This is a genomic window from Gramella jeungdoensis, assembly GCF_023805255.1.
GTDB lineage: Bacteria > Bacteroidota > Bacteroidia > Flavobacteriales > Flavobacteriaceae > Christiangramia > Christiangramia jeungdoensis.
The window spans coordinates 461,373-692,058 of the sequence record NZ_JAMSCK010000001.1 but is presented as its reverse complement, the minus strand read 5'-3'; the positions used below and the strand labels follow the sequence as shown (position 1 = coordinate 692,058).

The following is a 230,686-nucleotide window of genomic DNA, read 5'->3' as shown; positions in this document are numbered from 1 at the left end:
ACTGATAAAGAAGTCCTTTATAAGGCAAGCCCTAATACCACCAAAGGTCAGCACTTTGGCTCCCGTATTTCCTTTGACAAAAATGGTTATCTGTATTTTACCTCGGGGGATCGTGGAGCGAGAGATGAGAACCCCCAGGATATCACTCGTGATAATGGGAAAGTTTACCGTTTGAACGATGACGGAAGCGTCCCTTCAGACAATCCTTTTGTAGGAGAAGAAAATGCCGTTGAGGCTATTTACTCTTATGGTCACCGTAATCCACAGGGAATGATCCTTAATCCTGAGACCGGTGAAATATGGGTTCATGAACATGGCCCAAAGGGCGGGGACGAAATTAACGTAGTGAAGAAAGGTGCCAATTATGGATGGCCAGTAGTGACTTATGGAGAGAATTACGACGGAACTCCAATCACCGATGAAAGATCCAGACCCGGTATGGAAGATCCAATCTTTTACTGGCTGCCTTCTATTGCGCCCAGTGGATTTGCCTATGTAACATCAGATAAATTCCCGGAATTAAAAGGAGACCTTCTGGTGGGCTCCCTAAAATTTAAATACCTGGAACACCTGGAACTTGATGGTAAAACAATAACCAAACGCACCAGGTTGCTACAGGATATTGGCCGGCTAAGAGATGTAATCCAGGGGCCAGATGGTAATATCTATGTAGCCGTGGAAGGAAAAGGAATCGCAAAACTTACTCATAACAACTAACAAATCATGAAAAAACTGCTTATTGTATTAGGCCTTGTGGCCTTTGTTGCCTGCAAATCTGACAAAAAAGAAAAAGATCAGGAAGAAGAATCTTATGTGATCCCGTCTTCCGAAAAATCGAGTGAGTCTTCTCCACTTACCGCCAGTGTTAAAAGAGGGAAAGAAATTTACCAGGACCTTTGTGTAACCTGTCATTTACCAACCGGAAAGGGAATTCCGGGCACCTACCCTCCCCTCGATGGCTCTAACTGGTTAACCGAGAAAAGAGAAGAAAGCATAAGAGGTGTGAAATATGGTATGCAGGGGCCAATTGAAGTAAATGGCGAAAAATATGATAATATCATGACACCGATGGGGCTTAGCGATCAGGAAGTGGCAGATGCACTGAATTATGTAATGAACTCCTGGTCTAACAAAAATGACAACATGGTAACTCCAGAAGAAGTCGCAAAAGTTCAGAAAAAAGAAGAATAATCAGGATTATATTTAACAAATTGGAAACCGGCTGAATTTCAGGCCGGTTTTCTTTTTTATGGACTTTCCCGGAGGCTGCGGAATTCCTTAAAACCGATTTTATAAAACTAATAATTACCTTTGCGCAAATTTCAGTTATATGCTAATTATTGGTATTGCCGGTGGAACGGGAAGCGGGAAGACCACCGTGGTAAATCAGATCATTGAAGAATTAAAACATGAAGAGGTAGATGTAATCTCACAGGATTCATACTACCAGGACACCTCTCACCTCTCCTTCGAAGAGCGAAAAAGCATCAATTTTGATCATCCAAAATCGATAGATTTTGAGCTTATGGCTGAACACCTGAAACTGCTTAAAAATGGGCAAACCATCCAGCAACCTGTTTATTCATTTAAAGAACATAACCGCACGGGAGAAACCGTAGAGATACAGCCCCGAAAGGTGATAATTGTTGAGGGCATCCTTATCCTTACCCACCCGGAGATACGTGAGCTTTTTGATATCAAGATGTATGTGCATGCCGATAGTGACGAAAGACTGATAAGGAGATTGAAAAGAGATATCGCCGAACGTGGTCGTGATCTGGAAGAGGTATTGTGGCGTTACCAGACCACTTTAAAACCTATGCATCAGCAATTTATTGAACCCACAAAGGAGTTTGCCGATATTATTATTCCCACAAACCGAATTAATACCGTTGCTGTTGATATCGTCCAGACCATAATCAAAGATCGCTTAACCTAATTTTGTATCTTTAAAGCCTATGAAATTTAAAGACCTGCGTAAAAAGCCCTGGTTCAGGTTTATCAGCAATAAATATGTGTTGATAAGTCTCGTTTTTGCGGGGTGGATGATCTTCCTCGATACTAATTCCTGGTTTATACATCATGAATTGGATCAGGAAATACAGGAGCTGCAGGACAATAAAGAATATTATCAAAACGAAATTGCGAAAGATAAAGCGGTAATAGAAAAGCTTCAGGATTCTGTGGAACTTGAGAAGTTCGCCAGGCAGAAATATTATATGAAGCGACCTGATGAAGATATTTACATCATAGAATACGATACCGTAGATTGATCTTTTCGCGATACTTTCCAATCAAAATCAATTAGATAATGAAACAATTGTTATTTCAGGAATTTCAAGAAGTTTCTGCAAAACAATGGAAACAAAAGATCCAGGCCGATCTTAAGGGTGCCGACTATAACGAAAAGCTGGTTACCAAGACGCTTCACGGCATTGATATAAAACCTTTCTATTCGGCAGAAGATGTTGAAGAAACGCTGAAAGTCTCTAATCCTGCTCATTGGCATATCTGTGAAAAAGTATATGTAACTTCAGCCGCGGAAGCTAACAAAAAGGCTCATGAAAAACTTCGGCGAGGTACCGAAGCTATATGGTTTATTTTGCCTTCTAAAGAAATCGTTTTCGAAGAACTATTGAATAATCTTCAGGAGGATATAGATATCTACATGGAGCTTCATTTCCTCGATGCGGAATACGTGAAAAAGCTTAACGATTTCCTTAAGGGAAAACCTTATAAAGTATATCTACAAACAGATATCATAGGAAAACTGGCCAGGACCGGGAACTGGTTCGATAACCTGAAATCTGATCACGCCCAATTAGAACAGATCGTTCAGAATTCAAGAAATTTCGAATCTACAATAAGTATCAATCTTTCACTATACCAGAATGCCGGGGCGAATATTACTCAGCAGCTTGCCTATTCTATGGCACAACTTAGCGAATACCTGAACCATTTTTCAGAGATCCTTTCAGAAGAGGAAAAGAAAAACTTTAGATTTCAGTTTCAGGTCGCGGCAGGCTCAGATTATTTTTTCGAGATCTCAAAGCTCAGGGCCCTGCGGTGGCTAAATACCACTATCGCTAAAGAATTTGGCTTCAATACAGAATGTCATGTACTGGCACAACCCACCAGAAGAACCAAAACGCTTTATGATTTTAATGTGAATATGTTACGCACCACTACCGAGAGTATGAGTGCCATTCTGGGTGGTGCCAATGCCATTTGTAACATGCCTTACGATGCTATCTATCATAAGGACAATGAATTTGGAGACCGTATAGCCAGGAACCAGCTTCTCATCATGAGAAATGAGAGTTACCTGGATAAAGTAGGCAATGTGGCTGAAGGCACATATTATATAGAAACTATAACCAGGCAACTGGCTGAACAGGCTCTTGAAATCTTTAAAGAGATCGAAAAAGGCGGTGGGTTCCTGAAAGAACTAAAAGCAGGTGTGATTCAAAGAAAGATTAAGGAAAGTGCCGCAGAAGAACAGGAAAAATTCGATAATGGAGACCTGGTGCTTATCGGGACGAATAAATATGAGAATCCCCAGGACAGGATGAAAGATGATATAGAATTGTATCCATTCCTGAAGAAAAATCCCAGAAAGACCCTTATTGAACCAATACTTGAAAGAAGGCTGAGTGAAGAGTCTGAGATGAAGCGACTTGAAGAAGAAAAACAAAGCCAGCCAACCCAATAAAATTAAGATTTATGCAACGCAAAGATCTTCAAAATATTAAGCTTGATGATAAGGGCCTGGTAACCCGGGTACCTGACGCCAAAAAGGAGACTTTTACCACACCCGAGGAAATAGAGATCAAAAACTCATACTCGAAGGCAGATATTTCAGATGCTGAGCACTTGAATTTCGCTGCCGGCATCCCACCCTATTTACGTGGACCATACAGCACCATGTATGTTAGCAGGCCGTGGACCATCCGCCAGTATGCAGGGTTTTCAACTGCCGAAGAAAGCAATGCTTTTTACAGGAGGAACCTGGCTGCCGGCCAGAAAGGCCTTTCTGTAGCCTTTGATCTTCCTACGCATCGTGGTTATGATTCAGACCATGACCGGGTAGTTGGAGATGTTGGTAAAGCGGGTGTTGCTATAGATTCGGTTGAAGATATGAAAATATTGTTCGACCAGATCCCGCTGGATAAGATGTCTGTTTCAATGACCATGAACGGGGCCGTGCTACCAATCATGGCTTTTTATATAGTGGCAGCCGAAGAACAGGGTGTAAAACCTGAACAACTTTCAGGAACTATTCAGAATGATATTCTAAAGGAATTCATGGTGCGAAATACTTACATCTACCCTCCCACTCCTTCTATGAAGATCATTTCAGACATCTTTGAGTATACTTCTCAAAATATGCCGAAGTTCAATAGTATTAGTATCTCTGGATACCACATGCAGGAAGCTGGTGCTACCTGTGATATAGAGCTGGCTTATACACTTGCAGACGGACTGGAATACATTAGGAAAGGTCTGGAAGCAGGAATGGATATTGATAGTTTTGCCCCGAGACTCTCATTTTTCTGGGCCATCGGGATGAATCACTTTATGGAGATCGCTAAAATGAGAGCAGGGAGAATATTATGGGCAAAACTCGTCAAGCAGTTCAATCCCAAAAATCCAAAGTCATTATCTCTTAGAACACATTCACAAACCAGCGGGTGGAGTTTAACGGAACAGGATCCTTTTAATAATGTAGCAAGAACCTGTATTGAAGCGGCAGCAGCGGCTTTCGGTGGAACTCAGAGTCTGCATACGAATGCGCTCGATGAAGCTATTGCGTTGCCAACCGATTTTTCAGCAAGAATCGCCAGAAACACACAGTTATACCTTCAGCAGGAAACCAATATCACCAAAACTGTCGATCCATGGGCAGGAAGTTTTTACGTGGAAAAACTAACGGAACAGATCGCTGAAAAAGCCTGGAAACTGATTGAAGAAGTTGAAGAGCTTGGCGGAATGACCAAAGCTATTGAGGCCGGAATTCCGAAAATGAGAATTGAAGAGGCCGCAGCGAGGAAACAGGCAAGAATAGATAGCGAGACCGATGTGATCGTAGGTGTGAATAAATATCGCCTGGAAAAAGAAGATGAGCTCGTTACTCTTGAGGTAGATAACCAGACCGTAAGAAAACAGCAGATTTCAAGGCTTGAAAAGATCCGGGCTGAAAGGAACGAAGAGAAAGTTCAACAGGCACTCGAAAACTTAAGAAAGGCTGCTAAAGAAGAAAATGCTAATTTGCTGGCGCTGGCTGTCGAAGCCGCCAGGGAAAGAGCAAGTCTGGGTGAAATAAGCGATGCTTTGGAAGACGTGTACGGCAGATACAAGGCAAAAATTCAATCCTTTAGCGGAGTATATTCAAAAGAAATGAAAGATAATAGCTCATTTAATAAAGCAAGAGAGCTTGCAGATAAATTCGCCGAAATGGATGGCCGAAGACCAAGAATTATGGTAGCCAAAATGGGACAGGATGGTCACGATCGTGGTGCAAAAGTTGTGGCAACAGGATATGCCGATCTTGGATTCGATGTGGATATAGGTCCACTTTTCCAGACTCCGGCCGAAGCTGCCCAACAAGCCGTTGAAAATGACGTCCATATCCTGGGAGTTTCTTCCCTGGCTGCAGGACATAAAACGCTAGTTCCACAGGTAATTGAGGAATTAAAGAAACTAGGCAGAGAAGACATTATGGTGATCGTTGGTGGGGTGATCCCTTCACAGGATTATCAGTTCCTATTTGATGCAGGAGCGGTTGCGGTATTTGGTCCTGGAACCAAGATAAGTGATGCGGCTATTCAATTGCTGGAAATTTTGATTGACGAATAATCCAGTGGGCAGTCTCAGTTGCAGGTGATTGAAGTGGTTTATTTTGAATTTTGAATGCTGAATTTTGAATTCATTAGAAAATAGAGAAGAGAAAAGAGACCCAGATTAGAAACGGAAGATTATTAACGATAAACCAAACAGCTTAAGGCTTATTGCTTAGAGCTTTCAGCTTAAATTGGCGGAATATTGAAAATATGGATCTAAAGAAAAAAATGCTTCGGGACGATGCTCTTGAAGGGAAGAACATCATCGTTACCGGAGGAGGTAGCGGACTCGGAAAATCGATGACCAGTTATTTTCTGGAACTCGGTGCTAATGTCGCCATTACTTCCAGAAACCTGGAGAAACTTCAGAATACAGCAAAAGAACTGGAAAACGAGACCGGAGGAAAATGTTTCGCCGTTCAATGTGATGTAAGACATTATGATCAGGTAGAAGCTATGCGTGATGCGGTGATCGATGAGTTTGGCTCTGTAGACATCCTGCTGAACAATGCCGCCGGGAACTTTATCTCTCCTACCGAAAGACTTAGCGCCAATGCTTTTGATACTATCATTGATATCGTGCTAAAAGGAAGCAAGAACTGTACACTTGCTCTGGGGAAACACTGGATTGACAAAAAAGAAGAAAACAAGACGATTTTAAATATTGTGACTACCTATGCCTGGACAGGTTCAGCATATGTGGTGCCAAGCGCCACAGCTAAAGCAGGGGTTTTAGCCATGACCAGATCCCTCGCAGTCGAATGGGCAAAATACGGAATAAGGTCCAACGCGATCGCTCCCGGACCCTTCCCTACTAAAGGTGCGTGGGACAGGCTTTTACCGGGAGATCTCAAAGAGAAATTCGATCTTGCTAAAAAGGTACCGCTAAAACGCGTTGGAGATCACCAGGAACTGGCAAATCTGGCTGCTTACCTGGTTTCAGATTTTTCAGCCTACGTTAACGGTGAAGTAATTACCATAGATGGAGGAGAATGGTTAAAAGGTGCCGGACAGTTCAATTTACTGGAAGCAGTTCCTGAAGAAATGTGGGATATGCTGGAGAATATGATCAAGGCAAAAAAGAATAAATAGCGCCCTTTCATTCTTCAGTTTTCAACAAAAAATCCTGAAAAAAATCTAAAAATCAGAGAAAAGCCCGGTTTTATTAGGTTTTGACCGGGTTTTTTCTTTAGAAGCTGTTAACAATTTCATTTTCTAAACATATAATAAATTGTATTTTTACCTTTCAAAAATCATACACATTTAATGGGTAAAATCATTGCTATTGCCAACCAGAAGGGAGGCGTGGGTAAAACCACCACATCTGTGAACCTGGCTGCTTCATTAGGGGTTCTGGAAAAAAAGATATTATTGATTGACGCCGATCCTCAGGCCAATGCTACCTCGGGCCTGGGAATAGATGTTGAAGAAGTTGAAAATGGCACTTATCAGCTTTTAGAACATTCCATAAAAGCTGAAGATGCAATCCAGAAGACCAGTTCGCCTAACCTGGACATTATCCCTGCTCATATTGATCTCGTCGCGATCGAAATAGAACTCGTAGATCAGGAAAAAAGGGAGTCCATGCTTAAGAAAGCAATAGAGCCATTGCGTGATCTTTATGATTTTATACTCATAGACTGCGCCCCTTCCCTGGGACTTTTAACGCTGAATGCTCTTACGGCTTCAGACTCTGTTATTATCCCGATACAGTGCGAATACTTTGCTCTTGAAGGTCTGGGCAAGTTATTGAATACCATTAAAAGTGTACAGAAGATCCATAACAACAAACTGGATATAGAAGGCCTGCTATTAACCATGTACGACTCAAGGTTAAGACTTTCAAACCAGGTGGTTGAAGAGGTTAAGAAACATTTTGATGAGATGGTCTTTGAAACAATCATCCAGCGAAATGTGCGTTTAAGTGAGGCGCCGAGTTATGGAGAAAGCATTATTAATTATGATGCTTCAAGCAAAGGAGCCAGCAATTATCTGAGTCTGGCAAATGAAATTATCAAGAAAAACTAGTAAAAATGGCGAAGGCTACCAGAAAACAAGCGTTGGGGAGAGGACTTTCAGCATTGCTGAAAGATCCGGATAATGATATAAAATCTGCAGAAGATAAGAATGCCGACAAACTGGTTGGCCATATTGTGGAACTGGAGATGTCTTCCATTGAAGTCAATCCATTCCAGCCAAGGACAAGCTTTAACGAAGAATCTTTAAAGGAGTTAGCTTCTTCGATTCGTGAACTCGGCGTTATTCAGCCTATCACGGTAAGAAAGCTTGATTTTAATAAATACCAGCTTGTTTCGGGAGAAAGGCGTTTCAGAGCCTCCAAACTGGTAGGACTGGAAACCATTCCGGCATACATCAGAATAGCCAACGACCAGGAATCTCTGGAAATGGCCCTGGTAGAAAATATCCAGCGTCAGGATCTTGACCCTATTGAGATCGCTTTATCTTATCAGCGCTTGATAGACGAGATCAACCTTACCCAGGAGCAGTTGAGCGAAAGAATCGGGAAAAACCGTTCTACGATCGCCAATTACCTGAGACTTTTAAAGCTAGACCCGATCATCCAGACTGGAATGCGTGATGGCTTTTTAAGCATGGGCCACGGAAGGGCGCTTATCAACATAGACGATACCCAGAAGCAGCTGGATATCTATGAGAAGATCCTTCAGAAATCACTTTCGGTTAGAGAGACAGAGCAACTTGTACGCGACCTTAACAACAATGGAAAGGAAGCTCCACCAAAGAAAAAGGCTTCGGTTCCAAAGACCTATAAAAAAGGGATCAAGGAATTCTCAGAATATCTCGGCACCAAAGTAGATGTGAAGGTGACCAAAAAAGGAAGCGGAAAGCTTAGCATTCCTTTCTCTTCAGAAGAAGACTTCGAAAGAATCAAAAAATTAATCCGGGGTGAAGAATAATCAGCTCTTTTTCCTCTTTTTTTTTCTGCTTGCCGTTTCAGTAAGTAATGCCCAGCAGGATACGCTTTCGGTCAAAACCGAAAAGATCGTTAAAGAACAGGAAAAGGATTATGAACCCTACAACGCTTTAGCTCCTTCAAAAGCAGCTTTTTACTCTGCAATACTACCCGGTCTTGGCCAGGCATACAATGGCAGTTACTGGAAAATACCTATTGCTTATGGGGGGCTAGCGACCGGGATCTACTTCTACCTGGAAAATGATAAACAATATGACCGGTACCGGGATGCCTATAAAGACCGTCTGGCGGGTAGAACTGATGAGTTCCAGGGACGCATCTCTGACGACGGATTAAGGCGTGCACAGGAATTCTATCAAAAGAATAAAGAGATCTCCATCCTGGTAACAGTTGGAGTTTATATACTAAATATTGTGGATGCCAATGTTGAAGCACATTTGCGCCAATTCAACGTTGATGAAGACCTTAGCCTAAGGCCCAATATGGATTTTGACGCCTTATCTGGAAAAACAAATTACGGACTTACACTAAATTTCAATTTTTAAGATGAAATGAGCATAAATTGGAATTTTATACAAACACAAATAAAGATATGCGAATTGCATATGACCATTAAAAAACAATAGTTATCTACATATGAATATTGCACTATTAGGTTACGGAAAGATGGGAAAGGCCATCGAGGAAATTGCAAAAAAAAGAGGACATAGCATTGTTTTAAAGGTTGAAGAAGACATTGAAAACTATGATCTTGATAGCTCAAAAACAGATGTTGCTATCGATTTCAGTGTTCCAAAAGCGGCCTTTAAGAATATCACCACCTGTTTTAAGCACGGAATTCCAGTTGTTTGTGGAACCACCGGCTGGCTGGAAGATTATGAAAAAGCTAAAAAGATCTGCGAGGAAAATAATTCGGCATTCATTTATGCTTCTAATTTTAGCCTGGGTGTAAACGTATTTTTTGAACTCAACCAGAAACTGGCTAATATGATGAAAGGCCTGGAAGACTATTCAGTAGAGATCGAAGAGATACATCATGTTCAGAAGCTGGATGCTCCCAGTGGAACGGCAATTACGCTGGCCGAACAGATCATAGACAAGAATCCACGAGTTGACGGCTGGCAACTTGATGATGCCGAAAAGGATGAGATTCCTATCTACGCGAAAAGAGTTGAGGATGTTCCAGGCACTCATACCGTCACTTATGATTCTTCAATAGATAAGATAGAAATAGTGCACACTGCTAAATCAAGACAGGGCTTTGCCCTTGGAGCGGTGGTGGCAGCCGAATATTTAAAGGACAAGACAGGCATCTTTACCATGAAAGATGTGCTTGCCGATCTTTTTGAAAATTAATTGTAACATTTAAAGGTAAAATTGGCCTTATACTGTAAAGATTATAAAATATGACATTTACCGAATGGTTTCTATTCTTCCTGTTTGTTCAGGTTATACATTTTCTCGGAACCTGGAAACTTTATCAGAGAGCAGGTAGAAAAGCCTGGGAGGCAGCCGTACCCGTTTATAATGCAGTAATATTAATGAAGATTATAAACCGCCCCTGGTGGTGGGTTGTCCTAATGTTCATCCCAATTGTTAATCTCATTATATTCCCGGTGGTATGGGTTGAAACCATTAGAAGTTTTGGAAGGAACTCTACCACTGAAACCTTCCTGGTGATTCTCACGCTCGGTTTCTATATCTATTATGTGAACTACGCTACTAAAGATGCGTATATAGAAGACCGGGACCTTAAACCAGGAACAGAGGCCGGAGAATGGATTAGCTCCATTCTTTTTGCGGTGATAGCGGCCACTATAGTGCATACCTATATCATGCAGCCCTTTACCATTCCTACTTCTTCTCTGGAAAAGACCTTACTGGTTGGAGATTTCCTGTTCGTAAGTAAATTTCATTATGGTGCAAGAGTGCCTCAAACGGCTGTAGCTTTTCCAATGGTACATGACACTATTCCGATACTTGGAGTAAAATCTTATCTGAATAAACCTCAAATCCCTTATTTCAGGTTTCCCGGTTTTGAAAATGTGGAACGTAACGATATTGTGGTCTTTAACTGGCCTGTGGATACCGTTCGCAAATTCTTTGACCGCTCAGGAAAACATTATAAAAAACCTGTAGATAAAAAATCGAATTATGTAAAGAGGGCCGTTGGGGTACCCGGCGACTCGCTTTCTGTGGTTGACGGATATGTTCATATCAACGGAGAGCAGCTTGAGTTACCAGAAAGGGCCAAGCCTCAGTTCTCTTATGTGGGAACCACCAAAGGGCAGCCTTTTAATCCGCAAAGCCTTTACAAGCTATATGATATTACCGATGGCTATTCCTATAACCCGAACAATAATTTCTTTGTGATCAGGGCTCTGTCTGAAGAAAATTTTGAGCGTTTTAAGAATCATCCCAATGTAGCATCGATCAGAAGATATGTAGATTCGGCCGGGGTTAAGAACCCATCGCTTTTCCCTAATGATGGGAAACGAAACTGGAACAACGACAACTTTGGCCCGGTATATATTCCGGAGGCTGGCAAAACAGTGGATATAACTCCTGAAAGCATGCCTTTCTATAAAGAGATCATCGAGACCTATGAAGGCGAAGAAATGGGAATTAGCAACAAACTTAGTGTAAATGGTACTCAGGTACTTCTTAACGGTCAGCCTATAGACTCCTATACCTTCAAGCAGAATTATTACTGGATGATGGGTGATAACCGAAATAATTCGGAAGACAGTCGTACCTGGGGATATGTTCCGGAAAACCATATCGTGGGGAAACCCGTATTTATCTGGATGAGCTGGGATTCCAATGCCAGCGGATTTGATAAAATAAGATGGGACAGGGTCTTCACCACTGTTAAAGGTGATGGCGAACCAACCTCATTTCTCCCATATTTCCTTATAGTGCTCGTGATCTTCTTCGGATGGAGATATTTTAAAAAGCGCAGAGAAGCATAATAAATGGAAACGGTATTGTTACATCCTACCTATTTTGGGCCTGTAAGCCAATGGGTAGCATTTGCAAAGGCAGAAAAGGTCATTTTCGAGAATGAAGACAATTACCAGAAACAGACCTACCGTAACCGGATGTATATCTATGATGCCAACGGAAGGTTGACACTTAACATTCCCATAAAACACAGTTCTGCTTTAGGCCTGAACACTAACGGCAGACAGAAATATAAGGATGTTCAGATAGAAAATAGTTTCGACTGGCAGCTTCAGCACTGGAGAGCGTTCAAAGCCTCATACCAGACTTCTCCTTTCTTTGAGTTCTATGAAGATGAGCTTTACCCTCTTTATGAAAAGGAATTCAAATATCTGATGGACTTCAATTATCACTGTATGGAATTCGTCGCCGATTGCCTTCAGGTAGACTGGGAATTTGAAAAGACAGATGAATTCATCCTTGAACCAACAGGACTTACGAACCTCAGGAGTCTGGTAAATGCAAAATCAAAACAGGTTTTTCAGAACAAGCCCTACACCCAGGTATTTGATTCCAAAAAAGGTTTCCTGCCAGATCTCTCTATTCTAGACCTCATCTTTAATGAAGGGAATGCTTCGCTAGGTTATCTGGAAGCTCAGGACCTAGAGTCCTATTTTGGTTAAAATGGGGTAATGATCGGAATAATCGATCTCGAATTTCTGAAATTCAGTTATTTTAAGATCCTCTTCCACCAGAAAAAAATCTATCCTTAAAGGAAAGTAGTTGAGTTTGAAACTTTTTCCGAACCCGCTTCCAGCTTCCAGGAAAGCATCCTTGAACCTTCCCTCCTGCTTTACCAGGTCATAAATATAAGAGAAGCTTGTATTATTGAAATCACCGGCGATAAGAGTTTGATAAGGCGACTTTTTAACCTCCTCCATCATCATCTCTGCCTGCTCCTGCTGAAGTGAAAATCCGTAACCAATACGGCCGAGCAGTTTTTTTGAATCCTCTTTCTGAAGATCATCAATCCCCGGTTTAATATTGAGGGACTGAAAATGAACATTGAATACCCTGAGGGTATCCTTATTATTTATTAAAACATCAGTATAAATGGCATTATTATTACCATCATGAGGGAAATCTACCGAATGCTTTTTAATAATAGGAAATTTAGAAAAGATCGCTGATCCGAATTCAGAATTTTTCCCCTTGAGCTTGATATACTCATAAGGGTATAGCTCAGAAAGCTCTGCCGCACCTATATAATGTTCCTGAACGCACAGGATATCCGGGTTCTTTTCTTTGATGAATTCTGTGATCTTCTCCGGAATATCCTTTCGGTTGGACCATTCATAAGCATTGAACATCCTTACATTATAACTCATTATCGAGAAATCTGAAGATTTTTCATTATCAGATTCAGCCTCCGAGAATTTCACAAAGCTGGTCACGTAATTATAACCAAGTAACAAAACTATAAGCGATAGCAGTAATTGCCTTTTCAACCGAAGTATCCAGTAAAGCAAAAAGAAGGTGTTAAGAATAATTAGAACCGGAACGCCAAGGCTCAATACAGAAAGTAATGGAAATGATTTTGGAGGTATATGAGGCAGTAAATAAGAAAATAAAAGGGCGGTTGCCGCAAGCGAATTCAGTATAAAAATGAATTTGTCAAAGATGCTCAGCTTCTTCATCTAATCCTCTTTTCCTGCCTGGAATAAAAAGTCTTTTTCAGCCTTGCTCAGACTATCATAACCACTTTTACTGATCTTATCCAGAATGGCATCTACCTTTTTCTGCTTGTCATCCTTATCCATGGTCTTTGATTGCCTTGAAGGGGATTTGGTAGTTTTACCAGAACGATGAACGGTCTTCATTTTCGCCTTTTTCTCCCTTGGCTTAAAAAGGGAGGCTATCCCATCCATTAGATTTTCAAACCACTTTCCAATATCGTTGCCTTTTTGAAGCTGATTGGTATATAGATACCCCAAAGCCGCTCCTCCAAGGTGGGCCAGGTGTCCGCCTGCGTTGCCCATCGGGATCTGAATGATATCGATCACCACAAGGAATGCCGCAATCCACCAGAATTTAATACTGCCAATTAACATAAGTCTCACCCTCATATTCGGAATATGAGAAGCGATACCAATTAGAACAGCCATAACTCCGGCTGAAGCTCCCATCAGATATGAGCGACCGGTCCCCTGAAAAGCAGGAAAAAGATTATAGCTCAGCATATACACCAAAGCGCCTATTATCACTCCCAGGAAGTAATAATTCAATAATCTCTTTGGAGAAAAATAGTTTAGAAAATATATCCCTGAAAAATAAAGGATCAGCATATTGGATAAAATATGCCAGATACCACTATGCAGAAATGAATAAGTGATTATAGACCACGGCTTCAGGATAAACTCCGCCGGATCTTTAGGAAAAACGAACCATTCCAGTAAAAAATCTGAAGGCAGCTGAAACAGGTAAGCCAGTGTTCTGAACAGAAAGAACAATATAAAGACCAGCACATTGATCGCAATGAGCTTTTCGGTGACCGTAGCGGTCTGTATCTTATATCTGATCTTATCTGAGGATCTCATCAGTACCAGCGATTGTTATTAAACTGATTCTTTTTCCAGTAATACATCATTATAAAGCCAAATAAGGCTCCTCCCACGTGTGCAAAGTGCGCGATAGACCCACCAAATATCGAATAACCGGTAAAGCCTGAAAACAAATCTAAGGCAATTAATCCGGGAATAAAATATTTGGCTTTAATTGGTACGGGAACAAACAAAAGAAATAACTGAACATTTGGGAACATCATTCCAAACGCCACCAGTATCCCGTATATTGCTCCTGAGGCTCCAACCGCGGGGTTAGAGAATGCCTGTAACATTGAACGAAGTGTCCCTTCATCCATTCCTTCAGGAATCCTGAACCTGTTCGAAGCATAGGCTTCCTGTATATAGTTCATCACTTCAGGCGGGGTCCAGCCAAGTTCCAGTAAGCCGTTAAATCCTTTCTGATAGGCATAGTAATTAACAAGGGTATGCAGAAGGGCGGCACCAATACCCGCCGAAAAGTAGAAAAATAAGAATCTTTTCTGACCCAGCATTTGCTCTATTGGGCTTCCAAAAGCCCATAGTGCATACATATTAAAAAGTATATGCATGAATCCACCATGCATGAACATGTGGGTAAGTATTTGCCAGAAATGGAAATTGGGGTTTTTCACGAACCAGAGCGCGAAATACTCGTATGCAACATCACCAATTAGCTGACTACCAATAAAGAAAATTACATTTATGATCAATAGAACCTTTACGGTCTCTGTCATTCTTCCCATCAGGCAAATTTTTTATCCAGTTCATCAACCGACAGGGTTATGAACACTGTTTTATTAAAAGGGTTCAGGGCCGGTTCCTTACACGCAAACAACCGGTTTACAATATGTTGCTGTTCGGCCGAGTTCAGCAATGTTCCAGATCTTACAGCCATGGATTTAGCCAGTGATTTGGCCAATAGATCGGTTTGCGAAAAGCCGTCCTGCGGCACATCCTTTTCAAAATCGGCCAGTAACTGCTCAAGCAATATCTGTATTTCGCTTTCTGAAATAAGGGTAGGAATCCCCGTGATCTCTACCTCATCTTTATCGATCTGAGAAAAGATAAAGCCCGTCTGCTCCAGTGATTCCTTTAATTCCTTCAGCATTTCAATTTCATGATTGTTGAATTGAAGCCTTAAAGGAAATAAAAGTTGCTGACTAACTGCCGCCGAAACTGTTATATTTTTCAGTAATTCTTCATAAAGTACACGGGTATGTGCCCTGTGCTGATCAATTACAAGAATTCCACTTTTAAGTGTTGAAACTATATATTTTTTATGTAGCTGAAAAGTGGATTTTTCAGGCTCCTCCTCCCTGGCCCCAAAAAGATTCCCGGTAACTTCTTCACTCTCAAATTCTATCTGCCTGACATCAACATCTGTTTCAGTTTCCTGTTGCATCCCTGAATAAAGGCTTTCCCATTCTGCCGGTTTCTCTCTTCTAAAACTACTCCCTCCCGAAAACTGAGATTTTGAGCTGCTCTCATTCTGAAATGGGTTAAAATTGCGGTCTACTTCTATCTGTGGAGTGTTCACCTCTTTATTCTTATAATCATAAGGTGTATCCAGCTCAGAATCCCTTTCGAAGTCCAGCATGGGAGCTACATTGAACTGACCAAGGCTGTGTTTGATCGCACTTTTAAGGATAGCATATAAGGCATGCTCATCATCAAACTTGATCTCTGTCTTGGTGGGATGAATGTTTATATCTATAGACTTTGGATCTACTTCCAGGTACAGAAAATAAGTAGGGTAACTTTTCTCCTTCAAAAGGCCTTCGAACGATGCCACCACCGCGTGATTCAGATAAGGACTTTTGATGAACCGGTTATTTACAAAGAAGAACTGCTCTCCCCTGCTCTTTTTAGCGAATTCAGGCTTACCAACAAAACCGGAAATTTTCACAATTTCGGTATCCTCTTCCACCGGAACGAGTTTCTCATTGGTCTTTCCTCCAAGGATATTGGTTATACGCTGGCGGAAATTAGTAGGAGGCAACTGAAACAACTCATTTCCGTTGTGGGTTAATGTAAAACTGATATCGGGATGAGCAAGCGCTACCCGCTGAAACTCATCAATAATATGGCGGGTTTCAACATTATCTGACTTAAGGAAATTACGCCGTGCCGGAATATTATAAAAGAGATTCTTAACGCTAATACTTGTTCCTTTGGGTGTCACGCAGGGATCCTGTGAAACCACCTGACTACCTTCCACTTTTATACAGGTACCTACTTCGTCTTCTTCGGTTTTGGTCTTTAACTCAACATGTGCGATCGCAGCTATTGAAGCCAAAGCCTCCCCGCGGAAGCCTTTAGTTTTAAGGCTAAAAAGATCATCGGCAAGCTTTATCTTGGAGGTCGCATGGCGTTCAAAACTCATCCGGGCATCGGTAAGTCCCATTCCAACACCATCATCAACTACCTGAATAAGAGTTTTACCGGCATCCTTGATAACCACCTGGATACGGCTAGCTTTTGCGTCTATTGAATTTTCGAGAAGTTCTTTTATTACAGAGGCCGGACGTTGCACCACTTCACCCGCAGCGATCTGGTTGGCAACATGATCGGGCAACAATTGAATTACGTTACTCATTTAACGGGGGTTCGAGAAAATGGACAAATCAAAATCTAAAATCCACAGGCAAATGAAAAGTAAGATTATAATGATATAAATAACACGCCTATTAATGCTTCGGTTTCCCCTGGTACGGCTATCCTTGCGAGCCTGAGCCCAGTGGGAACCAAAATCTATCGCATTAGTGGCTTCCTTGTATTTATTGAATTTGGAATCAAAATCATAGATATTCCCGGTATCCTTCCCCTTATAATAACGAGGGGTATAGTTATACCTGGCGTTTTTCCTGATTTTGTTAAAACTGATTTTCAAAACTGTAGACTGTTTGCTGATCCAAATTTACTCAAAATGCTTCAAAATTCCGAAGTCCTGGAGTGTTAATAAAGAAACAATAACAATGCCGTTTTGAAAGGCTGTGAAAAATGAAGTTTAGCCTTTGTAGAATTTAGCATCCTTTCTAAGCTGTGCCATTTTGATGGCGGCGATAGCCGCTTCGGTACCCTTGTTTCCATGTTTACCACCACTTCGGGCTCTGGACTGCTCTATATTATTATCGGTAAGCACACAAAATATTACAGGAATATCGTTTTGTACGTTCAGATCTTTGATTCCCTGGGTAACCCCCTCACAAACAAAATCGAAATGCTTGGTCTCACCTTGTATCACACTACCTACGGCAATAATAGCATCAAGCATGTCAAAGCTTTCCTGCATTTTCTTGCAGCCGTAGATAAGTTCAAAACTTCCGGGGACATTCCATCTCACGATGTTTTCCTTTTGGACGCCATTTTCTATAAAAGCATCGAAAGCTCCCTGGAAGAGCCCTTCGGTGATCTCATCATTCCACTCTGAAACAACAATCCCAAACCGAAAGTCTTTCGCGTTTGGGATCTTGTCTTTATCGTATTGTGAAAGGTCTTTACCTTCTGTAGCCATAATCTTTTATTTCATAGCACGAGCCTGCCCGAGGTAAATCGGTACCTTCTCGGCTTCAGGAGAATCAGAATATTCATCTTCTATCTGAAGTAAATATTCCTCTGCAGTATCTGCGTCTCCCAGTTTAATAGCCGTGATGGCCGCTTTTAATAAAAATCTTGGAGTAGTGAATGAGTTAGATCTCATTTCAGCAGCTTTTTCATAGTAACCTAAAGCTTCTTCCGGCTGATCCAGCTGCATGAAAGCATCACCAATTCCTCCGGTTGCAAGGGCAGCGAAAATCTCATCGTCACTATTAAAATCCTCAAGTTGCTCAATGGCTTCCTGATATTTTCCGGTTCTTAGATAAGCGAATCCGGCATTATAATGTGCCAGGTTAGCAGCATCGGTCCCACCATAGTTCTCGATAATATCCAGAAATCCATATTTGCCTTCTCCCCCGTTAAGGGCAAGATTATATAAAGAATCACTTTGTGCTCCGCTTGCTCTTAAAGCTGAAGACATATAATCCTGAGCCTGTGCCATTTCATTAGCAGCTTCAGTCTGCTTAGGCTCATAGATAAAGCGGTTATAACCTAAATATCCCAATACAGCAACAATAGCGACTCCCACTATAATGTAGATATACTTTTGATTATCGGCTACCCAGGTTTCGGTTTTACTTGCACTCTCATCTAAAGTGTTAAAAACCTCTGCAGTTGTAGATTCTTCCTCTGCCGATTTCTTTCGCTCTTCCTTATTGGAAGGCTTGTATCCTCTTTTCTTATACGTTGCCATAAAAAATTGTTAATGCGTGGCAAAAATATAATTTTTTGTGAAAATTAAAAGGGAAATTATTTGTATTTTTTCAATAATTTCGGGTCCTTTTGGAGCTCAATCCTGCTTTAAACAGAATAATAATTTTCAGCTGAAACACAGCGATTTATGCATTTAAAAAATCTTAGTCTGCTTAATTATAAGAACCTGAAGACAGCTGAATTTGATTTTGATGAAAAGATCAACTGCCTGGTTGGAAATAACGGGGTAGGTAAAACGAATGTTTTAGACAGTATTTATCACCTTTCCTTTGGAAAAAGCTATTTCAACCCGGTAACCTCACAGAATATAAATCACGATTCTGATTTTTTTGTGGTCGATGGTGAGTTCATTAAAAATGAGAAATCAGAAAAGATCCTGGTGAGTGCCAAAAAGGGCCAGAAAAAGATCATTAAAAGAAATAACAAGGCCTACGATAAAGTAAGTGACCATATTGGTTTTATTCCTACAGTGATCATTTCGCCGGCAGACAGGGACCTAATCCTGGAAGGTTCTGAAACCCGCCGAAAGTTCATGGACGGGGTTATCTCCCAGAGCGACCATATATATCTCGAAAAACTACTGCAGTATACCAAACTGGTGTCTCAGCGCAATTCCCTTTTAAAATATTTTGCAGCCAACAACACTTTTGAAAGTGATACCCTGGAGGTTTATAATTTGCAAATGAGCAGCCTGGGCCAGGAATTGTTTGAAAAAAGAAAAGAATTCTTAAAGAATTTCATCCCCATTTTCAATAAAAGATACTCTGATATTACCAATAATAAAGAAGAGGTACATATTAATTATAAGAGTCAGCTTTTTGATAATTCGCTTTCTACATTGCTTGAAGAAAACCTTCAGAAAGATATGGCCCTGCAGTATACTTCAGTTGGGACACATAAGGATGACTTAAGTTTTGAAATAGAAGAACACCCTATTAAGAAGTTTGGCTCCCAGGGACAGCAAAAATCTTTTTTGATCGCCCTGAAATTAGCTCAATTTGATTTTATTAAGCAAATAAGTGAGGTTAATCCTATCTTATTGCTGGATGATATCTTTGACAAACTGGATGAAAACAGGGTGGCACATATCGTTGCGCTGGTAGCCACCAACGAACTTGGGCAGATATTCCTAAGCGACACCCATGCCGACAGAACCGAAAAAGTGGTAAAAAACAGTAATCAGTCATATAAAATCTTCAAGTTGTGAAAAGAATCCTCATCCTATTATCCGTTATAATGCTTCTTTCTTGTGGAAAGAATGACCCAATCGCTCAACTGGAAAATCTCAATGGTTACTGGGAGATCAGAAAGGTTGAACTGGAGAAGGATTCGGTGATGGAGTATGGAATGAGTCAATACATCGATTATATCGAGATCAAAGACTCTACAGGATTCCGAAAGAAATTACAACCTAAATTCGGAGGCGGATATATTGAGACTAATACTGCCGAAAAAATAACAGCCTCAATTGAGAATAATAAGCTGATTCTTCACTATTCGACTCCTTTTGATAACTGGAAAGAGGAAGTACTCAAAGCCAATGGTGAGGAACTGGTTGTTAAAAACAAGGATGAGAAGATCTACCATTACCGAAAATACACGCCCATCTTAACCGAAAATGATGAAAAAGAGAAAGAATGAAGAAATGAAGCTCAGCGACCTGCTGAAGAGCTTCGTAGACGAAAATAAACTGGAAAAAGGCCTTAATCAGGTCAAGATCAGGGATGTTTGGAACGGCCAGATGGGGCCTGCCATAGAAAAATATACCACCGGAATAAAATTGAAAAATGAAGTTCTGTATGTTCAGTTAAGCTCCTCTGTTCTACGAGAGGAGCTAAGCTATGGAAAGGAAAAGATCATCAGAATACTGAATGAGGAAATGGGAGAAGAAATCATAACTAAACTTGTACTAAGATAGCAGACTAACTTTATGGAATAGCGTTATTCTGACCGTCAGCTTTCTAACAAAAATTCATTTCTTACTTACACACAATACACATAACCAACTGATTATCTTCCAAATAGAATAAAGATTTCTTAAATTTAAAGATTACTCCCTTTGATTTAAGATCATGTACAGCACCAAGGAAGAAATGATGGAGAATCACCTGAAGGGCCGTGGGATAAAAGATCCCAAGGTGCTGGATGCGATGTGGAAAGTAGACCGGTCTTTGTTTATTCCTGAAGATGTCAAACCACATACATATGACGATGGACCATTGCCCATTGGACAGGGACAAACCATTAGTCAGCCATATATTGTTGCGTATATGGCCGAAGCCCTTGATATTACGCCGGAAGATATTGTTCTTGAGATCGGAACCGGTTGTGGATATAATGCAGCCGTTCTGGCCCAGCTGGCAAAACATGTTTACAGTATAGAGATCATTGAATGGCTGGCTGAAACCGCTTCAGCAAATTTGAAAAAGGCCAGTGTAAAGAATGTAAGCATAAAACAAGGCGATGGTTATGAAGGCTGGCCTGAAATAGCTCCCTTTGATGGTATCATGCTTACCGCCGCTCCCCCTTTTATTCCCTTTCCGTTGAAACAACAACTTAAAATTGGCGGCAGGCTAATGGCCCCGGTGGGAATGTTTAACCAGCGACTTATACTTATTACAAGGAAAAGCGAGGAAGACTTTAGTGAAGAAAGCCTGATACTCGTGAGTTTTGTTCCCATGAAGGGAGAAGCTGAAAAATAGGAATTCTGTTATGAAAACCGAGGTAATTGAAATAAAGACAAAAGAAGCGGAAGAATTAATTCGCAAATTTGCTGAAAGGACAGCACTTGTCCAGGGAAAGGGAGATCCGGGCCAACGTTATTTATGGACGGATGCTTTCGCCTTAAATTGCCTTTTCGGATTATTCCACATCACAGGGAGCAATCAATACCATGAAAAGGCTTATCAGCTTATCGAACTTGTGCATGAGCATTTAGGTAAATATCATCCGGATGACAAAAGAAAAGGCTGGATCAGTGGCCTTACAGATGAAAAAGCTGAATTTCATCCCACAGTTGGGGGACTTAGAATTGGAAAAAGACTTCCGGAAAGAAAAGAAGATGAAGCTCTTGACCAACGCCTGGAATGGGAAAGGGATGGCCAGTATTTTCATTATCTTACTAAATGGATAAACGGCCTGTTACAAGCAGATACAGAAACTGAAAATGACCAGTATGCCCGATGGGCGGCAGAACTACTTGCCGCAACCTCCGCATTTATTGTTAATGGAACCCAGGACCCAAAAATGTACTGGAAAATGGACACGGGACTCTCCCGCCCCCTGGTGTCAGGTATGGGAGCTCATGATCCTCTTGAAGGCCTTATTTGTACCGTAAATATTCTTAGAAGATTTCCTGACAGAACCTCACAGTTCAATTATATGCTAAGATCCTTCGAAAGTATATGTAGCCAACAAACATGGACAACATCAGATCCGCTGGCGATTGGAGGTCTTTTAACAGATAGTATCAGGGCTATAATACTGGAAAAAGAAGACGCTCCAGTTGATCTCAATGCAGAATCCCTTCTCCAGGAAAGCATTAACAGCCTTAATGATTACCAGAAACAAGACCTAAAAGCAGGGGCCGGTCAAAGGCTTGCTTTCAGGGAATGTGGCCTTTCTCTGGGTATAAGAATCCTTAAAGGAATGAAAGAAAAACTCGGGATTCAAAGTATTTCAAATGCTCAAATGCAATGTTATGAGCTTCTTGCCAATGAGATTGAAAATTTCTGGCTGGATCCCGAAAATCAGAAATCACCAACCTGGAAAGAACATCTTGACATCAATTCGGTTTCCCTGGCGGCCAGCTTAATTGCCTGCAGCCACCCTGAAGTCTTTCTGGGCATTCCAAAAAGAGCATAAGAAAAGCCGGATTTTAAAAACCGGCTTTTGTATAATTTTCTGAAATATCTTCTTAGAACATTTCTCTTCCTGCAAAATGGAAAGCTCCTTCAATAGCAGCATTCTCATCGCTGTCACTTCCGTGAACGGCATTCTCCCCTACGTTCTTGGCATATTTCTTTCTGATAGTTCCTTCAGCAGCATCCTCTGGATTTGTAGCTCCAATAAGGGTTCTAAAGTCTTCTACTGCATTATCTTTTTCAAGAATAGCCGCAACAATAGGTCCACGTGTCATGAATTCAACCAGTTCACCAAAGAATGGACGTTCTTTATGGATCGCATAAAACGTCTCTGCGTCTCTCTGAGTCATTTGAGTAAGCTTCATTGCCACAATTCTGAATCCTGAAGCTGTGATCTGTTCTAGTATTGCACCAATGTGCCCGTCTTCAACTGCATCAGGCTTAATCATGGTGAATGTTCTGTTTCCTGCCATTGTATGGTTTTTAAATTTGGTGCAAAAATAAATAATTCCTTCCCATAAACAAGGTCTTTAGACTTTTATGTTGGCTTAAGCGTCTACCAGGCATTAGAATTGAAAGAATTAGGCGTCAATTCTACATACACACTTAACCGCCACCAATAATTTTAAAGCATGTGGTATTCCTGAAGTCCTATTAAATTGTATATTTAGCCCCGAATATGATAGATACAAGAATACTGGAAATTACCGCCGAACTTGATACGGCCGAAAATATAGTAATAGTGCCCCATAAAGGTCCCGATGGAGATGCGATGGGATCTTCCCTTGGGCTTTATCATTTTCTTAAAGATAAAGGTCATACGGTACATGTAATATCCCCCAACGATTATCCCCATTTTTTGAAATGGCTTCCCGGCAATGAAGAGGTGATCATCTATGAATCTGAAAAAGAAAAAGCCGATAAACTTATTAGCGAGGCCGACGTAGTGTTCACCCTGGATTTTAATCATTTGTCCCGATGCGGACTTATGCAGGATTCACTTATGACTTCAGAAGCTGTTTTTGTGATGATAGACCATCATCAGGAACCTTCAGATTATGCCGACTATACTTACAGTGATGCTAAAATGAGCTCGACCTGTGAGATGGTATATAGATTCATCGATAAATTAAGGGCTGGTAAGAAGATCACTCCGCAAATAGCGACCTGTCTCTACACCGGGATAATGACCGATACAGGATCTTTTCGATTCGCCTCCACCTCTAGTGACACCCACAGGGTGATTGCCGATCTAATTGATAAAGGCGCGAAGAACGACCAGATACACAACAATATTTTCGATACCAATTCACAAAATAAACTACAGTTACTGGGAACCGCTCTTAAGAATCTGAGAGTGAACAAGGATCTGAGAACCGCATATATTAGCCTTTCACAGGAAGAGTTGGACCAGCATAACTTTAAAAAGGGAGATACCGAAGGTTTTGTGAATTACGGACTTTCTCTGGAAGGTATAATTTTCGCGGTGATTTTTATAGAAAAGGAAAATGAAGATATGGTGAAAATCTCTTTCAGGTCTAAAGGAGATTTTGATGTGAATAAATTCGCGAGGGCTCATTTTGATGGCGGTGGACATATAAATGCAGCGGGGGGAAGAAGTGATCTGTCATTGAATGACACTATCGTAAAATTCAACCGTATCTTACCCGAATACAAGGAAGAGCTCACAAAATGAAGATAGCATCAATAATATTATTGTTTTTGTTCTTTTCGGCATGTAAATCACCCGAAGCCAGGTATCCTGTGTCACAGAACAGCGGTTCTTATATCGATGAATCTGTTGAAAGGAACAAAGAGATGATCGCCGAAGAAGAAGACTACATCAAACAGGTGATGGGAAAGAATCCAGATACGGAATATCTCACCTCGGCCGATGGTTTCTGGTATTATTATAATAAAAAGTCGACTGATAGTCTGAATAACAGAACTCCCGAATTTGGTGATGTTGTAGTTTTTGATTATTCAATTTCCACCATAGAAGGCGACCCGATTTATGGCGAGGGAGAGAAAGCTACACGCGAATATGCGATAGACAAAGAGAAATTATTCACCGGCCTCAGGCAGGGACTCAAACTTATGAAAGAAGGTGAAACGGTAACTTTTCTATTCCCATCTCATAAAGCCTTTGGTTATTATGGCGATAAAAATAAAATAGGAAGCAATGTCCCTATTACAGCTAAAGTTACATTGCACAGTATCAAAAAAGAAGAAATAAATAACGAAACCAACAATGAAAACTAAAAGTATCTTTTTACTGTTAACAATTGCACTATCCCTGTTCTCATGTAATGAGGAATACCCTGAACTGGAAGACGGGATGTACGTAGAATTCAAAACTTCGATGGGACCAATAGTTGCCGAACTATATTTTGAAGAAACCCCAATGACGGTGGCCAGCTTTGTATCTCTTGCCGAGGGTAATAGCAAAATTGTTGACAGCACCTATAAGGATAAAAAATATTATGACGGGCTTATCTTTCACAGAGTGATAGACGGATTCGTGATCCAGGGTGGTGACCCAACTGGAACGGGAAGCGGTGGCCCTGGTTACAAGTTCCCGGATGAATTTGTAGACACCTTAAGCCATGATGAGAAAGGTATCCTTTCTATGGCCAATGCAGGTCCGGGCACTAACGGAAGCCAGTTCTTTATCACTCTTGCGCCGGTTCAGCAGCTGGACCCAAGACATACGGTATTTGGCAAGGTTGTAAAAGGACTTGATGTGGTTGAAGCCATAGGAAAAGTTGAGACAGGACCGCGTGACCGTCCTACCAAGGATATTGTAATGAACGAGGTGAACATCATTCGAAAAGGAAAAGCCGCCAAGAATTTTGACGCGCCAAAGGTTTTTGAAGGTCAGCTTGCTGAAATGGAAGCCGAAAAAGAAGCCCAGGCCGAAAAAATGGCAGAAATAAAAGCCGAAAAATCTAAAGAATTTGCTTCCCTTGAAGAAAAAGCTGATTCACTGGAAAGCGGATTAAAGGTCTATTTCGAGAATAAAGGTGATGGTGAAAAGCCGAAGAACGGCCAGAAAGTAAATGTAATCTACGAAGGATATTTTGCTGACGGAACCCTTTTCGACACGAATAAGGAAGAAGTAGCAAAAGAAGCAGGTATTTATAATGAACAAAGAGCTGCTCAGGGAGGTTATGGTGCAATGCCAATGCAATACGGACCTGATGCCCCAATGATCCCTGGATTTAAAGAGGGACTACAGCAGATGCAGGTTGGCGACAAGGCCGTTATCTGGATCCCAAGTCATCTTGGATATGGAGAAAGAGGTGCCGGTGGAGTTATTCCTCCAAACACCGATCTGATATTTATAATGGAAATTACCGGAATTGCTGAATAAGCAATTTTTGAGAATACTAAAAAAGCCCCGTGCACTTGCACGGGGCTTTTTATTTTCCCTCCCTGAAACAAGCTCAGGGTTTAAATAGGTAAAAACGATTAATTCTCAGGAATATTCTTCAGTACTTCAAGCAAGAAATCCCAGTATTTCTGCGCCGATTTTATACTGGCTCTCTCATCGGGAGAATGCGCTCCTTTGATGGTAGGACCAAAGGAAATCATATCCATCCCGGGATAATGGCTTCCAATGATACCGCACTCAAGCCCCGCATGGCAGGCGGCAATATGAGCTTTTTCTCCATTCATTCGCTGATAGATCTCATCAAGAGTTTTCAGGATGGCTGAATCGCTGTTTGGTGCCCAGCCAGGATATTCACCCGATAATTCTACTTTGAACCCGGCGAGTTCAAATACCGATCTTATGGAATTCGCAAGATCATCTTTAGTAGAATCCACTGAACTTCTGGTTAAACATTTAATATGTACTTCCCCATCCTTAAGAGTGACATTGGCGATATTGTTTGATGCCTCTACGAGACCTTCGATTTCAGGACTCATCCTGTAAACACCATTATGAGCACCAGCAATCGCAAGTACTATCTCGCGTTGTGAGTTAAGATCCATCACCTTAGTTTGAGAAGCTATCTTGTTAAGTTCTATAGAAAGATTTGGCTCCAGAGAAGCGTATTCACTTTTTATATCTCTTACCCTGCTTTCAAATTCCTTTTTAAAACTTTCTTCCTCGGTTTCGGGAAGTGCAATAATAGCTTCACTCTCACGAGGAATAGCATTTCTTAATCCGCCACCATCGATTTCCGATATTCTCAATTTGAAATCTTCGGCGGTATTAACCAATAAGCGGTTCATAAGTTTATTGGCATTACCAAGACCTTTGATAATATCCATTCCGGAATGCCCCCCCATAAGTCCCTTTACCTTTACGGAATAAGAACGGTAACTTTCAGGCATTTTCTCTTCTTCATAAGATTTGGTTGCAGTGATGTCTACACCACCGGCACACCCAATCCCTATCTCATCATCTTCTTCGGTATCCAGATTAAGCAGAATATCTCCTTCAAGTATTTCCGGGCTTAGTCCTTTAGCACCAGTCATCCCCGTCTCCTCGTCTATTGTAAAAAGAGCTTCCAGCTCCGGATGTTCAATAGAATCACTTTCAAGGATCGCCATCATGGTTGCAACGCCAAGACCATTATCGGCTCCAAGAGTGGTGCCTTTGGCCCTCACCCAGTCTCCATCAACATACATCTCGATACCCTGATTATCAAAATCGAATTCGGTATCATTGTTCTTTTGATGAACCATATCCAGGTGAGCCTGTAAAATGATTTTTTTCCTGTTCTCCATTCCTTTGGTCGCAGGCTTTTTTATCACCACATTTCCCACTTCATCTACCTGGGTTTTCAGACCAAGATTATTTCCAAAGTTTTTTATGAATTCTATAATCCGCTCCTCTTTTTTCGATGGCCGCGGAACCGCATTAAGATCTGCAAATTTATTCCATAAGACTTTGGGCTCCAGCGCCCTTATTTCTTCATTCATTCCTGTATTTTTTGGTATCTTCACAAAGGTATTCGATTTGATCGATTTCTGAAATTTGACGCTACCTAATTATTTGTACTTTTAAGCCGTGAAGAGAAAATCTGTACTGATACTTGCCATCTTATTCCCGGTCCAGATTATTGGCATCAATATACTTAAGGGCTACCCCTATTTTATCGAAGAATATTATTCCCATGGGCTTTACCCCATCATTTCAAAAATAATGAGATATAGCCTGGGAATTGTGCCTTTTTCCCTGGGTGATTTACTTTATGCAGTCCTAATAATCCTGCTTATCGCATGGATTGTGAGAAGGGTAAGTCAGAAATTCAAAAATCCTAAAATATGGTTACCGGATACCCTGGCAACACTTTCAGTGATTTACTTTTGCTTTCATCTTTTCTGGGGCTTCAATTATTACCGCTTACCTCTACATAAAAGCCTGGAGATTGAAGATAACTACACCACCGAAAAGCTTATTAAACTTACAGAAACGCTTATCCAGCAATCAAACAAGCTCCATTCTCAACTTGCTGAAAATGATACGGTAAAAGTGAAATACGATTTTTCAAAAAAAGAACTTTTCGATCGTACCCTTCAGGGCTATGAAAATCTTCAAAAGGATTTTCCTGAGTTAAGTTATAACGGTGAAGCTTTAAAACGCTCCTTATACAGCCTGCCTCTCACCTATATGGGCTTCAACGGATATCTCAACCCACTCACTAATGAGGCCCAGGTGAATACCATTATTGTCCCCTATAAGATCCCCACAACTGCCAGTCACGAAATAGGCCACCAGCTTGGGTTTGCAAAAGAGAACGAGGCTAACTTTATAGCCTGCCTGGCTACCATGAATCATCCCGATCCTTATTTCAGGTATTCGGGATTCACATTCGCTTTAAGCTATTGCCTCTCCGAAATCTATCGCAGAGAGCCTGAAACTGTCAAGAAAATGACCGCAAAGATGAATCCGGGAATTCTCAAAAACTACAGGGAGGTCGATGATTTCTGGCTAAGGCACACCAATCCCTTTGAGCCAATTTTTCAGGCTACCTATAACCGCTACCTTATAGTTAACAATCAGTCAGACGGAATGAAAAGCTATAGCTACGTGGTCGCTTTACTTGTTAATTATTTTGATGATTCCAGAAATGCCTTCTAGCGAAGCTTTCAGATTATTGAAAATTTAGTACTTTAAGGCTCTTTTTAATTATTAGAAAATCTTTTTTTATTAAAACCCTTAAATTTCATGAAATTAAAATTACTGATCCTTGGAGTATTCCTTGGCGTCCTAAGCGCTAATTCACAGGAGTACTTTCCCAAAAATGATGGTGTTAAGACCCGTAACACTAACTACACCGTTTTTAAAAATGCCAGGATACATGTAGACCCTCAAACAGTGATCGATAACGGAATGTTTGCGATAAAAGAGGGAAAAATCACTGCGGTTGGAAAATCAATAGACGTTCCTGCAAACAGCACAGTAGTAGACCTCAAAGGAAATGAAGTCTACCCATCTTTTATAGACCTGTATAGTGATTTCGGCATCCCCAAACCAAAAAGAGCCGAAAATGGCAGTCAGCCACAATATGATGCTGGTCGTGAAGGTTATTACTGGAATGACCATATAAGACCCGACACCGAGGCGGTTGCTAATTTCAGCTTCGATTCAAAGGAAGCTGAAAAATTCCATAAGGCAGGATTTGGAGTAGTGAATACCCATGTCCCAGACGGAATCATAAGGGGAACAGGAATGCTGGTAGCCCTTACGCCTGAAGCAAGCGAAGGTGACAGAATTCTTAACAGCAGGTCTTCACAATATCTTTCATTCGACAAAAGCGTTCAGTCAAGACAATCTTACCCTACTTCCATTATGGGAACAATGGCTTTGATACGTCAGGCATACCTCGATGCCGAATGGTATGCCGGCGGAAATGCCGATAATAAAGACCTTGCCCTGGAAGCCCTTAATAAGAATAAAGATCTGGTACAGATCTTCGCTACCGATAATCTCCTGAATGAGCTTAGAGCCGATAAGGTTGGTGACGAATTTGGCATCCAGTATGTGATAGTAGGAAGCGGAAAGGAATACCAGAGACTGGATAAGATAAAAGCTTCTAATGCTACTTATATAGTTCCTTTAAAATTTCCGGAAGCTTACGATGTGGAGAATCCATATCTGGCTAATCAGTTAAGCCTGGAAGAGATGAGAGAATGGAACCAGGCTCCGGCGAACCTGAAAATGCTTTCAGAAAATAAAGTTCCTTTCACTCTAACAGCTCATTCCATAGATGCTGAAAAGGATTTCAAATCAAACCTTCTAAAAGCTATTGAATACGGACTAAGCAAAGAAGCTGCACTCGCGGCCTTAACTACGGTTCCGGCAAAGACCATAGGCAAGGAAGAAAAGATTGGTGTTATAAAAGAAGGAGCCTGGGCTAATTTCATTATCACCTCGGGCGACTATTTTGATAAGGAAACCACTCTTTTTGAAAACTGGGTACAGGGGACCAAGACGATCATTGAAGATATGGATGTTACCAATATCACTGGTAAATATGATCTGAAAGTCAATGGAAAAAACTACGAGCTTAGCATTACCGGGGAACCCTCAAAGCCTAAGGCTGAAGTTAAGATGGGTGAAACCAAGATAGGTTCAAAGCTCAGTTTTGAAGATAACTGGATGAACCTTCTATTATCATCTCCAGATACTACAAAAACAGAATTCATCAGACTTTCAGCAAATGTGCCTGAAAAGACAGATATGATCTCAGGAAAGGCCATTCTTCCTAATGGAAATGAAACTACTTTCACTGCATCGAGAAAAGGCGATGCCGAAAAGAAAGACGATAAAGACAAAGAAGACAAAACCCATAAGGTAGTTCCTGTCACCTATCCTAACATAGCTTACGGATTCACCGAAAAACCAAAACAGGAGAATGTACTTTTCAAGAATGCCACTGTTTGGACCAGTGAAGATGAAGGTGTACTAGAAAATACCGATGTACTGGTAAAGAACGGTGAGATAGTTCGTATAGGTCAGGATCTCAACGCCGGTGGCGCAAAAGTTATTGATGCTACAGGAAAACATCTTACCGCTGGTATCGTGGATGAACATTCACATATTGCGGCATCAGATATCAATGAAGCCGGACATAACTCATCAGCCGAAGTTCAAATGGAAGATGTGATAGATCCTACAGACATTAACATCTACCGAAATCTTGCTGGAGGTGTCACTACCATTCAGCTGTTACACGGTTCTGCCAACCCCATCGGCGGACAGTCTGCCATTATGAAACTAAAATGGGGAGCATCTGCCGAGGACATGATCTTTGAGCAGGCACCTCCTTTTATCAAATTTGCACTTGGTGAGAACGTTAAGCAGTCTAACTGGGGAAGCACAGTAAGATTCCCTCAAACCAGGATGGGAGTTGAGCAGGTATTTACCGATTATTTCAGCCGTGCCAGAGCTTATGAAAGTCAGAAAAAAAGCGGTGAAGATTTCCGTAAGGATCTGGAAATGGAAACCCTTGTTGAGATACTCAATGGAGAACGTTTTGTGACTTCTCACTCTTATATTCAAAGTGAGATCAACATGCTTATGAAGGTTGCTGAGGCATTCGATTTCAATATCAACACATTCACACACATTCTTGAGGGGTATAAGGTAGCCGACAAAATGAAAGAGCACGGCGTTGGCGCTTCAACCTTCTCTGACTGGTGGGCATATAAGTATGAGGTGAACGATGCGATCCCATACAACGCTTCTATCATGAACGAAGTGGGACTTACCGTAGCCATCAATAGTGACGACAGTGAAATGAGTAGAAGGTTGAACCAGGAAGCGGCCAAAAGCGTGAAATATGGCGGGATGAGTGAAGAAGATGCCTGGAAGATGGTGACCATCAATCCTGCTAAATTATTACATGTTGATAATCTTGTGGGAAGTATAAAGACTGGCAAGCAGGCCGATCTTGTACTTTGGAACGATCACCCCCTTTCCATCTACGCCAAGCCTGAAAAAACCATGGTAGAAGGTGTCTTCTATTTTGATATTGATCGCGACCAGAAAATGCGTGAAGAGATCAAAAAAGAACGCAATGAGCTTATTGGGCAAATGCTTAAGGCCAAAAACAACGGCGTTAAAACACAGCCTGTGACCAAGAAAGAAAAACAAAGAGTTCACTGTGATCTTTTAGAGAAGGTTCAATAAAAAATTGACAAAAATGAAATCAGTATACAATTATATTTTAATCGCATTCCTGATAATTTCAGGAAACAGTTTTGCGCAACAAACTCCGGCACCCGAACAGAGTGAAGCAGTTACCATAGTAGGCGCTACAGCTCATCTTGGAAACGGAGAGGTAATTGAGAACAGTCTTATCATCTTTGAAGATGGTAAGCTCACACAAGTATTAGATGCCACAGCCACTAAAATGCAATACCGGGGTGAGATCATTGAAGCCAAGGGAAAACATGTTTACCCGGGCTTTATTGCTCCAAATTCTACTTTAGGATTAGTGGAGATAGCCGCTGTAAGGCCAACAAAGGATGAGGATGAAATTGGAGAGATACTTCCAAACGTAAGAAGTTTGATCGCCTACAACGCCGAGAGTAAAATTGTAGAATCCATGAGACCTAATGGAGTGCTTCTGGGACAGATCGTTCCAAGAGGTGGACTTGTTTCAGGGACCTCCTCTGTAGTTCAATTTGATGCATGGAACTGGGAAGATGCGGTTGTAAAAGAAGATGATGGCCTTCATATTAACTGGCCTGAGGCATTTAGCAGAGGACGCTGGTGGAGAGGTGAGGACCCGAATTTGAAGCCAAACAAAGAATATAACGAGCAGATCCAGAAACTTTCAGATTTCTTTGGAGAAGCCAGGGCTTATCTTGCCGGAGATCAGGATTACACCAATCTGCCGTATGAAGCTATGAAGCCGGTATTTAGCGGGGAGAAAAAGGTGTTTTTTCATGTTGATGGTGAGAAGGAGATACTTGACGTTATTCAGTTCAAAAAAGATCAGAAACTGAACGGCCTGGTGATCATTGGAGGTTACAATTCCCTGGGAATCGCTAAAGAGCTTAAGGAAAATAATGTCCCTGTATTGGTTAACCGCCCGCACAGCACCCCCGAAATGGCCTATGAAGACTATGATTATCCTTATAAATTAGCAAAGCTTCTTCAGGATGAAGGAGTGCTCGTGGCAATTGAAAGCAGCGGACAAATGGAGAGGATGAACACCAGAAACCTGCCTTTCTACGCCGGAACTGTGGCAGCATTCGGAATGGAAAAGGAAAAGGCGCTTCAGCTAATCACCCTGAACACAGCGAAGATCCTAGGTATCGATGATAACTACGGAAGTCTGGAAAAAGGAAAGTCGGCCACTCTCTTCATTTCTGAAGGAGACGCCCTTGATATGAGAACCAACAGGTTATCCCGAGCTTTCATTGACGGAAGGGAGATAAGCCTGGAGTCTCATCAAACAGAACTCTGGAAACGTTACTCAAAGAAGTATGAAGATCAGGAAAAGAATGAAAGTGAATAGAACTTTCTAAAATTATAAGCCCCTGAACTTTCAGGGGCTTTTTTTATGCCTAATATCTACGTATTTTTATCGCCATGCTCAAAAAGATCACCAGTTCGCAAAACAAGGAAATAAAACGATTACTGCACTTACAGGAAAAATCCCGTAATCGCAGAAAGGAAAATGTATTTATCGTTGAAGGACAAAGGGAGATTTCACTGGCAGTAAAAGGAAAATATCAACCTCTTCAACTATATTTTACCCCTGAACTTATAGAATTTCAGGATGTGCTGGAAATTGCACGGTCCGGCCATGAAGAACCTGCCGAGATAATTGAGATAAGTAAGGAGGTTTATGAAAAATCAGCATATCGAGGAAGCACCGAAGGACTCATTGCCGTCTTTAAATCAAGATCACATGAACTTGATGAGATAGGGTTTAAAAATTCCAGTCCGTTAATCCTTGTTGCTGAAGCTCCCGAAAAACCGGGGAATATTGGAGCGATCCTGAGAACGGCCGATGCAGCAGCCGTAGATGCCGTGATCATCGCGAATCCAAAGACCGATCTTTACAATCCAAATATCATCAGAAGCAGTGTGGGCTGCGTGTTCACCAACCAGATAGCTACAGGTACTACTTCAGAGATCATTGACTTCCTTCAAAGCCATAATATTAAAATATATGCTGCAGCCTTACAGGCTTCGGTCCCCTATCATCAGATAGATTTCAATATGGCATCGGCCATTGTTATGGGAACCGAGGCTACCGGATTAAGTGAGGAATGGCTGGAAAACTCTACACAGAACGTCATAATTCCCATGCATGGAGAAATAGATTCAATGAATGTTTCTGTGGCCGCCGGAATTCTTATTTTTGAGGCGAAACGACAACGAATTGTTGATCTTAAATAAAAAAACAGAATTTGACACCCGAAACACTATTCTATATCATAATCACAATAATAGTTATCGACTTTGTGATCGATAAGATCCTTGATGCTCTAAATGCAAAACACTTCAACGACCCTGTTCCTGAGGAACTCTCAGATGTTTATGATAAAGAGGAATATGAAAAATCCCAGCGCTATAAAAAAGAAAGGTTCAAATTCGGACTGCTTACCTCAACCTTCTCGGTATTACTCACACTGGGATTCTTAATCTTTGACGGATTTGCCTGGGTAGATCAGATAGCGAGAAGTATAAGTGATAATTCAATACTTATTGCCCTTATCTTTTTTGGAATCATCATGCTGGGAAGCGATATCCTAATGACACCATTTTCCTGGTACAGCACCTTTGTTATAGAAGAGAAATATGGTTTCAATAAGACCACTAAAGGCACTTTCTTTCTTGATAAACTTAAAGGCCTGGCAATGACAGCAATAATTGGCGGTGGAATTTTAGCGCTAATCGTATGGTTCTACCAGATCGCCGGTGACAATTTCTGGTGGTACGCGTGGATACTAATCGCGGTATTTTCAGTATTTATGAATATGTTTTACGCTAAACTTATAGTGCCTCTTTTCAATAAACAAACCCCACTGGAAGAAGGTTCTCTAAGGACTAAAATTGAACAGTACGCCAGAAGTGTTGGATTTAAACTGGATAATATCTTTGTGATAGATGGCTCCAAAAGAAGCACCAAAGCCAATGCTTATTTCTCAGGATTTGGAAGGGAGAAAAGAATTACACTTTACGATACGCTCATCAACGATTTGGAAGAGGAAGAAATTGTAGCGGTTTTGGCGCATGAAGTTGGGCATTACAAGAAAAATCACATAATCGTGAACCTGGTTGCATCGGTAATTACCACTGGTTTTACCCTTTGGCTGTTATCACTTTTTGTGGGGAACCCTGTTCTTTCCGAAGCACTGGGAGTTTCCCAGCCAAGTTTTCATATTGGCCTTGTCGCCTTCGGAATATTATACAGTCCGATCTCTGAGATCACTGGCCTTATAATGAATTACATTTCACGAAAATTTGAATATCAGGCCGACAATTATGCGAAATCCACTTACAATGCTGACTCTCTCATTTCCAGCCTGAAGAAATTATCCAGGAATACTTTGAGCAATTTAACACCTCACAAGGCCTATATTTTTGTACATTACTCCCACCCCAGTCTGTTGCAGCGTTACCGCAACCTGAAGACCGGTTTTTAGTTGTGTCATTTCCATCTTAATTGTATTTTTAACCTATGACAGAGGCAGCTATAGCAAAAGAGAACAAGCAGATAGCAAGGCAGTATAAAGAGCTGCTCAGGATAAGCTATCAAACCCTTACTGAAGAGGATAAAAAGCTCATCAGGAAGGCGTTTGATACTGCTGTGGATGCACATAAGGATCAGCGAAGAAAATCGGGGGAAGCCTATATTTTTCATCCCATTGCCGTTGCCAAGATCGTCGCTTCGGAAATTGGCCTGGACGCAACTTCCATTGCTGCCGCTCTTCTTCATGATGTAGTTGAAGACACCAGGTATACATTGGAGGACCTGAGAGAAATGTTTGGCGAGGCTGTTGCCAAGATCGTGGATGGCCTAACCAAAATTTCCAATCTTAAAAAGGACAAAGACGTTTCCCTGCAGGCTGAGAACTTCAGAAAAATGCTGCTTACACTGAATGATGACGTTAGGGTTATCATTATCAAGATCGCCGACAGGCTGCACAATATGCAGACCATGGATGTGATGAGGGCCGACAAGCAGGTGAAGATAGCTTCAGAAACACTTTACATCTACGCTCCGCTTGCCCACAGAATAGGACTCTATAATATCAAGACCGAACTTGAAGATCTAGGTTTAAAATATACTGAACCTGAAGTTTACCAGGATATCCTTACCAAGATCAAGGAAAGTAAGGAAGAGCAGGATGCGTACATACGGGAATTCAGCAAGGTGATACAGGATTCACTGGACAAGGAGGATCTTGAATATGAGATAAAAGGGAGGCCAAAATCTATTTATTCCATAAACAGAAAAATCAAGGCTCAGAACATTAGTTTTGACGAAGTATACGATAAGTTCGCCATCAGGATCATTTACAAGAGTGATCCCGCCCAGGAAAAATTCCTTGCCTGGAAGATATATTCAATAGTTACCGATCACTTCCGCCCCAACCCTACACGTTTGAGGGATTGGATTTCTTCACCAAAATCGACAGGTTATGAAGCTCTTCACATTACTGTGATGGGACCTAAAGGCCGATGGGTAGAAGTTCAGATAAGGAGTGAGCGAATGAACGAGATCGCTGAAAAAGGTTATGCGGCTCATTATAAGTACAAACAGGGAAGCAGTAAGGAAGAAAGAGGTTTTGAAGAATGGGTAACCCGTTTACAGGAGGCGCTGGAAAATCCGGATATAAATGCCGTGGATTTTGTAGAGCAGTTCAAACTTAACCTGTATTCCAAGGAAATCTTTGTATTCACTCCACAGGGAGACCTGAAATCCCTACCTAAAGGTTCTACCCCATTGGATTTTGCTTTCAGTATTCATACAGAAATTGGTCTTCATACACGTGGTGCAAGGGTAAACCAAAAACTTGTGCCTTTAAGCCATGAACTAAAAAGTGGAGACCAGGTAGAAATAATCACTTCAGATAGTGCGAAGCCAAATATCAACTGGCTGGATTATGCCAATACGGCCAGGGCCAGGGCCAAGATAAAGTCATCACTTAAAGAAGAGAAAAAGGAGATCGCCGAGGAAGGAAAAGCTGTACTTGCCAGAAAACTTAAAGCACAGAAGATACAGTTCAATGAGAAAACCATCAATGAGCTTGTAGTATTCTTCAATTTAAAGACCAGTCTCGATCTTTTCTATCGGGTGGGTATTGGTAAAATAGATAACCAGATGCTAAAAGACTTTGCCTCGTCAAGAAGCAATGCCTTTGTAAGCTATTTTAAGAACAAGATCAAGAAGCCATCCGTTTCATCTGACCTTAATAAAGAAGAGATCACGGCCAAATACGATCAGCTGGTGTTTGGAAAGGAAGAGGAAAAACTGGAATACAAGCTGTCAAATTGTTGTAATCCTATCCCGGGTGATAATGTGTTTGGATTCATTTCGGTAAATGACGGAATTAAAGTTCATAAAAAGGATTGTCCCAATGCCTTACAGTTGCAGAGCAATTATGCCTACAGGATCATCCAGGCTAAATGGATAGACAGCTCACAACAGGATTTTGTAGCGGTAATCAAATTACAGGGAATAGACAATATTGGGCTCGTGAGCGAAGTAACCCAGGAAATTTCCAGTAATATGCACGTGAACATGAAGAATCTGAATTTTGACAGTTCAGATGGCATCTTCAGCGGACGGATAACCCTGGTAGTTAAGAATAATAATATCCTGAATACCATCATCCAAAGGCTGAAAAAAATTAACGGGATAGACAAGGTTAGCCGTGAATAAACTTTTACCTTTGCAGAGCAAATTATGAGCAAAAAAGTCGTAAATAAAAACGATCAGGCGGTCGTTAAAAACGTTTTCACTAAATATCTTGAAGAAAAAGGCCACCGGAAAACCCCGGAACGCTTTGCTATTCTTCAGGAGATCTACAACTCTGATGATCACTTTGATATAGAGTCTCTTTATATCAAAATGAAGAACAAAAAATACCGTGTGAGTCGGGCAACCTTGTATAACACCATAGAGTTATTACTGGAATGCGGACTAGTGCGTAAACATCAGTTCGGGCAAAATCAGGCCCAGTATGAGAAATCATATTTTGACCGCCAGCACGATCATATTATACTTACCGATACCGGAGAAGTGATTGAGTTTTGCGATCCCAGGATCCAGAGCATAAAACAAACTATTGAAGAGGTTTTTGATATTGAGATTAAAAAGCATTCTTTATACTTTTACGGCAACAAAAAATCAACCAATTAAGTTTAAAATTTCATGGCAGTAGATTTACTACTAGGTCTTCAATGGGGTGATGAAGGAAAAGGCAAAATAGTCGACGTACTTACCTCAAAATACGATATTATTGCACGCTTTCAGGGAGGTCCCAATGCAGGGCATACTTTGGAATTCGACGGTCAAAAGCATGTATTGCACACCATTCCATCCGGGATTTTTCACGATGACAGTATCAACCTCGTAGGAAACGGGGTGGTAATAGACCCGGTGATCTTTAAGAAAGAACTGGATAATCTCGCAAAGCACAATATAGATTACAAGTCTAAACTTATTATTTCCAGAAAAGCACACCTTATACTTCCAACTCACCGCCTTCTTGATGCAGCTTCTGAAGCATCCAAGGGTAAGGCAAAGATAGGATCCACCCTTAAAGGTATTGGGCCTACTTATATGGATAAGACCGGAAGAAACGGTTTACGTGTTGGTGACCTTGAACTTGAAGACTGGAAAGACAGGTATCGTACCCTGGCCGACAAACATGAAAAGATGATCGCTTTTTATGATGTGGACGTTCAGTATGACCTTAAGGAACTTGAAAAAGAATTCTGTAAGGCCGTTGAAACCTTAAAGGAACTTACTTTTATTGATAGTGAAGAATACCTTCAGCAATCAATAAAATCGGGCAAGACTATCCTTGCTGAAGGAGCACAGGGATCACTACTTGATATAGATTTCGGAACATATCCTTTTGTAACTTCTTCCAACACTACTGCAGCAGGAGCCTGTACGGGTCTGGGAGTAGCTCCAAGACAGATAGGCGAGGCATTTGGTATTTTCAAGGCATACACTACCAGAGTTGGTAGCGGCCCCTTCCCTACCGAGTTGTTTGACGAAGTTGGAGAAACCATGGGACGTGTTGGAAATGAATTTGGTGCCACCACCGGAAGAAAAAGACGTTGTGGCTGGCTGGACCTTGTTGCCCTTAAGTATGCGGTTCAGGTGAATGGTATTACCCAGCTTATTATGATGAAGGGTGATGTTTTAAGCGGATTTGAAACCCTGAAAGTTTGTACTGCCTATAAATACAAAGGAGAAAAAATAACGCATTTACCTTATAATATCGAGCCCGAAAACGTTGAACCTGTCTATACCGAAGTAAAAGGCTGGAAAGAAGATCTGACCAAACTCACGGACTCATCAGATCTTCCAAAGGAATTCAATGATTATGTTGATTTCCTCGAGAAAGAACTTGAAGTTCCTATCAGGATGGTTTCGGTAGGACCCGATAGAAAACAGACTATCGAAAGATAAAATTAAAAAGCCCCACGATGTAGCGTGGGGCTTTTTTCATTAGGATAACTTCTCTTTTTCAATAATATCCTACATACTGCTATCTTCTACAATAAAGAGACTTGCGATAGCAACTGCTGTTTCAGCCGTAATGGGCTCATCAAAAGCCTGTGTGACTGCTGCATTTAGGTCACCTACAATATCATTAGCATAAGTTAAACCTGTAAGGTCCACTCCTCCCTGGGTCACATTCTCTTCGCCATTATATACGGCCTGAGTTGCTTCGGGCATACCATCGCCTCGCATACTTCCGGTGATCCAGCCATCAAGTCCGCGTATTCTTCTTATTTCTGAAGCATGACGTGCCTCTACAGAATGGATCTGAAGGGCTGGTTCCAGAAATGGCGTGTTCATAAGATTTCCGGCCTGTCCTTTATAAGCTCTAACTCCTGTATCTTCAAAAGCCTGGGCTAAAGCCAGCAATTGGGCATAAGCGGTCTCCTGACCTATTCCATTTTCATTGAACGGATCAAAAGCTCCATCGGCAGTGAAATCAAATGTTGGTTTTTCAACCGGAGTAACCCCGGCTCCCTCTAAACCTGCTTTAAGAAAATCAACATGTGCAGATTCATGTTTGGAAATTTGCATGTAGGCTGTCTCTGCTCTGGAATATCCACTCAATACTCCTGAGTCTAATGCCTTAATGTAAAATTCAGCTTCCAGATACTCCAGTGTCAGCGCAAGTTGTAAAGCATCTACTGCAGAGTTTTCCTGGAACATGGTCGCTGCATTCATCTTATTAGAAGCCAGACCAAAAGGTACGGCAGCCATCGCAGCTTTTTTTCCAAAAGAGGAAAGGGTATTAAACATTTCCCGTCTGGAAGTAGATTTAGTGGTTAATTTTTCGGATGTAAAATCATCCAATAATTTTATAATACTCATAATATATTTTTTTCAGGTTAATAGATATAGATTAGGATCCTGTCATTGGTTCCGGTAGATTGTTAGCAGTAAATTCGGTAGTAATGAATCCACCTGCATCGGAAAGCACCGTACCCGGATCGTAAGCCAGGTCCAATCCGTTTTCATCTATTACATCATCCCCGGCAAAATCAGCCGATTCAGGATTAATCAAAGATCTGATCGCTGAAGCGTGTCTGGCCTCTACAGAAACAATCTTACCAGCAAGGGTAAGATAGGTGGCACTTGCAATTCGGTCTCCGGCGCCATTGTATGCACCCACTCCGGTATCTTCCAGCAATTTTGCTGTTTCAAGAACCGATGTCCTGTCATCAAAATCTATGGAGGAAACATCGAATTCAAGATCTGGCAGAGTATTTTCTTCTCCAGCAGCGGCAGTAATTGCGGCCTTAAAGAAATCCCTATGAATTACTTCATGGTTATATAAATCGTCGAAGATTTGTTTTTCTTCATCAGATGCTCCCGAATAATAAGCTCCAGCTCGCACCTGGGTATAGAAGGCTGCTTCCAGCTGTTCAAGGGCATAAGCATAATTAAGGATTCCTACATCTCCGCTTCCAAGGTCAAATACTTCTGAATCTGGATCGGGATCTGGCATAGGATTTTCTCCCCCTACTTCTCCTCCTGGATTAAACAAATCATCTTCACTACATGAATACAGTAAAAAACCTGAACCGGCCAATCCCAGTCCACCGAGCTTTAAGAATTTCCTTCGGGAATTCATTTTTGAATTTTTGGAAGATGCTTCAACCACATCAACCTTCACTAAGGGTTTTTTCATAATCTAAGATTTTAGTTTCATAGAAACATACGGACGAGAAGAGGTTCTGGTTTTTTAACAATAGTTAAGCTTATCTTAAAGCCAGTGATATTGGGAAAGCTTTAGGCATTACAGACAATAATTAATTTTTATTTAAGATGAATTTTTTGAGTTCTTAAGGTCTATTCGGCTCGAAACACCTGATCAGATCAATGGATTTTTGTGTACTTTTGAAAAAAAATAAGCTTGTTTAAACAGTATTTTCCTTTATTTATTTTTGTCTTCGCCTTTCCTTTAATGACATTCGCTCAGGAATCACAGGAGATCAATTACGATTCTGACAGGACCCTCAAAAATGAGGAACGCTATCCCGGAGCCCTTATTCTGAGTAAAGTGGATAATCAGGTGTATTTTGATCACGATGGTATAGAGGTATGGTGTGACAATGCCGTTTTCTATAAAGAGGCTAATTTCTTCAAGGCTTACGGAAATATCAGGATGAAGCAGGGTGACAGTGTAAGTATGACCAGTAATTATGCTGAATACAACGGAAACACTGAATTTGCCTTTGCCAGCGGAAATGTTTCTATGAAACGGCCTCAAACCACTCTCGAAACCGACAGTCTGTTCTTTGACCGAATAAAACAGCAGGCCTATTACAGAAGCGGAGGAAAAGTTACCGATACCGCCAGTGTGCTTACCAGCCAGATTGGGCGCTATTTTATGGAAGAGGATAAATACAGCTTTATCAATGATGTGGTAGTGACCAACCCTGAATATACCATCAATTCTGAACAGCTGGACTTTTATTCAGAATCGGGCCACGCCTATCTTTATGGGCCTTCTACCATAAAAAGTGAAACCAGTACGGTCTATTGTGAGCGGGGATTCTACGATACCCGTGCCGATAATGGCTATTTTGTTAAGAATTCACAGATAAATTATGACAACCGTATCCTTAAGGGAGACAGTCTTTATTTTAATCGAGAGAACAGTTTTGCTTCAGCCACGAATAACATCAGGGTAATAGACACGATTAACGATAGCCGGGTAACCGGTCATTATGCGGAAGTCTTCAGAGATAAAGATTCAGTATTTATAACCAAAAGAGCACTGGCCGCCAGCCTTCAGGATAAAGATTCCCTTTTCATTCATAGCGATACCATTATGATTACCGGGAAACCCGATAAGCGCGTTATCAGAGGCTTTTATGATGTGAGGATCTTCAAGAGCAATATGAGCGGACGTAGTGATTCCATTTATTCAAATCAGGAATCAGGGCTTACTAAACTTATCAATCTCAATCAGGACGGAGGACAAAAGAAGCCGGTGTTATGGTCGGGCGAAAATCAGATGACCGGAGACAGTATTCACCTGATGAGTAATACCAAAACTGAACAGCTGGATTCTTTACTGGTTTTTGACAATGCTTTTCTTATTCAAAAAGACAGTATTGAAGGCTTTAACCAGGTAAAAGGAAAAATTCTGACGGGATATTTTCGCGACAATGAGCTATACGAAGTCATCATAGATAAGAATACCGAAACGCTCAATTACATGCGAAATGATAATGATGACCTTATAGGCATCAATAAAGCACTTGCCAGTTCTATCAGGATATTATTCCAGGATAGAGAGATACAGGACATCTATTATTATAACCAGATAGACGGAAAACTCACTCCTGAAGCCGACTTCCCTCCCAATGCCCGGGAATTGAAAGGCTTTAACTGGCGGGGCGAAGAACGAATTACGAGTAAAGAGGGACTGTTTGAAGGCCAGCCGGAACCTGAACTAATTAAGATCCAGGGAATACCGCTGCCGGATGAACCTGATGAATTCTTTGAAGAAAGAGAAGAGGATGACTTACTACTCAATGAAAATTCCAGGCTTAAACCAGATATATTGAAGAACCGGGATGCCGACAGTCTGAAATTCAAAACTGAAAAGATCAGGGACAGCCTGAAACCGGAGAAAAGCAAGGATAGCCTGAAAAAGGATATTCAGGAATTAAAGGAAGCCGGAAATACCAAAAAGAAGGATCAATAATTTGAAGGAAGATTTTTTAAAATATCAGGCTCAAACCACTCCTCACCCCCTGGCCCTGGAAGTTTCACATGCAAAAGGATGTTATGTTATTACTACCGACGGAAAAAAGCATATGGATTTTGTTGCGGGAGTTTCGGCATGCAGCCTGGGCCACTCCCATCCAAGAGTGGTTAAAGCTATCAGGGAACAGGCTGAAAAGTACCTGCACGTGATGGTTTACGGCGAATACGCACAAAAACCGGCGGTAGACCTGACAAAGTTGCTGGCTGAAAAATTACCAGACCCACTAAACAAGACCTACCTGGTAAATTCGGGAACCGAAGCCATTGAAGGCTCTATGAAACTTGCCAGAAGGGCGACTGGAAGAACTGAGATCATTGCGGCAAAAAAGGCATATCATGGAAATACCATGGGATCCTTGAGCCTTATGGACTATGAGGAAAGAGTAAAACCATTCCGCCCCCTGCTGGGAGATATTTCTTTCATTGAATTCAACAACGAAGGGGATCTTTCAAAAATCACTGACAGGACTGCAGCCGTAGTGCTGGAAACCATTCAGGGAGGAGCAGGTTTTATCATGCCTGAAAATGATTATTTAAAAAAAGTAAAGGCCCGATGTGAAGAGGTTGGAGCATTGCTTATACTTGATGAGATCCAACCAGGCTTTGGAAGAACAGGTAAACTATTCGGTTTTGAGAATTTTGATGTAGTCCCTGATATAGTAGCGATGGGCAAAGGTATGGGGGGAGGCCTGCCAATCGGAGCATTTTCAGCTTCAGAAGAACTTATGGACCTTTTGACGGACAATCCTAAACTTGGCCATATTACCACTTTTGGTGGAAATCCGCTTATAGCCGCCGGTGCCATGGCTACACTTCAGGAGATCACCGAAACAAACCTGATGCAGGAATCCCTCCAGAAGGAAAAATTATTCAGAAAACTCTTACATCATTCTTTAATAGAAGAAGTCCGTGGGAAAGGACTTATGCTGGCTATCATTCTAAAATCTGCAGAAATTGCCGACCGTCTGGTCCTTGAAGCCAAAGAGAATCAGCTCATCCTCTTCTGGTTATTATACGAAAAACGGGCTGTGCGCATCACTCCGCCACTAATCATTTCTGACGAAGAAATAGTGAAAGGTTGTGGCATTATTATTGACATACTGGATAATATAAAAGAGGAGATGGCCGGGTGTTAATTAATTTGTTAACAACAATATAACACTTTTCCCAAATCGCTTTCAATCATTTATAACTTTAGTTCAGTAGAAATCCCTAAATCCGTCTCTTATGCAGTTAAGCCATAACGAAGAAGATAATTTCTCACTTGCCCGCTTCGAATCTATGCTGAAAACCAACGATGTTTTGTTCTTTGATTCCAACGAATTTGAGAATATAATACATCATTACCTGGAGAACGGAAAGATTTCACTAGCCAAGAAAGCCGTAAAAATGGGCCTTGCCCAGCATCCCACTTCTGTAAACTTAAAGTTGTTCAAAGTGGAGATCCTTGTTTTTGAGGATAAACTGGATCTCGCTGATGGAATTTTGAACGAATTAAAAGACCTGGAAGCTTCCAATGAAGAGATCTATATCCAGAAAGCACAGATATACTCTAAAAGGGATATGCATCAGGAAGCCATAAAAATGCTGGAGGCCGCATTGGAGATCACTTTGGAAGATGCTGAAATATTCTCCCTTATAGGAATGGAATATCTTTTTCTTGAGGATTTTGAAAATGCCAAATATAGCTTCATGAAATGCCTTGAAGCCGATGAAGAGGACTATTCTGCATTATACAATGTGATGTACTGTTTCGATTTTCTTGATCAGAAGACAGAAGCCATTGAATACCTTAACATGTATCTAAACAAATTTCCTTATTGTGAAGTTGCATGGCATCAGGTAGGAAAGCAATATTTTGACCTGAAAGAATACAACAAAGCCCTTGCTGCATTTGATTTTGCCATTATTAGTGACGACAGGTTTGTGGGTGCTTATCTTGAAAAAGGGAAGGTACTAGAGAAACTGAAGCGCTATAACGAGGCTATAGAAAATTATAATATCACACTTGAACTGGAAGATCCGACGTCTTTTGCTTATTTAAGGATAGGAAAATGCTTTGAAAAGCTTGGCTGTGATGAACTTGCTTTAAAAAATTACAAACAAACGGTGCATGAGGATCCCTTGCTTGATAAAGGCTGGATTGCCATTACCGATTTTTATATCAAGAAACTGAATTTTCAGAAAGCTCTTTATTATATCAATAAAGCCATCAATATTGATGAAGAGAACGTACTTTACTGGAAACGATATGCCAAGATCAACAACAGGCTTAATTTCTTTGAGGAAGCCGAGCATGGCTATAAAAAGAGCCTTGAATTAGGCAATTATGAGTTGGAGACCTGGATAAGACGTTGCGATATCCTTATCGGACTCGGGGAATATGAAACTGCCATTAGCAGTATGCTGCAGGCTCTTGAATTCTATCCCGACACCGCAGAGATCGAATACCGTCTTGCCGGGTTATTTTTCTCTACAAATAATGGAGAAAAAGGATATTTTCACCTGAACAACGCCCTGAAAATTGACTCGGAATATTATATCATTATCGAAGAACTGTTTCCGAATATTTTTAACAGAAAAAGCGTCAAACAAATTATAAATTCCTTCGTAAAGCTCTCTTAGTAATTTTGCTACCTTTGGGCGAAATCATAAAAAGAGAAGATGCAGCGAAGTTTTTTGGACTACCTTACGGTCACTCTTAAGGGAATGGCCATGGGGGCAGCCGATGTTGTCCCGGGAGTATCGGGAGGAACCATAGCCTTCATTTCAGGAATTTACGAAGAACTTATTTCTACCATTAGTGGCGTGAAACCTTCCCTGTTTTCCATCTGGAAGGAAGAGGGTTTTAGAGCTATGTGGAAAGAACTAAACGGAAACTTTATCCTTGCTCTTTTTTGTGGGATCCTGATAAGCCTTTTTAGCCTGATGCGGCTGGCAAATTACCTGCTGGACACCCACCCTGTACTCATATGGTCGTTTTTCTTCGGCCTTGTACTCGCCAGCATCTGGTTCGTTGCAAAACAGATCCCTAAATGGAACTATAAGATTATTCTAGCCCTATCCATTGGTGCGGCTACGGCTTATTATATAGTGAGTTTACCTCCCCTTTCAGCAAATTCGAGCTACCTGTTTCTATTTTTCGCCGGTGCCATAGCTGTTTGCGCAATGATTTTACCAGGAATTTCCGGGGCTTTTATACTTGTTCTTTTAGGAGCCTACAAATCTGTGACCGAAGCTGCTCACGATTTTGATATTAAAACCCTGGCAACCGTGGGGATTGGAGCAATTTTCGGTTTACTTACCTTTTCCCGAATCTTAAAATGGCTTTTTGTCCATTATAGCAGTATCACCCTTGCCGTATTAACAGGCTTTATTGCCGGTTCCCTGAACAAGATATGGCCCTGGAAAGTAGTACTGGAAACAGCCATATATGGTGATAAGGAAGTCGTTCTAAGGGAGGCGTCCGTTCTTCCGTGGAACTTCAATGGTGATCCGCAAACAACCTATGCGGTATTACTTATGCTCGCTGGTTTCTTCCTGATCATCATTCTTGAAATGCTTGCCTCTAACAAACCTGATTCGGCCGATGCAGCAGACTAGAACCATAACTGATAAGATCCTCCTTGTATTAAAGGGCCTCGCTATGGGCGCCGCGAACAAAGTTCCCGGAGTTTCTGGTGGTGTAGTGGCCTTTGTGGCCGGGTTTTATGAGGAGTTCATATATTCTCTGCAAAAAGTAAATCTTAAAGCCCTGAAACTCCTCACTGCGGGTAGGTTTAGGAGTCTGTATCAGTATCTAAACGGCAAGTTCCTTGGATTGTTAATCCTTGGGATGCTCATTAGTTATTTCAGCGTTTCAAAACTCCTCGATTATCTGATTATTCATTACGAATTATACGTGTGGTCGGCTTTCTTTGGAATGATCATCGGTTCTATTTATTATATCAGTAAGGATTTTGATGATTGGGACAGGAATTCACTAATCTTCGCTATCCTTGGAATTATTGGCGGAATGGCTATAAGCTTCCTGGAACCTGCCAGAGAGAATGATAATCTTTGGTTTGTATTTGTATGTGGAATGATCAGCGTATCGGGTATGACGCTCCCCGGACTCTCCGGAAGTTTTATTCTTATTCTTTTAGGAAATTATGTGCTTCTACTGGTAGATTCGGTTAATGCTCTTTACGACACCATCGCCGAAATTCTTCTGTGGGATTTTAGTTTTATGGCCGATGAAGAGAGACTAAGAATGCTGCAAGTACTAGTGGTATTCGCCGCCGGATCTCTCGCCGGCCTTGTTTCGCTTTCCCATCTCCTGGGATATGTGCTTAAAAAATATAAAAAGGAAACCTTCGCCACCATAATAGGTTTTATAACCGGTTCCCTTGGAGTCGTCTGGCCATGGAAAGAAAAGATATTCAAGACTAATGAGCTTGGTGAGGTTCTAATAGACCGGGAAGGCAATAAAATAATTGATAATTATGACAGGTACTGGCCTGAATTTGACATTTCACAAACCTGGCTTGCTATATTTTTTATTGTTATTGGAATATTCATGGTATTAGGCCTTGCCTGGTATGAAAACAAAAATCATCGTAAATGAGAACCTTCGGACTTCTTGGCAGAAACATAGACTATTCCTTTTCCAGAAAATATTTTTCAGAAAAATTTGAGAAGGAAAATATAGATGCCGAGTATAAAAATTTCGATCTGGCTTCTATTGACGAATTACCTGCAGTTCTTAAAAACAATATCATTTCAGGACTTAATGTCACTATACCCTATAAAGAGGAGGTTATTCCTTTTTTGGATTATTTAGATCTACATTCCAGGCAGATAAAGGCTGTAAATACCATCAAATTTGAAAAGGACGGCAGTCTTTGTGGCTACAACACCGATTACTGGGGTTTTATGGGATCACTGGAACCTTTTTTAAAACCTTATCATAAAAAAGCGCTCATCCTTGGTACCGGTGGAGCTTCCAAAGCTATCGCCTACGCATTAGAGCTTTTAGAGATCGAATATAAGTTTGTGTCCAGAAAAAAGGCCGCTAACATATTTTCTTACGATGAGCTTAACCGGGAGATCATGGAAACCTATACCATTGTTATAAACTGTACACCTCTCGGGACCTTTCCGAAAGTAGATCAATACCCCGCGATTCCCGTTGAATATTTCTCCAAAGACCATCTCATCTTTGATCTTGTTTACAATCCTTCAGAAACAAAACTCATGCAGCTTGGCAGGGAAAAAGGAGCCACATGCCTTAACGGATTAAGGATGCTGGAACTTCAGGCAGAAAAGGCCTGGGAGATATGGAATTCTTAATTCATATCAATAAATAGCCGCTTTCAGGCCCACAAATAAAACCAATCGCTTGCCCAATTTTAGGGGAGTTGTTATCTTTCAACTTTAATTGACTATGAAGAACCCTAACATTGAAAGATATGTCTCAACAAGAAAATGAAAATAAGAAAAAAGGACTTTCGGAAGAAGAGGTGAATAAGGCTGAAAAGGCAAAGAAAACTTCTGAAGAAAGTGATGAAAAAATGGCGGCGGAGTCTGTTGATGACCAAACAAAAAAGAGCATAGAGAATACTTCAGATAATTCCGATAAATCAACCACTGCAAAAACTGAAGAGGAATCTACCGATCACGAAGATGCCATGTTAGATGAATCGGCGGCAGGCAAGGCCACTTCTGATCAAAAGGCTCGGGAAAAGAAAGATCCCGATTCAGATCCTTATACCCATTTGGAGGAAAAAGAAGATGCTGAAAATCCGTTTTTCAAAGAACCTGAAATTTCAGAAGAGGTAAAGAAGGAAGAAAAGCCAAAGGCAAAGAAAAAGGTATCCGAATCTACAGATCATGAGGATGCCATTGTTTCCGAATCGGAGACGGGCCGTAAAAGCAAGAAAGAAGATGATGATGACGATGATGACCTGGATAGCGATATTGGTGATGCGGTAGTTGGGGAGAACAAAAAATCTTCTGGAAACCACGAAGAAGATATGGATAGTGCGGTAGCTGAAGACAGTGAAGATGAAAGCGCCAACGAACGCCATGATATAGAGAAGAAAGATTATCATTCCATGAGCAAGGAAGCCCTTGCCGACGAACTGGAAAGACTTCTAAAAAAAGAAAAGGTTCAGGCTATAAAAGAGCACGTTGCCGAGATAAGGGCTGAATTCAATGCCAAGTTCGACGAGGAAATGGAGGAAAAAAAGGAAGAGTTTCTGGCCGATGGCGGAAATATTATAGACTTCCACTACTCTACTCCTCTTAAGAAACGTTTCAATTCCCTTTATTTCGATTATAAAGAAAAGAGAAATAATTACTATAAACGTCTTAAAAAGGATCTTAACGAAAACCTTCAGAAGAGACTGGAGATAATTGAAGAGCTAAAAGGTCTTATTGATGTAGAAGAGAATATCAATACTACTTACAATCATTTCAAGGAGATCCAGGACAAATGGCGTACGGCAGGCCCAATTCCGCGAGATAAATACAATAACGTATGGAATACCTACCATCACCACGTAGAGAATTTTTATGACTTCCTACATCTTAACAGGGAGTTCAGGGATATGGATTTCAAACATAACCTGGAGCAGAAGTTAAAGGTAATAGATCGCGCAGAAGAATTGCTGCAGGAGAAAGATGTAAGCCGCGCTTTCCGTGAACTACAGATGCTGCACAAGATGTGGAAAGAAGAGCTGGGACCTGTAGCCAAAGAATATCGGGAAGATATATGGGACAGATTCAGTACGGCTACAAAAAGGATCCACGACAAAAGACAGGAATATTTTGATCAGCTTGATGAGCAGTATGAAAAGAACTGGGAGAAGAAGCAGGAGATCATTGAAAAAATCAGGGAAATAGCCGATCAGGATTTTGACAGTCATAATAAATGGCAGCAAAAGATCAAGGAGATCGAAGCTTTAAGAGAGGAATTCTTCAATGCCGGCAAGGTACCAAGAAGCAAGAACCAGGAAACCTGGAATGCCTTTAAGGAAAATGTTCGCCGATTCAACCGTAAAAAGAATGCTTTCTATAAGAACCTTAAAAAGCAGCAATACGAGAATCTTGAAAAGAAAAAGGAACTTATTCAAATCGCGGAAGACAATAAAGACAGTGAAGATTTCAAAACTGTCACTCCTTTGATGAAAAAGATACAGGCCGACTGGAAAAAGATAGGTCACGTTCCTAGAAAGGATAGCGACAAGGTCTGGAAACAGTTCAAAAAAGCATGTAATCATTATTTTGACCGTCTCCACGCCCAGCGTAATGAAGACAATAAAGAAGAACTGGAAGCCTTTGACAAGAAAAAAGAAATTCTTGATAAGTTAAAAAGCATAGAACTTTCAGGAAAGAAAAAAGAAGACCTGGCCAAGATCAAAGAACAGATCAACGCCTGGAAAGAAATTGGGAAAGTACCTCATAACAAGCGCTTCATAGAAGGTAAATTCAATAAAGCACTGGATCAGTTATTCAAAAAAATGGATATCGATAATACCAAGGCCGAGATGATGAAGTATGAGAACAAGGTTCAGGCCCTGGATGATGCAGATGATGATAATAAGATCAGGAACGAGCATTACTTCCTTACCAAGAAAATTGAGGAAACCAAGGCTGAAATCAGACAGCTGGAGAACAACCTTCAGTTTTTCTCTAATGTAGAGGATGACAATCCTCTGGTTCAGGAAGTACACAAGAATATTGAGAATCATAAGGCCGATCTTGAGGTCTGGGAAGAAAAGCTCAGAAAGATCAAATCGCTTTACTAAAACCATAAATATGCTTTGCAGTTTATGCAACGGCACTACCCGAAATTTTGAAGTCATTAATGAACGGGAGTACCACCAATGTATAAACTGCAAGGCTGTTTTACTTTCTCCGGAATCGTATCTAAGCCCTCAGGAAGAAAAATTCAGGTATCGCCTTCACAACAACGATATTAATGATCCAGGTTACATTGAGTTTGTAAGTCCTGTTATTAACAAAATCAAATCTGATATTTCTCCAGATTCAATTGGCCTCGATTTTGGCTGTGGCACAGGTCCCGTAATAGCTTCTGAACTTGAAAAATCAGGATACGACATTCAATTGTATGATCCTTATTTTCAACCCAACCAGAAACTGCTGAAAAAACAGTATGATTTTATTATCTGTTGCGAGGTGATGGAACATTTTCAAAAACCGTTTGAAGAATTCAACTTATTGAGATCTCTTCTAAGAACTGGCGGAAAACTCTACTGCAAAACCGAAGTTTGGAATGATGCTATTGATTTTCAGGGATGGCATTATAAGAATGATCTCACTCACGTTATTTTCTATAATCGTGAAAGCATTTTATGGATAAAGGAAAACCTTCAATTTTCTTCGGTAGATATTTATGAGGAATTGATGGTTTTCACCAAATGATCACAGCTTCTTTGCTTCATTCCAGAAAACATCCATTTCTGCGAGGCTCATATCCTTTAAATCTTTATTACTTTCCTTGGCTTTGTCCTCGAGATATTGGAACCGTTTGATGAATTTCTTATTGGTTCGCTCCAGAGCATTTTCAGGATTCACTTTCAGGAATCTGGCATAATTGATCATTGAGAACAGAACATCTCCAAATTCAGCTTCTATTTCGTCCCTGTTATCAGTCTTTACCTCATGCTGAAGTTCTTCCAGTTCCTCTTTTAGTTTTTCAAAGACCTGCTGAGGTTCTTCCCAGTCGAAGCCAACACCGGCCACTTTATCCTGTATTCGATTTGCTTTAACCATCGCCGGTAAAGATCGTGGCACTCCTTCCAGCACGCTTTTCTTACCTTCTTTCAATTTTAAATTTTCCCAGTTCTTCTTCACCTCCTCTTCATCAGCAACCTCAATATCTCCGTAAATATGGGGGTGGCGATCTACTAGCTTATCACAAATACTGTTAGCAACATCAGCTATATCAAAATCGTTGGTTTCGCTTCCTATTTTTGCATAGAAAACGAGGTGAAGCAACACATCTCCCAACTCCTTTTTGATCTCATCCATATCCTTGTCCAGGATCGCATCTCCAAGTTCATAGGTCTCCTCAATTGTAAGATGTCTTAAAGACTCCATGGTCTGTTTCCTGTCCCAGGGACACTGTTCCCTGAGTTCGTCCATGATGGTCAATAATCTGTCAAAGGCTTTAAGCTGATCTTCTCTGGAATTCATAGCTGTATTTTGATTTTGGTAAAAATAAAACTTAGCAGATGGAAAACAGGATTATTTCCAACAAAAAAAGTCCTTCATTGCTGAAGGACTTTACTTTTGGGTGGATGATGGGTTTCGAACCCACGACCTCCGGAACCACAATCCGGCGCTCTAACCAGCTGAGCTACAACCACCATTTGATTAGCGGTTGCAAATGTAAGTTATTTGAACAATTTCGCAAAGAAAAAATTTCAATTAAATAAGGTCAAATACCGAATCAACAGCCACCATTCTTTCTACATTAAAGCCTTCAGCGTGTTCTGTATTGATAAGCCTGCCCATGTCTCTTGCCCGGTAAGTAATGCTATCCAGAAAGTTACTGCTGGAAATCGGGGTTTCAGGCTCCTTGCTGTTCTCGTCATAGAACTGGGATGAATAAGCCAGAACCGATTCCAGTTTTTTATCGATATAACCTGAAATATCCACCACAAAATCGGGTTTCAGGTTTTTCCACTGTATATAATGAAATACATGTTTTGGTCTCCAGGCTTCCTGTTTCTCGCCGTCAAGGTTGGTTTCTATCTTTATTAGCCCACTAAGAAAACAAGCCTCACTAACCAGCTTCGCTCCTTTCCCATGGTCTATATGCCGGTCTTCAACCGCATTACAGAGCACGATCTCCGGCCGATATTTCCTGATCATCTTAACCACTTCCAGTTTATGGGCTTTATTATTCTCAAAAAAAGCATCACTGAATTCGAGGTTTTCGCGCACCGAAACTCCGAGTATCTCAGCAGCGGCTTTCGCTTCTTTATCCCTGATTTCCGCAGTTCCCCTAGTTCCAAGTTCTCCGCGTGTAAGATCAAGAATCCCCACTTTTTTTCCGCGATCCACCTCCTTGGCGATGGTGCCTGAACAGCTTAATTCTACATCATCGGGATGTGATCCCACTGCCAGTATATCTAATTTCATAAAATTATATTTCTAATTTTTGATTACTTTTTTAATGGCCTGTTCCAGATCTGCAATAAGATCTTCGGTTTCCTCGATCCCTACCGAAAACCTCAACAGGTTATCTTTTATACCCTGCTTATGTCTTTCCTCAGGGCTTAACAATCCGTGTGAGGTCTTCGAAGGCAAAAGGATAGTGCTTTCAACACCTGCAAGGCTCATAGAAGGCTTTATAAGATCCAGAGCTTTCATAAACTCGGAAGCATCAGTACTTTCTTTCAATTCAAAAGAAAGCATTCCTCCGTATCCATTCATTTGTCGAGTGGCAAGTTCATGATCTGGATGATCCTTCAATCCCGGATAATACACCTGGGTTACTTCAGCATGTGAGTTTAAAAATTCAGCCAGTTTCATAGCATTCTCATTCTGGGCTTTCACTCGAAGTCCCATGGTCTTCAAACTCCTCTCCAGCAGCCATACGGTATAATCACTCAGACTTCCACCAAGATTTTTGGCCATATGGAAGATTCGACTGATATTTTCTTCTGAAGATATCACTGTGCCAGCAAGAATATCACTATGACCTCCCATATACTTGGTTGCAGAATGTATCACCACATCGATCCCAAAATCTATCGGGTTCTGGTTTACAGGAGATGCAAAGGTATTATCTATCATGCTCACAAGTCCATTTTCCTTTGCCAGGCGGGCAACGCCTTCCATATCGGTAATCTTCAATAATGGATTTGAGGGAGTTTCAATATAGAGAAGTTTCGTGTTTTCCCTTATTTCTGCAGCTAGTGAATCGATCTTGGCATCTTTGGCAAAACTATATTCAATCCCGAATTTGTCAAATTCTTCGGTCACCAGATTACTGGTGCCTCCATATAAAGAATCCTGAAATACCACATGATCTCCAGACCTCAAAAAAGCCATCAGCGAAGTACTAACAGCCGCCATTCCACTGCCAAATATCAGCGAGGCTTCACCATGTTCAAGGGCAGCCATCTTCTTTGCCAGGGCCACCTGATTTGGAGTATTAAAATACCTGGGGTATCTTTTGGTTTCCACATCTTCAAAAGCATAAGAAGTGGACATATAAAGAGGGGAAACCGCTCCCCTGAATTCTTTATCTTCTAATTCTCCAACATGTGTGCAAATGGTATTGATCCCTTTTGATTTAGCCATAAAATATAACTTGAAAAATTTAAGGCTTAAATGTACTAAGAATTACGGGAAAATGGCCGGTTTACAAAAGAGTCTGTTTTCGTTAAAGCTATGTTGAAAGAAACTTTGAGCCATGCTTTTTTACTTAACTTTAAACTAAACATTAAAAGCACATTTATATGGGTATACTTTCTTCACTTTTAGGAAATGCGGGAGCCATTGAAAAAGAAAAGCTTCAGGAGAAATATGGAAAACTTCTCATCCCTTCAGAAGAGATCGAAGCTGGGTTCAAAATAATTCGCGATACATTCATCTTTACCAATAAACGCCTTATCCTGGTTGATGTTCAGGGAATCACCGGAAATAAGATCGAATATTTTTCGGTGTTATATAAGAGCATTACCCGTTTTAGTGTTGAAACTGCGGGAAGTTTTGACCTGGACGCCGAACTCAAAATATGGATTTCGGGAGAGCAAACCCCTTCTATTTCCAAGCGTTTTAATAAGAAAGTGGATATTTATGAGGTACAGAAGATACTCGCACAATTCACACTTTAATGCAGAAATCCAGTCCAATTACAAAGCTTCCAGAATGACTTTTCTATCTTAGCAAACCGATCAAAAAATCAAACTTAAATGAAACTTCTATTTTCCAATATAAAAGAACTTTTACAGGTAAGAGAAGAAACAATATTAAAGGTCTCAGGTGCCGATATGAAGAAGCTGCCTTCGATAAAAAATGCCTGGCTGCTGATTGAAGATGATAAAATTGAAGCCTATGGCTCCATGGATAATCCGCCGGATATCGAAGTTGATGAAAAAATAGATGCTTCCGGAAAGATTATTCTCCCAACCTGGTGCGATTCCCATACACATATTGTTTATGCGGGAAACAGGGAACAGGAATTTGCCGACCGAATAAATGGCCTCAGCTATGAAGAGATCGCAAATCGTGGTGGAGGAATATTGAACAGCGCCAAAACCCTTCAGGAAACCCCGGAGGAAGAAGTTTATAAACAGTCTGCAAAACGACTGGAAGAAGTCATTAAACTTGGTACCGGTGCCGTTGAGATCAAATCCGGTTATGGACTTACTGAAGAAGCTGAGTTAAAAATGCTTCGGGTGATCAAAAAGCTAAGAGAGAATTATGATCTACCCATAAAATCGACTTTCCTTGGAGCCCATGCCATTCCGAAAGATTATAAAGAACGACCAGGGGAATATATGGATCTTGTGATAAAGGAGATCTTGCCTAAGGTTGCAGAACAGGATCTCGCAGAATATATCGATATTTTTTGTGAAAAAGGGTATTTCACAGTTGAAGACACTCACAAACTGCTTAGTGCAGCTAAAGAGTATGGGTTAAAACCCAAGATTCATGTAAATCAGTTCAATGCTATTGGAGGCGTAAAAGCCGGAGTTGAACATAACGCCCTTAGCGTGGATCACCTAGAAGTAATGAATGATGAAGACATTGACGTTTTGAAAAACTCAGAGACCATGCCGGTTGCACTTCCCTCCTGTTCTCTTTTTCTAAGCATTCCTTACACGCCGGCGAGAAGAATTCTCGATGCCGGGCTACCTTTGGCCCTTGCTACCGACTTCAACCCGGGAAGTACACCAAGCGGAAATATGAATCTGGTTGTCTCCCTGGCATGCATAAAAATGAAGATGACTCCTGAAGAGGCAATTAACGCCGCTACCATCAATGGAGCATATGCGATGGAACTTAGCGAAACCCATGGTAGTATTTCCAAGGGGAAACAGGCGAATTTCATTTTGACTAAGGAAATTCCATCCTACACCTACCTCCCCTATGCTTTCGGAACGAATTCCATAGAGTCGGTTTATGTAAATGGTAAACTGGTTTAAGATGGAAGCATTAAAGATCTATAAACCGGCAGATATTGAAAAACTGATCTCAAAAAGAAAGGGAGAGGTTAAATTCGGAGAAAAGGTCCAGTTTGTAAGTAGCCTGGATGAACTTAAAAACACTTCTGCTCAATATGTGCTTTTAGGAATTCCGGAAGATATTGGAGTTAGGGCCAATCATGGAAAGCCGGGAACTTCAAAAGCCTGGAAAAGTCTGCTGGGAGCCCTGATAAATATCCAGGTGAACCGTTTTAATGATCCCAATAAGCTTTTGCTTTTAGGCGAACTGGAATGTAAAGGGTTCATGCAAAAAGCAGCCAATATTGATACTACAGATCCAAATTATCTTCTGAAACTGGGAGACCTGGTAAAGGAGATCGACCAAATGGTTGCAGAATTAATAGAGATAATAATTTCTGCAGGAAAGATCCCGATCATTATCGGAGGCGGGCATAATAATGCATACGGAAATATCAAGGGAGCTGCAAAGGCGACCAACGCCCCGATTAATATTATCAATATTGATGCGCATACTGATTTAAGACAACTCGAACATCGCCATAGCGGAAATGGCTTTAGTTATGCTATAGAAGGACAGTTCTTATGCAAGTATTCGGTTTTTGGGCTTCACAAGAATTATACTCCAGAATATATTTTTAAAGAAATGGATTTCTCTGAAAACCTGGAGTTTTTGCTCGCGGAAGAACTTCTTCAATTTCCTGATGAGCTTAACAGAAGGTTTCAGAAATGCATCGAGAATATTGATGATTCAAAATTTGGTTTCGAACTTGACTGCGATGCGATTGCAGATTTCCCAAGCAGTGCAAAATCCCCCTCAGGCTTTAGCATAAATCAGATAAGGAATTTTATAAATATGATTTCTAAAAATGAGAACTGTGCTTATTTTCATATTTGTGAAGCAGCACCTGATGAAATGAGTACCGGACAGGTAGGAAAAACCCTTTCCTATTTTGTGAGTGATTTTATAGCTGAATAAGTCAGGATTTGTGATCCAATCTGTTCTCTTCCGGGTTTCTTTGCCAGGGAAACCGACCTTCTATTTCCATTTCAATTGAAATACTGAGAAAAGTCCGTATTAGAACAATAACTCCCAAAGTAAGGACCTTATCCATGGTAGGTTCGGTTACCACAGTAGCAATGATATCACCAGCAACCAGTATTTCAAGTCCTAATAAAATAGCTTTTCCCAGTTCCTGTCTTAACAATTTATAAGATCGGCCTTCACTTTTCTGTTTCGAAAGAAGATACCTGGCGAGGACTAGCACTGTACCTAAAACTATGGTTAGCACACCTGCCACTTCAATGAATTTAGCCGTATAACTTATATATACTTCGATGTTTTCCATAATTTAATTTTCTTCAGAAGAAAGTTTCTGATAAACTCCATTAGTCCAGCCAAATCCATCCTGGGTAGGGTATTCACCTCCGCCACTTTCTTTAGACAGGTCTTCAACGTTATATTTTTCAAGCATTTTATAGGTACGCTGATAAACATCTTTGTTCAGTTCCAGCCATCGGGATTTAATTTCCGAAGCCAGTTCGTTCTGCTCGTAATTTTCAAGACCCTGAATGGTTATCCATTGTAAAGGTGCCCAGCCATTCGGTGCATCCCATTGCTCACCCGTTAGATAAGGAGTGGTGACCACTCCTCCAGGCTTGAGAAAGACCTCTTCAACTTTTGCCGCTACCCTTTCTGCCTGATCCTTTGTAGCCAGCTCAAAGAACAATGGATAGACTCCGGCAAGAGAATAACGCTCTGTTCTCTCCCTTTTCTTAAAATCATAGTCCATAAAATAACCTGCTTCTTCATTCCAGTGATATTTGAGAATTGCCTTTTTCCGGGCTTCTGCTTTTTGGCTGAATTCTTTTGCTTTTTCTTCCTTACCCGAAAGTTCTGCAGCCCTTGAAATAGTAACCTCCAAATTGTATAACAGCGAATTAAGGTCTACTGGCACGATATCTATTGTATGGATCGTTGAAAGATCAAACTCTCCATTTTCATCCTTATTAAGCCATCGGCTGGAGAAATCCCAGCCAGATTCGGCTCCAGCTCTAAGGTTTCTGTATACCTCCTCTTTTGTTAGTTCCGGATCTTTAGCCACTGCTCTTTCAGCAGTTTTTATGTCTTCCCTGTAACTTTCAGGTCTCGGAGTATCATTGTCGTCCCAATATCTGTTAAGGATCTCTCCGCCTTCCATCTTTACTATTCTTCTGGAAGCCTTTCCATCATTTATTTCCGAAATCCCATCCATCCAGAAACTATATTCTCGTTCAAGTTCCGGAAGGTATTCAGCCATTACATCTTCTCCCTCAGCTTCAGCCAGAACCTTTACCATCATTGCAAAAAATGGTGGCTGGGAACGTCCGAGATAATAGGTGCGGTTCCCGTTGGGAATAAAACCGTATTCATTAATGAGATAAGCGAAATTATCCACCATATTTCTAATGGTTTTAGTTTCTCCATCTTCAAGTAAACCCAGCATTGTAAAATAGCTATCCCAATAATATATCTCACGGAATCGTCCTCCAGGAACTATATATGGATTCGGAAGTGGAATAAGGGTTCCCGAAACTCTTTCATCTGACGGTCTCTTTAACACATCCCATAACTTCCTGATATGAAGTTTTATTGATGAGGAGTCGGTTTTAAACTCAAAATCATTTGCGGGAACCTTAAAATGCTGGTCTATGAATTCAAAAATAGATTCGCTCGTGGTATCATCAAGCATATTGTACCTTTGCCTTATAAGTCCCACATTATATTGAGGCACTACATCTACAAAGGTTTTACTGTCTTTAAAAACTTCTTTAGTTTGGGTATCAAAAAAAAGGTCTCCATAAAGCTCATCTGGTGGCAGTATCTCCACCTCTTCTTCCAGTGCCTTTATTTCCTGATCTGGTTCAGGACCTATTTTACAGGAAAGGAATAACAGTATAAGGAAAAGGTGAGTTAACTTAAACAGGATTTCTTTTTTCATAGGATGAAGATTTAAAGATTCATAAATATAAGTGAATTTAGAATTCTGCTTCAAGTAAGCTTTAATTGAGCGGATTTTCTAATTTTACTTAAAAAATAGATGATGCAAATTATATCCTGGAAGCCGGAATATTCCGAAGAATTCAAAAATATGAATCTCCAGTGGCTGGAGGAGTTTTTCTGGGTGGAACCTCACGATGAAGAAGTGTTGGGAAATCCAGAAAAATATATCATCAAACCTGGTGGAAATATTTTTTTAGTAAAAGAGGGTTCCGAAATACTGGGCTGTGTTGCCCTAATGAGAATGGAGAATAAAGTTTTTGAACTCACCAAGATGGCGGTAAAACCAAAACATCGAGGAAAAAAAATAGGCCAGAAACTTATGCAGCATACCCTTGAATTCGCAAAAGAAATGAAATGGGATAGATTGATAATTTATTCCAACCGCAAACTGGAAAATGCCATCCATCTTTATAAAAAATATGGTTTTAAGGAAATCCCAATTGAAGAGAATGGTCCTTATTCCCGCGGAGATATAAAAATGCAGCTAAACCTTTCTTAAATCTTTATTAATTGAATTTACGGGCCCTTCCCGGTTCTTTACCTTTATAGTAAAATTCTTACTATGAAGAAAATAATTACTTTACTCGCTTTAAGTCTCATCCTGATTGGCTGCAAAAATGAAAAAGATTCCAGAGACAAAGGCTCTTCAGAAGAGACAGCCGAAAGAATGACCGAAAAAGAAGGACAGACTCAATCAGATTCTACTACTATCCAGATTACACCGATCTCACATGCTACTGGAGTCTTTAAATGGGGTAAAACCATCTTTTATACCGATCCTGTTGGCGGTTCAGAAGTCTTTGAAGGACAACCTACTCCAGATTTTATACTAATTACCGACATTCATGGAGATCATATGAATGCGGAAACCCTACAGTCATTAGAAATAGGCGATAAAAAGATCTTCGTTCCCAAAGCTGTTCAGGAAAAATTACCTGATGAGCTCCAAAACAACCTGGTGACCATAAATAATGGAGAAACGAAGAATCATATGGGATTCAGCATAAAAGCAATTCCCATGTATAATTTACCTCAAAGCATGGATGCCATGCATGTAAAAGGACGAGGTAACGGTTATGTGCTCGAGAAAAATGGAAAAAGATTATATATCTCTGGGGATACTGAAGATATTCCCGAAATGCGAAATCTAAAGGACATAGATGTGGCAATCGTTTCTATGAATCTCCCTTATACGATGCCCGTTGATCAGGCGGCAGAAGGAGTACTTGCGTTTAAACCTAAAAAAGTGATCCCTTATCACTATCGAGGAAAGAATGGTTTTTCAGACACTGAGAAATTTAAAAAGTTAGTAAATGAAGGAGACAGCAATATAGAAGTAGAATTAATGGACTGGTATCCTGAAAAATAAAGAAGAATAAAGCTGCCTCTTGAAATTTTAATGCGAAGACTAGAAAATTTTGTATTTGGCTAATTCAAATTTAACAGTATTTCAACGCAAATATTTTTACAAAGAGACAGCTTTAAGTATTTTCATTAAATTATAATTTAAATTAAACAAAATACATTTATTTAACAATAATAATATCTAAATGTTTTGTTATATCTGATTAAAATTATTTAAAAGGAAATCTAAAAGTTAAACCTAACAGATATTTCATTCCTCCAATTTTCGCATATATCTGGATCTCACTTTAAACCTGGCAACAACTGGTAGACCTCATCTTGCACCTTGTAATCTTACTATTATCGTATGACTGAATGTAATTGACCCTATATTTAAAGAAGCGATCTGCTTTTTGATCATTTTGCTCTGATGATATAGCTGGATATTGTATCTCCTCCGGAGCGACTGAAACCTTGGCCGCCACAGACAGAAAAATAACAGATACCAGGAGAAAGTGAATTCTTTTCATCTTCATTAGATAACAGGTTCTATATAAATGACGAGGCAATTAGTCAATAGTTACACTTTTTTTCGGAATTTAACATTATCGATATAAAAAACTTACAATCAGAACATTAACCATCCATATTCAACGAAATTAAACCTTAAAGATTATGTTTTCAGGTTTTAATTTTGATATAACTTAAACATCGTCTTCAAAAGAACAGAGCATAAAAAAAGCCATTCAAAAATGGCTTTTTTAACTACAGCAAAAGCTGGTTTATTCTTCTGTTCCTAACAGGATCTTATATTCCCAGGGACCAAATTCAATGGATTTGTCAGCAGAAATTTTCATTTCAGATTGGTTCATATAATCCCTGAAATTCCCTTCTAAGTCGATGGTGAAGGAAACAGGGTTTTCACTCATATTTGCGATATAGTATAATTCCTCGCCATTCTTTTCTCTTTTAAAGGCAAGAATCTTATCATCCTGGGAGCTGGTTACATCTGTGTATGAAGCAGCATTCTTTCCTCCATTAAGTGCAGGATTACTTACTTTCAGCTCACCTAACTTTTCCAGTACAGGATAAACTTTCCCTTTTTGTTTTGGGATGGTATCTTTTTCGAAGAATTTCAGTCTTTTATCCATATCATATTCCTGCCCACTGTAAATCAAAGGCATGCCGGGTATAGTATAAGACATGGCGAGCATAGCTTCCGAAGCATCCCCCATACGTTCCTTTACCGTTCCTGCCCAGGAATTCTCATCATGATTGGTAATAAAATTCATAAGGAAATCGTCATCCTGAAAAGTAGTGTCTATCTTCTTCATATAATTATCCCAATCTTTGGCTGTCTTCTTGCCCTGGGCGATCTCATTCATCACATGATGTCCTTCCCAGTTATATCCCATATCAAAGGCATTATAAAAAAGATCCTTAGGACTTTCGGCCTCGGCCAGCATAAATACCGGCTTATATTTTTTCAAAGAATCAGCCGCTGTTTCCCAGAAATCTGTGGGTACTGAATGGGCCGCATCGGCACGATAACCATCTATGTCATGCTCCTTAACCCAGAAGATCATATCCTGGATCATTTGCTTTCTCAATTCCTGATTATCGAAATTAAGATCGGCGACATCGGTCCAACCCCATGATTCCCCTGTGTCTGGATTGATAGGGTCTATAGGCTCTCCCTTTTCATTCTGGGTATACCAGTCTGGATGATCCTCAAGCCATTGATGATCCCAACCGGTATGATTGGCTACCCAATCAAGAATAACATACATTCCATTCTCATGAGCGGTTTCAACCAGCTCATCAAAATCTTCCATATTCCCGTGCTCTTCATTCACCGCAGTGTAATCAGAAATGGAATAATAGCTGCCCAGATATTTTTTTCGTTCTTCCGGATCTTCTATATCAGCAACATCCTTTCCTCCGGTCGCCTTACGGTTCTTCATAGAGATAGGATGGATCGGCATAAGCCAGATGATCTTAACACCCAACTCCTTTAACTGAGGGATATCCTTTGTAAACGCATCAAAGGTACCTTCAGGTGAATACTGGCGAATATTTGCTTCATAGATAATGGCGGTTTCCATCATTTCGTCACTTACAGGAGCCAGGCTTACACTATCTTGATTCTCTTCTGCCAAATGATCTTTCTTGGGGTCATCTTTACAGGAGATAAAAAGCAGAACGCTTAAAAGCGCAAAGAATAATTTTTTCATTATTTATTTTTTTTAATATTAATTATTTGGATTTACCTATTGCAATTCGATCACCATCGAAGTTTGTCCTTCTATAGGAAGTGCATCCTTCAACTCCAGTGTTTTGCCGGAAAGAATTTCGGTCCCCGAAATATGTGATTTTAAACCTTCCGAATACCTGGAAAGATTAAGCTCCTGCCTTTCCTCGCTATTGTTGATTACAACCATCACCCGACCTTTTTCATTATATCGGAAGTATACATATACATTATTATCTGGTAGGTACTGAAGTAGTTTACCAAAATGTAATACTTCGCTGTTCTTCCTGTATTTCAATAATTTCCTGGTGAAAGAATGATAAGCATTTTGAAGTTTGGTTCTTCCTTCAGCGGTAAAAGCATTATTTGCATCTCCCGGCCACCCACCTGGGAAATCCCTTCTAATATCCCCATCACCCTTGCTTTTATTACCTCTCATCCCAATTTCACTTCCATAATATAATTGTGGAATTCCTCTGGTAGTAAGTATCAGGGTCATAGCGAGCTTATATTTAGCTATATCCCCGTCATAAATTTCACTTAGACGATTTGTATCATGATTCTCAGCGAAAACGAGAATATTATTGATATCCGGATAAAGAAAATCATTTACAAAATTCTCGTATGCCTTGATCATCCCACGATCCCAGGAAGCTTCATTTTCATTGAACATAACTGAAATCGCATCGTGAAGGGTAAAATCCATCACAGATGGCAGATGAGAATTATAGCTTTGAATAGCACCAATTTCACTATCCTTTTGCCAGTAGGCTATCTGAGCCTGATCGTGCATCCACACTTCTCCCACGATATTAAAACTGGGATATTCGTCCATTATGGCTTTGGTCCATTTGGCGATTCCTTCTTTATCATTGTATGAATAGGTGTCCACCCTGAAACCGTCCAGTCCTGCATACTCAATCCACCATATAGCATTTTGAATTAAATAGTTAAGCACAAGCGGATTTCCCTGATTAAGATCTGGCATGGTTCCAGTGAACCATCCGTCTACGCAATATTTGAAATCCCTGCCAGACCTGTGAGGATCGTATTGAGTGGTCATTCTATAGTTGGAATTCTCATACCCCGGGAATTGATTAAGCCAGTCGTAAGTAGGAAGATCCTTGATCATCCAGTGCTCTGCACCCCAATGATTGGTTACATAATCCATAATAAGCTTCATATCCCGCTTATGCATCTCATCGGCCAGCCTGCGATAATCCTCGTTGGTGCCATAACGAGGGTCTATTTTATATACATCGCTCTGGGCATAGGTATGGTAAGAATATGATGGGTCGTCATCGGCAAGCAACGGTGTACTCCAAAGAGCAGTAACCCCAAGATCATTTAAATAGTCGAGATGATCTATTACCCCCTGGATATCACCTCCATGCCGACCTCCCTGCTCTTGCCTGTTAGCTTTTTCCTGCATTTCAGGATGAGAATTATTTTCCGGATTGCCGTTTGCAAACCTGTCTGGCATAATCAAATAAATCACATCTGAAGCATCAAAGCCTTTTCTATCGGCTGAATTTTCCTCTCGTCCTTTTAACTCATAGGTTTGCTGAAAAGACTCTCCCCCTTCCATACTAAAATCAAGGGTATACTTTCCAGGCTTCAGTTCTCGCGAATTAACAGTTATAAAAAGGTAATTAGGGTTTTCCGTTCTGCGTATATTATTGATCACCATCGGAGCCTTTGCACTTACACGATACTCACTTATATTTTTCCCATATACCATTATTTGTAATTCTTCCAGGTGCATATCGCTCCACCAGAATGGAGGCTCTATTTTTTCAATTTGACCAAAAGAATTCGAACTCATAATTAAAGCGAGGAGATATATTAATCTTTTCATTCTAAAACTAATTAAAAAGCCCGCCCTCTATGGAACAGGCCTTCGGTTATTTAAACACTTACAGTATTGTTGGGATGTAGCTCTACATTTTTTCCATTGACGATAATCTCAAGTGAAGCTTCACCTTCAAGTGAAAATTCAGACTTCTCGTTTGTTACATTAATTTTTAGGATCCTATCTCTAAAATTGATTTTAAAGGAATAAGCGTTCCACTGCTGAGGGATTTGCAGGTTAAAGCTAAGCTTATCATCTTCAATCCTCATTCCTCCAAAACCTTCTACTATACTCATCCAGGTTCCGGCCATACTGGTAATATGGCATCCCTGCTCCACTTCCTTATTATAATCATCAAGGTCTAACCTGGAGGTTCTTAAATAAAATTCATAGGCCTGTTTCATTCTGCCTAGTAAGGCAGCCTGAATACTGTGAACACAGGGAGACAGAGAAGATTCATGTACAGTAAGGGGTTCGTAAAAATCAAAATGCTTTTCAAGTTCCTCCTTACTAAAATGGTCTTCAAAGAAATAGAAGCCCTGAAGCACATCGGCCTGTTTAATATAGCAGGATCGTAGAATTCGGTCCCAACTCCATTTCTGGTTAATAGGCCTTTGAGTTTTATCAAGTTCAGCTACCGGAATAATCTCTTTATCCAGGAATCCATCCTGTTGAAGGAATACACCATACTCTTCAGAATATGGGAAGTACATTTCCTCAGCCACCTCTTTCCATTCGGCCATCTCACCCTCATTTAGCGAGGTAAGTCCCATGATGCGATGATAATCATCTTCAAATCCGTCCTTCACCTTATCAATCATCTCCAGGCAATACTCTATACACCATTTACCTATATAATTTGTGTACCAGTTATTATGAACATTATTCTCATATTCATTTGGCCCTGTCACACCCAGGATTACATACTTGTTCTTTTCCTTGCTGAAATTAGCCCGCTGGTGCCAGAACCTTGCAATGGCGATCATCACCTCCAGGCCTTTTTCAGGGATATAATCAAAATCGCCTGTAAAGCGCACATAATTATAAATAGCAAAAACCATGGCACCATTACGATGAATCTCCTCAAAGGTGATCTCCCACTCATTATGACTTTCTTCTCCGTTCATTGTAACCATTGGATAAAGGGCCGCACCATTACTAAATCCAAGTTTAGATGCATTTTCCTTCGCCTTTTCCAGGTGATTGTACCTGTATGTAAGAAGGTTTCGCGCTACCTGCTGATCTTTCGTGGCCATGTAGAAAGGGATACAATAGGCTTCGGTATCCCAGTAAGTACTTCCCCCATATTTTTCCCCGGTGAAACCTTTTGGCCCAATATTAAGTCTGGCATCTTTCCCCAGGTAAGTTTGATTTAGCTGGAAAATGTTGAAGCGAATTCCCTGCTGGGCCATGACATCTCCATCTATGGTAATATCTGCCATCTCCCAGATTTTTGCCCAGGCCTTCTTCTGATCTTCTTTTAACTTCTCAAAACCTTTATCTACAGCTTTATCCAGAACACCGGAAGCTGCCTGAATAAGTTCCGATTCCTTATGATTCATATCGGTTACATAACCTGCATATTTAATTATAGCGGTCGTTTTCCCTTTTTGCACTGCTACCGAATAAGAAAACGAAACGCTATCCTCGCCGGTTTTTATCTCCGGCTTCTGGGAAACCTCTTTACCCTCCAGTTGAATTTCAGACTGCATATAAGTGCCTACATGAAATCCGGTTTTCAGGGTTTTTGAAACCACAAAGCCTTTTTCACTTTTGGTCTTCACCTCCAGTGTTTCCCAGAAACGTTCTTCCCAATTTGCATCGGTATTGGTGATACTTCCGTCCAGGTAAGGCTCAAATCGAATTTCAGCATCTGTACTAATAGGAGTAATCTCAAAACGTATCGCACCTAGTTCATCATCTTCTATAGACAGGAATCTTAAGGCTTTGACTTCAACCTCGATCCCGTTCGGTAAAACCGCTTCGAAGCTTCGGGCCAGATAGCCTTCCTTCATATTGAGTTCCCTCCTGAAATTTCTTACCTCCCTGCAGGTATTAAGATCAAGAGTTTCGCCGTCAACAAAAACATTGATCCCAATCCAGTTAGGTGCATTCAGCACTTTCGCGAAATATTCCGGATAGCCATTTTTCCACCATCCCACTTTGGTCTTATCGGGATAATAAACCCCTCCAATATAACTTCCCTGGAAACTGGGGCCGGAATACTGCTCTTCAAAATTAGCTCGCTGTCCCATCGCTCCATTACCTATACTAAAAAGGCTTTCTGAAGACTTCACTCTTCCTTTATCGAATCCCTCTTCTATTATTGACCACGCGTCGGGTTTTATATAATCTTGATTCATTTTTCTTTGTTTCTCAGTAATTTTTCAATAAAATCTATTTCTATTTCGGTGAAATCGGCAAAAACATGATCGGCTTCCTGTAAGACTTTCTTATCCCCGATTCCAATACTTGTCATTTCTCCTATATTAGCCGCCTGAATCCCTGCTACAGAATCTTCAAATACCACGCAATTCTCAGGCCTTGCGTTCAGTTTTTTTGCCGCGATAAGAAATACCTCGGGATCTGGCTTTGCCTTGCTTACATCGGTGCCATCAACGATTGCATCAAACCGCTTATACAGGTCTATTTTTTTCAGAATGGTTCGGGCGTTCTTACTGGCAGATCCCAGCGCAAAAGGAATATCATGTTCCTCAAGATAATCAAGGACCTTAGGCACTCCGGGAAGTATCTCACTCTTATCCATTTCATCAACATAAGAGAGATAGTTCTCATTTTTGATGGCCATCTGCCTGTTGAATTCCTCCTCAGAAAGTTCCTTATTTCCCCATTTCAATATCTTCTTAAGCGATTCTACCCTGCTTACTCCTTTTAACTGTTCGTTCTGTTCTTCTGTAAAGTCGAATCCAAGATCGTTAGCCAGTTTACGCCAGGCCAGGAAATGGAATTTCGCTGTATCTACAATTACTCCATCAAGGTCAAAGATGAATGCCTTATGATTGATCATCTATATTAATTCTTTTATGTGTTTGAACTCTTAGTGTTAAAAGTCCTGATAAGATCATGGAACATCCGCCCACGATTAGTGCATAGATTGGTTCACCATTAAATAATTCCTTAACCAGAAAACCTAAAATTGTTGCAGCGACGATCTGAGGTATAACAATAAAGAAATTAAAAACACCCATATAATATCCCATTTTAGCTGAAGGCAAAGCTCCTGAAAGCATCGCATAAGGAATAGACAGAATACTTGCCCAGGCAATTCCAACTCCAATCATCGCCAGTAGCAAGCCCACTTTATCACTTAAGAAGTAAACTGAGATCAATCCTATTCCTCCAAAGGTTAGCGCAAGCAAATGGGTTACTTTATTGCTGGTTCTTCTGGCCAGCACCGGCAGTAGAAAAGCTACAGCCGCCGCCACACCATTATAAACTGTGAACATCACCGTCACCCAGTCGGCAGCATCATTATAAAGCTCAGAAGTGGTATCGTTGGTTCCAAAAACATGACCGGTTACAGCCGGCGTTGTATAGATCCACATAGAGAAAAGGGCGAACCAGGAAAAGAACTGCACCCAGGCCAGTTGTTTCATGGCAGGAGGCATATTCAACATATCGGTAATTATGATAGTGAAGCCATTTCGCACCTCATTCTTTCTAAGCTGTGAAACCACCATAAAGAGAACCCCGGCTATGATAAGACCTACAAAAAGAATATATAATTCTTTAGTAAGTTCATTGGTATAAATAAGGAAAGTTACTATTCCCCCTATCACGGCCATTACAACTCCTGATAAGAACTGACTACTGATATTTTTGGATTTGTCAATAACCTCAACTCTTTCCGGTTTAGCCTTAATCTTTTCTTTTTCAAAAGCTTCAAGCTCTTCCGGCGAATATTCCCTGGAACGTATCACTGTCCACATAACAGCTAAAAAGAAAACAATACCTCCTACATAGAAGGACCATTTTACAGAATCTGGAATAATCCCTTCAGGTGCCGTATTACTAATCCCGAACCAGTTAGTGAACATGTAAGGAAGCAGTGAACCCACAACGGCTCCAACCCCAATAAAAAAGCTTTGCATTGCAAAGCCCAGGGTTCGTTGCCTGTCGGGCAGATTATCTCCTACAAATGCCCGAAACGGTTCCATTGAAATATTAATGGAAGCATCCATGATCCATAAAGTACCAGCCGCAACCCAAAGAGTTGGCGAATTAGGCATTATGAATAAAGCGATGGAGGATAAAATAGCACCTATAAGAAAATAAGGTCGTCTACGACCTAATCTGGTCCAGGTACGATCACTGAAATAACCTATAATTGGCTGTACCACCAGCCCGGTAACAGGAGCGGCGATCCAGAGTATAGGAATCTCTTCTACACTCGCACCAAGGGTTTCAAAAATTCTTGAGGTATTGGCATTTTGCAGGGCAAAACCAAACTGGATTCCAAGAAACCCGAAACTCATGTTCCAGATCTCCCAGAAACTTAACGTTCTTTTACGCATATCGTAAGTTTTTTAATTACGATAAGCACTATGACTTATCAAAACTTAATAAATATAGGAAGTAAAAATATAAGTCTTGATAAATTTCAATTATGGCAAATATAGAGATTTTTTAAAATGAACGTAGTTTATTTACGATTTTGTTGAATTTCTGGTAACCAATCCCGTCTCAACTATAATAGTCTTATACTTCTCATCTTCAGCCGGTGTATTTTCCAGTTTTTCTATCAGCATCCTGGCAGCCTCTTCTCCCATACGCGTACCATGTTGGCTTACGGTAGTAAGACTCGGAATAAATCTTTTTGAAAGTTCTCCATCTGTGAATCCTATTACCGAAACATCATCTGGCACTTTCTTCCCATTTTCCTGAATTGCCTTGATCGCTGAAATTGCAAAATGCTCATTCACCGCAAATACCCCGTCAATATCCTTGTCCTTAAGAAATCTCTCGATTTCGGCTTCGCTTTCATCCATTTCTTCAATCTTAAGTATAAGGCTTTCATCAACATTAAAGAAATTATCCTTAAGAGCGGTTTTATAACCTTTGGTTCTCAGTTTACCCACACTTACATAATCAACTGTAGATATCAAGGCTATTTTTTTGCAACCTATATCTATTAAATGCTGTACAGCCTTCTTAGCTCCATTTACATCATCTATGATCACTTTATCACAGGTGATTTCATCAATAACCCTGTCAAACAGTACCAAAGGCATTCCCTGGTTAATAGCTTCGACCAGGTGATGATAATCACCTTTTTGCATGGTCTCTTTTGCCAGTGACATTATAAATCCGTCAGTGCTTCCGTTTGCCAACATTTCCATATTAAGGACCTCCTTATCGAAGGAGTTATCTGAAAGGCATACCAGAACGTTATAGCCAAGCTCGTTCGCAACTTTTTCCACTCCACTTATGACAGTAGTAAAGAAATGGTGCACAATCTCAGGAATAATGATACCGATGGTCTTGGTTTTCCTGTTTTTAAGGCTTAAAGCAATATTGTTAGGCTTGTAATTATAGAATTTAGCGAAAGCCTTGATCTTCTCCTTGGTGTCTTCACCAATTTCGGGGCTATCCCGCAAGGCTTTTGAAACTGTCGAAATTGAGACATCTAATTCTTTGGCAATTTGTTTCAGGGTGATTTTGGGTCTCATATAATTTTCAAATTCTTAAATAAAGAAGGTACAATTTTTAACTCCATAAAGTTACCATATTTAATTTGTCAAGCTCATAATTTCAGAAAGTTTTCAACACGAAAACGATTTCGTGCCTTTGCTGGCGCGGCTTCCACGAAAATTGCACAAAATTTTACATAAATTTCACACAGGAAGTAAAAATATGAGGTCAATTTTTATTAAAAACCAATAGAAAATTTATGAGAACTTTATTTAAAAGCTCGTTGCTTTTGCTGTTTATGCTGCCGATGAGCTTTTTTGCCCAAAACACGGTTAGCGGAACTGTCACCGAAAGTGCCACAGGTTTGCCCGTTCCAGGGGTGAACGTCATTATTAAAGGTACCAGCAACGGTACCACTACCGATTTTGATGGTAACTACACCATCAGCGATGTTTCTGATGAAGATATCCTGGTATATTCATTTCTCGGGTTCGCAACCCAGGAAGTTCCTTATGAGGGACAATCTACCATTGATATTGCGCTGGATGAAGATCAGGCCACTTTAGATGAAGTAGTCCTTATTGGATACGGTGCTACTTCGGAACAGGATGCCACTGGAGCCGTTGAAAAGATTTCTGCTGAAGAGTTCAACAAGGGAGCGGTAATCTCCCCTGAACAATTGATAGCAGGAAAATCTGCCGGGGTACAAATCACTCCTCCGGGAGGTGCTCCAGGTGAAGGTGCTACAATTCGTATTAGAGGTGGTTCATCTCTTTCGGCTAATAACTCACCCCTTGTAGTTGTAGACGGTGTTCCATTAGATCAAAGAGGGGTATCTGGTACCAGAAATGCCCTGAACACCATAAACCCGAATGAAATTGAAGATTTTGTGGTTCTTAAAGATGCTGCTGCAACTTCAATTTATGGTTCGAGAGCATCAAATGGTGTGATCCTTATTACTACGAAAAAAGGTAAAAAAGATTCCCCTTTCCAGTTCACCTATGATGTTAAGGCTTCAATTGGAAATATAACCGATAAGGTTGATGTTCTAAATGCTGAACAATTCAGAAATCTTGTAACAAGCCGATCTAATACCGATCCTTCTCTTTTAGGAGATGCCGATACTGACTGGCAGGATGTTATTTATAAAACCTCGGTAGGAGCCATTCATAACTTAACGGCTACACAGGGGTTCGAGAATTTCAGGTATCGTATTAACTTTAGTAATACCGAGCAAACAGGTGTTCTAAAGACCGATTACTACGGAAGAAACTCCCTGAATATTGCCCTTAATCAGGACCTTTTCGATAACTCCTTAAAACTGACTTTGACTTCAAAGGGAATTCTCGAGGATAATAGCTTTGCAGATCAGGGTGCTATAGGAGGTGCTATAGCTTTTGATCCTACTCAGCCGGTATACGACCCTACCAGTCCGTTTGATGGTTATTTCGAATTCCGTGATGGAAATACCACCAACGATGAGATGAGACTTGCAACCAGGAACCCACTGGCCACCCTGGAGCAGTATTACAACAGAGGAAGGGTAAAAAGGAACATTACTAACCTTAAAGCTGTTTACGAACTACCTTTCATCGAAGGGTTGGAATTTAATGTAAATGCCGGATTTGATTATGCAGAAAATGAAGGTAGAAACTCAAGACCTATCACTTCAGCCATAGTTGCTGCCGAAAGGGAACAGTTCGAAGAATATTTCAATATTAACAGAAACCTCCTTTTAGATACCTATTTTAATTATAAGACCAATATTACTCCAATAAATACAGATTTAGATTTCACGGCGGGACATTCTTACCAGGAATTCTTCCAGTACTTTACTGGGAGATTTACTAACCCTAATGAAATTGAAGAAAGAGAGCCTTCGATTAACAGGAATGCACTGGAGTCTTATTTTGCCCGGGCCAGCTTTGATATAGATGACAAATATCTTATCTCGGCAAGTTACAGGTTTGATGGTTCTTCGAGATTTTCTGAAGATAACAGATGGAGTGGTTTCCCGGCAGCCTCTATTGGTTGGAAGCTACATAATGAAGAGTTTCTTGTTAATTCCGGTGTCATCTCAAAATTAAAAATAAGAGGTGGGTACGGAGAAACAGGAAACCAGGAGATTGGCCCCAATTATGGGTATCTTGGGATCTACACTCCTAGTGTGACAGGTGCTTCTTACCAGTTCGGAAATCAGTTCTACCCTACTTTAAGACCGGAGGAATTTGATGAGGATATTAAATGGGAAGCCCTTAAAAACTATAATGCGGGGATAGATTTCGGGTTCTTTAATAACAGGATCAGTGGTTCTGTAGATGCATATTACCGTCAGACCTCAGACCTTCTAGCCCAGGTTCCCGTACCTGCAGGTGCCAACCTTACCGACCAGCTTGTAACGAATGTTGGAGAAACAGTTAGTCGTGGTATTGAAGTTGGACTTGGTGGAGACCTTGCACGCTCTGAAGACTTTAACTGGAGCCTGAATTACAACATCACTTTCCAGGAGAATGAGATCACTGCCCTATCACTGGGAGATGATCCGGAGTTCTTTATTCCTCAGGGAGGAATCGGAGGTGCTGTAGGTAACACCATCCAGCTATGGAAAACAGGTTATGATCCTTACACCTTCTTTGTTTTCAGACAGGTGTATGACCAGGATGGAAATCCTATTGAAGGAGCATATGTAGATGTGAATGGAGATAATGCTATAACCGAGGCAGACAGACAGCCTTATAAAAAAGCATCTCCAGATTACTTCATGGGATTAACGAATACCTTAAATTATAAGAACCTGGATCTAAGCTTCACTTTTAGAGGAAGTTTTGGAAACTATGTGTATAACAATACCCAGTCCAACGCTTTTATTGAAGCTGTAACAGTGACTCCAGATGATTATTACGCAAATGTGAATACCAATGTTCTCGAATCGAATTTTGTAGATAGCCAGTATTTCTCAGATTACTATATACAGCCTGCAGATTTCGTAAAACTGGACAACCTTAGTATAGGCTATAATTTCCCATTTGAAGAAGTGGATTTCAGAGCTTCATTCACAGCAACCAACGTGCTTACCATTACTAATTATGAAGGACTGGATCCAGAAATTTTCAATGGTATAGATAATAATTTCTACCCTCGCTCAAGAAACTTTGTGCTGGGATTAAATCTAACATTTTAAAAAACTTAATAACACATAAAAGTTATGTTTAATAGACTTAAATCAATTCTAATAATTTTTGCAAGTATCACTATGCTTTGGTCTTGTGAGAAGGATTTAGATTTGCAGCCAGAGGACAACAGAAGTTCTGCGGAAGCTACCTTCCAGGATCCCGACTCATACAAGCAGTTTCTTGCAAAATTATATGCCGGTTTAGCAATAAGCGGGCAGGATGGTCCTGCCGGAAATCCAGATCTTGTTGGCCTGGATGAAGGTTTTTCACAGTATCTAAGGCTATACTGGAAAATGCAAGAACTAACAACAGATGAAGCAGTGATTGGATGGAACGATGGTACGATTAAGGACCTTCATTCTCAAACCTGGACTTCAGGTAATGAATTCATAAGAACAATGTATTCCAGGATCATGTATCAGGTAGCTCAGGCCAATGAATTTCTAAGGCAAACGACTCCTGAAAAACTTGATGCTCGTGGTGTGGATTCAGCCTTAAGATCTGACATTGAAAAATTTCGTGCGGAAGCAAGGTTCTTAAGAGCTCTTAGCTATTGGCATGCACTGGATCTTTTTGGAAAACCACCATTTGTGACCGAAGAGGATCCCATTGGAGCCTTCCTTCCAGAACAGATACAGAGACCAGAACTTTTCTCTTATCTGGAAGGAGAACTTCTGGATATAGAAAGTTCTATCGTAGCAGCAAATCAGAATGAATACGGAAGAGCCGATCAGGCTGCCGTTTGGGTGTTACTGGCGAAACTTTATCAGAATTCTAAAGTATATACCGGTACAGATCGTAGTGCTGAAGTTATCGAATATACAACAAAGATCATTGAATCTGGGTATAGTCTGGTAGATGATTATCAGAAGCTATTCCTTGCCGATAATAATACGAATGGCGCCCAGAACGAGATCATCTTTCCTATCACTTTTGACGGAATGAATACTCAGGCTTATGGCGGAATGACCTTTATTATCCATGCAGCCGTTGGAGGCGATATGGAACCTGATGACTTTGGAATAAACGGTGGATGGGCCGGACTTAGGACTACTTCAGCTTTGGTTAACAAATTCCTTGATGATAATGACGATCCTATTGAAGATGTTCAGGATGAAAGAGCCATGTTCTTTACTGAAGGCCAGTCTAAAGAAATAAGTGATATTTCAAGTTTCAATGATGGTTATGCCATTACTAAATTCAAGAATGTTGATACCCAGGGTAATCCTGGTTCAGATCCAACCGGGGATTTCCCGGACACTGATTTCCCAATGTTCCGTCTCGCAGATGTGTATCTAATGTATGCTGAGGCTGTCATTAGAGACGGCGGCGGTAGTGAAGCCAAAGCGGTATCTTATATAAATGAGTTACGGGAGCGTGCCTACGGCGATGACAGTGCCAACATAGATGAATCAGACCTTACTCTGGAGCTTATCATAAATGAAAGAGCCAGGGAATTATACTGGGAAGCTCATAGAAGAACCGATCTAATTCGTTTCAATCTATTCTCTGAAAACGGAGTTTGGCCGTTTAAAGGAGGTGTGCCTCAGGGTTCCACGACCGAAGCTTTCAGAGATCTTATGCCAATTCCGGCATCAGACTTAGGTGTAAACACCAACTTAACCCAAAACACAGGATATTAATATTATAACAGACTCAAAATGAAAAAGTTTTCTATTTTACTATTAACCATAATTGCGCTTGCGGGATTTACCTCCTGTGAACATGATGATGATATTGTCTTTACTGCTCAGCCAGCCGCTGAAGAACTTATTTTCGTTAACTCATTTTCGTCAAATTACACTCTAACCTCTGCCGTAAAAGACAACCTTGCAGAAAGGTTCGTATGGAATGAGGTAGATTTTGACGCTCCCACCCCGGTAACATATGAACTTCAGGGCTCGGCAAACGCTGATTTCTCCAGTTTTGATGTGATTGGAACAACTACTGAAACCAATCTTGGTGTTACCATAGGGCAAATGATGGACCTTGCTGAAGATGCCGGTTTGGATAATGATCCTAACACCGACCTGGACAATTCAGGACTGATACATTTTAGGGTTCGAGGATACCTGGGATCAGGTAATGAGACCGGACTGGATACTATCTCAAATCCGGTTTCCCTTCAAGTTACCCTACCTGAAGTAGGCGAAGAGGAAGAAACTAAATTAAACCTCTACCTGGTAGGTGATGCCACTGCCGCAGGATGGAACCCAGACAATAACAATACTCCATTATTCAGAGATCCTGACAACGAAAATATCTTCTATTTCACAGGATATTTTGCAGCAGGTTATTATAAATTCCTTGAAGGTCAGGCCTGGGCTCCAATGTATGGTTATGATGGATCTACTCTGGTATACCGACCTACAGAAGCAGATCCGGATCCCGCTTCAATAGAGGTGGCTTCAGCAGGATATTACACTATAACTGTAAATGTAGATGATCTAAGCTTCTCTATGGATTCTTACGATGCCAGTGGAGCTACTACATATAGCACAATTGGCTATATAGGAAACGCCACTCCGGGTGGTTGGGATGCTGATACTGATATGACGCAATCTTCTTTCAATTCTCATATCTGGTATGCCAGTGAAGTTTCTCTTGCAGATGGAGAAATGAAATTCCGTGCGGCCGATGACTGGGCTGTAAACTGGGGAGCAGGAACCGAACTAAGCGGTGAAGCTGTTCAGGATGGAGCCAATATCCCCGTTTCGGAAGGTGTTTATAACATCTGGTTCAATGACCTTACCGGAAGATATATTCTGATCCCAGTTATTGAAGAATAAGAAATCCAGAAATGATAAAAAAGGCTGCCTCATGCAGCCTTTTTTATCCTAAATATCGAAATATGAAAAGAAATAGATTGCTGATTATATGGGTTTTAAGTATTATCCTTGGTTTATCAGCTTGTTCAACCGATGATTCAGGAGAACCTGTAGATCCTACCGATGATATAAGCGAACCCACACCACAGCCTCAGCCAGAACCTCAGCCTATAGACCTTTCGGCTTATGATAATGGAAATGGGGTGATGATGCAGGCATTTTACTGGGACGTGGAACCCCGTTTTGGATGGTGGGATAATCTTTCAGATAAAGTACCTGGCTGGGCAGATGCCGGTATCGATCGCATGTGGCTGCCGGTGGCAACCAAAGGTCAATCGGGTGGTTATTCAATGGGTTATGATGTTTCAGATTATTATGATTTTGGTAACTATGAACAGCATGGTACTGTGGAGACCCGTTTTGGTTCCAGGGAAGAACTGGAAAACCTTATCACTACTGCACACGATAATAATGTGGAGGTGATCGCTGATATTGTTATCAACCACAACTCGGGAGGCGGACTCGAATATAACCCATACAGGGAAAAAGAGACCTACACCCTTTTTGATGAAGAACACGGGAATGCTTCGGGCATGTTCAATAGGAATTATGAATATTTTTATCCTAACAGTGTGAGTGAGTATGACCCCGGAAGTTTGTTCTATGAAGAAACGAACCTCGACCATCACAGGGATTATGTCCAGGAGTGGCTGTGGAAAAAAGATAATTCAGTGGCCAAATATTACCAGAACGTAATGGGCTTTGATGGCTGGCGTTTTGATTATGTACTTGGATTTGAACCCTGGGTGGTCAAAGCATGGCTGGATGAAGTTGGCGGATTTTCAGTAGCGGAACTTTGGGATGGCCGTGCGTCTGTACTTAGGGATTATGTGAATGAAACTGGAAGTGGCGCTTTCGATTTCGCTACCTTTTATAAATTAGAAGAGGGATTAGACAGACATGAAGATCTTAACAGGCTCAATGATGATATGCTTTGGAAAACACACCCGGAAAAGGCCGTTACTTTCACCGCCAATCATGATACTGAAAAGGATTCTAACGAAGATAATTACATAAAATCTTCAAATAAGATGAAAGCCTATGCCTTCATTCTTACACATCCTGGTTATCCAACAATTTTTTATTCTGACTACGAAAACCCTGATTTTCAGGAGGAAATAAAAAGCCTTATAGAAATTCACAACAGCATTGCAGTGGGAGAAACAGAGGTACTGTATGTTGATGATGATGAATATGTTATGAAAAGATCTGGTACCGATACAAATCCCGGATTAATTCTATATATTAGCATTTCAAACAGTACTAAGAGAAGGACTGTAAGTTCAAACTGGAATAATGTTACCCTTATGGATTATAGTGGTAACTCAACATATAACCCTACCTCCGATGAAAATGGGGCGGTGACCATAGAAGCACCTGCAAATGGATATGCGATATGGTCTATAACAGAATAAACGCTTTTATTTTTGAATTTTCATAGGTGTTAATTCAAAGAAGGCTCCGCAGTTTGCGGAGCCTCTTTTTTTTCTTCAATTTCATCCAATATCTCCACTTTTTTTGAGAAAATTCCCGAAACACACTTGGTATTCCTACAATTATTTCCCATTACAATCTCAAAAAGATCGATTCAAATAAAAAAATATTAGTTTTTATTATTTGTCAACTTTTTATTGTTAGTAATTTTTTATAACTCTAAATATCAGTTAATTAACAATTTTTTCTTGATAACTTTTTCCAAACGATTTGTTAATTGTCTCATATCTTTGATTAGATTTACACTACTCGAATAACGAATTTCTAACCTAAAAATCTCATTTATATGCCTGTACAAGAAAAACCAGTCGTTCCAAAAATCTATACCCAGGAGCAGGCTTATGAAGCATCACTTAAATATTTTAAAGGAGATGATCTTGCTGCAAGGGTTTGGGTGAATAAATATGCCCTTAAAGATTCCAAAGGGAATATCTATGAACTTACACCGGACGATATGCATAGACGTATCGCGAAAGAAATTGCCAGAGTCGAAAAGAAATATCCAAACCCGATGAGCGAGAATGAAGTTTTCGATCTTATCAAAAACTTTAAATATATCGTTCCCCAGGGAAGTCCCATGGCCGGTATTGGAAACCCTTACCAGGTAGGTTCACTTTCAAATTGCTTTGTAATAGGTAACGATGGTGATTCAGATTCTTATGGAGGCGTAATGAAGATAGACCAGGAACAGGTGCAATTGATGAAACGCCGTGGTGGCGTGGGTCATGACCTTTCCCATATTCGCCCTAAAGGATCGGCTGTTAAAAACTCTGCCCTTACTTCTACGGGAATCGTTCCTTTTATGGAGCGTTATTCAAATTCTACCCGGGAGGTTGCTCAGGATGGCCGCCGTGGAGCGCTTATGCTTTCGGTATCTATAAATCATCCAGATGCAGAAGACTTTATCGATGCGAAAATGGAACAAGGTAAGGTTACAGGCGCTAATGTTTCGGTTAGAATCGATGATGAATTTATGAAAGCTGTTAAGAATAACAGTGATTATACTCAGAAATATCCTGTTTTTAGTCAAAATCCAAAATTCTCTAAGGAGATACAGGCCGAAAAATTATGGAAAAAGATCGTACACAATGCGTGGCAGTCTGCCGAGCCGGGGATTCTGTTCTGGGATACCGTGATCAACGAATCGGTGCCAGATTGTTATGCAGATCTTGGTTATAAAACGGTATCTACCAACCCTTGTGGTGAGATTCCGCTATGCCCATACGATTCCTGCCGTTTACTGGCTATTAACCTTTATTCATATGTAGAGGATCCATTCACTAAAAAGGCCAAATTCAACTACGAGCTATTCAAAAAGCATATTGGAGCAGCCCAAAGGATCATGGATGATATCATTGATCTTGAACTGGAGAAGATCGATAATATTCTTGCAAAGATCGATGCCGATCCGGAAAGTGAAGAAATAAAATCTGTTGAAAAGAATCTTTGGCTTAATATCCGCAAAAAAGCTTATGAAGGTCGTAGAACTGGTATTGGTATCACTGCCGAAGGTGATATGCTTGCGGGTCTTGGTATCAAATACGGAAGCAAGGAAGGGATCGATTTTTCAGTAGATGTTCATAAGAATATCACACTTGCAGCTTATCGTGCTTCAGTCGAAACTGCCAAGGAAAGAGGTGCATTCTCTATCTATGATTCTGACAGGGAAAAAGATAATCCACTTATCAACAGAATAAAAGAAGCCGACGAAAAGCTTTATTATGATATGATGGAACATGGTAGAAGAAATATCGCACTTCTTACCATCGCTCCTACGGGAACTACCAGTTTAATGACACAAACAACTTCTGGGATAGAGCCCGTTTTCCTACCGGTTTACAAAAGAAGAAGAAAGGTAAATCCTAATGATAAGGATGCCAGAGTAGATTTTGTGGACGAAGTTGGAGATTCCTGGGAAGAATATGTGGTGTTCCACCATCGATTCAAGGAATGGATGAAAGTTAATGGTCATGATACCGAAAAGAACTATACCCAGGAAGAACTTGACAAACTGGTTAAAATGTCTCCTTACTACCAGGCAACTTCAAATGATGTTGACTGGCTAAGCAAGGTAAAAATGCAGGGAGCTGTTCAGAAGTGGATAGATCACTCCATTAGTGTAACCATCAACCTACCGAATGATGTTGATGAAGATCTTGTAGGAAAACTTTATATGGAAGCCTGGGAAGCCGGCTGTAAAGGCGTTACGGTTTATCGTGATGGCTCAAGATCTGGAGTTCTTATCTCCAACGAAGAGAAAAAAGAAGAAGAGGCTGAAGAGGCCGTTGGTGCTTTCCCACTTAAAAGGCCTCAAACGCTTACTGCAGATGTGGTTAGGTTCCAGAACAACAAAGACAAATGGATCGCCTTTATTGGTCTTGTTGATGGAAGGCCATATGAGATCTTCACCGGTTTTGCCGATGATGAAGAAGGAATCTTGCTTCCTCGCTGGGTAAATGAAGGATTGATCATCAAAAACCGAGATGAAGACGGAACTTCAAGATATGATTTCCAGTACGAGAACAAAAGAGGTTATAAGACCACAATCGAAGGGCTTTCTCATAAGTTCAACCCGGAATACTGGAACTACGCGAAACTTATCTCAAGTACTCTTCGCCACGGAATGTCTATAGACAAGGTGGTAGACCTGATCAATAGTCTGCAACTGGATAGCGAATCTATTAACACCTGGAAGAATGGTGTGGTGAGAGCTCTTAAACGCTATATCGCCGATGGCACGGTAGCGAAGAAAGAGAAATGTAATAATTGTAACTCCTCAAATCTGATATACCAGGAAGGTTGCTTAACCTGTAAGGACTGCGGTTCTTCGAAATGTGGTTAATTTCTGTTATAACTGCAAAAAAGGTCCCGCTAAAACGGGACCTTTTTTGTTTTATGAAGCTAATAAATAATATGAATTTAGATTCCTCAACTCCATTCGGAATGACTCTATTCCAGCCTTAAACTTCTAATTCCAATCTCATGGGATTCCTGGAGATGCTCTTCCTCTATGCCTGGGCCAATTGAAAACTGAACACTTTCAATATTTTCCATATTCAATTCTCCTTTGTAGTTATGATCAAAATAATATGGAAGAAAACCGGGATAAGGTCTTGGCAGAGTTACTGTCCTTACGGGCCGTAGCTCATTCAGGTTTACCGATATTTCCTGCAGTTCGGGAGTCAGCTCGATGACTTTCCCAAAAGAAGCGGCATTATCCATCACCAGTGCTACCTGTAATTTTTCATGCTGTCCGTTCAGAGTTCGAACTTCCAGTACAAGTTTATTTTTATTTTTTAGAGAACGCTCCCCTATCCTTTCCTGAAAATTATAGCGGAAAGAATAATCATATATCGGTTCGGCATTTTTATTTTCAATATCCTCTTCAAACAGTTTATCTATCCTTATCTGAAATTCAGTTTCATTTCCGTTCACCGGAACCAAATTATTACCGGGTGACCATTTTCTAACCACATTGTCTGAATCGGTTGTCGCATCGAAAAGATAAACCGGGCTGTCCTTTCCCTCGATCCGGGTGGTGAACTCTTCTGAAGAATGAAAATCCCAGTCAGCCGGGCTCCCCTTTACTCCACCGGGAAATGTATATTTTTCAGAATTCGTTGAAACTATGATCCTATAGTTCAGAAAGCCATTTTCCAGCAATTTCTCAGGAACTGTAGCCGAATAATCGTAATTATTCTTAGCTGATAATTCTATAGCCTCATATATACTCCCATTCCTCAACCAGGCTTCAATTTTCTCTATTTCTTCATTGGACACAACAGTTGCCTTGATCTCAAATACATCTCCGGCCTCCACTCTTTTTAACGGCTCATGAACCAGATATGTCTTATCCACTGTATTTTTTACAGCTTCAAATCCATGAAGATCAAAATTAAGATCACTTTCAAATTCAGACACATTAAAACTCTTTCCGACAGAAGTCAGAAGATATGTTCCCGGTGAAACTTCAAATTCACCCGTACTGGAATTTTCTCTGAAATTATTGTCTTCGTTAAGCCCTGTGATTTGAAAATCGTTCCCCAGGTCGTCGAGATTCAATTTCATTTGATTGGCTTTCCAACTAATCACTGAAACGGTTTTAGCAAGGCTATTGCTTCCGAAAGGATTTTTTATCAGGACCGGATCAGGCATAACTTCAAGTCTCCATACTCCTTCCTTCAGTTTATCAAGAAAATAGGCACCTTTTCCCTTATATTTTACAATCTCAGAATCACCATGTCCGGCAATATGTTCCAGCTTAGAGATATTCTTCGGTTTTTGAGTATTCGAATTGGTATAAATGAATTTTTCATCAGAATTATAACTGGCGAGATCTCCTTTATAGCTGATCTTAAAATCGCCGAATTCAAGATTCTCGGGATAAGTCCCCAGATCCTTTCCAAGCTCTACTTCATGAAATATTTCTGAAGCTATCATTAAGGCCAGTGCTTTATGTGGAGTATAGTTCAAATTCATATAATGAGTGTTATACTCGGTGTTCGCATAAGCAAGAAAAGTGGGATCATATGCGAAATGCGTGGCTAATTGTATTCCTGCTTCCCTGAAACTGCGCGCCATGGCTGGATACATATAAGCTTTATTCACATCGGCAGCATCAAATTCATAGACAAGTTTGGCCGCGTGATTTTCTTTTATAACCTCATTAAAGGGAATATTATAGTCATTTACATTTGGTAAAAGATTGCCTTCAAGTTCCTGCTGAAAGCCAAGCCCAGTAGGATACCACTGAAATGTCCCACCCTGAATATCAGAATCAAAATAAGTCTCCGCCATGTGTATGCTATGGCTTACATTATAAAATATCGGTTTTTTGGTTCCCGTACTTCGCATTGCCGAAACCATCTTATTGATAAAAGCCTTTACTTCCTGAGGAGTTCCACGATGGTGAGGCTCGTTACTTATCTCAAAAGCGATAAGGTTTGGTTCATTCTTGTAAGCCACACCAGTATAAGGATTCACATGATCTAAGAATTGAGCAAGATAATTTTGCTGGGCTTTGATAGCTTCAGAATCGGTAAGACTCTTGTCTTTTCCATATTTATCAGAAAAACCGGGAGTATCTTCATCAGGTTCAGGCCAGCCATTTCCCCAGTAAGCAATTGGAGTTATCACAAAATTGATCCCGCGATCCTTTAATTGCTTTAGCAGATAATCGAAGGTTTCAAGATGTTCATTTTCCAGTAGATTGCCCTGCTCATCACTTATCTCAGTATCCCAAACATGCAGCCTGTAAAGGTCAAAACCTAGCCTAGTGAAGTGATATACATCCTTATCTATTTCGGCTTTAATATCAAGGCCTTTCTTTTTTGCCGATCGGTACGCATGTGCAAAAGGAGCAGAATAGTTGACTCCAAAACCATGTACTACTTCATTATTATGCCCCCAGCGCATTATTCCGTTTTCATCTACAATTACATCTCCCTTTTCCTTGTTTTGCGCATTAAGAGAAGTAATTACCAGACTGAGGACAATTAGGATCAGGCTAAAATTGAATTTTAGTTCTTTTGCGTTCATTACATTTTCAGCTTTAAATGTCGCAGATACCTACTCCTTCTCTTAGTGCCGCAATTTTATCATCATAGGTAGGAATGAATTCCTGGGCTACAAATCCATCGAATCCGGTTTCATAGATCGCCTCCATAATAGCTGGATAATTAAGCTCCTGGGAATCGTTTATCTCATTTCTTCCAGGCACTCCACCGGTATGATAATGATTGATATATTTATGATTATCACGAATTGTCCTTATCACATCTCCTTCCATGATCTGCATGTGGTAGATATCGTATAGGAGTTTAAAGTTAGGTTTGTCCAGAGCCTTTGCTAAAGCTACTCCCCATTCTGTATGGTCACACATATAATCATCATGATCCACCTTACTGTTTAGAAGCTCCATTACAAGATTCACATTAAGTTCCTCCGCATAATCCAGAAGAGGTGTAAGCCCGGTAACGCAATTTTGAAGACCTGTTTCATCATCCATTCCATTTCGGTTCCCCGAAAAACAGATCACATTTTTGATCTTGTGTTCTGAAGCTTTTTTAATAAGTCCCTTGTACTGCTCCTGAAGCTTAGCATGGTTTGAAGGGTCATTAAACCCATCAGTGATACTGGCAAAGGAATCGGTCGCCATGGAACAGACTAAACCTTCTTTTTCAACTATCTCCCATTCTGAAGGTTTTAAAAGGTCTATCCCTTTTAAGCCAATTTCAGCGCAGATCTTTGCAAATTTTTCTAATGGAATATCCTGGTAACACCATCTGCAAACAGAATGATTTATTTTAGATTTATGAGGTGGATTGATTCCGTTTTCATTTTCCTTTATTTCTGAAGCAAATATTTTTGGAACTCCGGCAAGGCTAACGATTCCTGCACCTAGCCCTAGGTTTTTCAGTAAGTTTCGTCTGTTCATTTTAACTAATATGAGAATATAATTTTCTTAAAAATAGTAATAAATGTAATTAATACTATTAATGTAGTCGTTAAAACTTCCCTGCCTCGATTGGTTAATTATTGGAACTTATGAAAAAGAAAAAGCCCCATGCTTTAACATGGGGCTTTTCATTCACTAACACAAAACCACTATTCAAATAAATCACTCCATTGAGTAGTAACTTTTAATCCGTCAACTATATATCTTGCATCAGGGTTATTATCGTTTACCAAAGTGATTGCTTTTACCAGACGGCCATCACCAGGACTTGTGCCTGTTGTGATACTGGCATCTGCTGTCGCTGGTTCTGTTGCTGGTATATCTTCAGCATCGAAAACAAATAACTGACCTGAATTGTTGTTATTGCCCTGGTCGGCATCAGGTACTGTATGTTTGATAACTACCAGATAGGTCTTACCTTCTTCTGGAGTAATATCTGAATTTTCAACATTTCCTTCCATTCGGATTCCGAATTTTGGATCACCTCCATTAGACTCGATACTTATAGAAGTCAGGAACTTAACAGTACCATTCGGATTCCAGTCTACAAACATCACCGGACGACTGAATCCGCCTGTTGGAAGCGCTTCGATCTTTAAAAGGAATGAGCTGTAGTATGCACCTACAAAATCTACTGTTTGTTGTTCAGAAAGATTGTGAGCATATACATTACTTGATCCTTCAAGATCTAACAATGCCGCATTTCCAGTAGATTCAGGATATCCGTTATAAGTCAGGTTCTGGTCGGCTACAAGGATATCAGCATTTCCGGTTCTAACCTTAAGCCATCCGTCCATTACTTCATTATCTGTACCACTTCCGGTTCTATCGGTTGAAGGAATAGCTTCTCCCGCGGTATAATCGAAATTATCCAGGAACAACTTGGTTGTAGCAGAAATCGAGCTGGCTACAACTACTACGCTCTCTATTTCAACTTCATCTGAAGTATGAGTGATCTCCCCTGTTTTCTCTCCAATCTCTCCGGTTGAGTTAAACTGAACAAATATCTCTACATCTCCAGTTTCAAAATCAGCCGCAGGAATGCTAAGACTTTCGGTAAATGTTCCATCTGAAGATCGTGAAACCTTGAACAAGGCTGAACCTGTAACGGTAACATCGGAAGTAAGTCCGCTTCCGGTTAGAGTATAAGAAGCAGCTCCTGAAACTTGATTTAATGGCACCGATCCAAGATCTAGTGTAGTAGGATCTACAATTACCGATACATCAGGAATCGGATCACCGGTACCGGTTAAGGCAACCTCAACATCCGATTCAAGTTCGGAAGAACTATGAACGATAGCTCCCGTAGCCTCCCCTTCGGCAGTAGGTTCAAAACGCACATAAACGCTCTGATCATCCATTGCATCATTAGCATCTATGGTAATAGAGCTCGTAAACTCACCATCCTGTGTCAAAGAGATACCAAATGGCCCTGTAACTTCAAGATTCACATCTTCTTCAAGATCTGAACCGGCCAGCGTATAACTTTTTACTTCAGAGGTTTGATCTACAACCACATTTCCAAAATCGAGACTGCTTTCATTAGATACCAGGGTAGGTTCACCAGGAACTGTTGCAATCCCGGAAACTTTTATCGTAGCTATCTCTTCCCTTTCGGCACTGGTATGAACAATCTTATCTTCATACATACCTTCATCTGAAGCTCCCGGCTGGAACTGAACAAATACAGGAATAGCATCATTTCCAAAATCGTCAGGTGAGAGGCTTACCGAATTGGAAAATTCGCCATTTGCATTAAGAGACAAATAAAAAGGCGCCTCTACACTTGCTGTAACTTCTGAAGTTAGATCTTCAGCAGCGATAGTATAGGACCTTACCTGTGAAGATTCGGTAACATCAACATCGCCAAAACTCAGTGATGTTCCGGTTATCTTTATTATTGGATTGCTGGGAATGGCGTCATCTTCAGTACATGCAAGAACAGCTATGAATAGTAGCATGACGACACCCAATTTAGTGTAAATTGTTTTCATAAAATTAATATTTAGTTTTCTGTATTTCTATTTTCTTTTACCAGGGTCACAAAATCTTCAAAGCACAACGGATTAGGTGAAAAAGCTCCGTCAGGTTGAAGTTCCAGTGATTTTTGACAAAATATCGGGTTGATAAACCAGGCTGGTGAATTAGGAGTCATATTTTCCGGACAGCTTTGCTGAAAAAGAGGATATGTAGCCAGGACTACCCCATACTTTTCAAACCTGTCAAAGTATATTTGCAGGTAATGCTGTGGGAACCACTCCCTGGTGGCAAACATGGCATCCCATTCTTCGGGACTTACCCTGTTGGTGTTTACATATCCATACCACTGATATAATTTCCACTCCGGATCACGGCCATATTTCCTAGCAAAGGCCTCTCCTGCTTCATTTATATTGAGTGGTTCGGTTATTTTCTTTCTGTATAACCGATGCAATGAAAATTCAGGTACAATAATAGGTTTATCCTTTACTATACTGCGTGCATATTGAAAAGACTGGTCAATCTCAAGAGTATCTTCAATATGCAAATGAAGGGAAAGCCCGGTAATATCATCATTATCGTTGGTATACTTAAGCAGGGAATTTACGCCGGGGTTCTCCTGAAATCTTTTTTCAAAGAGAGCTGGAAAAGACCCTATATAGATATCGGGTATATTCTCAGGATCCTGATTTCTGAAAAATGGCAATACCACTTTATAGAGCAATCTATCAGTAAACTCCACCAAAGGAATTTCCCCATTCTCATCTTTCACCATATCAATGGGGAGGGTTTCAAGATTGGGTTCATTTCCCAGTTTGAAAATGTCAACATAGGGCCCCACTTTTTCGAGAATCTGCGTGGCAGTCTCAAAAAGCTCTTTTTCCCTCTTGGATTTGGGCTCAGGGATTCGCCAGTCGTTTTTAGCAAAATCCCACCGGAATCCAAAAGCAACTTTATAACCTCTCTTTCCAGCTTCCACTACCTTTGAGAGACCGGGATCATTTTCAATACTTAATGTCCCATCTGCATAATCCATAATTCTTGGAGTGGTTCTTACCCAGTCAACCTCAGCCTTCTCCAGGTAATCAAAATCCATAATTTCAGGATTATGATTGAAGTTAGACCCTAGTTCCTGTGCAATCAGAACATTGGAAAAAAGAAATGCTCCCAGAACGATATGTAGAATTGATTTTCTCAAAATTCCTGATTATTAATGCGGGCTTTACAAGGGCAAAGCCCGCAAATTATTTTAGTATCCACTTCTCTGTTCAAGAGCCGGATTCGCATTGATCTCGGCCTGCGGATAAGGGAAATAAATCTGATGAGGCTGGGCATTTAGACCTCTTTCCTGAGCATATTCAATGAACTTGTCATGACGAATTAGATCTTCCCTTCTTTTTCCTTCAGAGAAGAATTCCCATCCTCTCTCCTGGAGTATGATATCATTAAAGCTATCTTTTCCTCCCACTTCGGCCAGCGTATATGGATCATCAATAGATCTCGTTCTTACCTGGTTAACAAGATCAACAGATTCCTGGGTAGGACCATTGATCTCGTTCAAGGCTTCAGCACGGCTTAAAAGAATATCAGCGTATCTTATATATGGATGATCAGCTCCAGAGAAGTTTCCTATCTGGTTATTATCAAAGAATTTAAGGCTTCGGGTATTATCAGCAGTTCCTCTTAGGTTTACCGTATTACCTCCCAGGTTGGTATATGTCTCGATAATTGTAGCTTTACGATCGTCTTCCTCATCAAAGGAGTCATAAAAACCATCTCTCATACTAAACTGAGTTGCCCAGTTAGCCATTTCTGTGGTCCAGGTAAATTCAGGAACACTTTCTGAATGCATAAAACCAGGAGGGAACGCGCCATTTTGATAGTTATTACCAAAACCTTGTTCGTTAGTCAAAGACCAGGTAACTATAATCTCCTTATTCCCTTCATTTTCCACGAAGAAAGTAGCTCTGTAATCTGGGAAAAGTTCATAATAGTTTAGATCCATTATTTGCTGAGTCACATCAACCACTTTTGCCCATTGCTTTGTTTGCATTAAGAACTTGGTTAATACTGCCAAAGCATGGCCCTTGGTAGCCCGTCCTCTCTGAGTCTGTTCTGATGGATGAAGCAAATTGTTTGCTGCTTCTCTTAATTCTGTTTCCACAAATGTGGAAAACTCTTCCTCAGAGGGTAAAGGCAGTTCCTGAGGCTGTTCGTCCAGATTCGTGGTAGTTCTTAACGGAACCACTCCAAAATACCTGTACATATAAACATACTGGGCGGCACGCAGATATCTTGCTTCTGCTGTAATCAATGCCTTGGTTTCCTCGTCCACGGAAGAGGATCCTATATTTTCCAACACAGTATTGGCATCCCTAATAGCCCTGTATCGGGGAGCCCAAAATACGCCTTGAAATTTAGGATCGGAAGGATCCCAGTTAAAGTTAAGATAAGGTTTCATCTCACGTTCAACTGCTCCAATCCTAACAAAACCTACATCTGTAGTAACTTCATTAATCAGGATCTCATCTTTCACACTCTGCTCAATATTATCATATTGATAAGCAGAAAAGAGTAATGCTTCCAGTCCTTCGCGAGATTGCAAAACATTCTGTGGTGAGAACTCATCAACCGGAGGCAGATCCAGTTCCGCTTCACAGGACGTAAAAATGAAGCAAAGCACCAGCAATCTTGATATGTGTTTTATACTTATAGTTTTCATATTAATTCTTTTTTAAAATTCTACATTAAGTCCAACCAAATAGGTTCTTGGCAATGGATATGCATTGAAATCCAGTGCAGTGGTATTTCTTCCACTTGCATTGGCTGCAGGATCCACCCCACTATAATCTGTAAAGGTGTATAGATTCTGACCTGTCACATAAACCGAAAATCTATTGAAAAGACCTATGTTATCTACTGGCAGGTCATATCCAAGCCTAACTGATTGAAGTCTTACGTAAGATGCGTCTTCTACTGTTTTACTATTGATAAGCGCATTGGCTCCCCCCTGTGATGTTGGGTTAACAAATGATGGATATTCATTCGTAGGATTTTCCGGAGTCCATCTGTTCAATAATGGCTCTGCAATCCTGTTTCTTCTAAAGTTATTTGGAGAATAAGTATTTATCAGGTTACCGTTCAATCTCTCCACACCTTCAACTCCTTGCAGAAGAATATCCAGGGTTAGATCTTTAAACTTCAGGTTATTGGTAAGTCCCCAGGTTAAATCAGGGATCGTGTTACCGAGGATCACACGGTCATCTGCATTGATAGTTCCATCACCATTAACATCACGATACTTAAGATCTCCTGGTTGAACCTGAGGTTCAGTAACGCTGAAGTTATCATCTTCCTGCCATACCCCATCAACTATGAACCCATAGTATGAATCAAGTGTCTGCCCCGGTGTAACAATTGAGAAGTCAGGGATCTGAGATTGTCCTCCTCTGATGATATCTCCTCTTTCACCAATATCCAAAACTTCATTATCAAGTGTCGCAAGGTTAGCCGATACATCCCAGATAAAATCATCTCCCCTTATTACGTCAACATTTAAGGCTAATTCCACACCCTGATTACGAACACCTCCAAGGTTCTGGGTCTGGCCTCCAAAACCAGTGTTCAAAGCCTGAGGTACAACCAATAGAAGATCGGTTGTTTCTTTGCTGAAGTAATCCAAAGAACCGCTTATTCTGTTTTTGAAGAATCCAAAGTCTACCCCAAAATCATACTGTACTGCTTTCTCCCAGGTAAGGTCTGGATTCGCAATTCGGGTTGGGAATATAGTATTGTAAAAGCTATCTCCGAATAAAAGATCCTGACCTGCTGAGAATGTTTGGAAGGTAAGGGAGTTCCCAATATTCGCATTTCCTGTACTACCAACACTCGCTCTAAGTTTTAACTGATTGATCCATGAATTATCCTGAAGAAAATCTTCCTCATGCATCTTCCATGCAACAGCTCCGGAAGGAAAGTATCCGAATTTATTATTATCTCCGAATCTTGAAGAACCATCGGCCCTGATAGATCCTGTAAAAAGGTACTTATTGTTAAGTGAGTAATTTACTCTCCCAAGATAAGATATGAATCTTGCCTGATTACGTCCACTTCCTATATTATTCAATTCAGGATCTCCAGATCCAATCGCATTCGTTCCCAGGTCTGGCAGGGCAAATCCTCTGGCATTTCCCGAAAACGATTTAGTCTGGAAGTATTCGTAAGTAGAACCAAGTAATGCCGTAAGGTTATCATCTCCAAAACTCTTATTGTAATTCAGAGTTCCTTCCACAGATACATAATCCTTTCTACCGGTCTGGATCGTAGCGATTCCTCCGGTTCCCGCTCCGGCCAAAGTATAAGGCTGAATAAAGATATCCCTTCTTACTTCCTGAACATCACCACCTATCTGAACCTTAGCCGATAATGATGGCATTACGAAATACTCAAAGAATGTATTTCCATAAAACCTGAAGGTTTCTCCCTTTGCTTTTTCTCCATTAAGGATAGAAAGAGGGTTGTCTATTGTGATGAACTGGGATAACTTATAACTACCATCTTCATTATATGGCTGGATAGTAGGATCGTAATTTATTGCTGAATAAATCGCTCCTCCATTCTCATTGATACCCGTACCTGTTGAGGCAAAATCATCTTTGATATAAGAAGCGTTCATATTCACACCGTAGTTATAATTCTCCTCAGAATTAGAACCAAGGTTCAATCTCACATTATATCTCTCCATTCCAGATCCTTTTACCAAACCTTCCTGGTTATAATAATTTAATGAGGAATAATAATTCAGGTTTTCTGTAGCTCCGGAAAATGAAATATTATGGTTCTGAGTTGGAGCATTATGAAGGATAAGGTCCATCCAGTCTGTCCCGTCACCTCCAATCTCATTGATTGTTTGCCCTGGATCTCCTCCACCATCTTCAATAATCGCGTTCAGCACATCACGATATTCGGTTGGAGATAACAGATCCAAAGTCTCAGCTGCCTCCTGAACTCCGTAATAAGCATCATAGTTAACACGCAGTTTTCCAGTTTTACCTTTCTTGGTGGTAATTAGAACAACCCCGTTAGAACCTCTGGAACCATAGATAGCGGTGCTGGAAGCATCTTTCAGAACCTCTATAGACTGAATATCATCAGGGTTAAGAGTATTAAGAGGGTTTCTTGGGTTGGAATTTCCGGTAAAACCCGCACCTCCTGTAGCAGCTATTGAACCGTTGTTTACAATTACACCGTCGATTACATAAAGAGGTTCAGTTCCCGCGTTGATAGAACCTGCACCACGAATGTTCACACTTAGTCCACCACCAGGCTCATTACTTTTCTGACTTATTTGAACACCCGCAACACGACCCTGCAAAGCCTGCTCTACAGAGGCATTAGCTCCGGGATTCAATTCCTCGGCTTTGATAGAAGAAACGGCTCCGGTAAGATCACTTTTCTTAACGGTACCATAACCAATAACCACTACTTCATCGAGGGCCTCCTGATCTGTCTTTAAAGCCACATTTATGGTAGTACGATTATCTATAGGTACTTCCTGAGTTATAAATCCTACATAACTAAATACAAGTGTAGCATCCCCGGAAACACTATTAAGAGTATAATTTCCATCGAAATCGGTTTGCGCCCCATTATTGGTGCCTTTTACGATTACATTAACCCCCGGAAGAGGCTGGCCGTCTTCAAAAGTTGTGACAGTCCCCGATACACTTATGTTCTGTCCCGCCGCAGTGAAACCTATCACCAGGAAAGAGAGCAGAAATAGGTGCCGTAAAGCACGTTGCCTGTATTTATCTTTTGTCATAATTAATTGTTTTTAGATTTATTAAGTTTTGGTTTTAATTAGCATTGTTCTGTATGGAAATAAAATCCTCTGGCCAGGCATAATTGAACTGAAACTGCCCGGTATCAGGATCTGGTTCCACTGTTCGATTGGCATACATCCCATTCAGGATCCACGGATCGGTATTTGCCGTGAAATTGGCATTGAATGGAAAACTCTGCCTGAAAGCGTAGGCCGCCATGAAAAATTTATCATAGGTTGAAAAAACATCATAAAAGCTATTGCTCAAATAATTCTTTCTGTTTTCAAACCAGGGACTCTGACTTAAGAAGTCAACCCACTGTTCTCTCTCTACCTGATTCTTTAAAGCATAATCTATATACTCATAATTCTGAAGGTCTGCCGAGAATCCATATTCTGAGGCAAAAGCTTCAGGAATGATTCCCGTTAGCTGATTCTTAAAATGCTTCTTAAGAGAGAATTCGGTTACCATTATCTTCTGGTCACTCCTTATTCTTGCATTTACATAATCGAGAGCATCAACCATCTGCTCTGTTGAAGAATGGTGTATATGCATATCTACCCCAGCGATCCAAGGAGTTGTACTTGAAAAAGTAAGCAGATCGTTCACCACCTGAAGATCCTGCCTGTTAGACTGATACATATTATCAAAGGCTCCAAAAAAGATTGGTTTATCGCCATTTGCATCTGCATAGTTCTTGACCGTATTTGCCGCTTCAACATAATAATTGAACATTGAATCGTTTCTATCTTCCGGGTCGGTTTCGATAATAGGCTCATTACCTACTACTATAATATCTGTCTTATCCCAAACCCTGTCCAGAAGATCTTCCAGGAAATCCATCTGATTCTGCATTTCTGCTGAATTCTGTTCTGGATAATCCCTATTTCTGTACAGGAATTTAATATTCAATACCGTTTTAAAACCATAGGTATGGAGCGTTAGATACTTGGTTATTTTGTCATCAGTATTAAGCAAGGACGGATCCTCATAGTACCTGAAGTAATCAAGAAAACCCCTAACCCATGTTGTTTTCAATGCGAGCAGCCTGTCATTATCTATATAGTTTAGCTGTTCATTGAAGTTTACTCCCAGGTTCTTGGAATCATCCAGAACACCTGTGTCAGTAGAGCCATCATCCGGATTGTCTATTGGCCCGTCATCGGTTTGAGTCACATCATCTGTTGAATCTACTGCCCCATCATCTGAGGAGCAGGAGGCCCCTAACAGCACAAAAATGACTGCTGCTAAAATGTTTATAGTTAAATTTCTACTTATCAATCTCATACAATCTTTACTTTTTATTAGTCTCTGAAAAAGCGGTGTTAGCAACTTCTTTTTTATCCTTAACTCCGGCGGTGTATATACCCAGATCGAAAGAACGATCATCAGACTCTCCTTTTACTGAAATAGCAATGATGTTTTTTCCTTTTTTCAGGTAATCGGAAGCATTATCTATTAACTGATTTCTATAGTGTCGCTTCCTACCGCCTTCATGTTTTTCTTTGGTTAGCAGCTTTCCGTTCATATAAACCTCCATACTGGATTTATCGAGATAGTATCTTAAAATCAAGGATTCTGGAATTTCGTCTATCGTGAACTCTTTAATTAAATAGAGGTCTTCATTCTTATCCCATGAAGTGCCTTCCGGCAGGAAAAAATTATCATAGGTACTGAAAGGAGCCTGGCGCTGTTTCCAGGAATCAGCCTTATTCATACTCTTATACCAGTCTTTTTTGACATCGTAGGCGACCATCCAATGGTTCGGTTTTTCTTCCGAATCTGCCACGATAGTTTTGAATTTTTCGGGTTCTTTATAAAGAGGGGCAAATAATTCTCTGGTTCTTTCCGGATTTATCTTGACGACTTCCCGGTCATATGTTATAAGACCATTAACCTCGCCTTCCACATCGGTAGTTTGAGTATAGATGGCTCCTGAAAGTCCGAAACTCTTTAATCCAACGAGGTCTTTGATCAATGCTTCAAACCTGTCCAGATATTCCTCTTTATCACTATAGGTTAGGTAGCCCCAGTTCTTTTTGTCCCACCACATGTGACCATCCACGGTAAGACCCAGTCCGCCGAATTCTCCTAATACAGAGGCCCTGTCTTCTTCAGGCATTTCCATGCCAGGTCCCGGGTATAAGTGAACATCTACAAGATCCCCCACACCGCGGTCTGTCCAGCCACTAGGGGAATCAATAAGCCTGCTCGTATCGTAAGCGGACACCCATTTGGTTACTCTTTTCGTATCATACTGGCCCCAACCTTCATTAAAAGGAACCCAAACAACTATAGAAGGGAATGAGTGAAACTGATCCATCATTTCCATCAATTCTGTTTCAAACTGAATTGAGGAATCAAAGGGACGAATAGCATCCTCCTCTTCCCAGGCCTGTATCCTTAGATCGCGAAAATAATTTCCATTAGGCATATCCTGCCAAACCAGCATTCCCATTTTATCACAGTTATAATAGAATCTGGCCGGCTCAACTTTTACATGCTTTCTAAGCATATTGAAGCCCATTTTTTTGGTCATTTCCACATCATACATCATGGCTTCCTCGGTAGGAGCAGTATAAAGTCCATCTGGCCACCAGCCCTGATCAAGCAATCCAAACTGGAATAAAGCTTTATTGTTTAGCATTATTCTTGTGTATCCATTAGGACCTTTCCCAAGCGAGATCTTTCGCATCCCGAAATAACTTTCTACCTCATCTATCTTTTCACCTTCTTTAGTTTCCAGGGATATTACAAGGTCGTATAAGAAAGGATTCTCCGGAGACCAAAGTACAGGTTCGGCTATATCGATTTCGAATCCTGCAAAATTTGTTGCAGGAGAGAGCGTCCGTTCTACTTCAGATATTTTCTCGTCATCTTTTAGAACCTCAACCTTTAATTTCAAGTCCTGAGACAATGAAGAAGTCCTTACTTCAACATTCAGTGAATTATTATCGATATCTGGTGTATTCTTTACAAGGCTTATATGGTCATTTGAAGTTTTTTCCAACCAGACGGTTTGCCATATTCCTGTTACAGGAGTATACCAGATCCCTTTAGGGTCCTGTACCTGTTTACCCCTGGCCTGGGTACCTTTGTCTGTTGGATCCCAAACCCTCACTATTAACTCCTGCTCTCCATCTTTAAGGTACGGGGTGATATCCAGGCTAAACGGAGTGTACCCTCCTTTATGACCGCCCACAGCCTTTCCGTTAATATAAATAACGGCTTCCCAGTCTATGGCTCCAAAGTTCAAATGCAGCTTTTCGTCATTATTTAGATCTTCGGTTTCAAAACGGGTGCGATACCATAAGTAATTATCTTCATTCACCAGTTTCTTAACCTTACTCAAAGCCGATTCAACCGGAAAGGGAACCAGGATTTTTCCATCAAATTCAGCTGGCATTTTATCTTCCACAGGCCTAATGGCGTATTCCCAAAGACCATTCAAATTGGTCCAGTTTTCACGTTTCATTTGAGGACGGGGATATTTATTCCAAGGCATATCCTCGTCTACCTCATCTGTCCATTTGGTATCCATAGAAAACTTAAGTACGTCCTCCTTCTTTTCCTGTGCAGAAAGGACGATGGAGCAAAAAATAAATACCAGGCTTAGTAAATTTAATCTCATCTTCAATTTTATTTTTTTATTGGGGTTGGCGATGGATAAACATCCAGTTCATGCGCCATTTCGTTCCACTTGTTCTTTAATTCCTCCAATTTCTCAGGGTACTCTTTCGCAAGATTATTGGTCTCAGTACGATCTTTAGCCAGATTGTAGAGTTCCCATTCCGATTCTGGTTTCAACTGAACCAGTTTCCAGTCACCTTCCCTTAATGCGGCAGATCCGAAATGTTCCCAGAAAAATGTTTCATGGGTGTTTTCATGAGACTCTCCCGTAATAATGGGCAGCATAGAATTACCCTGCATTGGAGTAATCTTATTCCCATTAAAACTTTCGGGATAATTCGTGCCCGCCACATCTATACAGGTGGCCATTAAATCAATGATATGAGCCGCTTCATTTTTTACGGTCCCTTTATTCTTAAGTTTTTCAGGCCAGTGCACTATAAAGGGGGTAGTAATTCCACCCTCGTATACTCTGGATTTCCAGTATCTGAAAGGTGTATTTGATACATTTGCCCATACAGGACCAATTCCTGACACCACAGTTTGAGAACCTGGAAGAGAATCTTTTTCCACAGGAAATACTACTTCACGCCCATCCCTTGTAGATCCTGCCCTGTCAAAACCAGGCCCATACCGTGATGGTCTTTCGGAACTGGCTCCATTATCTGATAAAAAGAAGATTATTGTATTATCCAGCTCGCCTGTTTCTTCGAGTTTATCGATAAGATTTCCAATATTTTGATCCATCCTGTCTATCATCGCCGCATGAACAGCCATGGCCCGTGAATCCCATTCCTTATCCGGATTATTTTCCCAGTTTTTATTAGGAAACATGAAATTGGAAAGACTCGCAATATCTCCCTGGAGAACTCCTTTATCGATCAGCTCTTTATATCGCTTTTCACGAATGGCCCTCCAACCCTCCTTATAAGTATCCTCATATTTTGCTATCTCTTCTTCCGGTGCCTGCAGGGGCCAGTGAGGAGCGCAGTGAGCAACATACAGAAAGAAAGGTTCTTCATTTTTTGAAAAGTCTTCTACGTAGGCTACTGCGGTATCTCCAATGGCATCGGTATAATAAAATTCATCTGGGACATCTGGGACTATCTCTTTATTATTAACCAGACTGAAGGGGTCAAAGTAATCTACCACTCCCCAGATATTTCCATAATATCTATCGAAGCCCCTTGATGTGGGATAGGTGGTAGTATCAGAAAAATGCCCGTAATCCTCCTGATGAGATAACCATTTAAGTTGTTTTTCCTTTTCCAGTGGGTTAGTAGGCGAAACATGCCACTTACCAGTCATCCCGGTTTGGTAACCTGCACTCTTCAAAACCTCAGCTATTGTCACCGTCGCCGAATCAAGGGTTCCCTGATAGCCAGGTAAACCGGCATCTCGCGTCATCCGACCAATTCCCGCCTGATGAGGATACAACCCTGTTAGTAAAGACGCTCTGGAGGGGCAACATCTGGCAGTATTATAAAAAGAATTGAATCTCAGCCCATTTCCTGCAAGCCTATCAATGTTTGGAGTGTTAATTTCACCTCCATAACTTCCCAGGTCTGAAAACCCCATATCGTCCGCCATTATTATTACAATATTAGGACGCTCATCTTCCACATTATTTTCTGGGGAAGATTCCTTTTGCTGGCAGCTGCTCAAAAAAATGAGAAGACTTAAAATGGCAAAAACACCACTTTTCTGTACAGGGAAATTTGTCTTTTCAGTATTTATTATCATAATATTATTAATTGAGCTGCTATTTTGGCCTCACTTATTCTTCAAGAATTATTTGAGTAATTTTTAACCTATTATTTTATGCATATCCCATTTTACAATAGATAAAAATGATTATTTATCAAATAATTCATTGTAATGTTAAAACAATACTAAGGCCCTAACCTATATTTTTGTTTAATTTGATAGCACTTTTGTTTATATTGCGCAAATCTTGAAAATTATAGAGATTATAAAGTTGAATGTGCTTATAGATCTTCTTCCTAACTAATTTTAAATGAATTTTTCTGTCGTTAATAAGTCATCATTAATTAAGAAATGGGTTCTATCCTGTTTACTTGTTTGCTGTTCAATTTCTAATGGTCTGCTAGGCCAGAAACAGGAATTCAGGAATATAAATTCAGTACAGGGCCTATCCCATAGTACTGTCTATTCAATTACCGAAGACAAAAATGGTTTTATGTGGTTCGGAACCAGAGAGGGACTTAATCGGTATGACGGTTATGAGGTAGAGACTTATTATAGCCAGAAAAGTGATACTGCTGATTCGGGACTATTGGACAACCAGATCAATTATTTATTGAGTTCATCTCAAGGACTTTTAATTGGAACCCGAAATGGATTAAATAGATATGAACCGGAATTAGACAAATTTACAAGTGAGTTTTCTGGAACCCAGATAAGTGAATCGGTAAGAGTATTATTTGAAACAGGCAATAACAGGATTTTTATAGGAACATCAAACGGACTTTATATACTAAATAATGACCATCAGATTGAAAAACTGGTAAACAATGTAACGGTAAGAGCCCTCTGCAACTACAAGACAAATGTTCACTGGATGGGTTTAAACACCCAGGTGTGGATGATAAATGATTCAGGAGAGGTAATAAAAAAATATACTTTAACCCCAGAGATAACTGATAGCGGAACCAGTTTCAATATTAATATATTATTTAAGGATAAAGAAAATAATATATGGTTGGGAACCTCTAAGGGCTTGTATTTGTTTAACGAAAATAAAGATAGCTTTGAATTTCATGAAATAGATAAAAACCATGAAATAGAAGCCAATGTTATTCGAACAATTTCCGAGGGAAATGATGGGCGCTTATGGGTAGGCACAGAATCGGGAATTTTTCTTTATGATCTAAAAACTGGAACCTCAGAACATTATAAACACTCATTCGAAAAAGAGCCAGGCTCACTTACAGACAAATCTATTTATTCCCTGTATCAGAGTGATGAAGGCATCACCTGGATAGGAACTTACTTTGGAGGAGTTAATTACACCGCCCCTCAAAACAAAGGCTTTCAAAAACTTCTTCCTGGAGATAGCAACTCTTCGCTTCATGGAAAAGCCGTTAGCCAGATCATTTCAGATAACAAAGACAATATTTGGATCGCAACAGAGGATGGGGGAATAAGTATCCTGAACCGGAAAAAAAACAGCTTCTCCTATTTAAATACCAAAAATGGACTTAGCAGCAATAACATTCATTCTCTATATGAAGATAATAATGGATATATCTGGATAGGAACATTTTTAGGAGGATTGAACCGTTATGATAAGACTACCGGTGAAATAACCCATTTTAAGCATCGCAATAACGATCCTACCTCCATATCCAATAACTATGTGTATTCTATTATGCAGGATAAAGATGATCGGCTTTGGGTTGGAACTCAGTACGGATTGAATATCTATAATCCTGCTTCGGGCAATTTTATTCTTTTCAAACCTGAAACATTTGGAAATAAATTTATATACGATATGCTCCAAGACGAAACAGGCGATCTTTGGATATGCACCAGATTTAATGGAATTTATAGATACAGATCATCAAAAGATATAATTGAGCATTATTCAGGAAAAGATATAAACAGTGATCAGATCGTAAGTGTTTCTGAAACAAGCGACGGAGATATATGGTTTGGTACGCTAAGCGGGGGTTTACTTAAATGGGAGGAATCTAATGGTTCCTTTGAAAATTATACAGAATACGATTTTTTACCCAACAACAATGTTTATGAAATTGTTGAAGGCCCCAAAAAAGAGCTTTGGCTAACTACCAACAAAGGACTTGTAAAGTATGAGCCAGAACTGGATACGGCAATAACCTTCACCAATAAAGATGGGCTAACCTCTAACCAGTTTAACTTCAAATCGGGATATAAAGACGATAAGGGATGGCTGTATTTTGGTACTATAAACGGTTTAACCTATTTCCATCCGGATAGCCTGAAAACAAATCTCCCATCTTCTGAAATTCAGATAACGGGTTTTCAGCTTTTTAATAAAGAGGTTCCTGTAGGCCAGAAAAGTATTTTAAAGAATAGTATAAGCTTCACCGATTCCATTAGCCTGAAACATCATCAAAATGTAATCACTTTTGAATTCGCAGCACTCAATTACCAGCCCGGAAATAATTATGCCTATTACCTTGAAGGTTTTGAGGATAACTGGAATAAAGTTGGTGATAAACGTACGGCTACCTATACAAACCTGTCACCGGGAGATTATACTTTCAGGGTACAAACGCTGCCTCTCAACAGTTCACCGGAAAAGAGCATACATCTAACCATCTTACCCCCTTTCTGGCAAACAAAATGGGCGTATACGATATATTTCATTTTACTTCTGGCAGGGATTTACGCTTACTGGAGATTTGTAAGGTTTATTCATAATCAAAAGCTGGCAGTACAATTAGAGAAGGTTGAAAAGGAAAAGATCAAAGAAGTTAATCAGCATAAATTAAATTTCTTCACTTTCATTTCACATGAATTTAAAACCCCTCTTACTCTAATTATTGCCTCCATAGATAAGTATATTAAAGGACACGCAGTAAACCTAAGTCAGTCTGATGAATTAGCGTCTATTAAAAAGAGTGCTGGCAAACTTCAGCATCTTATTCAGCAACTGATGGAATTTAGGAAAATTGAAACCTCGCACGTAGAGCAGAATCTAAAGAAAGGTGATGTAATTCTCTTTCTCAAAGATACTTTCAATGCTTTTGCATTACTGATGGAAGAAAAAGAGCTCACCTATAATTTGAAGAGCAATATCTCTGAATATGTTTGTTACTTCGATCCGGATAAACTCGAAATGATCGCCACAAACCTGATCTCAAACGCTATAAAAAATACCCCGGAACAGGGTGAGATCAATTTTAGCATCGCCATAAGTAATAAACTTGATGAACAACACCGAAGCAAACTTAGCCTGGAAGTGGAAGATTCGGGCATAGGCATGAATTCTGATGAGATTTCAAAGGTATTCAATCCATTTTTTAAAGCTGGAGAGAAAAATTCTAATCAGTGGCAGCCTGGTTCTGGGATCGGGCTGGCACTCGTTAAAAACCTAACAGATTTGCTGGAAGGTTATATTGAGGTAGATTCAGAAAAAGATGAGGGAACCACAATAAGGATAGAACTCCCACTAAGGTTAAAGATTGAAGAAGAGGAGCAAGCAATTAACACTATTGAAGGGAATAAATCTCTCAATATTGATCCTCATATTCTGATGGATGAACCAACAAAATTTGAAGAAGTTGTGATTGATGACCTGCCTAAGGGAATGACTTTATTGATAGTGGAAGATAACAGGCAGATCATAAAATTCCTTAAAGAACATTTCTCTACGCGATTTAAAGTAATCACTGCTAAGAATGGAGTCCACGCCCTTGAAAAACTAAATAATTATATTCCTGATATTATAATATCAGACCTCATAATGCCTGAAATGGATGGGATTAGTCTATGCAAAAAAGTAAAAAACAATCCTGAAACCAATCATATTCCTTTTTTATTGTTAACCGGTAAAACTGATAAATCATACAAAATGGAAGGGCTCAGAGTTGGTGCAAATGCATTTATCAATAAACCCTTTAGCATTAATGAACTTGATCTGTTAGTTAAAAACCTGCTGGAAACCAACCAGAATAGAGCAAAACGTTTCCCAGGTAAGGAGGTAGAAAACTTTGAAAAGGCTCCAGAAACCAATCAGAATCGCGAGTTCCTGAAGAAGATAAATGATATTGTAAAAGAGAATTATAACGACCCAAAATTCACGATAGAGAACCTGGCTTCCCAAATGGGTATAAGCAGGTCACTATTGCATATCAAAATGAAAAAGGCCGCCGGAACCAGTGCTTCCGATTACCTTAAAAAAATAAGATTAAAAAAGGCCGAGGAGCTTATAAAACAGGGGAAAACCATCTCTGAGGTCGCTTATAATGTAGGGTATAGCGATCCAAATTATTTCAGTAGGGTGTTTAAAAAAGAGTATAGGGTTTCCCCCAGTAATTATAAATAATCAAATGCTTTAATTCTCCTCTTCAGTTCCAAACTTGTACACACAAACCGAGTGATACTCTTCGCCCGGTTCAAGCAAGGTCTCTGGAAAATCGGGTTGATTTGGAGAATTGGGAAAATGCTGGGTCTCTAAACAGAAGGCACCCCTGTAATCGTACGCCTTTCCATCTTTACCTTTGGTTTTACCGTCCAGAAAATTCCCCCCATAGAACTGAAGGCCAGGTTCATTGGTATACACCTCCATTTTGCGACCGCTATCTGGCTCTATAACTTTTGCTGCAAGCCTTAGGCCTTCTTCATTTGTTGGTTCCGCATTCAAAACGAAATTATGATCGTAACCATGACCGTATTCCAATTGCCTGTTCTCTTGTTCGATATCACGCCCAATTGGTTTTAGCGAAGTAAAATCAAAAGGTGTGCCTTCTACACTCCTTAATTCACCGGTAGGAATAAGCCCCTGGTCTACGGGAGTAAACCTATCAGCATTGATCATTAATAAATGATCATTTATACTGCCGCTTCCGGCCCCCTCAAGGTTGAAAAAAGAATGATGAGTAAGGTTCACTACAGTTTTTTTATCGGTAGTGGCGAAATATTCAATTTTAAGTTCATTTTGATCAGTTAGGGTATATTCTACTTTCACCTCAAGATTCCCGGGATAGCCCTCTTCCATATGCGGGGAGGATCTTGTGAAGATAAGTTTATTACTGGCTGTTTGTTCAGCATCCCAAACCACATTGTGAAATCCTTTTATACCTCCATGTAAATGATTCTCTCCATTGTTGGTAACCAGGTCATACCCCTTCCCATCTATTTCAAATTTCCCTTTAGAAATACGGTTTCCATATCGGCCAATGGTAGCACCGAAGTATTTTTCTTTAGCATTTTGATATTCTTCCAGGCTGGAAAAACCAAGTACTATATCTTCAAAACTTCCATTTCTATCGGGTACCCATAAGGAAATAAGTCTCTGACCGTAATTCGTAAAGCTTGCCTCAATACCATTTTCATTGGAAATAGTATAGAAACTGGTCTTTTTACCATCAATTTCAGATTTGAATTTTTCTTCATCAATCTGAATATGGCTAACCATCTTATCCTCTGAATGGCCTTCAGACTTCTGATCCTCTTTTTTATCCTTGCAGGAGAAGATGCATAATATCATAATTCCCGTAATAATTAGATTTGTTGATTTCATTTATTTATAGTGTTTAGCCTAAAAATATAATATATCAATACTTACCGAGTAGTCATATTGTCTAAATATTAGCATGTTAAGTTAAGTGTAAACAAATTCAACATTTTTACACCATTATTAAACAATTTTCCACCTGCTGAAGTCTTTACGCATCTATATTTGAGTATGAAAAAATTAATTATCCCTTTCGTTATTTGCCTGTTTTTCTCCTGTAAGGACAATCAACAGGCACAAAAAGACAACGCAGAAAATAATGATCAAAACTCCGAAAAACCCAACATAGTTATCCTGTATGTCGATGATTTGGGCTATGCCGATGTAGGTTCTTATGGAGCCAAAGGTGTGGAAACTCCAAATATTGACAGGATGGCTGCAAACGGAGTGAAATTTACGGATGCCCATAGTTCAGCGGCAACCTGTACACCTTCAAGGTATTCTCTTTTAACAGGTAATTATGCCTTTAGAAATAAAGCTGCAATTCTGCCCGGTGATGCGCCTCTTTTAATCGATACCAGCCAGGTAACCTTACCTAAAATGCTTAAAAAGGCCGGATATACTACCGGCGTTGTTGGAAAATGGCATTTAGGCCTGGGGATTGGAAAGGTAAACTGGAATAAGGAAATCTCACCTGGGGCCAATGAAGTAGGGTTCGATTATAGCTTCCTACTGCCGGCTACAGGCGACCGTGTTCCAACCGTTTTTGTGGAAGACGGAGAAGTTGTCAACCTGGATAAAAACGATCCAATTACCGTTAGCTATGATGAAAAAGTAGGTAACAGGCCAACGGGTACTGAAAATCCTGGCCAGCTAAAATTCAAAGCCGATCTACAGCATAGCAATACCATTGTGAATGGTGTTAGCCGTATTGGATATATGGCTGGAGGTAAAGATGCTGAATGGGTGGATGAGAATTTCCCTTTCGACTTCAACAGAAAAGCCAAGGAATTCATGAAGAGAAATAAGGAGAATCCATTCTTTTTATACTACTCATTTCATGACATTCACGTTCCAAGAGTTCCTAATGCAAGATTCCAGGGGAAAAGCAGTATGGGAGCCAGAGGAGACGCTATTGCCCAGGTTGATTTCGTAGTTGGCGAAATAATGAAAGAGCTTGAGGAACTGAATATAGCAGATAATACGATCATTGTTTTCACCAGTGATAATGGTCCTGTTCTAGATGATGGTTATGACGATAAAGCTGAAGAAATGGTTGGCGAGCATAATCCTTCCGGACCCTTCAGAGGAGGGAAATACAGTATCTATGAGGCAGGAACGAGAGTGCCTACCATTGTTTACTGGCCAGGAAAGGTAAAGCCTGTTGAATCTGATGCCCTTATGAATCAGCTCGACCTTTACGCTTCATTCGCTTCGCTTGTAAATCAGCCATTACCGGAAGATGTAATAGATAGTGAAGACCATATGGATGCATGGCTTGGAGAGACTAAAAACGGAAGGGAAGAGATGCTGGAAGAAGGTTTCACCCTGGCTCTGAGAGACGGAAAATGGAAATATATACAACCTTTTACTGGTAGTATTCCAGACTGGATGGCTAATAAGGATATTGAATCTGGCCTTTCTGAAAAGCCTCAACTATATAATCTTGAAGAAGATAAAGCAGAACAGAACAACCTGGCAGAAGAAAATCCCGACCTTGTGAATCAGTATGAAGAAAGGACACAGGAAATTATAAACAAGACCGAATAAACAATAGAAATAAATTAAATATTAAAAGCAGCGTTTAGCAACGCTGCTTTTTTATTTCTTACCGGAAGAGGAAGGTTTTCTCACAATCTGGCATTGCGATTAAAAAGTACTCATGCCAAATGACCATTACTCCATTCAATGCAAAAAATAAGCCCCGATCTAAGAACCGGAGCCTATTCCAACTAAAACTACTCTAGAAAATTACTCTGCTATTTACTCATATAGGTATTTAAGATCTCTTTCCTGATCTACTTTAAATTTTCCATTCTCATATTTAACTGGCACTATAGCCGGTCTGGCAAGAAAAGGTCTGTCCAGCAAGTCTCCTCGTGGATTTCCAAACATGGTACTCCACCACTGTCCTTCTTTATCTTTAAAGAAATTATTATGACCTCCACCGGTAACTGCAGTATACCTTTCCGAATAAGGTCCGTAGATGTTATCGGCTGAAGCGATCACCACATCATAAGAATACAGATTAGCCTCGCGCTCTTCAATAGAATCATAAGGATTCTTTCCTGAATAAGAATAAGACCCATCTGGCTGTTTAATGCTCCATATAGCCTGCATCAGGTGATACTTTCCACCTTCCTTCACTACATATGCTCCTTCTATGTATGGTTCATTCTCATAAGACTGCTCTTTGAATTCTCGTAGAGGTTCTGCAAAACCACTCATATCATCCTTCATTCTCGCAATCTGATGACTATGCCCAATAAAATAAACGGTGCCATCTTCATCTTCAAACAAACTACCGTCTATCTGGGAGAAGATAGGTCCATCACTATTTCCTTCTATGTTCTCATAAGGCCCGGTTGCCTTTCCAGAGGTACTTCTTAAGATATAAGATCCTCTCCCGTGTGGATTTTCAGGCGTACATCCCACTATAAAATAATTATCCTGACTTTCTATGTAATGAATTTCGGGAGCCCACAGGGTACGTCTTTTTTCACCTATTTTATTATGGTTAAGATCTTCTTTAGGTCCGTCTTTGATGATTTCAAAATCTCTTTGCCAGGTACCATCTTCCTCGAAGGTCCATACATAACCCATATCTTCCCAATCCTTAAGGTTCTTCGATCTCCATAAACGAATACCCGGGCTAAGATCACGGGCAGTTTCCCTACCCTCCAAACCGGTAGTTCCAGTCATATAATAATAACCATCATTTCCAAGGTTTATATAAGTATCCCTTAACCAGTGGTCAAAAAGGGGTTTTACATCTTCTGGAATCTGGGTTTCAGGATCTTCAACGTCTACTGTTCCGTATTGGTCTTTTAAAGTATCTGCCGGTTCCTGGTTAGTATCACTTTCTTTATTCTCTTTACAGGAAGCAAAAAGGAATATAAAAACAAACAGTTTTAATAATGATTTCATGGACATATTTAATTTAATTTGGACTTATTTGTCTAAAAATATGTCCTGATATCAACTGAAAGTCTGTATATATATCCAAATAGGTAGCATTATTGTTTATAATTTTTCTTCTGGACCACTTTTACACTATTACTACTACGGAATTCTACTTACCTACTAATCTCCAGTCTAATAAAATCTTAACTCTGTATTAGACATTAATTAAGGATCCCAAAGCGGCCATGCACATATGGACATGAAAAAAAATAGAACCCAACATACAAAAGGGAGTGAATATCTAATAATCTTCACCCTTTATTAAAATTTTATGAACTTAAAAATTAATGTAATTTTTACGTTTATTATATTTGAAAACTAAAAGAATTAAAAATTGACGAATATTAGAAGCTTTAAAAACCGACCCGATCTTTACGAGAATTTTAAATCTGAAGTATCTATTCAATCGCCTGGAAGAATAAACCTTATTGGTGAACATACCGATTATAATGGCGGATTTGTACTTCCCAGCGCGATTGATAAGTACATTTACATGGAATTCCGTAAAAATGATACCGAAAATTTCTGCCGCCTTTACAGTGAAACTTTTAAGACCGGTTTCGAATTCCAGCTGGACAAAGATTTTTCCAAAGGTGAAGGCTGGGAAAATTATGTGCTTGGGGTGGTAGATCAAATCCAGAAAATGGGTAAGAAACTTGAGGGTTTTGAATGTATAATTGATAGCAAACTGCCTGTTGGAGCGGGGATTAGTTCTTCTGCCGCCCTGGAATGTGGTATCGCCAGTGGATTGAATGAACTTTTCGATCTAGGTTTAAGCCCTCTTGAAATCGTGAAGCTTTCCCAGAAGGCAGAAAATGAATTCGTAGGTAATAATTGCGGAATTATGGACCAGTATTCTTCTGTAATGAGCAGGAAGGATCATTTGATCATGCTGGATTGCGACAATCTGGATGCCGAATATATCCCTGCTGATTTTGACGATTGCAAGTTGTTATTACTGAATACGAATGTTTCCCATAATCTCGCCGACAGCGAATACAATACCAGGCGTGAAGAATGCGAGACTGCCGTTAAAAAGATCCAGCAGGATCATCCCAAGGTAACTTCACTAAGAGATGTTGACTTTACAACTCTGGAGCAGTATAAGGATAAGTTAACACAAACAATTTATGAGAGATGTTTATATGTTCTGGAAGAAAATAAGCGAGTGCTCAAGGCTGCCAGTACACTCAAGGCAGGAGAGCTTAAAAAGTTTGGCGAATTAATGTACGCTTCTCATGAAGGCCTTCAGCATAAGTATGAGGTTAGCTGTCCTGAACTTGACTTCCTTGTAGACTACTCCAGGGATAAGGACTTCATTTACGGCTCTAGAATGATGGGCGGTGGCTTCGGAGGTTGCACATTAAACCTTATTGAAAAGGACAAAATTGAATCCTATGTTAAGGAAGTTTCTGCGGCTTACTTTGAAAAGTTCAATATCAAACTGGATGCAATAAGTGTTTCCCCACATGCAGGTACTCAAATCACAAAAACGATACACCAATGAATACCGAACTAAATAATACCCCACATAGACGCTATAACATTCTAACCGGTGAATGGATACTTGTATCTCCTCATCGTACTAAGCGACCATGGCAGGGAAAGACCGAAGACAGTAAAACAGAAAAAAAGGAAAAGTATGATCCCTCGTGTTATCTCTGTCCTGGCAACACTCGCGCAAGTGGAGATACAAATCCTGATTATAAGGAACCTTTTACTTTTGTAAATGATTTTTCATCCCTGCTGCCCGATTCTACTGAGATTAACTTTGAGAAAGGCTTACTTAAGGCTGAAAGTGAAAAAGGTATTTGTAAAGTAGTATGCTTTTCCCCCGATCATTCACTCACATTACCTTTGATGGAAGAGGAAGATATCACAAAGGTGATACAAATGTGGAAGAAAGAATATGAAGAATTAGGAGCTAATGACGGAATCAATTACGTTCAGATCTTCGAGAATAAGGGAGCGATCATGGGATGCAGCAATCCGCATCCACACGGGCAGATCTGGTCACAATCTTCGATCCCAACAGAAATACTGAAAAAATCAGCAAAATTTAAGGAGTACTGGGAAGAGAACGGAACCAGCCTCTTAGGAGATTACCTGGAGCAGGAACTGAAAGCCGGAGAAAGAATACTTGAAGAAAATGAACATTTTGTTGCTTTGGTACCCTACTGGGCTGTGTGGCCTTTTGAAGCGATGATCGTTCCCAAAAGACATCTTCAGCATATTGGTCAGTTAAATTCAGAAGAAGAAAAGGCTTATGCCCGGATCCTGAAAAAACTGACAATAAAATATGATAATCTTTTTGAGACTAGTTTTCCTTACTCTTCAGGAATTCACCAAATTCCCACAAACGGGAAGGAGTATCCGGAGTGGCATTTTCATATGAGCTTTTATCCGCCCCTGTTAAGATCGGCAACGGTAAAAAAATTCATGGTAGGATATGAAATGTTCGCCGGCCCACAGAGGGATATTACAGCTGAGCAGGCAGCAAAACGACTGAATGAACTTTCAGGTACTCATTACCTGAAAAAAGAATGATAGAATTATGGAAAATAGAATAACGCTTAAAGAGCTGGCTAAGCTACTGAATGTTTCAATCAGCACCGTTTCAAAAGCCTTGAACGATAGCCCAGAGATCAGTCCTCAAACCCAGAAAAGAGTGAAGGAGCTGGCTGCTTTGAACCATTACGTTCCAAATATGCTGGCCCAGAACCTTAAGACGAGGCATACAAAAACCATAGGCGTTATTATACCTGCTATACTTCCACATTTTTTCGCAGAAGCCCTTCACGGTATCGAAACAAAGGCTAGCGAGCTTGGCTACCGCATAATCATCTGCATTTCAAACGAATCTCTAAAAAAGGAAGCAGAGAGTGTACAAACGCTTATAAAAGGACAGGTAGATGGGCTAATAATGTCTTTATCCCAGGAAACCCAGGCCAAAATGGAAATAGATCATTTACAGCCTTTATTCAGTCACAAAGTTCCATTGGTCTTATTTGATCGTGTTTTAAAGCAGATTCAATGTGACAAAATTCACATAAACGATTCCCTGCAAGCTGAACAGGCTACTATGGCCCTTTTAAATTCGGGATGTAAAAAGATAGCATACTTCTCGGGAATTTCGGATACCAGTGTAGATGACGAACGAAAGAAAGGATATCTTGATGCGGTGAAAATTCTTGGTGCGTCGAGAAAGGTGGTCAATTTTGATCCAAAAAACTTCCCTGATAAAAAATTATTAGACCTTATAGAGAATAAAAAGGTGGATGGGATTCTGGCTTCAGATGAACTGGGCGCTATTCTGGTAATGAAATCTGCTTTAAATGCAGGCTTCCGGATTCCGGAAGACCTTTCGGTTATAGGCTTTACTAATGGCCAGATGAGTGAACACTTCAGGCCATCGCTTAGCACGGTAGACCAACATGCTGAAGAACAGGGTAAACTTGCTCTGGAGACCATGGTAGACCGCATTGAAGGTAAGCTGCCTGCAGAACCTATTGAATATAAGCTGGAGACTTCAATTATACACCGAAATTCGACCAGGCAGAAATTATATGATTTAGCCGATTGAAATAGTTTCCTATCTCTTTAAAATAGTGAATAAAAAAATCCCGAAGTAAAACTTCGGGATTTCTATTTTATAATATCCAGCCTTTCTTACCAGAACATTGCATATAGCATTACAAGTATCAATATGATCGCAAAACTGCAAATATTGAACACTGGTCCTGTTTTGAAAAGACCTTTGGTAAGCTTGATAGATTTTTCCTGGATCTTTCCACCTGTTTCCAGGTAACTGATAAGTACCATTATCAACATGGTTAAGATCCATGTAGCCATCATCTGATGCATGAAAGGCCAGTTGATAAAGAATACTGAATCACTCCATCCATTAGGCGCAACTTTAAAGTAAAGCGCTATAGGTATGGAAACAAGAACCCCCCAGATAGCGGCCTTGTTGGTTGTTTTTCTCCAGAACAATCCGAGCATGAATACCGCCAGGATACCCGGACTCACAACTCCGGTATACTCCTGAATATACTGGAATACCTGCCCAAGATTCTTCAACTGTGGAGCAAGAATAATCGCAATAATCAAGGCAATACTGGCAGTTACCCTACCAACATTTACCAGCCTTCTCTCTGAATGTCCTTTTTTAAAGAAGTATGGTTTATAAATATCCATCGTAAAGATGGTTGCCGTTGAGTTAAGCATAGATGCAAGGGAAGAAACGATGGCAGCAGCCAGCGCAGCAAGTACCAGGCCTTTTAATCCGGCTGGTACAAACTCTTTAATAAGCCATGGTGCAGCATTATCATTAATGACGAACCCGTTGGCACCAAAGAAAGATGCATCGGTCACTCCGGCAACAATATTTCCATCTATATCACTATTCATTACAAACGCGATAATACCAGGAACCACTGTGATCAAAGGAATTAGAAGTTTTAGAAAACCTGCCAGAACAATACCTCTTTGAGATTCCCTTAAACTTTTGGCAGCAAGGGTTCTTTGGATGATATACTGGTTAAAGCCCCAGTAATAAAGGTTCGCTACCCACATTCCTCCTATTAGTACCGCGAGGCCGGGAAGATCCCACCAGGCATCTTTTCCATTAGGTGTAATGATCTCGCCCTTATCAAGTATCATTGAGAATTTTTCGGGTACTTCTTCATATATCTGAACCATTCCGTTAATGATATTTCCATCGTCTGAGACATGACCAAGAGCAATAATCGTGGTAATCAAACCGCCGGCCACAAGCAATACTACCTGCACAACATCTGTCCAGGCTACTGCCGATAGACCTCCATACAAAGAGTAAGCGGCTGCAAAAAGAGCCAGCCCTATGATACTTTCCATAAAAATAGATCCGTCACCAGTACCGATTATAGTATCTAATGCGGTTGCTCCCAAATAGAGTACAGAAGTAAGGTTTACGAAGATAAAAAGGCAGATCCAGAAGACTGCAAGGATGGTCTTCAGATTCTCACTATATCGCACCTCGATAAATTCGGGAATCGTATAAAGTTTCTTTTCAATAAAGATCGGCAAGAAGTATTTACCAACAATGATCAGCGTTAAAGCCGCCATCCATTCATAAGAAGCGATCGCAAGTCCCAGGGCAAATCCGGAACCGGACATTCCAATGAACTGTTCAGCAGAGATGTTTGCAGCAATAAGAGAAGCACCAATGGCCCACCAGGGCAGTGATTTACTTGCTAAGAAATAATCTTCTGAAGTGTTTCCTTTTCCTCTGGATACCCAGAGTCCTACGCTTATAATAACCAGAGCATAGGCAATGAAGACTATCAGGTCCAGTAATTCAAATTCCATATTAATGATTAGTTTAAATTGTTAAATATATACTTCGTGCAAAAATTTTATAATTCTCTTCAAGCATCTGATTTGGAGAAAAACTTCAATCATAAGGTTTTCTTAAAATTCCGGTTAAATATAGAATTATAATCCTGAAACCTAAAAGCCACCTTTAAAATTTATCCGCTTTTATTAACAGAAAAGGCAAAAACGATATTATTTTCATATAACTCCCCTGGTTTCAGTGAACTGGAGGGAAAATTACGAAAGTTAGGCGCATCCGGGTAATTTTGTGCTTCTATGGCCACAGCCGGGTATTTTCTATCTATCTTACTCAAATACGTCCAGTTATCCGGTAATTTTTCCGGTGAATAGATAACCAGTACGGGCTGATTACTATTCACCTTCATTTTAATTCCACTTAAGGGAGCGAAAAGCTGAGCATGCATTTCATTTTCCATCACGTCCAACACATATACATCGTCCAGTTCTCTGTTTCCTAATAATCTATTCTCCCGGTAATCCTTAGGGTTTTTCTTCAATTTTATAAGATTACCCGTGGGTAAGTTCTTCTCGTCCAGCTCCAGGATCTTGGATGCATTTATCTGCATAAAATGATCACTCACACTTCCTCCTCCGTTAAGGTTGAAATACGAATGATTCGTGATATTTACAATGGTTTCTTTATCGGTTTTTGCTGAATAGGAAACCTTGATCTCATTTTCCTCAGTAAGAGTGAATTTAGCCCAAACTTTTAAACGTCCGGGATATCCTTCTTCCAGATGGTCACTGGTGTATGAAAGTATAACCGAAGGATTCTTCTCCTGTTCTACTTTTTCAATATCCCATAATTTATACTGAAAACCATACTCTCCTCCATGCAGATGTACTCCATCTTCTTCAAAAAGCCGGTATTCCTCCTCTCCTATTTTGAACTTCCCATCAGAGATTCGCCCCGCAAACCTGCCCACGGTGGCTCCAAAACATTTATTCTGATCATGGTATTCTCCGGTAATATAATCTTCAGGTACCTGGGGTCCAACCACAAGATCTATGAGTTCCTGCTTATTATTGTACATTTTGAAACTGAAGATACTGGCTCCATAATTAAGTATCTGCAAACGGCTCTTTTTTCCATTTACAAGCTCTATAAGCTTAAGGTCAGATTTTTGGGATTCGCTCAATTTTATTCAGTTTTTGATGTGATCCAGGATTCTACCTGTGATTCTAAAATATTTAATGGAAGTGCTCCATTGGTAAGTACCACATCATGAAATTCCTTGATATCGAACTTATCGCCTAGCTGCTCCCTGGCATCTTCTCTTAATTCCAGGATCCTATTCATTCCTATTTTATATGCTGTTGCCTGGCCAGGCATTACAATATGTCGCTCCACCATTTTCACACAGGCACTTTCGGCTGCAGGAGTGTTTTTTTTGTAATAGTCTATTCCTTCCTGCCTGGTCCATTTCTTTGCATGAATCCCGGTATCTACAACCAGTCTGCACGAACGCCATAATTCCATCGCCAATCTTCCAAAATCGGAATACGGATCTTTATAGAAACCAATTTCCTTAGGGATGTACTCGCTGTAAAGTCCCCATCCTTCAACATAAGCAGTGAAAAAGCTGAACTTTCTGAATTCAGGAATACTATCCAGTTCCTGGGCAATAGCGATCTGCATATGATGACCGGGAATACCTTCGTGATAGGCCAGCGCTTCCATTTCATATTTAGGCATGGCCTCCATATCGTATAAATTAGCATAATAAGTTCCCGGCCGGGAACCATCAAGTGCAGGCTCCTGGTAAAAGGCCTTTCCGGCGCTCTTCTCCCTGAAAGGTTCAACTGCTTTTACAACTATATCTGCTTCCGGCATCGTATTGAATAACTCCGGAAGTCTATCCTTCATAGTATTTATTATATTTTTTGCTTTTTTCAGGTAGGCTTCTTTACCCTGATCGGAGTTTTCATAGTAAAACTGTTCATCAGTCTTCATAAATTCGAAGAAATCCTGCAATGAGCCTTCAAAACCTACCTCTTCCATGATCTTTTCCATTTCACCATGAATCCGGGCCACTTCATTCAAACCTATCTCATGAATTTCATCTGCGGTAAGGCTGGTGGTTGTAACGCGTTTAAGGGCATTATCATAAAACTCACCTCCTTTAGGAAATTTCCATACCCCTGCCTCTTCGGTAGCTCTTTGCTGCTGATTTTCGAGGAATTCTATAAGGCTCTCATAGGCCGGCTGCACATGGTCTACCAGGGCATTTTCAGCCTCACTTACCAGCCGGGTTTCCTCCTCTTCTGATATCTCCAGCTTTTCGATCTTTGATTTGAAATCGCCCATCAAAGTACTGGCATCTGCAGACTTGGTAAATGGCTTACCTTTTATAATATTTCTGGAAGCATCAAGAGTGCGGTCATAAACAAATTTGGGAGGCACTATACCATTCTGTTCACGTAGTTTAAGCTGCTCAATAATATCGTTCATAGCCTTCTCCATACCCACCAGCCTTGAGATATAAGCCTCTGCATCGGGAACTGAATCTATTCGATGCATATTAATCAGAAAAGCTGGTAATTCTGCATGATAACCATGCATCTGGTTTATGGGGTAATCATAGAAACGATATTTATAATCGTCAATTTCATTCTTAACCTGTCTTCGATACAGCCTGTAGCTTAATTTGGCTTCTTCATTGAGAGCCGCTGTATCTACCTTTTCCAGGTATTCCATACGCTTTTTTGCCTGCTCAAGGTCTTCGGTATATTTGAGGCTGGAAAAATCATCCCATTTTCCATAATCGGTTTTCATTCCCCTTCGGGTTTGTGTCATGGGTGATTCTTCGACCTCTTTCTGAAACTCGGTCTCAAAGAATTCGTTAAGTTCCGCTGAAGCTTTTTCTATTTCAGCCTGCGTATAGTCTTTCCTTTCTTTCTCCTGCCCACACGATAAAAATATCAGTGCGGGTAGTATCAATAATACTTTATAATTGATTCTCATAACTCTACTCTTCTAATATCGAAAATTTTATGGCCGAATCTCCATAGACAGTATGGGTTTGCTTCTGAAAATCTTCTTCTTCAGCCTCAAATATATTATCTACATAAGTTTGAGGATTAATATCTATCAAAGGAAACCAAGTACTCTGAACCTGGATCTGAAGTTTATGCCCTTTTTTAAAGGTATGATTGATACCCTGCAGCTTAATATTCACTTCGGTCTTTTTATTTGGTTCAAATGGCTCCGGATCCTCAAATCCATTTCTAAACCGGCCTCGCATCACTTCGCTGCGCACCATCATATGGTAATTGCTCATCTTAAGATGCGGCATGGTTTCTTCATAATTCTCGGCATCGGGTGGATATACATCTATGACTTTTACCACCCAATCGGCCGCTGTTCCCGTGGTCGCAACTTTTAGCATGGCTTCTATTGGTCCCACCAGTTTCATATCCTCTTCCAGCACTTCTGTCTCGAATACCAGTACATCAGGCCTTCTGGCTGCAAAACGCTGGTCTCCGGTCATGTATTCCCGCGGAGTAAACACCATTTTGATCTCGTTGTTATAGGAAACAGGTTTTTCAGGATCGCTGATGAATTCTTCCTTATTATCTGTAGGCTGATCGGTAAATTTCTGATTATCTCCGAGATAAAGGGTCTTTGAAGAAGTATTCTTCGGCGGCCATTCAGTATAGTTATTCCACTGTCTTAAGCCTGTGTCGTAAATATGTGCCTCCGGCAGATCTGGTTTTCCTTCACCACTTCCTTTCAGAAAATGATTGAAGAATTTAGTTTCATAATCACGCTGAAAATGTGTTGAAATACTATCTCCAAAATACACGTTTCCAACAGACTGCCTTCCGGTCTCCCTGGCCCAGTCACCATGACTCCATGGACCAAAAACAATACTGCTGAAGTTATCACCGCTTTCTTCGATATTCTTGTAGATCGCGAATGGGCCGTAAAGATCCTCTGCATCAAACAATCCGCCCACGATCATCACTGCCGGCTTCACATCTTTCATATGCTGAACGATGCCACGCGACTGCCAGAATTCATCATAATTAGGATGTTCTTTCAGCTGTTGCCAGAATTCATTGTCTTCCTTATAATATTCATCAAGATTGCTAAGTGGTCCTGCATCCAGGAAGAACTGGTACTGATCTTCAGTCCCCAGGTCAGGAAATTCATACCATGCGGTATCTACAGGTGTTTCTTTTTGATAGCCGAAAACCGAGGTAGCCCTCCAGTAGCTTAACAAATAAGCCCCGTTATGGTGAAAATCGTCAAAAAAGAAATCACCGATACTTGCCTGTGGCGAGGCCGCTTTTAGCGCCGGATGACCGCTAAGCAATGAATAGGTAGAATAGAATCCCGGATAGGAAATCCCCCAGGTTCCAACTCTTCCATTATTGTTCTCAACATTGTTAACAAGCCATTCAATGGTATCGTAAGTATCACTCGCTTCATCTACCTGGTCACCTTCTTTATTAGGAATATAAGCCCGCATATTATCATATTTTCCTTCGCTCATCCATCTTCCCCGAACATCCTGGTATACTATGATGTTTCCTTCTTTCATAAGAATCTCATTAGGCCCTATTTTAGACCTGAACTGATCTTCTCCATAAGGCCTGGAACTATATGGCGTTCTTTGCATTAATATTGGATATTCTTTCGAAGTATCCTTTGGAGAATATATGGTAGTGTGAAGCTTTACGCCATCCCTCATCGGGATATCCACTTCCATTTTATTATAATGATCTTTTACCTCATAATCTGCTTTTTTCTGAGCAATTGCCGGTGCAAAAACTAAAAATATAAAGACAGTAATCAGGGGGATTTTGAAAATTTTCATCAAGGGCTATTTTTTAAAGTTCCTAAAGATAGAAATTAGCCCTTTAAAGCTAAAAGAAAATTGCCTTTTAAGGTAAATACATTGTTTTCGGGAATTTTCAGGTACGGAATCTAACCCACACAGATCTTAATGATCTTTGAATCTGAAGATTTTACAGCGAAGCGATTATCGGCTCTATGATCTATAATCCATAAAATATCCTTACCCGAACATAGTATCCAGGTATTTTCTTTCTGGGGAAGGGAAAACTTTTCGTCCTTAAAAAAATCGCTAAGTTTCTTCTTACCATTCATTCCAAAAGGATAAAAGAAATCACCTTTCTTCCATTTTCTGATAACCAGAGGATATTTAATTTTTTGTTTAGGAACATAGATGCACCTCCTGGAAAAACGTCCCATTTTTTCTACCTCAGTTATATGAAGGGTTCCCAGATTTGGGATCATCACAAGACTCTCATCTTCTTCAATATGATACTCCTTATTGAGAGATTTTTCTTTTCTCTCAGTAAGCAATAGTTTTTTGCGATCCTTTATTAATCGGTGTGAATCTGAATATACCACCTTACCACTTTGAGCCTTTAACAGGTCATATACATCGTTCCATTCGTTAAAACCGAAGGATTTTAGCAACTGATACAGGATCTGCTTAGGATTGGGAACTTTTTTAAGAAACTCCACATCGATCGAATAACCGTAAAGGTCCTTTTCTACGATCTTTGGATATAACAGGCTTATATAATCCTCAACCAGGTCAAGACTTTCCCGAAGATGCTCCTGTGTTTTTGCAAATCCCTCAAGCAACTGCGGATTGATCTCCTGCATCACCGGAACTATCTGGTGCCTGATCTTGTTTCGCATATATTTATCGGAAGCATTGGTGCTGTCTTCCCGCCACTTGAAATGCTTCTCTCTTGCAAAATTTTCAATTTCTTCCCGGCTGAAATTCAATAATGGTCTTATCACCTCGTTATTTTCCCTCTTGATCCCGGTAAGACCTTCGGGGCCCGTTCCCCGGATAAGATTAATAAGAAAGGTTTCCAGATTATCATTGGCGTGATGTGCCGTAAGGGTATAATCGAAATGAACGGAGCCACTAAGTTCCTCGAACCACTCATAACGTAGCTCCCTGGCGGCCATCTGTATAGAGACCCCCTTAGATTCTGCATATTTCTGAGTATCGAAACTTTGGGTATAGACCTCCACTTCAAGGGAGTCTGCAAGGTCCACTACAAAACTTTCATCTCCGTCGCTTTCCTCTCCCCTTAGATTGAAGTTACAATGGGCGATGGAAAAATCAAGCTTTGAATCGTGACATAAGTGGGCGAGTACCACGCTGTCTACTCCACCACTTACCGCCAGCAATAATTTACTTCCGCACAGATACGGAAATTCAGATTTCACCAGATTCTTAAAGGCTTTTTCCATCGCTTACCAAATATACAAAAGTGCACTTCTAAATCCCCTCTGTGGGGACGGACTTTTTTTGTGTCTATCCAGGAAATTAAAATTGCAGTTTTAAATGGCTATAGGTTGGTCAGCACTTCGCGCATCGCTCTTGCCTTGAGCAAGCATTCCTCATATTCCTTTTCAGGGTCAGATTTCGCGGTGATCGCGCCACCTACCGAAAATGACAAATATCTGTTTTGTGAGTTATAAAGTATACTCCTTATCACCACGTTGAAATCAAAATCGCCCTGTGGAGTAAAATAACCTACAGCCCCGCTGTAAAGTCCGCGTTTGGATTCTTCAAGCTCCTCTATGATCTTCATGGCCGAAATCTTTGGTGCGCCGGTCATGCTTCCCATGGGAAAACTACTCCGGATGGCTTCAACCGGCGGAATGCCTTCGGCAAGCCTCGCGGTGACGCTCGAAATAAGCTGGTGTACCTGCCTGAAGGTATAAACTTTGCATAATTCGTCTACCTGCACACTACCCTTTTCAGCGATTCTCGAAAGATCGTTCCTTACAAGGTCTACGATCATCACATTTTCAGATTGTTCCTTGGGATCAATGGCCAGTTCGGCTGCAATCCTGAGATCTTCCTCCACGTTGGCGGCACGTCGGGCTGTTCCCTTGATTGGCTGAGATAATAAATCTCTTCCCTTCTTCTTGAGATAACGCTCAGGTGAGGCCGATATAAGATTGAAATTTTCAAGCTTCAGATAAACAGCAAAAGGCGGCGTTGATATTTGGTTGAGGGATCTGTAGATATCAAGAGCATCAATTTTTACATTCTCGGCATAAAATTCCTGGCAAAAATTAGCTTCGTAAATATCTCCCCTATGAATATGTCTCAACATAGCCTCCACTCTATTTTTATATTCCTCTTTAGAAATTCGTGGGGATACCTCAACAGGTTTTCTACCCGCAACAGACAGATTTTCTAATCTACATATCTCATTATAATCTTCTTCAATCTCATCATCCACCATGCGCAGATACTGGAATTCTATCTTTCCTTCTTTAAGAAAGACCAGTTTCTGTGGCTGAAAAAAATAAAGCTCCGGGAAATGAAGTCCATCAAAATTAGATGAATGAAGGTCTTCCACATCATTTTTCAGATCATAGCTCATATAACCAAAGATCCAGTCGGCGGTGGTTTCCTGGTATTCTCTCAGTTTATCAAAGGCATTCTGATAATCTGTCTTTATAGCCGTAAAAGCTTCCACGGCAAGAACAGCCTCATACTCCCCAGTTTCCAGCTCATATTCATTACTATCCAGCCAAGCGACCTCAGAGAACCGGCTTCCCCAAGTAAGTAGTTGTTCTTTGAATTTAGCAGGATTATTTAAAGGAAAAATTCTGGAAGTGCGCACTTAATTCTCGATTTGATGTGCAAAGGTAGTAAGCACATCCTCAATTCCCATATCTAGTACTTCGTTAATTACCTTTCCATCTTCAAAATTATCCTTGAACGAAGGGAAACTAAAACTTTCAATTACCTGTCCGCCAAAACGGGCAAAAATGTGTCTGGTATATTCCAGAGATGATTTTGCCCCCCTTTTTCCAGGCGAAGTACTAAAAAGCAGGATCTGCTTTCCGTCCAGAAAATTTCGTTTTAGTCGAGACAACCAGTCTATATTATTTTTGAAAAAAGCTGAAGAAGCCCCATTGTGCTCGTTCACAGCCACCACAAGGGCATCATGCGAATCTATAAGTTCTTTTATTTTCTTCACATTATCAGGAATTCCATCATTCACTTCAATATCCCTACTATAAATCGGCAAAGGATAATCTGTAAGTTTTATCAATTTGATATTATGCCCCTGAATACGGCCTACTATATTTTCCAGAAGCTGCTGATTAATAGATACGCTGCTATTAGAACCTGCAAAAGCCAGGATATTTTTCATTTACACAGAATTTTTGTCTAAAATACCTAAAAATTTGAAGTTGCATTTGTCAGGGTTTTCAGCTCGCTGATAGAATTGTAACTTTAGAAAAAAAATAGAATTATTTTGAAGAAGTATTCTGCCGAAAATGAATTTTTAAAGATCACAGTCCAGGAAACCGGGGCCGAACTGTGCAGCCTGGTAAATAAAGAAACAGGTATGGAACATATATGGCAGGCCGATCCTAAAGTTTGGCCAAGCCACGCTCCTAACCTTTTTCCGGTAATTGGAGTCCTTAAAGAAGGTAAATATAAATATGAAGGCCGTGAATATGAAATGCCAAAACATGGCTTTGTGCGCTATAATGAAAACGTAAGGCTCAAAGAAAAAGCTGAAGACCAGCTCGTTTTTGAACTTATTTATTCAGAGGAAAGTCTGAAAATCTACCCGTTTAAATTCGACTTCAGGATCAGTTTTAAACTTACTGCCAAATCCCTGGAAATAGATCATAAAGTTATTAACCTGGACTCGAAACCAATTTATTTTTCCCTGGGCGGGCATCCGGCATTCAATATTTGTCTTTTTGAAGGTGAAGAGATCAGCGATTATTTGATCGAATTTGACCAGAATATGGATCTTGAAAAATTCATCCTTAACAATGAAGGACTGGTAAGTCACAAGACCGAACCTGTTCTGAATAAGGATCGAAAGATCCGGCTAACAAAAAAGACCTTTAATAATGATGCTCTAATCTTTAAAGACATTCCATCAAAGAAAGCAGACTTGTTGAGCCGGAAAAACGGAAAAATACTATCGGTAGAATACAAAGATTTCACCAACCTTGGCATCTGGGCCAAGCCCGGGGCTCACTATGTATGCATTGAGCCATGGCTAGGAATTGCTGATGTTGAAAAAACAGATCAAAAGCTAAAAAATAAAGAAGGCATCATTCAACTGATGCCTGCTAAAGAATTTAATGCCAGTTATTCAATAAATCTGGCATAGTTTGCTGGTAATTAGTTTAAGTTCTGTTCTTTCTTTTTGCTGCTTTGGCCGCACGTTTTTCCTTTAAACTCATCGTCGGCTCCTTCTTAGCCGTGTTCTTTGAGGGAGATTTATCTTTTCCCATGATTTCTAAAATTTAGAATTAACCTATTAAAGGTAGTGAATGTTCTGATTCGAAAATCATAAATTTTTCCTCTGCATTTTGTACTTTTATAAGAACCTCCCCGGATTTTTTCTAACCAAAATATTCGATCATGAAGGTAAAAGTATTCATGGTTCTTCTCTTTTTAATCCTTGCCTGTAAGAATTCTGAAAAAGAATCGGAAGAGGTAAGCATAAAGGAACCACCAGAAAGTAAATATGGCTGTGCGCCACAAGTTACAGATGCAGACTGGTATAAATCTGATAATAAGGCTCCATTATTTGATGGTCTGGATGCTGTTAAGTATCCTATTCAAACGGAGAGTGCAGAAGCTCAGAAATATTTCAACCAGGGTCTGGTATTGGCTTATGGTTTTAATCATGCCGAAGCAGCCAGGTCCTTTTACTACGCAACCAGGGTGGACCCTGAATGTGCAATGTGCTACTGGGGATATGCCTATGTGCTGGGACCTAATTACAACGCTGGAATGGAAGATGACAATTACCAGCGAGCCTATGAGGCCATTCAGAAAGCAAAGGAAATAGGATCAGATTCCGAAAAAGAAAGAGCACTCATCAATGCCATGGCACAGCGTTATGTAAAAGAACCGGTGGAAGACCGAAGCGATCTTGATATAGCCTATAGCCAGGCGATGAAAAAAGTCTATCAACAATATCCGGATGATGAAAATATTGCTTCCATCTATGCCGAATCCATTATGAATCTACATCCATGGGATCTATTTGATAAGCAGGGAAAGCCTAAAGAATGGACTCCCGAGATCGTTGGACTGCTGGAAAACATTCTAAAAAAGAATCCCAAACATCCCGGTGCCAATCATTTCTATATACATGCGGTGGAAGCTTCCAACACCCCTGACAGAGCCAATGCGGCAGCAAAGGCCTTTGATGACGGACTCGTTTCCGGCTCAGGCCACCTGGTACATATGCCTTCCCATGTTTATATAAGAACCGGGGAATATCATAAGGGTACAGTTGCAAATATCAGGGCTGTAGAGGTTGACAGTATTTATGTAAGTGCCTGTCATGCCCAGGGAGCCTATCCCCTGGCCTATTACCCACATAATTACCATTTTCTTGCTGCAACTGCAACACTGGAAGGCAATAGTGAATGGGCGATGATCGGCGCCAATAAATTATCTGAACATGTGCATCCCGACCTAATGAAAGAACCCGGATGGGGAACTCTTCAACATTACTATTCCATACCATTATATGTAGAGGTAAAACTGGGACGCTGGAATGAATTGATCAATTCTGAATTTAACACTTATGACCTGCCCTATTTAAAAGCGGTAAAGGAATACGCCCAGGGTATGGCCTATATGGCTAATAATGACCTTGAAAACGCCAGTATTAAGCTGAAGAATCTTGAAAATCTTTCGGAAGATGAAAGCCTGGAAGATGTGACAATCTGGGAGATCAATTCGGTTTCCACTTTAATGCAGATCGCTAAACGGGTTTTAAAGGCTGAGATCCTGGCAAACCAGGAAAAATATGATGAAAGCATAGCTTTACTGAAAGAAGCCGTAGAGATCGAAGATTCCCTCAACTATGATGAACCACCAGACTGGTTCTTTTCAGTAAGACATCACCTTGGAGCTGTTCAGATTGAAGCAGGTAAATATAAAGATGCTATTGCCACTTATGAAGAAGATCTAAGAAGACTTCCTAAAAACGGATGGGCGCAACATGGTATGAGGCTGGCTTATGAAAATCTCAATGATCAGGAGAATGTAAAAAGGATGGACCAGCTTATCTCCAAAAGCTGGAAGGGAGCTGATATTGAGATAAATTCATCGAGGATAAAATAGATCTTTTTAGACGCTTCGACTCCGCTCAGCGTGACATATGAAACCACTCAGCTTACCAAATAAAAAAACCACCCAAATTGGATGGTTTTTTATTGTCCGCTCGAACTTAGTCGAGAGATCAAAATAAGATTAAATATGTAAAGGTCTGTTCTCTGTAGCAGCAAGTGCGGCTTCTTTTACCGCCTCAGCATAGGTTGGGTGAGCATGGCTCATGCGTGAGATATCTTCAGCCGATGCTCTGAATTCCATCGCTGTAACCGCTTCGGCAATTAGATCTGCTGTTCTGGCTCCGATCATATGAATTCCAAGTACCTCATCGGTCTTTTCATCAGCAAGAATCTTAACAAGTCCATCAATATCTCCACTTGCTCTTGAACGCCCAAGTGCACGCATAGGGAATTTCCCTTCTTTATATTTTACTCCTTCTTCCTTCAATTGCTCTTCAGTTTTACCAACCGCAGCAACTTCAGGCCAGGTATATACAACACCTGGAATCAGGTTATAATCGATATGTGGTTTCTGGCCAGCAATTAATTCAGCAACCATCGTTCCTTCTTCTTCAGCTTTATGAGCAAGCATGGCTCCGCGAACCACATCACCAATCGCGTAGATATTCTCAATGTTTGTTTGAAGATGATCGTTCACTTCCACTCTTCCCTTATCATCAACCTTTACTCCGGCAGCTTCTGCATTCAGTCCGTCAGTGTACGGACGGCGTCCAACAGAAACCAGACAGTAATCTCCTTTTAATTCAATCTCCTTGCCTTTTTTATCATCGGCTTTGATAGTGATCTCGTCTCCAATTCTTTCAACAGATTTTACTTTGGTGCTGGTATGGAACTTCATTCCCTGTTTTTTCAACACCTTCTGAAGCTCTTTAGAAAGTGCGCTATCCATTGTTGGGATAATTCTATCCAGGAATTCAACCACAGTCACTTCAGCTCCAAGACGGCGGTAAACCTGACCAAGTTCAAGCCCGATCACACCACCACCAATCACGATCATATGCTTTGGCACTTCCTTTAGCTTTAAAGCCTCAGTTGAAGTGATCACTCTTTCCTTATCCAGTTCGATAAATGGAAGATTAGATGGCTTGGAACCTGTTGCAATAATGGTCTTTTTTGCCTCGATGGTTTGAGTTTCACCATCTTTATCTATGTTGATATGAGTTTTATCCTTAAAGGAGCCTAAACCTTCAAATACATCAATCTTATTCTTATCCATCAGGAACTTTACTCCATCGCAGGTCTGGCTTACAACAGAAGCTTTGCGTTCCATCATTTTTTCGAGGTTTAGTTTTACTTCCCCGGGAATTTCGATACCATGATCTTCAAAATGCTTGATCGCATCATGATAATGGTGAGAAGAATCAAGAAGTGCTTTACTAGGGATACATCCTACATTAAGACAGGTTCCTCCAAGAGTTGAATATTTTTCTATGATTGCAGTTTTCATTCCCAATTGTGCGCAGCGAATAGCAGCTACATAACCACCGGGACCCGATCCTATAACTGCAACATCATATGTACTCATAATTTTTCTTTTTACTGATTTTTTTAACAAATTGACCGTAAAAATACAAATGTTTTATGGAAGACAGGTGTTAGCTGAAACGAATTTTTAATCGGTTTTTATTTTTATTATGTATGTAGAATCCAACCCAAACAGAAGCTATAAGGGAAAGTGAAGAAAGAATGGAAAACCAGACCGGATTATTTATTTTCTGAAAATATATCAGGAGAAAGGTTTCTAGAACTATTAAAAAAGAGATAATACTCACTGGCCATTTGCTACCACCCCCAAGGAATGATGTAACGAACCCTGTTAATATCCCAGCTATAAGGGTCGCCAAACCACCAATTATCAAATCTTTATTTGAAGAAATTCCAAAATGAACACCATCCACCAGAATTTCCTGCGCAACAGTGGTTAGAAGCACTAAAACAATCTCACCTATTATAGCGGCCAAAATGATTATTATAAGTGTTTTAATTTTCAAAGGAATAATGAATTATATTTTCTTTTTAATCTCGGGACAACTAAGCGAGACCCGACTTGCTTTTTATTGATATACAGACCTTTAGAATAAACTTTGGAATCCTTTACCCTTTAACGATAAAAGCAAGCACTCCAACCCTGGTATTGTAATATTTGATCGTTTGAAAATCATTTCATTAAAAATACGACTATTCGCTGCAATGCGCAATGCACTGTACCAGACATCTTAAACTTTTAAGAATTATAAATCTATCATGGTAGTTTGTTTCACTTTATTAATGGTAAAAATACTTTTTGTACTACCAATATGATCCAGATTGGTGAGTTTGGTAACCATGAATTCCCGGTAAGCATTCATATCCTTAACCAGAACTTTTAAAATATAATCGTAATCTCCACTTACGTGCAGGCATTCCACTACTTCAGGGAGACTGGTAACCTCTTTTTCAAAACGGGTTAAAAAGTCCTTTTTGTGCTGGATGAGTTTTATCTGACAAAGCACCATAAAAGCCTTTTCTATCTTTTCAGGATCCAGCAGCGCCACATATTTGGAAATCACCCCTTCCCTTTCCATTTTTCTTATTCTTTCATAAACTGCAGTGACTGAAAGTCCAAGATCGTTCGAGATCTCCTTATTGGTCTTTTTACTGTCCTCCTGGATATGCTTCAGGATTCTTTTATCAAGCTGATCAATTTTCATTAAATATGGAGTTTTTAAGGTAAATATAGATTTAAATTCTAAAAATTCAATTTAACATGGATTTATTTACTACAAATGATAAATATCATTGGTTTTAAAACTAATTCACTTCAAATTTGATCTCTAAAACTACTCGTCATGAAATATAAGCCAGCAGATCGCATTCAGGATCTACAATATTTTGGAGAATTTGGTGGAGTGAATCCATCAATTTCAGACTCATCAACTTACACCTTCCTTTCGGCAAAGACCATGTTCGACACCTTTGAAGGAAATGCTGAAGGTTGTTATTTGTATTCCAGACACTCCTCCCCTTCCAACCTTTATCTTGGCGAAGCACTTGCCGCAATGGAAGGTACCGAAACAGCAAATGTTTCGGCCTCAGGAATGGGAGCAATCACTTCAGTATTAATGCAACTCTGCAAAGCCGGAGATCATATCGTATGTAGCAGGACTGTCTACGGAGGAACCTATGCTTTTCTGAAGAATTTCGCTCCCCAGTTCGGGATCAATACAACTTTTGTGGATATCACAAAACCTGAGCTTGTTGAGGCTGCTGTTCAAAATAACACTAAAGTGCTTTATTGCGAGACAGTGAGCAATCCCTTATTAGAAATCGCCGACCTGGAAGCTCTATCCAGAATTTCAAAATCACACGATCTTAAGCTGGTGGTAGATAATACATTCTCTCCACTTTCCATTAGTCCTGCTAAACTGGGAGCCGATGTGGTGATACATAGTCTTACAAAATTCATCAATGGCAGCAGCGATACCGTAGGCGGGGTTGTATGTGGCACAAAGGAATTCATAAATGACCTTAGGAATGTGAATGACGGAGCGGCTATGTTGTTAGGTCCTACGATGGACAGCTTAAGGGCTGCTTCGATATTGAAGAACTTAAGAACGCTCCATATTCGTATGAAGCAGCACAGCCATAACGCGATGTTCCTTGCCAAAAAATTCCAGGAAGACGGATTCAAAACCGTATACCCTGGACTGCAATCACATCCGGGACATGAGATTTTTAAGAAAATGATGAATGAGACTTATGGTTTCGGGGGAATGCTTACTATAGATGTAGGTTCCCTTGATAAGGCCAATGAACTAATGGAATTAATGCAGGAGCGTAATCTGGGATACCTGGCTGTAAGTCTTGGATTCTATAAAACCCTGTTCAGTGCGCCGGGAACTTCAACATCTTCAGAGATTCCGGAGGAAGAACAAAAGGAAATGGGATTAAGTGATGGACTCATCCGCTTCTCAATAGGTCTCGACAATGATATTGAAAGAACCTACGAAATGATGAAGGAATGTATGATAGAAGTTGGAGTGCTAGATACCGAAATGGTCTAAAATTTTGCAGGATTAATCCGAAAGTCGTAAAATTACGCGACTAAAATGGAAAACACATTATATTAAAAATAAAAAGACCTCACAGGTTTCCGAACCTGTGAGGTTTCATTTTTTTAAAATTACTGCATGGAAAACTCTACTGCCAATCCTGAAAATGAACCTATCATTGAAAACAGGGAACTGAATATCTGGGAAGCGCTTATCCCGGTTATCGCTCTTATTGGAATGCTCGCTTTCAACGTATTTGTATACGGCGATGATGCTTTAAGTGGTTCAAACCAGTTCATTCTTCTTCTGGGAGGTGGAGTTGCAGCCATTGTTGGACTATTCAATAAAGTAAAGTTCGACTACATGATTGATGAGGTTGCTAAAAACATTCAAAGCACGGCAGGAGCAATACTAATACTTTTAATGGTAGGTGCCCTCGCGGGAACCTGGATGATAAGTGGCATCATACCCACTATGATCTATTACGGACTTCAAATTTTGAATCCGACTATTTTCCTGGCGGCTTGTGTGATAATCTGTTCGGTTATATCCCTGGCAACAGGAAGTAGCTGGACCACCTCTGCAACCGTTGGGATCGCCCTGGTTGGAATTGCGGATGCATTGGATATTTCCCTTGGGATGACCGCTGGTGCCATACTTTCGGGCGCTTATTTTGGTGATAAGATGTCTCCGCTTAGTGACACCACCAATCTTGCACCAGCCATGGCAGGAACCGATCTTTTTACACATATCCGATATATGGCACTTACCACTGTGCCCACGATCACAATAACTATTCTGGCCTTTGTTATCATTGGCCTGAATCTCAATACCGAAGGAGCTACAGATACTACTTCCATTTTAAATTCGATTGATGCTTCTTTCAACATTAGTCCCTGGTTGTTCCTGGTTCCGGTAATAGTAATTTTTCTGATAGTTAAAAAAACATCACCATTAATAGCACTTTTAATAGGTACCTTACTAGGCGCCTTTGCAGCTTTAATTGCTCAGCCAGATATTGTTTTAGCCGTAAGCGGAATGGATAAGCTCAATTTTATAAGTGGCTATAAAGGAATCATGAATGCCATAACTGTAGATACTGCAGTCGAGACCGATTCTGAAGCGCTGAATGATCTTTTTGCCTCCAGTGGTATGGCCGGTATGCTCGGTACCATATGGCTAATCCTTTGCGCCATGGTTTTTGGAGGAATCATGGAAGCTATTGGTGCTCTTTCCAGGATTAGTAAGGCTTTACTGAATCTTTTCCATACAACTTTCGGCTTATTTGCCAGTACTGTTTTTAGCTGTCTTGCGCTTAACGTTACTGCATCAGACCAGTACCTGGCTATTGTGGTACCGGGAAAAATGTTTGCCAAAGCATTTAAAGATAAAGGCCTAGCTCCAGAAAATCTAAGCCGGAGTTTAGAAGATTCAGGAACAGTAACTTCTGTATTGGTTCCATGGAACACCTGTGGAGCATACCACAGTGGTGTATTGGGAGTTCCGGTTCTTTCCTATGCGGGATACGCTTTCTTTAATTACCTGAGCCCATTCATGACTTTGTTTTTCGCAGCCTTGGGAATAAAGATCAAAAAACTGGCCGGTAAATAATACTGTCAATTTTGAATTTATTCGGTTAAAATCCTGATAATTTGACAATTATAGAATCATCTTATTGAATATGGCTTTTGGTATAACTAAATCCTATTAGGTGATAAAATTTTAGAATTTTCAGGTCTTTTATAAACGGCTTAAGTTTATAATTTTGCACGTGAAGAAAAAAGAGAAAAGTTTAATTTAAAAACAATCTAACAATATGGCTTTAGTCGGAAAAAAATTTCCAAACCTTAGCGTAGACGCTATGAACGAAATGGGAGATACTTTCAAAATTAATGTTTTGGAAGAAGCTCAGAAGGACAATAAAAAAGTATTGCTTTTCTGGTACCCTAAAGATTTCACCTTTGTTTGCCCTACCGAACTTCATGCCTTTCAGAAAGCTCTGGAAGAGTTTGAAAAAAGAAATGTTATGGTGATCGGAGCGTCTTGCGACACCCCTGAGGTTCATTTCGCATGGTTAAATACACCAAAAGATAATGGCGGTATTGAAGGTGTTACTTATCCTATCCTTGCAGACTCTAACCGTAATCTAAGTTCAAGACTTGATATCCTTGATATCATGAATGAATCTTATGATGAGGAAACCGGAGCTCTTACTGTGGAAGGCGATAATGTAACTTTCCGTGCAACTTACCTTATCGATGAGGAAGGGACTATCTTCCACGAAAGTGTGAACCATATGCCACTTGGAAGAAATGTAAATGAATTCCTTAGACTTATCGATGCTTACACCCACGTGCAGGAAAAAGGAGAAGTTTGTCCTGCTAACTGGGAAGAAGGTAAGGAAGCAATGAACGCCGACAGAGAAGGTGTTGCTAACTACCTAAGTTTAAACTAAAATAAATTGCTATGATTAAGGAATTAGATCAGGATAACTTAAGCGAAGTTGTAAGCAGCAACGATACCGTTGTGGTTCAGTACATGGCCGGATGGTGCGGGAACTGCCGACTTATGAAGCCCAAGTTCAAAAAACTGGCTTCGGAGCATGAGAATGCGCAATTCGTGTTGGTAGATGCCGAGAAATTCCCGGAATCAAGAAAACTGGCCAAGGTAGATAACCTGCCAACCTTCGCAACTTTCAAAAATGGAAGTTTTAAAAATCAGGTTCAAACAAACAAGTTTGACCAGTTAAAAAACTTAGTTGATGAAGTTACCAGTAATTAGACATCTGCAGAAGAACAACGAGGTTGAAAAACTTGAGCATACCATAGAGGTGCTTGAGAATTTCACCGAACATCGCTCGGTTTCTGAAGAAGAAATGGATGTGATTGGCGAATTGCTTACCAATCTCTGTGGAGCTGTAGAAGTACACAAAATGATACAGGATGGTGTTCCCGAAAAGGATGCCGCCAATAATTTCGTGAAGAAAGTACTTGGTTCTATAGATAAGTAGATTTCTTTGCAAATCATTTCAAAAGGGCTGTTTTCAGAAGGAAACAGCCCTTTTTAGTTTTTATGAAAATTTTAGTAATAAGCCATTAACAATCTTCTAAATTTATAATTCTGATAAATTAACTGTTATGGCGAGAATAGATTTTGGAGATGAAAAAGTAACTACTTATGGCAGTCTTCCGGTTCTTGATGAAAAAGCACCACATTTTGAACTTCTGAAATCAGACCTTTCTATTGCAACTCTGGATGACTTTAAAGGCAGACGTATTATTATGAATATATTCCCTAGCATAGATACCGGTGTATGCGCTACTTCTGTTCGCAATTTCAACAAAAAAGCCAGTGAGCTTGATAATGTTACCGTTTTATGCATCTCCCGGGACCTTCCTTTTGCCCAGCAAAGATTCGCCAATAATGAAAACCTGGAAAATGTCGTTAATTTGTCCGACTTTAGAGAAAGAAACTTTGGCAAGGATTACGGAGTTGAGATGATTGACGGTCCATGGGAAGGTCTGCTTTCAAGGGCAGTTCTTGTTCTTGACCAAAACGGGCATGTGATCCACTCCCAGCAGGTTCCAAATATAGATGACGAACCCGATTATCTTGCCGCATTGAAAACACTATTATAATGAAGAACAGTTTCCTCGGAAAAAGAATAAGAGGAGGTGGTTATGCAATAAAAGGAGCCTGGTTATTACTGAAGCATGAACAAAGTATCCAGGTACAGTTCGTAATTTCAATTCTTGTATGCATCGCAGGCTGGTATTTTGAGATCACCAGGACAGAATGGATCCTTCAGTTCTTCGCGATTGGCCTGGTAATGGCAAGTGAAGGTCTTAACACAGCCATAGAAGCGATGGCCGACTTTGTTCATCCCGATTTCCACAGTAAAATAGGCCATATTAAAGATGTGGCGGCAGGTTCAGTCTTCATAGCTGCGCTTATAGCCGTGATCATAGCCGGGTTTATTTATCTACCGTATATTTTCTAATATATCTCTTTGCAATAATTTATTTATTTTAAGGTTTTCATTTAGCGCAGTACTTCTAGAAATACTGCCAACTTTTAAAATTGAAGTTTTTTTTCCTTAATTTGGAAAAGGCTAATTTGTATTTTTGCCGAAATCCTTTAACCTGCATATGGCTAAAAAGAAAGCTAAGACCAAGAAAACCACAAAAAAATCCCGGAATTTCTCACTTAAACTGAACCGACAGCAAAAAGTGGTTTTAGGTAGTTTTCTGATGCTCTTTGGTCTTGCACTTATTGTAGCATTTGTCTCCTTTCTATTTAACTGGCGCGCAGACCAAAGCATTCTTAACGAATTTGCGAACAGGCAGGCCGAAGCAAGGAACTGGCTAAGTAAATTTGGTGCAGCTGTAAGTGACTTTTTTATCTATAAGGGTTTTGGAATTGCATCATTCACCATCGCATTCCTTATTTTCTTAAGCGGGATTCATCTTTTCTTTGGTTTTAAGAGTTCAAATCTGCGAAAATTCTGGTTTTGGGGAATCCTGGTGATGATATGGCTTTCCATATTCTTTGGTTTTTTCACCGAAAGCAATGCACTTTTAGGGGGAAGAATTGGTTTTGAAATGAACGATTTTCTTCAGGACTATCTTGGTTTCTTCGGGACTGCCCTGCTTATGTTGTTCCTGTTCATTGCCTATCTGGCTATCCGTTTAAAAGTGACTCCTGAAATGATAGGATCATATTTCAAAAACGGAAAAAAAGAACTTGAAGAAGCTTTTGATGAGAACCGGTCAAATATTTCTGAAACTGAAGAAGAAATAGACTGGAAAAAGGAAACCGTCACAAAACCACAGGAAGAAAAACCACAGAGTATAGACCTTTCTGATTCAGAAAAAGAAGAAGAAGAACTAGAGCCAGCCCCTAAAAAAATAGAGGTTTCAAATGAAGAAGACGATGTTTCAATGGAGGTTGAGGCAGCTCCTGAAGAAGAGGAAGAAGATAATCTAAGTCAGAAACTGGTTCGTGATTTTGGAGAATTCGATCCTACGCTTGAACTCAAGAATTATAAATTTCCAACTATAGACCTTCTCAAAGATTATGGGGGAGGTATTACAATAAATCAGGAGGAATTAGAGGAAAACAAAAATCGAATTGTAGATACCCTGAAAAACTACAAGATCGATATCGCCCAGATAAAGGCAACTGTTGGGCCAACGGTAACTTTATATGAGATCGTGCCCGAAGCAGGAATCAGGATTTCGAAAATTAAGAATCTTGAAGATGATATCGCGCTTTCTCTTTCAGCTCTCGGGATCAGAATCATTGCTCCTATCCCCGGTCGGGGAACCATAGGTATTGAAGTACCTAATAAAAATGCCAGTATTGTTTCCATGCGTTCGGTGATCTCTTCACCCAAGTTTCAGAATGCCGAAATGGAGCTACCTATGGCACTCGGAAAGACCATTTCCAATGAAACTTTTGTAGTGGATCTTGCCAGGATGCCTCACCTGCTGATGGCCGGTGCTACAGGTCAGGGTAAATCGGTTGGTTTAAATGCCATTTTAACCTCCCTGCTCTACTGCAAACATCCCGCTGAAGTAAAATTTGTGCTGGTTGACCCTAAGAAGGTTGAGCTTACACTTTTTAATAAGATAGAAAGGCATTACCTGGCTAAATTACCCGATACCGATGAAGCCATCATTACCGACAATACCAAGGTGATAAACACGCTTAACTCGTTGTGTATCGAGATGGACAATCGTTACGAACTGCTCAAGGATGCAATGTGCCGTAACATTAAAGAATATAACACGAAGTTCAAGGCCAGGAAGCTTAACCCGAATGACGGCCATAAATTCCTGCCCTATATTGTACTGGTTGTAGATGAGTTTGCCGACCTCATCATGACGGCAGGTAAAGAAGTTGAAACACCCATAGCACGTCTGGCTCAGCTTGCACGTGCCATTGGAATTCACCTTATTATTGCCACCCAGAGACCTTCGGTAAATGTGATCACCGGGATCATCAAGGCCAACTTCCCGGCTCGTATAGCTTTCAGGGTTACTTCAAAAATTGATTCCAGGACGATACTTGACAACCAGGGAGCCGATCAGCTTATTGGTCGCGGAGATATGCTTTTCACCCAGGGGAACGAATTGAAAAGGCTTCAGTGTGCCTTTGTAGACACCCCTGAAGTGGATAAGATCACTGAATTTATCGGATCACAGAAAGCCTATCCCGATGCACATCAGTTACCTGCCTATGAAAGTGAGGAAAGTGGCACAGGAGTTGATATAGATGTGAGCGAGAGGGACAAACTGTTCCGCGAAGCCGCAGAAGTGATAGTTACAGCCCAGCAGGGCTCGGCCTCATTACTTCAAAGAAAATTGAAACTTGGGTATAACCGCGCAGGTAGAATAATAGATCAACTGGAAGCCGCAGGCATCGTTGGTCCATTTGAGGGAAGCAAGGCAAGACAGGTTTTAGTCACAGATCTCGCGGCTTTAGAGCAACTTTTAAATGAAGAACCAAACAATTAAAAAATCAAAATGAAAAAATTAGTATTCATCCTGGCCGCAATTCTGTCTTTGAATGTTCAGGCTCAAAGCTCTCAGAAAGCTGAAAAGTTATTGAATGAAGTATCATCTAAGGTGAAGTCTTATGACAATATGGTGATAGAATTCAAGTACGCTTTGGAGAACACTGCAGAAAATGTAAGTCAGGAAGCAAGAGGTGATGTTAGTATCGATGGTGAAAAGTATGTTTTGAACCTTATGGGTACTACTCAGATGTTTGACGGAAAGAAGATATATACTATCATCCCAGAGGATGAAGAGATCAATATATCAAGTTATGTAGAAGAAGACAGTAATAGCATCACTCCCTCGAAGATGTTCAGTTTTTATGAAGATGGGTATAATTACCAGATGGATATTACCCAGAACGTGAAAGGTCGTGAGATTCAATATGTGAAGTTAACGCCTAAAGACAGTAATGCCGAGATTAAGAACATACTGTTGGGAATAGATAAGCAAACCAAGCATATCTATAATCTTATACAAACTCAGGACAACGGTACTAAGATTACGATTACCGTAAAAAGCTTTAAGACAGATCAGCCCCTCGCGAAAAATCTGTTTACCTTTGACGAGGATCGTTACAGCGATTATTACATCAACCGAATAGACTAAATTGAAAATACTTGACCGGTACATACTAACCAGTTTTCTAAAAACTTTTTTTTCGGTCTTTATCATTCTCATGTTCATCTTTGTACTCCAGACGATCTGGCTGTACATAGGTGAACTTGCTGGTAAAGACCTGGATGTGGAAGTAATCATGAAATTCCTTCTTTACTTCTCCCCTAAACTGGTGCCTCTTGTATTACCGCTCACTATCCTGCTAACTTCCATAATGACCTTTGGTACCTTTGCCGAAAATTATGAGTTTGCTGCGATGAAGTCTTCGGGAATCTCATTACAAAGGGCCATGCGTAGCCTTACCTTTTTCATACTTCTGGTAAGCCTTGTCGCATTCTTTTTTGCCAATAACGTCATTCCAGCTGCCGAATTCAAATCCATTAATCTTCGAAAGAATATTGCTCAGCTTAAGCCAGCCATGGCGATCACAGAGGGTGTCTTTAACGATATTGGAACATTCAATATTAAAGTGGATGAGAAAAGTGGTGAAAACGACCAGTACCTTACCGATGTTATAATTCACCAAAAAAATACCAACGGAGGGAATTACACGGTGATTAAAGCTAAGGAAGGCGAACTGGTGGGCAGTACAGATTCTGATGTACTATCCCTCATCCTGAAAGAAGGAAACTACTATGATGAGATACAGCCCAGTGATTATGAGAAAAAAAAGAGAAAGCCTTTCATGAAGAGCTACTTTGACGAATATGTGATCAATATTGATCTTTCTGATTTTAATAATGTTGATCTTGAAGATGAAAGCACAACCTCTTATCACGGCATGCTCAAAATATCAGAACTTGACGAAAGTATAGATTCATTTTCGGTATCCTACAACACCCGGATGGATCAGTTTAGAAAAGATATGTACCGCAGGTCTGGAGTATCAACACTAAACCTTAATTACAAACCTAAAGACACTACCGTTGCTATCAATGAAGGTCTTCTCGCACATTACAATACTTATGATGCGGCTCAGATCACCAACCTGGCTCTGGGAACCATCAACTCCGCTGTGGCCCACCTGGGCATGAAAAAACAGGAATTCAAGGTGAATATAAAACAGATCAATAAGTTTGAGATCGCTTTACATGAGAAATATGTACTGGCTGTAGCCTGTATCGTGCTTTTCTTTGTGGGTGCTCCTTTGGGTGCTATAATCAGAAAAGGAGGTATTGGTCTACCAATAGTGGTTGCCATACTTTTATTTCTCACTTATCACTTTATAGGGATTTTTGCGAAAAATTCGGCCGAAGACGGCAGTGTGAGCGCCTTTGTTGCCACCTGGCTATCTACCTGGATCATGCTGCCTCTCGGTATCTATCTAACCTATAGGGCAACAACCGATCAGGGATTGTTCGTATTCGACAACTTCATCGAACCTATTAAAAAACTCTTCAAAAAAGCGGGGCTTATCAAGGATAAAAGTAAAACAGAATAAATATCTTTGCAGCCACAAAATTGATCTTATGGCGCAGGTTGAAAATAATCAGTATTCGGTGAAACTAGACAGTATTCAGGAAGCCATTGACGATATCCGGGATGGAAAAGTGATCATCGTGGTAGATGATATTGACCGTGAAAATGAAGGTGATTTTTTGGCAGCTGCCGAAAAAGTCACTCCGGAAATGATCAATTTCATGGCTACTCACGGCCGAGGACTAATTTGCGCTCCCATTACCGAACATCGCTGTAAAGAACTTAAGCTGGACATGATGGTTGGTAATAATACCGACCCAATGGAAACAGCTTTCACCATTTCGGTTGACCTTAAAGGAAAAGGAGTTACAACTGGAATATCAGCTGCCGACAGGGCGAAGACCATTAAATCGCTTATAGATCCAGAGATTAAACCTCACGATCTTAACAGGCCTGGGCATATTTTTCCGCTTAAAGCCAAGGAGGGCGGCGTTTTAAGACGTACAGGACATACCGAAGCCGCGATCGATTTCGCACGACTTGCTGGTTTTGAACCGGCGGGTGTTATTGTAGAGATAATGAATGAGGATGGTACCATGGCACGCCTGCCTCAGCTACTCGAAGTAGCTAAAAAATTTGACCTTAAAATCGTCTCTATTGAAGACCTGGTTGCTTACAGAATGCAACATGACTCTCTTATAGAAAAGAAAGAAGATTTTGATCTGGAGACCAAATTTGGGAAATTCAGATTAAGGGCTTATAAACAAACTACCAATTCTCAGGTACATATTGCCCTTACCAAAGGTCATTGGAAACCGAATGAGGAGATTATGGTGAGAGTAAATTCCACTCTGGTTAATAACGATATTCTGGGTACCTTAACAAATGATGCAGATAAGAAACTTGACAATATGTTCAAGGCTATAAATGATGAGGGCCGCGGCGCCATTGTCTTCATAAATCCGGCAACCCAAAGGCTAAATCTTTTAAGCCGTCTGGCCGAACTTAAAGAAGGTCAGAAGCGTGGGGAAGTTAAGGCTCCGCCAGTAAGAATGGATAATAAAGATTTTGGAATTGGAGCACAGATTTTACATGATCTTGAGATCCATAAAATACGGCTGCTTTCTAACAGTCAGCAAACCAAACGTGTAGGAATGATAGGTTATGGCCTGGAGATCACAGAATATGTGAATTACTAATCGATCTCTATGATTACCTCATCAAGAGGCCTTCTTACCTTTTTGAACTTCGAGAACATATCATCTTCAGCCCTGTAACCAACCGGTAACACCAGCACCGATTTTAGATTCTTATCATGCAGATTAAGAGCTTCGTCGTATTTGGCTGGTTCAAAACCTTCCATAGGGCATGCATCTATTTCCTCCGCAGCACAAACCGTAAGCAGCGTCCCTAAAGCAAGATATGCCTGATTTACAGCCCACGCCTCGATCTCTTCCTGGGCCTTAGTCTTAAAATCGTTTACCAGGGAGTTCTGAAAAGGCTCAAGGATCTCATCTGGAGTTTCCCTTACATGTTTTACCCTTCTGAAGTAATCGGTAATGAACTTCTCGTCTACTTCATTCTCTATGCATATAACCATTACGTGTGAAGCGGTGTCCACCTGTTTCTGATCCCAGGAATACGCTCTTAATTTTTTCTGAAGTTCCTTATTGGAAATAATTATCATTTTAAGAGGTTGTAAACCGTATGAAGTTGCGGTAAGATTAAAGGCCTGTTTCAGCACATCGATCTTATCTTCAGTCAGAATACGGGAAGTATCAAATTTCTTGGTCGCGTAACGCCAGTTTAAAGCTTTTATATTACTCATAGTATACTAAGATAATATTTTACAAATGTACACAATGTCTATACTTGTATAGGCGTTAGCGCATAAATTAATCTGATACATCCAATTATTATGGTTATCTTCGGTTATATAATCATCCGTCAGTAATGAAGCGTGTAAAAAAAATAATTCTTGCTTCTGTCATCGGTTTAGTACTGATCATATTTGTTGTTTTAGGCGTTGAAGCTATCTTTCAAAGACAAACCGCAGGGCTTATTTACAAAGACATCTCCAGAGTGCCGGCTTCCGAAACGGTAATTATTCTTGGAGCCAGCGTACATGCCAATGGAAAACTATCACCGATTCTTCAGGATAGGGTTGATACGGCGATAAGATTATACGAAAATGGTAGGGTAAATAACTTTCTGGTTACCGGTGATCACAGAAGTGATGATTATAATGAGGTAGCTGCCATGGTTAGTTATCTTGAAGAAAAAGGAATTGATAAAAGTCTTATTACTTCAGACCATGCAGGACTAGACACCTATGATAGCATGTACAGGGCCGGTAAGTTATTCGATATTAAAAGCGCTACGGTCGTGACCCAGGCATTCCACCTTCCCAGAACCCTTTTCATAGCAAAAAATCTGGGATTTGACTATCAAGGCTTTGTGGCAGATCAAAGGCATTATCAAACAGAATACCGGTTAAAACAGAGAGAAAAACTGGCCAATTTCAAAGCACTTTGGGAAGTTCTGCTTAAAAAGAAACCGCGAACCCTGGAAGCACGCCTTAACTAATTTTCTAAAAAGCTTTTTTCCTATATTAGAGGCACAGCTAACCTCAAAACCAAAAAATATGTTTCAATGGGTAATCCATTTGTTGGTAGATCCTATCATTCTGCTTCTAGCAGCCAGATTGATGAGCGGGATAGAAGTAGAAAGTTCCAGTACTGCCACAGTGATTGCCTGTATTATAGGGATTTTCAGTTTTTTTCTCAGCTGGTCCCTTAATGCTGTTCTGGTACTTGCTGATCTTGGTATCTTTTATTTTTTAAGTATTGGTTTTATTACGCGTATCATAGCTTTCACAATTATAATTCAGGTTGCAAAAAAAATTAGCGATGATTTCAGGACACGAAATTTCTGGACATCTTCCTGGCTAGCTGTAATTATTGCCATCGCCGCCGGAATTACGGATGCGATCATTTTCTGATTCTTACCTTGTGAGATGTTCCATACGGTTTTTTCTTCCCCACCATACAAGAAAACCAGTCACAGGAAGCGAGGCTATGAAAAGGCTCGCTATGAATGCCAGAATTTTGCCTGCTAATCCAAGATACTGACCTGTATGTAAACCATAACTCATTTCCTGAAGCTTCATTCCCGGACTTTTTTCTGAATAAAAGTGGGTTTGTAATAATTCTGCAGTCTGAGGATGAAAATAAAAGTTAGTCTGATGATCAAAGTCCAGTGACTCCGGGTAAGCTCCTGTAGTTATTGGTGCTTTTTCTCCATTATCCCATACAAAATACATGTCCTGTCCAGGTAATAATTCCATACTTTCATAAAAGGCAAGATCAATTGGATTCCCCGAAACTTTCGTTCTGGGCAGAACCTTTGTTACTACTTTATCAGACTTATAATCCTTCCCCAGGTTACCAAGTTCATACAAACCATCACTTACCCACTCATAGGAAAAATAAAGGCCCGTTACTGCGATTATTATTGCCAGAAGGTGAATGTCAAACCCACTCACGTTATGTAGATCATAATTAAGTCTTCTCCACCTGGCATTCCACTTAACTTTCAGAGCATTCTTCAGATTTTTCAACTTTCTTGGCCACCAGAGAATGATACCGGTAATGAGCATTAGGAGGAAGATAATCGTAGATATCCCGACTACCTGTCGTCCCAGCTTCTCGGGAAGTAGCAAATACATGTGTAGGTTTCTGATTATGTCAAAAAAATCAGTATCAAAATCCTGAGCATGTAAAAATTCTCCCGAATATGGATTAAAATGAAAGTAATATTGCTTTTCCCCATCCGCACTATATACCGCCGCCGGGCGGTCTCTTCCAGCATAGATCACAAAATTATTGCTCGCATCCGGATAATGCTCCTTTACGGCTATTCGCAGTTGGGAAGGTTCTATAAAAGACCTTTTCTCTGGCTCGACTTTTCGCCAATCATGTACAAGGTCTTTGATCTCATCTTGAAAAACATAAATACAGCCGGTGATGGCCACTATAAAAACCACCAAACCAGTTATGAGCCCAAGCCATAGATGTAAACGACCTGCCCACTTTTTTATACTATGTTTCTTTCTGTTCTTCATAAAAATAAGGGATCGCCTGCAGAGGCGATCCCTGGCTAATTCAAATCTTAGAATTTATAGGTTAGAGCCGCCGCAAAATTTCGCGGAGCCTGAGGATTGATGGTAGACCACCCGTTAAAATAATCCTCATTGCTCAGGTTATTCAGTTTTAGATTCACAGAAAACTTATCTACGTCATAGAAAACAGCTGCGTTCAAAACTGTATATGAAGGCAGGGTGAAAGTTCCTCCGAGGTTGCGGTTAAAGATCCTGTTCTCACTGGCATAATTCCCTCCAAAACCAAAACCGAATCCTTCAATTTTTCCCTGAGTGAATCTATAACTTGCCCAAAGGTTGGCCAGGTTTTCAGGTCCAGCAGATTCCGGTCTTTTTCCTAGAAAATCGTCATTTTCTGCCGCTCTAGTAACCTTACTGTTATTATGACTAAAACCGGCTATGATATTAAGACCATCTACAGGATGGGCAGTGATCCTTATTTCAAATCCACGGCTATACTTTTCTCCATCCTGAGTTGCTTCGAAACCACTCCCTAATACAATATTATCAACCTGTATATCATAATAACTTAGCGTAGCAAAGAGGCGGTCATTTAAAAGATTCAGTTTGGTTCCAACTTCGAACTGGGTAGCATGCTCAGGATCGAATACAATTCTACTGGTTTCTCCCGTTCCCTGGTCTATAACTTCTGAAGGTGCTACATTGCTAAAGCCATTCATGTAATTGGCAAATAGCGATACTCTATCAACTAATGGCTGATACACAACACCAAATTTCGGGGAGAAGGCAGTCTGACTGTTGGTTTCACTCTCAAACTGATCTATTCTTAAACTGGCCATCGCCGAAAGACCGGAGGTGATATTCAATACGTTTGAAACATATGCGCTGTAGATATCTTCCTGTATATTTCGATTATTCCTGTCTACATTTTCCAGGATGCCATCTACGGCCGCAGTAGAAAGGATTCCGCTGTCTCCATCAGTGATATAAATATCGGGATTATAGATACCATACACACTTTCATTTACATTCTGCAAACTGGCATTGCCTATATAAACATTCCCATTTGCCCTGTATCCGGTTCCATTATCTGTTATAATTCTTTGGAAATAATCCAGACCAGCTACCATTCTGTTTCTCATCCCGGCGATCTCAAAATCTCCAATAAAATTCTGCTGAACATCAGTAGTTAGAGTGGTTGAATTCTGATTATTCATATACCGTGTAAACACAACTCCTTCATCAAGATTTGTAACTTCACCATCTACCTCTTCCCTCCCCTGATAGAAACGGGTGGTTTCATACAAATAAGAGTAATATCCTTTTGAGGTTGAACTTCCTCTGGAAACAACTGTTTGAGAGGTCCAGGAATCAGACAGTTCATAGTTCATCATAGCCTGAAGGCTGAAATTTGGGTTTTCCAGACTAAGGTCGTTGCTGGTATAAGAACGATTAGTATCATAGCCCAGCTCTTCAATACTGGTCACTCTTAAAGGCGCTCCTCTGTCTACAAACAACATGGTTGGATTAGTAGATTCTCCCCTGAAGAATTCGGTATTAACAAAGAAAGATAAGCGATCGTTAACCCTATAGCTAAGAGATGGGGCCACAAAAATAGTTTTGGAGAAGCCGGCATCTTGAAAGGAGTTCTTAGTCTGGTATGCCGTATTCAATCTTAAAGCCACATCCCCATCTTCATCAAGAGGGGTATTAATATCGGCAGCTACCCTATTAAGCCCAAAGCTTCCCGAAGTGTAGGAAATATTACCGCCAAAATAATCATAAGGCCGTTTAGTTATTATATTGATTAATCCACCATAAGATATCAGACTACTGCCATATAGGGTACCTGAAGGTCCTTTAATTACTTCTATGGTTTCAATATTTGCCGGATCTGGACTGGAATTGGTGAGACCGGGAAGTCCGTTAATAAGCGTGGGCTGCACAGGGAAGCCCCTAAGGGAGTAATATCCGGCTCCGTCTCCACCACGACCGGTAGATTCCCAGAGTTTCGTAATCCCGGAACTGTTTCTTATTGCATCATCAAAATTGGTGACAATCTGCTGTTTCAAAAGTTCGGCCGTAATATTATCATAAACCTGGGGATTCTCTATCTGCTCTAAAGGTAATTTGGCTACATACTGACTTTTCTTTCTGTTGTAAATATTAGAATTACCATTTCCTCTTACAACAACCTCACTCAATTGTTCTTCTTTGGAATTGAGAATAATCAAGGGAAGAGTTGTTGTCTCCGCAGGTTTTATCGAAAATGCTATTTCTTTTGAGGCAAAACCAACATAGGAAACCCTTAATAAATAATTTCCAGTAGGTACTTTATCTATCATAAAACTACCATTATCATTAGTTTTTGTTCCTATACCGGTACCCTGGATTTCTATATTCACTTCAGAAATCATCTCGCCATTAATGTTGGCTACTTTTCCCTTCAGGCTTCCCGAATCTTGAGAAAACCCCATCTGAAGACTTATCAGGAAGAGACAGAAGAGAACTATTTTTTGGCTCATTGGTTAATTGTTTTTATTTAGACTGTTTTTAAATAGAAATGCAAAACTATAGTTCAAAACTTTAAAACAAAAAATTATTTAGAATTATTTTAAATAAAAAATTAGAAGAAATTGGACGACAGAGGCTTACAAATATGTTTTAATAGGATTGATTTATACCTTCACATAAAAATTTAATCTGAATTTTAAACCAAGGAGATTTCTCTTGCCTATTTTTGCCATTCATAAAATCAATTCTATGATCAAGCTTATTGTAACCGATGTTGACGGAACTTTGTTAAATGATAATCATGAGTTACATCCCGATTTCTGGAAAGTAGAGGAACAACTTACCCAGAAAGGTATTTTGTTTTCTATTGCTAGTGGCCGCCAGTTCTATAATCTGGAATCTAAGTTTGAAAGAATTAAAGACCGTACCATGTTCTTTGCTGAAAACGGAACCTACGTTTCTCACAAGGGCAGGGAATTGTATGTAAATCCTATTGAGAAATCTGCGGCTATAGAATTTATAGAAATGGGAAGAAACCTGGAGCATACCAATCTGGTACTCTGCGGGAAACAATCTGCTTATATCGAGACAAATGACCGTCAATTCTTTAATGAAATTTCTAAATTCTATGAAAGGCTGCAGGTAGTTGACGATCTCTCTAAAGTGGAAGATACATATCTGAAAGTAACCCTATGTAATTTCAATGGTGTTGAAGACAACACCTTTCCGCACTTTGTTGATTACACCGATAGATATAAAGTAGCAATAGCAGCGAAGGTCTTTATTGATATTACTGCTTTAGATGCGAATAAAGGAAACGCTATAAAAGGTATCCAGAAGGAATTGGGAATTTCTCCTGAAGAAACCCTTGTTTTTGGAGATTATCTGAATGATCTCGAAATGATGCAGGTTGCCAGGCATAGTTATGCAATGAAGAATGCTCACCCGGAAATCATCCAGGCGAGCAACTTTGTGACCAGTCATGATAACAATGACAATGGGGTTCTCCGAACGATTGAGTCGCTTGGATTGCTCAGTACTTAATTGATTATAATATTGGTCTTATCTACCCCGGTATTTCCCGTTACGGGATCATAAGCATAGATAAGTATTTCATATAAGCCTTTATCCAGATTCGTTTTAGCAGAAAAGGTACTAACCTTATCGGCCTGATTCAGTTTTATTTCAGATGTTTCTCCCTTATCACTGGTGATCAGGGCTTTAACTTCATATTGACTGGCATCCCATATTCCATCCTTAGCTATAGGGCATCCGCACATCATCACTATATTGGCTTTAATTTCAATCTCATTTGTCGCACTAATGCGTTCATGCGTTTGAGGAGAAAGAATATCAACCACAAAACCGGGGACTTCAAGTACTACGCCATCACCGGTAATATCCTTCCCGGGAATCACCCAGAGTTGAGTGCTGCTCATCACGGTAGCCTGCTTTTTATTCCAGGGAGCATAAGCTTCGATAGTCACAAAAACAGGTTCTTCAATATCCAGAACAGCGTTAAAACCAGCGGTGTTCTCATCTGAAAGCGGCTGGTTACGCTTCCAGTCCTGATTCATTATTTTATCGGTATTTCCAGTACTACCAGTAGTGAGGCCTTCAGAAAGGATCTTTCCGGTCACAGCATCTTTCACAAGTATCTTCGCTCCTCCAATTGAAGACCCAATGAATTTTGCGTCTTTGGCCTTGGCTCTTATCATAACATTTGTACCCTGTGCCATCAGATTGATCGAGACGATCAAAAAGATTAAAAACATCAGTATCTGGCGGTAATTGAAATTATTCATAATTTAAATTTTACCGACCAAATTAAGCAAAATTTACTCACTTAGGCTTTTAGAAGATCATTGCTGGCAATTTCGGAATTAGTATCTGAGAAATTTCTTGGATCTGTCTGATATTGTTCCACATACTTTTTCAAAGTACCTATTTCCTCGTCTGTTAGATCATTCGCCTCCATATTTTGTGTAAGATTATGCCATGGTTTTTTTGCATTATAGTCATATTCCCCAAAGACCATAAATGGTGTTCCGTTTCTGGTAATTCGTGCATTCTTGACCTGCCACATATCAGCCCAGTCAAAAATAAATCTGGCATCATCCATATATAACCTTACACAACCATGACTTGCCGGATATCCCGGTAAAGCGTACTGATGCACTCCTATCCCTTCAAAATTCATAAAATTAAAATAGTAAGGCAATATCCATGATTCATCCACGGTACTAATCTTACGCTTAGCCTTATAATTTCCATAATTTAGTCCGTTGGGAGTCCTGGTAGAACGTTTTCCGGTACTCACCGGTCCCCATTTAATCAACTCCCCATTTTCATAAAGCCCAAAGGCCTGTACTCTCTGTGATATCAGCACGGTTTTAGGGATACACTTCAAAAAATAAAGATCTTTTGGAAAAGGACTGTAAGTATTAAAATCGGCAGAGGCACACTCAGGTATTACAATAGGTTTTTCGGGCCTCAAGCGTCTTTTTTCCATTCTATTAAGAGCAAGGATAGTTTTCAACTGGTCTTCATTGTAGCTTTTAAAAAGGCTGTCTACAGCAACGGTAGAATTAAGTGAATCCAGTTTATAATTCACCTCATATCTAAAAGTTTTGGGTTCCTTCTTAATTATTGGATTCTTCATCGCAGAAACTGATTCTTCGGCTGAAGAATCGGCTAACTGGGTATTGGAATTACAAGATAAAAGAGTAAGCCCAATTATGAAAAACAAAGCAATGTTTCCTAATCTATCAAAGCGTTTCATCATGTAATAGTTTTTGTTTCGTGATATGAAATTAATCAGTGATCACCCTGGCCTGTCCCAACAAAGCGTTAAGGCTTTGTTGACTTTATGATAATTAACCCTTTTTAAGATTGGAGCCTTTTTGTTTAGCTTAAAATTTTCTGAAAAATTAACTAAAACTTTAATTAGCAGATGCATGTATATGCTCATATTCGTTTATCGATGGCTTATTACATATATAATTCTTAATTTACAGGAAAGCAATCACCTATGAATAACAGAAGGGATTTTCTAAAAAAATCGGGACTATTTCTAACCGCAGCAATGTTACCTTTTCCTGCATGTATTTCTTCAAATTCATATAAAAAACTTGGAGTAGCACTTGTAGGACTTGGATACTACAGCACCGATCTGCTCGCTCCTGCCCTACAACAAACCCAACATTGTGAATTAAGGGGAATCGTAACAGGAAGCCCCGAAAAGATCCCGGTATGGCAACGACGTTACGGAATCAAGGATTCCAATGTTTATAATTATGCAAACATGCACCAGATTGCAAATAATAATGATATTGATGTGATCTATATTGTACTCCCAACGGGTTTACATGCGAAATATGCAATAATTGCTGCAAATACCGGTAAACATGTCTGGTGTGAAAAACCCATGGCCAGAACCGCTGAAGAATGCCGGCAGATCATAGAAGCCTGCGAAAAGAATAAAGTTAAACTTTCTATTGGTTACAGGATGCAGCATGAGACCAATACCCAGACCATTATGAAATGGGCTGAAACAAATCCTTATGGTGAAATCCAACATGTGATCTCCGAAGCAGGTTATAATGGCGGCACTATCAATCCATGGAAACTTAAAAAAGAAATGGGTGGCGGTGCCATCTACGATATGGGAGTATACCCTATCAATGCGGCAAGATATTCCACGGGCCTGGAACCAATTGCAGTTTCGGCCACTCAATCTACCAAACGACCGGAGATCTTTACCGAGGTTGACGAAACAACGAACTTTCAACTTGAATTCCCGGATGGGATAATGGTGGACGGAAAGACGAGTTTTGGAGAAAATCTCAATAATCTGGAAGTGACCTGCAAAAACGGCTGGTACTATCTGCGGCCCATGCAATCCTATTCCGGAGTTAGAGGCCGAACAAGTGATGGTAAAATATTAGCTCCAATGGGGAAAAATCAGCAGGCAGTACAAATGGACGATGATGCTCTGGCCATAATCAATGATAAACCCGTTCTTGTTCCCGGAGAGGAAGGATTAAGGGATATTGCCATAGTAGAAAAGATCAACGAGTCGGCGGCACTTGAAGGTAAAAGATTATCTCTGTAGTTTCCTATTCAAACTTTTGCAATTACAAATTATTCATCGTAATATTGCAATATATAATTCAGTAATGGGAATTACCAAAACAAATTTGTTTACCAAAGAGCAAAATGAACTTGCCAGTCTGGCGAAAGCTTTTGCGCACCCTGCTCGTATTGCCATACTTCAGTATTTGCTTAAGTCAAATAAATGCATCAACGGGGATTTGGTAAACGAACTGAAACTAGCCCAGGCAACTATAAGTCAACACTTAAAGGAACTCAAGAATGTCGGACTTATACAGGGAAATATTGAAGGTGTATCCATGAGCTATTGCATAAACCCCGAAAAATGGGGAACTGTACGGAGTCTTTTCAATGGAATGTTTGACAGGCTTGTGAATTGTGATCCTGGCGACTGTTGTTAAAAAATAATATTATGAAACTATCAGAATTTACCGATCATCTATCAGGATTAAAAAAGATAGTATTCGAACTTCCTTCGGGCGATCTGGTACCCAGGCACTTTCATATTACCGAAATAGGAAAGATCAAAAAACAATTTATAGATTGTGGAGGAACAATTAGAAATGAGGAAAAAATCTCTTTCCAGCTCTGGGAAGCCAATGATTACAACCACCGTCTTCATCCAGAAAAACTGGTTGGAATAATCGAACTCGCCAAGGATAAACTGAATCTATCCGATTCTGAAATTGAGATCGAATACCAGGGCACAAGCATAGAAAAATATGAAGTTGATTTTGATGGCGAGAATTTCCTCATGCACAATACCAAAACCGATTGTCTTGCTAAAGACAAATGTGGTGTTCCGTCACAAAAACCCAAAGTAAGATTATCCGAATTACAAAATGCATGCTGCACCCCTGATTCGGGTTGCTGCTAAAAAATATATCTATGTCCCGGTTAAATCTACTTCCAGAACTACAGGAAAAAATTGAGGAGCTAAAAGATCTTAAGGTTCCAGAAGATCGAAAGGAGGTTCTAAAGCCCCTTATTTCATTCATTCAAAAAAAAAAGGATGAAGGCCGCCCTGTTCCCCTTAATTTTATTTGTACCCATAACTCAAGAAGAAGTCAGTTGGGTCAGATCTGGGCAAAGGCAATTTCGGCTTATTTCGGGATAGACACAGAATGCTTTTCAGGGGGAACCGAGGAAACGGCTTTCCATCAGAATGCAATTGATGCCCTCAAAAGGGCCGGGTTTCAGATTGAAGAGGAAAATGGGAAAAATCCTCATTTCAAAGTACACTTCGCTAAAAGCGAAAAACCATTTATTTGCTATTCCAAGGTATATGATTCAGAGGAAAATCCATCTCACGGATTTGCGGCGGTAATGACCTGTTCTCATGCTGATGAGAACTGTCCGTTTATTCCCGGAGCAGAAACACGGATTGCCTTAGATTATAAGGATCCTAAAGCATACGACGGTACAGCACAGGTAAATGAAAAATATGACGAGCGTAGCGACCAGATCGCTTCGGAAATGATCTATGTGTTTAAAAACATAAAATAAGATGGCAAAGAAATTAAACTTTCTGGATAAGAATCTCACCTTATGGATCTTTCTAGCAATGGGAATTGGGGTTGGATTAGGCTATTTATTCCCCGGAATCCCGGAACATATAAACTCCTATAATCGAGGAACCACTAATATACCTATTGCGATAGGTCTTATTTTAATGATGTATCCTCCGCTGGCCAAGGTAAAATACAGGCTGTTGCCAAAAGTTTTTAAAAATGTAAGGATCCTCAGCATCTCGCTTATCCTTAACTGGATCATAGGACCACTACTTATGTTCTTACTGGCCATTATATTTTTACAGGACCACCCGGAGTATATGGTAGGACTTATCCTTATCGGACTGGCGAGGTGTATTGCGATGGTTCTCGTATGGAACGATCTGGCTGAAGGTAGCAGTGAATATGGCGCCGGACTGGTAGCTCTTAACAGTATTTTCCAGGTATTCGCATATAGTTTTTATGCCTGGCTCTTTATTACTAAACTCCCTCCATTATTAGGTTTTGAAGGGGCTATTGTTGACATTTCCATTGCTACCATTGCCGAAAGCGTAGCAATCTACCTGGGTATCCCATTTGCTCTAGGAATCCTAAGCCGTCTCGTACTCGTAAATCTAAAAGGTGAAAACTGGTATGAAAATAAATTTATTCCTGCGGTCTCCCCTATGACCCTTATCGCCCTTTTGTTTACCATTGTCCTGATGTTCTCATTAAAAGGGGAGCTTATAGTAGAGATCCCTATGGATGTGGTGAGAATTGCTATACCACTGCTTATTTATTTCAGCCTTATGTTCATTATTGGATTCTTTTTAAGCAAGGCCATGGGTGCCTCTTACGATAAGAACGCTTCTATCTCATTTACCGCTGCCGGCAATAATTTTGAACTGGCAATAGCAGTAGCTATCGCCGTTTTTGGATTGAATAGCGGTCAGGCTTTCGCGGGGGTAATAGGACCACTGGTAGAAGTCCCTGCCCTTATTCTCCTTGTTAAAGTTTCTTTCTGGTTAAAGAGAAAATACTATCCGGGTATTTCGGGTGTTTGATCAAAAAGCTTTTACCGGAATTACCTGGCTAACTCCACTTTTTACCTAGATTTTCAAGATCTGCTTTCATAAGATCATCAGGTGTCATTGCGATCCTGAATTCGCAGATAGCTTCAAAATTAAGGAACCAGGGCTCAGCTATTGCAGGAATGTCTCCGGCTCCTCCAACCTCAACTACCATAATGGCTCCACGACAACCCTCTATTTCTGTAAAATGAATACTTTCGGGTTTGATCTCATCTATAATTCGACCCAGGACCTTACCTGCCGAGCCATCTTTAACCATTGAGTTAAAAGGTTCTATGGGGCAGATGATTTTAACTAACATTTTCATGACCTTAATTTTAAATTTTATCAAATAAAATTAGGCCTTAAAAAAATCAATTCACATTAGTTAAAACCCTACTAAATCATGAAGATCTAGCATGTTAAACCAACTCAAGCAAAGATTTAATATCCAGTCTATGGGTAAACATCTTTAGTCCCCCATTTTCATCTTCAGGCCACTCCTCTCTTGGTTTATCCCAATACAATTCAATTCCATTTCCATCGGGATCGTCGAGATAGATAGCCTCAGAGACCCCATGATCGGCAGCTCCCTCTAAAGGATAGCCTTTTTCAAACAAACGCTTGACCACAAAAGCCAGATCCTTACGGGTGGGATATAAAATAGCAGCATGAAAAAGCCCTACTCCCGATTTTGTTGCTTTAGATCCACCTTCACTATGCCAGGTATTCAAACCAATATGATGATGGTATCCTCCTGCAGATAGAAATACTGCACTATTTCCAATTCTTTCGGTAACCTCAAAGCCAAGCAAGTCTCTGTAAAACTCAAGGGCTTTTTCAATATTCGAAACCTTAAGGTGAACATGACCAATTCTGGTTTCCTCAGGCACTTTGTAATTTCCAGACATTAGTTTTTTCTTTAAATTTATAAAACATTCATTAATCGGGGTAAACCGGTTATTCAAAGCTTAAGATCATGGAAGAAAAGAAAAAATTGGACTGGAGCACTTTCACAGTAAACATTCCGATAGATCAACCAGAGGAAGAAATAATGGATTATTGGTTAAGCCAGGAAAAGCTTGAAAAATGGTTCCTAAAACTGGCGGAATTCACTTCTTCAGAAGGAAATAAAAGAGGAGAAACAGAAAGGATACAACCAGGCGATTCATACAAATGGCAGTGGTATGGCTGGCCAGAAAGTGTGGAGGAACATGGAGAATTATTAAAACCCGAATTAGGGGAGTTTTTAAGATTTGTTTTTGGTAAGGCAGGAAATGTAGGAGTTCGTATAGTAAAAGAAAATGGCCAGACCATACTTAGGCTGGTACAGGAAAATATTCCCACAGATGAAGAATCTCGAATGAACTTTTATACTGGCTGCAAGACCGGCTGGACATTTTATATGCTCAATCTAAAATCTATAATTCAGGGTGGGCCGGACCTTAGGAATAAAAGAAGCGAACTACAAATGGATTAATAAACCCCATTATTTTTTTGCTCTTATTTTTTGAATATTATAACTTTTTAAAAACAAATATTCTTTTACAAAATCATAGCTTTAAGATCCGGAAATCATTAAACAGATCTTAAATGAAAAAGATATTTGCCTTAGTCGCAATTCTCTTAATACTATTCATTTCACTTATTTACTGGTCGATCTCCAGTACCGATAAAGAATTTGAAACCTGCACAATTGAGAGCTTTGAAGATCTGGATAAAGTAGATTTCAGAGAACATGATTCGGTCCTAGTCGCAGCAAACAGTCTTTATGAAGGTGATGCCATAAAAAAATTCATGCAGGGAGAGAATTATCGTGAAGCCTGGTCTACCCCAGTTCAGGTTCCCATTGTTTTTCTTGACACCCTTAAAGGGGGAATGAAGATCGTAAAGGAAGGAGGTGGAAAACAAACCCATTCTATAAGACTTAAAAGCGACGATGGTATTCTATATAGTTTGAGAAGTGTAACCAAAGATCCACAAAAGCTGATCCCTGAGATAGCGGAAACTCTGGGCCTTGAAAATATCATTGTAGACGGGATCTCGGCTCAACATCCTTACGGAGCACTTCTCGCGGCAGAACTGTCTGATATTGCCGGAGTTCTTCATACCCATCCAAAGCTCGTGTTTGTACCCAAACAAAAAATATTCGGCGAATTCAATGATAAATATGGCAATAGGCTATATCTTCTAGAATATGAAACCGAAGGTGAAAAGAACTGGACTTCATTAAATAACATAAAAGAGATCATAGAAACTGATGATTTACAGGAATTAAAACTGGAATATGGAGAAAAGCTGAATATAGACAGGAAGGCCCTGGTAAGGCTTAGGTTGTTCGATATCATGATTGGTGACTGGGACAGACATGCCGAACAATGGGGCTGGGCTATTCAGGAAAAAAATAATAAAATGACAGCAATTCCCATCGCCGGAGACCGGGATAACGCTTTTTTCAACCTTAGCGGGGTAATCTCGGAAATCCTGACCAATAAGAATATTGAACCCCTGGTAAGACCCTTTGAAGAGGAAGTGGATTATATGCCCGGCCTCGTTTATCCATTTGATCGTTATTTTTTGCTTAAGACTCCTGAAGAAGTTTTTGTCGAACAGGCTAAAGAGCTCCAAACAGTTATGAGCGATGAGAAGATAGACCAAGCGTTCCATGTCTGGGCTGAAGCAATCTCAAAGCTAGATAAGGAAGAAATAACATCCAAGATTAAAAACCGGAGAAAACACCTGCAGGAATACGCCAGGAACTTCTATGAGATTATTCAGAGAAAAGGAAAGCTCTCCAAACCCCTGAAAGGATCTGAAGAGCTTAAGCTTAACAATGCCTTACTTGGATGTTTTGAATGCAGCAGTAAAGATCAATCCTGATTACTCCCAGACCTATACTTTTCAAACCATGCCAGGGTGTGCGCAACCTTAGTGATGAGATTGCTTGGTCTTGCCGCAATTCCATGGGAGGCTTCCGGGATCTCTACCAATACCGTTTCAACTTTCCTTAGTTTCAATGCATGATATAGCTGCTTAGCTTCACTGGGAGGCGTTCTTAGATCATCCATTCCCACCATGACCATTGTAGGCGTTTCTACATTGCCTACCAGAGATAAAGGAGAGAATTTCCAGTAACCTTCAAAATTTTCCCACGGCTGTCCCGGATAACGGGATTCGGCATATCCAAAATAATTATCGGCTACTAGGGTCTTACTTATCCAGTTTACTACCGGTTTCGCAACAACAGCGGCCGCAAAGCGATTGGTTTTTCCAATTATCCATGCCGTCATAATTCCTCCGGCACTACCACCAGTTACAAACAGTTCATTTGTATCTATAAAGCCTTTTTCGATCACCGCATCTACCCCGTCCATCACATCATTATAATCCTCTCCAGGGTAATTGTTGTATAATAAATTTCCGAATTCCTCCCCATAGCTTGTGCTTCCTCGTGGGTTTGGATAGAACACTACATAGCCTTGTGAAGCATATAACTGGATCTCAGCCGAAAAATGAGGTCCGTAATTCAGTATAGGCCCACCATGATTTTCAACCAGTAAAGGATATGTTTTATTTTCATCGAAGTTCGGCGGATAGACTATCCAACCCTGGATATCTCTTTGATCTACTGATGATTTATACCAGATCTCCTCCACTTTTCCCAGATTTCTGTGTGCTAAAAGGTCTTCATTCAGGCCGGTAAGAATCTGAGTATTATTATCTCCTTTTTCAGTGACCGCAACGTCAGCGGGCCGGTCTGACCTGCTAAGCGTATAAGCTATCTCTCCATCCCGGGAAACACTGTAACTTCCACTTGCATAAGGTCTTCCAAGACTCGTTCCCCCTACATCTGCGGTGATATCGGTCACTTTCCCATTAAGACCCATATAGGCGATCTTGGTAACCCCCAGGTCATTGTATTTAAAATAAAGTCCTTTGCTTTTGGCATCCCAGACAGGGTCACTTATGCTGCGATCTAAACCAACAGAAATCACCTTTTTCCCACTCCCGTCAATATTCATTAACTGTAATTTATCTGTCTGATATGTCTGTACCTTATCTTCAAAACCAAGATAGGCTATATGTTTACCGTTCGGAGAAACTACAGGAGAATAATCTGGACCGTTTCTCTCAGTTAATTGATCTATGTTTCCATTCTGGACATCTACAGAATATATTTCGCTGTTCCTGAAATCGTATTCCCAGTCTTTATTTCGATTCGCAGAAAAGAATATTTTACTGCCATCTGATGACCAGGAAAGATTTCCTGAATGGTTAAAATCACCACTCGTAAGTTGTCTTGCTGTCCCACCTTCAGCAGGAATGGTGAAAATATGAGTAAAACCGGGTTTGATATAACCGCTCCCATCGGCTTCATGTTTCAGACGGTCAGTGATCCTTGGGGCCTTGGCCCATTCTGCTTTTTCGGGTTTTTCAGGCATTTTAGCAATCACAGGTGCCTTTGCATTTACCTTCATGGTAAAGGCAATTGATTTTCCATCAGGAGACCATTCTAGAGAAGAAGGGGCATTTTCTATTTGGGTGAGACGGGCCATCGCTCCAGTTTCTGTCCAGTAAAGATAGATCTCACTGCCCTCATCGGTACTGCTTACAAAAGCGATACGATCGCCAGATGGGGACCAGCGAGCATTGCTTTCATTTACTTCCCGGGTACTTAGCTTATGATGAATTTTAGGATTATCAATCCCCACAATCCAAAGGTTTCCTTTTGATCTGTCTTTCATTATATCAAAACCGGTTCGCCGGTATACCACATAATCACCATTTGGTGATATCTGTGGATCTGCGGCATATTCCAACTGAAAGACATCAAGGTATTCGAAATCCTTTTGAACCTGGGAATAACTGCTGGCTACCATAAGGAGAAGAAAAATTGTAAAAGTAGTTCGTAACATAAAAGCTGAAATTTTAATAATCAAGGCTAAATATAGCAGGTTAGAGACAATAATTTGATCATTACCTATTAATCCCGGTTAAAAATTATACAAGACCGAAGGTTTTCAAACTCAAAGTTATAAACAATTCCTTCAATTATATTTTTAATAAAACAATAGTCCAAAAAATCCATTTTTCATAAAGTTTACCTAATATTGTTAAACTAACTAAAACAAATCAATTCATATGTTAACAAAAATCACTAATTTAAAATTCCTCACTTTGCTCATGCTCATCCCCTTAACTACATGGGCACAAGAGCCGATCTCGGGAAAATTACTGAATGAAAAAGGCGAAGGGATTCCCTTTGCAACCATTCAGGAAAAAGGAACTGCTAATGGAACCACAACCGATGAAACCGGAAATTTCGAATTCGAAGTTACAGAGCTTCCGGCTACCCTGATCGCTTCGTATGTTGGTTATGAAAAGAAGGAGCAAACCGTTACTTCTTCAGATCAGGAAATTGTAATTACTCTTGTAGAATCCGGGTTTGGGCTCGATGAAGTAGTAGTTACCGGTAACCGAACCAAACCAAGAACTATCCTGGAATCTGCAAATGCCATAGATAATTTTACGGCAGAAGAGATAACAGCTAGTGGAAAACCTACAATAGAGAGAATGTTAACCTTTAAGGTTCCTTCTTTTAATGCTCAGAACCAGGCCATATCAGATGCCACCGCACATTATGATCCTGCCGATTTAAGAGGTTTAGGCCCAAGTAGAACCCTGGTACTTGTAAACGGTAAAAGAAAAAATCAGAGTGCCCAGGTATATCTGAACCGTACTCCAGGAAAAGGAGAAGTTGGAGTTGATTTAAAAAGTATCCCGACGGCTGCAATAGCGAACGTGGAAGTATTAAGAGACGGTGCCTCCGCTCAGTATGGTTCAGATGCGATCGCTGGTGTTATCAACATGGTTCTAAAAGAAGATGTACAATACTCAACTTTCAATGCCAATACCGGCATCACTTCTGAAGGAGATGGTTTTAATTTCTCTTCAGACCTTAATACGGCCTTCAATTTTGGAAACAACGGATATGCAAATCTTACCCTGGGATACTACAACCAAAAATTAACGAACAGAGCAGGCACCCCTGGAACGGATGATCTGCCTCCAGATGCACGTCCAAATGAAGTACAGTGGGCCATGGACAATCCTGATCTTGGAATGAAGGTGGGACAGCCCGATATGGAGAAAAAAGATCTTTTTGTTAACCTTGGACATCCTGTTGGAGAAAATGGCAAACTTTATTCTTTCCATGGATATACTACCAGAACAGGTCGTAGTTTTGCATATTACAGAGCTCCTTACTGGCGGAGAGGCGTGGCAGATGCAGGTTTTCTAACCAGACCCGAAGACTTTCTAGGCTATCAGCCTACCTTTGAAACTGAAATTGATGACCATATTAATGCGTTAGGTCTTGAATATGCCTTAGGAGACACCTGGGGTGCAGATATAAGTGCGACATATGGGGCAAACTCTGTTTTTTATACTGTAAATAATTCAGTGAACAGAGATTATTTGGCTGATAATGGCACTTCACCAACCACATTCCATCCTGGGGGTTATCGCCTTCAAAATGTCATAGGAAACCTTGACATTAACGGAATTCTTGCCGAAAACATTAACGTAGCAATGGGACTGGAATACAAAAAGGAATATTTCGACGCTTATGAAGGAGATAAACGATCTTACTATAAAGGAGGTTCAGATTCTTTCGCCGGTATTAAACCTGCCGAGGCCGGAAGCTGGGATAGGAATAACTTTGCGGCATATGCCCAGTTAGATTACGATATTACCGAAGCTTTACTTTTAGGTGTTGCTGGTAGATATGAAGATTTCTCGGATTTTGGAGATAACTTTTCATGGAAAGTGAACGGCCGTTTTAAAATAGGACAAAATGGAGCTATTCGTGGTTCTTACAGCACCGGTTTCAGGGCACCTACCTTACACCAGAGGCACTTAACAAACAGCCAGTACATAATTGTTGCAGGTTCAAGCGAACCATTATTACAGGGAACTTTGGCCAATAACAGCCCGGCTGTACAGGCCCTGGGTGTACCAAACCTGTTTGCCGAAACTTCTCAAAACTTTTCGGCTGGTATCACTTACAAATTCTCAAGACACTTTTATGGTTCCGTTGATTTCTATCAGATAAATGTTGATGACAGGATCCTTTTCTCTTCGCAAATTGGTGAAGATGGAGATCCTACCACAACCAATTCTGTTGAACAGATCCTTGAGGATAATAATGTCGTGGCAGTACAGTTCTTTATAAATGCAGGTGATACGAGGACAAGAGGTGCCGATATCGTTTTGAACTATGATACCTTTGAGGGTTTTAAAGCCACTTTAGGAGCGAATTTCAATGAAACTGAAATTAACGCTATCTCCACACCAGGACCTTTAGCACAGAACGGGTATAATATTTTTGCCCGTGAAGAAAGAGGTTTGATCACCAATTCAAGACCAAAATCAAAGATCATCCTAGGATTATCCCAGGAAGTTGGTAAATGGGACCTTGAGTTGAACAATACACGTTTTGGAACTGTAACTGTAACAGCTCCGGAATCTGGAGGAACAGACCAGGAACTTGATGCTAAAATTGTTACCGATTTAAGAGCAGCTTATAATTTTACTGACAGGCTGAGTATTAATGGTATGATCAACAACATTTTTGATGTGTACCCGGATATCACCCTGCCTTCAACAAATACTGCCGGTGCCGGAGGAAGATTCTTATATTCTTCTGAAGTACAGCAAATGGGTCAGTTAGGTACCAACTTCAGCATAGGACTGAATTACCAGTTTTAGATCTGAATAACTCAAGTTATTTTAAAATAGACAGCCGGACATTTCCGGCTGTCTTTATTTTTAATAAAACTCTTTGAAAATAAAACTATTAATAGTTTTTTAAAAAAATCACTCTATTAGATCAGGCTATTATTAAATTTGAGATCATATTCAAATTCTGTTCATGAAAAATAAATATCTGCTGTTAAATATATTTTTGCTATTTATTTCATCCGGATATGCGCAAAGCACGGCTTCCCCTCAGGTAAAAACCTTCGAGATCGAAGCCCCACAGCTGGACACGATCAAAAAGATCTGGATCTATCTCCCAAAATCATATGAAAATTCTGATAATAGATATCCTGTTATCTATATGCATGACGCACAGAATCTTTTTGATAAGGAAACTTCTTTTGCCGGGGAATGGAAAGTGGACGAAGCCCTTGACAGCATCTCAAATCCGGAATCCATCATTGTGGGGATCGAGCATGGTGGTGACAAAAGACTAGCCGAACTTACCCCCTTTCCAAATGAGAAATATGGAGGAGGCGAAGGAGCTGATTATGTAGACTTTATAATTTCGACCTTAAAACCTCATATAGATAAAACCTTTAGAACTATACCTGACCAAAAGAACACAGCAATATTTGGCTCCTCTCTGGGTGGACTTATTTCATTCTATGCTGCACTGAAACATCCTGAAACATTTGGCAAAGCTGGAGTCTATTCCCCTTCCTTTTGGTTTAGCGACCAGATTTATGAATTTTCTAAAGAAGCGCAAATCAATGATCAAACAAAGTTTTATTTCCTGGTTGGAGATAAAGAATCTGAAGAGATGGTTCCTGACCTTAATAAAATGATCGATATCCTAAAAATGAAAGATCTAAAGCCTGAAAAATATCAATTAAAGCTTGTCCCCGGCGGGGAACATAATGAAGCCATGTGGAGTAGGAATTTCCCCGAAACCTTTATCTGGTTAATGAAGTAAATCTTTTAAATCAATTATTAATTTTATGAACAGTAAATTATTCATTTTCACTTTTTTAATATTATTCTCCTTTTCATCAAAATCACAGGAAATTTCGGGTCTTTGGCAAGTTACAAGTGTAAATGTAGGGGAGCAACAAATGACTCCGATAGCCAAATGGTTCCATATAGGAAAGGATAACACTTATACTTCTGGAAATGGCGGAATTACTAATTCAGCAGGAACCTGGCATTATAACGCTGAGGCAGGTGAATTTCTTCCTCTCGAAACAAATGGATTGAAAAACCCTTTTGGCCCCTTCAGGATTAAATTTGAAGATGAAATGATGCGGTGGGAAAGAAACGAAGAGGGAGCTATGGTTACTGTTCTATTAAAAAGAATAACAGAAAAACCTATGGCGACATTTGATAAATTATATGGTGCCTGGAAGTTAACTTCAATTAACGACCAAGTCGTTCCGATCGGGAATAAAACTTCGATATTTATTCGTTGGGATCGTGAATATAGATTAAGTGATGTAAATGGTATTATGACTTCCGGCATCTGGCAGATTAATGCGCACAAACCCGAGTTAACTTTTATTCCGGAAGATTCTAATAAAGCATTGGAAAGATGGCATGTAGAAGTAAATGATTCCGAATTAATACTTACAGGTATTTCCGATAAAATTCATTCCCAGAAAAAGACCTTTAAAAGATCTGATGTTTTTCCTGGCTAAAATTTCAATTCACCGATGAAAAAGATTATCATTTTTATTTTACTTCTTGCTAGTTACACACCTAATTTTTCTCAGGTGCCAGTGGAATCTGATCTTTATAAAGAACTACAAAGGAAAGACAGCCTTCTTTTTAAAGAAGGTTTTGATAAATGCAGAATTTCAGAATTCGAAGATTTTATTAGCGAAGACCTCGAGTTTTATCACGACCAGGGTGGTTTAAGTACTAATAAAGAGGATTTTCTTACGGCCGTGAGAAATAATATTTGTGGAAACCCGGACAAGAAACCTATACGTAAACTTCGCAAAGGAAGCCTGAAGGTATTTCCGCTTTACCACAACGGAAAGCTTTATGGTGCCATCCAGAAAGGAACTCATGACTTTTTTATCAAAGAGCCTAACAAAGAGCTTTATATGACCAGCAAGGCAAAATTCACCCATGTATGGTTACTCGAAAATGATGAATGGATACTGAAAAGAGTATTGAGCTACGATCATCAAAATCCGGAATAGAGACATGGAAAAAGTCAATATAGCTGAGAAATTGAAGAAATTCACCGATCACTGGAACCCCAGAATAGTAGGGGAATTAAATGGTCAGCAGGTAAAACTGGCAAAACTTAAAGGTGAATTCATCTGGCATTCTCACGAAGATGAAGACGAAATGTTCTTCATCGTGAAAGGAAAATTGAAAATAGAATTCCGCGACCGGTTGGTTGAATTAAATGAGAATGAATTCTTTATCGTTCCCCGTGGAGTTGATCACAAACCCATTGCAGAAGAGGAAGTTCACGTGATGCTTTTTGAGCCTGCTTCTACCAAACACACCGGAGGAATTGAACATAGCCTTTCACGTAAAAAATTAGACCGTATTTAAATCAATTGGCTGATAGAAGATCTATATTACCTGTAATAGTATTTGCACAATTCTGCTGCACTTCCCTCTGGTTTGCGGGGAATGGGGTTATGAACGATCTTCTGCTCAGTTTTGATCTCAAAGCTCAAGCTCTGGGGCATCTTACCTCTGCAGTTCAGTTCGGATTTATTAGCGGCACGTTAAGCTTTGCTTTTCTTACTATTTCAGACAGGTTCTCCCCCTCAAAAGTATTCTTGGTATGTGCATTATTTGGTGCATTTTTTAACCTTGGAATATTACTGGAAAGCAACGATCTGATCACCTTAATTATTTTTCGTTTTCTAACCGGTTTTTCTCTGGCAGGGATCTACCCCGTAGGAATGAAGATAGCTGCAGACTATTTCGATAAAGGTCTTGGAAGATCTCTTGGTTATTTGGTTGGCGCACTCGTTATAGGCACTGCCTTTCCGCATTTATTGAAAGAGATTTCAGGAAGCATTCGGCTGGAATGGAGGTCGGTCATCATTTTCACATCCTTACTGGCAGGATTAGGAGGCTTACTCATTTTATCATTGGTACCCGATGGGCCTTATCGAACTAAAAGACACAAACCCGATCTAAGCCTGGCTTATAAGGTCTTTCGAAATAGTGATTTTCGATCAGCCGCATTTGGATATTTCGGGCATATGTGGGAATTATATGCTTTCTGGGCATTTGTCCCCGTGATCCTAACTTATTTTAAAACAATTCACGCAGAAGCAGAATTCAGTATCTCCCTAATCTCATTTCTTATAATCGGTTTGGGAGGTCTGGCATGTATGATCGGAGGTTATATTTCCGAAAGCTTCGGAACCAAAAACACAGCCGGTTCTGCCCTATTTCTATCAGGCTTATGCTGTCTTATTTCTCCCCTGGTATTCATAATGAATTCACAGATCCTGCTAATTGCCTTTCTTATTTTCTGGGGACTTGTGGTGGTTGCCGATTCCCCCCTCTTCTCTACCCTTGTAGCACAGAATACTCCACCGGAATCCAGAGGAACTGCACTCACAATAGTGAATTGTGTAGGTTTTTCTATTACCATTGTTAGCATTCAATTGCTTAATCTGCTATCAACACAACTGAACCCCGTTTTCCTGTATATCATCCTTGCTTTAGGCCCAATACTTGGGTTGATCTCATTATTTAGAAAAACATAATTAATAAAGCACTGATCTTCAGAAACAAGCAATTTTCATCAGGAAAAAATTCATGGATTATCACGAAATCTTAAGCAACCTTTTGGGTTAGAAAGCATCTCTCATTTACAGAATTAAATAATTAATTACATGAAAAATATTGTTAGCATTTTAGTTTTTTTGATCATTTTTTCCTCCTGTTCAATTGAGAATGCTTCTCCAGAATATAAGACTTCAGATGAAAATATTTCTGGAAAATGGAAGCTTGTACAAGCCTCAGGGGGGATTGCCGGAAATATCATCGAATATGGAGAAAATGACGACAGGTTTATCATAGAATTCAGGGATAATGAGTTTATTAGCACAAAGAATGGAGAAGAAATAGAAAAAAGTAAATACCACATAACACTTGGTGAATCTATTAGGAGTACCGAAGAGGTCCCTCTTATAATCTATGAAACCGGTAAAAAACAGTCTTTTGAATTTCAAGAAGGAAACCTTATCCTCTTCGATGAATGTTATGACTGTTACCAATACGAATATATTCGTATATAATCCAATTTTCTTTTAATAAAGGATTAAATTAGTATAGACCACTATATAATCCAGAAATGAAGATCGAAGCCAGTTCACCAGAAGAATATATCGATAAAATTCCTGAAGAAAGAAAAGAGTCATTTTCTAAATTAAGATCGGTGATCAAGGATAATTTGCCCACAGGTTTTGAAGAAACCATTAGCTATGGTATGATAGGTTATATAGTCCCACATTCCCTTTATCCAGAAGGATATCATTGTGATCCGAAACTGCCGTTACCTTTTATTAACCTGGCCTCCCAGAAAAACTATATTGCAGTTTACCACTCCGGCATCTATGCCAGCCCCGATCTGCAAAAATGGTTTGTGAACCAATACAAAAAGCAGATTGGCAAAAAGCCTGATATGGGTAAAAGCTGCATACGGTTCAAAAAAACAGATGAGATTCCCTTTGATCTTATTGGTGAACTGGCCTCAAAAATGACTACTCAGGAGTGGATAGACCTATATGAGACCAATACCAAAAGGTAGTTTTTGCAGATTGCTTTTAGGAAGAAATCTTTAGGTTAATTTTTCATATTTTAGAGAAAATTAAACCATCCAACTAAAATTTCTCTAATGAAAAAAACTTTACTGCCGTTACTACTTCTTTTTATCGGAATTGGATATGCTCAGGAGCAGATTCCATCAGAAAAGAAACAGCTTATCAATTCAATAGAATCCCGTAAAAGCGAACTTATTGATTTAAGTGATAAGATATGGGCACTCGCCGAAACTGCCTTCGAGGAAAACGAATCAGCTAAACTTCTGGCCGATTTTGCCGAAAAAGAAGGTTTTAAAGTGGAAAGAGGGGCTGCTGAAATTCCAACTGCTTTTGTCGCTACCTATGGTAGTGGTTCACCAGTGATTAGCGTACTTGGAGAGTTTGATGCGTTGCCGGGTATTTCTCAGAAGGCAAAACCAACCAAAGAACCTTTGAAAGAAGGTGCCGCAGGACATGGATGCGGGCATAACCTTTTTGGTGTTGGAAGCCTTGCCGCTGCTATCGCTATTAAAGATATGATAGAAAAAGGGGAGATACAGGGAACCGTTAAATTCTTTGGTACCCCCAGCGAAGAAAAATATTTTGGAAAAATATGGATGGTAGACGCAGGTTTATGGGATGATGTAGATGTGAATATAAGCTGGCATCCTGGAGCCAAAACTGAAGCAGATGTTCAAAGTTCATTGGCACTTGTCGACTTTAAAATTGAATTCTTCGGGCAGGCGGCACACGCTTCAGCCGATCCATGGAACGGTAGAAGTGCGTCAGACGCCCTGGAACTTTATACCACCGGAGTAAACTATTACCGGGAACATGTAAAACCAACAGTTAGAATGCATTATCATATACAGGACGGCGGACAGGTGGTAAATGTGGTTCCCGATTACTCCCTTTTATGGATGCGTGTTCGGGATACTAAACGGGACGGGTTGATGCCTGTTTATGAGCATGCTAAAAAAATGGCTGAAGGTGCAGCCATCATGGCGAATGTAGATTATAAGGTTTCCCTTATCTCGGGGATTTATGAAACATTGGTGAATCGCGAGGGTGGAAAGATCATGCAGAAAAACCTGGAGTTACTTGGCCCTATTGAATATACCGAAGAAGAAACAGAATTTGGAAAGAAGATCCAGGAAGCAACAGATAAGGAAATGGTAGGGATGGATGCAGAAATAAGACCTCTGGAAGAAACAAAAGAACATCCTGGAGGAGGCTCTACCGATGTGGGAGACGTAAGCTGGAATGTACCTAATATCAATCTTAGCGTGACCGTGGCACCCAAGGATACTCCATGGCATTCCTGGGCTGTAGTTGCCTGCGGTGGAATGAGTATCGGTCACAAAGGAATGTTATACGCCGGGAAAGCTATGTCTATGACCATGCTAGACCTATTTCAAAATCCGGAATTAGTTGAAAAGGTGAAAGCCGAGTATAAAGAGAGAAAAGGAGATGCCGAGTATGAATCTATCATTCCAGATGGCCCACCCCCTATCCCGAATGCGGAAAAGTAATTTCAAAAAAACATTTTTATTTACCTTAACCAAACTACCATGATAAAAAACTCAATCGCCGTAGCTTTTTTATTTATTTTTTGTTTTACCCCACAGCTTTTTCTTGCCCAGAAATTATCAAGAGCTGAACGCAAGATCGTGAAGTCGGTAGAAAATAATAATCAAGAGGCCATTCAATTCCTTGAGAAAGTTGTGAATATAAATAGCGGAACTTTAAACTTAGAAGGAGTTAAGGAGACTGGAATGGCTTTTAAGGAGGCTTTTGATAATATCGGGATGGAAACCCGGTGGATAGAAATGCCGGAGGAAATGAACCGTGCAGGCCATCTATTCGCTTCAACCGAAGGTGATAAAGGCAAAAAACTTTTATTGATCGGCCATTTGGATACTGTTTTTGAAGAAGACAGTCCATTTCAAACCTTTAAAAAGATAAATGACAGTCTTGCCCATGCACCAGGAGGCAATGATATGAAAGGTGGAAATGTGATCATTTTATATGCACTAAAAGCCCTGAAGGAAAATGACCTGCTTGAAGATTCGCAAATCATCGTTGCTTTTACCGGCGACGAAGAAAGCACTGGGAAACCTCTTTCTGTAAGTAGGAAGGATCTTATAGAAGCCGCAAAGCGAAGCGATATAGCCCTGGGATTTGAAACCTCAACAGGCTTCAATTATGCAACCATTGCCAGAAGAGGTGCTTCGGGATGGAAATTAGAGACCACTGGCAAGAGAGCTCATTCCTCGGGAGTATTTTCAGAAAATACTGGTGCCGGAGCGATCTTTGAAATGTCACGAATCCTCAATGAATTCTATATGAAGGTTAAAGGCGAAGAGTTTCTCACATTTAATCCGGGTGTATTCCTTGGCGGCACCTTCGTGGAATATGATGAAAAGAAAAGCAAGGGTACCGCTTTTGGAAAGACAAATGTGGTCTCTCAAACCGCAATGGTTGAGGGTGGACTGCGTTTTATTTCAGAAGAACAAAAAGAAAATGCACGTGCAAAAATGAGAGAAATCGTTGCAAATAATTTACCGCAAACCAGTGCGAGTATTAGTTTCACCGACAGCTACCCCGCCATGGGACCAACAGATGGGAATATGAAATTACTTCAGAAACTCAACCAGGTAAGCCTTGATCTGGGTCAGGGTAAGGTAGAAGCTTACGACCCTGCCAAAAGAGGAGCGGCCGATATATCCTTTATAGCTGAATACGTTGATGGTCTGGATGGACTGGGAACTATGGGTTCAGGAGCACATACCCCGGAAGAGACTGTAAATCTTAACACCTTTGAAGCTCTAACCAAACGAACGGCAATACTTATTTACAGATTAATTAATGAAAAATAAATTTTAATGAGAATTTTGATAATTGGGGCCAATGGAACGATTGGCCGCAAAGTTACTGAAGAACTGTCAAAAAAGAATGAGATCATAAAAGTTGGAAAAACAAGCGGTGATCTTCAGGTAGATATCGCTGATTCCTCTTCGATAAAAGAAATGTTCGAAAAATCAGGAAAAGTGGATGCCATAGTTTGTATAGCTGGGGAAGCCAAATGGGATGATTTTGAGAATCTTGCGGAAGAAGATTTTTACATAGGTATAAAAAGCAAACTGATGGGACAGGTAAACCTGGTGAGAATAGGCAGGGATTATTTGAATCAGGGTGGTTCTTTTACCCTAACCACCGGCATACTTGCCGATCATCCTGTAGATAAAACTACCAGCGCTGCGATGGTAAACGGAGGGATTCATAGTTTTGTAAAGGCCGTTTCGCTGGAGCTTGAAGATGGCATCCGTATAAATGCAGTTTCCGCCGATCTCGTTGAGGATGCAAAAGATAAATATGAGGATTATTTTCCAGGGCATACCCCGGTCCCTATGAACAAGGTAGTAGACGGGTATAAAAAATCGGTCCTCGGAAAATTGAATGGTGAGATCATAAGAGTCCTGGCTTAAGCATCTGGAACTATTAACATGCCTCATCCTGTTGTGTTAATTTTTTCTTAATAAACCAACACTGTTTCATAAAGCTTTGGATTTGGGAGCGCATAAGTATAGCTTACGCGCTTCAAAATTGAAAAGAGAAAATATGAAATTGACGAAGTTATTCAGCAGTTTGCTTTTGGTGTTCATAATGGGAAGTGCTTCAGTAATTGCACAAACTCCAACAATGCCACCGCAACAGAAAAAGATTGAAGTGAGCGATGCCGAACTTACCGAATTCGCCCAGGTATTCCAGAAAATGAGAATGGTGAACCAGGAAGCTCAGCAGAAGATGATTCAGGTTGTTCAGGAAGAGGATTTTGAATTGCAAAGATTCAACGAAATCCACCAGGCTAAAATGGATCCTGAAAAGGAAGTCGAAACTACTGAAAAAGAAGAAAAGAAGTATAAAGTGGTAGTTGCCGAACTTGAAAGCATGCAGCCAAAATTCCAGCAAAGAATAGAAGACCTTATAAAGGAAAGCGATCTTAGTATGGAAAGATATCAGCAGCTCGCTATGGCACTGAGAACCGATCCTCAATTGCAACAAAGGCTTCAGGCGATCATGCAAGGCTAGAATTAAAAGAATTAACATTAAAAAAAGCAGGTTGGTCAACCTGCTTTTTTTAATTTCAGCCGAATCATATTTTAAGTCTATTTTAAAATTTGAGACTTTTCAAGGCATCAATTTTGTTGTAATTTAGAAAACAACAGAAACACATGACAGGCACCTTAAGAAAAGCATTTTTATTAGTCTCATTTTTTTTGATGCTCCCCGCTTGTTATGCCCAGCAATCATCCATGCAACAAAAAGACAGCCTCCAATTTAATAACAAAATTGTGCCAGATGTCATTTGGCGTGAAGCATATGTGGCCCTCTCACATTATCCTGAATTAAAGGATACTCCCATAGAATTCAGGTTTAAAAAGAATATCAAAAGATCTTTTATGCAGGCCCAGCCAAAGATTGGCGGATTGTTTAAGAAAAGAAATAATAGGAGTTATCTTATTTTTATAAACGAAGAATTTCGCATAGAGGACGAAAAATTTGATATCAGTATGGTTCCTTCTGAAGTCCTTGTGGGCTGGATAGGCCATGAACTGGGCCATATTATGGATTACCGGGAAAGATCGGGAGTAAACCTCATCTGGTTTGGACTTAAATACCTCACTTCAAAAAATTACATCCGGGAAGCTGAGCGGGCCGCCGATACTTATGCCGTAAACCATGGCCTTGGCGAACAAATCATTGCAACCAAAGATTTTATCCTGAACCACACAAGGCTTTCAGATACCTACAAGGCAAGAATCGAAGACCTCTATCTCTCTCCTGATGAAATAATGGTAATGATTGATGAATTTCATGAGGAAACGAATTAATTATTGCCTGAATTCTCCTTAACGAACACCTCCCACTCCTCAAATTTTTCCTCATTCATCACTTTTTCCATTTTTACCTGGCCTCCTTTTTTCTTATTCACCGCATTCCATTCGTGGAACATATCCGGAGCTACCAAATTCACCTTCACACCTTTAAGCGCTTTTGATCTGGCCACTTTATAATTCTTATTGGCCTGCATCAGGGAATCGTCGAGAGCTTCGGCCAGCTCCTCTGCATTCCTGTCATCTTCAGTACCAAGGTACCAGAAGTGATAATATTCACCATCCTCTCCTCTTTTCGCAGCCACCACAAATTCCGGAATACTGATATCAAAACGATCTTCCAGGTCTTTTACGGCATCGTTCATCTTATTTACTGAAAGCTGGGAGCCCACCACGTTCAAAAAGAACTTCGTTCTTCCGGTTATCCTTATCTCGTATTTTTCTTTATCTGTAAACTTTATAGTATCGCCAATAATATATCTCCACGCTCCGCTAACGGTGGAAATAAGCAGAACGTATTCTTCTTTCTCATTGACTTCTGCCAAAGGTATCACTGGTGCATCGTTGGTTATTGAACCATCCTGATTTATATATTCAGGTTTAAAAGGCACAAATTCAAAATAGACTCCGTTATCCATGATCAGTTTCATCGCATGAGTTTGGGGTCGGTTCTGAATCGCCAGAAAACCTTCTGAAGCCAGATAAGTATCGATCACCTGAACGGGTTTCCCCCATAACTTCTCGAAACTCTTTTCATAAGGTTCGAATGCTACCCCCCCTGAAGCATATACCTGTAGATTAGGCCAGATCTCATGAATGTTATCAAGCTTATTATGCTCGATAACCTTTTTTAACATTAGTTCCATCCATGAAGGAATACCGCTTAAGGCACCTATATCCCAGTTACCAGCATTCTCAGCAATTTTCTGAACACGTTCATCCCATTCATCGATTTTTGATATCTCTTCGCCGGGCTTATAGTACCCTCTAAACCAGAAAGGTATATTACTGGCGCTAATCCCGCTTATCTCTCCTTCCTTATGATCCCCTTCTCTTTGAAGATCGGTGGAACTTCCAAGCATCATGATCTCCTTTTCAAAAAAATCAGGTGGCAGATCAAAATTGCTTAAAGCACTAACTTGCTTAATCCCTGCCTTTCTAATCGATTCAAGCATATCATCGGTGACCGGGATCCTTTTACTACTTTTTCCTGTGGTCCCGGAACTTAATGCAAAATATGGCGGTTTGCCCGGCCATGTAACATTCTCTTCTCCTTCATGGTATTTATGCCACCATTCTTTATCTATCCTGTTATAATCAAAATACGGGACCTGCTCGGCGAAGCTTTTCCTGATATCATCAGATTTTAGTATTTCTTCAAACTTGTAGTATTTGCCAAAAACTGTATTCTTTCCTTTTTTTAGGAGTCCTCTTAGTACTTCTTCCTGATCCTTATTTGCTTCACCTTCGGGAGTGAGACTTTCTTTTAGATCAATAAGACTTTTTATGATAGATCCGAATATCGCCATTTTTTCAGTTTCATTTTTCAAGGCTTAAAACTAAAAAGACATCTTTAAAGACTCACGGGGATTACCATATATTTAACGACTATAGAGTGTGAAAAAACTCCTACATTCATTGTTTATAGAATGTATGAATAAGTTTACTTTTCGTTAAAGTCGGGTTGAAATTGTTAAGAAAAGGAAAATTAATGTAATTTCTGCTGATACACTCAAAACCCAAGTGCCATGCAAACTGCATCCCAGACAAAGTCCAGGTATAAAATGATACCCTATGAAGCAGCATCTCCTGAGGTAAAGGAGATCTACGATGACACAAAAAAGACCTTACAACTCCCCTTTGTTTTGAACTGGTTCAAATGCCAGGGTGAAAACGCCACTTTATTAAAAGGAAACTGGAGTAAACTGAAACACACTCTGATGGAGGGAAAAGTTCCTAATGTGTTAAAACAACTTATTATCTATAATGTTTCCAAAGAAAGAGGCTGCCAGTATTGTGCTCATGCACATGGTATTTTTGCCGATAGTATGAGTTCTATGATCTCAGAGGAAGATGGTTTCAAAGCTACTGAGCAAATGAATTCACCCTCCATGCCAACAAGCTACAAAATGGCCGTAAAGGTGGTGACTAAAGCTGCCTTATACCACTCAGATATCTCTGATGACGATTTCGCTGAATTGGAAAAAGCGGGATTTAGCCATTTAGAAATTCAGGAACTGATGGCCCAGGCCGATCTTGTTAATATGCTCAATACCATCGCTGATGTTTCAGGGATCAAAATAGATAATGAATTACTGGAAACCCCTGAATAAACCTGCTTAAGGCGTAAAATGAGCATAACCAATAATCAGTCCCAGCTTTTTAGGATGACCTATGAAGCATATTCAAAATTTGCCAACGGCATAAACCGTTGTCTTACCCTGAAAGAGGTTAGTGAAGTCTGTATAACACACCTAAAATACCTTCTGAATTTTAAGCTTATAAGGATGGTAATGGAGGAGAACAATAAATTCGTATTTTTTGAACTTTCAGGAAGTAATATCCAGTATGATTTCAAGAACGAATCTTCATTGTATGCCTATGAGAATGACCTTCTTAAAAATGGTATTCCAGTATATACTTCTAAAATACCCTCGAAGCTGTGGGAGAATAAACCGGACCTCGAGCAGTTAGTGGAACCTAAACTATGGGCATGGAATTTTGATAAATATGACAGGAAAGTTATCGTATCTTTGCTCGCCGATGAGGAAAAACCTTTTTCCAGTGGTGATATTGAAATATTAAAACTGGCGGTAGATTGTATCCAGGCTAAATTCAACGAGATTTATCTAAAACGTCAACTGGCGATACAAAACAGGAATTTATCTGAAGCTTATCATACAATTAAATTAAAAAATCAGGAGATTCAGAACATAGTAGAAAATCAAAAGAAGACTATAAAAGATGGAGTAAGAGAGATTAGTGAAAAGAATAAAAAGCTACTTCATATCTCTGTTCTGAATTCTCATAACGTTCGTGAGCCCCTTTCTCGAATCCAGGGAATAATTCAGCTTTTTGATGTTCTTGACGATGAAACCTGTAAAAAAGAACTGATCCCAAAACTTAAAAGTTCAGCTGAAGAAATGGACAATGTTTTACAGGAAGTGATTGAAATGGCTTCCAGGGAGCTTTCAAAACTTAAAGCAGAAAAGATATGAACAAGGTCTATTTAGTAGATGATCAGCCCATTGCTAACTTTATTACCAGAAAACTTCTCGAACTGGAAGGTTTTAGCGGCATCATCGAAGAATTCACTGATCCTCTTGAAGCCCTTGAGCAGATAAAAGAAGATAAGGATTCCCTGATCTTCCTTGATCTAAATATGCCCGGTATGAACGGCTGGGAGTTTTTAGATGAACTGAAAAGTCGGCAGGTTCATCATAACATAATTGTACTTACCTCCAGTACTAGTAAAGTTGACCGAGATAAGGCCGGGGAATATCCCTGTGTAATTAAATACATGGTTAAACCAATGAATAAGAAAAAATTCGCTGAAATTACAGGATTAATAAAAGTTAAAGTTGAAGATAACTCCTGATTCAGAAAAACTACTCGAACTGGCCTATGCAAAAATGCATTTCGGCAAATATAAAGACTACTATCTTTCAGATATTCCTGAACCTTATTTTGTATGGTTCAGGCAAAAAGGTTTTCCTTCAGGAAAACTGGGCGATCAAATGCAACAGGTATTTGAATTGAAAGTCAACAGCCTTGAAGGGCTTCTGAGACAGATAAGAAAAAGGTACCCAAGACCTTAAAGCAGTAAATACCCACTGTTAAATAAGACTTAAGATTAGGCCTACAAATTAGCAAGTTTTTCTATTCTTCTTTGTAATTTAGCGCCCTGAATAAAACAACACAACAAACAAAATAAAATGGCCGATACCAAGTATATATTTGTAACCGGAGGTGTGTCTTCTTCCCTTGGAAAGGGAATTATCGCAGCTTCGTTAGCAAAGTTGTTGCAGGCGCGTGGTTTTAAAACTACTATTCAGAAACTTGATCCTTATATAAATGTAGATCCCGGAACACTTAACCCATATGAACACGGTGAATGTTACGTGACCGAAGATGGAGCGGAGACCGATCTTGATCTTGGCCATTATGAACGTTTTTTGAATGTGAACACTTCGCAAGCGAACAACGTAACCACCGGAAGGATCTATCAAAGTGTAATTGAAAAGGAACGCCGGGGTGAATTTCTTGGGAAGACCGTTCAGGTAGTACCTCATATTACCAATGAAATAAAAGAAAGAATACAGATACTTGGTCAGAACGGCGATTATGATATCGTAATCACCGAGATCGGCGGAACCGTTGGTGATATCGAATCCCTACCATATATAGAAGCTGTAAGACAGTTAAAGTGGGAACTTGGAGATGATAACGCTCTTGTAATTCATCTTACTCTTGTACCTTATCTTTCCGCAGCAGGGGAATTAAAAACAAAACCAACTCAGCACAGTGTAAAAACACTGATGGAAAGCGGAATTAAAGCCGATATTCTTGTTTGCCGTACAGAGCATGAGCTTTCAGACGACATTCGAAGAAAACTCGCTATTTTCTGTAATGTTCGCCAGGAAGCAGTGATCCAGAGTATCGATGCACCAACGATCTACGATGTACCTAATATGATGCTCAAGGAAGGCCTGGATACGGTGACCTTAAAGAAACTGGCATTGCCAGATGATACCACTCCTAATCTTGAGAGATGGAACCAGTTCCTTCAAAGACATAAAAACCCGAAAGCCGAAGTTCACATTGGTTTGATAGGAAAGTATGTGGAATTGCAGGATAGTTATAAATCAATTCTGGAATCATTCATTCATGCAGGGGCCGAGAATGAAGTATATGTGAATGTTGAATATATACATTCCGAATTCATTAACGACAGTACAATCCACAATAAAATAAGCCATCTTGACGGGGTGCTTGTTGCTCCAGGCTTTGGAGAAAGGGGAATTGAAGGAAAAATAGACGCGGTACGCTATGCCCGTGAGAATGGATTACCATTCCTGGGGATCTGTCTTGGAATGCAAATGGCGGTAATTGAATTTGCACGTAACGTGCTTCAGTTAAAAGGTGCCAATTCTACCGAAATGGATCCGGATACTAAACATCCGGTTATAGACCTTATGGAAGCTCAAAAGGAAATAACTCACAAAGGTGGTACCATGCGTTTGGGAGCATGGGATTGTAAATTGAGTAAAGATTCCATTATCCATGATGTTTATAACACCGATATGATCAAGGAACGCCATCGTCACAGGTATGAATACAACAACAAATACAAGGAACAACTTGAAAACGCCGGAATGGCCAGTACCGGAATCAACCCTGAAACAAGCCTGGTAGAGATCATAGAATTAAAAGATCATCCCTGGTTTGTAGGAGTACAATATCATCCCGAATATAAAAGCACTGTGGCCAGTCCACATCCACTTTTTGTTTCTTTTGTAAAGGCTGCGCACGAGCATTCCATACAACATAAGAATGCCAAGATGGCACAGAAATAAGAATTGGCCATTTTTTTGACCAAAGAAGCATAAGCAAAATTAGATAATGGAAGAAAAGAAAATAGACGTTCAATCCATAATTGGATTTTTACTCATCGGAGCTATTCTTATCTGGATGCTCTACAATAATACCCCGGAAGAAGCAGCGGTTGAAGAAACGAAAACCGAACAGGTAGAAGATACTTCTGAACAACCTGCAGTTGCTGAACAGGAACCTGAAACACGAACGGTTCAGGACGACTCCACTGCCCTTGCAGATGCTCAGCGAAGATTAGGAGCTTTTGGTTATTCTGAAACCCTGGCCTCTGCCGAAGGCGGGACCACAACCATCGAAAATGAGCTTCTGGAATTGAAAATTTCCAATAAAGGTGGTTACATAGAAGAAGCCCGACTAAAAAATTTCAAAACCTACGATTCAATACCGGTTTATCTTGTAAAGGATGGGAATGCTTCCTTGAATATGAACTTTACCACTACAGATGGCAGGTCTTTAAATACCGAAAATCTTTATTTTGAACCAGAACTTACTGAGAATAACGGCAACCAGATTCTTTCAATGAAATTGAAGGTTTCGGAAGAGGAATATCTTGAATATCGTTATGCCATGAGACCCGGGGAATATATGCTCGATTTCAGCATACGCTCACAGGGGCTTACAAATGTTTTAAACACTTCTCAGAAACCAGTACTTACCTGGAATCTTAAGGGCTACAGGCACGCTAAAAGTATCTCCTACGAGAACCGTTATACCGACCTTATTTATGAGTATGATGGTGGCGATGATGATAATCTTGGCCAGGGAAGTGCCGAAGAGGAAGAAGAAAATAACATTAGTTACATTGCATACAAGCAACACTTCTTTACTTCAATTCTACTAACCGATACACCTTTTTCAACTACACAGTTTAGATCAAAGAACCTTGTTGAAGATGAGGAAGTAGACACCGTTTATACCAAAGAATTTGCTTCTACGATCCCACTTGAATTAAAAGCGGGCGAACTGAATTATAATATGAACTGGTATTATGGTCCTACAGATTACAAGATCCTGAATGACTACGAGCGTAACCTGGATGAAATTGTTCCTCTTGGATGGGGAATTTTTGGATGGATAAATAAATATCTATTCATTCCGTTCTTTGCATTTCTGGCCAGTTTCCTTCCAAGCTACGGACTTGCAATTATTGCAATGACAATAGTAGTAAGGATCCTTTTATCTCCGGTCACCTATAAATCTTATCTATCCCAGGCAAAAATGAAAATTTTAAGGCCTGAGATAAATGAGATCAATGAGAAGTATAAGGATAATGCCATGAAAAAGCAGCAGGAAACCATGAAGCTGTATAGCAAGGCGGGAGCCAGTCCTATGAGTGGATGTTTACCTGCACTGATGCAGATTCCTGTTTTCTATGCATTGTTCCAGTTCTTCCCAAGTGCTTTCCAGCTAAGGCAGAAAAGTTTCCTTTGGGCAGATGACCTTTCCAGTTATGATACGATAGCAGAATTGCCATTCCATATACCTTTTTATGGAGATCATGTGAGCCTCTTCCCTATTCTGGCGTCGGTAGCGATTTTCATTTATATGATGATGACTACCGGACAGAATATGCAGGCAACCCAGCAACCTGGAATGCCAAATATGAAATTCTTAATGTACCTGTCGCCACTTATCATGTTATTCTTCTTTAATAACTATGCCAGTGGACTGTCGCTTTATTACTTTACCTCTAACCTGATTACGATAGGTATTATGTTAGTAATCAAGTATGTGATCATCGATGAAGATAAGATACATGCGAAGATCCAGGAGAATAAGAAAAAACCTAAGAAGCAGAACAGGTTTACCAGAAAGTTCCAGGAAATGATGGAGCAGGCTGAAGAGCAGCAGAAGAAACAAAAACGTAAATAACAAAAAAAGCCCGGTTGTCACCGGGCTTTTTTAATTCAAATTAAAAAACAAAACACCGGATTTTTATAGTGTTGGTAAAAGCACAGTATCAATTACGTGTATAACTCCGTTCACGGCCTGCACATCGGCAGCTATAACTGTTGAAGTTCTTTCATTTACATCTGTAATTACAACATCATCGCCAAGATTCACTGTAAAGGATTCTTCCTGAAGCGTGTTTACCTCCATTCCGTCTGTAAGTTCATCAGATGTGACATTTGCTCCTCCCACAACATGATAAAGGAGTGCTGCCTGTAGAGTCGCAGCATCAAGATCGGCCAGGCCGCTCAATTCAAGTTCTGCCAGTAAATTTGCAAATGCATCATTAGTAGGTGCAAACACGGTAAAAGGCGCAGGATCTTCAGTAGACTGAAGAGTTTCAACGAATGTAAAAGAATCTTCCCTTGTTAATGCTGCTACCAGAGTTTCAAAACTAGGATCGGCCATGGCGAATGTTGTGACATCAGGAAGACCTATCACAGCGTCTACTGCATGTACTACACCATTATCTACTTCATTATCTGCAGATGTAACAGTGCTTACTCCGTTAATAACTACTCCATCATCCACATTAATGTAAAGGCTCAGGTTCTCACCGTCGGGACCTGCTTCAGCCATACTTTGTATATAACCAGTTGACAGATCTGAAGACATTATGCTTCCCGCCTGAACATGGTTCATAAGTATAAGCGTTAACACATCTTCAGGCACCTCATCTAAAGATTCAAAACCATTATCTGAAAGGAAAGCGTCAAAAGCATCATTGGTAGGCGCAAAAACGGTATATTCAGTGTCTCCGCTTAAGGTAGCGGTCAAACCTGCTGCTTCTACTGCCGCACCAAGAGAAGTGAACCCGTTGGCACTTGCAAAATCTACAATGGAATTTGTTTCTGCGCTACCATCATCGGTTGGATCCGGATCTGGTTCAGGGTTTGGAGTTGCATTAACTTCTCCTCCCGGGTTGAAATCATCATCTTTGTCACAGGCTACAAAAACAAATGCCGAAAGAAGAATAATAAGGCCAAACTTTGCATTTCTTAAAATAAAATTCATAATTCGAAGTTTTAGTATTGTTCTTGATCTTTTTTGTAAATGTAGAACCAAAACTAATCTAATTTTGTTTAATGTTTGTTAATTATGATTAAACAGAGGTTAAAGTTTTTAATAATAATATTCTCATTTCCAGTATTTTGCTTTTCTCAAGCAAATCAATTGGACGCACAGGGTAGGCGTCATGGTTATTGGAAAGTCAATTTTGAAGGGACTTCAGATCCTAAATTCGAAGGAAATTTTGAACATGGTGAAGAAAGAGGAATATTTAAATTCTATAAAAAGGGCTTTTATGACCATCCTTCGGCCATTATGAATTTTGAAGAAGGTAAAGATTCCGTTCAGGTTACCTATTACACCCAGAAAGGCAAAGCCATTAGTGAAGGAAAAGTTGTGGACCGCAAACGTGAAGGTAAATGGGTCTATTACCACCAAAAGTCAGATAGCCTTATGATGATCGAAATGTATAAAAATGATAAGCTTAATGGACTTCAAAAAACCTTTTTTCCGAATGGTCAGATTGCAGAAAAAACCAACTATAAAGACGGACTAAAACAAGGCGAAAGCTTAATATATACTAAAAAAGGTCAGGTCACCAAACATCTCAACTATCAGAACGGAGAGTTACATGGAAAAGCGATCTACTATGATCCTAAAGGAGAAAAAATCATGGAAGGCTGGTATACCGAAGGTAAAAAATCGGGTACATGGAAATATTATACCGATGGAAAATTAGACAGGGAAGAAGACTATTAAAATTTAATTTGAATATATTTATATAACTAAACAATGTAATTATGAAAAAGATCTTAATTCTATTTTTATCACTTAGCCTATTCGCAGCATGTAGCGATGATGATTCACCATCTGATAATGGTGAAAGCATTGTAGGAACCTGGGTTTTAGTGGAAGCCAATAATGTACCTGGTTTCCAGGTGGATGAATGTTCAGGGCAATCAACCATAACCTTTATGGCAGATAACACAGCTTCTTCCACTTTTTATGGAAAGAATAATAATGATGAATGTGTTTCTTCCACAGATGCGGGGGCCTGGAGTAAAACAGACTCCAAATATACATTTAATGTACCTCAGCTAGGAACCGTGACCGGAACAGTCACTTTTAGCAGTGAGACCAGATTTACTTTTAGACCAGATGATCTGCCAACTTCCTCGCTGGTATTCGAAAAACAATAATTCAGAATATAATTGACTTTAAAAGGTGGCTTTCGCCACCTTTTTTTATTTCGTAATTTTGCAGCGTTTAAACCGACTCTCTAAGCGGTTTATTCAAATTAAAAAGAGTAAAAGAATGAAAAAAGTCGTTGTTGGTTTATCAGGAGGTGTAGATTCCAGTGTAGCAGCTTATCTTTTAAAGGAACAGGGTTATGAGGTAATAGGCTTGTTTATGAAGAACTGGCACGACGATTCCGTTACCATATCCGATGAATGTCCGTGGCTGGACGACAGCAACGATGCGATGATGGTAGCCGATAAACTGGGCATCCCTTTTCAAACGGTAGACCTGAGTGAACAATATAAAGAACGTATAGTAGATTATATGTTCAATGAATATGAAAGAGGAAGAACGCCTAACCCTGATGTACTGTGCAACCGTGAGATAAAGTTCGATGTCTTCATGAAGATCGCGCTTTCTCTTGGAGCCGATTATGTAGCCACAGGTCACTATTGCCGCAAAGCTGAAATTGAAAAGGACGGAGAGACTATATACAGATTGTTATCTGGAAAAGACAACAATAAAGATCAGTCTTATTTTCTTTGCCAGCTTACGCAGGAACAGCTTTCAAAAACCTTATTCCCTATAGGGGAACTCCAGAAATCGGAAGTTAGAAAGATCGCGGCAGAGCAAAATCTTGTAACAGCCGAAAAGAAAGATTCACAGGGACTATGTTTTATAGGAAAGGTTAGACTTCCCGATTTTCTTCAGCAAAAACTTAGACCAAAAGAAGGCGTCATTGTAGAAGTTCCGGCTGATAAGGAAGTGTATTCCGAAGAAGAAAAAGACTTCAATTCCAAAATTGAGGAGTTAAAATATCTTTCTAAAAAATACCAGTACCAGCTGGATGATGGTAAGGTAGTAGGCAAACACCAGGGAGCACATTATTTTACCAAAGGTCAGCGAAAAGGCCTTGCCGTGGGAGGAACTCCGGAGCCTTTATTTGTTATAGATACCGATGTAAATGAAAATATAATCTATACCGGCCAGGGTAAGGATCATCCGGGTATTTACCGAAAGGCACTTTTCATTGATCAGGATGAGGTACACTGGATACGCAGGGATCTGGCCATCAAGACCGATGAGGAAAAAAAAGTAAAGGCAAGGATCAGATATCGCCAACCACTTCAGGATGCCACCCTTTATCAAACTGGAAACGGCATGTATGTGGTATTTGAAGAACCACAGGCTTCCATTACCGAAGGACAGTTCGTTGCATGGTATAACCAGGACGAATTACTTGGTTCAGGAGTTATTTCGTAAATTGAAGCCATTAGGCCTCTCCCATGAAAAGACTTTTATTTATTTTCCTGTTCATCTCCTGTTTGTCCTATTCCCAACAGGAACATGCATGGATCTACTTCAAAGATAAGCCCAATGTAGAAGCCTCCCTTGCAGACCCTTCTCTAATTCTTAGTGAGGAAGCTATTCAACGTAAAGCGCTTCATAATACTCCTATAGATGAAAGGGATGTTCCCGTAAACGAAGCCTATATATCTTCCCTGAAAGAACAGGAAGGAATACAGGTAATGGCAAAATCAAAGTGGTTTAATTGTGCTCACGTGATTGGGGAGCTTGACGCTATAAGCAACCTCAACACTCTGGAATTCGTGGAAAAGATCGAATTCGCGAATAAAAACCTGCAAGATAGATCGCTAAACGAAGAGGAGAAAATGGTTTCCAAACTGGATTCTCACATTGATTATGATTACGGCTATTCTGAAAATCAGGTGACCATACTGGGCACCGATTTTCTTCATGAGAACGATCTTACAGGAAAAGGAATGGTAATCGCTGTTCTGGATGCTGGTTTTCCCAATATTGAAAACCTGGTAGCATTTGAGAAACTGAGGTCTGAAAACAGACTGCTGGGAGGCTATGATTTCCATAACCGATCTGATTTCTTCACCAATCCCGGTTTAAGTAACCACGGAACGCTGGTATTATCTACCATGGCAGCTTTTCTGGAACAACAGCTTATCGGGACGGCTCCCGATGCCTCTTATTATCTCTTCAGGACCGAGGTAGGAGCATCGGAAACACCCGTTGAGGAAAGTTACTGGGTTGAGGCCGCCGAGCGAGCAGACAGCCTTGGAGTGGATATTATAAATTCTTCATTATCCTATGCGATATTTGACAACCCGGACTACAGTTATTCAATGGATGATATGGACGGAGAAACAGCTTTTGTATCCCGTGGAGCCAATATTGCGACAGAAAAGGGAATTCTGGTAGTGGTATCAGCAGGAAATAGCGGGCAAAGTGAAACCTTTCCAAAAGTTGGCGCCCCTGCCGATGCCAATGTGCTAACGGTTGGAGCCGTGGATAAAGATCGAAACTATGTGCCGTTCAGCTCAATAGGCCCCACAGCCGATGGAAGAATAAAACCCGATGTGATGTCCCAGGGACTGGCAGTAGTAGCAGCAGATGAAGAAAACAACCTGGTAAGTGTGAGCGGCACCTCTTTTTCTTCACCAATTATGGCCGGTTCTATTGCTAGCTTATGGCAAAAAAACCCATCCCGTACCAATCTGGAAATAATGCAGCTGGTGAGAGAAAGTTCGAGCCTTTTTGATAATCCCAATTTCAGGTTTGGCTATGGTATTCCCGACTTTGAAAAGGCCTATTCTTCACTCATCATAGAAAATACCGATTCAGAATTTGCCATTTCCCCAAATCCTGTAACCGATATTCTCAAATTCCGGAAACCAGGATCTCAGAATTATAATGTAACATTATTCGATCTCCAGGGACAGAAAATCCTGGAAAAAGAAAATGTTCAGAATGAAATAGACCTGTCCGGTTTTTCCAGAGGAATTTATATTGCTATGTTTGAACAAAATAATTTTAGAAAATCCTTTCTTATCATTAAAAAATAATGACTGGTAACAATAGAATCACCCAACTGCTAAATATAAAATACCCTTTAATTCAGGCCGGAATGATCTGGGCCAGTGGCTGGAAACTTGCCAGCGCAGTATCCAATTCAGGCGGTTTAGGAATTATTGGTTCAGGTTCCATGTATCCGGAAGTTCTGAGAGAGCATATTCAGAAATGCAAAAAGGCCACCAATAAACCTTTCGCGGTAAATGTACCGATGCTATACCCTGATATTGAGAAAATCATGGAGATCATTATTGAGGAAGGTGTTGAGATAGTCTTTACTTCAGCAGGGAACCCCAAAACATGGACGAAACACCTTCAGGATAATGGAATTAAGGTAGTTCACGTGGTTAGCAGTGTGAAGTTTGCCATGAAATCGGAAGAAGCGGGAGTAGACGCGGTTGTGGCTGAAGGTTTTGAAGCGGGTGGGCATAATGGCCGTGACGAGACCACCACCTTTACGCTTATCCCTATGGTAAAGGAAAAGATCTCGATTCCCCTGATCGCCGCCGGAGGCATTGCAACAGGAAGAGGTATGCTTGCCGCCATGGTCCTGGGAGCCGATGCCGTGCAGGTTGGAAGCCGGTTTGTCGCTACCCCTGAAGCCTCTTCGCATCCTAATTTCAAGAATATGGTGGTAAATGCTCAGGAAGGAGACACGGTACTGACGTTAAAAGAACTGGCGCCAGTGCGTATGCTTAAAAACAAGTTTTATGAAGAAATCCAGGAACTTTATAAAAAAGCCCCCACTAAAGAGGAGCTAATAGAGTTACTTGGAAGAGCCAGGGCAAAAAGAGGTATGTTCGAAGGAAAACTGGATGAGGGCGAACTGGAAATAGGCCAGATATCAGGGCTTATTCACGACATAAAACCCGCCGCTGAAATTGTAAATGAAATGATCTCTGAATTTGAAGCTGCTAAAAAGGAAGTAGCTCAGTTCTAACTTGAGTATTTCTTCATCTTTTCCAGTTCATTAGCCACGAACTTTCGCCAGCGCATCTCGGCTTCATAGTTTTCACTATGAGAGGTTTCCTTATCAAAGCTCTTTTGCATCAAAGACCTTTCTGTTTCGATCTTATTGTAAATTCTTTTGAGATCCAAGCGGATATTTCGGCCAATCTCATATTCAGTCAGCGCTTTTCGCAATTTTCTAGCATGTAATTCAGAAATATCGAAATGCAGTTGCTCATGGGCCAGAAGATATTCCAAATCATCCACCTCCTTTACCCAGGAAAGTTCCGGATAAAAATTGCTTGTTACTTCATGCTTAAGAACCGGTGTGCCAGATGCGGTACTGTAATCCCAACTATATCCAATCCCGGAATTAGTATTGGCCGAATAAGAGAGTGATTCATCCGGCTCTGCCTTAAAATCTTCCAAGGTTAAAGGCCTGTCTTCCTGCCACCTGATTTTCTCTTTCTTATCCTGAGAAAAAGAATTAAGATTACAGGCAATAGCAAAAAATAGTATTGCGACTAAAGATCTCATGAATATTGGAAAGAGATTTTCTTGTCAATATCGGGATGCAAACTTTGAAGTACCGGGCAGGTTCTTGCTGTGTGTTCCAATACCTTTGTTTCCTTATCACCATATGTAGAAGGAAAAGAAATAGTCACTTCTATCTTAGATATTCTCCTGGGGTCTGCCACCATTGTTTTTGTCACCTCTGCAGAAGCACCCTCCATATCCAAACCAAGACCTTCAGCTTTAATTCCCATAACGGTAAGCATGCAGGTAGCCAGGGCATTCGCCACAGTATCTGTTGGAGAAAATGCCTCTCCTTTACCATGATTATCTACAGGAGCATCTGTGATCATTTTTGAACCACTTTGCAGATGTTCCGACTCAGTTCTTAACCCACCAAGATATATTACTTTAGAAGTCATTTGCCTCGCTTATGGTCAGGTCCTCATTCAGTTTAAGGATATATATTGCGTCGTTAGTATAACCACCGCCAGTTCTTGGCATATAATGGAATTTACTTTCGTAATATTCGGTGTATCCAGGATATCTTTCAAAAGACTCATACAGGTTCTCTGCGGTTGCAAGCCTTAAAAGTATATCCAGAGTAAGATCATAACCTCTCAAGGCATACTGGTTCGGTGCAATTCCAAATCTCTCTTCATAATCGGCCATAAACTCTTCAGTCTCTGCAGTATCATATTCTTTATCTACCGACGGATAGTGGAACTTTAGCTTTCCCAGATGATTATTGGAAATAATATCATTCTCGTAAGTGTTGTTCTTATTTGTGGTAAGGAGAGTAATATCATGGTTTCTGGCCAAACGATTAAGGGCAGAAGTCACACTGCTCACAAGATTGATATTTTCAGATTCGAGGATCACCCAGTTTTTTCCTTCCGTCATCATTTCAGCCAGTTTCGCCTCTTCCACAAAATTGTCGGTCGGATTCACAAATCTTGCCATTGGCAAAATATTCCCTAGCTGGTTCTTAATCTGGTAGGACCTTCCATCAGCGACTATAACAATATTCTTTCCTGAGGAATTCCTTGAGATGTAGTCCAGCATCTCATTTCTAAGTATCTCATCAGTAGGCCTGGATTGAAAAAGATTTTCATAACCTCGCATCTCACGGTTTGAAAGTGGATTTATCACAGGAACACTTCTGTTTTCCAGCCTTGACGCCGCCGCCTCTGTGGTCGTCTGGATAAGCGGACCAATAACTGCATCTACACTACTGAAATTATTAGTATTAATGATATTGGCTACTTCCGAAGCGTTCTGTTTAGTATCGTATACCCTTAAATTAGTAGAAATGCCAAGTGATTTAGCCTTATCTACAGCCATTAGAACCCCGCTGTAGAAATCGAGGGATATCCTGACCACTCTTTCATTCATAATAGAATGGCGATAGGTTTCTATGGAATCCTCATCTATCTTCTGAAGATGATAAGGCAGCATTAACACGATCTCTTTCCTACTAAAATTACTAATGGAACTGGTAAGATCTACCTTAGTATTGGCATTCTCAATTCCGGCATAGCTGTCATCCTCTATATTCTCAATACCCTCTTTATCTGGAACTTTAAGTACCATTCCAAATTTCAAACCGTCCTTAAGCGCAGGATTTAAACGTCTTAAAGAATCAAGCCCCACTCCAAAACGCTGAGAAAGACTGAATAATGTTTCCTTAGGCTTAACCTCGTAAAACCTAAAACGTTCATCTGTAATAATTACCGGTTCATCTTCAAGAACATCGGTGCCTACCCTGATCATCATTCCCGGCTGAAGAACCTGCACCCTTGGGTTTAACGCCTCAAGTTCCTTTACCGTCATCCCATATTTTCTGGCGATCCCATATTTGGTCTCTTTTGGCAGAACAATATGTTCACGGGTCTTCGTGATCTGCTCAGGTTTTGATTCAGCAGGGGCCGGTTTTGGGGTATTTCTCGTTACAATATCCTCCCCTTCCGCATTCACAGGAATCCTTATGGTTTCCCCTGTTTGAAGCTCTTCCGAATAAAGGTGTTTATTATAGCGTTTGATCGCATCAATACTTACGTTGTATTGCTTAGACAGGCTGTATAAGGTCTCTTTCTTTTCAACCTTATGCTCTTTAAACTGAGAAGTATTTGCTTTGGGTTTAGAATCACGGGAAGCATTAACAGGAATCACCAGCTTTTCATTTACCTGGATTCCCTGCTTCGCATCTGGATTATATTTGTAAATATCTTCCTCATCAATATCATAAGACTGGGAAATGCTGAAAACGGTTTCCCCCTTTTTTACAGTATGATATTTATATGCCTGGGCATTCGCCGAGATCGTATAAAACTGAAAAAGAAAACATATTACAAATAAGTACTTCATTATGATCGATTTAGGTAAAAATGGTTCTGATTATTCCCATTCAATAGTGGCTGGTGGTTTTGAACTTATATCGTACACCACTCTATTAACGCCTTTAACCCTGTTAATTATTGTATTGGATGTCTTTTGTAAAAATTCATAAGGTAAATTCACCCAATCTGCGGTCATTCCATCGGTAGATTCAACTGCCCGTAGGGCAACCACCTGCTCATAGGTCCTTTCATCTCCCATTACGCCTACCGATTGTACCGGTAACAGGATCGCACCCGCCTGCCATACCTTATCATAAAGCATCCAGTCTTTTAATCCCTGGATAAAAATATGATCTACTTCCTGAAGGATACGGACTTTTTCAGCCGTTATATCTCCAAGAATCCTTATCGCAAGTCCCGGTCCCGGGAATGGATGTCTTCCTAGTAACTCTTTGGCGATTCCAAGCTCTTTTCCCACTCTTCTCACCTCATCTTTAAACAACATGCGTAGCGGCTCTACCACTTTCAGTTTCATGAAATCTGGCAGACCACCTACATTGTGATGGGATTTTATCGTGACAGAAGGCCCATTTACTGAGACCGATTCTATAACATCGGGATAAATGGTTCCCTGGGCTAGGAATACCACATCCTGAATATGATGGGCTTCATCGTCAAATACCTCTATGAACGTATTCCCAATGGCCTTTCGCTTAGCTTCCGGATCACTGAGACCTTTCAGGGCGTCCAAAAAACGTGCCGAAGCATCCACTCCTTTTACGTTTAGCCCCATGTGTTTATACTGATCAAGAACGCTTTCAAACTCATTCTTTCTCAAAAGCCCGTTATTTACGAAAATACAATACAGGTTATCTCCTATAGCTTTATTTAGAAGAACTGCAGCTACAGTGGAGTCAACTCCTCCACTTAACCCCAGTACTACTTTATCATCCCCTATCTTTTCCTTTAGTTCCGAAACTGTAAGATCTACGAAGGCTCCCGGCGTCCAGGTTTGTTTGGTCCCGGCAATTCCCACAAGGAAATTTTCAAGTAACTGTTTTCCATCGGTAGAATGATATACTTCAGGATGGAATTGTATAGCATAGGTCTCTTCACCTTCAATTCTATAGGCTGCATTCAATACATCGGTGGTGCTTGCAAGCCTTACACCATTTTCCGGTAATTCAATAATAGAATCACTATGACTCATCCATACCTGTGAATTCTCTTTGATATCCTTAAATAAAGGTTCGGCATCTTTGATAACAGACAGGTTGGCTCTACCATATTCCCTGGTATCGGATGGTTCAACCTTTCCTCCAGAAAAATGAGCCAGATACTGGGCTCCATAACATACCGCCAGGATAGGCAGTTTCCCACGGATCTGAGAAAGATCGGGATGCGGAGCATCTTCAGCTCTTACAGAAAATGGACTTCCTGAAAGAATTACTGCTTTAAAGCCTGATAAATCGTCTGGTATTTTGTGATAAGGATAAATTTCGCAGTAAATATTCAGCTCTCTTACTCTTCTTGCAATAAGCTGGGTGTACTGCGAGCCAAAGTCTAGGATGAGTACGTTGTTTTGCATGCGCAAAAATAGGAATTTGAGATAAAAATAAAATAATAACTCCCTATTTAATTTCCTTCAAATATGGTTTTTAAAAAAACAAGCATAGGAGAAGATTTTAGACTCATCAAACACTGAATTTTTAAATTTTCTGCATCTATTTAACAGAGAATCAGCCTTTTTTAATACTTAATTCTAATTTTTTAATTTTTTATTTAGAACTGTCAAAATATCTTTACCGCGTCTTAAAAGTAAAAACTATGGATAAGCCCCCCGGAATGAGAAAGAAAAATACGAAAGAACCGTTTGGCTTCTAAATCCCCATAGAACATGGGAGACCGTTTTAATTTATGCTTTAGTATTTATCCTGGTAATTACTTCTACAATCTTATTATTATAGATTCTAATATACTTTTTTTGCCCTACACTTAAAATCCTCTTTTAGGGGATTTTTTAATTTATATAAAAACAAAGCCCTAAAGAAAATTCTTTAGGGCCCTGTCGCTGGTTGGTTAGTAATATTATTAATTTGAGGGAGGTGCCGGCATAGGTGTGGACGAGCTTATAACATCCCTGTATATCTTCCAATTTCCATCAACTTTTTTCCATAAAGTTGAATAATATCCATGATCCATTTTTTTTCCATCGGGAGTATTCAATTCATAGCTACCTATTTCATGTATATAATCTCCAAAATCCAGTACCTCTTCGGTTTCAATTGAAAGCTGAATCCCTTTCATATCTTTGTGAGCCTCTGTAATTGCCTCTCTGCCACTAAGAGGATTATGGTTGGATATTTTAAACATGGCGTCCTCAGTAAAATATGATCCGAAAGTTTCAAAATCACCATTTGCCATGGCTTTTTCCATCATCCTGGAATTGTTTTGAACTATTTCCCGGGCTGAAGTAGATTTTTGAGCAAAACCTGTAAAGCCAATAAAAATGGCTGCAATCAATAGCATAAATTGTTTTTTCATAATAAAATAAATATTGGTTAGTAATAATAGCCATTAAGTAAAAGTGATGGATGGGGGCATCAATATGAACAGTAGAGTATCTTCCTTTTAGGAATTGTTCATTAATGGAAATTGAATATACGAAAATTATATTCAACACTCAATATCAGCAAGATATGAATTCTCTTACTTCAATGTTTCCAGGATTTTATCTATATCCTCTTCGGTAGTATCAGGATTAATAAAACAAAACCTTATTACACTTTCATCTTTCCAAAGAGAAGGAGTAACGAGCGCAAAGCCTTCCCTGTGATTCTTATAGGTCCAGTCCCGGTAATCTTCAGCATTCCAGCCCTTTCTTTTAAAAAGCACCACCGATAAACTGGCAGGTCTTACAAGTTCAAGATTATCATTATCCTGTATTTTAGCTGCGGCTATTTGTGCGAGCTCAATTCCCCGTTCAATCGCCTTTTTATATTTATCTGTCCCGTGCATCGCAAGGGAAAACCAAAGTGGAAGACCTCGAAGTCGGCGCGTAAGCTGTATCTGGTAATCTGCCGGATTGAATCCCTGGGCTCCTTCATCTTTAAAGATCTCAAGGTAGGCTCCCTTTTGAGAATGAGCTTTTTTGGCCAGTTCCAGATTCTTATAGATAACCGCCCCGCAATCGTAAGGAGAAAAGAGCCATTTATGTGGATCTATAGTAATACTGTCAGCCTTTTCTATACCTTTAAAAAGATGCCTGACTGAAGTGGCTGCCAGAGCGCCACCGCCATAAGCACAATCTACATGGAACCATATCTTCTCCTGCTCACATATATCGGCAATTGTCTTTAAATCATCTATAATACCCGCATTGGTAGTGCCTCCGGTTGCCACTACAGCAAAAAGCCGGTCCCTGTCCTCTGGGCTTAAACCATCAATTGTCTTTTTAAGGTCTTCACCAGAGAGGTATTCATCTTCAGAATCGATCAGAATTACATCGGCATCCATCACCTTTGCCATGGATTTAATGGAACTATGAGCTCCATTAGAAGTGAGTAAAAGAGCTCTTTCCCGGGCATATTCGGGTTTATTTTCGCGCCATTCTTCCCTGGCGGTAACCAGTGCAGAAAGGTTGGCGGCAGTGCCCCCACTTGTAAATACACCAAAAGCTCCTTCAGGTAGTTTTGTAAGAGAAACCAGCCATTTCATTGCCTGGTTTTCACAGAATATGCCTCCTGCTCCCTCCATCCAGTAAGCACCATGAATACTTGAAGCCGAAGTAACAAGGTCAAACATAATGGCAGCTCTTGTAGGCGCCGCGGGAACGAATGCCAGATGACGGGGATGGTCTATGGGCACCGTTGCCTTAACCAGCACATCACGGAATAATTTGAATGCGTTCTCACCGCCTATGCCTTCGGGCGTGATCGTCTCTCCAACTATACGCAAAAGATCTTCTTCTTTTTTAGGTGATCCCAGTTCAGGGGTTACATTAGAGATACGGTCTATGGTATATTTCATGACATCAAGTGTCATTTCTACCAGATCCATATCTATGGTGTGCATTCTATTCTTTTCCAAAGGTCAATATTTTAAAATTAGACTCCAGTGGATCTAAATTTTCCATAAGTTCGGTGACGAGTTGTTCACCATATTCCACATAAAATTCGGAGAAATTCGTCTGTCTCTCCTGAAGGCTTTTATTCGGGAAAAGCTCATTCTGAAGCTCAGCGATTCGCTCAACTTCATCTTTCAGCTTACGCTTCTGAGCTTTCAGCAATCGCTTCTCAAGATTGTCAAGGCCTTTAAGTTGTTTTACTTCCTGGGCTTTCACTGCTCCCAGAAAGGACTTATCGGTTTGCTCAGCCAGCTTATACATTTCCTGAAACTGCTCAACGAGATGTTGTTTTTGAGGAGAAAAGTCTATATCTATATTGGATATCTTCCGAACCTTACGATTGATCAGTTCATGTTGCTTCAGAAATAGCTCTTGTAAAGTAATATTTAGTCTTTCTCTTTTTTTATTCTGTTTGGCCGTTTGAAGCAAAGCCGAATTCCGCAACAGCAACATAGGGAAAGTCACATTTTCGGCTTCAAAATAAGATCTTAATTCCAGCCAGTATGCAAGCTCCCCTCCTCCTCCGATATAACAGAGATTGGGCAGGATCACCTCCTGATACAAAGGCCTGAGCATTACATTTGGACTAAATCTTTCCGGATGTTCCCTAAGCTCTTCCAAGATCTCTTCCCTGCTCCAGGATATCTGGGTTTCATGCACAAAGAATTTACCATCCCTCTCTATGATTCTTTCCCTCATCTCTTCGGTTAAGTAAAACAAATTGATCTCGCGTGGATTCACCTGAATATTATAGCCCAGTGAATTGATCCTTTCAACAACTTCAGAGGTTTTTCTATATGAAATCTGATCTATAAGTTCATTTTTAGCATAGGAAATAAAATGCTTTTTAAGTTCAGCATCCTGGGCATCTAGTACCACCAGGCCATATTTCCCAAAGATCTTGTCGGCTATATATCTTGTCGCCTGGGTAAGATTAGTGTGTTTTAAATACGCCTCTTCAAAAAGCGATTTTAGAAATTCTGCGCTCTCCCCTCCTCCTATTTCAGCCGAAAATAGCTTAAAGACTTCATCCAGCCCTTTAGTTGAAAGATAACCTACCGCGGTTTTTCCTGCCCGCTCATCAGCTTCATTCCATTTGAACTTCTTTCCATGCAGGTTAAAGAAGTTGATCTCCTCAAAATCATGATCTTCAGTTGCCATCCAATAGATTGGCACGAAATCATGATCGGGGTGCTTCTCCTTTAATTGCTTTGTAAGATTTATGGTCGAAATTATCTTGTAAAGAAAATACAGGGGGCCGGTAAAAAGATTCAGTTGATGTCCAGTTACCACCGTAAAGGTATTTTCTAACTCCAGAAGTTCAATATTACGCTCAACACTTTCAGAAGGATCCAGACCAGAATATTGCTTTTTCAGGACATTCACCAGGTCCATTCTTATACCATGGTCGTAAGAACTCTTCTTTTCCTTTATCTGATCACCAAAATTCTCAGGTTTGGGAAAACGATTATAGAAATCCTCCAGATCACTTTTTTCAGACAGGTAATCGAGAATTAAAGAAGAGAAGTAATTGGATTCGGGATACGAAATACAATCGGTTGGCATAAATTTCAATTGTGTTTGCAAAGATACCGAAGATAGGGATTTTATTATGTAAATTTTAGTTAATTCAAGCTTACATACTATCTTTACTCGGCTTTTGAATAAACAAAATCTGATGAAAAAACAGTTTAGCTTTCTTATTCTTTCATTTTTAGCAATACAAATAACTATTGCCCAGCAACTTAAAACACCTTCCGAATTTCTTGGTTATGAACTTGGAAGCCAGTTTTCACGACATGCAGATGTGGTGGATTATTTCAGTCATGTTGCCGAAAATTCTCCGATGGTTCAATATCACAACTACGGAAAAACAAACGAGCGCCGACCACTCACCTATGCCATTATTTCTTCGGAAGAAAACCTGGCAAATCTAGAACAGATAAGAGCTGATCATCTGAAAAATGCAGGTATCGGTAATGGATCGGGAGCATCAGATATCGCTATTGTATGGCTTAGTTATAACGTTCATGGAAATGAGGCTTCCAGCACCGAAGCGTCTATGAAAACTCTCTATAATCTTATCACCGAAAAACAGGACTGGTTAAAAAATACGGTAGTCATTATAGATCCCTGTATAAATCCTGATGGAAGGGATCGTTACGCCAACTGGTACAATCAGGTAAAGGCCGAACCCTACAATATTTCCCAGGAAGCGGCCGAGCATCATGAACCATGGCCCGGAGGAAGGCCAAATCATTATCTTTTTGATTTAAATCGTGACTGGGCCTGGGCAACACAGGTAGAAACCCAGCAGCGTCTAAAGGTCTACAACCTGTGGCTGCCTCATGTTCATGTAGACTTCCATGAACAGGGTATTAACGAACCTTATTATTTCGCCCCGGCTGCCGAACCTTTTCATGAGATCATCACTCCTTTTCAGAGAGATTTTCAGACGAGAATAGGAAAAAATCATGCGAAATATTTTGATAAGGAGGGCTGGTTATATTTCACGGGAGAGCGTTTTGACCTTTTATATCCCAGTTATGGTGATACTTATCCCACCTATATGGGATCCATAGGAATGACCTATGAGCAGGCCGGACATGGCAGAGCGGGACTTGGCATCCAAACAGATGAGGCCTCTGTGCTTACCCTGAAAGACAGGCTGGAGCACCACTTTACTACAGGAATTTCAACGGTTGAAGTAGCCTCAAAAAATGCCGGAGAATTAAATAAAGAATTTCAGAATTACTTTAGTGATTCCGATTTTAATTATAAAAGCTATGCGCTTAAAGGAAATCCGGACAGGATCAAATCACTTACAGAACTTCTTGACAGGCATAAGATCAAATATTCTTATGGAAATTCCGATCGTGTAAGCGGATACAACTATAATCAGAACGGAAACGGGAATTTGAACACCGATGAAAATACGCTTATTGTTTCTACCGATCAGCCCAAAGGAAAAATGGTCAAGGTACTATTTGAACCAAAGACCAAATTAGCCGATTCACTTACCTATGATATTACTGCCTGGAGTCTGCCCTATGCATACGGACTCGATGCAGTGGCAAGCAACAGGAGCATCCAGGGAAATGCAAAACCTGAAAGCTCTGATGTGCAGAATACGGCTGATCCTGAGGGTGCCGGATATATCACAAAATGGAACAGTATGCAGGATGCGACATTCCTTGCTCAACTTATAAAGACCGGCATTAAGGTACGTTTCAGTGAAGTGCCATTTGAAAGTAATGGCCAGAAATTCGCTCCGGGAAGCCTTGTGATCACAAAAAGTGACAACCAGGATGTTCTGAATTTTGATAATACACTTATAGAGATCGCGAATGCGTACCAACGACAATTATTGACGGCCGAGACAAGTTTTGCCGGTAGCGGTCCCGATTTTGGTTCATCAGAGATCAAGATCATCAATGAGCAGAAAGTAGGGCTGTTAAGAGGTAATGAAGTGTCTTCCCTAAACTTTGGCGAGGTATGGTATTTCTTTGAGCAGGAACTCAATTATCCCGTAACACCACTGGGAACCGATTATTTAAAAAGGGTAGATCTGGACGAATTTGATGTTTTAATAATGCCTTCAGGCTGGTACAGCGAATGGCTCGATGAGGAAATGGAGAAAAAGATCACTTCATGGGTGAAGAGTGGAGGAAAACTTATCGCCATTGGCAATGCAGTAGGAAGTTTCGCAGGCAAGAATGGGTTTGGAATAAAAGAGAATAAACAAACTCAAAAAGACTCTACCGCAGCGAAGCCCAATCTTACTCCTTATGCACAGCGAGAACGTGAAAGTATTAAGAACCTTATCACCGGCAGTATCATAAAAACAAATGTGGACAACACTCATCCCATGGCATTTGGATATGACAAAAATTACTTCACTCTTAAACTGAGCAGTGATAGTTACTCCTTGCTTAGTGATGGATACAATGTTGCTTATATTAAAAATCCGGAAGTGGTTTCAGGATTTGCAGGAAGTGAAGCAGTTAAAAAACTGAATAATTCGCTGGTATTCGGAGAAGTGCCTATGGGACAGGGAAGTGTGATTTATATGGTTGATAATCCACTGTTCAGGGCCTTCTGGGAAAACGGAAAGCTTTTCTTTGTAAATGCCATTTTCTTTGCAAATAACTCGGTTGCCGACCTATAATTTTTGATCCAATGAATTTTAAAAAGCTTACTTACTACCTTTTAATTCTAAGTATTGGAACGAGTTCTTTCGCACAGGAAAAAAACAAAACCTTTACTGTAGATTTTGAAACCTTCAGCCTCGAAAATGGGTTACAGGTTATACTGCATCAGGATAAATCTGATCCCGTAGTGGCTGTTGCGCTTACGGCTCATGTGGGATCGGCAAGAGAAAAAGAAGGTAGAACCGGCTTTGCGCATCTTTTTGAGCACCTGCTTTTCCTTGAGTCAGAAAACCTGGGAAAAGGTGGACTCGACAGGCTTAGTGCAAGGATCGGAGGTTCAGGAGCGAACGGTTCAACAAGCAGGGACAGGACCAATTATTTCCAAACGGTACCCAATGATGCACTGGAGAAAATGATATGGGCCGAAGCCGATAAGCTTGGCTTTTTTATAAATACTGTAACCGAACCTGTTCTGGCTAAGGAAAAGCAGGTAGTGAAAAATGAAAAACGTCAGACCTACGATAACCGTCCGTATGGTCACACGCTTTATGTGATAGACCGTAACCTGTATCCTGAAGGACATCCATATCACTGGCAGGTAATCGGCAGTCTGGAAGACCTGCAGAATGCCACATTGCAGGATGTAAAAGATTTTTATAATAAGTGGTATGTTCCAAACAATGTGATCCTCACCATTTCAGGAGACTTTGATAAGGAACAGGCAAAGGAATGGGTACATAAATATTTTGATGAGATCCCTCGAGGAGAGAAAATAGATCGGCTTGAAAAACAAATGGTCTCGCTAGATGAAACAAAAAAGCTTTATCACGAAGACAATTTTGCAAAATTGCCAGAACTCACCCTTACCTGGCCATCGGTTTATTCCTATCATGAAGACTCATACGCACTGGAAATACTTTCAAATTATCTGGCCTATGGAAAGAATGCCCCATTATATAAAAAGCTGGTAGAAGAAGAACAATTAACAGGTGAAGTTGATATGTTCAATTATACCTCAGAACTTGCAGGCCAGCTAATGCTTCAGGTAAGGGCTTATGACGGGAAGGACCTGGATTCTGTAAAAGCTGCTATAGAAGAAACGTTTAAGGACTTTGAAAAAAATGGAATTCCTGAAAAAGATCTTAAACGAATAAAATCCGGACTTGAAACCAGTTTTTACAATTCGATTTCCAGCGTTCTCGGGAAGGGCTTTCAGCTCGCTCAATACCAGATCTTCGCCAACGATCCTAATTATATAAACAAGGAGGTTGAAAAATTACTTGCCGTCACATCGCAGGATGTAATGCGTGTTTTTAATAAATACATCAAAAACAATAACTACATAGCAACCAGCTTTGTACCGAAAGGGGAGGCAGGCTTGGCCCTGGAAAATTCCCAAAAAGCAGAGGTGGTGGAAGAAAAAATCGTTGAAGGAGCTGAAGAAGAAGTAGATCCCAATCAACAGGCTTCCTACGAAAAGACACCTTCAAGTTTTGACAGAAGTATTGAACCTCCATATCACGGAAAACCAGAACTTAAGATCCCTGAGATATGGGAAGCTAATATGCCTTCAGGAATGAAGGTTTTAGGCATCACCAATAAAGAGGTTCCTCTGGTCCGGTTCAGCCTTGAGATCAAAGGAGGACAATTACTTGAAAAGCCGGTCAATGCCGGTATTTCTCATATACTTGCAGAAATGCTGACCAAAGGGACAGCAAAAAGAACTCCTGCAGAACTGGAAGAAGCCATTGAACTGCTGGGCGCATCGATCTCGGTTAACGCCGAGGAGGAAAAAATATCGATCTCTGGAAATACTCTTGCCAAGAACTATACTGAGACCCTGGAACTTGTAAAGGAGATCCTTCTGGAACCAAGATGGGATGAAAAGGAATTTGAACTTATAAAGCAACAAACCCTTAGCAGGATTCAACAGGAAAAGGGAGATCCCAACAGTATTGCCGAAAATGAATTCAAAAAGCTTATCTACGGTGAAAATAGCATCCTGTCTTATAATAAGCTGGGGACAACAGAATCCGTAAATAACATAAGCCTGGAAGATATAAAGAACTTCTACGAAGAGAAGCTTTCGCCTATGGCTTCTAGCTTTCTGGTGGTAGGTGCGATAGAAAAAAATGAGGCCCTCACCCCGGTTAGGGGGATTTCTGCGAACTGGCCTCCTACCAGTATCGATCTGCCCGAAATTCCCGAATTTCAGCCTCCGGCAAAATCCAGGATCTATTTCTATGATGTTCCAGGAGCTAAACAATCTGTTTTCGCATTTGGCGCTCCTGCTCTCTCGGCGATCTCCAAAGATTTCTATCCGGCAGAGGTAATGAATTACAAACTGGGTGGTGGAGGCTTTGCTTCCAGGTTAACTCAAGAACTCAGAGAAGGAAAAGGTTATACATATGGGATCCGCTCCCGATTTCTGGATAGGTCTTATATAGGTCCCTTTCTAATTAAAAGTGGTGTAAGGACGAATATCACTTATGAAGCTGCCGAGCTTGTACGTGATATCATAAATGAATATCCTTCAACATTCACACAGGAAGATCTTGATGTAACCAAAAGTTATATGATCAAGAGCAATGCCCGGCGTTTTGAAACTCTTGGAGCAAAGCTCAATATGCTAAAGGAAATAAATGATTACGGATACGAGTACGATTATATCAAAGACCGTGAGAAGGTGGTTGAAGATCTGAGTGTATTAGACATTCAGGATCTTGCGCGAAAATATATTAACCCCGATAAAATGTATTATCTAATAGTAGGAGATGCAGAGACTCAGCTGGATAAACTGGAAGAACTGGGTTATGGAAAACCTGTATTGCTCAATCCAGATTCAGAAGAAAATTAAAACTTTATAAAAGTTTTAAGGCAGGGCGGGAATTAACATTTCCGCCTTTTTTATATCTTTTTGATTCGGAAGCTATGGCTTTCCCAACAACCAAAAAAACCAGCATTGTCTAAAAAAGCATCCTATATACTTACAGGGAGTATTATTGCCGGGCTAATAATTCTGTATTTTTCCTATTCTCCATTTCAGGATTTTATCAATGAAACCTGGAAAATTTTATGGAGCAATGACGAGGATAGGATCAGTTCACATTTTGAAAGTTTCGGAATATGGGGCCAATCGCAATTATTATCGTAATGATACTCCAGATATTCCTTGTAGTATTTCCTTCATGGCTACCAATGATCGTGGCAGTTCTCGCATACGGATTCTGGGGAGGAGCCTTTATTTCTATAGCCGGCGTGTTTTGTGCGTCTACAATCGCATTCTATATAGGAAAATGGCTGGGAGAAGAACATCTGCAGAAAATGATCGGTAGCTCAAAGAACAAGAAGGTACAATACTGGGTTTCAAATTATGGTTTCTGGACGATAACGATTTTCAGGATCTCTCCGTTTTTATCGAATGATGCTATAAGCATTATTGCCGGTATGCTCGGGATGAAATACCGAAAGTTCATTATTGCAACCCTAACAGGGATAATCCCATTGTCATTTGCCATCGCGTATTTTGGAAGGGACACCCATGAACTCAAAAATGGTCTTTACTGGATAGGAGGTGCCGGAATTCTGATTTATGCTGTTTATGTTTATATAGATCACCGAAGGCGAAAAAAGCAATCCAGGAAGACTGACTAATAATGATCAAATGAGAGTCCTGGCCAAATATCTTCGAAAAGTACTGATCATTATCATGGTTCCACCCCTGATCTATTCTATACTGGTATTGATTGGTGGGCTTATAACAGTTAATAGAACTTCAGTTCAGCATGGCCCTATAAAAATTTACCTGGTACAGAATGGTTCACATTCCGATATTATTGTCCCGATCCAGAATGAGACTTTCAACTGGGAAAACATCATCCTGCCTGAACATTTTCCTGCCAATATTAAAAATGCGAAATATTATTCATTTGGATGGGGAGACCGCGAATTCTACCGTACAACTCCCTATTGGGAAGACCTTAAGCTTAAAACGGCCTTTAACTCCTTATTCCTGAATACTCCTTCGGCTTTACATATAAGGCGCCTTAGCAAAATTGATTCTGAAAAGATCGTTGAGATCGAAGTTAACGTTGAACAGTATAAAAAGCTTACGGAATATTTTTTAAAGCATTTTCAATTTGAGTCGGACAAAAGCCTGAGGCCTCTAAATTTTCATTACTCCAGCAATGATGTGTTCTATGCTTCAAAATCTTCTTTTCATGCATTCAGAACCTGCAATTCATGGGCAAATAATGCATTAAAATATTCAGGCTTAAGATCATGCCTCTGGACTCCTTTTGCCTGGCCCCTGTTCTGGCAGCATTCTTAGCATTTTTATCAATTTTTTAAGTCATTTTTCACCATAAAACACTTAAATTCAGATAAATAACCATTAGGCCTGAATTATGAGCACTTCAAGTCCCAGGAAAGTTTCAGATTTCTTTCATCCCCTCCATTCCAGGAATGATCTGGACCCATTGTTAGAAAGGATTGGAGATGCTCAATATGTATTATTAGGAGAAGCCAGCCATGGCACTCACGAATACTATACCTGGCGTGCACAGATATCCAAAAGACTTATTGAAGAAAAAGGATTTTCAATCATAGCAGTGGAAGGCGACTGGCCCGATTGTTTCAAGATCAATAAATGGATAAAGAATGGAGAAACTAAGGATATACAGGAGGTGCTTCATGAATTTAACAGGTGGCCTACCTGGATGTGGGCTAACTGGGAGATCGCTGCATTTGCAGACTGGCTTAAGGACTACAACCAGCATCATTCAAGAGATAACCGGGTTGGATTCTATGGGCTTGATGTTTACAGCCTTTGGGAAAGCATGGAAATTATAGTAAGTTATCTTGAAAAAGAAGATCCTGAAACTGCAGAACTGGCAAGGCAGGCCATGATGTGTTTTGAACCTTTCAAAGAAAATGACTCTTACGGATCGGTGTTCAGCCGCTCAAAACCAGGATGCCAGGAAGAAGTAATCAGGTTATTAAAGGAGGTAAGACAACGATCCCATAATTACGACAGTGAGCTGGAAGCCGATCTAAATGCAGAGATCAACTCGCTGGTAATGGCAAATGCCGAAAAATATTATAAGGCCATGTCAGAATTCGGCAGTAGCTCCTGGAATGTACGCGACCGGCATATGATGGAGACCCTGAATAGAATTATGGATTACCACGGGGATCAGGCAAAGGTGATTATTTGGGAACACAATACGCATATTGGTGATGCTCGTGCTACCAATATGGCCCATGCCGGACTGGTAAACCTGGGACAATTGGTACGCCAAGAAAAGGGATATAAGAATACCGTTCTCGTAGGCTTTGGGTCTTATGAGGGCTCTGTCATTGCCGGAAATGCATGGGGAGCACCCATGCAGGAAATGTATCTGCCGCCTGCAAGGGAAAGTAGTTTTGAAGAAAAAATGCATCAATTTGACGGAACCAATAAACTACTCATTTTTGATGAACATCCTGAGATCACCAATGCATTTTCTGAAGACCTTGGCCATCGGGCTGTCGGGGTGGTTTATGATCCCGAACGGGACAGTGGTAATTATGTCCCTTCCGATATGGTTGAAAGATATGACGCATTTCTTTATTTAGATCAGACCCAGGCATTGCACCCTTTGAAATTCAGACCTCAAGGAAATTTTACCCCTGATACATTTCCTTTCGGTATCTAATAACCAACCAAAAATTTCAGTAATGGAATATATCGAACAAATAAGAGAAATTCTCGGAGAAAAGGATGCCAAATATTACCTGGAGCATAGCTGTGAAAAAATTCCTGCTGACAGGATTAAAGTTCTAGGACCGGGACCTATAGAAAGTTTTATTAAAAGTGATAGAAATATTCAAACCTTAAGAAGCCTTGCCCAACTCTATAACCACGGAAATCTTGGAGGTACCGGCTACCTGAACATACTCCCCATAGACCAGGGCATAGAGCATTCGGCAGCTTTTTCATTTTATAAGAACAAGGATTATTTTGATCCAGAGAATATTATAAAACTGGCCATCGAAGCCGGCTGCAACGGAGTTGCCTCTACATTTGGGGTTCTTGGGCTTCATGCCCGAAAGTATGCACATAAGATCCCATTTGTGGTCAAGATAAATCACAATGAGTTACTCACCTATCCTAATAAATATGACCAGATACCCTATGGAACGGTTAGAGAAGCCTGGAACCTGGGAGCGGTCGCCATAGGCGCTACCATCTATTTCGGCTCCAAGGAAAGCAACCGGCAGATCATAGAGATCGCCCAAGCCTTTGAAGAAGCCCATCAGCTGGGAATGGGTACCATCTTATGGTGTTATACCCGGAATTCCAGTTTCAAAACTGGCGACAAGGATTATCACTCGGCTGCCGATCTTACCGGACAAGCCAATCACCTTGGCGTCACCATAAAAGCAGATGTGATCAAACAGAAATTACCGGAAACCAATTATGGCTTTAGAGATATCAATTTTGGAAAGTACAATGATGAGATGTATGAAAGTTTGACTACCGACCATCCCATCGACCTCTGCAGATTACAGGTTGCAAATTGTTATATGGGAAAAATAGGCCTTATTAATTCCGGTGGAGGTTCCAAAGGGGAATCAGACGTTAAGGAGGCTATAAGAACGGCTATAATCAATAAGCGTGCTGGAGGTGCCGGACTTATCATGGGCAGGAAAGCCTTTCAGCGGCCGTTAAAAGAAGGAGTGGAAATCCTGAACAGTGTGCAGCAGGTCTATCTTGAAGATGAAATCACTATTGCCTAAATGGGTTTATTTATCTTCTACGTGGTAGGAAAGTGTTTGGTAGCCTATTTTACCATCTTCAGCAATTGCTTCAACTATAATGAGCATGTCACCCGATATATCTGCATTATAAAATGAAGCTGAAGCTTTTCCTGATGGGTCTGTAATTATCTCAGGTTCCCATTCGATCACTGAACGCAAATCGGGTTTTTTGCTATTTTTTATCGCTAAATCCTCATATTCTGGCTGCTCAAAATCTTTCTTAGGAGCAAAAACCGGTATAGAGGTTTCCAGCAATCCTGGGGTTTGGTTCAATCCAAACAAACCACCCCCAGATTTTGTATAGATAGCAATGACGTTACCCTGCATTGGACTATTGGCCATAGAGACCTCTGGATAAACTTCACTGTACAACTTCGAGAAATTCCTGGCGTTTTCAATAATTTCCACACTCTTAACTTCACTGGGCAGAATATTGGGAATAAAATCATAACTATACCCCATTACGGGTATCCCATCAACAACCACCAGACATGGCAATCTGTTAAAAGCCTTTGCCCGTAATTCACCATTACTATCACGTTCTATTCGAATTTTATCTCTAAAATTAAAGAGTAAAACACTATAAAGTCCATAAGACCAATCCTTTTCTTTTCGTTGAATTGACTCACCTGAAATAATAGTTTCAGCTTTTCCAAATCTTTCCAACACTTTTTTTCGTTGTGGTGTCATACCAGTAACTTCAATATCCACCTGCTCCAGTTCGGTTACACCAGAAAGCACTTTAAAGGAATCATTAAAAACCTTTCTTTCTCTTTGCTTTCCCACTATTTCAGAAACCTCACTATCTACTGGTACTATAGCTTGATTATGATCATAAAAGATTTCAGGTTCTTTCTTCCTATCAACTATCACTTCATAATACTTATTCTTCCTGTTCTTTGAATTACTTTGGAACAATACATTTATATTTCTACCAAACTCATCGTCTAGTACAAAATTAAATCCACCATGACTATTAGTTATTTGATTATATATGGTCTTCTTTTCACCGAATGTCATCATATTCAATGATACTTTATCTTCCTCATCTTTTCCAGGAAGCACTCCTTTAAGATAACCGCTTATATTTAGCCCTTTTTCCGCTGGAAAAAAAATTGATTTCTCTGGAGATTCCCAGTAATTATAGTTTTTTATACCCTCGGCTAAAAGCAGTAAATCAAGGGCGCTCTCAGAGAATTTATTACGAACTCTAAAATAAGATCCGGGATCCTGCACGGCCGCTTTTAATTCCGAATCCAGCAAAAAATAAGATAGTATATTATTTGCCCGGGTTCTTCGTGCTCCCAGCTGCTCTTTATTAAGAACTAAAATTGACAAATTGGCCTTTGCTCCTATACCTTCATTATTGGTAATGCTGATCTCAAGATTCGTTTTATCCCTAGTATTGTAAACAGACCTATCTATGGCTAATTGAATATCTAAAAGATCCTCAGGCCTTTCATTAAAAAAAATTCGCCTTGATATAGTATTTTCATCCTTGTCTAAAAGCTTTAAACCAATGATCCCATTTGGAAATATCCTGGAAGAGAGTGTTGTATAAAAATTGCCATTTTTAAGTTTACCTCTAATCATATAATATAGTACACCTCTGGAACTAATTTCTATTGAAATACTATCGTTAATGAGATGGTTTGAAGTCGCAATTAATCGTACAATATCCTTTCCCTTATCTACTAATAGGCCACTTCCTTTTTTTATAACCCTGGGTAGAACATATATTTCCGGATCATTATCACTAGCAGAGAAATAAATCTTTGCATAGTAAGATTCTGACGTAGCCAACAAAGAAAACACACCCAAACCCAGGGCGTTACTTTCAAAATTTTCTACTACTTCATGGTTACTATTTAATATTTCACCGTGAATAGCCACTCCTTTTCCTGCATGGTTAAACACCTTGACCCCCACCCTATTCATTAATCCATGCAAGATCTCTCCTCCTTCCGGAAAAAAATGAACATCTAATAATTTATTCTTTAATGCAAAACTTTTAGTATAACGGTAAGAATTACTAGTTTCCATGGTAAGGGTAACTACACTGGTCCCTTCAGGAAGTTTATGATCTATAAGAAAACTATCATCTCTTTCAGGTTTTAAGAATAGGGTGTCTTTTTGATTATTAAAATGAAGGTACACTGATAATTTATTTTCATGCAGGCTATCTAATAAATATGGCCTTAACCTGGCTTGTAATCGCGAAACATTGGTTTCCTTTATTAGGTTTAAATTTTCAATAATTTTTTCTCCTTCTTCTGAAGACCTAAAAACGTCTATATATGTTCTAAAGGTAAATTCAGGACCAAAATTCCGATTCCATTGTGTATAGGCTCTTAACAAATACTTACCCTCCTGATATTCGGGCGAAAGATGAAAAAAGTTATTACCTATACCCTTTTCAATTTTAATAAGCTTTTTTTCAACCAAATGTGAATCCGGCCCAATAAGTTCTACATGAAGAACACCACTAAGATTACTTGGTATATTGGTTGAAGCATGGGTAAGAATTGCCTTGAACCATATATCTTCATTTGCGATATAAACATCCTTATCAAGCTGAAGATAGATCTTTTCGGCAAGGGCAAAATTAGAAACGATCTTATAATCCTCATCCTGCGCAAATAAGGCTTGAGAGAAAATGATACATAAGATGAATATAAGAGACCGCACAGATGAAATTATGTTGATAAGTGTTTCTCAAATTTAAAAAAAACATCAACACAAACAATATAACGATCAGTAAATCAAACGTTTAACTAATCTTACCCAACTTTCACTTTGATTTCCTTCCTTCCGGGTTTTTCAGTTTTTACGTTTAGCGGAAGTCCATAAAGATCAAAATCGGCTGCATCGGTGATCTTAACTTCGTAGTAATCGCCTGTTTTAAGATAAACCGAAGTTGCATCTATCAGTACCTCATTATCAACATCGGGTGAATCAAATTCGGTACGGCCCACAAAATAATTTCCTTCCTTACGGTCTATCACTACTTTAAAGGTCTGACCTATTTTTCCCTGGTTAAGCTCCCAGGAAATCTGAGATTGAATCTCCATGATCTCATTCGCTCGCTCCTGCTTGATATCCTGTGGTACATCGTCTTCCAGGTTATAAGCATGAGTATTCTCTTCATGGGAATAGGTAAAACAGCCAAGGCGTTCAAAACGCATCTCCTTCACCCATTCTTTCAATTCCTGAAAATGCTCTTCAGTCTCACCAGGATACCCAACGATAAGCGTGGTCCTGATGGCCATTTCGGGAACAGTTTTCCTGAATTCATTCAGAAGCTTTGTAGTCTTTTCATGAGTGGTTCCGCGTCTCATCGATTTCAGAAGATCATCCGAAATATGCTGAAGCGGAATATCCAAATAATTACAGATCTTAGGCTCACGTTTCATTACATCAAGTACATCCATTGGGAATCCGGTTGGGAATGCATAATGCAGTCTTATCCATTCAATACCTTCAACTTTTACAAGATTCTCAAGCAATTCTGCAAGATTACGCTTCTTATAAAGGTCGAGCCCGTAATAAGTAAGATCCTGGGCGATAAGAATAAGTTCCTTTACTCCATTGGCCGCAAGTTTCTCAGCTTCTTTTACAAGATTCTCTATAGGAGTAGATTTGTGTCCGCCACGCATTAACGGGATCGCACAGAATGAGCATGGACGATCACAACCTTCAGCGATCTTTAAATAAGCATAATTCTTTGGAGTAGTAGTAAGTCGTTCTCCTATCAGTTCATGTTTATAATCAGCTTCAAGAGCCTTTAAAAGTCCGGGCAGCTCAGTTGTTCCGAAATACTGATCTACATTAGGCATTTCCTTTTGAAGATCCGGCTTGTATCTTTCACTTAAACAACCGGTTACGAATACTTTATCTACTTCCCCTTCTTCCTTTTTCTGAACATATTCCAGAATGGTGTTTACCGATTGCTCTTTAGCGTTATCGATAAACCCACAGGTATTTATAACAACAATATTCCCGTCTTCTTCATGGACAACGTCTTTCTTATTGGCTTTTAACTGCCCCATCAATACCTCTGAGTCGTAGACATTCTTGCTACAACCAAGGGTAACCACATTTATCCTGTTCTTCTTTAATGACTTCGTCCTCATACAATTTCCATTTTTACTTCCTTACCAGACCTCACAGGTTTTGAAAACCTGTGAGGTCTTATCTGGAACCTAAATTTCTGGCGGGTGCAAAGATACAATCTAAAATTAGAATTCCAGAAGCTTAGGTCTTAAGACTTAAAGTCTTCGTAAAACTTACAATTGGTTTTGTATCTTCAAATTTCAAAAATCCGTTTGAATGAAACACTTCCTTGCACTCCTGCTATGCATTTTTCTTTTAAATTTTAATGCTTTTTCCCAACAGCGAATACGCGACCTGGGTATCCAACCCGGAGTTCTGCCTACAGGCCCAAAAAATTCGATCACCGACGTTAAGGGATTAAAAGTCGGGCACACCACCCTTATGAAAGGAGATTCCATAAGAACAGGAGTTACGGCGATACTACCACATGAGGGAAACATTTTTCAGCAGAAAGTACCGGCCGCGGTTTTTGTTGGTAACGCCTTCGGAAAGCTTGCCGGGAGCACGCAAATTGAGGAATTGGGAAATATTGAAACTCCTATAATACTCACTAATACGCTGAACGTAGCTACCGGAATGAACGCGGTAATAAAATATACACTGAATCAGAAAGGCAATGAAGATGTAAGATCGGTGAATGCCGTGGTTGGTGAAACCAATGATGGTTACCTGAATGATATTCGCGGACAGCATGTAAAAGCAGACCATGTGATCGCTGCTATCAAAAATGCAGATTCAGATGTAAAAGAAGGAAACGTAGGTGCCGGCACGGGAACTATCTGTTTTGGATTCAAAGGGGGAATTGGAACATCTTCCAGGAAACTACCTGAAAGTCTTGGCGGATACACCATTGGAGTACTTGTTCAGACCAATTTTGGAGGTAACCTGCAGATAGATGGAGCCCCGGTTGGGGAAGAGCTGGAACAATTCAGTTTTAGGGACAGGATAATGGATAGTGCCGATGGTTCCTGTATGATCGTGGTAGCTACAGATGCGCCTCTGGATAGCCGGAATTTAAAACGACTGGCAAAAAGAGCCATTCTTGGCCTCGCGAAGACCGGTGGTATTGCATCCAACGGAAGTGGAGATTATGTGATCGCGTTTTCTTCCGCGGAAGAAAACAGGGTGCCATATAAAATTGAATCTGATCTGCTGGAAAATACGGTAGTACCAAATGAGCTGATGTCACCTATCTTTATGGGAGCCATCGAAGCTACCGAAGAGGCTATTCTGAATTCATTATTCATGGCCGAAACCATGACCGGTTTTAAAGGTAGAAGCATTAAGGCGCTGCCTTTGGAAAAGGTTATACCTATATTAAAAAAATACAATGTGATAAAGAAATAATCCCTTTCTAAAGGCTTCGCGTTTTCTGAATGAATACCTGCTGTATTTTGCGGGTTACCGGACCAATTTCAGGCTTATCATAGATGTTATTTCCTTCAGAATACATTTCTTTTACAGCCATTACCTGTGTAGTGGTTCCTGTTAGGAAAACTTCATCAACTCTTTCTAATTCAGACAAAGGAAAAGCTTCCTCTTTTACCTCGATATTCAATTCAGCACAAATAGCTATTACGAATTTTCGGGTGATCCCAGAAAGAATCTGAGGTCCTTCCGGATGCGTATAGATAATATTATCCTTAATAAAAAAGATTGTGGAATGCGAGCCTTCCGTAAAAAGACCATCGCGAACCAATAGATTCTCATCCAGTCCCAAGCTGTGAGATTGAGTATTTGACTTAATATTTGCCAATAGTGAAGTAGATTTGATATCACATCGGTGCCACCTGAGATCTTCAGAGACCAGCACACTCCACTGTTTATTTTCAAAGCCTTTGAGAGAGGCAGGGAAAGCATATATCAATACGGTTGGCTCTATATTATCCGGAAAATAATGAGTTCTTGGTGCAACTCCCCTGGAAACCTGTACATAGACTGCCGCATCCTTTTGAGATAATCCAGCCTTAGAGATAGCTTCAAACATAAGCGGTTTTAGACCGTATGCATCCAAATCTACTATAATCTCATTTAGGGAATACTGAAGTCGGGCCAGGTGCTCTTTAAGTCCGAAAGCTTTGCCTTCATAAAAAGGAGTCACTTCATAGACACCATCCCCAAGCATAAATCCACGATCAAATACCGAGATCTTAGCTTCGTTATATTTCATCCACTCGCCGTTGAACCAGACTATTTCCGGATATGTCTTTTTATTATGAACGCCTGCTGCCTGCACTTAGTTGAAATAATTATGTAACTGGACCATCCACTCCTGTTCATAATAACGTATCGCACTTATAACAATTGCCCCGGCGATAACATATGCCCAGTGATAAGAATTTCTTTTTACCATGAAACCACCTATGACGGCAAAAACCACATATGGAAGGCTAAGAATAAGATTAGGAATCAGCCAGGCTCCCTGGAAAATGGCCAGTATCTTCATAATTACATAGAAGATGCTGTAAAAGAAAATGATCTTTGAGATTAGAACAAGGTATCTCTGGGAAGTCTTACTCATTATAGTTTTCCGGGGTTTTTCGTCGGTTCGTGGTTTGTTCAAAGGCATAAGCCCACTGCAGTAATTGCTGCTCAGTAAAAGGTTTACCTATAAAAGTGAGACCTCGAGGAGCGTTATTAGAGGTATAACCCATAGGCACTGTTATGGCTGGATATTTAGCGACCGCCGCAAAACCGGCATGATAATTATTGATAGAAAGCACCGCATCCAGGTTATGCTCTTTCATTGGCTTTTCAAAGAAGCGGGTCCCATTTCTATTTAAGGTATCTTTTATAGCGGCAAATTCATCGGCTGTTGCAGAATCCTTCACGATCCCAAGGAATAAAGCCTGGCCATATGGTGCACGAGACAGTGTGTCTTTTGAGTTATAATCTACAACATCCTTAACATTCTCAAATTCCACTTCTCCACCATAATTTTTAAAATATTCAGGCAGGTCCTTCTTCATATCCAGGTTAAGCAATCTTACGAAGTTTGGAAGGTTGATCTCTTCAGCCTCATATTCTACTATTTCGGCACCCGCATTTTTAAGATCATTTACAGCTCTTACGTATAAGGTATCTTCCATTAAAGATTTGATAGCACCAAACCTTTTACCCTTAAGATCTGTTGCTTTAAGATCTGCATAAAAATTCTGCTCCTCCCTCCCTGCTGATTTGGACGCCGGGTCTTTTGGATCGGTTCCGCTCATGGCTGATAACAGGATAGCATTATCTATCACAGATCGCGTCATGGGTCCAGGAGTATCCAGGGTACTGGAAATCGGCACAATACCTCCCCTGCTAAGCAAGCCTATTGTTGGCTTTAAACCCACAATTGAATTCTGACTGGATGGTGAAAGTATAGAGCCAGAAGTCTCAGAGCCTATCGCTACCGGTGCAAGATTGGCCGACACAGCCACTCCGCTTCCAGAACTTGAACCACCGGTATCAAGTATCTTTCTGCCATAAGGATTAAGGGTCTGTCCTCCTACAGCCGAATAACCACTGGGACATTCTCCGCAGAAAAAATAGGCCCATTCGCTAAGGTTTGCCTTTCCAAGTATTATGGCACCATTTTCCTTTAAACGCTGAACAATAAAAGCATCTTCAGTATTATTATTCTGAAGCGCCGCCGCTCCTGCAGTTGTAGGTATGCCAGCGGTGTTGATATTATCCTTTAAGAGAACGGGAATTCCAAAGATTGGATGATGGTTTTTAGCACTGCTCTTTAATTCATCTTTCTTTCTGGCTTCTTTTATAATATCGGGATTCAGTGAAATAACAGAGTTTAAAGAAAGTTCGTTGTCTCTGTCATATTCCTTGATTCTGGAAAGATAGAAAAGAGCTAACTCTTCATAAGTTAGCTTTCCTTCATCTATCGCCTGCTGGATTTGAGGGATTGATTTTTCAAAAACCAGAGCTTTTACTTCTTCATATACCTCTCCTGAAAATTTGGAAAGTTCAGATTCAAAAGGCGACCATAATTCATCATTATCGATGAATTTAGAATCCACTACTTTGAATTCCATTTCTTCTACTGTATCGGTAGAATTGGCTTGAAGCTGATCTTCATTCAGATCATTTTCAGCTTTATCATTCTTACAGCTAAAAACTGCAATCAGGGCAAGAAGAAGTAATTGTTTTTTCATAGGTTTATTTAAAGAAGGAATCTACAAATTCAAATTTATTGAACACCTGTAGATCTTCCACTCCTTCTCCCACACCTATATATTTTACAGGTATTTTAAACTGATCGCTGATACCGATCACTACTCCTCCCTTAGCAGTACCATCCAGTTTGGTAACCGCCAGCGAAGTTACTTCCGTTGCAGCAGTAAACTGTTTGGCCTGTTCAAAGGCGTTTTGCCCTGTTGATCCATCCAGTACGAGAAGTACTTCGTGGGGGGCATCGGCAACCGTTTTCTGCATCACTCTCTTTACTTTGGAAAGCTCCTTCATCAGGTTCACCTTGTTATGCAGTCGACCTGCGGTATCGATCAAAACCACATCGGCGTCCATCTTCACGGCATGCTGAATGGTATCAAAAGCTACAGAAGCAGGATCACTTCCCATTTTTTGTTTTATGATAGGTACTTCGGTCCTGTCGGCCCAGATCTGCAACTGGTCTATCGCAGCAGCGCGAAAGGTATCAGCGGCACCAAGTACCACCTTTTTTCCCTTTTTCTTGAACTGGTGAGCCAGTTTCCCAATGGTGGTGGTCTTTCCAACTCCGTTTACACCAACCACCATAATTACGTAAGGTTTTTTATCGGCTGGAATATTCAGGTCTGAATATTCGCCGGTATTCGTTTCAGACAGTAAAGCCGCTATTTCTTCCCGAAGGATCTTGTTCAGCTCATCGGTTCCCAGGTATTTATCGCGAGCCACACGCTCTTCAATCCTATTGATGATCTTGATAGTGGTAGCCACTCCAACATCACTGCTTACAAGTACTTCTTCCAGATCATCCAGTACCTCATCATCAACTTTGGATTTTCCGGCCACAGCCTTGCTCATCTTATTAAAGAAACTGGTCTTGGATTTCTCCAGTCCTTTATCAAGATTTTCCTTTTTCTCCTGTGAAAATATCTTTTTAAATAAACTCATTTTGTTTGGCAGGTTTTAAAAAATAAAAGAAGGTTAAAACCCTCTAGAATTGCGGCAATAAATATACATAAAAAGAAAAAGCCGTCCAGAATTATTCTGAACGGCTTCTTTAAAAAATAATATCGTTTGTGAAGCTTCTTACTTCTTCAAAAAGTCGTTTACGTCTTCCGGAGCCATGATTTGTTCTACAAAAGTATAGGCACCGGTTTTCTCAGATTTAACCATTTTTATTGCTTTGGTTAATCTTTTAGATCCTGTTTGAATAGATGCTACTGATTTCTTTGCCATGACTCAAATTATTTTATTTCTTTATGCACCGTCATTTTCTTAAGAATAGGGTTGAATTTTTTCAACTCAATTCTATCCGGTGTATTTTTTTTGTTTTTAGTAGTAATATATCTTGAAGTACCTGGTTGACCAGATGCTTTATGTTCTGTACATTCTAGGATTACCTGAACTCTGTTACCTTTCTTTGCCATTGTGAATGTTTTTTATCGGATTATTTCTTAAGAAACCCTTTTGCTCTGGCCTCTTTAATTACGGCAGAGATTCCTTTCTTGTTGATATCTTTTAATGCAGAAGTGCTCACTTTAAGAGTGATCCATCTGTCTTCTTCAGGGATAAAGAAACGTTTTTTAACTAGGTTAGCGTTAAATTTACGCTTCGTCTTATTCATGGCGTGAGAAACATTATTCCCAACCATTGCTCTTTTCCCGGTAAGTTCACAAACTCTTGACATTGCTCTATACTTTTCTCGTTATTTCAAAACAGGCTGCAAATTAACGATTTTTTTACCTAACAGACAACTAATTCAAAAAAAATATTTTAGGGATTTCAACTCTGATTACGTCCTGTGAAAATGCAGACTATAAAAGGCCTGATAGAAAATTTAGCCGATTTTAGTTTTTCCTAAATCGAAACTAATTGATGCAAAATCAGATCAATTTCATGTTCAGGAACTATCCCGGCACTTAATTACCGCTTGCTGAAGCAATTCCATTGCCTTATTTACAGTTTTACCGATTACCTTTTCCCGGTGATTGCCAAACATGAATTTTTCGGAAGTCACTCCATTTGGTGTTGCGATAGCGATAAACACAGTTCCTATTTCGGCATCGCTATCTCCCTTTGTAGGGCCAGCATTACCCGTAGTAGATATGGCGAAATCTGTATGGAATTTCTTCCTGGCGTTCACTGCCATTGCTTCAGCTACTTCAGCACTAACCACCGATCTCTGTTCTATAAGCTCTTCAGAAACCCCCAAAAGTTCTTTCTTTACTTCCGTAGCATAACTCACAATACTTCCCTTAAAGGTAGCAGAAGAACCCGGAGCCCGGGTAAATTTCACTGCCAGCCTTCCGCCGGAACAGCTTTCGGCAGTAGATAATGTCCATCCTTTTTCAGCAAGCATTCTTGCGATTAAAACCTCAACCAGATCGTCATCTTCATACCCATAAATAACATCGCCTATGATTTCATGCAAATCAGTTATCTGGCCGTCAATAAGGTTCTTTAAATACTCTTCATCGTTACCCCGGGCGGTAAGCCTTAATCTAACTTTTCCAAGATTAGGCAAGTAAGCCAGTTTGATCTCTTTAGGCAGATTATCTTCCCAGCTTTCGATCTTATCGGCCAGGGCACTTTCTCCCAGCCCATAGGTTATAACCGTCTTATGTAAAATCACGGGTCTTGAAAAGTTCTTCATCAGCCTGGGAATCAACTCATCTTTGGTAAGTTCCTTCATTTCGTAAGGAACCCCGGGCATCGAAATAAACACTTTTCCATCTTCCTCAAACCACATTCCAGCCGCAGTACCATATTTATTGGGAAGAACAGTAGCTTTAGAAGGTATTAATGCCTGGTCGCGGTTAAGATCTGAAATAGGGGTGTCTATATATTTCTCAAAGAGTTCTTCAATATGCTTCAAGACCTCATTATTCCTCACCAGTTTATCGCCAAAGAATTCACAAAGGCATTTTTTAGTGATATCGTCTTTGGTAGGCCCCAGTCCTCCGGTGATAATAACAATATCTACCCTTTCTTTTGCTTCTTTTAGGCTTTGTAATATATGTTCGCGCTCATCCTGGATTGAAGTGATCTGATGAACGCTTATACCTATCTTATTAAGTTCTTTGGAAATAAATGCCGAATTGGTATCTACAATCTGACCAATGAGAATCTCATCACCAATTGTAATAATTTCAGCCTTCATAAATTACAGGTTGAAGTCCTGCTTAAGTTCAGCAGCCGCAACATCCACTTTTTGGGTGATCTTTTCGGCTGCGTCGGGCACTTCGTCCTTTCTTTTACCCTGTTTGGACCAGGCTTCAATGACCCTTATCTGGTCCATAAGCTCCAAACCAAAAAGTTGCAGGTTTGGCTTCATCTTATGTGCATACTGATATGCAAGACTGGCATTATCATTTCCTATGGCCTCATTCATGGCCGCTACATCTGGCGGAATCTCTTCAAGGAAAGTTTGTACCACGACAAGCATGAATTCATCATCACCGCCTGCCATTTCTCTGACTTCGTCTAGATTGTAGCTGCTCATTAAATATTATTTTACTTTAATTGAAAACATTTTTTCCCCTTCCAGGTAACCGGTTAGACGATCGTCGGGAGAAACTTTTCCCACACCCGCCGGTGTACCAGTAAATATGATATCCCCTATTTTTAAGGTGAAATACGTCGAAATATACGCAATTAATTCGTCAATTTTCCATAGCATATGGGAGGTACTGGCCTGTTGAACAATTTCATCATTCATTTCCAGTCTAAAATTAAGATCATCTACATTACCCAGTTCTTTCTTATCCAGCCACTTATTACTTACAACCGCAGCACCATCAAAAGCCTTGGCTTTTTCCCATGGCAGGCCTTTTTCTTTTAATTTTTGCTGAAGGTCCCTCGCAGTAAAGTCTATTCCAAGCCCAATTTCGTCATAATATTTATGGGCGAATTTTTCCTGAATATGTTTCCCTATCTTTTTGATCTTCACCAGAACCTCCACCTCATAGTGGATATCATCAGAAAAATCGGGAATAAAAAAGGGTTGTTTCTTTAACAGGATCGAGGTATCAGGTTTCTGAAAAAGTACCGGATCTTCGGGTTTTTCATTCTTAAGCTCCTCAATATGATCGGTATAATTCCTGCCAACACAAATGATCTTCATCAGGAAAGTTTATTGTTAAGTTTACGAAGTTTGATCGCGGTAAGCACCTTTTTTGTATAAAGGGGAAAATCCGCATTCTGAATCCACCCGAAATAGCCCGGCTCTTCTTCCAGCACTTTCTCAACATGCTTTCCTTTATACTTCCCGAAAGTAAAAACCTCTTTCCCTTTTTTGTCAAAAGCAATGAATCCGGCAAAATCAGCCGATTTCTTCCTGGAGCTGAAATTGGAAAGCCATTTCATATCATTTTCAAGATCTTCATATTTATCCAGCTGTGATTTAAGCACCTCGTAAGTAGCTTCGGTATCTGCCTGAGCGCTGTGAGCATCCTCCAGGTTTTTACCACAGTAGAACTGGTAGGCCGCAGAGAGAGTCCTCTGCTCCTTCTTATGAAATATGGTTTGAACATCTACAGCGACCACATTCTTCATCTCAAAATCGATCCCGGCCCTTAGCAGCTCCTCCACTAAAAGGGGAATATCGAAGCGGTTAGAGTTATAACCGGCGAGGTCACAACCTTTTATAAGATCATGGACCTTAGCTGCCAGTTCTTTAAAAGTGGGTTCATCTGCAACCTTCTCGTTAGAAATCCCGTGAATAGCCACTACTTCGGCCGGAATTTCTCTTTCAGGATTCACCAGCCAGGTATGACTTTCTTTATTACCATTCGGAAATACTTTCAGAATTGCAATCTCAACGATCCTGTCGTTGGTAATATTGGTTCCGGTAGTTTCAAGATCAAAAAAACAAATTGGCTTGGTAAGCTTGAGGTCCATTTTTAAAAAATTTCTGTAAAGTTAGCATAATTTAATAGTCCGGATATGACCTGAATCAGGTTTTCATTTAGTTTTTTTATGGCCAAAAACTAAAAAAGCCACGATAGACGTGGCTTTCCAGAATATTATTAAAAAAGATTAAATCTCCCTGTCTTTATCAAAACCTTCCAGGTATTGAGCCACACGTTGCACAAACTGACCGCCTAGAGCACCATTTACCACCCTGTGATCATAACTGTGCGAAAGTATCATTTTATAACGTATTCCTATAAAATCACCTTCAGAGGTTTCGATTACCGATGGCATCTTTCTTATCGCTCCAAGAGCGAGGATACCTACCTGCGGCTGATTAATAATAGGAGTCCCCATAATACTTCCGAAGGTTCCCACATTGGTAACGGTATAGGTCCCCCCCTGGATCTCATCAGGTTTTAATTTATTCTGTCTTGCACGGGCGGCTAGGTCGTTCACAGCCTTCGCCATACCTACAAGGTTTAATCTATCTGCATTCTTAATAACAGGAACTATTAAATTTCCATCAGGGAGAGCTGCAGCCATTCCAAGATTGATATTCTTCTTTTTGATCACCTTGGTAGCATCTTCGTTCACCGAAATATTGATCATTGGAAAATCTCGTATCGCTTTGGCGACCGCTTCCATAAAGATCGGTGTAAATGTTAGTTTCTCTCCCTCCTGCTTTTGAAAAGCATCTTTATGTTTATTTCTCCAGTTCCAGATATTGGTAACATCAACTTCAATAAATGACTGAACATGAGCAGAGGTTTGCACGCTCTGCACCATATGATGAGCGATCATTTTACCCATCCTGCTCATCTCAATGATCTGATCTTCTCCACTTGCAACAGCTTTCGGCTGTTGAGAAACTTTAGATTCAAGACCACTAGTATCTATAGATTTACCGGTAGTTGAAGCAGCCTTTTCCTGTTTACCTCTATTTTGTACATAATCAAGGATATCATTCTTGGTCACACGTCCTTCCTTGCCTGTACCTTCTATTTTCTCAAGTTCTTCAAGTGAAATACCTTCTTCTTTAGCAATATTCTTTACTAAAGGAGAGTAAAATCGGGAAGAATCAGAATAATCTTCTTCAGTAGAAGGTGATGCTGTCGCTTTAGCCTGCTCTACTGTTTCTTCCACTTCAGCCGCTTCTGCTGGTTCATCTTCTGTGTCAATATCGGCAGTCTCCTCTACCTCAGCATCCGTTTCAATTATGGCAATGGTTTGTCCTACCTGAACCACATCATCGGCTTCAAAAAGTTTTTCTACAAGCTTCCCGTCTACTTCACTTGGCACTTCGCTATCTACCTTATCGGTAGCGATCTCAAGCACCGGTTCATCCATCTCTATTGTATCACCAACTTCTTTTAACCAACTAGTAATTGTCGCTTCTGCAACACTTTCGCCCATCTTGGGCAACTTTAGTTCGAATTTTGCCATATCTTTAAATCAGATGTGATATTAGTTATTTCAGTTGCGAATTTAATTAAAATACCGCTTAATAAATATTAAAAAATCAATAAAATTGATTTATTCTGATTTTTTTCTACCCAGAAAACCATTTTTAATTCACGCTAAAATTACGATTTCAACCACGGAATTGAAAAAGTTTCCAGCTTTTTAAAAGAAAAGGAGGTTTTTAAAAGTGAAAAAAATTATCCCTTCATCGAATTCTCAAAAGGTATCCTGTTAGTGATGCTTCGACCCAGGGTGACCTCATCGGCATATTCCAGCTCGTCCCCAACAGAAATTCCCCGGGCGATGGTAGAAGTCTTAACATTAGTACCTTCCAGCTGTTTGAAAATATAAAAATTGGTGGTATCTCCTTCCAGGGTGCTGCTTAAAGCGAATATGATCTCTTCAATTTTTCCTTCGGCCACCTTTTCAATAAGTGGTTTAATAGTTAGCTGAGAAGGACCTATACCATCCATCGGGCTTATCTTTCCTCCCAACACGTGATAATGACCCCGGTACTGACCCGTATTCTCAATAGCCATCACATCGCGGATATCTTCAACCACGCATACAATTTCAGCAGATCTTGAGGGATTTGCGCATATCTCACAAAGTTCAGTATCACTTATGTTAAAACAATTCCTGCAAAGTTTAATATCCTTGCGAAGCTTTGTAAGTGCATCAGATAGTCGGAGCGTTTGTTCTTCAGGTTGTTTCAACAAATGCAATACCAATCGAAGGGCAGTTCGCTTTCCTATCCCCGGTAATTGCGACATTTCATCTACGGCCTGCTCCAGTAATTTTGAAGAAAAATCCATATGCGAATTTATGATTTTTTTGACTGATGAGATTACTTAAAGCTTAATTTGTAAATTGCCGGGCACAATACCAATCTATGCAACCATACCAAGTCCTCATTCTTGTTGCTGCCTACTTCGCAGTACTTATTCTTATATCATATTTTACCGGCCGTGGCGGCAGCAATGCAGAATTCTTTAAGGCGAACCAACAGGCACCATGGTACCTAGTAGCCTTTGGAATGATTGGGGCCTCCTTAAGCGGGATCACTTTTATTTCTATCCCCGGAACCGTGGAAGCCGACTCCTTTAGTTATTTCCAGGTGGTTTTGGGATATACACTTGGTTACGCTGTGATTGGACAGGTTTTACTGCCTCTCTATTATAAAATGAACCTGACCTCTATCTACACCTATCTTGACACTAGGTTCGGGAATTCCTCATACAAAACAGGAGCATCTTTTTTCCTACTATCAAGAGTGGTGGGAGCCAGTTTCAGGCTATTCCTTGTGGCGAATGTACTTCAGTTAGTGGTATTTGATTCTATGGGTGTGCCTTATTATGTAACTGTATCCATCACTATTTTACTCATCTGGCTCTACACCTTTAAAAGTGGAATAAAGACCATAGTCTGGACCGATACGCTCCAGACCTTTTTTATGCTGCTGGCGCTGGGGATAACGATTTATTTCATTTCTGAAGATCTTGGATTCTCATTGAGCAACCTGATGGGATATCTCTCGGAAAGTGAACATTCACAAATCTTCTTTTTTGAAGACTGGAAAAGCAAGGATCATTTTGTAAAACAATTTCTTTCAGGAGCGTTCATAGCAATTGTCATGACAGGTCTGGACCAGGATATGATGCAGAAGAACCTTACCTGTCGAAGCCTTAAAGATGCACAAAAGAACATGTTCTGGTTTACCATAGTTCTTGTCTTTGTGAATTTCCTTTTTCTTGCCCTGGGAGTACTGCTTACCGATTATGCCGATTTGAACGGGGTCACAGAGCAGAAGGACGATCTTTTTCCAGCCATTGCAACCAGCGGCGACCTTGGGTTTGCCGTAGCCGTATTCTTTATCCTGGGATTAATCGCGGCAGCATACTCCAGTGCAGATAGTGCCTTGACCTCACTTACTACCTCCTTTAGTATCGATATACTTGATATTGAAAAGAAATATGACGAAAAGAAACAGGTAAGGATCAGAAAACAAATTCACGTGGCGATTTCAGTATTGCTGGTTCTGGTGATGCTAGCTTTTAAATACGCTATTGCAGATAAAAGTGTGATCAATAAACTATTCCAGTTCGCAGGCTATACTTATGGTCCTTTATTAGGACTTTATGCGTTTGGGTTATTTACCAATTGGAAAGTTAGAGACAAACTCGTTCCCGTCATTGCCATTGCAGCTCCGGTACTTTCTTATATAATAAGTTTAAATAGCCTGGTATGGTTCGGATTTGAATTTGGTTTCTTTATCCTTATCCTTAACGGCTTCCTAACCTTTTTAGGCCTAATACTGCTGAGAAGAAAGCATGACTAGAGTACAGGCATTCTCGAAATGAATTCCGTTGTTTCTAAGTAGATCATACAATTCAGGATTCTCGGTTCCCGGATTGAAGATCACTCTTTCCGGTTTCAGGGAAAGAATGTAATCGTAATACTCTTTTTGCCGTTTCGCATTAAGATAAAGGGTAATGGTATCTACACCTTCAAAAGGAAGTTTCTCAGTCTCTATGTCCACACCATCTACACTACCCTTCCTTAAGCCTATTGCAACCGTAGGTTGCCCGTGTTTTACAAGGCGGTTAATGGCAAGATTTGAATACCGGGCGGGATTTAGAGAAGCTCCCAGAACAAGAGTTTTTTTCTTCATATTTCAAAGTTAAACAAAATAAAGTGTAACATTCTTAAAGTCCAATAGTCTTTAGAATGAGGACCGGCCCTTGCAGAATCATCCTATTAAAATTTGATGGTTAGTGTTAATACCGATGATTTTGCCATGCCTGCATTTCCTCACCGAAATGCAGGCTTTTTTAAAAATAGTGTAACGAAAGTAGTTTTTGGTCGTCTTTATAGTAGAAGGTCTTTCATTTTTGCGCCTTCATGTTTTCATCTATTATGCATTACAAAGTATTTTGTTTAACACAATAATCATCAAATCAATCAAAAAATGAAACAGTTAATCTTAAGTTTTCTTGTATTCACTTCGGCCCTAAGTATGGCTTTTACAGATCCCGTGGGGAAAATATCAGGAGCGGTCATAGACCAGGAACTCAATGAACCCATCCCCTATGCTACGGTAATAATCAACGATATGGAAGGTAACCTGGTTACAGGGATCACTTCAAGCGAAGATGGCAGCTTTATTATTTCTAACATTAAGGCCGGTGACTATATTTTTAAAGTCCAGTTCATCGGTTACAAGACTTTTTCAAAGGAGGTTCACATAGACAAAAATAATTTCAATGTAGACTTCGGAATTATCAAACTTGAACCCGATGTAGCCATGCTGGATGAAACTGTGGTGGTTGCCGAAAGGACCACCATCGAACAACGTGTAGACCGAAAGGTTATTAATGTTGGGAAGGACCTTATGACCACCGGGGCCAGTGCTTCAGAGATCATGGTGAACATTCCCTCGGTTAATGTAGACCAGGAGGGGAACATTTCCATGCGAGGTAATTCCAATGTGCGCATCCTGGTAGACGGGAAACCCACCAATATGGACCCGGCTCAGTTACTTAAGCAGATCCCTTCCACTTCAATTAAAAGTATCGAATTGATCACCAATCCTTCTGCGAAATACAATCCGGAAGGAATGAGTGGGATCATCAATATCGTATTACATAAAAATGCCAATCAGGGTTTTAATGGAAACCTGAATACAGGCCTTACTCAGGGTGAAAATACCAGGTTCAATGGTTCGCTTGACATGAACTACCGTACCGGAAAATTCAATTTTTTCACAAACCTGGGAACCAATTTCGGAAAGAACGGCTTCGGAGGAAAGATTTATCTCCCGGAACAGAATACCAGGCAGGAATTTGAAGTCATTAACGACAGGGAATCTTACTTATATAAGATAGGTGTAGACTTCTATCTGAACGAAAAAAACACATTCTCGATCTACACTAACCAGAATAATTTTGAAGGTGGACCTAACGGTTACATTGCCGTGATGGACGAAAACGATCCGTCAAGAGATCTAACCCAATTGCTGGATTTAAATTTCGACAACACTAATTCTACTTATAACTTTCTTTACGATCACGATTTTGAAAAGGATGGTCATGATATCCAGTTCGAATTAGACTATAACACCTTTGATGAAGACGAAAATAGCTTTATAAGCTTCAGAGACACCGAACTCGATTTTGATCCTTACCAGGACATGGTAAAAGAATCACGGGATAATATTTCAGCCAATATAGATTATGTGAATCCATTAAGCGATAAATCAAAACTGGAATTGGGTGCAGAGGCCAGATTACTGGATACTGATAACTCATACTCTTCCACCAATCCTGATTTTGAAGATTCAAACTATCAGTACAACCGTGATATCTACAGCTTTTATACAACTTTTGGGCAGAATTTTGAAAAATGGTCCTATCAGCTGGGTGCCCGACTGGAAAACTACAATGTAGACGCCACCTATAATGGTGAAAAGGTATATGAAGATGACTACTTTACTATTTATCCTTCAGGGTTTCTTAGTTATAACCCAAGTGAGAAAAACTCCTACCAGTTTAGTTATAGTCGCAGAGTAGACCGGCCAGGATTTAACCAGGTAAACCCAATAAGAGAAGTTAGCTCCCCGAGACTTACCGTTGCCGGGAATCCTGAACTGGATCCGCAGTTCACTAATTCTTTTGAATTAAACTATACCCGCAACTTTAAGAAAAAAGGTAGCGCCACGGCCGGAGTATTCTTCCGAAGAACCGTAGACCAGATCAATCAGGTATTCAATGCCGTTGAAGGCGAGCCCGGATCGTTACTACTAACCTTCGCCAACTTCGATACCAATGATTCATATGGTGTTGAATTCTCTACCAATTATAAGTTCACCGACTGGTGGAGCACAAACACCGCGCTGGAGCTTTACGGGCAAACCTTAACAGGAGTAGCAGGTTCTGAATTCATTGAGGTTGATAATAAGGCGTTCACTTTCAGAACCAATCATAACTTCAAAGCAACAGAGTCACTAAGCTTTTCATTATTCGGATTTTACCGAAGCAAGAACCGTGATCTTCAGCTCGATATGGATCCAATGTATTTTATGAACCTTGGAGCCAGGTATTCATTCCTGAAAGACAACAAAGCAACATTGAGCCTGAACTTCAACGATGTGTTCAATACTCAGGAATTCAGTGTTTATGACGGAAGACCTTTTAAACAAGAAGGACGATTTAAAGGAGAAACACAAACCGTATATCTCGGATTCTCTTACAGATTCGGAGGAGGAAAAAACAGAGCTTTTAAGCGCAAGAACCGCGACGACAATGAGTCTGGCGGCGGTGGAATATTCTAAAAGATTTGTTTGATAGCCAGTAAAAAGCCCCAAGCTTAAAGCATGGGGCTTTTTCAATATTATTTCAAAAATTAATTATGCTTCTACAGCATACATTTTTTCTCTTTGCGCTTTTATACTCTTATCGTTCATATACTCGTCAAAACTTAAGTAACGATCTATTACTCCGCCCGGAGTAAGTTCGATTACGCGGTTCGCTACGGTTTGAGCAAATTCATGATCGTGAGTTGTGAAAAGAACGGTTCCTTTAAAATTCTTCAGAGAGTTGTTGAAAGCAGTAATAGATTCAAGATCCAGGTGGTTGGTAGGCTCATCAAGCATAAGAACATTAGCCCTTATCATCATCATTCTACTTAGCATACAACGAACTTTTTCACCTCCAGAAAGAACCCTACAGGTTTTCAAAGCTTCCTCTCCACTAAAAAGCATCTTACCAAGGAACCCGCGAATATAAACCTCTTCTCTCTCCTCTTCGGTCTTTGCCCACTGGCGTAACCAGTCAACAAGTGTTAGATCATTATCAAAATAATCAGAGTTATCTGCAGGCAAGTAAGATTGTGAGGTAGTAACACCCCAGGAATATTTGCCATTTACAGGTTCCTGCTTTCCATTTATGATCTCATAAAAAGCGGTGGTCGCTCTGGAATCTTTTGAGAAAACAACAACCTTATCTCCTTTGGCCAGGTTGATATCCACATTTCTGAAAAGGGTTTCCCCTTCTATACTCGCCTCAAGTTTTTCAACATTAAGTATCTGGTCACCCGCTTCACGCTCTCTTTCAAAAATAATAGCAGGATACCTTCTGCTTGAAGGTTTGATCTCATCGATATTCAGCTTCTCGATCATCTTTTTTCTGGAAGTAGCCTGTTTACTTTTAGCCACGTTAGCACTGAATCGCTGAATGAATTCCTGAAGCTCTTTCTTCTTTTCTTCAGCCTTCTTATTCTGCTGTGCTCGCTGTCTTGCTGCAAGCTGTGAAGACTCATACCAGAAAGTATAGTTACCACTGTAGTGATTGATCTTTCCGAAATCTATATCTGAAATATGTGTACATACCGCATCAAGGAAGTGACGGTCGTGAGAAACCACGATCACAGTATTTTCATAATTGGCAAGGAAATTCTCCAGCCAGCCGATAGTTTCATAATCCAGGTCGTTAGTAGGCTCATCCATGATAAGAACGTCAGGATTTCCAAACAATGCCTGGGCAAGAAGCACTCTCACTTTTTGCTTACCATCAAGGTCTTTCATCTGTGTATAGTGAAGCTCCTCCTTGATCCCGAGGTTTGAAAGAAGGGCTGCAGCATTACTTTCGGCATTCCACCCATCCATCTCTTCAAAAGCGGTTTGAAGTTCACCTATACGCTCGGCATTTTCATCAGAATAATCGGCATAAAGTGCATCAATTTCAGTTTTCACCTCAAACATGGGCTTATTACCTCTCATAACGGTTTCCAACACGGGGTAATCATCATATAAATTGTGGTTCTGTTCAAGTACAGACATACGTTTACCGGGTTCAAGATGAACATGACCCGAAGTAGGATCTGATTTCCCTGAAAGGATCTTCAGGAATGTGGATTTACCGGCACCATTTGCGCCAATAATCCCATAGCAATTCCCCTGGGTAAAGGTTGTATTAACCTCATCAAACAAAACACGTTTTCCAAACTGTACAGAAAGGTTTGATACTGAAAGCATAAACTGATCGAATTAATTTTTTGCAAAAGTAGTTATAATCAACATTACTAAGAAAGATTAACGTTTTAAATATTTGATTTAACGCCTGCTTAACATCGCCGACATATGGGAGCCTCTATATTTGTTAAAAATTGGGGCAATTTAGAGGCCCTTAAGGCCCAATATACCGAATGAAGATTCTATTTAGCTTTTTTTTATGCTGTGTACTACTGTTCACGGGTTGCAAAGACAATTCCGTAAATTCCAGCGATATATTTCTTGGTGGGCAGATCAATAATCCGGAAACCGATTATGTGGTACTTTCCAAAGAAAATGAAACCATAGACACCCTGTATCTCGACGAGGAAAACCAATTCGGTAAGGATTATCAGAATCTTGAAAGCGGAATTTACACCTTCAGACATCCTCCCGAAAGCCAGATCATGTACATTGAACCGGGAGACAGCATTATCATCTGGCTTAACACACTTTCTTTTGATGAATCGCTCAACTTTAGCGGAGAAGGAGCCGAAAAGAGTAATTTTCTTCTGGAAATGTTTCTGAAAAACCAGAAGAATAACGATTATGTTATTAGTAATTACAATATAGAGCCAGAGCGATTCGCTAAACTCACCGATTCTATCAGACAACAACGGCTTCAAAAACTCGAAGGTCTTACAGACCGGAATGAATTCTCTGAGGAATTTCTGGAAATTGCCAGGGCTAGTATAAACTATGAATTTTATGACCTCAGGGAGCGCTATGCCTTTTTGGTGAAAAAATATAACAGAGAATTCGCCAGAATAATGCCCGAAGATTTTACAGATTACCGTGAGGATATTGACTTCAGCAATGAAGAGATGCAGGATTATTATGTCTACACTAATCTTATTGACGATTATCTAAGAACAAAATCTATTGAGCATTGTAAGGAAAATCATGAGGATAAAAGAAAATGCTATAACATCAATAGTTTTCAGAATATCCAAAGAAGAATCGTACTTATAGATTCGCTTTCAGATATAGAATCATTAAAGAATGAGTTTATTGACAGGCTGGCTGCCCAGGCGATCACCATGGCAGAAAACGAGGGCCGTATAGATTCTATACTCGACCTACTCAACAAAATTGATTACAGCCATATTGAAAGTGCACGCCATCTGGCCGACATCCAAAAAGATTATTTCGTTGGGAATACCATAAAAGATGTAATGGCTGAAAATACTCAGGGAGAAATAATAAGGTATGGTGATGTAATTAGTAGGCCTACCATTACCTATGCCTGGTCACTCTACAACCCTGCACATCACAGATGGCAGCATAATGTCATTAAAAATCTAAAGAAAAAATATCCGGAACTGGACTTTCTTGGAGTCAATATAGATCTCGGAGAAAGAGAAGAATGGCTTAGAACTTTGGAAACTTATGGTTATGATAAGGATGATGAGTACCAGATTGCCAGGCGAAAAGCAAGCAAAGAAACATATAAGAAATATTTAAACAAAGTTCTTTTTGTTTCCCCTGACGGTACAATCGTACGTGGAGATGTACAACTGGGAAGTCCCGAATTTGAAGAAGATATTCTTGAGTTTTTAAACAAATAAAAAAGGGCTGTGAAAAACAGCCCTTTTTTATTATTTATAATATCATTTTACTGATTTCCTTTCCTATAATCAGCAAGGAATTTTTCCAGTCCGATATCGGTTAAAGGGTGCTTAAGCAAACCTTCAATCGATGAAAGAGGCCCTGTCATTACATCAGCACCTATCTTAGCACATTCAAGAACATGCATTGTATGCCTAACCGAGGCAGCAAGAATTTCAGTTTCAAAACCGTAATTGTCATATATCAATCTTATATCGGCTATAAGATCAAGACCGTTGGTAGAAATATCATCCAATCTTCCTATAAAAGGAGAAACGTATGTAGCTCCGGCCTTTGCGGCAAGGATCGCCTGTCCTGCTGAAAACACAAGAGTACAGTTGGTTTTGATTCCTTTATCACTAAAATACTTTAAAGCCTTCACCCCGTCTTTGATCATCGGTACTTTAACCACGATCTGGTCATGCAATTCAGCTAGCTCCTCTCCTTCTCTAATTATCCCATCAAAATCTGTAGCGATAACCTCGGCACTCACGTCCCCATCTACCAGGTCACAGATCTTTTTATAATGCTTGAATATATTATCTTTTCCTGTAATTCCCTCCTTGGCCATCAACGAAGGGTTTGTAGTTACCCCATCCAGTACACCAAGATCCTGGGCTTCTTTTATCTGGTCAAGATTGGCGGTATCAATAAAAAATTTCATAGTTGTGTGTTAATTAAAATTTATACTAACAAGATTATGCGAATCTATTTTTTTTCTGGTCCCTAAAATTACAATTTATAATGCTTCATCAGCATTTTCTCATAAAGTTTATCTGGTAATAAGGCTTTTAGCTTAACCGACATCTTCTGAAGTCTCTCCCCCACTTTATAGTGAACATTAGGCTCTGGCGTATTTATGATCTCATAAATTTTCTTCGCAATCGATTCCGGATCTTTTCCAGCATCTACATGCTCATCCATTAGTTTCAGGGTATTTCCATAAACTTCCTCATAAGGGGAGCCTTTTATTACAGGAGCATGATATCTTCCAGAAGCGATATTTGTTGCGAAATCTCCCGGAGCTACATTGGTCATTTTTATACCAAACTGTTTCAGTTCCATTCTGTAGGCTTCAGCTGTGATCTCTAAAGCACCTTTGGTCGCTGAATAGATTCCGCGGTAAGGCAGCCCCATATAACCAGCAATTGAAGTAATATTTATGATTAAACCCGATTTTTGTCTACGCATCACGGGAAGTACAGTCTTGATCATATGAAGAGGCCCAAAATAATTGGTTTCAAAAACCCTCTTCATCTCCTCTTCTGGAATCTCCTCAACAGGTCCGGTAATTCCCATTCCTGCATTATTCATAAGGATGTCTATACGGCCTTCTTTCTCATAAACTTCATAAACAGCCTCCTCCACGCTTTGTTTATCGGTAACATCAAGCTTGACAAAACTGAAATTATAAGGGGAAGAATCCTGGGGTTTCCTGCTGGTTCCATAAACCTTAAAACCTTTATCGCTTAAATAGGTTGCGGTAGACCTTCCAATACCGGAAGAAGCGCCGGTGATGAGCACCACTTTTTCTGAAGATTCCTCTTTTTTCATATCGCACAAAGATGCAATAATTTTAGGAATTTGTAGAAACAAAAAATGGCAAGCGACCCACATCACACCGCTACGACCGCCTACCCTTGCTGCGTTCCCGCCCTGGGGGATTCAGCAGGAGCTGGTTGTGTGGGACTTGCCGGTGCAAATATACAATCTTTGTAACTTTTGGCAAGCTTTTTTTAATGTGAATTGGTTAATTTAGCTCAGCATTTAAGCCTGTTTAACGATGAATAAATTTAACTTACTGTTAGTCTTTGTATTAAGTTTTTTGATTTTTTCCTGCGGAAGCAATAATGGCAAAAAAAAATCGGATTTTTCAATACAGATCCCAAATAATAAGTCTGAATTCAGTATAAATGAAGAGCTCCAGGCTTCTGTTGTGAACAGCAAAAACAGAAGTATAGATTCCGTCTCCTTCTATTTTGGCGACCAGTATTTAAAAAGTTCTAAGGACGGAACCAATCTTCAGTTAGATCTTAAGGATGTCCTTTTAGGAAATCAAACCCTAAAAGCCATTGTTTATAGTGAAGATAAAACTGACACGCTTACCAAAAACATTAAGGTTCTTAACAGTGAGCCACCTGTAGTTTATACGTATCAAATTATTAATTCCTACCCTCATGATATGACTTCCTATACTCAGGGACTTGAATTTCATGATGGTATTTTATATGAAAGTGCCGGCCAATATGGAAAATCCAAACTGCGAAAACTGGAACTTGAATCTGGAGAAGTACTTCAAGAAATAGAACTTGATGATCAATATTTTGCAGAGGGACTAACCATACTCGATAATAAGATCTATCAGCTCACCTGGCAGGAAGGTGAAGGTTTAATATATGACCTGGAAAGTTTCGAAAAGACCGGAAGTTTTGGATATAATCAAAGTAAAGAAGGATGGGGCCTATGTAACAATGGTCAAAAGATCTTTAAAAGTGATGGAACCGAAAAGATCTGGATCCTCGATCCTGAAACACTTGCCGAAAAAAGTTTTATCCAGCCAACTCATCATAAATCCATTTCTACCAAACTTAATGAACTGGAATGGGTGAATGGGAAGATCTACGCGAACACCTATCAAAAGGATGGTGTTGCGATCATAAATCCTGAAAATGGAGCGATAGAAGGCATTATCAATTTTAGCGGACTTAGAGACAAGGTTACACAGCATGATAAACTGGATGTCCTCAATGGTATTGCCTACAATTCAGAAACCGACAAACTTTATGTAACCGGCAAGAACTGGGACAAAATCTTCGAAGTGAAAATCGTCAAAAAGTAATGGAATTAAATCCTGAGATCTACGAGAAAAAGCTTGTTGTAGAAAAAAATCATCTTGACAGGCAAAAGCACGTGAACAATGTGCAGTATGTGCAGTGGGTCCAGGATGTTGCCGAAGAACACTGGGAAAAGAGAGCACCTCTTGAAGATCAGAAAAAATATATCTGGATAGTCGTGAGACATGAGGTTAATTATAAAAGAGAGGCTTTTTTAGGTGACAATATCTCTTTGCAGACCTATGTTGGAAAGAGCACGCATGTAACTTCAATAAGACATGTAATCATCAAGAATGCTGATACAGGCAAATTACTTGCTGAAGCAAAGACCACCTGGTGTCTTCTGGACAAAGTCACTAAACGTCCTGCCAAAATCTCCGATGATTTAAAAAGTATTTTTCAGCGATAAGTCACCTTACAGTTTAATCCAAACCCTATACCCTTATTTACTTCAAAAATACAACATACTGATTTTCAGTATATTTTATTAAATTAGAGTAAATCAAATTCATAATTTAAACCAACCAGCCTGAAAATTTCGGGTAAAACCATTATTATGAAAAATTACTCGGTTTCAATCCTATTATTATTTATTTCTTTTTTAGTTCAACTCCCCTCCTATTCACAGGAAAAATCCCTACGACTTCCGGTAATAGACATGCACTTACATGCCATCCCAGTAGATATGAATGGACCTCCTCCGGTTGCTATCTGCGCGCCCCCAATAGAAATGCCTGTTTGGGATCAGAGAAAATCCTGGGGAGAAACTTTCATAGGAGGAGCAAAACAACCCAACTGTGACAATGCTATATGGAGTCCGGAAACAAATGAAGAACTAATCAACCAGACGCTCAGTGCATTAAAGGAACATAATATATATGGCATCACCAGTGGCCCTTTCCTTGAAAGCTACTTAAGCAGTGACCGGATAATCCCTTCACTTTTTTTTGAGATCAAGGACGGCATCACTCCGGAAACAGTGAGAGATGAATTATCTTCCGGAAAATACAGAGTTCTGGGTGAAGTCATTATTCAGTACAAGGGAATCTCTCCCAGTGACCCGGAATTTGAGCCCTATGCGGCAATTGCCGAAGAACTGGATATTCCGGTAGGGATTCACATGGGACCTGGCCCACCGGGAGCAGGCTATCTTCCACCCTTTGCAGGTTACAGGGCAAAACTTGACAGCCCACTGCTCATTGAAGATCTCTTAATCAAACATCCCAACCTTCGTGTTTACATCATGCACGCCGGATGGCCGTTAATAGATGACATGATAGCCCTGTTATACAGCTACCCGCAGGTTTATGTTGGGATTGGGGTAATCAATTACGCAATTCCACGTAAAGAGTTTCATTATTACCTAAAACGCATTGTGGATGCTGGATTCGGAAAAAGAGTGATGTTCGGTTCAGATCAGATGGTTTGGCCAGATGCAATTGGCCGGGGGATAGAGTCAATAGAAAATGCTGATTTTTTAACTGAAGAACAAAAAAGAGATATTCTATATAATAATGCCGCCAGATTTCTTCGCCTAAGCGAGGAGGAAAAGAAGACACATTTTGAAGGAACTATAGAACATGTAGATGATTAAAATAAAAAAAGCCATTCTCTCGAATGGCTTTTTTTATTTTTCACAAATCCTGATTACGCCTTGAAAAGTGGCAAGCCATGCATCATGGAATTCACCTCTTTTCTTACCGCTTCAATTTCAGAATCATTATCAATATTAGTAATTACGCGATCTATCAACTCCACGATCTTCGCCATATCTTTCTCTTCAAGACCACGGGTGGTAACGGCCGGAGTTCCAATTCTTATTCCTGAAGTCACAAATGGCGACTTATCATCAAACGGAACCATGTTCTTATTAACGGTAATATCGGCTTTTCCAAGAGCTTCTTCTGCATCCTTTCCGCTTACATCCTTATTTCTAAGATCTATAAGCATCATATGGTTATCGGTTCCTCCGGATATTACTCCATAGCCTTTACTTACAAATGCTTCGGCCATTTTCTCGGCATTCTTCTTCACTCTTACCATGTAATGAAGGAAATCATCGGTCAGTGCTTCACCAAAGGCTACCGCCTTAGCAGCGATAATATGCTCCAAAGGCCCACCCTGGTTACCAGGGAAAATTCCTGAATTAAGCATAGCTGACATTTTCTTCAATTTTCCATTCTTAAGTTTCTCACCAAATGGATTATCAAAATCTTTACCCATAATAATAATCCCTCCACGTGGACCTCTCAGGGTCTTATGCGTTGTTGAGGTCACAATATGACAGTGAGGAACAGGATCGCTTATCAATCCCTTGGCAATTAGTCCAGCCGGATGTGCAATATCAGCGAATAAAATAGCACCAACGCTATCGGCTATTTCTCTGAATCTTTTATAATCGATCTCCCTTGAATAGGCCGAAGCTCCGGCGATGATCATTTTAGGCTTTTCCTTCTCCGCAATTTTCGCCACTTCATCATAATCTATTCTTCCGGTTTCCTTATCAACACCATAAAATACCGGTTGATAAAGTTTACCTGAAAAGTTCACAGGGGAACCATGAGTTAAATGTCCACCATGGGCAAGGTCAAAACCAAGGAATTTATCTCCCGGTTTCATACAAGAGGCATACACGGCCGTATTGGCCTGGGAACCGGAATGAGGCTGCACGTTGGCATACTCGGCATTGAATAATTCCTTCAGGCGGTCTATCGCAAGCTGCTCAACCTGGTCTACCACCTCACATCCACCATAGTATCTTTTCCCGGGGTATCCTTCAGCATATTTATTTGTAAGAACAGATCCTGCTGCTTCCAGCACTGCATCACTTACAAAATTTTCACTTGCAATAAGTTCCAAACCGTTTAACTGTCGCTCTTTTTCTTTTGCTATTAAATCAAATAGTTGGGTGTCTCGTTGCATCACAATTTTTTACGTTAAATATTCGGTAAAAGTAACAAATACATTCGGTTAATTACAGGAAAATAATATATTTGAATCACTAGATTTTAACAAAAAACCAACACTTTTTATGTCAATTAGTGCTAACGATCCAAAAAGAAAAACCTGGCTGGATATCCCTAAGGATACCGATTTTCCTATTCAGAATATCCCCTTCGGGGTATTTCTTACCCGAGACGATGTGATTACCATCGGGACCAGAATAGGAGATTATGCGATAGACCTTGGAGCCTTACACCAACTCGGTTATTTTCAAGGGATCCCTTTAACTGACGATATTTTCTTACAGGATACTTTAAATGATTTTATTTCTGATGGCAAAAAGACCTGGCGCCTGGTAAGGAACAGGATCGCCGAGATCTTTGATGCCAACAATACCAAATTAAAGGACAATCAGGACCATCGAAATACAGTACTTTTCACTCTTGATGAGATCGAGATGCAAATGCCGGTACAGGTGGGAGACTATACCGATTTCTATTCATCCAAAGAGCATGCGACCAATATTGGAACTATGTTCAGGGATCCTGATAATGCCTTGTTACCAAACTGGCTTCATATTCCTGTGGGATACCACGGTAGAAGCTCTTCTATAATTCCGTCCGGAATTCCGGTTCACCGACCACAAGGTCAAACAAAACCGGCAGATTCTGACACCCCTGTTTTTGGGCCTTCCCAAAGAGTTGATTTTGAGCTGGAAATGGCCTTTATAACCACAGACGCTAATCATCTTGGGGAGCCAATCCCGGTAGATGAAGCTGAAGATTATATATTTGGTATGGTCCTGTTCAATGACTGGAGTGCCCGCGATATTCAAAAATGGGAATATGTACCTTTAGGCCCATTCCTGGCTAAGAACTTTGCTTCTTCCATCTCTCCATGGATAGTAACCATGGATGCTTTAGAACCATTTAGAACGGCAAGTCCGAAACCAGAAAAAGAATTACTTCCTTATTTAAAATATTCAGGAGATAAGAGTTTTGATATTAATCTGGAGGTATTCCTTCAGCCTGAAGGAGGTGAAGAAAACTCACTTTCAAAATCAAACTTCAAATATCTATACTGGAACATGAGTCAGCAACTGGCTCACCACACCGTGAATGGTTGCCCGGTAAATTCTGGGGACATGATGGCTTCCGGAACGATCTCTGGCTCTTCCGAAGACTCTTTTGGCTCAATGCTCGAACTCACCTGGGGCGGCAGCAAGCCTATTAAGTTAAAAGATGGATCTGAACGTAAGTTCATTGAGGATAATGATACGGTGATCATGAGAGGATTTTGCCAGAACGGAAATTCCAGGATTGGTTTTGGAGAGGTAAGATCAAAACTCCTTCCTGTCTATAAACCAAAAAAGAAATAAACTGTTCCAAACTATAAAAAGCCCCTTAGAGCAAGGGGCTTTTTAATTATTTCAAATTCTTATTTATATTCTTACAACGCTAATTGTGCTTTTCTTTTTCTGAGGAATTATTCTTTTTATTCTTCTCTTTTTGTTCCATATCCATAAATTCTCTCTTTTGTCTTTTAGGATCAGAATTTTGGATATCCTTTTTTAATTCTTCTTTCTCTTTATCATTCAACTTCATAATTACTGCATTTTTATTTCGAACAAAAATTAAAAAAGATCGGGTAAAAAATTAAGGCTCTTAATAGAGTTTAACAGCAGTCCTTAAAAAGTTGATAAACCGGTATTAATTTACCAACTCCTTTAATTTGTTAGCAGAAATTCCCTGATGAGAAGAATGATGCACCACTTCCCTGTTCTTTAATACTATCAATTGCGGACTTTCATGTCTTACGTTAAACCGCTCAGCGATCTCATTAGAGATTTCCCTGTAGTTGATCAGATCCAGGAAATAAAGATCTATAGGTTCATTTTCCTCAAGCTCATAATCAGATTCAAACATTCTTAGAACCATCCGGCTTACACCACATCTTGTTGAATGCTTCAGAATGGCCACCGTCTTTTCCTCAGAGCTTTCCTCGATCTTATCCAGCTGCTCCATCGTATTTAGGTCGATCCAGGGCGTTTTAGATTCTTGCTTTTTTGTTTCCTTCTTATCTGAAGTAAATAATTTATTCAATATTCCCATAACATGCTTTTGTGCAAAAGTAATTCTAAGTAACTTTAATAGAGAAAATAAGAAATAAATTTTTAAAACACCCTAGTATAACTGCCGTTTTGTCTTTATTTTTTCATCAATACATGTCATTTTGACGCTTATTTTTAATGGTACATCTATTGACATATGAATCTCAAAAAATAAGAAGAGATGAACTTTAATAATTTTACCATAAAATCCCAGGAGGCCATTCAGCAGGCTCAGCAGCTTGCCCAGGAAATGGGCCATCAGCAAATTGAGAACGAACATATTTTCAAAGCCATAATGATGGTAGACGAAAATGTGACTCCCTTTTTGCTGAAAAAACTGAACATTAACGTTAATCTGTTTACACAGATACTCGATAAAAGTCTCGAAAGTTTTCCCAAAGTAAGCGGAGGCGATATTATGCTTTCCCGCGAGGCAGGAAAAATGGTGAACGAAGCTTCTTCCATTGCTAAAAAAATGAATGATGAATATGTCTCTATAGAACATCTTGTTCTTGCCATATTCAAATCTTCCAGCAAGGTCGCCCAGATGCTCAAGGATCAGGGAGCAACCGAAAAAGGCCTTAAAGCAGCCATTGAAGAACTACGGCAGGGAGACCGTGTAACTTCACAGAGCCAGGAAGACACCTATAATTCACTTGAAAAATATTCCAGGAACCTGAACAGGCTTGCCGAAGAAGGCAAGCTGGATCCGGTTATTGGACGGGATGAAGAAATTAGAAGAATACTTCAGATCCTTTCCCGCAGAACCAAAAACAACCCGATGCTGGTAGGTGAACCGGGTACAGGTAAAACCGCAATTGCCGAAGGCCTGGCGCATCGTATAGTTGATGGTGATGTTCCTGAAAACCTTAAGGATAAGCGCATCTATTCTCTTGATATGGGTGCTCTAATCGCGGGAGCTAAATATAAAGGTGAATTCGAAGAAAGACTTAAAGCGGTGATCAAGGAAGTTACTTCCAGTGACGGAAATATTGTCCTTTTCATTGATGAGATCCACACACTTGTGGGTGCCGGAGGTGGCCAGGGTGCCATGGATGCAGCCAACATTTTAAAACCTGCCCTTGCCCGCGGTGAACTAAGAGCAATAGGAGCCACCACTCTCGATGAATACCAGAAATACTTTGAAAAGGATAAAGCCCTGGAACGTAGATTTCAAAAGGTAAACGTAGAGGAACCGGATACCGAAAGTGCGATTTCCATCCTTCGTGGGATCAAGGAGAAATATGAAACCCACCATAAGGTAAGGATTAAGGATGAGGCAATTATCGCTGCTGTAGAATTATCTCAGCGATATATAACCAACCGTTTCCTACCAGATAAGGCTATCGACCTTATGGATGAAGCCGCGTCTAAACTAAGAATGGAGATCAACTCCAAACCTGAAGAACTGGATGTTCTGGACAGGAAAATCATGCAGCTGGAAATTGAGATCGAGGCCATTAAAAGAGAAAAAGATGAAGCTAAGCTCAAATCACTTAGAGCAGACCTTGCAAATCTAAAAGAAGAACGTAACGATCTTCATGCAAGATGGATGAGCGAGAAAGAGATCGTGGATAATATTCAGAACCTGAAATCCGAAATTGAGGATTACAAACTGGAAGCTGAAAGAGCCGAACGAGAGGGCGACTACGGAAAAGTAGCTGAAATCCGGTACGGAAAAATTAAGGAAGCTCAGGAAAGACTGGAAAAACTTCAGCAGAAAGTAACCGAAAACCAGAATGAAAAATCGCTGATTCAGGAAGAGGTTACCAATGAAGATATTGCGGAAGTGGTAGCGAAATGGACGGGAATTCCTGTTACCAAAATGCTTCAAAGTGAGCGTGAAAAACTGCTTAAACTGGAAGATGATATTCATAAACGTGTGGTCGGCCAGGATGAAGCAATTGTT

The 230,686-nt window shown here is 40.2% G+C and carries 195 protein-coding genes, 1 tRNA gene, 1 other RNA gene and 1 pseudogene (2 of these 198 only partly in view); 114 read left to right on the top strand and 84 right to left on the bottom strand.

All coding sequences use genetic code 11. From position 1 onward, the window contains the following. From NE848_RS03235 to NE848_RS03175, 13 genes and pseudogenes are all read left to right on the top strand, one after another. Positions 1-717, top strand: partial view of a PQQ-dependent sugar dehydrogenase gene (locus NE848_RS03235; protein ID WP_252110770.1) — the 3' portion only. It extends 474 nt beyond the left edge of the window; only the last 717 of its 1,191 coding nucleotides appear in the window; its start codon lies off the left edge, out of view; the stop codon is at positions 715-717. A gap of 6 nt (positions 718-723) precedes the next feature. Further along, positions 724-1,191, top strand: coding sequence for a c-type cytochrome (locus NE848_RS03230; protein WP_252110769.1), 468 nt, complete (start codon positions 724-726; stop codon positions 1,189-1,191). 124 nt (positions 1,192-1,315) lie between these two features. Continuing rightward, positions 1,316-1,939, top strand: a pseudogene (udk, locus tag NE848_RS03225) (uridine kinase); the annotation flags it as partial. A 19-nt stretch (positions 1,940-1,958) separates the two neighbouring features. Then, positions 1,959-2,273: an FtsB family cell division protein gene (locus NE848_RS03220; protein ID WP_252110767.1), complete on the top strand. Its 315-nt coding sequence runs from the start codon at positions 1,959-1,961 to the stop codon at positions 2,271-2,273. A gap of 38 nt (positions 2,274-2,311) precedes the next feature. Continuing rightward, on the top strand, positions 2,312-3,712 hold the full coding sequence (locus NE848_RS03215) for a methylmalonyl-CoA mutase subunit beta (protein WP_252110766.1): 1,401 nt from the start codon (positions 2,312-2,314) through the stop codon (positions 3,710-3,712). An 11-nt stretch (positions 3,713-3,723) separates the two neighbouring features. Next, positions 3,724-5,856: a methylmalonyl-CoA mutase gene (gene scpA / locus NE848_RS03210; protein ID WP_252110765.1), complete on the top strand. Its 2,133-nt coding sequence runs from the start codon at positions 3,724-3,726 to the stop codon at positions 5,854-5,856. Positions 5,857-6,050: 194 nt separating this feature from the next. Further along, entirely contained in the window at positions 6,051-6,932 is an 882-nt protein-coding gene (locus tag NE848_RS03205; RefSeq protein ID WP_252110764.1) for an SDR family oxidoreductase, read from the top strand. 174 nt (positions 6,933-7,106) lie between these two features. Then, on the top strand, positions 7,107-7,868 hold the full coding sequence (locus tag NE848_RS03200) for a ParA family protein (protein ID WP_252110763.1): 762 nt from the start codon (positions 7,107-7,109) through the stop codon (positions 7,866-7,868). 5 nt (positions 7,869-7,873) lie between these two features. Continuing rightward, entirely contained in the window at positions 7,874-8,776 is a 903-nt protein-coding gene (locus NE848_RS03195) for a ParB/RepB/Spo0J family partition protein (RefSeq protein WP_252110762.1), read from the top strand. Continuing rightward, entirely contained in the window at positions 8,766-9,338 is a 573-nt protein-coding gene (locus NE848_RS03190) for a DUF5683 domain-containing protein (RefSeq protein ID WP_252110761.1), read from the top strand. The genes NE848_RS03195 and NE848_RS03190 overlap by 11 nt, the downstream gene beginning before the upstream one ends. A 91-nt stretch (positions 9,339-9,429) precedes the next feature. Then, on the top strand, positions 9,430-10,149 hold the full coding sequence (gene dapB / locus NE848_RS03185) for a 4-hydroxy-tetrahydrodipicolinate reductase (protein ID WP_252110760.1): 720 nt from the start codon (positions 9,430-9,432) through the stop codon (positions 10,147-10,149). Between the two features lie 50 nt (positions 10,150-10,199). Beyond that, positions 10,200-11,765, top strand: coding sequence for a signal peptidase I (lepB, locus tag NE848_RS03180; protein ID WP_252110759.1), 1,566 nt, complete (start codon positions 10,200-10,202; stop codon positions 11,763-11,765). A gap of 3 nt (positions 11,766-11,768) precedes the next feature. Continuing rightward, a complete protein-coding gene (locus NE848_RS03175; protein WP_252110758.1) occupies positions 11,769-12,419 on the top strand; it encodes a WbqC family protein in 651 nt (216 codons plus the stop codon). Here NE848_RS03175 and NE848_RS03170 read toward each other — a convergent pair. From NE848_RS03170 to NE848_RS03140, 7 genes are all read right to left on the bottom strand, one after another. Next, a complete protein-coding gene (locus NE848_RS03170) occupies positions 12,399-13,433 on the bottom strand; it encodes an endonuclease/exonuclease/phosphatase family protein (RefSeq protein ID WP_252110757.1) in 1,035 nt (344 codons plus the stop codon). The two genes, NE848_RS03175 and NE848_RS03170, sit on opposite strands and share 21 nt — an antisense overlap. Continuing rightward, the gene (locus NE848_RS03165; protein ID WP_252110756.1) at positions 13,434-14,333 is read right to left on the bottom strand and encodes a rhomboid family intramembrane serine protease; all 900 of its coding nucleotides are present in this window, start codon (positions 14,331-14,333) and stop codon (positions 13,434-13,436) included. Beyond that, positions 14,333-15,082: a rhomboid family intramembrane serine protease gene (locus tag NE848_RS03160; protein ID WP_252110755.1), complete on the bottom strand. Its 750-nt coding sequence runs from the start codon at positions 15,080-15,082 to the stop codon at positions 14,333-14,335. Before NE848_RS03160 ends, NE848_RS03165 begins: the two co-directional genes overlap by 1 nt. Next, positions 15,082-16,935, bottom strand: coding sequence for a DNA mismatch repair endonuclease MutL (gene mutL / locus NE848_RS03155; RefSeq protein ID WP_252110754.1), 1,854 nt, complete (start codon positions 16,933-16,935; stop codon positions 15,082-15,084). Before mutL ends, NE848_RS03160 begins: the two co-directional genes overlap by 1 nt. Then, a complete protein-coding gene (locus NE848_RS03150; protein ID WP_252110753.1) occupies positions 16,936-17,229 on the bottom strand; it encodes a hypothetical protein in 294 nt (97 codons plus the stop codon). Positions 17,230-17,346: 117 nt separating this feature from the next. After that, complete coding sequence (gene ribH / locus NE848_RS03145; RefSeq protein ID WP_252110752.1) at positions 17,347-17,853, bottom strand: 6,7-dimethyl-8-ribityllumazine synthase; 507 nt, start codon at positions 17,851-17,853, stop codon at positions 17,347-17,349. Between the two features lie 6 nt (positions 17,854-17,859). Next, positions 17,860-18,630, bottom strand: a complete 771-nt coding sequence (locus NE848_RS03140; RefSeq protein ID WP_252110751.1) for a tetratricopeptide repeat protein — start codon at positions 18,628-18,630, stop codon at positions 17,860-17,862. A 147-nt stretch (positions 18,631-18,777) separates the two neighbouring features. On the opposite strand from NE848_RS03140, the gene recF reads away from it, so the two are divergent. The 5 genes from recF (at position 18,778) to NE848_RS03115 (ending at position 22,514) form a co-directional block, all read left to right on the top strand. After that, positions 18,778-19,857, top strand: coding sequence for a DNA replication/repair protein RecF (gene recF, locus NE848_RS03135; RefSeq protein WP_252110750.1), 1,080 nt, complete (start codon positions 18,778-18,780; stop codon positions 19,855-19,857). Further along, entirely contained in the window at positions 19,854-20,291 is a 438-nt protein-coding gene (locus NE848_RS03130) for a lipocalin-like domain-containing protein (protein ID WP_252110749.1), read from the top strand. The genes recF and NE848_RS03130 overlap by 4 nt, the downstream gene beginning before the upstream one ends. Next, complete coding sequence (locus tag NE848_RS03125; RefSeq protein WP_252110748.1) at positions 20,272-20,568, top strand: DciA family protein; 297 nt, start codon at positions 20,272-20,274, stop codon at positions 20,566-20,568. Before NE848_RS03130 ends, NE848_RS03125 begins: the two co-directional genes overlap by 20 nt. Positions 20,569-20,722: 154 nt before the next feature. Further along, complete coding sequence (locus NE848_RS03120) at positions 20,723-21,352, top strand: protein-L-isoaspartate(D-aspartate) O-methyltransferase (protein ID WP_252110747.1); 630 nt, start codon at positions 20,723-20,725, stop codon at positions 21,350-21,352. Between the two features lie 10 nt (positions 21,353-21,362). Continuing rightward, on the top strand, positions 21,363-22,514 hold the full coding sequence (locus tag NE848_RS03115) for a hypothetical protein (protein ID WP_252110746.1): 1,152 nt from the start codon (positions 21,363-21,365) through the stop codon (positions 22,512-22,514). A 52-nt stretch (positions 22,515-22,566) separates the two neighbouring features. Here the strand turns inward: NE848_RS03115 and NE848_RS03110 are convergent, their stop codons facing one another. Next, entirely contained in the window at positions 22,567-22,986 is a 420-nt protein-coding gene (locus NE848_RS03110) for a nucleoside-diphosphate kinase (RefSeq protein WP_252110745.1), read from the bottom strand. 206 nt (positions 22,987-23,192) lie between these two features. Between NE848_RS03110 and NE848_RS03105 the strand changes: the two genes are divergently transcribed. Genes NE848_RS03105 through NE848_RS03095 form a run of 3 tightly spaced genes read left to right on the top strand, consistent with a single transcriptional unit; the run spans position 23,193 to position 25,886 of the window. Next, positions 23,193-24,209 carry a DHH family phosphoesterase gene (locus NE848_RS03105; protein ID WP_252110744.1) on the top strand — a complete coding sequence of 339 codons (1,017 nt, stop codon included), beginning with the start codon at positions 23,193-23,195 and terminating at the stop codon, positions 24,207-24,209. Continuing rightward, positions 24,206-24,775, top strand: a complete 570-nt coding sequence (gene gldI, locus NE848_RS03100; RefSeq protein WP_252110743.1) for a gliding motility-associated peptidyl-prolyl isomerase GldI — start codon at positions 24,206-24,208, stop codon at positions 24,773-24,775. The genes NE848_RS03105 and gldI overlap by 4 nt, the downstream gene beginning before the upstream one ends. Beyond that, on the top strand, positions 24,765-25,886 hold the full coding sequence (locus tag NE848_RS03095; RefSeq protein WP_252110742.1) for a peptidylprolyl isomerase: 1,122 nt from the start codon (positions 24,765-24,767) through the stop codon (positions 25,884-25,886). Before gldI ends, NE848_RS03095 begins: the two co-directional genes overlap by 11 nt. Positions 25,887-25,984: 98 nt before the next feature. On the opposite strand, the gene NE848_RS03090 is transcribed toward NE848_RS03095, so the two are convergent. After that, positions 25,985-27,445: an aminoacyl-histidine dipeptidase gene (locus NE848_RS03090; RefSeq protein ID WP_252110741.1), complete on the bottom strand. Its 1,461-nt coding sequence runs from the start codon at positions 27,443-27,445 to the stop codon at positions 25,985-25,987. 88 nt (positions 27,446-27,533) lie between these two features. Here NE848_RS03090 and NE848_RS03085 point away from each other — a divergent pair, with 88 nt between their 5' ends. The 8 genes from NE848_RS03085 to NE848_RS03050 all read left to right on the top strand — a co-directional run bounded on the left by NE848_RS03085 (position 27,534) and on the right by NE848_RS03050 (position 39,144). Then, entirely contained in the window at positions 27,534-28,607 is a 1,074-nt protein-coding gene (locus NE848_RS03085) for a DUF3810 domain-containing protein (RefSeq protein ID WP_252110740.1), read from the top strand. Between the two features lie 87 nt (positions 28,608-28,694). After that, entirely contained in the window at positions 28,695-31,661 is a 2,967-nt protein-coding gene (locus NE848_RS03080) for an amidohydrolase family protein (RefSeq protein ID WP_252110739.1), read from the top strand. 13 nt (positions 31,662-31,674) lie between these two features. Beyond that, positions 31,675-32,997: an amidohydrolase family protein gene (locus tag NE848_RS03075; RefSeq protein WP_252110738.1), complete on the top strand. Its 1,323-nt coding sequence runs from the start codon at positions 31,675-31,677 to the stop codon at positions 32,995-32,997. A 74-nt stretch (positions 32,998-33,071) separates the two neighbouring features. Beyond that, positions 33,072-33,887, top strand: a complete 816-nt coding sequence (locus tag NE848_RS03070; RefSeq protein WP_252110737.1) for a TrmH family RNA methyltransferase — start codon at positions 33,072-33,074, stop codon at positions 33,885-33,887. Between the two features lie 11 nt (positions 33,888-33,898). Beyond that, positions 33,899-35,137: a M48 family metallopeptidase gene (locus NE848_RS03065; protein ID WP_252110736.1), complete on the top strand. Its 1,239-nt coding sequence runs from the start codon at positions 33,899-33,901 to the stop codon at positions 35,135-35,137. 35 nt (positions 35,138-35,172) lie between these two features. Then, positions 35,173-37,380, top strand: a complete 2,208-nt coding sequence (locus tag NE848_RS03060; protein WP_252110735.1) for a RelA/SpoT family protein — start codon at positions 35,173-35,175, stop codon at positions 37,378-37,380. 24 nt (positions 37,381-37,404) lie between these two features. Then, positions 37,405-37,860, top strand: a complete 456-nt coding sequence (locus NE848_RS03055; protein ID WP_026934828.1) for a Fur family transcriptional regulator — start codon at positions 37,405-37,407, stop codon at positions 37,858-37,860. Between the two features lie 12 nt (positions 37,861-37,872). Further along, positions 37,873-39,144 (top strand): adenylosuccinate synthase, encoded by a 1,272-nt coding sequence (locus NE848_RS03050; protein ID WP_252110734.1) that lies wholly within the window; start codon positions 37,873-37,875, stop codon positions 39,142-39,144. Positions 39,145-39,213: 69 nt separating this feature from the next. On the opposite strand, the gene NE848_RS03045 is transcribed toward NE848_RS03050, so the two are convergent. Beyond that, positions 39,214-40,065: a ferritin-like domain-containing protein gene (locus NE848_RS03045; RefSeq protein WP_252110733.1), complete on the bottom strand. Its 852-nt coding sequence runs from the start codon at positions 40,063-40,065 to the stop codon at positions 39,214-39,216. A gap of 31 nt (positions 40,066-40,096) precedes the next feature. After that, positions 40,097-40,885 carry a ferritin-like domain-containing protein gene (locus NE848_RS03040; protein ID WP_252110732.1) on the bottom strand — a complete coding sequence of 263 codons (789 nt, stop codon included), beginning with the start codon at positions 40,883-40,885 and terminating at the stop codon, positions 40,097-40,099. A gap of 276 nt (positions 40,886-41,161) precedes the next feature. Here NE848_RS03040 and NE848_RS03035 point away from each other — a divergent pair, with 276 nt between their 5' ends. From NE848_RS03035 to NE848_RS03000, 8 genes are all read left to right on the top strand, one after another. Continuing rightward, on the top strand, positions 41,162-42,913 hold the full coding sequence (locus tag NE848_RS03035) for an OstA-like protein (RefSeq protein WP_252110958.1): 1,752 nt from the start codon (positions 41,162-41,164) through the stop codon (positions 42,911-42,913). 1 nt (position 42,914) lies between these two features. Next, positions 42,915-44,111 carry an aspartate aminotransferase family protein gene (locus tag NE848_RS03030; RefSeq protein WP_252110731.1) on the top strand — a complete coding sequence of 399 codons (1,197 nt, stop codon included), beginning with the start codon at positions 42,915-42,917 and terminating at the stop codon, positions 44,109-44,111. 91 nt (positions 44,112-44,202) lie between these two features. Further along, positions 44,203-45,600 carry a tetratricopeptide repeat protein gene (locus NE848_RS03025; protein ID WP_252110730.1) on the top strand — a complete coding sequence of 466 codons (1,398 nt, stop codon included), beginning with the start codon at positions 44,203-44,205 and terminating at the stop codon, positions 45,598-45,600. Positions 45,601-45,639: 39 nt separating this feature from the next. Continuing rightward, a complete protein-coding gene (locus tag NE848_RS03020) occupies positions 45,640-46,578 on the top strand; it encodes a DUF368 domain-containing protein (protein WP_252110729.1) in 939 nt (312 codons plus the stop codon). Continuing rightward, positions 46,565-47,581 (top strand): DUF368 domain-containing protein, encoded by a 1,017-nt coding sequence (locus NE848_RS03015; RefSeq protein WP_252110728.1) that lies wholly within the window; start codon positions 46,565-46,567, stop codon positions 47,579-47,581. Before NE848_RS03020 ends, NE848_RS03015 begins: the two co-directional genes overlap by 14 nt. Then, positions 47,578-48,306, top strand: coding sequence for a shikimate dehydrogenase family protein (locus NE848_RS03010; RefSeq protein WP_252110727.1), 729 nt, complete (start codon positions 47,578-47,580; stop codon positions 48,304-48,306). Before NE848_RS03015 ends, NE848_RS03010 begins: the two co-directional genes overlap by 4 nt. A gap of 119 nt (positions 48,307-48,425) precedes the next feature. Then, positions 48,426-50,765 (top strand): DUF349 domain-containing protein, encoded by a 2,340-nt coding sequence (locus NE848_RS03005; RefSeq protein ID WP_252110726.1) that lies wholly within the window; start codon positions 48,426-48,428, stop codon positions 50,763-50,765. Between the two features lie 10 nt (positions 50,766-50,775). Further along, positions 50,776-51,402, top strand: coding sequence for a class I SAM-dependent methyltransferase (locus NE848_RS03000; RefSeq protein WP_252110725.1), 627 nt, complete (start codon positions 50,776-50,778; stop codon positions 51,400-51,402). Here the strand turns inward: NE848_RS03000 and mazG are convergent, their stop codons facing one another. The 4 genes from mazG to NE848_RS02980 form a co-directional block, all read right to left on the bottom strand. Further along, positions 51,403-52,176: a nucleoside triphosphate pyrophosphohydrolase gene (mazG, locus tag NE848_RS02995; RefSeq protein WP_252110724.1), complete on the bottom strand. Its 774-nt coding sequence runs from the start codon at positions 52,174-52,176 to the stop codon at positions 51,403-51,405. It abuts the gene before it with no gap. Between the two features lie 99 nt (positions 52,177-52,275). Further along, positions 52,276-52,349 (bottom strand) — tRNA-His (locus NE848_RS02990). Between the two features lie 61 nt (positions 52,350-52,410). Beyond that, positions 52,411-53,127 carry a bacillithiol biosynthesis deacetylase BshB1 gene (gene bshB1 / locus NE848_RS02985; protein WP_252110723.1) on the bottom strand — a complete coding sequence of 239 codons (717 nt, stop codon included), beginning with the start codon at positions 53,125-53,127 and terminating at the stop codon, positions 52,411-52,413. 12 nt (positions 53,128-53,139) lie between these two features. Then, entirely contained in the window at positions 53,140-54,294 is a 1,155-nt protein-coding gene (locus NE848_RS02980; RefSeq protein ID WP_252110722.1) for a trans-sulfuration enzyme family protein, read from the bottom strand. Positions 54,295-54,452: 158 nt separating this feature from the next. Between NE848_RS02980 and NE848_RS02975 the strand changes: the two genes are divergently transcribed. From NE848_RS02975 to NE848_RS02965, 3 genes are all read left to right on the top strand, one after another. Then, positions 54,453-54,830 (top strand): PH domain-containing protein, encoded by a 378-nt coding sequence (locus NE848_RS02975; RefSeq protein ID WP_252110721.1) that lies wholly within the window; start codon positions 54,453-54,455, stop codon positions 54,828-54,830. Between the two features lie 78 nt (positions 54,831-54,908). Beyond that, on the top strand, positions 54,909-56,144 hold the full coding sequence (hutI, locus tag NE848_RS02970) for an imidazolonepropionase (RefSeq protein ID WP_252110720.1): 1,236 nt from the start codon (positions 54,909-54,911) through the stop codon (positions 56,142-56,144). A gap of 1 nt (position 56,145) precedes the next feature. Next, positions 56,146-57,141, top strand: coding sequence for a formimidoylglutamase (locus tag NE848_RS02965; protein ID WP_252110719.1), 996 nt, complete (start codon positions 56,146-56,148; stop codon positions 57,139-57,141). A gap of 1 nt (position 57,142) precedes the next feature. On the opposite strand, the gene NE848_RS02960 is transcribed toward NE848_RS02965, so the two are convergent. After that, complete coding sequence (locus NE848_RS02960; RefSeq protein WP_252110718.1) at positions 57,143-57,511, bottom strand: DUF1622 domain-containing protein; 369 nt, start codon at positions 57,509-57,511, stop codon at positions 57,143-57,145. 3 nt (positions 57,512-57,514) lie between these two features. Further along, a complete protein-coding gene (treA, locus tag NE848_RS02955) occupies positions 57,515-59,143 on the bottom strand; it encodes an alpha,alpha-trehalase TreA (RefSeq protein ID WP_252110717.1) in 1,629 nt (542 codons plus the stop codon). Positions 59,144-59,245: 102 nt separating this feature from the next. Between treA and NE848_RS02950 the strand changes: the two genes are divergently transcribed. Together NE848_RS02950 and NE848_RS02945 are read left to right on the top strand one after the other, a co-directional pair. Next, positions 59,246-59,704: a GNAT family N-acetyltransferase gene (locus NE848_RS02950; protein ID WP_252110957.1), complete on the top strand. Its 459-nt coding sequence runs from the start codon at positions 59,246-59,248 to the stop codon at positions 59,702-59,704. Positions 59,705-59,767: 63 nt separating this feature from the next. Next, positions 59,768-60,574 (top strand): MBL fold metallo-hydrolase, encoded by an 807-nt coding sequence (locus NE848_RS02945; RefSeq protein WP_252110716.1) that lies wholly within the window; start codon positions 59,768-59,770, stop codon positions 60,572-60,574. Between the two features lie 757 nt (positions 60,575-61,331). Here NE848_RS02945 and NE848_RS02940 read toward each other — a convergent pair. The 6 genes from NE848_RS02940 to NE848_RS02915 all read right to left on the bottom strand — a co-directional run bounded on the left by NE848_RS02940 (position 61,332) and on the right by NE848_RS02915 (position 70,342). Beyond that, positions 61,332-62,783, bottom strand: a complete 1,452-nt coding sequence (locus tag NE848_RS02940) for an alpha-amylase family glycosyl hydrolase (protein ID WP_252110715.1) — start codon at positions 62,781-62,783, stop codon at positions 61,332-61,334. A gap of 36 nt (positions 62,784-62,819) precedes the next feature. Next, the gene (locus NE848_RS02935; protein WP_252110714.1) at positions 62,820-64,658 is read right to left on the bottom strand and encodes a glycoside hydrolase family 13 protein; all 1,839 of its coding nucleotides are present in this window, start codon (positions 64,656-64,658) and stop codon (positions 62,820-62,822) included. Positions 64,659-64,708: 50 nt separating this feature from the next. After that, the gene (locus NE848_RS02930) at positions 64,709-67,015 is read right to left on the bottom strand and encodes a glycoside hydrolase family 65 protein (protein ID WP_252110713.1); all 2,307 of its coding nucleotides are present in this window, start codon (positions 67,013-67,015) and stop codon (positions 64,709-64,711) included. After that, complete coding sequence (gene pgmB / locus NE848_RS02925) at positions 67,012-67,680, bottom strand: beta-phosphoglucomutase (RefSeq protein ID WP_252110712.1); 669 nt, start codon at positions 67,678-67,680, stop codon at positions 67,012-67,014. Before pgmB ends, NE848_RS02930 begins: the two co-directional genes overlap by 4 nt. Next, positions 67,667-69,187: an MFS transporter gene (locus tag NE848_RS02920; RefSeq protein ID WP_252110711.1), complete on the bottom strand. Its 1,521-nt coding sequence runs from the start codon at positions 69,185-69,187 to the stop codon at positions 67,667-67,669. Before NE848_RS02920 ends, pgmB begins: the two co-directional genes overlap by 14 nt. Before the next feature lie 132 nt (positions 69,188-69,319). Continuing rightward, on the bottom strand, positions 69,320-70,342 hold the full coding sequence (locus NE848_RS02915) for a LacI family DNA-binding transcriptional regulator (protein WP_252110710.1): 1,023 nt from the start codon (positions 70,340-70,342) through the stop codon (positions 69,320-69,322). A gap of 221 nt (positions 70,343-70,563) precedes the next feature. On the opposite strand from NE848_RS02915, the gene NE848_RS02910 reads away from it, so the two are divergent. From NE848_RS02910 to NE848_RS02890, 5 genes are all read left to right on the top strand, one after another. Next, the gene (locus tag NE848_RS02910) at positions 70,564-73,485 is read left to right on the top strand and encodes a SusC/RagA family TonB-linked outer membrane protein (RefSeq protein WP_252110709.1); all 2,922 of its coding nucleotides are present in this window, start codon (positions 70,564-70,566) and stop codon (positions 73,483-73,485) included. Positions 73,486-73,509: 24 nt separating this feature from the next. After that, the gene (locus NE848_RS02905) at positions 73,510-75,120 is read left to right on the top strand and encodes a RagB/SusD family nutrient uptake outer membrane protein (RefSeq protein ID WP_252110708.1); all 1,611 of its coding nucleotides are present in this window, start codon (positions 73,510-73,512) and stop codon (positions 75,118-75,120) included. Between the two features lie 18 nt (positions 75,121-75,138). After that, positions 75,139-76,266, top strand: coding sequence for a SusF/SusE family carbohydrate-binding protein (locus NE848_RS02900; protein WP_252110707.1), 1,128 nt, complete (start codon positions 75,139-75,141; stop codon positions 76,264-76,266). 62 nt (positions 76,267-76,328) lie between these two features. After that, on the top strand, positions 76,329-77,780 hold the full coding sequence (locus tag NE848_RS02895; protein ID WP_252110706.1) for an alpha-amylase: 1,452 nt from the start codon (positions 76,329-76,331) through the stop codon (positions 77,778-77,780). 365 nt (positions 77,781-78,145) lie between these two features. Continuing rightward, the gene (locus tag NE848_RS02890) at positions 78,146-80,701 is read left to right on the top strand and encodes an adenosylcobalamin-dependent ribonucleoside-diphosphate reductase (protein WP_252110705.1); all 2,556 of its coding nucleotides are present in this window, start codon (positions 78,146-78,148) and stop codon (positions 80,699-80,701) included. 107 nt (positions 80,702-80,808) lie between these two features. Here the strand turns inward: NE848_RS02890 and NE848_RS02885 are convergent, their stop codons facing one another. The 9 genes from NE848_RS02885 to NE848_RS02845 all read right to left on the bottom strand — a co-directional run bounded on the left by NE848_RS02885 (position 80,809) and on the right by NE848_RS02845 (position 97,491). Next, positions 80,809-83,397: a cellulase family glycosylhydrolase gene (locus NE848_RS02885; RefSeq protein WP_252110704.1), complete on the bottom strand. Its 2,589-nt coding sequence runs from the start codon at positions 83,395-83,397 to the stop codon at positions 80,809-80,811. Positions 83,398-83,410: 13 nt separating this feature from the next. Continuing rightward, positions 83,411-84,295 carry a hydroxypyruvate isomerase family protein gene (locus tag NE848_RS02880; RefSeq protein ID WP_252110703.1) on the bottom strand — a complete coding sequence of 295 codons (885 nt, stop codon included), beginning with the start codon at positions 84,293-84,295 and terminating at the stop codon, positions 83,411-83,413. Positions 84,296-84,465: 170 nt separating this feature from the next. Further along, positions 84,466-86,310: a hypothetical protein gene (locus NE848_RS02875; RefSeq protein WP_252110702.1), complete on the bottom strand. Its 1,845-nt coding sequence runs from the start codon at positions 86,308-86,310 to the stop codon at positions 84,466-84,468. A gap of 11 nt (positions 86,311-86,321) precedes the next feature. Next, on the bottom strand, positions 86,322-87,494 hold the full coding sequence (locus tag NE848_RS02870) for a hypothetical protein (RefSeq protein WP_252110701.1): 1,173 nt from the start codon (positions 87,492-87,494) through the stop codon (positions 86,322-86,324). 51 nt (positions 87,495-87,545) lie between these two features. Further along, positions 87,546-89,018 (bottom strand): RagB/SusD family nutrient uptake outer membrane protein, encoded by a 1,473-nt coding sequence (locus NE848_RS02865; RefSeq protein WP_252110700.1) that lies wholly within the window; start codon positions 89,016-89,018, stop codon positions 87,546-87,548. A 12-nt stretch (positions 89,019-89,030) separates the two neighbouring features. Beyond that, the gene (locus NE848_RS02860) at positions 89,031-92,117 is read right to left on the bottom strand and encodes a SusC/RagA family TonB-linked outer membrane protein (RefSeq protein ID WP_252110699.1); all 3,087 of its coding nucleotides are present in this window, start codon (positions 92,115-92,117) and stop codon (positions 89,031-89,033) included. Between the two features lie 34 nt (positions 92,118-92,151). After that, positions 92,152-93,405 carry a hypothetical protein gene (locus NE848_RS02855; protein ID WP_252110698.1) on the bottom strand — a complete coding sequence of 418 codons (1,254 nt, stop codon included), beginning with the start codon at positions 93,403-93,405 and terminating at the stop codon, positions 92,152-92,154. 7 nt (positions 93,406-93,412) lie between these two features. Beyond that, on the bottom strand, positions 93,413-95,749 hold the full coding sequence (locus NE848_RS02850) for a glycoside hydrolase family 2 protein (RefSeq protein ID WP_252110697.1): 2,337 nt from the start codon (positions 95,747-95,749) through the stop codon (positions 93,413-93,415). Between the two features lie 8 nt (positions 95,750-95,757). Next, the gene (locus NE848_RS02845; RefSeq protein WP_252110696.1) at positions 95,758-97,491 is read right to left on the bottom strand and encodes an arylsulfatase; all 1,734 of its coding nucleotides are present in this window, start codon (positions 97,489-97,491) and stop codon (positions 95,758-95,760) included. A 274-nt stretch (positions 97,492-97,765) separates the two neighbouring features. Here NE848_RS02845 and NE848_RS02840 point away from each other — a divergent pair, with 274 nt between their 5' ends. Beyond that, the gene (locus tag NE848_RS02840) at positions 97,766-101,803 is read left to right on the top strand and encodes a hybrid sensor histidine kinase/response regulator transcription factor (RefSeq protein ID WP_252110695.1); all 4,038 of its coding nucleotides are present in this window, start codon (positions 97,766-97,768) and stop codon (positions 101,801-101,803) included. A 9-nt stretch (positions 101,804-101,812) separates the two neighbouring features. On the opposite strand, the gene NE848_RS02835 is transcribed toward NE848_RS02840, so the two are convergent. Beyond that, the gene (locus NE848_RS02835) at positions 101,813-103,000 is read right to left on the bottom strand and encodes an aldose epimerase family protein (protein ID WP_252110694.1); all 1,188 of its coding nucleotides are present in this window, start codon (positions 102,998-103,000) and stop codon (positions 101,813-101,815) included. 165 nt (positions 103,001-103,165) lie between these two features. Here NE848_RS02835 and NE848_RS02830 point away from each other — a divergent pair, with 165 nt between their 5' ends. Beyond that, positions 103,166-104,704, top strand: a complete 1,539-nt coding sequence (locus tag NE848_RS02830; protein WP_252110693.1) for a sulfatase family protein — start codon at positions 103,166-103,168, stop codon at positions 104,702-104,704. Between the two features lie 213 nt (positions 104,705-104,917). On the opposite strand, the gene NE848_RS02825 is transcribed toward NE848_RS02830, so the two are convergent. Next, positions 104,918-106,081 carry a family 43 glycosylhydrolase gene (locus NE848_RS02825; RefSeq protein WP_252110692.1) on the bottom strand — a complete coding sequence of 388 codons (1,164 nt, stop codon included), beginning with the start codon at positions 106,079-106,081 and terminating at the stop codon, positions 104,918-104,920. Positions 106,082-106,451: 370 nt separating this feature from the next. Here NE848_RS02825 and galK point away from each other — a divergent pair, with 370 nt between their 5' ends. From galK to NE848_RS02810, 3 genes are read left to right on the top strand one after another with little or no spacing between them, the layout of a single operon-like run. After that, positions 106,452-107,624 carry a galactokinase gene (gene galK, locus NE848_RS02820; RefSeq protein ID WP_252110691.1) on the top strand — a complete coding sequence of 391 codons (1,173 nt, stop codon included), beginning with the start codon at positions 106,452-106,454 and terminating at the stop codon, positions 107,622-107,624. Then, positions 107,621-108,664 carry a UDP-glucose--hexose-1-phosphate uridylyltransferase gene (locus NE848_RS02815; protein WP_252110690.1) on the top strand — a complete coding sequence of 348 codons (1,044 nt, stop codon included), beginning with the start codon at positions 107,621-107,623 and terminating at the stop codon, positions 108,662-108,664. The genes galK and NE848_RS02815 overlap by 4 nt, the downstream gene beginning before the upstream one ends. A gap of 7 nt (positions 108,665-108,671) precedes the next feature. After that, positions 108,672-109,700 (top strand): LacI family DNA-binding transcriptional regulator, encoded by a 1,029-nt coding sequence (locus NE848_RS02810; RefSeq protein ID WP_252110689.1) that lies wholly within the window; start codon positions 108,672-108,674, stop codon positions 109,698-109,700. Positions 109,701-109,786: 86 nt separating this feature from the next. On the opposite strand, the gene NE848_RS02805 is transcribed toward NE848_RS02810, so the two are convergent. From NE848_RS02805 to NE848_RS02775, 7 genes are all read right to left on the bottom strand, one after another. After that, a complete protein-coding gene (locus NE848_RS02805) occupies positions 109,787-111,466 on the bottom strand; it encodes a sodium/sugar symporter (protein ID WP_252110688.1) in 1,680 nt (559 codons plus the stop codon). Between the two features lie 161 nt (positions 111,467-111,627). After that, complete coding sequence (locus NE848_RS02800; RefSeq protein WP_252110687.1) at positions 111,628-112,632, bottom strand: aldose epimerase family protein; 1,005 nt, start codon at positions 112,630-112,632, stop codon at positions 111,628-111,630. Positions 112,633-112,634: 2 nt separating this feature from the next. After that, positions 112,635-114,458, bottom strand: a complete 1,824-nt coding sequence (locus NE848_RS02795) for a DUF885 domain-containing protein (RefSeq protein WP_252110686.1) — start codon at positions 114,456-114,458, stop codon at positions 112,635-112,637. Positions 114,459-114,462: 4 nt separating this feature from the next. Continuing rightward, positions 114,463-116,316, bottom strand: coding sequence for a CocE/NonD family hydrolase (locus NE848_RS02790; protein ID WP_252110685.1), 1,854 nt, complete (start codon positions 116,314-116,316; stop codon positions 114,463-114,465). Between the two features lie 110 nt (positions 116,317-116,426). Beyond that, a complete protein-coding gene (tilS, locus tag NE848_RS02785; RefSeq protein WP_252110684.1) occupies positions 116,427-117,740 on the bottom strand; it encodes a tRNA lysidine(34) synthetase TilS in 1,314 nt (437 codons plus the stop codon). 98 nt (positions 117,741-117,838) lie between these two features. Continuing rightward, positions 117,839-119,131, bottom strand: a complete 1,293-nt coding sequence (gene pabB / locus NE848_RS02780) for an aminodeoxychorismate synthase component I (RefSeq protein ID WP_252110683.1) — start codon at positions 119,129-119,131, stop codon at positions 117,839-117,841. Next, positions 119,132-119,668 (bottom strand): NADPH-dependent FMN reductase, encoded by a 537-nt coding sequence (locus tag NE848_RS02775; protein WP_252110682.1) that lies wholly within the window; start codon positions 119,666-119,668, stop codon positions 119,132-119,134. A gap of 105 nt (positions 119,669-119,773) precedes the next feature. Here NE848_RS02775 and NE848_RS02770 point away from each other — a divergent pair, with 105 nt between their 5' ends. Next, positions 119,774-120,652, top strand: a complete 879-nt coding sequence (locus tag NE848_RS02770) for an aldose 1-epimerase family protein (protein ID WP_252110681.1) — start codon at positions 119,774-119,776, stop codon at positions 120,650-120,652. A 254-nt stretch (positions 120,653-120,906) separates the two neighbouring features. Beyond that, complete coding sequence (locus tag NE848_RS02765; protein ID WP_252110680.1) at positions 120,907-122,628, top strand: tetratricopeptide repeat protein; 1,722 nt, start codon at positions 120,907-120,909, stop codon at positions 122,626-122,628. Positions 122,629-122,757: 129 nt separating this feature from the next. Here NE848_RS02765 and lpdA read toward each other — a convergent pair whose 3' ends face one another. The 3 genes from lpdA to NE848_RS02750 form a co-directional block, all read right to left on the bottom strand. Further along, positions 122,758-124,161, bottom strand: coding sequence for a dihydrolipoyl dehydrogenase (lpdA, locus tag NE848_RS02760; protein WP_252110679.1), 1,404 nt, complete (start codon positions 124,159-124,161; stop codon positions 122,758-122,760). A 70-nt stretch (positions 124,162-124,231) separates the two neighbouring features. Then, complete coding sequence (locus tag NE848_RS02755) at positions 124,232-124,597, bottom strand: hypothetical protein (RefSeq protein ID WP_252110678.1); 366 nt, start codon at positions 124,595-124,597, stop codon at positions 124,232-124,234. 270 nt (positions 124,598-124,867) lie between these two features. Then, positions 124,868-125,326, bottom strand: a complete 459-nt coding sequence (locus NE848_RS02750; RefSeq protein ID WP_252110677.1) for an Lrp/AsnC family transcriptional regulator — start codon at positions 125,324-125,326, stop codon at positions 124,868-124,870. A 138-nt stretch (positions 125,327-125,464) separates the two neighbouring features. Here NE848_RS02750 and NE848_RS02745 point away from each other — a divergent pair, with 138 nt between their 5' ends. From NE848_RS02745 to ribB, 11 genes are all read left to right on the top strand, one after another. Then, entirely contained in the window at positions 125,465-126,679 is a 1,215-nt protein-coding gene (locus NE848_RS02745; protein WP_252110676.1) for an aminotransferase class I/II-fold pyridoxal phosphate-dependent enzyme, read from the top strand. Between the two features lie 126 nt (positions 126,680-126,805). Next, positions 126,806-128,278, top strand: coding sequence for a Na+/H+ antiporter NhaC (gene nhaC, locus NE848_RS02740; protein ID WP_252110675.1), 1,473 nt, complete (start codon positions 126,806-126,808; stop codon positions 128,276-128,278). A gap of 205 nt (positions 128,279-128,483) precedes the next feature. Next, positions 128,484-129,122 carry a peroxiredoxin gene (locus tag NE848_RS02735; RefSeq protein ID WP_252110674.1) on the top strand — a complete coding sequence of 213 codons (639 nt, stop codon included), beginning with the start codon at positions 128,484-128,486 and terminating at the stop codon, positions 129,120-129,122. Between the two features lie 11 nt (positions 129,123-129,133). Further along, on the top strand, positions 129,134-129,448 hold the full coding sequence (locus NE848_RS02730) for a thioredoxin family protein (RefSeq protein WP_252110673.1): 315 nt from the start codon (positions 129,134-129,136) through the stop codon (positions 129,446-129,448). Next, positions 129,429-129,677: a DUF6952 family protein gene (locus NE848_RS02725; protein WP_252110672.1), complete on the top strand. Its 249-nt coding sequence runs from the start codon at positions 129,429-129,431 to the stop codon at positions 129,675-129,677. Before NE848_RS02730 ends, NE848_RS02725 begins: the two co-directional genes overlap by 20 nt. Before the next feature lie 127 nt (positions 129,678-129,804). Next, positions 129,805-130,305, top strand: coding sequence for a thiol peroxidase (gene tpx, locus NE848_RS02720; protein ID WP_252110671.1), 501 nt, complete (start codon positions 129,805-129,807; stop codon positions 130,303-130,305). Continuing rightward, positions 130,305-130,667 (top strand): diacylglycerol kinase, encoded by a 363-nt coding sequence (locus NE848_RS02715; RefSeq protein ID WP_252110670.1) that lies wholly within the window; start codon positions 130,305-130,307, stop codon positions 130,665-130,667. Before tpx ends, NE848_RS02715 begins: the two co-directional genes overlap by 1 nt. A gap of 148 nt (positions 130,668-130,815) precedes the next feature. Beyond that, positions 130,816-133,185 carry a DNA translocase FtsK gene (locus tag NE848_RS02710; protein WP_252110669.1) on the top strand — a complete coding sequence of 790 codons (2,370 nt, stop codon included), beginning with the start codon at positions 130,816-130,818 and terminating at the stop codon, positions 133,183-133,185. 9 nt (positions 133,186-133,194) lie between these two features. Next, positions 133,195-133,836, top strand: a complete 642-nt coding sequence (gene lolA1 / locus NE848_RS02705) for an outer membrane lipoprotein periplasmic chaperone LolA1 (RefSeq protein ID WP_252110668.1) — start codon at positions 133,195-133,197, stop codon at positions 133,834-133,836. Between the two features lies 1 nt (position 133,837). Continuing rightward, positions 133,838-135,286 (top strand): LptF/LptG family permease, encoded by a 1,449-nt coding sequence (locus NE848_RS02700; RefSeq protein ID WP_252110667.1) that lies wholly within the window; start codon positions 133,838-133,840, stop codon positions 135,284-135,286. A 28-nt stretch (positions 135,287-135,314) separates the two neighbouring features. Continuing rightward, entirely contained in the window at positions 135,315-136,463 is a 1,149-nt protein-coding gene (gene ribB / locus NE848_RS02695) for a 3,4-dihydroxy-2-butanone-4-phosphate synthase (RefSeq protein ID WP_252110666.1), read from the top strand. On the opposite strand, the gene NE848_RS02690 is transcribed toward ribB, so the two are convergent. Beyond that, positions 136,460-137,092: an NAD(P)H-dependent oxidoreductase gene (locus NE848_RS02690; RefSeq protein ID WP_252110665.1), complete on the bottom strand. Its 633-nt coding sequence runs from the start codon at positions 137,090-137,092 to the stop codon at positions 136,460-136,462. The two genes, ribB and NE848_RS02690, sit on opposite strands and share 4 nt — an antisense overlap. Before the next feature lie 125 nt (positions 137,093-137,217). Here NE848_RS02690 and NE848_RS02685 point away from each other — a divergent pair, with 125 nt between their 5' ends. Together NE848_RS02685 and NE848_RS02680 are read left to right on the top strand one after the other, a co-directional pair. Next, on the top strand, positions 137,218-137,850 hold the full coding sequence (locus tag NE848_RS02685) for a SanA/YdcF family protein (RefSeq protein ID WP_252110664.1): 633 nt from the start codon (positions 137,218-137,220) through the stop codon (positions 137,848-137,850). 58 nt (positions 137,851-137,908) lie between these two features. After that, positions 137,909-138,265: a phage holin family protein gene (locus NE848_RS02680; RefSeq protein ID WP_252110663.1), complete on the top strand. Its 357-nt coding sequence runs from the start codon at positions 137,909-137,911 to the stop codon at positions 138,263-138,265. 3 nt (positions 138,266-138,268) lie between these two features. Here the strand turns inward: NE848_RS02680 and NE848_RS02675 are convergent, their stop codons facing one another. Both NE848_RS02675 and NE848_RS02670 read right to left on the bottom strand, forming a co-directional pair. Next, positions 138,269-139,387 carry a PepSY-associated TM helix domain-containing protein gene (locus tag NE848_RS02675; protein ID WP_252110662.1) on the bottom strand — a complete coding sequence of 373 codons (1,119 nt, stop codon included), beginning with the start codon at positions 139,385-139,387 and terminating at the stop codon, positions 138,269-138,271. Positions 139,388-139,434: 47 nt separating this feature from the next. Continuing rightward, complete coding sequence (locus NE848_RS02670; RefSeq protein WP_252110661.1) at positions 139,435-141,909, bottom strand: TonB-dependent receptor; 2,475 nt, start codon at positions 141,907-141,909, stop codon at positions 139,435-139,437. 238 nt (positions 141,910-142,147) lie between these two features. On the opposite strand from NE848_RS02670, the gene NE848_RS02665 reads away from it, so the two are divergent. After that, a complete protein-coding gene (locus tag NE848_RS02665) occupies positions 142,148-142,942 on the top strand; it encodes an HAD family hydrolase (protein WP_252110660.1) in 795 nt (264 codons plus the stop codon). Here the strand turns inward: NE848_RS02665 and NE848_RS02660 are convergent. Then, on the bottom strand, positions 142,939-143,703 hold the full coding sequence (locus NE848_RS02660) for a hypothetical protein (RefSeq protein WP_252110659.1): 765 nt from the start codon (positions 143,701-143,703) through the stop codon (positions 142,939-142,941). The two genes, NE848_RS02665 and NE848_RS02660, sit on opposite strands and share 4 nt — an antisense overlap. 41 nt (positions 143,704-143,744) lie before the next feature. Continuing rightward, complete coding sequence (locus NE848_RS02655) at positions 143,745-144,683, bottom strand: L,D-transpeptidase (protein WP_252110658.1); 939 nt, start codon at positions 144,681-144,683, stop codon at positions 143,745-143,747. 246 nt (positions 144,684-144,929) lie between these two features. Here NE848_RS02655 and NE848_RS02650 point away from each other — a divergent pair, with 246 nt between their 5' ends. The 5 genes from NE848_RS02650 (at position 144,930) to arsB (ending at position 148,565) form a co-directional block, all read left to right on the top strand. Continuing rightward, positions 144,930-146,012 carry a Gfo/Idh/MocA family protein gene (locus tag NE848_RS02650; protein WP_252110657.1) on the top strand — a complete coding sequence of 361 codons (1,083 nt, stop codon included), beginning with the start codon at positions 144,930-144,932 and terminating at the stop codon, positions 146,010-146,012. Between the two features lie 64 nt (positions 146,013-146,076). Further along, entirely contained in the window at positions 146,077-146,412 is a 336-nt protein-coding gene (locus NE848_RS02645; protein ID WP_252110656.1) for an ArsR/SmtB family transcription factor, read from the top strand. Positions 146,413-146,423: 11 nt separating this feature from the next. Then, entirely contained in the window at positions 146,424-146,888 is a 465-nt protein-coding gene (locus NE848_RS02640) for a DUF6428 family protein (protein WP_252110655.1), read from the top strand. Between the two features lie 11 nt (positions 146,889-146,899). Further along, on the top strand, positions 146,900-147,517 hold the full coding sequence (locus NE848_RS02635; protein ID WP_252110654.1) for an arsenate-mycothiol transferase ArsC: 618 nt from the start codon (positions 146,900-146,902) through the stop codon (positions 147,515-147,517). 1 nt (position 147,518) lies between these two features. Continuing rightward, positions 147,519-148,565: an ACR3 family arsenite efflux transporter gene (arsB, locus tag NE848_RS02630; RefSeq protein WP_252110653.1), complete on the top strand. Its 1,047-nt coding sequence runs from the start codon at positions 147,519-147,521 to the stop codon at positions 148,563-148,565. Between the two features lie 28 nt (positions 148,566-148,593). Here the strand turns inward: arsB and NE848_RS02625 are convergent, their stop codons facing one another. Together NE848_RS02625 and NE848_RS02620 are read right to left on the bottom strand one after the other, a co-directional pair. Beyond that, positions 148,594-148,899 carry a panthothenate synthetase gene (locus NE848_RS02625; RefSeq protein ID WP_252110652.1) on the bottom strand — a complete coding sequence of 102 codons (306 nt, stop codon included), beginning with the start codon at positions 148,897-148,899 and terminating at the stop codon, positions 148,594-148,596. A 94-nt stretch (positions 148,900-148,993) separates the two neighbouring features. After that, entirely contained in the window at positions 148,994-149,482 is a 489-nt protein-coding gene (locus NE848_RS02620; protein ID WP_252110651.1) for a VOC family protein, read from the bottom strand. A gap of 68 nt (positions 149,483-149,550) precedes the next feature. Between NE848_RS02620 and NE848_RS02615 the strand changes: the two genes are divergently transcribed. Together NE848_RS02615 and NE848_RS02610 are read left to right on the top strand one after the other, a co-directional pair. Then, a complete protein-coding gene (locus NE848_RS02615) occupies positions 149,551-150,051 on the top strand; it encodes an SRPBCC family protein (protein ID WP_252110650.1) in 501 nt (166 codons plus the stop codon). 113 nt (positions 150,052-150,164) lie between these two features. Then, positions 150,165-151,451 (top strand): hypothetical protein, encoded by a 1,287-nt coding sequence (locus NE848_RS02610; RefSeq protein ID WP_252110649.1) that lies wholly within the window; start codon positions 150,165-150,167, stop codon positions 151,449-151,451. Here the strand turns inward: NE848_RS02610 and NE848_RS02605 are convergent. Continuing rightward, entirely contained in the window at positions 151,442-153,487 is a 2,046-nt protein-coding gene (locus tag NE848_RS02605) for an alpha/beta hydrolase family protein (RefSeq protein WP_252110648.1), read from the bottom strand. The genes NE848_RS02610 and NE848_RS02605 overlap by 10 nt on opposite strands. 226 nt (positions 153,488-153,713) lie before the next feature. Between NE848_RS02605 and NE848_RS02600 the strand changes: the two genes are divergently transcribed. The 13 genes from NE848_RS02600 (at position 153,714) to NE848_RS02540 (ending at position 166,011) form a co-directional block, all read left to right on the top strand. After that, positions 153,714-156,341 (top strand): TonB-dependent receptor, encoded by a 2,628-nt coding sequence (locus NE848_RS02600; protein ID WP_252110647.1) that lies wholly within the window; start codon positions 153,714-153,716, stop codon positions 156,339-156,341. A 163-nt stretch (positions 156,342-156,504) separates the two neighbouring features. Further along, positions 156,505-157,308: an alpha/beta hydrolase gene (locus tag NE848_RS02595; RefSeq protein WP_252110646.1), complete on the top strand. Its 804-nt coding sequence runs from the start codon at positions 156,505-156,507 to the stop codon at positions 157,306-157,308. A 25-nt stretch (positions 157,309-157,333) separates the two neighbouring features. Further along, positions 157,334-158,026 (top strand): hypothetical protein, encoded by a 693-nt coding sequence (locus tag NE848_RS02590; protein ID WP_252110645.1) that lies wholly within the window; start codon positions 157,334-157,336, stop codon positions 158,024-158,026. Between the two features lie 15 nt (positions 158,027-158,041). Next, entirely contained in the window at positions 158,042-158,536 is a 495-nt protein-coding gene (locus tag NE848_RS02585) for a nuclear transport factor 2 family protein (RefSeq protein WP_252110644.1), read from the top strand. Between the two features lie 4 nt (positions 158,537-158,540). Beyond that, positions 158,541-158,900 (top strand): cupin domain-containing protein, encoded by a 360-nt coding sequence (locus NE848_RS02580; protein WP_252110643.1) that lies wholly within the window; start codon positions 158,541-158,543, stop codon positions 158,898-158,900. A gap of 5 nt (positions 158,901-158,905) precedes the next feature. Next, entirely contained in the window at positions 158,906-160,078 is a 1,173-nt protein-coding gene (locus tag NE848_RS02575) for an MFS transporter (protein ID WP_252110642.1), read from the top strand. A gap of 129 nt (positions 160,079-160,207) precedes the next feature. Next, on the top strand, positions 160,208-160,612 hold the full coding sequence (locus NE848_RS02570) for a hypothetical protein (protein ID WP_252110641.1): 405 nt from the start codon (positions 160,208-160,210) through the stop codon (positions 160,610-160,612). A 56-nt stretch (positions 160,613-160,668) separates the two neighbouring features. Beyond that, positions 160,669-161,124, top strand: a complete 456-nt coding sequence (locus NE848_RS02565) for a DUF1801 domain-containing protein (RefSeq protein ID WP_252110640.1) — start codon at positions 160,669-160,671, stop codon at positions 161,122-161,124. An 87-nt stretch (positions 161,125-161,211) separates the two neighbouring features. Continuing rightward, a complete protein-coding gene (locus NE848_RS02560; protein WP_252110639.1) occupies positions 161,212-162,648 on the top strand; it encodes an amidohydrolase in 1,437 nt (478 codons plus the stop codon). 39 nt (positions 162,649-162,687) lie between these two features. Then, complete coding sequence (locus tag NE848_RS02555; RefSeq protein WP_252110638.1) at positions 162,688-163,995, top strand: M20/M25/M40 family metallo-hydrolase; 1,308 nt, start codon at positions 162,688-162,690, stop codon at positions 163,993-163,995. A 6-nt stretch (positions 163,996-164,001) separates the two neighbouring features. Next, the gene (locus NE848_RS02550; RefSeq protein WP_252110637.1) at positions 164,002-164,604 is read left to right on the top strand and encodes a short chain dehydrogenase; all 603 of its coding nucleotides are present in this window, start codon (positions 164,002-164,004) and stop codon (positions 164,602-164,604) included. Between the two features lie 133 nt (positions 164,605-164,737). After that, a complete protein-coding gene (locus tag NE848_RS02545) occupies positions 164,738-165,208 on the top strand; it encodes a DUF4168 domain-containing protein (protein WP_252110636.1) in 471 nt (156 codons plus the stop codon). A 191-nt stretch (positions 165,209-165,399) separates the two neighbouring features. Beyond that, the gene (locus tag NE848_RS02540) at positions 165,400-166,011 is read left to right on the top strand and encodes a hypothetical protein (protein WP_423747994.1); all 612 of its coding nucleotides are present in this window, start codon (positions 165,400-165,402) and stop codon (positions 166,009-166,011) included. Here the strand turns inward: NE848_RS02540 and NE848_RS02535 are convergent. Then, the gene (locus tag NE848_RS02535; RefSeq protein ID WP_252110635.1) at positions 166,008-167,543 is read right to left on the bottom strand and encodes a GH3 family acyl-acid amido synthetase; all 1,536 of its coding nucleotides are present in this window, start codon (positions 167,541-167,543) and stop codon (positions 166,008-166,010) included. The genes NE848_RS02540 and NE848_RS02535 overlap by 4 nt on opposite strands. A 219-nt stretch (positions 167,544-167,762) precedes the next feature. On the opposite strand from NE848_RS02535, the gene NE848_RS02530 reads away from it, so the two are divergent. From NE848_RS02530 to yidC, 6 genes are all read left to right on the top strand, one after another. Then, a complete protein-coding gene (locus tag NE848_RS02530; RefSeq protein ID WP_252110634.1) occupies positions 167,763-168,347 on the top strand; it encodes a carboxymuconolactone decarboxylase family protein in 585 nt (194 codons plus the stop codon). Between the two features lie 18 nt (positions 168,348-168,365). Next, a complete protein-coding gene (locus NE848_RS02525) occupies positions 168,366-169,232 on the top strand; it encodes a phytochrome family protein (protein WP_252110633.1) in 867 nt (288 codons plus the stop codon). Next, the gene (locus NE848_RS02520; RefSeq protein WP_252110632.1) at positions 169,229-169,612 is read left to right on the top strand and encodes a response regulator; all 384 of its coding nucleotides are present in this window, start codon (positions 169,229-169,231) and stop codon (positions 169,610-169,612) included. The genes NE848_RS02525 and NE848_RS02520 overlap by 4 nt, the downstream gene beginning before the upstream one ends. Next, positions 169,596-169,832 carry a DUF3820 family protein gene (locus NE848_RS02515; RefSeq protein ID WP_252110631.1) on the top strand — a complete coding sequence of 79 codons (237 nt, stop codon included), beginning with the start codon at positions 169,596-169,598 and terminating at the stop codon, positions 169,830-169,832. The genes NE848_RS02520 and NE848_RS02515 overlap by 17 nt, the downstream gene beginning before the upstream one ends. Before the next feature lie 117 nt (positions 169,833-169,949). Next, a complete protein-coding gene (locus tag NE848_RS02510; protein WP_252110630.1) occupies positions 169,950-171,590 on the top strand; it encodes a CTP synthase in 1,641 nt (546 codons plus the stop codon). A gap of 46 nt (positions 171,591-171,636) precedes the next feature. Further along, a complete protein-coding gene (yidC, locus tag NE848_RS02505) occupies positions 171,637-173,499 on the top strand; it encodes a membrane protein insertase YidC (RefSeq protein WP_252110629.1) in 1,863 nt (620 codons plus the stop codon). Positions 173,500-173,562: 63 nt separating this feature from the next. On the opposite strand, the gene NE848_RS02500 is transcribed toward yidC, so the two are convergent. Then, entirely contained in the window at positions 173,563-174,591 is a 1,029-nt protein-coding gene (locus tag NE848_RS02500; RefSeq protein ID WP_252110628.1) for a fasciclin domain-containing protein, read from the bottom strand. A 159-nt stretch (positions 174,592-174,750) separates the two neighbouring features. Between NE848_RS02500 and NE848_RS02495 the strand changes: the two genes are divergently transcribed. The 5 genes from NE848_RS02495 (at position 174,751) to NE848_RS02475 (ending at position 179,650) form a co-directional block, all read left to right on the top strand. Then, positions 174,751-175,344, top strand: a complete 594-nt coding sequence (locus NE848_RS02495; RefSeq protein WP_252110627.1) for a toxin-antitoxin system YwqK family antitoxin — start codon at positions 174,751-174,753, stop codon at positions 175,342-175,344. Between the two features lie 41 nt (positions 175,345-175,385). Next, complete coding sequence (locus NE848_RS02490; RefSeq protein WP_252110626.1) at positions 175,386-175,784, top strand: lipocalin-like domain-containing protein; 399 nt, start codon at positions 175,386-175,388, stop codon at positions 175,782-175,784. A 115-nt stretch (positions 175,785-175,899) separates the two neighbouring features. Continuing rightward, the gene (gene mnmA / locus NE848_RS02485; protein ID WP_252110625.1) at positions 175,900-177,087 is read left to right on the top strand and encodes a tRNA 2-thiouridine(34) synthase MnmA; all 1,188 of its coding nucleotides are present in this window, start codon (positions 175,900-175,902) and stop codon (positions 177,085-177,087) included. Positions 177,088-177,110: 23 nt separating this feature from the next. After that, entirely contained in the window at positions 177,111-178,703 is a 1,593-nt protein-coding gene (locus NE848_RS02480) for a S8 family serine peptidase (RefSeq protein ID WP_252110624.1), read from the top strand. Next, positions 178,703-179,650, top strand: a complete 948-nt coding sequence (locus NE848_RS02475) for an NAD(P)H-dependent flavin oxidoreductase (RefSeq protein ID WP_252110623.1) — start codon at positions 178,703-178,705, stop codon at positions 179,648-179,650. Before NE848_RS02480 ends, NE848_RS02475 begins: the two co-directional genes overlap by 1 nt. Here the strand turns inward: NE848_RS02475 and NE848_RS02470 are convergent. From NE848_RS02470 to bshC, 7 genes are all read right to left on the bottom strand, one after another. Next, positions 179,647-180,195, bottom strand: a complete 549-nt coding sequence (locus NE848_RS02470; protein ID WP_252110622.1) for a DUF922 domain-containing protein — start codon at positions 180,193-180,195, stop codon at positions 179,647-179,649. The two genes, NE848_RS02475 and NE848_RS02470, sit on opposite strands and share 4 nt — an antisense overlap. Further along, positions 180,192-180,593: an OsmC family protein gene (locus NE848_RS02465; protein ID WP_252110621.1), complete on the bottom strand. Its 402-nt coding sequence runs from the start codon at positions 180,591-180,593 to the stop codon at positions 180,192-180,194. Before NE848_RS02465 ends, NE848_RS02470 begins: the two co-directional genes overlap by 4 nt. Further along, the gene (locus NE848_RS02460) at positions 180,583-182,538 is read right to left on the bottom strand and encodes a PBP1 and LysM peptidoglycan-binding domain-containing protein (RefSeq protein ID WP_252110620.1); all 1,956 of its coding nucleotides are present in this window, start codon (positions 182,536-182,538) and stop codon (positions 180,583-180,585) included. Before NE848_RS02460 ends, NE848_RS02465 begins: the two co-directional genes overlap by 11 nt. 30 nt (positions 182,539-182,568) lie before the next feature. Beyond that, on the bottom strand, positions 182,569-184,098 hold the full coding sequence (gene guaA, locus NE848_RS02455) for a glutamine-hydrolyzing GMP synthase (RefSeq protein ID WP_252110619.1): 1,530 nt from the start codon (positions 184,096-184,098) through the stop codon (positions 182,569-182,571). Positions 184,099-184,601: 503 nt separating this feature from the next. Next, a complete protein-coding gene (locus NE848_RS02450; RefSeq protein WP_252110618.1) occupies positions 184,602-185,054 on the bottom strand; it encodes a YybH family protein in 453 nt (150 codons plus the stop codon). Positions 185,055-185,219: 165 nt separating this feature from the next. After that, positions 185,220-186,584 (bottom strand): pyridoxal phosphate-dependent decarboxylase family protein, encoded by a 1,365-nt coding sequence (locus tag NE848_RS02445; RefSeq protein ID WP_252110955.1) that lies wholly within the window; start codon positions 186,582-186,584, stop codon positions 185,220-185,222. 1 nt (position 186,585) lies between these two features. Further along, positions 186,586-188,202: a bacillithiol biosynthesis cysteine-adding enzyme BshC gene (bshC, locus tag NE848_RS02440; protein ID WP_252110617.1), complete on the bottom strand. Its 1,617-nt coding sequence runs from the start codon at positions 188,200-188,202 to the stop codon at positions 186,586-186,588. Between the two features lie 112 nt (positions 188,203-188,314). Between bshC and NE848_RS02435 the strand changes: the two genes are divergently transcribed. The 6 genes from NE848_RS02435 (at position 188,315) to NE848_RS02410 (ending at position 197,567) form a co-directional block, all read left to right on the top strand. Continuing rightward, positions 188,315-190,804, top strand: coding sequence for a M14 family metallopeptidase (locus NE848_RS02435; protein WP_252110616.1), 2,490 nt, complete (start codon positions 188,315-188,317; stop codon positions 190,802-190,804). Between the two features lie 11 nt (positions 190,805-190,815). Continuing rightward, positions 190,816-193,644, top strand: coding sequence for a M16 family metallopeptidase (locus NE848_RS02430; protein ID WP_252110615.1), 2,829 nt, complete (start codon positions 190,816-190,818; stop codon positions 193,642-193,644). 269 nt (positions 193,645-193,913) lie between these two features. Further along, positions 193,914-194,441 (top strand): TVP38/TMEM64 family protein, encoded by a 528-nt coding sequence (locus NE848_RS02425; RefSeq protein ID WP_252110614.1) that lies wholly within the window; start codon positions 193,914-193,916, stop codon positions 194,439-194,441. Between the two features lie 10 nt (positions 194,442-194,451). Then, a complete protein-coding gene (locus tag NE848_RS02420; RefSeq protein ID WP_252110613.1) occupies positions 194,452-195,117 on the top strand; it encodes a TIGR02117 family protein in 666 nt (221 codons plus the stop codon). 76 nt (positions 195,118-195,193) lie between these two features. Beyond that, positions 195,194-196,483, top strand: a complete 1,290-nt coding sequence (locus tag NE848_RS02415) for an erythromycin esterase family protein (protein WP_252110612.1) — start codon at positions 195,194-195,196, stop codon at positions 196,481-196,483. Positions 196,484-196,505: 22 nt separating this feature from the next. Beyond that, positions 196,506-197,567: a class I fructose-bisphosphate aldolase gene (locus tag NE848_RS02410; protein ID WP_252110611.1), complete on the top strand. Its 1,062-nt coding sequence runs from the start codon at positions 196,506-196,508 to the stop codon at positions 197,565-197,567. Positions 197,568-197,573: 6 nt separating this feature from the next. Here the strand turns inward: NE848_RS02410 and NE848_RS02405 are convergent, their stop codons facing one another. Next, positions 197,574-200,276: a hypothetical protein gene (locus NE848_RS02405; protein ID WP_252110610.1), complete on the bottom strand. Its 2,703-nt coding sequence runs from the start codon at positions 200,274-200,276 to the stop codon at positions 197,574-197,576. A gap of 92 nt (positions 200,277-200,368) precedes the next feature. After that, on the bottom strand, positions 200,369-201,721 hold the full coding sequence (gene rimO, locus NE848_RS02400) for a 30S ribosomal protein S12 methylthiotransferase RimO (protein ID WP_252110609.1): 1,353 nt from the start codon (positions 201,719-201,721) through the stop codon (positions 200,369-200,371). A 196-nt stretch (positions 201,722-201,917) separates the two neighbouring features. Between rimO and NE848_RS02395 the strand changes: the two genes are divergently transcribed. After that, positions 201,918-203,048, top strand: coding sequence for a DmpA family aminopeptidase (locus tag NE848_RS02395; RefSeq protein ID WP_252110608.1), 1,131 nt, complete (start codon positions 201,918-201,920; stop codon positions 203,046-203,048). Positions 203,049-203,055: 7 nt separating this feature from the next. Here NE848_RS02395 and NE848_RS02390 read toward each other — a convergent pair whose 3' ends face one another. The 13 genes from NE848_RS02390 to recR form a co-directional block, all read right to left on the bottom strand. Then, the gene (locus NE848_RS02390) at positions 203,056-203,937 is read right to left on the bottom strand and encodes an aminotransferase class IV (RefSeq protein WP_252110607.1); all 882 of its coding nucleotides are present in this window, start codon (positions 203,935-203,937) and stop codon (positions 203,056-203,058) included. Further along, positions 203,938-204,222 carry a hypothetical protein gene (locus NE848_RS02385; RefSeq protein ID WP_252110606.1) on the bottom strand — a complete coding sequence of 95 codons (285 nt, stop codon included), beginning with the start codon at positions 204,220-204,222 and terminating at the stop codon, positions 203,938-203,940. Then, positions 204,215-205,852, bottom strand: a complete 1,638-nt coding sequence (locus NE848_RS02380; protein ID WP_252110605.1) for an amidase family protein — start codon at positions 205,850-205,852, stop codon at positions 204,215-204,217. Before NE848_RS02380 ends, NE848_RS02385 begins: the two co-directional genes overlap by 8 nt. 4 nt (positions 205,853-205,856) lie before the next feature. Continuing rightward, positions 205,857-206,810, bottom strand: coding sequence for a signal recognition particle-docking protein FtsY (ftsY, locus tag NE848_RS02375; RefSeq protein ID WP_252110604.1), 954 nt, complete (start codon positions 206,808-206,810; stop codon positions 205,857-205,859). 138 nt (positions 206,811-206,948) lie between these two features. Continuing rightward, complete coding sequence (locus NE848_RS02370) at positions 206,949-207,098, bottom strand: DUF4295 domain-containing protein (protein ID WP_084509775.1); 150 nt, start codon at positions 207,096-207,098, stop codon at positions 206,949-206,951. 8 nt (positions 207,099-207,106) lie between these two features. Beyond that, a complete protein-coding gene (gene rpmG / locus NE848_RS02365) occupies positions 207,107-207,289 on the bottom strand; it encodes a 50S ribosomal protein L33 (RefSeq protein WP_140595061.1) in 183 nt (60 codons plus the stop codon). Between the two features lie 20 nt (positions 207,290-207,309). Continuing rightward, positions 207,310-207,549: a 50S ribosomal protein L28 gene (rpmB, locus tag NE848_RS02360; protein ID WP_252110603.1), complete on the bottom strand. Its 240-nt coding sequence runs from the start codon at positions 207,547-207,549 to the stop codon at positions 207,310-207,312. A gap of 213 nt (positions 207,550-207,762) precedes the next feature. Further along, positions 207,763-209,022, bottom strand: a complete 1,260-nt coding sequence (locus NE848_RS02355) for a competence/damage-inducible protein A (protein ID WP_252110602.1) — start codon at positions 209,020-209,022, stop codon at positions 207,763-207,765. Positions 209,023-209,025: 3 nt separating this feature from the next. Further along, a complete protein-coding gene (locus NE848_RS02350; RefSeq protein WP_252110601.1) occupies positions 209,026-209,364 on the bottom strand; it encodes an Hpt domain-containing protein in 339 nt (112 codons plus the stop codon). A 6-nt stretch (positions 209,365-209,370) separates the two neighbouring features. Further along, positions 209,371-209,985, bottom strand: coding sequence for a fumarylacetoacetate hydrolase family protein (locus NE848_RS02345; RefSeq protein ID WP_252110600.1), 615 nt, complete (start codon positions 209,983-209,985; stop codon positions 209,371-209,373). Further along, positions 209,985-210,761 carry a 3'-5' exonuclease gene (locus NE848_RS02340; protein ID WP_252110599.1) on the bottom strand — a complete coding sequence of 259 codons (777 nt, stop codon included), beginning with the start codon at positions 210,759-210,761 and terminating at the stop codon, positions 209,985-209,987. Before NE848_RS02340 ends, NE848_RS02345 begins: the two co-directional genes overlap by 1 nt. A gap of 138 nt (positions 210,762-210,899) precedes the next feature. Beyond that, the gene (locus tag NE848_RS02335) at positions 210,900-212,219 is read right to left on the bottom strand and encodes a dihydrolipoamide acetyltransferase family protein (RefSeq protein WP_252110598.1); all 1,320 of its coding nucleotides are present in this window, start codon (positions 212,217-212,219) and stop codon (positions 210,900-210,902) included. 215 nt (positions 212,220-212,434) lie between these two features. Beyond that, entirely contained in the window at positions 212,435-213,052 is a 618-nt protein-coding gene (gene recR / locus NE848_RS02330; RefSeq protein WP_252110597.1) for a recombination mediator RecR, read from the bottom strand. 77 nt (positions 213,053-213,129) lie between these two features. Here recR and NE848_RS02325 point away from each other — a divergent pair, with 77 nt between their 5' ends. Then, positions 213,130-214,575, top strand: coding sequence for a sodium:solute symporter (locus tag NE848_RS02325; protein ID WP_252110596.1), 1,446 nt, complete (start codon positions 213,130-213,132; stop codon positions 214,573-214,575). On the opposite strand, the gene NE848_RS02320 is transcribed toward NE848_RS02325, so the two are convergent. After that, positions 214,546-214,908 carry a CoA-binding protein gene (locus tag NE848_RS02320; protein WP_252110595.1) on the bottom strand — a complete coding sequence of 121 codons (363 nt, stop codon included), beginning with the start codon at positions 214,906-214,908 and terminating at the stop codon, positions 214,546-214,548. The two genes, NE848_RS02325 and NE848_RS02320, sit on opposite strands and share 30 nt — an antisense overlap. A gap of 297 nt (positions 214,909-215,205) precedes the next feature. On the opposite strand from NE848_RS02320, the gene NE848_RS02315 reads away from it, so the two are divergent. Next, complete coding sequence (locus NE848_RS02315) at positions 215,206-217,566, top strand: TonB-dependent receptor (RefSeq protein WP_252110594.1); 2,361 nt, start codon at positions 215,206-215,208, stop codon at positions 217,564-217,566. Positions 217,567-217,641: 75 nt separating this feature from the next. Here the strand turns inward: NE848_RS02315 and NE848_RS02310 are convergent, their stop codons facing one another. After that, positions 217,642-219,267, bottom strand: coding sequence for an ABC-F family ATP-binding cassette domain-containing protein (locus tag NE848_RS02310; RefSeq protein WP_252110593.1), 1,626 nt, complete (start codon positions 219,265-219,267; stop codon positions 217,642-217,644). Positions 219,268-219,437: 170 nt separating this feature from the next. On the opposite strand from NE848_RS02310, the gene NE848_RS02305 reads away from it, so the two are divergent. Continuing rightward, a complete protein-coding gene (locus NE848_RS02305; RefSeq protein ID WP_252110592.1) occupies positions 219,438-220,850 on the top strand; it encodes a TlpA family protein disulfide reductase in 1,413 nt (470 codons plus the stop codon). Between the two features lie 47 nt (positions 220,851-220,897). On the opposite strand, the gene fsa is transcribed toward NE848_RS02305, so the two are convergent. From fsa to ffs, 3 genes are all read right to left on the bottom strand, one after another. Continuing rightward, entirely contained in the window at positions 220,898-221,554 is a 657-nt protein-coding gene (gene fsa, locus NE848_RS02300) for a fructose-6-phosphate aldolase (protein WP_252110591.1), read from the bottom strand. Positions 221,555-221,622: 68 nt separating this feature from the next. Then, positions 221,623-222,444 (bottom strand): SDR family oxidoreductase, encoded by an 822-nt coding sequence (locus NE848_RS02295; RefSeq protein ID WP_252110590.1) that lies wholly within the window; start codon positions 222,442-222,444, stop codon positions 221,623-221,625. 43 nt (positions 222,445-222,487) lie between these two features. After that, an RNA gene (gene ffs, locus NE848_RS02290) (signal recognition particle sRNA small type) lies at positions 222,488-222,586 on the bottom strand. A gap of 87 nt (positions 222,587-222,673) precedes the next feature. Between ffs and NE848_RS02285 the strand changes: the two genes are divergently transcribed. The 3 genes from NE848_RS02285 to NE848_RS02275 all read left to right on the top strand — a co-directional run bounded on the left by NE848_RS02285 (position 222,674) and on the right by NE848_RS02275 (position 225,318). Further along, on the top strand, positions 222,674-223,729 hold the full coding sequence (locus NE848_RS02285) for a glutaminyl-peptide cyclotransferase (protein WP_252110589.1): 1,056 nt from the start codon (positions 222,674-222,676) through the stop codon (positions 223,727-223,729). After that, positions 223,729-224,133 carry an acyl-CoA thioesterase gene (locus NE848_RS02280; protein ID WP_252110588.1) on the top strand — a complete coding sequence of 135 codons (405 nt, stop codon included), beginning with the start codon at positions 223,729-223,731 and terminating at the stop codon, positions 224,131-224,133. The genes NE848_RS02285 and NE848_RS02280 overlap by 1 nt, the downstream gene beginning before the upstream one ends. A 147-nt stretch (positions 224,134-224,280) precedes the next feature. Continuing rightward, the gene (locus NE848_RS02275) at positions 224,281-225,318 is read left to right on the top strand and encodes an amidohydrolase family protein (protein ID WP_252110587.1); all 1,038 of its coding nucleotides are present in this window, start codon (positions 224,281-224,283) and stop codon (positions 225,316-225,318) included. Positions 225,319-225,371: 53 nt separating this feature from the next. Here NE848_RS02275 and glyA read toward each other — a convergent pair whose 3' ends face one another. Further along, on the bottom strand, positions 225,372-226,646 hold the full coding sequence (gene glyA / locus NE848_RS02270) for a serine hydroxymethyltransferase (protein ID WP_252110586.1): 1,275 nt from the start codon (positions 226,644-226,646) through the stop codon (positions 225,372-225,374). Between the two features lie 109 nt (positions 226,647-226,755). Here glyA and fahA point away from each other — a divergent pair, with 109 nt between their 5' ends. After that, complete coding sequence (fahA, locus tag NE848_RS02265; RefSeq protein WP_252110585.1) at positions 226,756-228,045, top strand: fumarylacetoacetase; 1,290 nt, start codon at positions 226,756-226,758, stop codon at positions 228,043-228,045. Between the two features lie 79 nt (positions 228,046-228,124). Here the strand turns inward: fahA and NE848_RS02260 are convergent, their stop codons facing one another. Together NE848_RS02260 and ytxJ are read right to left on the bottom strand one after the other, a co-directional pair. After that, on the bottom strand, positions 228,125-228,271 hold the full coding sequence (locus tag NE848_RS02260) for a hypothetical protein (RefSeq protein WP_252110584.1): 147 nt from the start codon (positions 228,269-228,271) through the stop codon (positions 228,125-228,127). Between the two features lie 105 nt (positions 228,272-228,376). After that, complete coding sequence (gene ytxJ / locus NE848_RS02255) at positions 228,377-228,778, bottom strand: bacillithiol system redox-active protein YtxJ (RefSeq protein ID WP_252110583.1); 402 nt, start codon at positions 228,776-228,778, stop codon at positions 228,377-228,379. Positions 228,779-228,958: 180 nt separating this feature from the next. Between ytxJ and clpB the strand changes: the two genes are divergently transcribed. Beyond that, a protein-coding gene (clpB, locus tag NE848_RS02250) for an ATP-dependent chaperone ClpB (protein WP_252110582.1) crosses the window boundary here: on the top strand, positions 228,959-230,686 show its 5' portion. Its footprint extends 888 nt past the window's final position; 1,728 of the gene's 2,616 nt are visible here — the first part of the coding sequence; the start codon lies at positions 228,959-228,961; its stop codon lies beyond the right edge, outside the window.

Excerpts from the sequence above, each read along its gene's own strand:
- NE848_RS02585 (WP_252110644.1), top strand. The coding sequence starts at position 158,042 with ATGAAAAAGATTATCATTTTTATTTTACTTCTTGCTAGTTACACACCT.
- NE848_RS03220 (WP_252110767.1), top strand. The coding sequence starts at position 1,959 with ATGAAATTTAAAGACCTGCGTAAAAAGCCCTGGTTCAGGTTTATCAGC.
- NE848_RS02380 (WP_252110605.1), bottom strand. The coding sequence starts at position 205,852 with ATGAAAAAACAATTACTTCTTCTTGCCCTGATTGCAGTTTTTAGCTGT.
- NE848_RS02490 (WP_252110626.1), top strand. The coding sequence starts at position 175,386 with ATGAAAAAGATCTTAATTCTATTTTTATCACTTAGCCTATTCGCAGCA.
- NE848_RS03050 (WP_252110734.1), top strand. The coding sequence starts at position 37,873 with ATGGCAGTAGATTTACTACTAGGTCTTCAATGGGGTGATGAAGGAAAA.
- NE848_RS02435 (WP_252110616.1), top strand. The coding sequence starts at position 188,315 with ATGAAAAAACAGTTTAGCTTTCTTATTCTTTCATTTTTAGCAATACAA.
- NE848_RS03095 (WP_252110742.1), top strand. The coding sequence starts at position 24,765 with ATGAAAACTAAAAGTATCTTTTTACTGTTAACAATTGCACTATCCCTG.
- NE848_RS02680 (WP_252110663.1), top strand. The coding sequence starts at position 137,909 with ATGTTTCAATGGGTAATCCATTTGTTGGTAGATCCTATCATTCTGCTT.
- NE848_RS02875 (WP_252110702.1), bottom strand. The coding sequence starts at position 86,310 with ATGAAAACAATTTACACTAAATTGGGTGTCGTCATGCTACTATTCATA.
- NE848_RS02335 (WP_252110598.1), bottom strand. The coding sequence starts at position 212,219 with ATGGCAAAATTCGAACTAAAGTTGCCCAAGATGGGCGAAAGTGTTGCA.
- NE848_RS02640 (WP_252110655.1), top strand. The coding sequence starts at position 146,424 with ATGAAACTATCAGAATTTACCGATCATCTATCAGGATTAAAAAAGATA.
- NE848_RS02945 (WP_252110716.1), top strand. The coding sequence starts at position 59,768 with ATGAAGAAAATAATTACTTTACTCGCTTTAAGTCTCATCCTGATTGGC.
- NE848_RS03160 (WP_252110755.1), bottom strand. The coding sequence starts at position 15,082 with ATGGGAAGAATGACAGAGACCGTAAAGGTTCTATTGATCATAAATGTA.
- NE848_RS03040 (WP_252110732.1), bottom strand. The coding sequence starts at position 40,885 with ATGAAAAAACCCTTAGTGAAGGTTGATGTGGTTGAAGCATCTTCCAAA.
- NE848_RS02480 (WP_252110624.1), top strand. The coding sequence starts at position 177,111 with ATGAAAAGACTTTTATTTATTTTCCTGTTCATCTCCTGTTTGTCCTAT.
- NE848_RS02510 (WP_252110630.1), top strand. The coding sequence starts at position 169,950 with ATGGCCGATACCAAGTATATATTTGTAACCGGAGGTGTGTCTTCTTCC.
- scpA (WP_252110765.1), top strand. The coding sequence starts at position 3,724 with ATGCAACGCAAAGATCTTCAAAATATTAAGCTTGATGATAAGGGCCTG.
- NE848_RS02460 (WP_252110620.1), bottom strand. The coding sequence starts at position 182,538 with ATGAAGTACTTATTTGTAATATGTTTTCTTTTTCAGTTTTATACGATC.
- NE848_RS03110 (WP_252110745.1), bottom strand. The coding sequence starts at position 22,986 with ATGGCAGGAAACAGAACATTCACCATGATTAAGCCTGATGCAGTTGAA.
- lolA1 (WP_252110668.1), top strand. The coding sequence starts at position 133,195 with ATGAAAAAATTAGTATTCATCCTGGCCGCAATTCTGTCTTTGAATGTT.
- NE848_RS02320 (WP_252110595.1), bottom strand. The coding sequence starts at position 214,908 with ATGAAGAAAAAAACTCTTGTTCTGGGAGCTTCTCTAAATCCCGCCCGG.
- NE848_RS02930 (WP_252110713.1), bottom strand. The coding sequence starts at position 67,015 with ATGAATCAAGATTATATAAAACCCGACGCGTGGTCAATAATAGAAGAG.
- NE848_RS02260 (WP_252110584.1), bottom strand. The coding sequence starts at position 228,271 with ATGAAGTTGAATGATAAAGAGAAAGAAGAATTAAAAAAGGATATCCAA.
- yidC (WP_252110629.1), top strand. The coding sequence starts at position 171,637 with ATGGAAGAAAAGAAAATAGACGTTCAATCCATAATTGGATTTTTACTC.
- NE848_RS02660 (WP_252110659.1), bottom strand. The coding sequence starts at position 143,703 with ATGAATAATTTCAATTACCGCCAGATACTGATGTTTTTAATCTTTTTG.
- NE848_RS02350 (WP_252110601.1), bottom strand. The coding sequence starts at position 209,364 with ATGAGCAGCTACAATCTAGACGAAGTCAGAGAAATGGCAGGCGGTGAT.
- rimO (WP_252110609.1), bottom strand. The coding sequence starts at position 201,721 with ATGAGGACGAAGTCATTAAAGAAGAACAGGATAAATGTGGTTACCCTT.
- NE848_RS02950 (WP_252110957.1), top strand. The coding sequence starts at position 59,246 with ATGCAAATTATATCCTGGAAGCCGGAATATTCCGAAGAATTCAAAAAT.
- NE848_RS02920 (WP_252110711.1), bottom strand. The coding sequence starts at position 69,187 with ATGCGTAAAAGAACGTTAAGTTTCTGGGAGATCTGGAACATGAGTTTC.
- NE848_RS02965 (WP_252110719.1), top strand. The coding sequence starts at position 56,146 with ATGGAAGCATTAAAGATCTATAAACCGGCAGATATTGAAAAACTGATC.
- NE848_RS03205 (WP_252110764.1), top strand. The coding sequence starts at position 6,051 with ATGGATCTAAAGAAAAAAATGCTTCGGGACGATGCTCTTGAAGGGAAG.
- NE848_RS03000 (WP_252110725.1), top strand. The coding sequence starts at position 50,776 with ATGCTTTGCAGTTTATGCAACGGCACTACCCGAAATTTTGAAGTCATT.
- NE848_RS03200 (WP_252110763.1), top strand. The coding sequence starts at position 7,107 with ATGGGTAAAATCATTGCTATTGCCAACCAGAAGGGAGGCGTGGGTAAA.
- NE848_RS03075 (WP_252110738.1), top strand. The coding sequence starts at position 31,675 with ATGAAATCAGTATACAATTATATTTTAATCGCATTCCTGATAATTTCA.
- NE848_RS02850 (WP_252110697.1), bottom strand. The coding sequence starts at position 95,749 with ATGAGATTAAATTTACTAAGCCTGGTATTTATTTTTTGCTCCATCGTC.
- ytxJ (WP_252110583.1), bottom strand. The coding sequence starts at position 228,778 with ATGGGAATATTGAATAAATTATTTACTTCAGATAAGAAGGAAACAAAA.
- NE848_RS02805 (WP_252110688.1), bottom strand. The coding sequence starts at position 111,466 with ATGGAATTTGAATTACTGGACCTGATAGTCTTCATTGCCTATGCTCTG.
- bshB1 (WP_252110723.1), bottom strand. The coding sequence starts at position 53,127 with ATGAAATTAGATATACTGGCAGTGGGATCACATCCCGATGATGTAGAA.
- lepB (WP_252110759.1), top strand. The coding sequence starts at position 10,200 with ATGACATTTACCGAATGGTTTCTATTCTTCCTGTTTGTTCAGGTTATA.
- NE848_RS02635 (WP_252110654.1), top strand. The coding sequence starts at position 146,900 with ATGTCCCGGTTAAATCTACTTCCAGAACTACAGGAAAAAATTGAGGAG.
- NE848_RS02825 (WP_252110692.1), bottom strand. The coding sequence starts at position 106,081 with ATGAAATCATTATTAAAACTGTTTGTTTTTATATTCCTTTTTGCTTCC.
- NE848_RS02895 (WP_252110706.1), top strand. The coding sequence starts at position 76,329 with ATGAAAAGAAATAGATTGCTGATTATATGGGTTTTAAGTATTATCCTT.
- NE848_RS02415 (WP_252110612.1), top strand. The coding sequence starts at position 195,194 with ATGAGCACTTCAAGTCCCAGGAAAGTTTCAGATTTCTTTCATCCCCTC.
- dapB (WP_252110760.1), top strand. The coding sequence starts at position 9,430 with ATGAATATTGCACTATTAGGTTACGGAAAGATGGGAAAGGCCATCGAG.
- NE848_RS03105 (WP_252110744.1), top strand. The coding sequence starts at position 23,193 with ATGATAGATACAAGAATACTGGAAATTACCGCCGAACTTGATACGGCC.
- NE848_RS02430 (WP_252110615.1), top strand. The coding sequence starts at position 190,816 with ATGAATTTTAAAAAGCTTACTTACTACCTTTTAATTCTAAGTATTGGA.
- recR (WP_252110597.1), bottom strand. The coding sequence starts at position 213,052 with ATGGATTTTTCTTCAAAATTACTGGAGCAGGCCGTAGATGAAATGTCG.
- NE848_RS03005 (WP_252110726.1), top strand. The coding sequence starts at position 48,426 with ATGTCTCAACAAGAAAATGAAAATAAGAAAAAAGGACTTTCGGAAGAA.
- mutL (WP_252110754.1), bottom strand. The coding sequence starts at position 16,935 with ATGAGTAACGTAATTCAATTGTTGCCCGATCATGTTGCCAACCAGATC.
- mnmA (WP_252110625.1), top strand. The coding sequence starts at position 175,900 with ATGAAAAAAGTCGTTGTTGGTTTATCAGGAGGTGTAGATTCCAGTGTA.
- NE848_RS02610 (WP_252110649.1), top strand. The coding sequence starts at position 150,165 with ATGAAAAAGATATTTGCCTTAGTCGCAATTCTCTTAATACTATTCATT.
- NE848_RS02500 (WP_252110628.1), bottom strand. The coding sequence starts at position 174,591 with ATGAATTTTATTTTAAGAAATGCAAAGTTTGGCCTTATTATTCTTCTT.
- NE848_RS02355 (WP_252110602.1), bottom strand. The coding sequence starts at position 209,022 with ATGAAGGCTGAAATTATTACAATTGGTGATGAGATTCTCATTGGTCAG.
- rpmB (WP_252110603.1), bottom strand. The coding sequence starts at position 207,549 with ATGTCAAGAGTTTGTGAACTTACCGGGAAAAGAGCAATGGTTGGGAAT.
- NE848_RS02425 (WP_252110614.1), top strand. The coding sequence starts at position 193,914 with ATGGGGCCAATCGCAATTATTATCGTAATGATACTCCAGATATTCCTT.
- NE848_RS02675 (WP_252110662.1), bottom strand. The coding sequence starts at position 139,387 with ATGAAGAACAGAAAGAAACATAGTATAAAAAAGTGGGCAGGTCGTTTA.
- NE848_RS02590 (WP_252110645.1), top strand. The coding sequence starts at position 157,334 with ATGAACAGTAAATTATTCATTTTCACTTTTTTAATATTATTCTCCTTT.
- NE848_RS02285 (WP_252110589.1), top strand. The coding sequence starts at position 222,674 with ATGAATAAATTTAACTTACTGTTAGTCTTTGTATTAAGTTTTTTGATT.
- NE848_RS02310 (WP_252110593.1), bottom strand. The coding sequence starts at position 219,267 with ATGCTTTCAGTATCAAACCTTTCTGTACAGTTTGGAAAACGTGTTTTG.
- NE848_RS03170 (WP_252110757.1), bottom strand. The coding sequence starts at position 13,433 with ATGAAGAAGCTGAGCATCTTTGACAAATTCATTTTTATACTGAATTCG.
- NE848_RS03165 (WP_252110756.1), bottom strand. The coding sequence starts at position 14,333 with ATGAGATCCTCAGATAAGATCAGATATAAGATACAGACCGCTACGGTC.
- NE848_RS02750 (WP_252110677.1), bottom strand. The coding sequence starts at position 125,326 with ATGAAAATTGATCAGCTTGATAAAAGAATCCTGAAGCATATCCAGGAG.
- NE848_RS03120 (WP_252110747.1), top strand. The coding sequence starts at position 20,723 with ATGTACAGCACCAAGGAAGAAATGATGGAGAATCACCTGAAGGGCCGT.
- NE848_RS02540 (WP_423747994.1), top strand. The coding sequence starts at position 165,400 with ATGCTCCCCGCTTGTTATGCCCAGCAATCATCCATGCAACAAAAAGAC.
- NE848_RS02475 (WP_252110623.1), top strand. The coding sequence starts at position 178,703 with ATGACTGGTAACAATAGAATCACCCAACTGCTAAATATAAAATACCCT.
- NE848_RS03215 (WP_252110766.1), top strand. The coding sequence starts at position 2,312 with ATGAAACAATTGTTATTTCAGGAATTTCAAGAAGTTTCTGCAAAACAA.
- NE848_RS02900 (WP_252110707.1), top strand. The coding sequence starts at position 75,139 with ATGAAAAAGTTTTCTATTTTACTATTAACCATAATTGCGCTTGCGGGA.
- NE848_RS02465 (WP_252110621.1), bottom strand. The coding sequence starts at position 180,593 with ATGACTTCTAAAGTAATATATCTTGGTGGGTTAAGAACTGAGTCGGAA.
- NE848_RS02665 (WP_252110660.1), top strand. The coding sequence starts at position 142,148 with ATGATCAAGCTTATTGTAACCGATGTTGACGGAACTTTGTTAAATGAT.
- NE848_RS02715 (WP_252110670.1), top strand. The coding sequence starts at position 130,305 with ATGAAGAACAGTTTCCTCGGAAAAAGAATAAGAGGAGGTGGTTATGCA.
- NE848_RS02600 (WP_252110647.1), top strand. The coding sequence starts at position 153,714 with ATGTTAACAAAAATCACTAATTTAAAATTCCTCACTTTGCTCATGCTC.
- NE848_RS02295 (WP_252110590.1), bottom strand. The coding sequence starts at position 222,444 with ATGAAAAAAGAGGAATCTTCAGAAAAAGTGGTGCTCATCACCGGCGCT.
- NE848_RS02790 (WP_252110685.1), bottom strand. The coding sequence starts at position 116,316 with ATGAAAATTTTCAAAATCCCCCTGATTACTGTCTTTATATTTTTAGTT.
- NE848_RS02605 (WP_252110648.1), bottom strand. The coding sequence starts at position 153,487 with ATGTTACGAACTACTTTTACAATTTTTCTTCTCCTTATGGTAGCCAGC.
- NE848_RS02975 (WP_252110721.1), top strand. The coding sequence starts at position 54,453 with ATGGGTATACTTTCTTCACTTTTAGGAAATGCGGGAGCCATTGAAAAA.
- NE848_RS02325 (WP_252110596.1), top strand. The coding sequence starts at position 213,130 with ATGCAACCATACCAAGTCCTCATTCTTGTTGCTGCCTACTTCGCAGTA.
- NE848_RS02275 (WP_252110587.1), top strand. The coding sequence starts at position 224,281 with ATGAAAAATTACTCGGTTTCAATCCTATTATTATTTATTTCTTTTTTA.
- NE848_RS02315 (WP_252110594.1), top strand. The coding sequence starts at position 215,206 with ATGAAACAGTTAATCTTAAGTTTTCTTGTATTCACTTCGGCCCTAAGT.
- NE848_RS02980 (WP_252110722.1), bottom strand. The coding sequence starts at position 54,294 with ATGGCTAAATCAAAAGGGATCAATACCATTTGCACACATGTTGGAGAA.
- rpmG (WP_140595061.1), bottom strand. The coding sequence starts at position 207,289 with ATGGCAAAGAAAGGTAACAGAGTTCAGGTAATCCTAGAATGTACAGAA.
- NE848_RS02625 (WP_252110652.1), bottom strand. The coding sequence starts at position 148,899 with ATGAAAATGTTAGTTAAAATCATCTGCCCCATAGAACCTTTTAACTCA.
- NE848_RS02830 (WP_252110693.1), top strand. The coding sequence starts at position 103,166 with ATGAAAAAATTAATTATCCCTTTCGTTATTTGCCTGTTTTTCTCCTGT.
- NE848_RS02880 (WP_252110703.1), bottom strand. The coding sequence starts at position 84,295 with ATGAACAGACGAAACTTACTGAAAAACCTAGGGCTAGGTGCAGGAATC.
- NE848_RS03060 (WP_252110735.1), top strand. The coding sequence starts at position 35,173 with ATGACAGAGGCAGCTATAGCAAAAGAGAACAAGCAGATAGCAAGGCAG.
- NE848_RS02735 (WP_252110674.1), top strand. The coding sequence starts at position 128,484 with ATGGCTTTAGTCGGAAAAAAATTTCCAAACCTTAGCGTAGACGCTATG.
- NE848_RS02305 (WP_252110592.1), top strand. The coding sequence starts at position 219,438 with ATGAAGATTCTATTTAGCTTTTTTTTATGCTGTGTACTACTGTTCACG.
- NE848_RS03025 (WP_252110730.1), top strand. The coding sequence starts at position 44,203 with ATGCAGTTAAGCCATAACGAAGAAGATAATTTCTCACTTGCCCGCTTC.
- NE848_RS02810 (WP_252110689.1), top strand. The coding sequence starts at position 108,672 with ATGGAAAATAGAATAACGCTTAAAGAGCTGGCTAAGCTACTGAATGTT.
- NE848_RS02710 (WP_252110669.1), top strand. The coding sequence starts at position 130,816 with ATGGCTAAAAAGAAAGCTAAGACCAAGAAAACCACAAAAAAATCCCGG.
- ftsY (WP_252110604.1), bottom strand. The coding sequence starts at position 206,810 with ATGAGTTTATTTAAAAAGATATTTTCACAGGAGAAAAAGGAAAATCTT.
- NE848_RS03175 (WP_252110758.1), top strand. The coding sequence starts at position 11,769 with ATGGAAACGGTATTGTTACATCCTACCTATTTTGGGCCTGTAAGCCAA.
- NE848_RS03045 (WP_252110733.1), bottom strand. The coding sequence starts at position 40,065 with ATGAGTATTATAAAATTATTGGATGATTTTACATCCGAAAAATTAACC.
- NE848_RS02815 (WP_252110690.1), top strand. The coding sequence starts at position 107,621 with ATGAATACCGAACTAAATAATACCCCACATAGACGCTATAACATTCTA.
- NE848_RS02530 (WP_252110634.1), top strand. The coding sequence starts at position 167,763 with ATGCAAACTGCATCCCAGACAAAGTCCAGGTATAAAATGATACCCTAT.
- NE848_RS02885 (WP_252110704.1), bottom strand. The coding sequence starts at position 83,397 with ATGAACGCAAAAGAACTAAAATTCAATTTTAGCCTGATCCTAATTGTC.
- NE848_RS02450 (WP_252110618.1), bottom strand. The coding sequence starts at position 185,054 with ATGAAAAAACAATTTATGCTATTGATTGCAGCCATTTTTATTGGCTTT.
- NE848_RS02340 (WP_252110599.1), bottom strand. The coding sequence starts at position 210,761 with ATGGACCTCAAGCTTACCAAGCCAATTTGTTTTTTTGATCTTGAAACT.
- NE848_RS02765 (WP_252110680.1), top strand. The coding sequence starts at position 120,907 with ATGAAGGTAAAAGTATTCATGGTTCTTCTCTTTTTAATCCTTGCCTGT.
- NE848_RS02470 (WP_252110622.1), bottom strand. The coding sequence starts at position 180,195 with ATGAGATCTTTAGTCGCAATACTATTTTTTGCTATTGCCTGTAATCTT.
- NE848_RS02865 (WP_252110700.1), bottom strand. The coding sequence starts at position 89,018 with ATGAAAACTATAAGTATAAAACACATATCAAGATTGCTGGTGCTTTGC.
- bshC (WP_252110617.1), bottom strand. The coding sequence starts at position 188,202 with ATGCCAACCGATTGTATTTCGTATCCCGAATCCAATTACTTCTCTTCT.
- NE848_RS02935 (WP_252110714.1), bottom strand. The coding sequence starts at position 64,658 with ATGAAAAGATTAATATATCTCCTCGCTTTAATTATGAGTTCGAATTCT.
- NE848_RS02420 (WP_252110613.1), top strand. The coding sequence starts at position 194,452 with ATGAGAGTCCTGGCCAAATATCTTCGAAAAGTACTGATCATTATCATG.
- NE848_RS02905 (WP_252110708.1), top strand. The coding sequence starts at position 73,510 with ATGTTTAATAGACTTAAATCAATTCTAATAATTTTTGCAAGTATCACT.
- NE848_RS02795 (WP_252110686.1), bottom strand. The coding sequence starts at position 114,458 with ATGAGAATCAATTATAAAGTATTATTGATACTACCCGCACTGATATTT.
- NE848_RS02525 (WP_252110633.1), top strand. The coding sequence starts at position 168,366 with ATGAGCATAACCAATAATCAGTCCCAGCTTTTTAGGATGACCTATGAA.
- NE848_RS03010 (WP_252110727.1), top strand. The coding sequence starts at position 47,578 with ATGAGAACCTTCGGACTTCTTGGCAGAAACATAGACTATTCCTTTTCC.
- ribB (WP_252110666.1), top strand. The coding sequence starts at position 135,315 with ATGGCGCAGGTTGAAAATAATCAGTATTCGGTGAAACTAGACAGTATT.
- NE848_RS03125 (WP_252110748.1), top strand. The coding sequence starts at position 20,272 with ATGAAAAAGAGAAAGAATGAAGAAATGAAGCTCAGCGACCTGCTGAAG.
- fsa (WP_252110591.1), bottom strand. The coding sequence starts at position 221,554 with ATGAAATTTTTTATTGATACCGCCAATCTTGACCAGATAAAAGAAGCC.
- NE848_RS02650 (WP_252110657.1), top strand. The coding sequence starts at position 144,930 with ATGAATAACAGAAGGGATTTTCTAAAAAAATCGGGACTATTTCTAACC.
- tilS (WP_252110684.1), bottom strand. The coding sequence starts at position 117,740 with ATGGAAAAAGCCTTTAAGAATCTGGTGAAATCTGAATTTCCGTATCTG.
- NE848_RS03015 (WP_252110728.1), top strand. The coding sequence starts at position 46,565 with ATGCAGCAGACTAGAACCATAACTGATAAGATCCTCCTTGTATTAAAG.
- gldI (WP_252110743.1), top strand. The coding sequence starts at position 24,206 with ATGAAGATAGCATCAATAATATTATTGTTTTTGTTCTTTTCGGCATGT.
- NE848_RS02835 (WP_252110694.1), bottom strand. The coding sequence starts at position 103,000 with ATGAAATCAACAAATCTAATTATTACGGGAATTATGATATTATGCATC.
- NE848_RS02655 (WP_252110658.1), bottom strand. The coding sequence starts at position 144,683 with ATGATGAAACGCTTTGATAGATTAGGAAACATTGCTTTGTTTTTCATA.
- NE848_RS02345 (WP_252110600.1), bottom strand. The coding sequence starts at position 209,985 with ATGAAGATCATTTGTGTTGGCAGGAATTATACCGATCATATTGAGGAG.
- tpx (WP_252110671.1), top strand. The coding sequence starts at position 129,805 with ATGGCGAGAATAGATTTTGGAGATGAAAAAGTAACTACTTATGGCAGT.
- NE848_RS03020 (WP_252110729.1), top strand. The coding sequence starts at position 45,640 with ATGCAGCGAAGTTTTTTGGACTACCTTACGGTCACTCTTAAGGGAATG.
- NE848_RS02685 (WP_252110664.1), top strand. The coding sequence starts at position 137,218 with ATGAAGCGTGTAAAAAAAATAATTCTTGCTTCTGTCATCGGTTTAGTA.
- NE848_RS03195 (WP_252110762.1), top strand. The coding sequence starts at position 7,874 with ATGGCGAAGGCTACCAGAAAACAAGCGTTGGGGAGAGGACTTTCAGCA.
- NE848_RS02535 (WP_252110635.1), bottom strand. The coding sequence starts at position 167,543 with ATGGCGATATTCGGATCTATCATAAAAAGTCTTATTGATCTAAAAGAA.
- NE848_RS02410 (WP_252110611.1), top strand. The coding sequence starts at position 196,506 with ATGGAATATATCGAACAAATAAGAGAAATTCTCGGAGAAAAGGATGCC.
- guaA (WP_252110619.1), bottom strand. The coding sequence starts at position 184,098 with ATGCAAAACAACGTACTCATCCTAGACTTTGGCTCGCAGTACACCCAG.
- NE848_RS02395 (WP_252110608.1), top strand. The coding sequence starts at position 201,918 with ATGAAACACTTCCTTGCACTCCTGCTATGCATTTTTCTTTTAAATTTT.
- NE848_RS02645 (WP_252110656.1), top strand. The coding sequence starts at position 146,077 with ATGGGAATTACCAAAACAAATTTGTTTACCAAAGAGCAAAATGAACTT.
- NE848_RS02555 (WP_252110638.1), top strand. The coding sequence starts at position 162,688 with ATGATAAAAAACTCAATCGCCGTAGCTTTTTTATTTATTTTTTGTTTT.
- NE848_RS03115 (WP_252110746.1), top strand. The coding sequence starts at position 21,363 with ATGAAAACCGAGGTAATTGAAATAAAGACAAAAGAAGCGGAAGAATTA.
- NE848_RS02280 (WP_252110588.1), top strand. The coding sequence starts at position 223,729 with ATGGAATTAAATCCTGAGATCTACGAGAAAAAGCTTGTTGTAGAAAAA.
- NE848_RS02370 (WP_084509775.1), bottom strand. The coding sequence starts at position 207,098 with ATGGCAAAGAAATCAGTAGCATCTATTCAAACAGGATCTAAAAGATTA.
- NE848_RS02840 (WP_252110695.1), top strand. The coding sequence starts at position 97,766 with ATGAATTTTTCTGTCGTTAATAAGTCATCATTAATTAAGAAATGGGTT.
- NE848_RS03080 (WP_252110739.1), top strand. The coding sequence starts at position 28,695 with ATGAAATTAAAATTACTGATCCTTGGAGTATTCCTTGGCGTCCTAAGC.
- NE848_RS02385 (WP_252110606.1), bottom strand. The coding sequence starts at position 204,222 with ATGAGTAAGACTTCCCAGAGATACCTTGTTCTAATCTCAAAGATCATT.
- NE848_RS02690 (WP_252110665.1), bottom strand. The coding sequence starts at position 137,092 with ATGAGTAATATAAAAGCTTTAAACTGGCGTTACGCGACCAAGAAATTT.
- NE848_RS02725 (WP_252110672.1), top strand. The coding sequence starts at position 129,429 with ATGAAGTTACCAGTAATTAGACATCTGCAGAAGAACAACGAGGTTGAA.
- NE848_RS02545 (WP_252110636.1), top strand. The coding sequence starts at position 164,738 with ATGAAATTGACGAAGTTATTCAGCAGTTTGCTTTTGGTGTTCATAATG.
- hutI (WP_252110720.1), top strand. The coding sequence starts at position 54,909 with ATGAAACTTCTATTTTCCAATATAAAAGAACTTTTACAGGTAAGAGAA.
- NE848_RS02520 (WP_252110632.1), top strand. The coding sequence starts at position 169,229 with ATGAACAAGGTCTATTTAGTAGATGATCAGCCCATTGCTAACTTTATT.
- NE848_RS02565 (WP_252110640.1), top strand. The coding sequence starts at position 160,669 with ATGAAGATCGAAGCCAGTTCACCAGAAGAATATATCGATAAAATTCCT.
- NE848_RS03055 (WP_026934828.1), top strand. The coding sequence starts at position 37,405 with ATGAGCAAAAAAGTCGTAAATAAAAACGATCAGGCGGTCGTTAAAAAC.
- NE848_RS02595 (WP_252110646.1), top strand. The coding sequence starts at position 156,505 with ATGAAAAATAAATATCTGCTGTTAAATATATTTTTGCTATTTATTTCA.
- NE848_RS03140 (WP_252110751.1), bottom strand. The coding sequence starts at position 18,630 with ATGGCAACGTATAAGAAAAGAGGATACAAGCCTTCCAATAAGGAAGAG.
- NE848_RS02570 (WP_252110641.1), top strand. The coding sequence starts at position 160,208 with ATGAAAAATATTGTTAGCATTTTAGTTTTTTTGATCATTTTTTCCTCC.
- NE848_RS02890 (WP_252110705.1), top strand. The coding sequence starts at position 78,146 with ATGCCTGTACAAGAAAAACCAGTCGTTCCAAAAATCTATACCCAGGAG.
- arsB (WP_252110653.1), top strand. The coding sequence starts at position 147,519 with ATGGCAAAGAAATTAAACTTTCTGGATAAGAATCTCACCTTATGGATC.
- NE848_RS02615 (WP_252110650.1), top strand. The coding sequence starts at position 149,551 with ATGGAAGAAAAGAAAAAATTGGACTGGAGCACTTTCACAGTAAACATT.
- lpdA (WP_252110679.1), bottom strand. The coding sequence starts at position 124,161 with ATGAGTACATATGATGTTGCAGTTATAGGATCGGGTCCCGGTGGTTAT.
- treA (WP_252110717.1), bottom strand. The coding sequence starts at position 59,143 with ATGAAAAAAGAAATCCTGTTTAAGTTAACTCACCTTTTCCTTATACTG.
- NE848_RS03070 (WP_252110737.1), top strand. The coding sequence starts at position 33,072 with ATGCTCAAAAAGATCACCAGTTCGCAAAACAAGGAAATAAAACGATTA.
- pgmB (WP_252110712.1), bottom strand. The coding sequence starts at position 67,680 with ATGATCAATCATAAGGCATTCATCTTTGACCTTGATGGAGTAATTGTA.
- NE848_RS02845 (WP_252110696.1), bottom strand. The coding sequence starts at position 97,491 with ATGATAATAAATACTGAAAAGACAAATTTCCCTGTACAGAAAAGTGGT.
- NE848_RS02730 (WP_252110673.1), top strand. The coding sequence starts at position 129,134 with ATGATTAAGGAATTAGATCAGGATAACTTAAGCGAAGTTGTAAGCAGC.
- NE848_RS02580 (WP_252110643.1), top strand. The coding sequence starts at position 158,541 with ATGGAAAAAGTCAATATAGCTGAGAAATTGAAGAAATTCACCGATCAC.
- NE848_RS02560 (WP_252110639.1), top strand. The coding sequence starts at position 161,212 with ATGAAAAAAACTTTACTGCCGTTACTACTTCTTTTTATCGGAATTGGA.
- glyA (WP_252110586.1), bottom strand. The coding sequence starts at position 226,646 with ATGCAACGAGACACCCAACTATTTGATTTAATAGCAAAAGAAAAAGAG.
- fahA (WP_252110585.1), top strand. The coding sequence starts at position 226,756 with ATGTCAATTAGTGCTAACGATCCAAAAAGAAAAACCTGGCTGGATATC.
- mazG (WP_252110724.1), bottom strand. The coding sequence starts at position 52,176 with ATGAATTCCAGAGAAGATCAGCTTAAAGCCTTTGACAGATTATTGACC.
- NE848_RS02855 (WP_252110698.1), bottom strand. The coding sequence starts at position 93,405 with ATGAGATTGATAAGTAGAAATTTAACTATAAACATTTTAGCAGCAGTC.
- NE848_RS02915 (WP_252110710.1), bottom strand. The coding sequence starts at position 70,342 with ATGAGACCCAAAATCACCCTGAAACAAATTGCCAAAGAATTAGATGTC.
- NE848_RS02550 (WP_252110637.1), top strand. The coding sequence starts at position 164,002 with ATGAGAATTTTGATAATTGGGGCCAATGGAACGATTGGCCGCAAAGTT.
- NE848_RS02620 (WP_252110651.1), bottom strand. The coding sequence starts at position 149,482 with ATGTCTGGAAATTACAAAGTGCCTGAGGAAACCAGAATTGGTCATGTT.
- NE848_RS02445 (WP_252110955.1), bottom strand. The coding sequence starts at position 186,584 with ATGCACACCATAGATATGGATCTGGTAGAAATGACACTTGATGTCATG.
- NE848_RS02860 (WP_252110699.1), bottom strand. The coding sequence starts at position 92,117 with ATGACAAAAGATAAATACAGGCAACGTGCTTTACGGCACCTATTTCTG.
- NE848_RS02960 (WP_252110718.1), bottom strand. The coding sequence starts at position 57,511 with ATGGAAAACATCGAAGTATATATAAGTTATACGGCTAAATTCATTGAA.
- recF (WP_252110750.1), top strand. The coding sequence starts at position 18,778 with ATGCATTTAAAAAATCTTAGTCTGCTTAATTATAAGAACCTGAAGACA.
- NE848_RS02670 (WP_252110661.1), bottom strand. The coding sequence starts at position 141,909 with ATGAGCCAAAAAATAGTTCTCTTCTGTCTCTTCCTGATAAGTCTTCAG.
- ribH (WP_252110752.1), bottom strand. The coding sequence starts at position 17,853 with ATGGCTACAGAAGGTAAAGACCTTTCACAATACGATAAAGACAAGATC.
- NE848_RS03035 (WP_252110958.1), top strand. The coding sequence starts at position 41,162 with ATGACATTCGCTCAGGAATCACAGGAGATCAATTACGATTCTGACAGG.
- NE848_RS02745 (WP_252110676.1), top strand. The coding sequence starts at position 125,465 with ATGAAATATAAGCCAGCAGATCGCATTCAGGATCTACAATATTTTGGA.
- NE848_RS03090 (WP_252110741.1), bottom strand. The coding sequence starts at position 27,445 with ATGAATGAAGAAATAAGGGCGCTGGAGCCCAAAGTCTTATGGAATAAA.
- NE848_RS03230 (WP_252110769.1), top strand. The coding sequence starts at position 724 with ATGAAAAAACTGCTTATTGTATTAGGCCTTGTGGCCTTTGTTGCCTGC.
- NE848_RS02775 (WP_252110682.1), bottom strand. The coding sequence starts at position 119,668 with ATGAAAAATATCCTGGCTTTTGCAGGTTCTAATAGCAGCGTATCTATT.
- nhaC (WP_252110675.1), top strand. The coding sequence starts at position 126,806 with ATGGAAAACTCTACTGCCAATCCTGAAAATGAACCTATCATTGAAAAC.
- NE848_RS02940 (WP_252110715.1), bottom strand. The coding sequence starts at position 62,783 with ATGAAAAAATTATTCTTTGCGCTTTTAAGCGTTCTGCTTTTTATCTCC.
- NE848_RS02910 (WP_252110709.1), top strand. The coding sequence starts at position 70,564 with ATGAGAACTTTATTTAAAAGCTCGTTGCTTTTGCTGTTTATGCTGCCG.